The sequence below is a fragment of the Micromonospora sp. NPDC048169 genome (assembly GCF_040652815.1).
Lineage (GTDB): Bacteria > Actinomycetota > Actinomycetes > Mycobacteriales > Micromonosporaceae > Micromonospora.
Genome location: NZ_JBEZMS010000002.1, coordinates 56,528 through 280,958, shown reverse-complemented (window position 1 = coordinate 280,958; position 224,431 = coordinate 56,528). Strand labels below are relative to the sequence as shown.

The window sequence follows — 224,431 nt, the reverse complement described above, 5'->3', positions numbered from 1 at the left end:
CCGGTAGCGTGCCACGCGGTGAGCGGCCCGGGGAAGACGGAACAACAGTGGCATTCACCTCCTGTCGAACCGCCGGACAGGTACACACGCCGGCTCGACACTCTCGACGCGTCCACCCACGCGCGGGTGGTGCAGGTGATCGACCTTGTCAAGGACCGGGCACGAGAGGAGGGGAAGGCATGAGCGACTACTCCCGGTGGCAGGACATCCGCGCCGACCACGTCGCCCGGGCCGGCGGGGAAGAGGCGGTCGATGCGGGTAAGCAGGAACTTCTCGCGGAGGTCATCGGTCACCGCCTCGCGGAGGTACGGCGGGCGCGCGGCCTGACCCAGCAGCAGGTCGCCGACCGGATGGGCGTCACCAAGGGACGGGTCTCCCAGATCGAGCAGGGGAAGATCTCCGGCCAGGAGGTGGTGGCGCGGTTCGCCGCAGCGCTGGGCGGCCGGCTCCACCAGGCGATCTACTTCGACGACGGTGACATCGCCGCCATCGCCTGACAGCGGCTCCGCGCGAGATCTTGGAAGATTGCGGCCCTCATGAGGGCCGTTTCCTTCCAAGATCTCGCGCGGTCGAGCGCACTCAGGGGGTTGACGTGGGTTCCGGGGAAGCACTGGGGGTGGACGGGGCGGGCGGCGGGGCCGCGGATGGGGTGATGCTGTCCGTGGGCGCGGGTGCGGGCGGGGCGATCGACGGCGAGACCGGCGGGCCGAACGGTGCCAGCTCTGGGCAGTACGGGTAGGTGTTACGCATCTCCAGCACCGCGCCCGTGTCGGCCATGCAGCTCGGCCAGCCGAGCGTGATCGGCACGCCGTTCTGGTCGAAGAGCCGTGCGTCGCGGATCAGCCGCCCCTGCTGGTCATAGACGAAGACGTCCTCGATCCGGTCGTACCGGTGGTCCACCGACGTCTGCTCGTAGCCGCTGTAGACGTCGGAACTGGCGTTCCGGTCCACATCGACGAGCACCGTGAAGCCGAAGAGCAGCAGCCCGGCCGTACCCAGCCGGTGCAGGCGGCGCGGCCAACCGGTGAAGGCCACGGAACGGCGGCCGAGCCACAGTGACGCGACCACCGCGCCGATGAGCAGTAGCAGGCCGGCCGACGCGTTGTCGTTCGGCCGGGGCAGCAGACCGGGCCGGCCACCGTCCACCATCACGCTGATCAGCAGCGCGGCCAGCCAGCCGCGCACCAGCCACCAGGCCGGGCGCAGCGGACGCAGGAAGTCGCTCACCGTCTCGTGCCCGAGCAGCGGGCCGAGCTGACGATCCAGCAGACGGATCTGAGCGGCCGCCTGCTCCCGCGCCTCGGCCAGCCGGTGGAAGCGCGCCGGTCGCCGCCCCTCCCCGGCGCCGGCGGCGGCACGCAGCTCGGCCGCGTACGCCTCGGGGGTGCCCAGCCGGTCCACGAGCGCGCCGTCGCCCTCGGCGGCCACCTCGGCGAGGTGTTCCGGCAGGTCCTCGGTCAGCTCGTCGCGGACCTCCGGCGGCAGGTCGGCGAGCGCGGCGCGTACCCGGTCGACGTAGTCCGTGATCTCCTGCCCAGTGACGGTCATGCCGCCATCCCCCGATCGTCGAGCAGTGCGTCCATGGTGGTGGCGAACGAGCGCCAGGTCTTGCCGGAGCGGGTGAGCTGGTCACGCCCGGCGGCGTTCAACGAGTAGTACTTGCGGTGCGGCCCGGACTCGCTCGGCACCACGTACGTGGTGAGCAGGCCGGCCGCGAACAGCCGGCGCAGCGTGCCGTAGACCGAGGCGTCACCGACCTCGGTGAGGCCGGCCTCGCGCAGCCGCCGCAGGATGTCGTAGCCGTACCCGTCCTCGTCCTTGAGCACGGCGAGCACCGCCAGGTCGAGCACGCCTTTGAGGAGCTGCGTGGTATCCACGCTCAGCACACTAGTGCGCTATGCACACTACCGTCAATGACACAGCACCTACCGGCGGGCGGTCCACCCGATGAAACGCTCGAACAGGTCGGCCGGATTCGGGTTGGCGCGCAGCAGGTCGGCGGTGGCATCGAACAGGCAGCCCGCCATGTGGATCGACAGGGCGACGCGGTCCCGCCGGTAGTCCAGCAGCAGCAACAGGCGGGCCGGCTGGCACGGCCAGGGGGCCGCGCACACCCGGCACAACCACAGGGGCCGCATCGGTACGTGCGGCCGCACGACCCGGCGACTGCGATCGGGTACGGGAGAACAGTTCCTCACGGTCATCCCCCGATCGTGCTCGCGCTGTTATCGATCGTCAACCCCTATCGCTGTTACCGATCGCGAGACAATCGCTGCTACCTACCGTCAAGGGGTGGTCGAGTTCGTGGGTATCGCTGAGATTCGAGACATGCTCGGTGGCGTCTCGCGTGCCCGCGCGTCAGTGGTTGCCTCGCGTCGTGACTTCCCCGCGCCCTATCAGGTGCTCAGGATGGGCCAGATCTGGCGAAAGTCGGACGTCGAGAAGTGGATCAAGGAACACCGCCCCGACCTGGCGACGGACTAACCCCGCCCGTCCCGTTGACCAAGGAGTTCGTGTTCTCACCGGCGCCCCGACCAGACACAAACTCCTTGATCACCGCCACGGAAACGCGGACGAGGGCTAGGCGAGACTTGATGGCTCAGACGTAGAGCTTGCGAAGCTCACGGGCGATGTCGGAGACCTCGGTCAGGGTGCCGCCGGCCACCGACATCACGAGAGCCTCGGCCTGATCGACGTCGACATCCTGGATCGGCACCTCGTTGAGGGCCAGAAACACCCGCCCCGCCGCCCAGGCGAGACGCTTGTTCCCATCAATCAACGCGTGGTTCATGCAGACCGAGTGCAGCAGCGCGGCGGCCTTGGTCCAGAGATCGGGATAAGCCTCCTGGCCGAACGCCACGGTGGCCGGGCGGACCACCGCCGACGAGAGCAGACCGAAATCACGGACCTGCGGCGTCTCACCCAACACGATCGAGGCGATCTCCACGAGGTCGTCGACCTCGAGGTAGTTGATCACTCCGCCAACCGCCGCAGCAGCTCAGCGTCACGCTCCGCAACCTCCCGCGCAAGATCCCGCACGCGGGCACGATGATTGCGCGCCGAGACGTACTCCTCGACGGCCACGACGATGGTGGCGTTCATCGACCGGTGCTCCTGCTCGGCAAGCTGCTTGAGCCGTTCGTGCAGTCCGTCAGGAAGATTGACAGTGGTGACCATATGGAAATCATACCGGCCGCACGCAGGGGAACCACCTATCTCGAGGTCGCCGCCAGACTCCAGGCGATGCCGTCGAGGATGTCGTGCTCGGAGGCGACCACCGACTGCATCCCGGCCCGCTCCATGATCACCCGCAGCACCAGCGCGCCCGCGCCGATCACGTCGGCCCGCCCCGGGTGCATCACCGGGTACGCCAGCCGCTGCTCACTGCTCTTGCCGAGCAGGTCGGCGGTCACCTCGGCCACCTGCTCGTACGAGACCCGGGCGTGGTGGATGCGGCTGGGGTCGTACTCCCGGAGCCCTTCGGCCAGCGCGACCACTGTGGTGACCGAACCGGCGAGCCCGACCAGCGTGGCGGCCTCGCGGCCGGGCACGGCGGCGAGCGCGCGGTCGACGGCGGCGGCGATGTCGGCCTCGGCGGCGGCGATCTGCGCCGCTGTCGGCGGGTCGCCGTGCAGGTGCCGTTCGGTCATCCGGACGCAGCCGATGTCCACCGAGATCGCCCCCCGCACGCCGTCGGCGCGGGTGCCGACGACGAACTCGGTCGAGCCGCCGCCGATGTCGACCACCAGGTACGGCGGTTCGGCGTCGGCGGGCAGGCCGCGCACCGCGCCGGTGAACGACAGCCGTGCCTCCTCGTCGCCGGTCACCACCTCGGGCGGTACGCCGAGCGTGCGCTCGACCATGGCGCGGAAGTCGGCGGCGTTGGAGGCGTCGCGGGAGGCCGAGGTGGCGCACATGCGCACCCGCTCGGCGCCGGACTTCTCGATCTCCGCCGCGTAGTCGGCGAGCGCCACCCGGGTCCGCTCGATCGCCTCGGGCGCGAGCATTCCGGTCTGGTCGACGCCCTGCCCCAGCCGCACGATCTCCATCCGCCGCGAGACGTCCACCAGTGGCGCCGCCTCCCCGGCCGACGCCTCGGGCAGGTCGGCGATCAGCAGTCGGATCGAGTTGGTCCCGCAGTCGATGGCTGCCACACGCGCACTCACGGCGCCCACCCTACGGCAGCCCGCCCCCACCCCCGCGCGATCATGAGGTTGGCGGCGACAAACCGGACGCCGGACGCCGCCAACTTCATGATCGCCGGCAAGCGCCCTGAACCTCAGAGGCGCAGCAGCATTCGGGTGTTGCCGAGCGTGTTGGGCTTGACCCGTTCCAGGTCCAGGAACTCGGCCACGCCCTCGTCGTACGAGCGCAGGAGCTGCTCGTAGACGGGCTGCGGGACGGGTGCGCCGTCGATCTCGCGGAAGCCGAACGAGCCGAAGAAGCCGGTCTCGAACGTCAGCACGAAGATCCGGGCGATGCCCAGTTCCCGCGCCGCGTCGATCAGCCCGCCGACGATCCGGTGCCCGATCTTGTGGCCCCGGCAGGACGGGTCGACGGCCACCGTCCGGATCTCCGCCAGGTCCTCCCACATGACGTGCAGCGCGCCGCAGCCGACCACCGTGCCGTCCGAGGTCACCGCGACCCGGAACTCCTGCACGTCCTCGTACAGCGTCACAGTCGCCTTGCTGAGCAGCCGGCGGTCGTCGGTGTAGGTGTCCACGAGCCGCCGGATGCCGCGTACGTCGGTGGTGCGGGCCCGGCGCACAGTGATCTCGTCGGTGCTCATCTCACTGGACCGCGGGCACGTCCACGCAGGGGCCGGCCGCCCACCACTTCTCCACCAGGGCGAGGGTCTCATCGCCGAACGGGTTGACCCCCGGCCCGGCCGCGAGCGCGTGCCCGAGGTGCACGTGCAGGCACTTCACCCGCCCCGGCATGCCGCCGGCCGAGATGCCGGCGATCTCCGGCACCTCGCCGATCGCCTCCCGGCGAGCCAGGTAGTCCTCGTGGGCCGCCCGGTACCGCGCGGCCAGCTCCGGATCCTCCGCCAGCCGCTCGGCCATCTCCTTCATCAGCCCGGCCGACTCCAGCCGGCTGCACGCCGCTGTGGCACGCGGGCAGGTCAGGTAGAACAGCGTCGGGAACGGCGTGCCGTCGGCCAGCCGGGGCGTCGTCTCCACCACGTCGGGCAGGCCGCAGGGACACCTGTGGGCCACCGCGCGGGTGCCGCGCGGCGGGCGTCCGAGCTGCGCGGCCACCGTGGCCAGGTCGGCCTCGGTGGCCGGCTGGCGCTCCGGCGGGGGTACGGAGTCCGCCGCCGGCTCCTGCGGTGGTACGACGCTCAAGGAAGTGCCTCTCGAATCAAAGCTCACTTGTCGGGGCGCTCGGCGTTCGCCGCCTGCACGCTCCCCCACAGGGTGTCGTACCAGGGCTCGGGCGGTTTCGGTGCCCCCTGGGTCGTGCCCTTGCCGGCGTCCCTGGCCGCGCCGTCCGGGTCCCGCAGCACCACCAGCGCCGTCTCACCCGGCCGGACCATGAAGAAACGCTCCCGCGCCTTCGTCTCGACGTAGGCGTCGTCCTTCCACTTGGCCGCCTCGGCGGTCAGGCTCTCGATCAGCCGCCGCTGTTCGGCCTGGGACGCCTCCATCCGCTCGATGTCGGCCTGCTGGTCCAGGTAGACCCGGACCGGATAGGTGTACGCCAGCGCGAGCGCGATCAGCACCGCGAACAGCACTGTGGCGCGCCCGGTGAAGCGCCGGGGTTGGGGTGCGGTGAGCCGCTTGACCGGACCACCGGCGGCGGTACGCCGGGCCGCGGCGGGACGGCTCGCGGGACGTACGCCGTCGGTGGCACGGGACGCGCCCGGTGACCGGCCGGCGGCGCGCGCCTCCGCGCGGACGCCGTTGTCGCGTGCCGTGGACCGGACCCGGGCCCCGCCCGCCCGGCCGGGCTGACCCGGCCGACGGGCGGGCCGCTGGCCACCCGGTGTGCGGCGCTGCTGCATCGTCACACCCCTCCCCCGGAGCGCTCGCTCAGGCCGAACGGTAGCGCGGGAAGGCGCCCGCCCCGGCGTACCGCGCCGCGTCGGCCAGTTCCTCCTCGATCCGCAGGAGCTGGTTGTACTTGGCCACGCGGTCCGAGCGGGCCGGTGCGCCCGTCTTGATCTGCCCGCAGCCGGTGGCGACGGCCAGGTCGGCGATCGTGGTGTCCTCGGTCTCGCCGGAACGGTGGCTCATCATGCACTTGAAGCCGGCCCGGTGGGCCAGGTCGACGGCGTCGAGCGTCTCGGTGAGCGAGCCGATCTGGTTGACCTTGACCAGCACCGCGTTTGCGGCCTGCTCGGCGATGCCCCGGGCGATGCGCTGCGGGTTGGTCACGAACAGGTCGTCGCCGACGATCTGGATCCGGTCGCCGAGCGCGGCGGTGAGGGTGGCCCAGCCGCTCCAGTCGTCCTCGGCCAGCGGGTCCTCGATCGACACGATCGGGTAGTCGCCGGCCAGCTTGGTGTAGTAGTTGCTCATCTCCTCGGCGCTCTTGGCGCTGCCCTCGAACGTGTAGGTGCCGTTGTCGAAGAACTCGGTGGCGGCCACGTCGAGCGCGAAGACGATGTCGGTGCCGAGCCGGTAGCCGGCCTTCTCCACCGCCTCGGCGATCAGGTCCAGCGCGGCGGCGTTCGTGGGCAGGTTCGGGGCGAAGCCGCCCTCGTCACCCAGGCCGGTCGACAGGTCCTTCTTCTTCAGCACCGACTTCAGCGCGTGGTAGACCTCGGCGCCCGAGCGCAGCGCGTCCCGGAACGTCGGCGCGCCGATCGGCGCGATCATGAACTCCTGGATGTCGACGTTCGAGTCGGCGTGCGCGCCACCGTTGAGGATGTTCATCATCGGCACCGGGAGCAGGTGCGCGTTCGGGCCGCCCAGGTAGCGGAACAGGCTCAGCTCGGCGCTGCCCGCGGCGGCCTTGGCCACGGCCAGGGAGACGCCGAGGATGGCGTTCGCGCCCAGCTCGCCCTTGTTGTCCGAGCCGTCGATGTCGATCATCTTCTGGTCGATCAGCCGCTGCTCGCTGGCCTCGTAGCCGATGAGCTGGTCGACGATCCGGTCCTCGATGTTGGCGACGGCCTTCTCGACACCCTTGCCCAGGTAGCGGTCGGAGTCACCGTCGCGCAGCTCGACCGCCTCGAAGGCGCCGGTGGAGGCGCCGGACGGCACCGCGGCGCGGGCGATCGTGCCGTCGTCGAGCCCGACCTCGACCTCGACCGTCGGGTTGCCCCGCGAGTCCAGGATCTCCCGGGCGACGATTCCCTCGATGGTTGCCACTGAGTCGCTCCTCGTTTGTGTGGTTCCGGTCCGTATGGGCCGCGACGGTGCGGCTGAGGCAGGTGTTGAACGCAGCGTATCGGTCCCCGCCCCGCCGCACGCCGCTCGGGGCAGCCCTCGACGCGCCTGCTGAGACGGACATTCCCGGATTACCGGTCGTCAACCGGCAACCGGTTTGCGAGACGTTGCGCCGATCGACAAGGCTGGGCATCATGCCTGCCGCCACGACGACTCTCCGCGTGCTCGCCGCCTCGGTCATCGCGTCGCTCTCGGTCACCGGCTGCCAGGCCCTGGACGACGCGAACGTCGCGCTCGGCCGCTCCGACCTGGTCAACGACCTCGCCGCGCGGATGGACCGGGCGCTGGAGCAGACCTGGGCCGCCGACTACCAGATCGACGGCGGCCGGACCGCCTCGATCGCGCAGACGAAGAAGCCGCTGCGCTCCACGTACACCTGGCCGGGCGGCAAGATCACGGTGACGCAGGAGTCGGTGACCCGGTGCGCGAGCACCGCCGCCCGCACCTCCTGCACCGTCTCGCCGCCCGTGCTCACCGCCGGCAAGCCGTCGGTGGTCGTCTACGACGAGGCGCGCAAGGAGGGCCTCGTCACGCCGCCCGCGGTGATCCGGCTGCTCACCGCGGCGGCGCTCGATCCGGAAGCGGTCATCGAGCAGAGCGACACCACGCTCGCCGGCCGCCACGCCACCTGCGTCGACGTCACCCACAGCGGGGAACGCTTCAGCGCCTGCGTGACGACCGAAGGCGTGCTGGGGAGCTTCTCCGGCACGCTCGACGGCAAGCCCGCCGAGGTGACGCTGAGTCGCTACACCGAGAGCGTCGAGGCCGCCGCGTTCGCCGTGCCGGCCGGCGCCGGTGTGGTGGACCGCCGCCCCACCACGTCGTGACCCCGCCCGACGGTCCCCCGTCCGAGGCCGAGGCCCGGGCCACCGGCGCTCGCCCGGCGCGCGCCGGATTCCTGCCCGCTGCCGATCACGGGCGGCCGCCGCGGCGCGACGACCTGGCGCTGCCGGTGTCCGGACGGAAGCTGCTGACCGGCCCGGACGAGCAGCCGCTGCGGATCGGCGCGCTGCCCGGCGACCTCGCCTGGACGCCGGTCGGCACGCTCGACGGCACACCGGCGTGGGCCGCCGAGGTGACCGATCCGGAGTCGCTGCCCGGCCGGTGGCGCAGCTGGCGCGGCCTCGCCGCCGAACTACCGGCACCCCGCGCCGACCTGGCCGGGCGGGCGCTCGCCGTGGTCACCTGGCGGCGTACGCACAGGTGGTGCGGCGCGTGCCGGGCCGAACTGGCCGACGTGCCGGGCGAGACCGCGCGGCGTTGCCCGGAGTGCGAACTCACCTCGTTCCTCCCCCTGTCCGTCGCGGTGCTGACCGCGATCACCCGCCCCGGCCCGGCCGGTGGCGCCGACGAGCTGCTGCTGGTCCGCCACGCGCACGGACCGACGCAGCTGTGGGCGCTCGTTGCCGGGTTCGTCGAGGCGGGCGAGTCGCTGGAGGCGGCGGTGCACCGCGAGGTCGCCGAGGAGGTCGGCCTGACCCTGCGGCGACCGGCCTACGTGGACAGCCAGCCGTGGGCGCTGTCCGGGCCGGGCACGCTGCTCACCGGGTTCACCGCCGAGGTGACCGACCCGGCCGCCGAACCGGCGCCCGACGGCACCGAGCTGACCGAGGCGCGCTGGTTCCCGGTCGACGCGCTGCCCGCCGAGCTGCCGCCCGCGTACTCGCTGTCGCGCTGGCTGATCGACGCGGTCGCCGCCCGCCGGTGAGCCCTCACACCCCCAGCAGCGTCCGCAGGTGGCGCGGCGGCGGGCAGTCGTGCGCCAGCATGGCGTCGTGCCAGTCACGCAGCGGCACGCCGTCCGGCCGCGCGGCGGCGATGTCGGCCATCTCGCTGTAGCCGACGAAGTACGTGGACAGCTGCGTCGAGGTGAGCAGCGCCCGCCGCCACTTGCCGGCCGCCTCGCCCTCCTCCTGGAAGCCACGCCCGGTCATCAACGCCATCGCCTCGGACTCGGGCAGGTCGTCGCAGTGCACGAGCTGGTCGAGCAGCGCGTTGATGGTCATCCGGAGCTGCATCTTGAGCTGCTGCAACCGCACCGGCAGGCCGCCGAAGCCGAGCCCGGCCATCAACTCCTCGGCGTAGACCGCCCAGCCCTCGACGAACACACCCGACTCGGTGAGCGCGCGTACCCGGGTCGGGCCGTCGTACCGGCGGGCGTGCGCGAGCTGGAGGAAGTGGCCGGGCATCGCCTCGTGCACCGTCAGGTTGCGGATCATGTGGTCGTTGTACTCCCGGTAGAACGACTCGATCCGCTGCGCCGGCCAGTCCGCCGGGGTGGGCGAGATGCAGTAGAAGGTCGGCACGTCGGCCGTCTCCAGCGGGCCCGGCGAGTCGCAGTAGGCCACCGCCACGCCCCGCGCGAACTCCGGCATCTCCTGGATGACGCACGGGTCGCCGACCATGCTGACCAGGTCGTGGTGGCGGACGAAGTCACTCGCCTCGTCCAGCGTCACCGAGGCCAGGTCGACGATCGTGGCGTCGTCCGGATGCTCGGCGGCCAGCAGGTCCAGCGCCCGGCGTACCGTCTCGTCGTCGGCCGGACCACCGACCAGCTCGACCGACGCCGCGCGGATCTCCTCGGTGACCCGGTCGAGGTTGGCCCAGGCGCGGCGCTGCACCTCGGCGGCGCTCAGCTCGGTGTCGAGCGTGTGCCACAGCCGCGCCTCCCACCGCCGCCGGCCCAGCCGCGGGTCACGCCCCGGGCCGGCGTCGGCGGCCAGGCCCTGCCGCAGCCAGGCCACGAACTCCTCCAGCGCGGCGATCGCGTCGGTGGCCGCCGCGCCGACCCGCTCACGCAGCGCCGGCGCCTCGGCCAGCAACCCGGGCACCTCGTCGCGGATCAGCGCCGCCGTACCGGTGAACTGCCCGACCGCCGTCTCCGCGTGGACCCGCGGCATGTCCCGCAGCGTCGCGCGCGCTGTCGACAGCGCGTCGGGTACGGCCGACAGGCGCCCGACCAGGCTGGTCAGGCGCTCCTCGGCCGGGGCGAAGGGACGGGCCAGCAGGGCGTGCAGCAGTGGTCCCGGGTTGTGGCGCAGCGGATCCCACTCGTGGCCGCGGATCTCGCCGGCCTCGAACAGACCCCTGTCGACGAGGCTGGTGAGCAGCGCGTGGTCGACGCTCTCCGCCGGGTCGAGCGCGTCCGGGTCGATTTCCGCGAGCGCGTCGGCGGCGTCCTTGAGCATCGCCTGGTCGGCCGCGAGGGCATCGGCGGAGAGGTCGGGCAGGCGGTCGTCGTAACGGTGGTCCCCGGCGAAGGTGGCCAGCCCGGGCCGGCTCTCCAGCAACGCCTCCACGATCCGCTCCGCCAGCGGCACGAACGACTCCATCCCCCGACCCTACCGACCTCCGCTCCCTCCGCGCCCTCCCCGCGCCCTCCCCGCCCCTCCGCGTTGATCAAGGAGTTTGCGTCCCGCTCAGCGCCCCCCGACGACACAAACTCCTTGATCACCACGGCGAGTCAGCTGGACGGCCCGTGCCGGCGCTGCCGCCGGCCCTCGACGCGCTGGCTGGTGGGCGCGAGCGCGCCCAAGGCCGACGTAGATCTTGGACGGAAACGGCCCCTATAGGGGCACTTTCGTACCAAGATCTCCGCTGATCCCGCGATACGAACGGCGAGTCTCGCCTTCCGGGAGGCGCGGCTGGGCGGGGGCGGTCGGCTCGGCGATCTTGCACTTTGCGCCCGGGCAGATCGGGCATTTGCGGGCACCGCTCGGGCCGAAAGTGCAAGATCGCCAAGGGAGGGCAGGGAAGGGCAAGGGGGGTGGGGCGCGGAGGGGCTAGGCGGGGCTGGTGGGGGTGTGGCGTTCGGCGGCTCGGACGGCTTCGGCGTACGCCAGGGTGGCCCGCCGCAGGGCGGCCTCCGGGTCGATGCCGGCCTGCCGTGCGGCGGCGACAGTTGCGAGCAGGCTCGCTCCCAGCCGGGCCTCCGGGTCCACCTGCGACTCGGCAAGCGGGGGCGGTACGGCCAGGCCGACCCGGCCGGCACGGTCCAGGATCTTCGCGGCCAGCGAGAGCGCGGGCTGGCTCAGCGCGATGCCGTCGAGCACCGATTCGCGGGTCTTCTCGGCCCGCTTGATCCGCTCCCAGTTCGCCTCGATCTCCTCGATCGAGCCGGCCGGCTCGCCGGAGAAGACGTGCGGGTTACGCCGCACCATCTTGTCGACCAGGGTCCCCGCCACGTCGTCGACGGTCCAGCTCTTGCCCTCCGGCAGGTTCTCCGCCAGCCGGGCGTGCAGCAGCACCTGGAGCAGGACGTCGCCCAGTTCCTCGCGGAGCGCGTCGGTGTCGTCGGCGCTGATCGCGTCGTACGCCTCGTAGCACTCCTCCAGCAGGAACCGGGCCAGGGTGCGGTGGGTCTGTGCCCGCTTCCACGGGTCGCCGCCCGGCGAGGCCAGCCGGTCCATCACCTCGACCGCGTCGAGCAGCCGGGCGCCGGGCGGGTCCCACGAGCCGTACATCAGCTCCAGTTCGGCCAGGGCGGGCTCGCGGGCCAGCCGCAGGCCGAGTTCGCGGGCCAGCGCCTCGTCGCCGGTCGGGCCGGCCAGCCACACCGCCCCACCGTGCGCCGCCGCGGCGTCGAGCAGCGCCGGGGTCGCACCCTCGGTCACCACGTTCACCTCGGCGCCGGCCGTCCGCACCGCCCGGGTCAGCTCGCTCTCCGCACCGGCGAGGACCGGAGCGGAGCGTACGGCGTCCCAGGCGGCCGAGGTCAGCAATCCGGCGGGCAGCCGGGGCGAGGTGACGAGCAGGACGATGCGCGCGGTCATGCGGCTCCGGGAGCCGGCGAACCGGAGGCCGGCGCCTCGGGCGTCGAGATGTCGGTGACCGGGCCCTCCTCGTTGACGTACGGCAGGGAGTAGAAGACGAACGACTGGCCGGTGTTCACGAGCGACGGCACGCCGGTCACGCCGAACCGGGGGTTGACGCGGACGTCCGTCTTCTCGGCCTGCTGCTGGAGCGCGTTGCTGAGGGCGGTGGCGGTACGCACGAACCCGGCCTCGCCGAACGCCTGCCGGACCTGGTCGACGCTCATGCCCGGCTGGATCGCCCCGGTCTTCTCGATGGCCCGGTAGACGGCCATCAGGGACTCGTCGCTGAGGTCGGCCGGGGGCAGGCTCTGCTGGAGCGTGCCGGAGAGGTCGACCCACTCGCCCCACAGCTTCGTGTACTCGGTGGTCGCCGGCATGCGCAGCTCCTGCTGGAGCTGCTCCGGGGAGATCTGGTCGGCGACCTGGAGACCCTTCTCGGCCGCCACGCGCTTGCCCAGGTCGATCGCGACCAGCAGGTTCAGCACGTCCTGCCGGGTCACCGAGGACCGCAGCTCCGCCGGCGAGGGCGTCTGCGGCGCCTGGCTACGGACGGCGTCCGCGTACTGCCGTTGCGCGTCCTCGTAGATCGCGTCGACCCGGTCGACCGAGTACCGGGTGTCGCCGACGTATGCGGCGACGTCCGGGGCGGAGCGGCCACAGGCGGCGAGAGAGAGCGCGGCGAGGGCCGCGACGCTGACGGCGACGAGGGAACGGCGAGCACGCATGAGGGTCACTCTCTCACGCCCCGTACCGGCCTGTGACTCCACCCACCTCATCGGGCACCGGCCACGGAACCGGCAGAACCGGCCAGCTCCTCGGGCTTGCCCCGTCACCTTCCGCTCGCCACTGCGGGGCTGGCAGAACCGGCCAGCTCCTCGGGCTTGCCCCGTCACCTTCCGCTCGCCACTGCGGGGCTGGCAGAACCGGCCAGCTCCTCGGGCTTGCCCAGCACATCGGCCAGGAGCTGCCCGCACCACTCCAGCAGCGCCTGGTCGCGCAGCGGCTCGCCGCCGATCCGCCGGGTGCTGGGCCGGGGCACGCTGACCTGGTCGAGCGCCTGCTTGTAGACCGAGTCCGGGTGGTAGCGCTTGAGCCGCATCTGCTTGGAGTCGGGCAGCGGCAGCGGGCCGAACCGGATGTGCTTGCCCTGCATCGACACGTCGGTCAGCCCGTAGCGGCGGGCCAGCAGCCGGAACCGGGCCACCGCGACCAGGTTCTGCACCGGCGCGGGCGGCTCGCCGTACCGGTCGGTCATCTCGGCGACCACCTCACGCAGGCGCTCCTCATCGCGGGCCTCGGCGAGCTTGCGGTACATCTCCAGGCGCAGCCGCTCCACGGCGACGTAGTCGTGCGGCAGGTGCGCGTCGATCGGCAGGTCGACCTTGACCTCGGTCTCCTCCTCGGTGCTCTCGCCCTTGAAGGCGGACACGGCCTCGCCGACCATCCGGACGTAGAGGTCGAAGCCGACGCCCTCGATGTGGCCGGACTGCTCGCCGCCGAGCAGGTTTCCGGCGCCGCGGATCTCCAGGTCCTTCATCGCCACGTACATGCCGGCGCCGAGTTCGGTGTGCTGGGCGATGGTGGCCAGCCGCTCGTGCGCGTTCTCGGTGAGCGGCTTCTCCGGCGGGTAGAGGAAGTACGCGTACGCCCGTTCGCGGCCGCGGCCGACCCGGCCGCGGATCTGGTGCAGCTGGGCCAGGCCGAGCAGGTCGGCCCGCTCGACGATGAGGGTGTTGGCGTTGGGGATGTCGATGCCGGACTCGACGATGGTGGTGCAGACCAGGACGTCGAACTCCTTCTCCCAGAAGCCGACCATCACCTTCTCCAGCGCCTCCTCGCCCATCTGGCCGTGCGCCACCGCGACCCGGGCCTCGGGCACCAGCTCCCGCAGCTTGCGGGCCGCCTTCTCGATCGACTCGACCCGGTTGTGCAGGTAGAAGACCTGGCCGTCGCGCAGCAGCTCACGGTGGATGGACGCGGCCACCTGGCGGTCGTCGTACGCGCCGACGAACGTGAGCACCGGGTGCCGCTCCTCCGGCGGGGTGGCGATGGTGGACATCTCCCGAATGCCGGTGATCGCCATCTCCAGCGTGCGCGGGATCGGGGTGGCCGACATGGCGAGCACGTCGACCGAGGCGCGCAGCGTCTTCAGGTGCTCCTTGTGCTCGACGCCGAACCGCTGCTCCTCGTCGATGATGACCAGCCCCAGAGACTTGAACCGGGTGGACGCCTGGAGCAGCCGGTGGGTGCCGATGACGATATCGACGGTGCCGGCAGCGGCCATCTCCAGCGTCTGCTCGGTCTCCTTCGGCGTCTGGAACCGGGACAGCTGCCGGATCGACACCGGGAACTGGCTCATCCGCTCGGCGAACGTGTTGTAGTGCTGCTGCACCAGCAGCGTGGTCGGCACCAGCACGGCCACCTGCTTGCCGTCCTGCACCGCCTTGAACGCCGCGCGTACCGCGATCTCGGTCTTGCCGTAGCCGACGTCGCCGCAGATCAGCCGGTCCATCGGGACGGTCTGTTCCATGTCCCGCTTGACCTCCTCGATGGCGGCCAGCTGGTCGGGTGTCTCCTGCCAGGGGAACGCGTCCTCCAGCTCCCGCTGCCACGGGGTGTCGGGGGCGAAGTTGTGCCCCTTGGACGCCTTGCGCGCGGCGTAGAGCTGGATGAGCTGCGCGGCGATCTCACGGACCGCCTTGCGGGCCCGGGCCTTGGACTTCTGCCAGTCCGAGCCGCCCATCTTGTGCAGCGTGGGCTGCTCGCCGCCGACGTAGCGGGAGAGCTGGTCGAGCTGGTCGGTGGGGACGAAGAGGCGGTCACCGGGCTGGCCGCGCTTGCTCGGCGCGTACTCGATGACCAGGTATTCGCGGCTCGCGCCGTTCACCGTGCGCTGCACCAGCTCGACGTACCGGCCGATGCCGTGCTGCTCGTGCACCACGAAGTCGCCGGCCTTCAGCTCCAGCGGGTCGATGGTGTTGCGCCGCCGGCTGGGCATCTTGCGCATGTCGCGGGTGGACGTGCCCCGGCCGCCGGTGACGTCGTTGCCGGTGAGCAGCACGAACTTCGACGCCTCGTCGACGAACCCGGCGGTCAGGCAGCCGCACGACACGAGCAGCTCGCCGGGCGCGGGCGCGGCGGGCACCTCCTCGGTGAGGCGGGCGCCGAGACCGGCGTCGCGCAGCACCTCGACGGCCCGCTGGGCGGGACCGTGCCCCTCGAACACCAGCGCGATCGACCAGCCCTCGCCGGCCCACCGCTTCAGGTCGTCGACCACCCGTGCGGTCTCGCCGTGGTAGAGCGGGGCCGGCTGGGCGGCCAGACTCACCGCGATGGCGTCGTCGGGGGTGACGTCGACAGCGGCCGGAGCGTCCTCCCAGGGCTGCCGGGCCGGTGCGGCGTCGGCCTCGACCAGGCCGAACGGCGCGAGCGTCCACCAGGGCTGGCGCAGGGCGCGGGCCGCCGTGCGTACCTCGGCCAGGGTCTTGAAGGCGGCGGCGCCGAGGTCGACAGGGGCCTGGCCGCCGACGGCGGCCGCGGCCCAGCTGGCCTGGAGGAACTCCTCCGAGGTACGGACCAGGTCGTGCGCGCGGGTGCGGATGCGCTCCGGGTCGCAGAGGAGTACGTGGGTGCCGGCCGGCATGCAGTCCACGAGGAGTTCGAGCGCGTCGGATCCGATCAGCGCCGGGGCCAGCGACTCCATGCCCTCGACCGGGATGCCCTCGGCCAGCTTGTCCAGGATCTCGGCCAGCTCGGGGTGCTCGGCGGCGAGCGCGGCGGCCCGCTCCCGCACCGCCGGGGTCAGCAGCAGTTCCCGGCACGGCGGCGCCCAGAGCTGCGCGACGCCCTCGATGGTGCGCTGGTCGGCGACCGCGAAGGTGCGGATCTCCTCCACCTCGTCGCCCCAGAACTCGACCCGGGACGGGTGCTCGTCGGTGGGCGGGAAGACGTCCAGGATGCCGCCGCGCACGGCGAACTCGCCGCGCTTGGTGACCAGGTCGACCCGGGCGTACGCCATGTCGGTGAGCCGGCGGGCCACCTCTTCCAGGTCGGCCTCGTCACCGGCGGCGAGCTGGACGGGCTCCAGGTCGCCGAGGCCCTTGAGCTGCGGCTGGAGCAGCGAGCGGACCGGCGCGACGACCACCCGCAGCGGCCCGGTGCGGCCGTGCGCGTCGGCGGCGTCCGGGTGGGCGAGGCGGCGCAGCACGGCCAGGCGGCGCCCGACCGTGTCGGAGCGGGGCGACAGCCGCTCGTGCGGCAGCGTCTCCCAGGACGGGAAGACCGCCACCTGCTCCGGCGGCAGCAGGCTGCCCAGCGCGGAGGCCAGGTCGTCGGCCTCGCGGGTGGTGGCGGTGACCGCGAGGACCGGGCGGCCCGCGCCGCCGGCCGGCTCGTCGGCGGCGACGGCTGCGACAGCGAACGGGCGCAGCGCGGCGGGGGCGGTCAGGTCGAGCCCGTCGACCTGCGCGGCACCGGAGCGCGCCAGGTCACGCGCCCGGGCCAGCCCCGGGTCGGCCAGGGCGGCGGAGAAGAGTCCGGTGAGCATCAGTGATCACTTCCAGCGGCTTCGACACACGACGACGACCCCGCGTCCAGCCGGACGGGGGGTGCACCGTTCGAGCCTATCCCCCCGCACCGACGTTCCGGGGCCGCCCGAATCTGGATCTTGACCGGCCGCGGCCGGGCGTGGTGCGGTGGGCGGATGATCGAGTATCGGACGGTCTTCGACGCCGAGGTGGTTTTCTCCAACGGTGGCGGGCTGCGCACCGACGGGTTCCGGCTGGACGTGCCGCACCCGGACGTCACCGACGACGAGGTGGCCGCGCTGCTGGTCCGGCACCTCGGGCTGCTCATGGTCGGCGAGGTACGGATCACCGACCGGACCGTCGTGGCGGAGCCGCACAAGGGCGGGCGCGGCGTGACGCCACCGGCCTCCGGCGGGCGGCGGCTGGTGGAGCTGAGTCACGTGGTCACCGACGGCATGGTCACGCTGCCCGGCTGGCCCGGTCCGGTGATCGACGAGTGGCTGACCCGGGAGGCGTCCCGGGAGCGGTACGCGCCGGGCGTCGAGTTCCAGGTCGGGCGGATCGACATGATCGCCAACACCGGCACGTACGTGGACACGCCCTCGCACCGCTTCGCCGACGGACCGGACCTGACCGGGGTGCCGCTGGACCGCCTCGCCGACCTGCCCGGCCTGGTGGTACGCGTGCCGCCCGGCACGCGGGCGGTGGACCGGCTGCTGCTCGCCCCGTACGAGGTGGCCGGGTGCGCGGTGCTGCTGCACACCGGGTGGGACGCGCACTTCGGCACCGACGGGTACGCCGGACCGGACGCGCCCTACCTGACCGGCGACGGCGCGCAGTGGCTGGCCGAGTCGGGTGCGGCGCTCGTCGGCATCGACTCGATAAACATCGACGACATGACTCCGGCGGCAGCCGGTCAGCGCCCGGCGCACACCGGCCTGCTGGCCGCCGGCATCCCGATCGTGGAACACCTGACCGGTCTGGACGCGCTGCCGCCTACCGGTTTCCGGTTCACCGCCGCCCCGCCACGGGTGGCCGGCATGGGCACGTTCCCGGTCCGCGCCTTCGCCGTCGTCGACGCCTGACCCACGCCGGCGCCGGCCGGACAGCGCCGGGTGGAACGCCATGGGTGTCGAAACAGCGCGGAGACACCCATGGCCGGCGTCGTCAGTAGCGCACGGCGATCCGGCGCTCGACCGCGTCCACCCGGATCTCGCCGCCGTACGGGATGATCAGCTGCGGGTCGGTGTGGCCCAGGTCGACGTCGAAGACCACCACCGGGTCGCCGGCGTACGGGGCGAGCGCCGACAGGATCGCCTCCCGCTGGTCCTCACTCCAGGCCAGCCGCTGCGCCACGGTATGCGGCCGGTCGAAGTCCCACGCCTTGGGGCGGCCCACCACGATCGCCGGTACGGCGGCGAGCAGACCCCGCTCGCCCATGTTGCGCACGATCCGGAAGACCTCCTGCGCGGGCGGCATCTCCTCCGACGTCTCCAGCACCAGCACCGAGCCGGCCAGGTCGGCCGCGCGCGGAACGCGGTCGGCCGCCATCAGCCAGTGCAGGATCTCCAGGTTGCCGCCCCAGGTGCGGCCCCGCACCACCTCGGCCGGGCCGTGCCAGCGCCAGCCCTCGGACGGGTACATCGGCGGCTCCCCGGCCAGCGCGGCCGGGTCGCGCCAGTCGCACGGCTCGTCGCCCCACTCGGGCGCGGCGGTCAGCTCGTACCAGCCGGAGGTGAACAGCGCGGCGCGCAGCGAGTCGAGCGTGAGCGGGTGCGGCTTGCCGGAGCGCCCGAGGTGCACCAGCACCGAGCCGCCGTGGTAGCCGACGACGCCCAGCCGGTAGAGGTGGTTGAGCACGTTGGTGTTGTCCGAGTAGCCGAAGTACGGCTTCGGGTTCGCCCGCAGCACGTCGTCGTCCAGGTACGGGGTGACGGTGATCAGGTCGTCCCCGCCGACCGTCGCCAGGACGGCGGTGATCGTCGGGTCGGCGAACGCGGCGGTCAGGTCACGTGCCCGGTCGCGCGGGTCGGCGCCCATGACCCGGGTCGTCGGATACTCCACCGGTTCCAGCCCCAGCTCGTCGCGGAGCCGGCGCAGCCCCAGCTCGTACACGTGGGGGAAGAGACCCGGCAGGCCGGCGGAGGGCGACACCACCGCGACCCGGTCGCCCGGCTGCGGTTTGGCGGGGTAGACAGGCACGTTCATGGCCCGACGCTATCGGCCCGGGCCAGCGGTTTCGCTCGACGAAACCCCACGAGCCGGACATATGCCGGCAATAGGCTGTGGCCGTGGACGACGAGCCGGAGCTGCGTACCCGGGACTGGCTGCCGCGCACGGCGGCGCTGATCCTCGGCACCCTGGCGCTGGCCAGCGCGTTCATTGCCGCCTACGTCGGCGCGCTGCACAAGCCGGACCCGCGCGACGTGCCGGTCGCCGTGGTCACGAACGACCAGCAGGCCCAGGCCGTGATGTCCGGCGTCCGCGCCCGCACAGACACGATCAAACCCGTCGGGTACGACAGCCTCGACGCCGCCTCCGACGGCCTCAACGACAGGTCGGTGTACGCGGTGCTCAGCTCCGCCCCGGACGGCGGCCTGACCCTCGCCACCGCCAGCGCCGGAGCGCCCGCCGCCAGCGAACTCGTCACCGGGGTGTTCACCGAGGCGGCCCGGCAGGCCGGGGTGCCACTTCAGGTCACCGACGACGTGCCGGTCTCCGCCGACGACCCGCGCGGCCTGGTGCCGTTCTACCTGGCCGTGGGCGTGGTGCTCGGCGGCTACCTGGCGTCCACCGCCCTCGGCATCTCGCTCGGCACCAGCCCGCGCAGCCTGCGCCGGGCCGGGCTGCGGATCGCCACGCTCGCGGTGCACGCGATCCTGCTCGGCGTCATCGGGGCGATCCTGGTCGGGCCGGTGCTGGGTGTGTTCGCCGGACACGCGGCGACGGTGGCGGTGGTCGGCGCGCTCGCCGCGTTCGCGGCCGGGATGGTCGCCGCCGCCGTGCAGGGCTGGCTCGGGCTGCTCGGCACCGGCATCGTGATCCTGCTGCTCGTGGTGCTCGGCAACCCCGGCTCCGGCGGCATCTACGCGCCCGAGTTCCTGCCGCCGTTCCTGCGCGGCATGCACCGCTGGAACGTTCCAGGCCTCGCCACCGACCTGTTCAAGTCGGCCATCTACTTCGACTGGCGCGGCGGCGGGTGGGCGTTGACCGGGTTGCTGCTCTGGGTGCTCGCCGGCCTGGCCGGTCTGCTCACCGCGACCATGTTCCGCGCCCGGCGGCGGCCGCCGCCGGGTCGGCACGCCGCCGACCGGGGCTGACCGGCGGGCCGTCCCAGAGTGCAGATCATCACGCCGTCCCCCTCCTGCCCACCGGGGGCACGCGGATACCATCCAGAGGAGTCGGACAGCGCTGTCCTTCGTCCTCGCGTAAGGAGCGCAACCGTGACCGACCAGCACGACCACGACGGCCCCGACGCCGCTCTCCGGGCCGACATCCGCCGCCTCGGCACGCTGCTCGGGCAGACCCTTGCCCGCCAGGAGGGCCGTCCGCTGCTCGACCTGGTCGAGGAGATCCGCGCCCAGGTCCGCTCCGACGTGCCGGCCGCCGCCCAGCGCCTCGCCGGGCTCGACGTCACCACCGGCACGAAGCTGGCCCGTGCCTTCTCCACCTACTTCCACCTGGCGAACATCACCGAGCAGGTGCACCGCGCGCGGGACCTGCGCCGTCGCCGCGCCACGCACGGCGGCTGGCTGGACCAGGCGGCCAAGATGATCGCCGAGCGGGGCGTACCGGCCGAGGAGATCGCCGCGGCGGCCCGGCGGCTTGCCGTACGCCCGGTCTTCACCGCCCACCCGACCGAGGCGGCCCGCCGGTCCATCCTGTCCAAGCTGCGCGCGGTCGCCGACGAGCTGGACACCGAGACCGCGAACGCGATCCTCTACGGCGCCAGCGACGAGGGCCCGGCGAACCGCCGCCTGGCCGAACTGCTCGATCTCATGTGGCAGACCGACGAGCTGCGGCTGGACCGGCCGGACCCGACCGACGAGGCGCGCAACGCCATCTACTACCTGCGGGACCTGTACGCCGAGGCCGCGCCGCAGGTCCTCGACGACCTCGCCGACACGCTGCGCACGCTCGGCGTGGAGACGTCACCGACGTCCCGCCCGCTGAGCTTCGGCACCTGGATCGGCGGCGACCGCGACGGCAACCCGTTCGTCACGCCGGTGGTCACCCGCGAGGTGCTGCGCATCCAGCACGAGCACGGCATCGCCGCCACCGAGAAGGCGATGGACGAGCTGATCACCGAGGTCAGCGTCTCCCGGCGGCTGCGCGCGGTGTCGCTCGACCTGTCCGCCAGCCTGGCCAAGGACCTCGACGCGCTACCGGAGGTGGCACCCCGGTTCCGCCGGGTGAACGCGGAGGAGCCGTACCGGCTCAAGGCGCGGTGCGTGAAGGCGAAGCTCGCCAACACCCGGGAGCGGCTGCGCGCCGACACCCCGCACGTGCCGGGGCGCGACTACCGGGGCTCGGCCGAGCTGATCGCCGACCTGGAGCTGCTGCGCGCCTCGCTGGCCCGCAACTCCGGTCAGCTCACCGCCGTGGGGCGGCTCGCCTCGACCATCCGTACGGTGTCCGCGTTCGGCCTGCACCTGGCCACCATGGACATCCGGGAGCACGCGGAGAAGCACCACGAGGTGCTGGCCCAGCTCTACGAGGCGGTCGGCGAGGTGTCCGACTACCCGGCCCTGTCCCGGCTGGAGCGCACCAAGCTGCTCGCCGACGAGCTGACCGGCCGCCGTCCGCTCTCCACCCAGGACAGCCCGCTCACCGAGTCGGCCCGCAAGACGTTCGACGTGTTCGCGGCGATCCGCGAGGCGCAGGACCGGTTCGGCCCCGAGGTCATCGAGTCGTACATCATCTCGATGACGCTCGGCGTGGACGACGTGCTCGCCGCGGTGGTGCTGGCCCGCGAGGCCGGCCTGGTGGACGTGCACTCCGGGCGGGCCCGCATCGGCATCGTGCCGCTGCTGGAGACCCCGGCCGAGCTGAACGCCGGTGGCGAACTGCTGGACGAGCTGCTGTCGCTGCCCGCGTACCGGGCGCTGGTCGCGGCGCGGGGCGACGTGCAGGAGGTGATGCTCGGCTACTCCGACTCCAACAAGGAGGCGGGCATCACCACCAGCCAGTGGTCCATCCACCGGGCGCAGCGCGCGCTGCGGGACGTGGCCGCGCGGCACGGTGTGCACCTGCGGTTGTTCCACGGCCGGGGCGGCACCGTCGGCCGGGGTGGCGGCCCCACGCACGACGCGATCCTGGCCCAGCCGTACGGCACGCTCGACGGCGCGATCAAGGTGACCGAGCAGGGCGAGGTCATCTCCGACAAGTACACGCTGCCGGCGCTGGCCCGGGAGAACCTGGAACTGACGGTGGCGGCGGTGCTCCAGGCCACGCTGCTGCACACCGCGCCCCGGCAGCCGGCCGAGATGCTGGAGCGCTGGGACGCGGCCATGGACGTCGTCTCGGAGTCGGCGTTCCGGTCGTACCGGTCGCTGGTCGAGGACCCGGACCTGCCCGCGTACTTCTGGGCCTCCACCCCGACCGAGCTGCTCGGCGCGCTGAACATCGGCTCCCGGCCGGCGAAGCGCCCGAACACCGGTGCCGGACTGTCCGGCCTGCGGGCCATCCCGTGGGTGTTCGGCTGGACGCAGACCCGCCAGATCGTGCCGGGCTGGTTCGGCGTGGGCTCCGGGCTGGCCGCCGCGCGGGCGGCCGGGCTGGCCGACGTGCTCGCCGAGATGAACCGGAACTGGCACTTCTTCCGCACGTTCCTGTCGAACGTCGAGATGATGCTGACCAAGACCGACCTGACCATCGCCCGGCGGTACGTGGAGACGCTGGTGCCGAAGAAGCTGCACCCGATCTTCGACAAGATCGAGCAGGAGTACGAGCTGACCAAGCAGGAGGTGCTGGCGGTCACCGCCTCACCGGCGCTGCTGGACAACTCCCCGGTGCTCCAGCGCACGCTCGCCGTGCGGGACACCTACCTGGAGCCGCTGCACCACCTCCAGGTGGCGTTGCTGCGGCAGTACCGCGAATCCGGCGCGGCCGGGCGGGCGGTGGCGACCGCGCCGGGTGGGCGACGCGCCCCGAACGACGGCACGGCCCTGGAGCGGGCGCTGCTGACCACCGTCAACGGCATCGCCGCCGGCATGCGCAACACCGGCTGAGGTGTAAGGAAGGGCCCCCTCTTAACGCCTCGTGCATAAGAGGGGGCCCTTTTTAACGCGTGCGCCGAGCGCGCCCGAGTGGCGCGAGTGGCGCGCCCGGACGCGCGGTCTCGGACGCGCGGCGCCGGCTAGAAGTCGCCGCCGCCGAAGTCCCCGCCGAAGTCGCCGCCGCCGAAGCCACCGAAGTCGCCGCCGCCGAAGTCCCCGCCACCACCGAAGTCGCCACCGGCGTCGCCGCCGCCCATGTCGCCGCCCTGGTCGCCGAAGTCCTGGCCGTCGCCGAAGCCCTCCTGGTAGCCGGCGTCGTAGCCGTACCCGGGGTCGGCGAACGCGGGCGAGAACAGCGCGTCCGCGATCAGCATGCCGCCGACCACACCGACGCCCGCCCCGAGCGCGGTCTTCCACCACGGCGTGGAGTACCAGCCGGCCGGCACCGGCCGCCCCTGGAACCGCCCACCGGGGTAGTAGTAGGGCGTCGCGTTCCCCGGCTGCGGGCCGGCCCGGAACGTCTGCCCCTGCACGTCGACCTGGCGTTCCTTGGTGAGCGCGCCGGCGCCCTGGGCGGAGGCGAGCGGCGGCAGCTCCGGGCCCGGGTCGATGCCCATCGCGGTCCGCGCCGCCCGGATGTACGCCAGCCCTTCCAGCGCGGTCTCCCGGGCCAGCCCGAACTGGCGCGGCGTGCTCGCCTGCTCCAGCTGCGAACCGGCCGCGTTGTAGCGCTCACCGGCGTCGGCGAGCGCCTGCCGGACCGCCGGGGCGTCGCCGTGCAGGTTCATGAGCTGGCCGCCGAGCCGCTCGTACCAGCGCTGCGCCTCGGCGCGGGCGTCGGCCAGCTCGTTCGACCGCCGCGACCTGCTCCCCCTTCGCCAGAACACGAACGCACCTCCGAGCAGCAGGATCAGGACCAGCCACAACGCGAACTCCATGACTCAAACGTACCCACCGGGCGCTCGTCGTACCCGTTTGGCAAGCTCTTGGCCATGAGCTTTGCGACGCTGGCCGTGGTGCTGCTCTGCCTCGCCGCGGGCGGCGCGGTGGGCTGGCTGGCCGCGCGGGCGCGCGCGGCGGCGGACATCGCCCGCCTGGAGGCGACGCTCGCCGCCACCAAGGCCGGCGAGGGGCGGCTGGAGCAGTCCATGCGGGCGCTCAGCTACGAGGCGACGGCGCAGTCCCAGGAGGCGGTTGCCCGCGCGGTCGCGCCGCTGCACGAGACGCTGCGCCGCTACGAGCAGCGGGTGGCCGAGCTGGAGCGGGACCGCGTCGACGCGTACGCCGAGCTGCGCGAGCAGGTGCGCGCCATGAGCACGGTCTCCGGTGAGCTGCGCACCGAGACCAAGCAGCTGGTCGCCGCGCTGCGCGCGCCGCAGGTGCGGGGCCGCTGGGGCGAGCACCAGCTCCGCCGGATCGTCGAGGCCGCCGGCATGCTGGAGCACTGCGACTTCAGCGAGCAGGTCACCGCCGCGACCGACCACCAGGGGGTACGCCCCGACCTGGTGGTACGCCTGCACGGCGGCCGGACGGTGGTGGTGGACGCCAAGGCGCCGTTCGACGCGTACCTGACCGCGATGGAGGCGCGCGACGAGCGCGGGCGCGACACCCACCTGGACGCGCACGCCCGGCACCTGCGCGCGCACGTGGACGCCCTGGCCGCCAAGTCCTACTGGTCGGCGTTCGACCAGACACCCGAGTTCGTGGTGTTGTTCGTGCCGGCGGACCCGTTCCTCGACGTGGCGCTGCAACGCGACCCGTCCCTGTTGGAGCACGCGTTCGCCCGCAACGTGGTGCTCGCCACCCCGGCCACTCTGGTGGCGCTGCTGCGCACGGTCGCCTACTCGTGGCGGCAGGAGGCGCTGGCGCGCAACGCGGCCACGGTCCACTCGCTGGCCCGCGAGCTGTACGCACGGCTGTCCACACTGGGTGACCACGTCGGCAAGCTCGGCAGTTCGCTGAGCGGGGCGGTGACCGCATACAACAGGGCGGTTGGCTCACTGGAGGCGCGGGTGCTCGTCAGCGCCCGCAAGCTGGCCGAGCTGGGTGTCTCCGACGACGAGCTGGCCGCACCAGCGCAGGTCGAGCTGGCACCGAGGCAGCCGCAGGCGCCTGAGCTTCTCGGCACGCCGTCCACATCGTCCGAGAGGTCGACGGGCGTCGACCTTTAGCACGACGCACGCGATGACGTAGACCGATCCGTATCACGGACTGATCACAAACTCAGGCCGAGTCGTGACACCTGCCGTCGGGACACGCAGGATCACCGTCACACGTGCCCTGCCCCTCGAGGGCCCTGTTCTCTGGAGGAAGAGAACGTTGAGTAGACCCCGCACGCGCAGCCGGCGACCGTCCGCCGCGCTCCTGGCCTCGGTCCTCGCGGCCGGCGCTCTGACCGTCGGAGGTGGCGCCGGCACCGCGAGCGCCGCCCCCGCCCCCCAACCCTCGCAGCCGACCGCGGCGAAGGCGCTGGGCGCACACGACGCCAAGCTGCTCGACGAGGCCGAGGCGAAGAACGCGCCGACCGTCACGATGATCGTCGCGGCCAGGAAGGGCTCGACCAAGAAGGTCGTCGACGGCCTGACCGCCCTGGGCGCCACAGTCACCCAGCGGTACGACCAGATCGGCTACGTGCTGGCGAAGGTCCCGACCGCGAAGGCGCTCAAGGCCGCCACGCTGCCCGGCGTCGCCGCCGTCGACCTGGACGAGACCATCAAGCTCCCCGACCCGGCCCCGGAGGCGGCCCCGAAGGGCGCCAAGACCGCCGCGCAGGCCCAGACGCCGGCCGGGCCGGGCGGCGACACCGGTGCGGTGAACCCGTACATGCCGACGAACGAGACCGGCGCGGAGGCCTTCAAGGCCGCGAACCCGCAGTGGGACGGCCGCGGCGTCACCATCGGCATCATGGACTCCGGTGTGGACCTCGATCACCCGGCGCTGCAGCAGACCACCACCGGCGAGCGCAAGATCGTCGACTGGGTGACCGCCACCGACCCGCTGGAGGACGCGTCCTGGCGGCCGATGCTGACCGAGGTCAGCGGCCCGACGTTCACCACCTCGCTCGGCACCTGGACGGCGCCGGCCGGCAACTACCGGTTCAACGTGTTCCGCGAGAACATCACCGCGAACAGCGACGCGCGGGGTGACCTCAACCGCGACGGGGACACCACCGACTTCTGGGGCGTGCTCTACAGCCCCACCACCGGTGACGTCCGCGTCGACGCGAACCAGAACAACGACTTCACCGACGACGAGGTGATGCGGCCGTACAAGGAGAAGTTCCAGGTCGGCCACTTCGGCACGGACAACCCGGCCACCGCCGTACGGGAGCAGATCCCGTTCGTGGTCGAGTACCGGCGCAACGTGAACACCGCCCCGGTCGGCGGCCCCGGCCTGGTCGACTACGTCAACATCGGCATCGTCGAGAGCACCCACGGCACCCACGTCGCCGGCATCACCGCCGCAAACGACATGCTCGGCAACAGCGCCTTCGACGGCGCCGCCCCGGGTGCCAAGCTGGTCTCCGCCCGCGCCTGCTCCTGGGGTGGCGGCTGTACCGCGGCGGCGCTCACCACCGGCATGGCCGACCTGGTGATCAACCGCAAGGTCGACGTGGTGAACATGTCGATCGGAGGCCTGCCCGCGCTCAACGACGGCTCGAACGCCCGCGCGGTCCTCTACAACGACCTGATCAACACCTACGGCGTGCAGCTGTTCATCTCGGCCGGCAACTCCGGCCCGGGTCTGAACACCGTCGGCGACCCGTCGGTCGCCACCGACGTGGTCAGCGTCGCGGCGAGCATCAGCAAGGACACCTGGCTGGCCAACTACGGCTCGGTGGTCCGCAAGGACAACGCGCTGTTCAACTTCTCCTCGCGCGGCCCGCGTGAGGACGGCGGCTTCAAGCCGAACGTCGCCGCTCCGGGCTCGGCCATCTCCACCGCGCCGACCTGGCAGCCGGGCAACCCGGTGCCGGAGGCGGGCTACCCGCTGCCCCCGGGCTACCAGATGCTCAACGGCACCTCGATGGCCGCCCCGCAGGCCACCGGCGCCGCCGCGCTGCTGCTGTCGGCCGCCAAGGCGACCGGCAAGGGCGTCACCCCGGCCGCGCTGCGCCGGGCCGTCTACACCTCGGCCCAGCCGATCGCGGATGTCCCGACGTACGCGCAGGGCTACGGCATGTTCGACGTGCCGGGCGCGTGGAGCCTGCTCGCCAAGGGCGTGCCGACCCGCACCTACACCTCCGAGGCGCCGGTCTGCACCGAACTGTCGCCGAACCTGACCCGCTACGACCGGGCCTCCGGCACGTTCGTGCCGAACCCGAACGTCGGCACCGGCCTCTACAACCGCTGCGCCGCCGACCGCGGTGGCCAGAAGGTCAAGGAGAGCCGCCACTACGAGGTGAAGCTGACCCGCACCAGCGGCCCGAACAAGGGCATCAAGCACGAGGTCGCGTTCCGCGGCAACGACGGCACCTACAGCGCCCCCAAGGTGGTCTGGCTGCCGCTGAACAAGACCGTCACGGTCAAGGTGAAGGCCAAGCCGATGACGGCCGGCGCCCACGGCGCCATCATGACCGTCGACGACCCGGCCACCAATGTGGTCGACTTCGAGGTCGCCACCGTCGTGGTCGCCTCGAACCCGGTGTCCGCTCCGGCGTACTCCTTCTCGGTCGACGGCTCGGTCGAGCGGAACGGCTTCCGGTCGTACTTCGTGACCGTCCCGCCGGGTGCGGGTGCGCTCCAGGTCAACCTGTCCGGCATCGCGACCGGCTCGCAGACCCGCTTCATCGCCATCAACCCGTACGGCGTGCCGGTCGAGAGCACCGCCAGCACCGCCTGCTACACCAACTTCTCCGACGCCGCGGTCTGCAAGCCGCAGGAGCGGGACTACCAGAACCCGCTGCCGGGCGTGTGGGAGATCGAGGTGGAGGCGCGTCGCACCTCGCCGGCGTTGGACAACCCGTTCCGGCTGCAGGCCCGCGTGCAGGGCGTCAAGGTGGAGCCCGCAGTGGTCCAGCTCCCGTCGGTCACCGCGGGCACCCCGGCCTCGGTGAGCTGGAAGCTGACCAACACGTTCGGCCCGGTCCAGGTGACCGGCGTCGGCGGTCCGCTGGCGAGCGCCCGGGCCGAGCGGCCCAGCATCACCGAGGGCGCCACCCAGGAGTACGTGGTGGAGGTGCCCGAGGGCGCCACCTCGTTCACCGCCCGGATCGGCAACCCGTCCGACCTGAGCGCCGACCTGGACCTGACCGTCTTCCGCGGCACCACCCAGGTGGGCCAGTCGGCCGACGGTGACTCGGAGGAGGCGGTCACGCTGACCAACCCGACGCCGGGCACCTACCGGGTCGTGATCGACGGTTACTCGATGAGCGACCCGAGCACCGCGTACGACTACCGGGACTCGTTCGCGTCCCCGGCGCTGGGCACGCTCTCCGCGCCGTCCACGCCGCTGTCCCTGGCGTACGGCGCCACCGCCACCCTGACCGGTGCGGTGACCGCCCTGTCCACCCCGGCCGCCGGCCGGGAGCTGTACGGCGACATGGCCGTGACCACCACCGAGGGCGCGGTCGTCGGCCGCGGTTCGGTCGAGGTCCTCGCGGTCAACTGAGCCGCTGACACGACGGAGCCCCGTCCCCTCTCGCAGGGGGCGGGGCTCCTTCGTGTCGTCAGGCGGGGCGGGCGGACTCGACCACGAACGGGGTGCCCTGCTGGCAGGTGGTCATCATGCCCGGCTCGGGGCGGCCGGTGACCTCGACCCGGGCACCGGCCTTGAGCACGTCGCGCGGGCCGCCGACCAGCAGGTGACCGTCGAGCAGCAGGCAGTTCGGCTCCACGCCGGCCTGCACGGTGCCGCTGATGACGGTCCCGCCGACACCCGGCGGCGTCGACGGGCCGCCCTTCCAGGAGGGGTCCGGGCGGGTCGTCGGGCTGGTGCCGGGGTCGGGCTGGCTGGTCACCGGGGCGGCTCCCGTCGTACTCGGGCTCGGGCTCGGGCTGGAATCGGCGGACCCGTCGCCGGGCGCGGCGCAGGCGGTCAGCGCGAGGCCGGCGAGCAGTGCGACGAGCACCGTACGAGGAGTCTTCATGATCGGTTGGACGCGGCGGGCGGCCGATCCGTTCCCGGTCAGCCGCGCGCCGCGGCGGCGGCCTTCATGTCGCGCTTGAGTTCCTGCGGCAGCGAGAACGTCAGCCGCTCGTCCGCCGTGGTGATCTCCTCGACGTCGCCGAAGCCGCGCTCGGCCAGGTGCGCGAGCACCTGCTGGACCAGCTCGTCGGGCACGCTCGCGCCGGAGGTCACACCCACGGTGCGGGCGCCGGCCAGCCAGGCGTCCTCGATCTCGTGCGCGAAGTCGACCAGGTAGCCGGCGCGGGCCCCGGCGTCCAGCGCCACCTCGACCAGCCGGACGGAGTTCGAGGAGTTGCGCGAGCCGACCACGATCACCACGTCGCACTCCGGGGCGATCTCCTTGACCACGTGCTGGCGGTTGGAGGTGGCGTAACAGATGTCGTCGCTGGGCGGCGACTGGAGCAGCGGCAGGCGCTTCTTGAGCCGGGCCACGGTCTCCAGCGTCTCGTCCACGGACAAGGTGGTCTGGGACAGCCAGACCACCTTCTCCGGGTCGCGCACGGTGACCTTGTCGACCCCGTCCGGGCCGTCGACGAGCTGGATGTGGGCGGGCGCCTCACCGGCGGTGCCGATGACCTCCTCGTGCCCCTCGTGGCCGATGAGCAGGATGTCGTAGTCCTGCGCGGCGAAGCGGCGGGCCTCGTGGTGCACCTTCGTGACCAGCGGGCAGGTGGCGTCGATCGCCCGCAGCGAGCGCTGCTTGGCCTGCTCGTACACCTCGGGGGCCACGCCGTGGGCGGAGAAGATGACTGTGGCGCCCTCCGGCACCTCCTCGTTCTCCTCCACGAAGATCGCGCCCTGGGCCTCCAGCGTGCGCACCACGTGCTTGTTGTGCACGATCTGCTTGCGCACGTAGATCGGAGCGCCGTAGAGCTTCAGCGCCTCCTCGACGGTCTGCACCGCCCGGTCCACGCCCGCGCAGTAGCCGCGGGGGTTGGCCAGGAGCACGCGCTTGCCGGTCCGGGGAGTCGTCTCAGCGTCAGTCACAGGCCCATCGTACGTGCCGCTCTCCCGCGCGGCAGCGGCCGCGAGGCGCGCGCGGGCGCTGTCGGTGCCGGGTCGTAGGGTGGGCGGGTGAGCGCGGGAGAAGACGGCCGAGGGGCGCCGGACGGGCGGAGCACGGCCGAGGAGCCGTGGCCGGTCCGGGTGGTCAGCCAGAAGGTCGGCGCCTGGATCGCCCGCCTGGGCTGGGTGTGGGTCGACGGCCAGGTGGCGCAGATCAGCCGCCGCCCCGGCGCGAGCACCGTCTTCCTCACGCTGCGTGACCCGTCGGCCGATCTCAGCCTCACCGTCACCACCAACCGGGACGTGCTGGACGCGGGCGCGCCGGAGCTGCGCGAGGGTGCGCGGGTGGTGCTGCACGCCAAGCCCGAGTTCTACGCCGCCCGGGGCACGCTGAGCCTGCGGGCCGACGAGATCCGCCAGGTCGGCCTCGGTGAGCTGCTGGCCCGGCTGGAGAAGCTCAAGAAGCTGCTCGCCGCGGAGGGCCTGTTCGACAGGGCCCGCAAGCGGCGGCTGCCGTTCCTGCCGGGCCGGGTCGGCCTGATCACCGGCCGCGCCTCGGCGGCCGAACGGGACGTGCTGACGAACGCCCGCCGCCGGTGGCCCGCCGTCGACTTCCGCACGATCAACGTGGCGGTGCAGGGGCCGAGCGCGGTGCCGGACATCGTCGGCGCGCTCAAGGTGCTCGACGCCGACCCGGCCGTCGACGTGATCGTCATCGCCCGGGGCGGCGGCGGCATCGAGGATCTGCTGCCCTTCTCCGACGAGGCGCTGTGCCGGGCGGTGTTCGCCTGCCGCACCCCTGTGGTCAGCGCGATCGGCCACGAGACGGACGCGCCGCTGCTCGACTACGTGGCCGACGTGCGCGCCTCCACCCCCACCGACGCGGCCAAGCGCATCGTGCCGGACCTGACCGAGGAGACCCGGCTGATCGGGCAGGCCCGGTCCCGCCTGGAACGGGCCGTTCGTCACCTGGTCGACCGGGAACAGCACCGGATCGACCTGCTGCGCTCCCGTCCGGTCCTGGCCCGCCCGCAGGTCATGGTCGAACAGCGGGCGGTGGACGTGTCGGCGCTGCGCGACCGCGCCGGCCGCACCCTTGAGCACCGGCTGCGGGGCGCCACCGACGACCTGCGGCACACGCTGGCCCGGCTGCGCGCGCTGTCCCCGGCGGCGACGATGGAGCGCGGCTACGCGATCGTGCAGCGCGCCGACGGCCACGTCGTCCGCGCGGCCACCGAGGTGGCGAAGGGCGACGCACTGCGGGTACGCCTCGCCGAGGGCGAGCTGACCGCCACCGTCGACGGCTGAGGGAAGAGGAACCATGACCGGGACGAAGCAGGACGAACAGCTCAGCTACGAGCAGGCCCGCGCCGAGTTGGCCTCGGTGGTGGAGCGGCTGGAGGCGGGTGGCACCTCGCTGGAGGAGTCGCTGGCCCTCTGGGAACGCGGCGAACAGCTCGCCGGGGTGTGCCAGCGCTGGCTGGACGGCGCTCGCGCCCGCATCGACGCCGCGCGCCAGCGCGCCGAGGACTGACCCGAAACGAATCCTGGGCAGCTCCCGCTCGGCGCGGGAACTGCCCAGGTCTCGGGGAGCGGTGGGTCAGTTGAACAGGCCGTACAGCTCGGCGGGCGCCTCGACGACCTGGTCGGCCGAGGGCTTCTGGGCCGGGGCCGCGTTGCCGTAGTTGGTGTAGGTGATCTTCAGGTCCTGCGCGGCGCTCTGGCCGGCGGCCGGGATCTTGAGCACCATCTCGCTGAGCCGGCCCTGCGTGTCGACCTTGGCGGTGAACGGCACCGACTGGGCCTGCGCCCCGAGCGCGGTGATCACGGCCGGGTCGAGCGAGCCCGCCTGGGCGGCCTTCGACACGTCGACGGTGCCCTCGTACGCGCCCTCGCCGGTCTGCCGCACCTCGGTGATGCCCTGGGTGAGCACGGCGCTGCCGGCCGGGTCGAGCTTCTCGAAGTCGAAGCCGAGCGCCCGGTTGCCCTTGATCCGGTTCTGGTCGAGGTGGTGGTACTTGCCGGTGTTGAGGTTCTTCACGCCGGGGATCTGCGCGGCGGCGGCGCCGCCGAGTTCCAGCTTGACCCAGCTGTCCGGCTTGGCGTGGATCAGGTCCAGCTTCATCATCAGGTCCGACGACGGGTCGCCGATGGTCATCCGCATGTCGGCGCTCTGGCTCGGCTCGTGCACCTGCCCTTCGGCGGTGGAGCCCGCGCCGGTCATGGTGAACTTGAAGTTCCCCTCGCGGATCGCGTTGGTGGAGTCGAGCAGGGCCTGCTTGGCCGCGCTGCTGGACGCCGTGGCGCTCGGTGCGACGCTGCCGGAGGCGCTCGGGGTCGCGGAGGCGTCGGACGTCGTCCCGTTGCCGTTGCAGGCCGCCAGGCCGGGAATGAGCAGCGCCGCGGCGAACGCGGTGGCGCTGAAGCGTCGTATCTTCACGTCAACCTCTCCAGGTGGGTCGTCCGGGCTCGATGTCCCTTCTGTTCCCGGAAGCGGCCTTCCGCAATCCCGCCTCACCCGGAGGGAGGACGATCAGCGCAGCGACGTGGCGAGCTTGCGCAGCTCCGACTCCCCCGCGTCGCCGACGACGATCACGGTGCGGTTCGGCTCCAGCAGGACGAGCGCCTGCTCGTTGCCGCGCGCGGTGTAGCGCTGCCAGCTCAGCCCGCCGGGCAGGTCGGCCGCGCCCTGCGGCTGTCCCTCGGTCAGCTCGGCCGGCAGCAGCTTCTCCGCCGGGACGTTGCTCTCCACGAGCTGGGCGCCCCGGCCCTCCGGGGTCACGTAGCCGATGCGCAGCGTGGAGCCGTCCGCCTCGGTCCGGAACCGGGCGTTCACCGTACGCCAGTCGTCGCCCAGCCCGGTCGGCTCGCTGACCGGGAAGGCGTTCGCGGAGCGGGCCTGCTCCAGCGCGGGCGCCGGGTCGACGGTGACCGGCGAGTCGCCGCCGAGGAAGCCCCGGTAGAAGGCGAGCAGCAGCGCGATCGGGACCAGCAGGATCAGCAGGGACAGCGCCATGTCCTTCGGCGACCGCTCGGACCGGGCCTTGCCCCCCGCCGGACCAGCTGCGGGCGCACCCGCTGCCGGTGTCACAGCCGCGGGCTCGCCGGGCGCGGGTGCCACAGCCGCGGGCTCGCCCAGCGCGGGCTGGCCCTCCGGCGGGGTGGCGTCGGTCGGTGTGCGGTCGGCAGGCTGTGCGGCTTCCACCCGGCCATTGTCGCAGCCCACCGGGGGACGTGATCCTGGCCTCCTCCGCCCCGCCGGGACGGCGAACCTGAGATCGTGTGAGGATCAGCGACAAACCGGCGGTGGTGACCGCCGGTCCCACCCCGCAACGTCGCGAGGAGGCCGCCATGACAACCACCAGTACGCGGACGCCCCAGGATCTCGACCGCAACCTCGCCCTCGATCTGGTCCGGGTCACCGAGGCCGCGGCGATGGCCGCCGGCCGCTGGGTCGGCCGGGGCGACAAGGAAGGCGGCGACGGCGCAGCTGTCGACGCCATGCGAAAGCTGATCAACTCGATCCCCATGCGTGGCGTCGTGGTGATCGGCGAGGGCGAGAAGGACAACGCCCCGATGCTGTTCAACGGCGAGGAGGTCGGCGACGGGACCGGCCCCGAGGTGGACGTGGCGGTCGACCCGATCGACGGCACCACGCTGATGAGCAAGGGCATGCCGAACGCGCTGGCGGTGCTCGCGGTGGCCGAGCGCGGCGCGATGTTCGACCCGAGCGCCGTCTTCTACATGGAGAAGCTGGCCGTCGGCCCGATGTACGCCGACGTGGTGGACATCAACGCCGGGGTGGCCGAGAACATCAACCGGATCGCCAAGGTCAAGGGCACCGACGCCGCCGAGGTGACCGTGTGCGTGCTGGACCGCTCGCGCCACGACGACCTGGTGAAGCAGATCCGGCGTACCGGCGCCGGGATCCGGTTCATCTCCGACGGTGACATCGCCGGCGCCATCGCGGCGGCGCGTGGCGAGTCGGACGTGGACGTGCTGATGGGCATCGGCGGCACCCCGGAGGGCATCACGGCGGCGTGCGCGCTCAAGTGCATGGGCGGCATGATGCAGGCCAAGCTCTGGCCGAAGGACTCCGACGAGCGCCGCAAGGCGCTGGACGCCGGGCACGACCTGGACCGGGTGCTGTTCACCGACGACCTGGTGACCGGCGACAACTGCTTCTTCGTGGCCACCGGCGTCACCTCCGGCGACCTGCTGCGCGGCGTGCGCTACCGCTCCGGCGGGGCGTACACGCAGTCGATCGTGATGCGCTCCAAGAGCGGCACGATCCGGGTGATCGACTCGTACCACCGCCTGGAGAAGCTCGCCCTCTACTCGGCTGTCGACTTCGACGGGCGCCCGCTGGCCGAGCAGGAGTGAGCAGAGCCGGGACGGCGGCACCACCGGCACCGCCGACGCTGTCGACCGGGCGACGTGTCGCCGGTGTCGGGTTGGCCACCGCCTCGGGCGTGATGGTCGCCGTCCAGTCCCGGATCAACGGCGAGCTGGGCGTACGCCTGGCCGACGGGATCGCCGCCGCGGTGGTCTCGTTCGGCGTGGGTCTGCTGATCCTGCTGGTGCTGGTCCCCGCCACCCCCGGTGGCCGGCGGGGACTGGTCGCCCTGCGCGGCGCGTTGCGCACCGGCACGCTGCGGCCGTGGCAGTGCCTGGGCGGGGTGTGCGGCGCGTTCCTGGTGGCGACGCAGGGGCTGACCATCGGCGCGCTCGGCGTGGCGGTCTTCACCGTCGCGGTGGTGGCCGGGCAGTCCGGCAGCAGCCTGCTCGTCGACCGGGCCGGCATCGGCCCGGCCGGCCGGCAGCCGGTCACCCCGAACCGGCTGATCGGCGCGGTGCTCACAGTGCTCGCCGTCCTGCTGGCGGTGGGCGACCGGCTCGGTGACCCGCAGGCGCTGGCGCTGGCCCTGCTGCCGCTGGCGGCGGGGGTGGGCATCGCCTGGCAGCAGGCGGTGAACGGGCGGGTCCGGGCGGCGGCGGGCAGCGCCATGACGGCCACGCTGGTGAACTTCACAGTGGGCACCGCGGCGCTGCTGCTCACGTTCGCTGTCGACCTGGCGGTACGCGGCCGGCCGGCCGGCGCGTTCCCGGACGAGCCGTGGCTCTATCTCGGCGGCCCGCTCGGCATCGTGTTCATCGCGCTGGCCGCCGCCCTCGTCCGGTTCACCGGGGTGCTGCTGCTCGGCCTGGCCACCATCGCCGGGCAGATCGTCGGCGCGGTGCTGCTGGACCTGGCGCTGCCGACCGCCGCCTCGCACCCCGGGCTGGACACGCTGCTCGGCGCGGCGCTGACCATGGTCGCCGTGCTCGTCGCCGCCTTCGGCCCGACCCGTCCCCGCACCTAGCGGGCGGCGGCGGGTGCGGCGGCGCGCAGGCCGGTGACCATCTCGTCGACCACCCGGTCCAGCGGCGTCCCCTCGATCCCGAACGTCTCGGTGGCTGCGGTGGAGTCCATCACGAACGGCCCGGCGAACTGGTGCGCGGTCTCCCGCATCTCCTTGGCGAACGGGTCGGCGAGGCCGCCGAGCCAGAGCACCGGGTAGGGCATCCGGGTCAGCCGGGGTGCCGGCGCCCCGGCCCGCTCCGCCGCCCGGTGGGCGAGCGCCCGCATGGACATCGGTGGCGCGCTGGGCACGTGCCAGGCCCGCCCCCAGGCCCGCGGGTCGGCGGCGACCGCGACGAGGGTACGGGCGACGTCCCCGACGTACGTCCAGGTGTGCGGCGCGTCCCAGGCCACCGGCAGGAACACCCGCTGCCCGGCGAGCACCTTGGGCAGCACCATCATGGGCAGCGAGTTGCCGCCGAGGCCGATGTAGTCGGAGCCGCGTACCTCGGTGATCCGGGCCCGGCCGGCGCGGTGGGCGGCCAGGGCGTCGGCCCACATCCGGTTACGGACCCGGCCCTTGACGCCGGTGGCGGCGAGCGGGGTCGCCTCGGTCATCGGGGCGTCGACCGGGCCGTACCCGTAGAGGTTGCCGACTGTCGCCAGCACGGCGCCGCTGCGTTCGGCGGCGGTGAGCAGGGCGGCGGCCAGCGGCGGCCAGTCCGTCTGCCACCTGTGGTATTCCGGGTTGGCGCAGTTGTAGAGCGCGTCCGCGCCCTCGGTGTGCGCGGCGAGCCGGTCCGCGTCGCCGGCGTCGGCGGCCACCCGCTCGATCGCCGCGTGCTCGGGGCCGGTGCCGCGCCGGGTGACCATCCGCACGCGCTCGCCGCGCTCGGCGAGGAGGCGGGCGGTGGCGGTGCCGACAGGGCCGGCGCCGACGATCACGTGCAGTGTCATGACAGGTCCACCTTCGCTGAAGCAGTAATCCGAATCGAGAGCACCGCTCTCGCAACAGAGCATGACTTACGCGGCGGCCCACGTCAAGAGCAGTGCTCTCTCTTTTGATTGCCGCTCTCTCCATGGCAGAGTGGAGACATGGTCGCTCCCTCGCTCCGCGCCCGGGTCCGCGCCGGGATGATCGAAGAGATCAAGACGGTCGCCCGCCGCCACCTGGACACCGACGGCGCGAACCTGTCCCTGCGCGCGGTCGCCCGGGACCTCGGCATGGTGTCCTCGGCGATCTACCGCTACTTCCCCAGCCGCGACGACCTGCTCACCGCGCTGATCCTGGAGGCGTACGACGCGCTCGGTGACGCCGTGGAGGCGGCCGACGCCGCCGCCGACCAGGCCGACCTGCGCGGACGCTGGCTCGCCGCCTGCCGGGCCGCCCGCGCGTGGGCGCTCGCCCACCCCGCCGAGTACGCGCTGCTCTACGGCAGCCCGGTGCCCGGGTACGCGGCCCCCGACGACACCGTCGCGCCGGCCCAGCGCCCACCGGTGACCCTGGTCGGCATCCTGCGCGACGGGCTGGCGTCCGGCCGGCTCGCCCCGCCCGACGAGGATCTGCCCGAGCCGCTGCGCGGCGACGTGGCCGAACTGGTCGGCCTGCTCGGCATGGACGTGCCGCCCGCCCTGCTGGCCCGTGGCATGGCCGGCTGGACCCAGTTGTTCGGGCTGATCAGCTTCGAGCTGTTCGGCCGGATCAACCGGGCGCTGCCGCACCGCGACGAGTACTTCGACCACCAGATCGGACTGATGGCGGACCTGGTCGGCCTGCCCTGACGCCGGTCGGCGTCAGGTGCCGTCGGAGGAGTGGCCGGGGAACAGGTGCGCGGCCGGGTCGATGACGACGGCCGCGTTGTTCACGGCGGTGGCGGCCTCGCCGAAGCCGGTCGCGATCAGGCGGACCTTGCCCGGGTACTCGGTGATGTCCCCGGCCGCGAACACCCGGGGCAGGTTGGTGGCCATCGCGCTGTCCACCACGATGTGCCGCCGGTCGAGGTTCAGCCCCCACTCGGCGAGCGGGCCGAGGTCGGCGGTGAAGCCGAGCGCCGCCACCACCGTGTCCACCGGAAGCGTCTCCACCTCGCCGCCGCGTACGGTCAGCTCGGCGCCGGTGACCGTCTCCTCGCCGTACAGCCGGCTCACCTCGGCGTTCACCACGATCCGCACCGGCAGGGCGCGGACGCGCTCGATGGTGGCGGCGTGTGCCCGGAAGCGGTCCCGCCGGTGCACGAGCGTCACCGACCGGGCCAGCGGGGCGAGCGTGGCGGCCCAGTCGAAAGCCGAGTCGCCACCGCCGACGATGAGCACGTGCCGGTCGGTCAGCTCGGCCGGCTGCGGCACGAAGTAGACGATCCCGCCGCCGGTGAAGCTCTCCGCGACCGGCAGCGGCCGGGGCGTGAAGCTGCCGAGCCCGCCGGTGACCAGCACCGCGCCGCAGGTGAGCTGCTCACCGCCGGCCAGGCCGAGCACCGGCCGGCCGTCGAGGTAGGACAGCTTCTCCGCGCGTACGCCGAGGCGGTAGTCGGGGTGGAACGGCGCGGCCTGGGCGACCAGGTTCGTGACCAGCTCACGGCCCTTGATCGCGGGGAAGCCGGCGACGTCGAGGATCAGCTTCTCCGGGTACATCGCGGTGACCTGGCCGCCCGGCTCGGGCAGCGCGTCGATCACCGACACGGAGAGTCCACGGAAACCGGCGTAGTAGGCGGCGAAGAGCCCGGCGGGACCGGCCCCGATCACGGCGACATCGACCTCGCGCATGGCGTACCGTCACTTTCCGCTTCGGATCACCCCGTGCTGATGCGGAAACGGTAGGCGGGCGGGTGGCCGCGGGCAAGCACGTCCCGCGCTTCGATCAACGCGCCGTCAGGGCAGCGTCATCCTCGGTGAGCCGAGACGGTCGGACTCGCCGGCGTCGTTGCGGCGCCGGAACAGGATCGCCGCGACCACGCCACCGAGCAGCCCGAACAGGTGCCCCTGCCACGAGATGCGCTCGTCGGTGGGGAGGATGCCGAGCAGCTGCCAGCCGTAGAGCAACCCGACCAGCAGGCCGACGGCGAAGTTCCACCAGCTGCGCTCCACCACGCCCCGGGTGAGCAGGATGCCGAGGTATCCGAAGATCACGCCGCTGGCGCCGACCACCACCGAGTTGGGTGAGCCGGTGAACCAGACGCCCAGACCGCTGACCAGGATGATCACCCCGGTGGACCAGAGGAACCGGCGGGTGCCCGCGGCCAGCACGAACGTGCCGAGCAGGATCAGCGGGATGCTGTTGCTGTAGAGGTGGTTCCACCCGGCGTGCAGGAACGGCGAGAAGAAGACGCCGTCCAGGCCCTGGAGCCGCTGCGGGATGATGCCGGCGGTGTAGTCGAGGCCGAGTCGCAGGCCGACGTCGAGCGCCTCGATGAGGAACAGCACCGGCACGACCGCGCACATGGCGACGAAGGCCCGGCCGAGCGCCGCGTAGAACGCGTCGGTGCCGAACCGATGGGGGTCGCCGCTGGGGCCGCCGTGCCAGGTCACCTACCAAGAGCTATCAGCAAATGCGGCGGGCCGCCAGTCGGGCGGCGGCACGACGACGGCGGGACACCCGGGTCTGCCGGTGTGTCCCGCCGTCGTGGTGATGTCAGTACCAGCCCGAACTCTGCGACTTCTGCCAGGCGCCGCAGGGGGTGTCGTACCGGCCCTTGATGTAGCCGAGACCCCAGGTGATCTGGGTCGCCGGGTTGGTCTTCCAGTCGTCGGCCACCGAGGCCATCTTGCTGCCCGGCACGGCCTGCGGGATCCCGTACGCCCCCGAGGAGCTGTTGGAGGCCTTCGGGTTCCAGCCGCTCTCCTTGGTCCAGAGCTTGTCCAGGCAGGGGAACTGGTCGATGCCGAAGCCCTTGTCGAGCATGATGGCGCAACCGACCTTCCGGTTGCCGCTGTACTCCGCGCACGAGGACGGGATCGGGCCGCTGTACGGCTTGACCTTCGCCTCCTTCTCGGCCGCCTCCGCGGCGTCCCGCTCCTTCTTGCGGGACGCGGCGGCCGCCTCGGCCTTCCTGGCCCGCTCGGCGGCCTCCTTCGCCGCCGCGGCGGCACGCAGCTTCGCCTGGTACTCGGCGGCACGCTTGCGCGACGAGTCCACGCGGTGGTCGGACAGCCGCTCACGCTGGTACGCGTGCTCCGCCTGGTCGACCTCCAGGCCGACCTGTGCGGTCAGGCCCTGCTGCTGGGTCTGTCGATCCTCGCCCAGGTAGAAGCCGCCTGCGACGCCCACGGAGAGCAGTGCGACAGCGGCCGTACGGGCGCCGAACCGGCTCCACAGCCGACTCACGAAGTTTCCCTTCGTCGGGGGCAGGGACACGGCACACGTGGGCCACGGTCGGGTCACGCCGGGTGCCGTGAGCGCACCGGTACCGGTGTGACTCCGGGCCGTGTCCGGCGCTGGAGTGGTAGGTGACGCTCGATGGACACCATCGCGCACGGTGAGGCCGGTGGGAAATGGCCAGGCCGAAAAGTGATCTGCGTCACCCCTAATATCGGGATGAAATAGTGCAAATGCGGCACTCAGCCCGGGATGTCCTCCAGCAGATCGGTGACCATGGCGGCGATCGGAGAACGCTCCGATCGGCTGAGCGTGACGTGCGCGAAGAGGGGATGCCCCTTCAGCGCCTCGATCACCGCGGTCACCCCGTCGTGCCGGCCGACCCGCAGATTGTCCCGCTGGGCCACGTCGTGGGTGAGCACCACCCTCGACCCCTGACCGATCCGGGACAGCACGGTGAGCAGGACGCCCCGCTCCAGCGACTGCGCCTCGTCCACGATGACGAACGCGTCGTGCAGGCTGCGGCCGCGGATGTGGGTCAGCGGCAGCACCTCGAGCAGCCCGCGCGAGGTGACCTCCTCCAGCACGTTCTCGTGCACCACCGAGCCGAGCGTGTCGAAGACGGCCTGCGCCCACGGCGACATCTTCTCCGACTCCGACCCGGGCAGGTAGCCCAGTTCCTGACCGCCGACCGCGTACAGGGGACGGAACACGATCACCTTCTTGTGCCGGCGTCGCTCCATCACCGCCTCCAGGCCGGCGCAGAGCGCCAGCGCGGACTTGCCGGTGCCGGCCCGCCCACCGAGCGACACGATGCCGATCGACTCGTCCAGCAGCAGGTCGAGCGCAATCCGCTGCTCCGCCGAGCGCCCGTGCACGCCGAACGCCTCCCGGTCGCCCCGGACCAGCCGGATTGTCTTGTCCGGCAGCACCCGGCCCAGCGCCGAGCCCCGGCCCGAGTGCAGCACCAGGCCGGTGTGGCAGGGCAGTCCCGCCGCCACGTCGACGTCGAGCGCCTCGCCCGCGTACAGCCGGCCGATCTCCTCCTCGGCCAGATCCAGCTCGGCCATCCCGGTCCAGGTCGGATCGCTGGCCTGGCCGTGCCGGTACTCGTCGGCGCGCAGGCCCACCGAGGCAGCCTTCACCCGCAGCGGCATGTCCTTGCTGACCAGCGTGACCTGACGCCCCTCGGCGGCCAGGTTGAGCGCCACGGACAGGATGCGCGCGTCGTTCGACTCGTTGCGGAAGCCGGGCGGCAGCACACCGTCGTCGGTGTGGTTCAGCTCCACCCGCAGCGTGCCGCCCTGGTCGTTGGCGGGCACCGGGCGGTCCAGCCGGCCGTGCCGTACGCGCAACTCGTCCAGCATGCGCAGCGACTGGCGGGCGAACCAGCCCAGCTCCGGGTGGTGCCGCTTGCCCTCCAGTTCGGAGATCACCACCAGCGGCAGCACCACCTCGTGCTCGGCGAAGCGGTGGAACGCCGCCGGATCGGACAGCAGGACCGAGGTGTCCAGCACGAAGGCCGGGCCGGCTGGTCGGGGCTCCTCGGCCTCCGCGGCGGCGGCGCGGCGGCTGCGGGTGGTCCGGCGGGTCGGGGCGGTCGAGGCCGGGGTCTGCTCGGCTCCGGCGGGGGTACGGCGAGTGGTCACAGGCCTGCTCCGCGGATGGGCACCCGGCCACCCGAGTTCCGCCTCTTCCGGTGCCCGGAGGACACGGGGTCGGATGCGGGCCCCGTGTGCGAGGACGCAGGTCCGGGCTGTCCGGCTGGCCCGGGAAAACCCCGTGCCATGCCTAGACGCTAATCGCCTCGGGGCCGCGCGGCTAGAGGCGCGCGTGGATCAAGCGTCGTCTTCGCCGGACGTACACCTGTGCGAGTGACGGGCGGACCGCAACCGGCCGGGATGCATGCCCCCTGCGCGCACCCCGGCCGGTCGTCGAGCGCCGCGATGCGGCGCGGGCCTCAGCTCTGCCGGCGCACCAACGTGCCGGCCCGTGGTCCGGCGCCGGCCGCGCCGAACGACGAGCCGGTGTACGTGGTGCCCACCCGGCCGACGGCACCGAGCTGGGCGGTCGCGGTGACCCGTACCGCGGGGGCGGAGCCGGGCCGGGCGGCGACCACGGCGGGTACCGAGGTGCCGGCGAACGGCACCGCCGAGCGCCCGGCCGAGGTCACCACCGTCGGGCCGGGACCGGACAGCGCCGAGGCGATCGCCGCCTGGGCGTCGCGGCGACGGCGGTTCCAGGCACCCCGGTCGCCGTCGAAGTAGCCCTGACGGTAACCGAACCGGTAGCCGATGCGGTAGCTGAGCTGACCGTGCAGGCGGCCGGCCGCGTAGCAGGTGGAGCCGAGCACGAGGACGAGCACCACGGCGAGAAAGGGGGTCATCGCTCGTCCGTCCCGGGCAGTGGGTCGACCACGAGCAGCCGCTCCAGGTCGTCGGTGCTGACCTCCTCGACCAGCTCGACGCTGATCCGGCATCCGTCGAGGACCACCTCGGCCACCGACGCCCGGCGGATCTCCCCGCCGGAGTCGTAGACCCGCACGCTCAGCTCGGGGCAGCCGAGGTGGGTCCGCCAGGCGTCCCACTCCCCCCGGTCGCCGACGCTGAGCGAGAGGTACCGGCACCCGCGGGCGAGGTAGAGACGCCAGGGGGCGCTCAGCCCGGCGGACACTCCGTCCGCGATCAGCCCGAAGGCCTGGGCACGGGTCGCGAGCTCGGTCACGAGACCCCCTCGGCACCCGCGGAGTGACGCATGTGAGCACTCGTCGTCTCAGGCACGTGACACACCGTAAGCTGTCTCATGAGCGTGACAGTATCAGCTTTTCAGCCCTTTGCCGCTGCACTCGTGTCCATCTATTCTGCCCGGGTGACACCCCTCCTGAGCAGCACTGGATCGTTTACCGGAAATCCCGGACCGGCGTCCCGTCAGCGTGACAGCAGCGTGCCGAGCCACCCCCTCGGGACCGACTGGCCGTACCGTCACGGGGTGACCGAGACGGCCAACGCACGGAAGATCGCCTTCGCCACCTTCGTCCGGCGCGCGCTCGACGACGCCCGCGCGCTGCGCGCCTGGAGCGGCACCGAGGTCTCCCGGCGCACCGGCGTCTCCCGCCAGACCATCAACCGATGGGTACGCGGCGACTGGGCCAGCGACCCGGAGGCGGAGCGGGTGGTCGCCTTCTGCGAAGGGCTCGGGCTCGACCCGGCCGCCGCGTTCACCGCGCTCGGCTGGGACCGGGCCGCCGGGCCGCGCACCGTGCCGGCACCGCCCCCGATGGACCCGGACGTGGAGGCGCTGCTGCGCCGGCTGGTCGACCCGAACGTCTCCGACGCGGAGAAGTTCCACATCCGAGAAACCATCCGTTACCTCGCATACCGCCCGACCCTGCCGGGCGGTGTCCGAAATAGGGGGAAACAGGCGGGCTAGTTCCTCAGATGGCGAAAGAACGGATGAGCAGACCCGATCGTTTCGCCGCGGGGACGGATCGGACCCGCTAGCGTCCACGTTTGTACTGCTAGGGGCTCGTCATCGGCGGGGGGACGGGACACAGCCGAACCCAGCCCTGCGGGACAGAAGGAGGGGTCTGTCCATGACCCTGAAATGGTTGGCAGTCGTGGTCGCGGTGGTGTCGCTGACATCGTGCGTGACCGGCAACGTGGTGGTCGGCGTACTGGACGGCGGGCAGCTCCCACTGGTCGTCAACCTCTTCGCGCTCACCACGGCCGGCACCGCGGTGATCCTCGCCGTCGTCGCCGAGCTGCACGATCGGCTCAACGACCGCGTCAGCGCGCTCACCGAGTTCCTGGTGGCGCGGCTCAACGAGATCGAGGCGCACACCGGCGACCGCAACACCGGCTTCGTGGAGGGCTACCTGCTCAGCCACGGGCAGGAGGCGGCAGTGGTGCCGTTCGGCCGCCGGGGACGAGGAGCCGCCGAACGCTGATCCCCACGTCGTTCCGACGTCGCATCTCGGCCACGAATACGCCGCCCGGCGCGGGGTACGCTGACGCGCGTGCCGCCGTTGAATCTGGGCAACCAGCAGCCGAAGACCCCGTTGAACGCGGAGCACGCCTGGCGTGCGACCGCCGCCCGCGCGGGTGACGTCGTCCTCTTCTTCGACTTCGACGGCACCCTGGCGCCGGTCGACGACGATCCCACAGCCGTACGGCCCGCGCCCAACGTGCTCACCGCGCTGGAGGCGCTCGCCCCGCACGTCCGCCGGATCGCGATCGTCTCCGCCCGCCCGGTGGACTTCCTCCGCGACCACCTCGGCGGCCTCGCCGGCATCGACCTGTACGGGCTCTACGGCCTGGAGCACAGCCACTCCGGCGGTGAGACGGTCACCGAGCCGGCCGCCCTGCCGTGGGTGCCGACGATGTCCGAGCTGGCCGAGCAGGCCCGCGCCGAGTTGCCGCCCGGCGCGCTCGTCGAGTTCAAGCGGCTCTCCGTGGCGCTGCACTGGCGTACCGCCCCGCATCTCGGCGAGCTGGTGCAGGAGTGGGGCCGGGCCCAGGCCGAGCGGCTGGGGCTGCGCGCCCAGCCGGGCCGGATGGTGCTGGAACTGAAGCCCCCTGTCGACCGGGACAAGGGCATGGTGATCGGCGAGACGGTCCGGGACGCCGGTGGCGCCTGGTACTTCGGTGACGACGTCTCCGACATCAAGGCGTTCGCCGCGCTGCGCGCCCGCGCCGCCGACGACCCCGACTTCCTCGGTGTCTGTGTCGCGGTCGCCAACCCGGAGACCGGTCACGAGGTGGCCGACGCCGCCGACATGACCCTGGACTCCCCCGCCGCCCTGGCCGACTTCCTCACCTCAGCCCTGCCCCACCTCCGCTGACACCCCGGCCCGCCGGGGCGGGGCGGGGCGGGGGCGGGGCGAGAGGGCTGCGGCGAGGGGTCAGGTGCCGAAGCGGCGTTGGCGGGTGGCGTAGGAGCGCAGGGCCCGCAGGAAGTCGACCTTGCGGAAGTCGGGCCAGTTCAGCTCGCAGAAGTAGAACTCCGAGTGCGCGCTCTGCCAGAGCATGAAACCGGAGAGCCGCTGCTCGCCACTGGTCCGGATGATCAGATCCGGGTCCGGCAGCCCCTTTGTGTAGAGGTGCTCGGAGATGTGGTCGACGTCTATCGAGGTGGCCAGCTCCTCCAGCGTGCCGCCGCTCGCCGCGTGCTCCAGCAGCAGCGAGCGGACCGCGTCGGCGATCTCACGCCGCCCGCCGTACCCGACAGCGATGTTCACCTGAGCCCCGCCGTCGCGGTCGCGGGTGCGTTCCTCGGCGGCCTTGAGCGCGGCGGCGTGCTGCGCCGGCAGCACGTCGAGCGCGCCGACCATCCGCAGCCGCCAGGGGTTGCCCTCCTCGGCCAGCTCGGTGCTCAGGTCCTCGATGATCTGGAGCAGCGGGTCCAGCTCGGCGGCCGGGCGGGAAAGGTTGTCGGTGGAGAGCAGCCAGAGTGTGACGTGCCCGACGCCTGCCGCGTCGCACCAGCGGAGCAGTTCCTTGATCCGCTCGGCGCCCATCCGATGGCCGTCGTTCGGGTCGACGAAGCCCATCTCCCGGGCCCATCTGCGGTTGCCGTCGCACATCACGCCGACGTGTGCGGGTACGGGCTTGCCCGCGAGCTTCGCCGTCAGCCGGCGCTCGTACACGGAGTAGAGGAGTTTCCGCAGAGTCATCACCTTGCAGGGTAGCGACCCGCGGGAGAGATCAGTGTCTCGGTGGCATATCACCTGAGGGCGAACCGCTCCGGCGCGGTCGCGGCAGGTCCGCCCCGATCGCCATGAGCGTGCGCGCGTCCAGCCGGCCGTCGCCGAGCCCCAGCTCCACCACCGTGCGGTAGACCCGCTCGTCCCGCCCGGCCGCGCCGACCACCGCGTCGACCACCCGGCGCCGCCGGGCCAGCCACGCCGCCACGGAGCTGTGCCGCAGGTGGGTGCCGAGCCGGGCGCGCAACGTGGCGGCGTACACCCGGGCGGCCCCGGCCGGGGAGCCGGCCGCCGCAGCGCCCGCGAGGGCCCCGGAGCGCAGCGCGTAGAAGATGCCCTCGCCGGTGAACGGGTTGATCAGCGACAGCGCGTCCCCGGCCAGCACCACCCGTCCCCGGCCGGGCGCCGGCCGGTGGGTGGACAGCGGCAGGTGGTGCGCCCGCAGGCCGGTCACCGTGGCCGGGTCGACGCCGGGGAGCAGCGCGGCCATCCGGTCCAGCAGGTGCGCGCGGGTCAGCGGCTCGCCGCGCAGCACCTCCCCGTACCCGACGTTCGCGCGCCCGTCGCCGATCGGAAAGGCCCAGGCGTACGCGGGCCAGCGCGCCGCCGAGGTGACGATCAACTGTTCCGGCGGCCCGGCCGGTGCGGGCGCGTAGCCCCGGATCGCGAGCGCCAGGTGCCGGTCCGGGTTGACCGGGTGCCCGAGCGCGCGGCGTACCACCGATCCGGCGCCGTCCGCGCCCACCACCGCCCGCGCGGACAACTCCCCGTCGAGCAGCACCCGGTCGGCGGCGATCTCCACCCGGCGTACCGTGTGCCGCCGCAGCTCCGCGCCGGCCGCCACCGCCGCCGCCACCAGGCGTGCGTCGAACACCTGGCGGGGCACCGTGTACGCGGGCCGGGGCAGCGTCCGCGCGACGGTGCCGCCGCCGGGGCCGACCAGGCGCAGCGCGGGCAGCGGCGAGTAGCCGTCGACCGCCCCGGTCACGCCCAGCTCGGCGAGGACGTCCAGCGCGTGCGCGGCGATGCCGTCCCCGCAGGCCTTGTCGCGGGGGAAGTCGGACCGGTCGAGCAGCAGCACCCGCGCCGCCCCGGCCCGTCGCGCGCCGAGCGCCGCCGCGGCTCCGGCCGGCCCCGCCCCCACCACCACGACGTCCCACACGCCCTCATCCTCCCCCGCCGCACCCCGCCCCGGGCGACGATCATGAGGTTGACGGCATCAAACGGGGTCCGGTGGCGCGGTGGAGGGAGTAGAGACAGAGGGCCGCTGCCGTGACGAGGGGGGCGCCGTCTCTGATCAGGCCGTCGGTGCCGAGCAGCCACCAGCACAGCGGCAGGTCGATCGCCAGGACGCCGAGGGTGACCACGACGAGCGCCCGGCGTGCCCATGCCTTGTCGCGCAGCAGGAACGCGGTGCAGAACAGCACGGCGTAACTGACCGCGATGCCCGCGCCGAACCAGAGGACCAGAGCCGGTACGGCGGACAGCCGCCCGTCCAGCACGGCACCGGTGGCGACGAGCGCCGGCACCAGCATCAGCGGGCTGTAGGTGAACGCCGCGACCCGGGCGGTGAGCAGCCAGCCGTTCGCCTGCGGGCGCTTCGGGGCGACCTCCCGCCAGGCGATCGTCCCGCCCTCGACGACCAGGCCCTTGCGGTGCCGGACCAGGTGGGCGCGGATCGTCTCGGAGCGGTACAGCAGCACCACCACGGCGACGCAGAGCGCGGTGAGCACGGCGAACCCGACCAGGCCGGGCAGCGCGGGCACCCCCTGCCGGGGCACGATCAGCCGCCCGACCGCGAAGATCGTGGTCACCGCCAGGATCAGCCCGAACGGCCGGGCACCCACCCGGCCGTTGTTCACGTGCCCGATCAGCAGCAGGAAACCGAGCGACCGGAGCATCGCCCAGCCGGTGCGTACGGCCAGACCGAACTCCTGCTCCGGGGCGTACCAGTAGTTCAGCAGCTCGACCACGACGGTGGCCGCCGCGGTCACGGCGAGCAGCGTGGTGAGCGCCCGGACGGCGGACGGCCGCCGGACCTCGACAGGTTCAGCGGCCGTCCTCATGGCATCCGATGTTGCCCGGTGCGGGCAACAGGCACACCTGTTACTTCTGCGGCTCCGCGTCCAGCCGGGCGCGCAGCGCGTCCAGCTCGGCCCAGAGCACGCCGGGGAGCTTGTCCCCGAACTTCTCGAACCACTCGGTGACCAGCGGCAGTTCGTTGCGCCACTCGTCCGGGTCGACCTTCAGCGCGATCCGGACGTCCTCCGGGGTCATGTCCAGACCTTCGACGTCGAGCGCGTCCTGCGCCGGGACCATGCCGATCGGCGTCTCCACGGCCTCGGCCCGGCCCTCCAGCCGCTCGATGATCCACTTGAGCACGCGGGAGTTCTCGCCGAAGCCCGGCCAGAGGAAGTTGCCCTCGGCGTCCTTCCGGAACCAGTTGACGTAGTAGATCTTGGGCAGCTTGGACTCGTCGCCGTCCGCGCCCTTGCCCATCTCGATCCAGTGCCGGAAGTAGTCGCCACCGTTGTAGCCGATGAACGGCAGCATGGCCATCGGGTCGCGGCGGACCACGCCGACCGCGCCGGAGGCGGCGGCGGTGGTCTCCGAGGAGAGCGTCGCGCCCATGTAGACGCCGTGCACCCAGTCGCGCGCCTCGGTGACCAGCGGGATGGTGTCCCGGCGACGGCCGCCGAACAGGATCGCGTCGATCGGCACGCCGTTCGGGTCGTAGTAGTCGTCGGCCAGGATCGGGCACTGCGTGATCGGGGTGCAGAAGCGGCTGTTCGCGTGCGAGGAGAGGCCCTCGCTCTCCGGCGTCCAGTCGTTGCCCTTCCAGTCGATCAGGTGCGCCGGCGGCTCACCCATGCCCTCCCACCAGATGTCGCCGTCGTCGGTGAGCGCCACGTTGGTGAAGATGGAGTTGCCCCGGTCCAGCGTCCGCATGGCGTTGGCGTTGGTCTTCCAGTCGGTGCCGGGCGCGACGCCGAACAGGCCGTACTCCGGGTTGATCGCGTAGAGGCGGCCGTCCTCACCGAACCGCATCCAGGCGATGTCGTCGCCGATGGTCTCGACCTTCCAGCCCGGGATGGTCGGCTCCAGCATGGCGAGGTTGGTCTTGCCGCAGGCCGACGGGAAGGCGCCGGCGATGTGGAAGACCTTGCCCTCCGGCGAGGTGATCTTGAGGATCAGCATGTGCTCGGCCAGCCAGCCCTCGTCGCGCCCCATCACGCTGGCGATACGCAGCGAGTAGCACTTCTTGCCGAGCAGCGAGTTGCCGCCGTAGCCGGAGCCGTAGGACCAGATCTCCCGGGTCTCCGGGAAGTGCGAGATGTACTTGGTCTCGTTGCACGGCCACGCCACGTCCTGCTGACCCGGCGCGAGCGGGGCGCCGATGGAGTGCAGCGCGTGCACGAAGTCCGCGTCGTCGCCCATCGCCGCAAGGATCGACGAGCCCATCCGGGTCATGATCCGCATCGAGGCGACGACGTACGGGCTGTCGGTGATCTCGACACCGAACATCGGGTTCTCGGCCTCGATCGGACCCATGCAGAACGGGATGACGTACATGGTGCGCCCGCGCATGCTGCCGCGGTACAGCTCCGTCATCGTCCGCTTCATCTCGGCCGGCGCCATCCAGTTGTTTGTGGGGCCGGCGTCCGCCTCGTCGACGGAGCAGATGAAGGTGCGCTCCTCCACCCGGGCGACGTCCGTGGGATCGGTACGCGCGTAGAACGAGTTGGGCTTCTTCTCGGGATTCAGTCGGATCAGGGTGCCGTTTTCGACGAGTTCGTCGGTGAGGCGGCGCCACTCCTCATCAGATCCGTCCACCCAGACCACGCGGTCCGGGGTGGTCAGTTCCGCGACCTCACGAACCCAGGCGAGCAGCTTGGGGTGGGACGTCGGGGCCTGATCGATACCCCGAACAGCAGCCGGAGCAACCATGTCACTTCTCCTTGTGGTCGACGCTGACCGATCTATGGGGTGCACGAGTTCCGGCGGGCTGGTGCGCCGCCTCGTGGAAACCTGGGATTGGGCTCAGCGTAAACCGGACTGCCCCGTCAGTCAGTGGGACTGGTTGTGAAGAACTGCACAAGGTACGGCCACGCTGCGGCTTCACGATCTGATACCCGCTTTCGCGCGCAGTTTCACGCAAATCCTGCGGTGAACCTTCGACGGCGCGGTCCGTCACCGGAGTGGCCGTGAAGCCCGATCACGGGCGCGTACGAACATGTCGCGAAAGACGATTCCGTGATGCGCTCCACAGATTCGCACAGCGCGTTACGCTCTGCTCACGGACATCGAGAACGGGCGACGCCTCCCCGAACGGGGCGGGCCGGTCGCGACGGCCGCGGCGAAGCCGTCGTGGCCGACTCGCCGTTGGAGTCCGCCCGGTTACCGGACAACCGGTACGCTCAGCGGGTGGCCGCGACGATGACCGGAGACCAACCGGGGGCTCCGCAGACCCGCCGGGGTCCGATCGGAGCACTGCGCGACCGCTTCGGCCACCTCATCCACGAGCTGAGCAAGTTCGCCACCGTCGGCGGGCTCGCCTTCGTCGTGGACTTCGTCCTCTTCAACTATCTGTCCAGCGGCCGGGACATGCCGCCACTGGCCGCGAAGACCGTCTCCACGGTGATCGCCGCGACCGTCGCCTTCCTCGGCAACCGGTTCTGGACGTGGCGGCACCGGCAGCGGTCGAACCCGGCCCGCGAGTACGCGCTGTTCTTCTTCTTCAACGCGGTCGGCCTCGGCATCGCGGTGGCCTGCCTGGCGATCAGCCACTACGGGCTGGGCGCGCTCTGGCCCGCGGTGTTCAAGACCCCCCTGGCCGACAACATCGCCAGCTTCATCGTCGGCACCGGCCTGGGCACGCTCTTCCGGTTCTGGTCGTACCGACGGTTCGTCTTCGTCGAGGCGGGAACACCTCCCGTTACGGCAACGAGCCACGACCGAGAGTCCGGGGCGTGACAACCCGCCCATCCCGACCCGCCGGGCCCAGCCGGCCCAGCCAACTGCCTAAGGTGTTCCGCATGCCTGGAGTCCGTCTGCTGCCCGAGCGCTGGCAGAAGTTCATCCACGAGGCGCTCAAATTCGGCATCGTCGGCGGCATCAACACCGTCATCAATTACGCCGTGTTCAATGCTCTCGCACTCACGGTTTTCCGCGACGGTCAGCTGAAGGCGACCGTGATCGCGACCATTGTCGCCACGATCACGTCGTATCTGATGAATCGTCACTGGACGTACCGTGATCGACCGAAATCGGCACTCCGGCGCGAATACGTCTTGTTCTTCCTCTTCAACGGCGCGGGCCTGGTCATCGAACTGGGCGTCCTGGCCCTGGCCAAGTACGGTCTCGGCGTACACGGCCTGCTCGCCCTGAACGTCGCCAAGACCATCGGCGTACTGCTGGCCACTCTGTTCCGCTTCTGGTCCTACCGGACGTTCGTCTTCCAGCCCGTCGCCAAGCACGCCGAGGAGACCTGGCACTCGGTCCCGCGTGACGAGTGGGACAACGTCGCCGAGATGGACCCGGTGGCCGAGCTGGCCGAGTCGGTCAGCGAGCTGGAGGAGGAGGAACCGCCTCCGGGCCGGCCGGCCGACTATGCGCCACCCCGGGGCCGCCCCGCACCCGCGGACGCCGGACTGGGCGGCGCGCTCGGCGCCGAGCTGGACGCCGAAATCGCCGCGGAACTCCAGCCCCGCCGCGCCCGCCGCTGAACGACGGAGAAGGCCGGCGCCCCTGACGAGGGGTGCCGGCCTTCTCCGTCGAACGGGTCAGGGCTGGTCGCGCAGGGACTTGCCCTCGGCCATGTCGGCCAGGATCTCGCGCATCTCGCCGTCGCCCAGGCTGTGCTTGTCGTGATGCGCCTCGACCAGCTCGTAGAGCTTCGTCTGCACCCGGTCCACACCCGGCACGTCGTGCAACACCGACTGACCGCGCTCACCGGCCGACTCGATGGTCAGCGTGCCGCAGCCGAGCAGCCGCTCCACGAAACGCTGGTGCATGGCGTGGTCGTTGATCCGGGTCAGCGGCAGATCCCGCCGGTTGCGGGACAGCACCCCCTGCTGGAGCAGCACCCGCTCGTTTGTGAACAGGTAGTGCGTGGTGCGCCAGACCAGGAACGGCCACAGCCCCAGCCACAGCACGAGCGCCAGGCCGACCGCCGCGATCACGTAGAGCGCGATCGTGCCGCCGCTGCCGTCGGGCAGCAGGAGCCAGCCCGCGACGACCGCCGCGACGGCGAGCACGAGCACCAGGATCGGCCGGATCAGGGCCTTCCAGTGCGGGTGCAGGTGTAACACGACGTGCTCGTCCTCGGTGAGCACGTCTTCGGGGAACGCCACGGCGGAACCTCCTCGCAGAACCGGACGCGCTGACCGTAACCGGTCGGCGCGTCCGCCCGGCATCGGCCGCGCGGACGGCTGCCAGTGGTTGTTAAAAGGGGGCCCTTCCTCTACCGAAGGCGTTAAGAGGGTGCCCTTCCTTTCAGCGCAGGTGCAGCACGTCTCCCGCGGCGAGCCGCAGCGTGTCGGCGTCCGTCTCGACCAGGAGCTGCCCGTCGGCGTCCACCCCGGTCGCGGTGCCGTGCGCCTCGCTGCCGTCGGGCAGCAGCACCCGCACCCGGCGGCCGACCGTGGCGCACCCGGCCAGGTACGCCGCGCGCAGCCCGCTGGCCTCCGCGTCGCCTCCGGCGTCCCGCCAGCGCTCGTACCAGTCGGCGAGCGAGCGCAGCAGCGCCCGCAGCAGCGGATCGCGGTCGGTGGCGGTGGCGCCGGCGAGCTGGAGCGAGGTGGCCGGCAGGCCGGTCGGGTTCTCCGGCAGCTCGTCGGCGCGCAGCGTCACGTTCAGCCCGACACCGACCACGATCGCGGGCGGCCGGTCGGTCTCCCCGGGCACCGCCTCGGCCAGCACCCCGGCGCACTTCGCGCCGTCCACCAGCAGGTCGTTGGGCCACTTCAGCCGCGCGTCCAGCTCGGCCAGCAGGCGTACCGCCTCGACCAGCGCGACACCGGCGAGCAGCGGCAGCCAGCCGTACGCGGTGACGGGCACCGGCGCCCAGCCTCGCTCGGGGACCGCCTCTCCCGGCCGCAGCAGCACGCTCGTGGCGAGGCCGGCGCGCGGCGGCGACTGCCAGACGCGGCCCCGCCGCCCCCGGCCGGAGGTCTGCCGCTCGGCGACCACCACCAGGCCCTCCGGCTCACCGGCCCGCGCCGCGGCCACCGCGTCCGCGTTCGTCGAGCCGGTCTCGGCCCGCAGCTCCAGCCGGCGCCAGGGCCCGTTCGGCGCGATCAGCGCGCGCCCCAGCCGGGCCGCCGACAGCGGCGGTCGGTCCAGATCGGTGTACGGCGAGCCGGGCATCCCGCCAGCCTACGGCCACCGGGCTCGCCGGTCGCCGGGAAGCGGTGAGGCGCACTGCACAGCCTCTTTCACCTGAACCATCGTTATATTCCACGGGTGACTACCGACACCGGGTTCAACATCCACACCACCGCCGGCAAGCTGGCGGACCTGGAGCGACGGCTCGACGAGGCGGTGCACGCCGGGTCGGCGCGGGCGGTCGAGAAGCAGCACGCGCGGGGCAAGAAGACCGCCCGCGAGCGGATCGAGATGCTGCTCGACGAGGGCTCGTTCGTCGAGCTGGACGAGTTCGCGCGGCACCGCTCGACGAACTTCGGGTTGGAGAAGACCCGCCCGTACGGCGACGGCGTGGTGACCGGCTACGGCACCGTGGACGGCCGGCAGGTCTGCGTCTTCTCGCAGGACTTCACCGTCTTCGGCGGCTCCCTCGGCGAGGTCTTCGGCGAGAAGATCGTCAAGCTGATGGACCTCGCCATGAAGATCGGCTGCCCGGTCGTCGGCATCAACGACTCCGGCGGCGCGCGGATCCAGGAGGGCGTCACGTCCCTCGGCCTCTACGGCGAGATCTTCTTCCGCAACGTCCGGGCCAGCGGCGTCATCCCGCAGATCTCGCTCATCATGGGCCCGTGCGCGGGCGGCGCCGTCTACTCCCCGGCGGTCACCGACTTCACAGTCATGGTCGACCAGACCTCGCACATGTTCATCACCGGCCCCGACGTGATCAAGACGGTCACCGGCGAGGACGTGGGCATGGAGGAGCTGGGCGGCGCCCGCACCCACAACACCCGCAGCGGCAACGCGCACTACCTCGGCACCGACGAGGAGGACGCGATCGAGTACGTCAAGGCGCTGCTGTCGTACCTGCCGTCGAACAACCTGGACGAGCCGCCGGTCTTCGACGCCCCGGCGGTCCTCGACGTCACCGACTCCGACCGGGAGCTGGACACGCTGATCCCGGATTCGGCCAACCAGCCGTACGACATGCACCGGGTCATCGAGCACGTGCTCGACGACGGTGAGTTCCTCGAGGTGCAGCCCCTGTACGCGCAGAACATGGTGGTCGGTTTCGGTCGCGTCGAGGGGCGCCCGGTGGGCGTGGTGGCGAACCAGCCGATGCAGTTCGCCGGCACGCTCGACATCGCCGCATCGGAGAAGGCGGCCCGGTTCGTGCGCACCTGCGACGCGTTCAACATCCCGGTGCTGACCTTCGTGGACGTGCCCGGCTTCCTGCCCGGCACCGGCCAGGAGTGGGACGGCATCATCCGCCGCGGCGCGAAGCTCATCTACGCGTACGCCGAGGCCACCGTCCCGAAGGTCACCGTCATCACCCGCAAGGCGTACGGCGGCGCGTACGACGTGATGGGTTCCAAGCACCTCGGCGCGGACCTGAACTTCGCCTGGCCGACCGCGCAGATCGCGGTGATGGGCGCGCAGGGCGCGGTGAACATCCTCTACCGCTCGGATCTGGCGAACGCCGACGACCCGGCCGCCGTGCGCGCCGAGAAGATCGCCGAGTACGAGAACACGCTCGCCAACCCGTACATCGCGGCCGAGCGCGGCTACGTCGACGGGGTGATCCCGCCGCACGAGACGCGTACCCAGATCGTGCGGGCGCTGCGGGTGCTGCGCACCAAGCGCGAGACGCTGCCGCCGAAGAAGCACGGCAACATCCCGCTGTAGTGCGTCGGGTGCCCCCGCCGGGTCGGCGGCGGGGGCACCGGCGTCAGCAGGCCGGGTTCGCGGCGCGGCACATCCGCTCGGCGGCGACCCGGGCCAGATCCCGCAGTGCCACGTCGTCACCGCCCGCCCCGGCGCGCAGCACCGTGACGAGGTCACCGACCCGCACCACCGCCTGGTCCCTCGGCGGGCTCCCGGCACCGAGCGGCGCTCCGGTGTCCAGCCGCCGGCCCTTCCCGACGGTGTGCCGCACGAGCACCGACTCGTCGCCGGCGAAGCCGCTGTCGACCGTCTGCCAGGAGTGGACGACCTCCGCCTGGATCCGCTTGCCCTTCCACTCCACCGGGCCCGCGGATCGCCATGTGCGGCAGGGCGCCAGCAGCGCGGGCAGCCCGTCGAACAGCCGCTCGCCGTCCTGCGCCGCGAGGCGGTAGACGTCCTGAAGGGCCACCGGCTGCCGTTCCGACGGGTCGCTGGTGCCCGGCCGCTGCCGCAGGAGGGTCACCGACCGCGAGTAGCGGGATCTCACCCACTCCGTCCGCAGGCCCTGGTCCTGCCGGCAGACCTCCAGCATCTGGTCCAGCCGGATCTCCTCGTCGAGTCCGGTGTCGTTCCACGGCGTGATGCCGGCCGGCCGCAGGTCGACCGGTTGCAGCAGCACCTCGGCGGGCACCTCCGCGGCGCTCCACGGGATCGCCGACTGGCTGGCGGCGACCGGCGCCGGTGCGGGTGCCGGTGCGGCGGCACGGCCGGCCGCCACGAACGCGGCACCGGAGGTGAGCGCCAGCACCGCCACCGCCGCGGCGGCCACCGTGCGGCGGCTGCGACGCCGGGCGCGTGCCCGCAGCTCGGCTGGTTCCGCCCAGCGGACGTCGCGCAGGTCCCGCTGCATCGCGTCGATGAATGCCAGGTCGTCGTCACGCATCGGCGGGCTCCTCCAGATCCACTACCGCGAGCAGTTCGGCCAGGGCGGCACGGCCCCGGGACAGCCGCGCCTTGACCGTGCCGACCGGCGCGTCGGTCTCCCGGGCGACCTCGGCCACCGGCATGCCGAGCAGGTAGTACAACGCGAGGGCGACGCGTTGCTCCTCGGGCAGCCGGCGCAACGCCGCCACCACCTCGACCGTGTCGGTGCTCGGCGCCGGCACGCTCTCCTCGGCGCCGTGGCGCAGGTAGGCGCGGGCCCGGCTGCGCAGGCTGCGCCAGCGGCTCACCGCGATCCGGCTGGCCACCACCCGCACCCAGGACTCCGGGTCGTCGTACCGGCGCACCGTGGACCATCGCTGCCAGGCCCGGATGTACGCCTCCTGCACGGCGTCCTGCGCCTCGGCGAGGTTGCCGGTGAGCACGAAGACGAAACCGAGCAGCCGTTGCCGGCTGCCCCGGTAGAACTCGTCGAACCCGTCGACGTCCGGCACCTGCTACCTCCCGAGTGACGGTCGCAGGGGAGACGCCTGGCGTACCGGGTGCGGTTGCCCGCTCAGCCGATCATTTTCTCCAGCTCGCGCAACGGGAAGCCGCCGGCGGGAATCCGGTCACGGACCGCCCGGCGTACCGCGACCTGCACCGCCGCGTTGGCCGGGGTGGGCACGCCGTGCAGGCGCCCGAGCAGCACGATCTCGCCGTTGAGGTGATCGTCTCGACCGAGCCCGCGCCACGGGCCAGGCTCTGCCAGGTGGAACCGCCGGAGCGCTCCTCGCCGCCGACCGGCCGGTGCGACACCAGGTCACCGCGTTCGGCGGCCTCCTCCTCGACTGTGGTGTGGGCGATGCCGGCCGCCGCGAGCGCCGCCTCGCCCTCGGCGCGTACCCGCTTCGACAGCGACTCGGGCACGTCCCGGCCGAGCAGCGCCTGGAGGCCGTTGCCGAGGTTGGCGAGCAGCTTGCCGTACTTCCAGCGCATCACGTCGTCGCGGACCGGCGCGACGAACCCGGCGGCGGTCAGGTCGGCGGCGACGGCCCGGCTGGTGTCGTCGGCGCCGCTCGGATACCGGCCGATGTGCAGCATGCCGGGGTGCGGATGCCCGCTGGCGACCACCACGCCCGGCTCCAGGTGGGTGGCGGGAAGCCACACGCACACCGGGTGCACGCGGGCGAAGAGCCGCAGCGCGGCCGGCTCGTTGGCGACACCGTTCTGCGCCAGCACGACCGGCAGCCGTTCGCCCGCCGTGCCGCCGCCCTCGACCGGGGCGTCCGCCCAGGCGGTGAGCGCCCCCACGGTGTCCTGCGACTTCACGGTGAGGACCAGCACGGTGTCCGCCGGCAGCGGCGGCCCGTCCGGCCCGGCCACCGCCGGGAGCCGGCCGGTGACGTCGCGGTCCGGCGTGCGCAGCGTCAGACCCCGCTCCCGCAGCGCGTCCAGGTGCGCGCCGCGCGCCACGAGCGTCACGTCACGGCCGGCCTCGGCCAGGAGTACGCCGATGGTGCCGCCGACCGCGCCCGCTCCGATGATCACGTATCGCACGGTCCGATTCTGCCCTGCCGGATGGCGGCCCGCTCCGCGACGCGGTGTGACGCGACGGTCAGGTGGTGAGGCCCGTCCCGGCCAGGATCGGGCCGGCCAGCAGCAGCGCGCCGGCGGCCAGCGCGCCCACTGTCACCAGCAGGAACAGGCCCACCCAGAACAGCGCCGGGAACGGCGTGATCCGGGCGAGCTGGTCGGCGTCGGACTGCGGCATCCGCCCCCGGGCGCGCTGGCGGTGCAGCTCGAACACCGGCCGTACGCCGCCGATCAGCAGGAACCAGACCGACGTCCAGGCGAACGCGGCCTGCACCTCGGGCGAGGTGTACCAGGAGACGGCGAGCACCACGCCGCCGGTGACAAGCAGCGACAGCACGCCGAACAGGTTGCGGATCATCACCAGCATGGCCAGCAGCAGCGCCACCGCGAACCAGAGCAGCAGCGTGATCCGGTTCCCGGCCAGCAGCCACGCGCCGCCGAGGCCGAGCAGCGACGGCGCGACGTACCCGGCGAGCAGCGTGAGGATCATGCCGGGACCGGTGGGACGGCCGGCGGAGAGCGTGAGCCCGGAGGTGTCCGAGTGCAGCCGGATGCCGTGCAGCCGCCGGCCGGTGAGCAACGCGACGAGCGCGTGGCCGCCCTCGTGCGCGATGGTCACCGCGTTACGGGCGATCCGCCAGGGCAGCCGGGCCACGACCACCGCGAGCGCGACCACGGCGGTGACCACCACGAGCAGTGGCGGCGGGTCCGGCTGGGCGCTCAATAGCGTGTCCCAGAGCGTGGTGAGGCCGTCGATCAGGGGCATGGGCGGGGAGCCTACCGCCCCGAGCCGTGTCGCTCGACCGGCGCGCAGTCGCGGGCGGGCAGTGATCATCAGTCCCGCCCCCGACCTCCGGCATCAGCGGGTGGCGCGACGGCTGGCGAACGCGGTCGAGTCGGCGGCGGCCACGTTCTTCGTCTACAGCGCCGCACTACGTGGAGGATGCCGTCGCCAAGGCGGGCGAGACGCGCAGTGTCGCCGAGCCGTTCCGCTGGGCGATGGACCCGAGCGCCCTGCGCTGATCGGCAAGCATCGCGCCACCTGGGCGAACGACATCCGTCGATGAAAATTTCCTTTCCCCCTATTGCGATCGAGGGCACTAACCTCCAAAGATGGGCATCAATCAGTGGATGTCCCTCTGGAGGCAATCATGGCCCGTACCAGACTCTCCGTACGCCGGCTTCTCGCCGCCGGCCTGGCCGCCGCCGCCACCGCGGCCGTGGCCCTCGTGGCGACCGCCGGACCGGCCGCCGCCGCGACCACGCCCGGGATCGACGTCTCCCGCTACCAGGGCAGCATCAACTGGACCAGCGTCCGCAACTCGGGCATCCAGTTCGCCTTCATCAAGGCCACCGAGGGCACGAGCTACAAGGACCCGAACTTCAACGCGAACTACGTCAACGCGTACAACGCCGGGGTCATCCGCGGGGCGTACCACTTCGCCCGGCCGAACATCTCCGCCGGTTCCACCCAGGCCAACTACCTGGCCAGCAACGGCGGCGCCTGGTCGGCCGACAGCCGTACGCTTCCCGCCGCGCTGGACATCGAGGGCAACCCGTACAGCGGCGGCTACTGCTACGGCCTGAGCACCACCGGCATGCGCAACTGGATCCAGGACTTCCTCAGCACCTACCGCTCCCGCACCGGCCGGTACGCGGTCATCTACACCACCACGAGCTGGTGGAACCAGTGCACCGGCAGCTGGACCGGCCCGTGGGCCAACCACCCGCTGTGGCTCGCCCGCTGGGCCAGCGCCCCCGGCACGCTGCCGGCCGGCGCCCCGGTGTGGAGCTTCTGGCAGTACACCAGCACCGGCGCAGTCTCCGGGATCAGCGGCAACGTCGACCGCAACTACTGGAACGGTGACCGCAGCCGGCTGATCGCGCTGGCGAACAACACCGCCTGACGTACGCGCGACACAAGTGGGACCGCCTCCTCACAGGGGCGGTCCCGCTGTCGTCGTACCCGGTCAGGCTCTGCGGCGCGCGGCGGTCGGGACGGGCACCGGCGTGCGGCGCGTCAGGCGCCACGCCGCCACACCGGCGACCGTGAGCGTCAGCACGCCGAGCACCGCGACCGGCGCGGACAGGCCGGCGCTGATCAGGAGCAGTACGACGTCGCCGAGCGCAACGAGCATCCACAGTGCCAGCCGCGGGCCGGTGTACCTCCGTCGGTAACCCATGTCGCGCCTCCTTCCGTCGTCGGAGGATTCATACCCCCGACGACGGAAAGCCATGCGAGCGAGTTTCGTGACCGGCGGGATTCCCGATCAGTTCTTGCGGTCCGGCACGAAGCCCTTGGTGATGATCTCCCAGTTGGCCAGGTTGGCGTCCCAGTCCTTCGCGGGCACCTCCCAGCGCAGCGCGAAGCCCCGGTTGCTGGCGGTCGCCACACCACGGTTACGCACGTGGAAGCGGGTGTCGCCGTTGCGCGTCTCCAGCCAGTCCCAGTCGGCGCAGGTGCGGAAGTAGGGGTCGCACTTGGTGATGTCGACAAGCTTGTAGTCCCGGACGCGCGAAGCGCGGTACTTCTCCTGGCCCTGCCAGTCGGCGTACGCGTCCGGCTTCGGGTTCGGTGTCCACTGGATGAACAGCACCCGCCGGCTGCCGCCGACCTCGTAGAGCACGACGTTGTCGCTGCCCACCCGCGCCTGGAAGTTGTCCGGGATCGGCACCTTGAAGCCGTTCGGGCCGGTGTAGAGACGCCAGCCGGCCGGCAACGCGGCCGCCCCGGACGCCGACGGGCTCGCCGAGGGAGACGGGCTGGCCGACGCACTCGTCGCCGGGGCGCTCGGCGACGAGCTCTCGCTCGGCGCGGGCGGTGGCGCCGCCGACGCCGAGGTGCCGGCCGTCGGCTCACCGCCGTCGCCGTCGTCACCGTTGTTCAGCAGCGGCACGGCCACGACCAGGCCGACGAGCAGCAGCAGGACCAGAGCGCCGATCAGCAGGTTGCGCCGGTTGGGCGGGGCCTTCTCGACCGGCAGCACAGTGGCCCGGCCGGTCGACGGCGCCGGATCGGCGGGGTCCGGAGCCGGGCTGACCGGCGCGGAACCGGAAGCGGCCGGGCTGACCGGCACCGGCTCGCCGTCGAGCCGTGTCTCGTCGAGCGCCGGGTCGACGCCGTCCACCCGGGCCTCGTCGTCCACAAGCGTCTCGTCGGTCGAGGGCGCCGGGTCGAGCTTCGCCGTCGGGTCGGCGGGCGGCGGGGTCACCTTCGCGGTGGGCCCGGCGTCCGGAGTGGGCGCCGGCACCTTCGCCGTCGGGTCGGCGGCTGCCGCCGCCGTACCCCCGGTTGCGGCGACCCCGGATCCCGAGGTGGCCGCACGCTCCGCCTGGTCGGCCGGGCGCGGCGCGGGCACCAGGGGCGGGCGCGGCACGCGCGGACCGTTCGGCCCCGGCCGGCGTACGCCGTCCAGCAGCGAGATGCTCTTGGCCCGCCGCCCGGCGGCCTTGCGCAGCATGCGCTCGGCCACCTCGGCGGTGATCCGCTCGTCCGGGTCCTTGCGCAGCAGGCCCTGGAGCACCGGCTTGAGCGGCCCGGCGTTACGCGGCGGCGGCATCGGCTCGGTGGCGAGCGCGGCCAGCGTGGCGATCGCCGACGGGCGCGCGTACGGCGACTTGCCCTCGACCGCCGCGTAGAGCGTGGCGCCGAGCGACCAGAGGTCGGCCTCCGGCCCGGCCGTGCCGTCGCGGGCGCGCTCCGGAGAGATGTACGCGGGCGAGCCCAGCACCATGCCGGTGCGGGTCACGTTCGGGTCGCCCGGGATGGTGGCCAGGCCGAAGTCGGTGAGCACCACGCGGCCGTCCTCGCCGAGCAGCACGTTGCCCGGCTTGACGTCGCGGTGCATGATGCCCGCCTTGTGCGCGGCATTCAGCGCGTTCAGCACGCCGAGGCCGATCTCGACCGCCTTGGCCGGGGTGACCGGGCCGTCCTCGGCGATGGTGTCCTGCAACGACTTCGACGCCACGTACTCCATGACGATCCACGGATCGCCGTCGGTGCGCAGCACGTCGAAGATGCGGACCACGTTGATGTTGTTGAGGCGGGCGATCGCCCGCGCCTCACGCAGCGAACGTTCGCGCATCTCGCGGCGCTCGTCCGGGGTGAGACCTGGGGGTGGGACCAGTTCCTTGATGGCCACGTCCCGGTGCAGCACCTCGTCCCGCGCCTTCCAGACGCGGCCCATGCCGCCTTGACCGAGCGGCGTGAGAAGCCGGTACCGGTCGGCGACGAGTTGGGGGAGCGCGTTCGACATCGCAGAGAACCGTACCCGGCCGCTGCGACGCCCACACCGTCGGCACGCCACTGTACGCCGAAGGTCGAATTCACGACGCGTACCCTTGGGTCATGTCTGCCGAGGAGCCGCTGTTCCGGATCGTCCGTGGCGTGCCCACCGCCGAGGAGCTGGCCGCTCTGGTCGGCGCGATCGTGGTGCGCACCCGCCCGGCCCAGGCCGCCGCGCCGGCCCCCGTGTCGCACTGGGCGCGCAGCGCGCGGCCCGCGCCGGCCGGCCCGATCGCCGGCCCCGGCGCGTGGCGGGCCTCCGGCCTGCCCCGCTGACGTCCCGTTCCGCCCGCGGCCCCCGTGTGGGGCTGCCGGGATCCCCGTGGAGCCACTAACCTCACTCAGGGAAACCGTGTGGTGACGGGCAGGAGGCTCGATGATCCCGGAGGACAACCAGCCAGCCGGCTGGCTGCGTGGCTACGGCGGCATCGAGGCCGACATCCGGCAGATGCGGGAGTTCGCCGACCGCCTCCAGGACGAGGTGACACGCAACTACGCGCCGCACCTGTCCTACATCGCCGACGACATGAAGGCCCCGGTGCCCAACCCGGCTGACGCCTTCATCGAGCTGGTGCAGTTCCTCCAGGCCCACCACGACACCCAGACGGCGGCGGTCAGCGCCGTGTGGGATCTCGCACCCGCGACCGGCCGGCTCGCCGACGCCGCCGGACGGATCGCCGCCCGCTACGACGACACCGACGCGTTCTCCTCCGCCCGCGTGGCCGACGTGGAACGAGCACTCGCCGGGCCGTCCGGCACCGTCGCCCGCCCGATGCCACCGCTCGCCGACCCCACCGCCCCCGAGCAGAGCCGGGTGATCCTGCCGTGATCGAACGAGGCAGCGGACGCACCTCCGGGCTGACCGACTGGCGGCTGATGGACGTCCTCAGCATGTGGGCGTGCGTGCAGGACCAGGACACCGCCGGCCAGTGGAAGCAGGTGGCCGGATGGCGCAAGGTCTGCGACCTCGCCCTGACCCACCTGAGCCGCCTGCGGGAATACCGGCGCGGCCTGGCCGAGGCATGGCCGCCGGAGACCAATGCCGCCGCGCGGGCGTACATCGCCGAACTCGACCAGCTCATCGACCGCGTGCAGCGCACCCACGACGCCGCAGCCGCGAACTACGACGCGCTGGCAGCCGCCGCCCGCGCCATCGGCAGCGCGCGGAGCGAGCTGCAACCACTGCGCGAGGAGTACGAGAAGAAGCTGCGGCAGAAGCAGGCGTACGAGGCGACGATCGCCGACACGAAGGCGGTGGCGGGCAGCCGTTTACCGGAGCGGCCCCCGGTGACCGACGACGACCTGGAGCAGTTGAACGTACGGGCGCGCGGGTTGATGACGGGGTTGAGCGGCGAACTCCAGCAGGCCCAGGTCATGCTTCGCCAACCACCACCTCCGGTTCGACCTCCCCGCGACGCCTCTACAGAGGAAATCGGAGGAAGTAGCGGCGCCGTTCCCCTCATTCCCCCCATCGTTCCGGTCGCAACTGGCCCAAGTAAAAGGGCTGCCTATACCGCCGGGCAGTCAGAGAAGCGGCTGCCACCATCAGCACCGAATCATGGACCCGTGACAGGCCCTGTCCTCGGAGGCGTCTCGCCTGGCACGGCAGGAACAATTTCGCAGCCTGTTGCCGGGGCGAACATCACAAATCCTTCCCCGGCAAGCCTTGGCACGCCGCCAGTGCTTCCGTCCAACTTGCCGCGGACGGGCTCTAGCTCCCCGAGCGGCGGTGGAATACCTTCTGCCAATCCATCGAACCCGGAGAGCCAGCGCAACGGCTCAGCCGCTGCTCCACGCACCACCCCGCCTGGGCTTATCGGAGGCACCCCTGTCAGCGGGCAGGGGCAACCGAACCGGTCTGCGCCTCGCAAGGTCAACCCAGTTGGCGGTGTTATCGGCGGAGGCGGAGCAGGCACATCTCCCACCGGAGCAGCGGGTTCTCGGCCTGGCGGCGCTCGCGCCTCCGGCACCTCTGCAGTTCCGGCAAGCGGAAACGCAGCGGGTGGACCGATGGGTTACCAACCGAAGACGAGCCGCCGACACGCTGATCAGACGAAGGAATCGGCATGGGATCCGGATAATCCTTGGGAAACGCAAAGGGGCGTCGAACCAGTGATGCGACCCCCTACGGATGAGGGGCCGATAGATCCAGGGCCGGCCATCGGATTCAACAGGTGAGTCTAGATCGCGGCCAGGTTAGCGTCGCACTACTGGCGACTATAGCGGCATTGACGGGCGCAGCAGCCGCCCCCGTTAACCTCGAACCGAATTCGTCATCTTCAGAGAAGCAGTGGCACCTGCGATATTTAAAGGCAACACAGGCACACAACCTAAACCAGGGCGAAGATGTTATCGTCGCGGTGCTAGATACTGGCGTCTCTCCTCATCCCGACCTTGCAGGCAACCTACTTAACGGCGCAGACATGACCCTGGGAGGATCCAGCGGCGGCCGGAGCGATTCGAGTGGACATGGAACGGGAATGGCGGGCCTAATCGCGGCGACCGGCCGCGGAGGCGCAGCTCAAGGAATTGCCCCCCAGTCCAAGATCCTCCCGGTGGTAGTGACACCGCCAGACGGCCGCGGAAACCCTGATGTACTGGCGGAAGGAATTGACTTCGCAGCCTCGCAAGGCGCCAAGGTGATTAGCATTTCCAGCGTAGGCGGCGCAAGCCCGAAGCTAGTTCAAGCAATCCGCATTGCAGCAGCGGCGGATATCACTATTGTCGCCGCCGCTGGCAACCGACCGGAGGATACCTTTGTTGGGTACCCCGCTGTCGAGGAAGCGGTAATCGCCGTTGGCGGAGTCGACAGAACAGGAAACCACGCTGCAATCTCAGTGGCCGGGCCAGAAATTGATGTCGTAGCCCCAGCCGTTGACATCTACAGCACCGGGCTCAACGGGGGCTACCGAGTCGGCACCGGCACATCCGATGCGACCGCCATCGTTGCCGGGGCTGCTGCTCTCATCCGCTCCAAGTACCCCAACCTCCCCGCTGCGGAAGTCGCCCACCGACTGACCGCCACAGCTGTCGACAAGGGACCGCCAGGCCGCGACGACCAGTACGGCTACGGCGTCATCGACCTGGTCGCCGCGCTCACCGCCGACGTCCCCCCGCTCGGCTTCGAGTCCTCGAACGTCACCCCACCCGCATCGGTGGAGGCAGTCCCGGACAAGGGCGGCGACGGCAGCGGGACCGTACGCGGCCTCGCCACACTGGGTGTGCTGGTGACGGCGGTCGGCGGGTACCTGTTCTGGCGTCGGCGCCGACGTGCCGACGACCCGCCGCCGAGGGTCAGCCGGTAGCGTCGGCGGGGTGTCGACCTCCGTACCGGTGCGCCTCGTGCTCGCCTCGCAGTCCCCTGCCCGCCGCAAGTTGCTCCAGGCCGCCGGGATCGAGCCCGACGTGCTGGTCAGCGGTGTGGACGAGTCGCAGGTGGTGAGCGATCGGGCCGAGGATCTGTGCCTGGAACTGGCCCGGTTGAAGGCGCAGGCGGTACACGATCGGCTGCGGCCCTCGCCGGACGAGCGCACGCTGGTGCTCGGCTGCGACTCGGTGCTGGCCTTCGACGGTGAGATCCTGGGCAAGCCGGATGACGCGGCGGACGCCACCCGGCGGTGGCAGCGGATGCGCGGGCGCAGCGGCGTACTGCACACCGGGCACTGCCTGATCGATGTGACCCACGAGTCGCGTGCCGAGGCGGTCGCCAGCACCACCGTGCACTTCGCCGACATCAGCGACGACGAGATCGCCGCGTACGTGGCGACGGGTGAGCCGCTGGCGGTGGCCGGCGCGTTCACCATCGACGGGCTGGGCGGGGCCTTCCTGACCGGGATCGAGGGTGACCCGGGCACCGTGGTGGGGTTGTCCCTGCCGCTGCTGCGCCGGCTGCTCGCCGAGGTGGAGCTGAGCATCGTCGACCTGTGGACGAAGATCGCGCCCGGGGGCCAGGAGATCGAGCATCTCGGCTAACGTCCGGGTCATGACCACGAAGACGCTGCCGCTCACCCCGGAACTGCACGCCTACCTGGTGGCCCACGGGTCCGCGCCGGACGAGATCGTCCGGGAGCTGGCCGAGGAGACCCGGGCGGTCCTGCCGGCCGAGGCGGTCATGCAGGTCGCGCCGGAACAGGCGGCGTTCCTGACGTTCCTGACCCGGCTGCTCGGCGTACGGCAGGCGGTCGAGGTGGGCACGTTCACCGGCCTCTCCTCGCTGGCGATCGCGCGAGGGCTGGCCGCTGGTGGCCGGCTGACCTGCTTCGACGTCTCCGAGGAGTACACCGGCGTGGCCCGGCGCTACTGGGAGCGCGCGGGTGTGCGGGACCGGATCGAGCTGCGCATCGGTCCGGCTGCGGAGACGCTGCGTGAGCTGCCCCGCGAGCGTTACCTGGACTTCGCGTTCATCGACGCGGACAAGGTCGGCTACCCGATCTACTGGGACGAGCTGGTGCCCCGCATGCGTCCCGGCGCGGTGATCGCCGTCGACAACACGCTGCGCGACGGCCGGGTCCTGGCCCCGCGCGACGCCGACGACCGGGCGATCGCCGCCTTCAACGACGCGGTCGTCGCTGATGTCCGCGTGGAGGCGGTCATGCTTCCGATCGCCGACGGGGTCACGCTCGCCCGGGTGCGCTGAAGCCCTGCGGCTCTCACGCCGGCAGGGCCGCCGGGCGCAGGGCACGCCCCAGCCGCACCGTGAGCAGCACCGCCACCGCGATGAACGCGGGCAGCAGCAGGAACGCCGGGTGCGGGCCGACCCCGTCGGCCACCCACCCGAGCGCCACCGGCGCGATCCCGAAACCCACACCCATCGAGTACGCCGACCAGCCCGCCGCCTTGTCGGCGGCCGGGCCGGCGACGGCCAGCGCGATCGAGATCGCCAGCGGGTAGTGCAGCGCGTTGCCGAGCCCGAGCACCACCAGCCCGATGACCGCGAGCCAGCCGACCGTACTGGCCCAGAACAGCGCGAACCCGGCCAGCGAGACGGTGAGCGCGCCGAGCAGCAGCGGCACCGGCGCCCAGCGCAGCGCGGCCCGGCCACCGGCGATCCGGCCGGCGAACATGCCGCAGACGATCGCGGCGACCGCCGCCGACGCCCCGCCCGCGCTCAGCCCGGCGTGGGTCCGCAGCACGTCGGCCGTCCACAGGGACAGGCAGACCTCGATCGACCCGGTGACCGACATCAAGATCCAGGCGATCCAGTACGCGCGCGGCAGCCGCCCCGACGCCGAACGCTCCCCGGAGGCGGGCACCCGGGTGGGGGCGGCCACCGGTACGGCTGCGCCGGCAGCCGCGACAGCGGAGGCGGGTCGCGGCCCGCGTACCCGGAAAGCCAGGGCGGCGAGCGCGACCAGCGTGATCAGGCCGACCTCGACGGCCATCAGCGGTCGCCAGCCGAGACCGGCACCGACGCCGACGCCGATGACGAGCGGCGCCAGGATGCCCATGCCGGCGCAGGCGGCGTTGGCCTCGGTGAGCGCTGCCGGAGCGGCGGATCCGTGCCGGGCGGTGAGCACCACGTTGACGCCGCTGATGACGAGCATGCCGGCGGTGGCCACGACGGCTACGGCGAGGATGGTGGCCGGCAGCGGGCGGAGCAGGCCGAGCGCTGTGGCACCCGCGGCCACACCGGCGAGGCCGAGCCAGATGGCCGGGCCGCGCCCGAGGCGGCGGGCGACCGGGGCGAACAGCGCGCCGCCGGCGAGGGCGCCCACGGCGATACCGGTGCTGTGCAGGCCGGCGACGGCGGCGCTGGTGCCCTGTTCGTCGCGGAGCAGGGGTACGACCGGGCCGAACCCGTAGAGGAAGAAGCCCCACAGACCGAGCTGGGCGTAGGTCAGCCAGGTGATCCGGTCACGGGCGAGGCGAGGCACCGGCCTGAGGCTACGCGCGCCCGGCCGGTGCCCCACCCCTGCTGAGATGCAGGTCTCCCCTGCTCAGCGGACGCTGCGGGCGAACTGGCGGGCGGCCCAGAAAACGCCGGCGGCGGCGAGTACCGCGATGATGCCGAGGCCCTGCCAGACCCGGTCGTTGCCCAGGTCGCCGTTGAACAGCGCGCGGGTGCCCTCGACCGCCCAGGAGAACGGGTTCCACTTGGCCACGCCCTGGAGCCAGCCGGGCGCGAAGGTGAGCGGCAGCAGGATGCCGGAGAGCAGCAGCACCGGCTGCGCGACGGTGTTCATCAGCGGGGCGAGCGCGTCCTCGCTCTTGACCTTGAGCGCGATGCCGTAGGAGACAGCCGAGGTCATCAGCGCGATGAGGGCGAGCATCAGGTACGCCAGGAGCAGGTTGCCGATGAACACGCGCAGGTCGAACGCGAGCGCCAGCAGCGTGATGATGACCGCCTGCACGATAAGCGAGACCACGTCGCGCAGCGAGCGGCCGAGCAGCAGCGCGAGCCGGCTGACCGGGGTGACCCGGGAGCGTTCGATGACGCCGGCGCGCAGCTCGGCGATCAGGCCGAAGCCCTGGAACAGGCCGCCGAAGATGGCCAGCAGCACGAGCAGGCCGGGCACGAAGATCTTGTACGCGGCGGCCTGGGTGGGCGCGTTCAGCGCCGGCTTGAGCAGCGGGGCGAACAGGAGCAGGTACATCACCGGCTGGAAGACGCCGACGAAGATCCACACCGGGTTGCGCAGGAGCAGCAGCGTCTGGCGCTGGAAGATCAGCCAGGTGTCGCGGGCGAGTTTCATGACAGCTTCTCCGGAGGTCAGGACTCGCGCAGCGAGCGGCCGGTCTTGGTGAGGAAGACGTCGTCGAGGCTGGGGCGGTGCAGCTCGATCGAGCGCAGGTCCAGCCCGGCGTGGTCGAGGCGGCGCAGCACCTGCGGGATGGCGGTGGCGCCCTCGTCGACGTAGAGGCGCAGGCCACCCTCGTCGACGGTCTCCAGCTTGCTCACGTACGCCTCGGTGTCGAGCAGTTCGGCGGCGCGCGGGGTGCTCGGGGCGTCCAGGCCGACGATCACCACCTCGCCGGAGATCTCCCGCTTCAGCTCGGCCGGCGTGCCCTCGGCGACCACCTCGCCGTGATCCATGATCGCGATGCGGTCGCAGAGCGCGTCCGCCTCGTCCAGGTAGTGCGTGGTGATGAAGACGGTCATGCCCTCGGTACGCAGCCGGCGGATCTCGTCCCACATGTGCGCGCGGCTCTGCGGGTCGAGGCCGGTGGTCGGCTCGTCCAGGAAGACGATCTTCGGCTCGTGGATGATGCCGAGCGCGATCTCGACGCGCCGGCGCTGGCCGCCCGAGTAGGTCTTGCACTTGCGGTCGGCGTACTCGGTGAGCTGGAAGGCTTCCAGCGCGCGCTCGGCACGGCGGTGCGCCTCGGCCTTGCCGATGCCGTAGAGGCGGGCCTGGAGCACCAGCTCCTCGCGGGCGGTCGACTCGTCCCAGGTGCTGCCGCCCTGGGCCACGTAGCCGATCCGGCGGCGCACCTCGGCCGGGTCCTTGCGCAGGTCGGCACCGGCCACCGTGGCCTGGCCGCCGTCCGGCTCGATGAGGGTGGCGAGCATCCGCAGCGTGGTGGTCTTGCCGGCGCCGTTGGGCCCGAGGAAGCCGAAGATCTCCCCCGCGGCGACGTCGAGGTCGACGCCGCGAACCGCGTCCACGGTCTTCGTCTGGCGACCCTCGCGGGAGCGGTACGTCTTCCGCAGCCCCCTGGTCTCGATCATCTCTGCTCCTGGTCGTCCGGGCGGACCGAGTGGCCGCCGATCGTCCGCGAGGACGCACGGATCCCCCGCGATTCCCGCCGAGGCTAACGCGATATAGCTTCTTTGGTCAACGTTGATTATGTCGTGTCACTCCGACCCGTCGGTCCAACCCGACCAGCCCTCGGCCCGTTCCATCCCATCGGGCAGGTACGACACTCCGGACTCGATCCGCTCCGCGATCCGCTCGCACCAGGCCGTCTCCGCCTCGGCGCGGGCCAGCCACAGCTCGAACATCCACCCGACGTGCACCGGCTTGCGGGTGCGCACCCAGTCCGAGTCGAGCGAGGCGCGCATCGACTCCACCCCGGCGCGCAGCAGGTTCGCCCGGTTGCGCAGCGCCGCCGCGGCCTCCTCGCGGGGCATCGCCGGCAGGAACGAGAACGCCGCCACGAACGGGTCCGGCGACTCGTGGACCTGCCACCACTGCGCCCGCAGCAGCGTCTCGAACTCGTCCTCCCCCTTCGGCGTCACCTCGTACGTGGTGCGCGCCGGACGCGCGCCCACCTGCTCGACCGAGACGGTCCGCAGCAGGCCCTCGTCGGTGAGCTTGCGCAACGCGTGGTAGATCGAGCCCGGTTGCACGTTCGCCCACTTGTCCGCGCTCCAACTGAGCAGCTCACGGCGCACGTCGTAGCCGTGCACCGGCTGCATCCACCTGACCAGTCCGAGAATCATCATCCGCGTCGCCGACACGGACGCAAGCGTAATAGGCAAGTTTGACTACAGTGCCGCATCCCACACTGAGCGATCGTTAGGCTCCGCAGCTCGGCCGCTAAACTCCCGGCAACGACCTCCCGGGAGGAGCCCCAAGGTGCGCAAGGTTCTCATCGCCAACCGCGGCGAGATCGCCGTCCGCGTCATCCGCGCCTGCCGCGACGCCGGACTGGCCAGCGTCGCCGTCTACGCGGATTCCGATCGGGACGCCCTGCACGCCACGCTCGCCGACGAGGCGTACGCCCTCGGCGGGGACACCGCCGCCGACAGCTACCTGCGCATCGACAAGCTGATCGACGTGGCGGCCCGCTCCGGCGCGGACGCCGTGCACCCCGGCTACGGCTTCCTCTCCGAGAACGCCGACTTCGCCCAGGCCGTCATCGACGCCGGGCTGACCTGGATCGGCCCCACCCCGCAGGCGATCCGCGACCTCGGCGACAAGGTGACCGCCCGGCACATCGCGCAGCGCGCCGGAGCCCCGCTGGTGCCCGGCACCCCCGACCCGGTCGGCAACGCGGACGAGGTGATGGCGTTCGCCGTCGACCACGGCCTGCCGGTCGCCATCAAGGCCGCCTTCGGCGGTGGCGGGCGCGGCCTGAAGGTCGCCCGCACCATGGAGGAGATCCCGCACCTGTTCGAGTCGGCCACCCGCGAGGCGGTCGCCGCGTTCGGCCGGGGCGAGTGCTTCGTCGAGCGTTACCTGGACAAGCCGCGCCACGTCGAGGCGCAGGTGCTGGCCGACCAGCACGGCAACGTGATCGTGGTGGGCACCCGGGACTGCTCGCTCCAGCGCCGGCACCAGAAGCTGGTCGAGGAGGCGCCCGCGCCGTTCCTCACCGAGGCCCAGCGCGCCCAGATCCACGACAGCGCCAAGGCCATCTGCCGGGAGGCCGGCTACCACGGCGCCGGCACCGTCGAATACCTGGTCGGCGCGGACGGCACGATCTCCTTCCTGGAGGTGAACACCCGGCTCCAGGTCGAGCACCCGGTCACCGAGGAGACCGCCGGCATCGACCTGGTCCGCGAGCAGTTCCGCATCGCCGACGGGGAGAAGCTGCGCTTCACCGAGGACCCGGCGCCGCGCGGGCACGCCATCGAGTTCCGGATCAACGGCGAGGACCCGGGCCGCAACTTCCTGCCCGCGCCGGGCACCGTCACCGCGCTGCGCCTGCCCTCCGGGCCGGGCGTGCGGGTCGACACCGGCATCTCGGCCGGCGACGTGATCGGCGGCAACTTCGACTCGCTGCTGGCCAAGGTGATCATCGTCGGCGAGACGCGCGCCGAGGCGCTGGAGCGGGCCCGCCGGGCGCTCGACGAGATGGTGGTCGACGGCATGGCCACCGCGCTGCCCTTCCACCGCCTGGTGATCCGCGACGAGGCGTTCACCACCGAGCCGTTCACCGTGCACACCCGGTGGATCGAGACCGAGTGGGACAACACCGTCCCGGCCTTCACCGCCGCCGCCGGTGCCGGCGACGAGCCGGCCGAGCGCGAGACCGTCGTGGTCGAGGTGGGCGGCAAGCGGCTGGAGGTCGTCCTGCCCGCCGGGCTCGGCGCTGGTACGGCGGCAGCCGCGCCCGCCGCGAAGAAGCCGGCCCGCCGGGGCGGCGGGGGCAAGGCGGGCGCCGCGGTCAGCGGTGACACGCTCGCCTCCCCGATGCAGGGCACGATCGTGAAGATCGCGGTGACCGACGGCGACGAGGTGGCCGAGGGCGACCTGGTCGTGGTGCTGGAGGCGATGAAGATGGAGCAGCCGCTGCACGCGCACAAGGCCGGCACGGTGAGCGGGCTCGCGGCCGAGGTCGGCGCGGTGATCACCTCCGGCGCGGCGATCTGCACCATCGCCTGAGGTGTAAGGAAGGGCCCCTTCTTAACGCGTGAGGTAGTGAAGGGGCCCCTTCTTAACAGCGCAGGGCCGGGTGGTCTGAGCCACCACCGCAGGCGGGCGCGGCCCGGGGCGGGAATGATGGCCGGGTGCGGTTCCTTCACGGCGCGGTCCCCGCGCACGACCTGACCTACAACGACGTCTTCATGGCGCCCAACCGCTCGGAGGTGGGCTCCCGGCTCGACGTCGACCTGGCCACCACCGACGGGACCGGCACCACGATCCCGCTCGTGGTGGCGAACATGACAGCCGTCGCGGGCCGGCGGATGGCCGAGACCGTGGCGCGACGCGGCGCGGTGGCGGTGATCCCGCAGGACATCCCGATCGAGGTCGTCGCCGACGTGGTCGGCTGGGTCAAGCAGCGGCACCTGGTCTACGACACGCCGATCACGCTCGGCCCGACCGAGACCGTCGGCGACGCGATCCACCTGCTGCCGAAGCGTTCGCACGGCGCGGTGGTGGTGGTCGACGCGGACGGGCGGCCGATGGGCGTGGTGACCGAGGCGGACACCGTCGGGGTGGACCGCTTCGCCCAGCTCCGGCACGTGATGTCGACCGAGCTGCACACCGTTTCGGCGGACGCGGACCCGCGTACCGGGTTCGACCGGCTGTCGGCGGGCCGGCGGCGGATCGCGCCGGTGGTGGACGGCGACGGCCGCCTGGTCGGGGTGCTGACCCGGCAGGGGGCGCTGCGCGCCACGCTCTACACCCCGGCCGTGGACGACCGGGGGCGGCTGCGCGTCGCCGCCGCCGTGGGCATCAACGGTGACGTCACGGGCAAGGCCGCCGCGCTGCTGGAGGCCGGTGTGGACACGCTCGTCGTGGACACCGCGCACGGGCACCAGGAGCGGATGCTCCAGGCGCTGCGGGCGGTCCGCCGGCTGGACCCGCCGGTGCCGGTGGCGGCCGGGAACGTGGTGACCGCCGACGGGGTACGCGACCTGGTCGACGCGGGCGCGGACATCGTGAAGGTGGGCGTCGGGCCGGGCGCGATGTGCACCACCCGAATGATGACCGGCGTGGGCCGCCCGCAGTTCTCCGCCGTGCTCGACTGCGCCGCCGCTGCCCGTTCGCTGGGGCGGCACGTCTGGGCCGACGGCGGCGTACGGCACCCGCGCGACGTGGCGCTGGCGCTGGCGGCGGGCGCCTCGAACGTGATGATCGGCTCCTGGTTCGCCGGCACCTACGAGTCCCCCGGTGACCTTTACACCGACGCCGACGGGCGGCGCTACAAGGAGAGCTTCGGCATGGCGTCGTCGCGTGCGGTGAGCGCCCGTACGGCCGAGGACAGCGCGTTCGACAGGGCCCGGAAGGCGATCTTCGAGGAGGGCATCTCCTCGGCCCGGATGTATCTGGACCCGAACCGGCCCGGGGTCGAGGACCTGATCGACGAGATCATCTCCGGCGTGCGCAGCGCGTTCACCTACGCGGGCGCGCGCAGTCTGGAGGAGTTCCACGAGCGGGCGCTCGTCGGCGTGCAGAGCGCCGCCGGGTACACCGAGGGAATGCCGCTGCCGACGAGCTGGTGACGCGGCTCAACTGAACAGCCGCCTGATCACGGTACGGGCGGCGGCCTCCGGGTCGTCGCCCACCCGTGGCGGCAGCGCGCCGGAGAGCCAGAGCGTGGCGAAGCCGTGCACTATCGACCAGGCGGCCAGCGCGTCCGCGTCCGGCTCCCGCCCGGTGTGCCGGGCCACCCCGCCGCGCAGCAGCTCGCCGGACCGGGCCCGGGCGGCGATCAGCTCCGGGTCGTCGGCCCGGTACAGCTCGGGCCGGAACATGACGTCGAAGTGCGCGCGGTGCCGCACCGCGAACCCGACGTACGCCACACCGGTGTCGAGCAGGTCGTCGCCGGCCTGCCGGAGCGCGTCGGCGAGCAGGTCGAAGCCCTGGGTGGCGAACGCGGTGAGCAGCCCCGCCTTGTCGCCGAAGTGGTGCGCGGGCGCGGCGTGCGAGACCCCGGCCCGGCGGGCCAGCTCACGCAGGCTCAGCGCGGCCGGCCCGGACTCGGCGATCGCCTCGGCGGCGGCGCTCAGCAGGACGCGGCGGAGGTCGCCGTGGTGGTACGAGGCCATGCCGCCACCCTAACTTGTCATTGACAAGATGGCACCCGTCACGGAATCTTGTCACCGACAAGATTCCGCGTCGGAGGGACTGACCATGGCACCGCTGATCGCACTCCTCGCCGGCACCGCGCTGGCCCGGATCGCCGGCCCGCTCGGCGTGGACGCCCTGGACGGGTGGCACCCCGCGCTGCGGGTCGGGCTGGCGCTGATGATGGTGCTGACCGGCGTGGCCCACTTCGCGTCCCGCCGGGCCGACCTGATCGCGATGGTCCCGCCGTCGCTGCCCCGGCCCGACCTGCTGGTCACCGTCACCGGCGTACTGGAACTCGCCGGCGCGCTCGCCCTGCTGGTCCCGGCCACCGCGCGTCCGGCGGCGGCCGGGCTGGCGCTGCTGATGCTCGCCATGTTCCCGGCGAACGTGTCGGCCGCGCGGCGCGGGCTCACGCTCGCCGGGCGCCCGGTGACGCCGATCGGCGTCCGTACCCTGCTCCAGGTCGTCTTCGTGGGTGCCGCGCGGGCGGTGGCCCTCGGCGGGTGACCGCAGCGAGGGCCGGGCCCGACCCGGCGGCCCGCCGGAACGAGACCGGCGGGCCGCACGGGACCCGGCTCAGGCGCGGGCCGGCTCCGCCTCGGCGGGCGGGGCGTCCCCGGCCTCGCCGTGCCGGACCGTCGGCAGGCGCAGGCAGGCGACCAGGCCGATCAGCAGGAATCCGGCCCCCGCGAAGGCGGCGTACCGGGTGGCCTCGGAGAACGCCTGCTTCGCCTCCTCGGCGATCGGTGCGGTGCGCGGGTCCGCCTCCAGCCCGCCGATCGCCGCGCCGGCGCTCTCCTTGACCGCGCTCACCACCTGGTCCCGCTGGGCGGGGGTGAGTCCGGGCTGGTCGGCCAGGCGGTCACCCAGGATACCGCCGAGGCCGGCGAAGAGGACGGTGCCGAGCACCGCGATGCCGAGCGCGGAACCGACCTGACGGGCGGTGCTCTGCAGGCCCGAGCCCTGGCCGCTGCGGCGCACCGGCACCTGCGACAGGGAGACGCCGGTGAGCTGGGCGGTGGCCAGGCCGACGCCGAGGCCGTAGACGAACAGGAAGCCCAGCGGCGCCCACCAGCTGGTGTCCGGCGCGACCACGAGCCCGAGTCCGATCACGCCGACGACCTCGGCGGCGACGCCGAGCTGGACCACCCGGGCGGCACCCCAGCGCTGCGTCAGCGGCGCGCCCATGCCGCTGGCCAGGAAGCTGCCGACGGCGAGCGGCAGCAGCGCCAGGCCGGTGCGGAAGGCGCTGTAGCCGAGCACGTTCTGGAACCACAGCGGAAGCGCGAACAGCAGTCCGAGCTCGCCCAGGCTGACGATCGCGGCGGCCAGGATGCCGTTGCGGAACGAGCTGATGCCGAACAGCGACAGGTCGAGCAGTGCGGGGCGGCCGGACCGGTTGCGGCGTACCTGCTGCGCCAGGAAGATCCCGAGCGCGACGAGGCCCACCAGCGCGGAGACCGGGACCGGCGAGATCGACGCGGTCCAGTCCAGCCCGAACAGGCTGAACGGCCGCTCCCGCTCCCACCAGCCGTAGGTGCGGCCCTCGATCAGGGCGAAGACCACGCCGGTCATGCCGATCACCGAGAGCAGCGCGCCGAGCAGGTCCAGGCCGCGTTCGGCCTGCTCGTCGCGGGACTCGGCGACCAACACGAGCGTCGCCACGATCACGGCCAGGCTGACCGGGACGTTGATGCCGAAGGCCCACCGCCAGGAGTACGTGGTGGTGAGCCAGCCGCCGAGCAGCGGCCCGAGCGCCGCCGCGCCGCCGATGGTGGAGCCCCAGACGGCGAACGCGATGCCCTTCTCCCGGCCGGTGAAGTTGGCGTTCAGCAGGGAGAGCGAGGTGGGCAGCATCATCGCCCCGCCGATGCCCTGGAGCACCCGGGACGCGATGAGCGTCTCGCCGGAGCCGGCGAGCGCCGCGAGCACGCTGGCCACCACGAACACGGTGACGCCGACGAGGAACATCCGCCGTCGCCCGGACCGGTCGGCGAAGCGGCCGGCGACCAGCAGCAACGCGGCGAAGACCAGGGTGTACGCCTCCTGCACCCACTGCGCGTCGGTGGAGGTGATGTCGAGGTCCCGGATGATCTGCGGCACCGCGACGTTCACGATTGTCGCGTCCACGATGATCATCGCCACGCCGAGGCTGATGGCAAGTAGCCCGAACCAGCGTCCGCGCCCGTCGCCGCGCATTACGCCCTCCCTTTAGCTAGATTCTCTAGCTACCTGAGATGCTAGCTTTATCCCATGGAGGGGGTGCCGTCAAGCGGGGAGCCGACGCCGGCCACGCCGCCGAGCAGCGAGACTTCCCGAGCGCTGCGCGACGTGCTGCGGATCGCCGGTGACACCCGGGCCGCGCTCGCCCGCCGCCTGGGCCTCAACGCCACCGACGCGGCGGCGATCGACCACCTGGTCTCCAGCCCGGAGCCGCTGGGCCCGGTCGAGCTGGGCAACCGCCTCGGCATCCGCTCCGCCTCGGCGACCACGCTCGTCGACCGGCTCGTGCAGGCGGGGCACGTCGCCCGGACCCCGCACCCGCACGACCGGCGTCGACTGAGCCTCCAGGTGACCGAGAGCGCCGTCGGCGAGGTGCTGGAGGCGCTCCGCCCGATGCTCGTCGGCGTCGACCGGGCGGTCGCCCGGCTCACCCCCGAGCAGGCCGAGGCCACCACGGCCTTCCTGCGCGAGGTCACCGAGGTGATGCGGGAGTACGTCGCCACCGCCCCGGACGAGCCGTCGCGGGCCCGCTCCAACCGCCGCTGAGGAGATTCTCAGAATTAGTTTGGGCCCTGATGGTTCGGGAGCTAACCTGACGCTCGTGAACATGGGCCCGCTCGTCCGCTTCCCCGACGCGTTGCACCACGCGCCACTCGGCCGGCTGATCTCGATCGCCGGTCACGTCGTCGAACAGCACTGGGGGCGTTACCTCGCCGAACACGGGCTCACGTCCGCCGGCATGCGGGTCCTGATGATCCTCCTGCGGGCCGGCGAGGTGAGCCACCGGGAAATGGCCGAGCTGTGCTTCGTCCGGCCCGCCACGCTCACCGGCATCGTCGACACGCTGGAACGCGACGACTTCGTCAGCCGCCGTCGCGCCCCGGAGGACCGCCGCACGGTCCGGCTCGCCCTGACCGACAAGGGCGGCGAGCATGCCCGCGCCATCATCGACATGATTCACAGCGACCGGCCGTTGACGTCGGTCGACGCCGACCCGGCCAACCGGGCGGTGATCCGCCAGTTCCTGATCGAAATCATCACCGGCATGTCCGACGGGGACCTCCGTCGGTTGAACCGGGACAGCGAGTCCGACACCGAGCCGCCGACGGGGAGCCATCCGTGTTGATCCGCCTGCTCCGCACACATCTGCACCCGTACCGACGATGGCTGGCCGCCGTGGTGGCGTTCCAGTTCGTCGGCACGATCGCCTCGCTCTACCTGCCGAGCCTGAACGCCGACATCATCGACCGGGGCGTCGCGGTCGGCGACACCGACCAGATCATGCGTACGGGCGGGTGGATGCTGCTGGTCAGCCTGCTCCAGATCGCCTGCTCGATCGCCGCCGTCTACTTCGGCGCGAAGACCGCCATGGCGTTCGGCCGCGACGTGCGCGGCTCGATCTTCCGGCGCGTCAACAGCTTCTCCGCCCGCGAGGTCGCCCGGTTCGGAGCGCCGTCGCTGATCACCCGCAACACCAACGACGTCCAGCAGGTGCAGATGCTGGTGCTGCTGAGCTGCACCATGCTGGTGGCCGCGCCGATCATGAGCGTCGGCGGCGTGGTGATGGCCCTGCGCGAGGACGTCGGGCTCTCCTGGCTGATGCTGGTCTGCGTACCGGTGCTGGCCGTCGCGCTGGGCCTGATCATCCGCCGGATGGTCCCGGGCTTCCGGCTCATGCAGACCCGGATCGACACCGTCAACCGGGTGCTGCGCGAGCAGATCACCGGCATCCGGGTGGTCCGGGCGTTCGTACGGGAGCCGTACGAGACCGACCGGTTCCGGGCCGCGAACACGGACCTGACCGCCACCGCGCTGCGGATCGGGCGGCTCCAGGCGCTGATCTTCCCGATCGTGATGCTGGTGCTGAACGTCTCCAGCGTCGCGGTGCTCTGGTTCGGCGCGGCACGTGTCGACTCCGGCCAGATCCAGGTCGGCGCGCTCACCGCGTTCCTGCAATACCTCATGCAGATCCTGATGGCGGTCATGATGGCCACCTTCATGCTGATGATGGTGCCCCGGGCGGCGGTCTGCGCCGAGCGCATCGAGGAGGTGCTCGACACCGACTCGTCGGTGGTGCCGGCCGCCGACCCGGTCACCGAGGTCACCGGCCGGGGCGAGCTGGAGTTGCGCGGCGCCGGGTTCCAGTACCCGGGCGCGACCGCGCCGGTGCTGCACGACATCTCGTTCCGGGCGGAGCCGGGCCGGACCACGGCGATCATCGGATCCACCGGCGCCGGCAAGACCACGTTGCTGACGCTCATCCCCCGCCTGGTCGACCCGACCGCCGGCGCGGTCCTGGTCGACGGCGTGGACGTACGGGATCTCGCCCCGGACGAGCTGTGGCGGCGGATCGGGCTGGTGCCCCAGCGGCCGTACCTGTTCACCGGCACCGTCGCCAGCAACCTACGCTACGGCAACCCGGACGCCACCGATGCCGAACTGTGGGCCGCCCTGGAGATCGCCCAGGCGCGCGACTTCGTCGCCGAGATGTCGGGCGGGCTGGAGGCGCCGATCGCGCAGGGCGGCACCAACGTCTCCGGCGGCCAGCGGCAACGCCTGGCCATCGCCCGCGCGCTCGTCCGCAAACCGGAGATCTACCTCTTCGACGACTCCTTCTCCGCGCTCGACCTCGGCACGGACGCCCGGCTGCGGGCCGCCCTCAAGCCGGTCACCGCGGACGCGGCGGTGGTGATCGTGGCCCAGCGGGTCTCCACGATCGTCGACGCCGACCAGATCATCGTGCTCGAGGACGGGGGTGTCGTCGGGATGGGACGACATGAGGAACTGCTGGAGAGCTGCCCCACGTACGCCGAGATCGTCGCGTCGCAGCAGACGGCGGAGGTGGCCGCGTGAGCGCGACGGCCGGGGGGAACGGCGGGACGCCGTCGGTTCCGCAGCAGAAGAACGAGCCGAACCGGCTGCCGCCGGCCGGGCGGCGGCCCGGCGGTGGCCCACCGCACATGAGCATGGGCATGCCGGCCGAGAAGGCGATGAACTTCGGGCCGTCGGCACGCCGGCTGCTGGGGCGGCTGCGACCGTACCGGCTCCAGCTCACCGGCGTGCTCGCGCTGGCCCTGGCCAGCGTCGGGCTCAGCGTCATCGGGCCGAAGGTGCTCGGCCACGCTACCGACATCATCTTCAGCGGGGTGATCGGGCGGCAGCTTCCGCCCGGCACCACCACCGAGGCGGCGGCGGAGGCGGCCCGCGCCGAGGGCAACGGCAACTTCGCCGACATGCTGGCCCGGATGGACGTGATCCCCGGCACCGGCATCGACTTCTCCGCACTGGGCCGGGTGCTGGCGTTCGCCGTCGTGCTCTACGTCGGCGCGAGCATGCTCCAGTGGGCGCAGGGCTGGGTGCTCAACGGGGTGGTGCAGCGCACCGTGCTGACGCTGCGCGCCGACGTGGAGGACAAGCTCAACCGGCTGCCGCTGCCCTACTTCGACAAGCAGCCCCGCGGTGAGCTGCTGAGCCGGGTCACGAACGACATCGACAACGTGTCGCAGACGCTCCAGCAGACGCTGAGCCAGTTGCTCACGTCGCTGCTCACAGTCGTCGGCGTACTCGGGATGATGTTCTGGATCTCGCCGCTGCTGGCAATCGTCGCGCTCGTCGCGGTGCCGCTGTCGGTGGTGGTCACCGGCCAGATCGCCAAGCGCTCGCAGGGCAAGTTCATCGCCCAGTGGAAGCACACCGGCGAGCTGAACGGCCAGATCGAGGAGGCGTACACCGGGCACGAACTGGTGAAGGTCTTCGGCCGGCAGAAGGAGGTCGAGGCCGCCTTCCACGCCAAGAACGAGGAGCTGTTCCGGGCCGGCTTCGGCGCGCAGTTCGTCTCCGGGCTGATCATGCCGGCGATGTTCTTCATCGGGAACCTCAGCTACGTCGCGATCGCCGTGGTCGGCGGCCTGCGGGTGGCGTCGGGCTCGATGAGCCTCGGTGACGTGCAGGCGTTCATCCAGTACTCACGGCAGTTCACCCAGCCGCTCACCCAGGTCGCGTCGATGGCCAACCTGCTGCAGTCCGGGGTGGCCTCGGCCGAGCGGGTCTTCGCGGTGCTCGACGCCGACGAGCAGAGCCCCGACCCGGCCGAGCCGGCCCGGATCGCCGACCCGCACGGACGGGTCGAGTTCGAGCACGTCTCCTTCCGGTACGACCCGGAGAAGCCGCTCATCGACGACCTGTCGCTGGTCGCCGAGCCGGGCCACACGGTGGCCATCGTCGGTCCCACCGGCGCCGGCAAGACCACGCTGGTCAACCTGGTCATGCGGTTCTACGAGCTGGACGCCGGGCGGATCACGCTGGACGGGGTGGACGTCTCCACGATGCGCCGCGACGAACTGCGCGGCCGGATCGGCATGGTGCTCCAGGACACCTGGCTGTTCGGCGGCACCATCCGGGACAACATCGCCTACGGGCGCCCCGACGCCACCGAGGAGGAGATCCTCACCGCCGCCCGGGCGACGTTCGTGGACCGGTTCGTCCGCAGCCTGCCGGACGGCTACGACACGGTGATCGACGAGGAGGGCAGCAACGTCAGCGCCGGGGAGAAGCAGCTCATCACCATCGCCCGCGCGTTCCTGGCCGAGCCGTCGCTGCTGATCCTGGACGAGGCGACCAGCTCGGTGGACACCCGGACCGAGGTGCTGCTCCAGCGGGCCATGGCGGCGCTGCGCTCGGACCGGACGAGCTTCGTCATCGCGCACCGGCTCTCCACCATCCGCGACGCCGACCTGATCCTGATGATGGAGCAGGGCCGGATCGTCGAGCAGGGCACCCACGACCAGCTCGTCGCCGCCGGTGGCGCGTACGCCCGGCTCTACCGGGCGCAGTTCACCGGCGCGGTGATCGAAGACGAGATCCCGGCGCCCACCCCGGCCGGCCCTCCGGCGGGAATGCGTGCCGGTGCCGGCACGCCGGCCGGGAACTGACGTGGACCCGGCCACAGGTCCGGTACCGGTCGGTGTCCGGGTGCCTTCCCGGCACCCGGACCGGCCGGAGTCAGGCCGGCGGGAGCAGCCCCGCCGACCGGCTCGCGACCACCACGCCGACCAGGCCCAGCGCCTCGGCGGCGGGCATCGGGTCGAGCACCCGGCCGTCGCGCAGGCGCAGCGAGACCGAACCGTCGGCCACCTCCCGGGGGCCGAGGACCCCGGTGTACGGGACGCGGCGGCGGGACGCGTCCCGGATCCGGGCGCCGAGCGAACCGGCGTGGTCGACCTCGGCCCGCAGCCCGGCCGCCTCGGCGCGGCGGGCCAGCGCGACGGCCGCGTCGACCTGCGCCGCGTCCACCGGCAGCAGCAGCACCTGCACCGGGGCGTACCAGGCCGGGAACGCGCCCTGGTGCACCTCGATCAGGTACGCGAACAGCCGTTCCATGCTGCCGACGAGGCTGCGGTGCACCATCACCGGCCGTTTCCGGCGGCCGTCCGAGTCGGTGTACGACAGGTCGAACCGTTCCGGTTTGTCGAAGTCGAGCTGGACGGTGGAGATGGTCGACTCCCGGCCGGCCGCGTCGACGATCTGAATGTCGATCTTCGGCCCGTAGAACGCGGCCTCGCCCGGCGCCTCGACGACGTCCACCCCGTCGAGCGCGGCGCGGAGCAGTTCCTCGGCCCGCCCCCAGCCGGCGTCGTCGCCCACGTACCGCCGGCCCGGCCCGCGCAGCGACAACCGGAACCCGGCGGGACGGACGCCGAGCGCGGCGTGCGCCTCGCCGATCAGCCGCAGGATCTCGCGGACCTCGTCGCCGACCTGCTCCAGCGCGCAGAAGTTGTGCGCGTCGTTGAGCGAGATGGCTCGTACGCGAGACAGCCCGCCGAGCACCCCGGAACGCTCGGCCCGGTACATCCCGCCCAGCTCGGCGACCCGCAGCGGCAGCTCCCGGTAGGAACGCCCACGGGCCCGGAACACCAGCGCGTGGTGCGGGCAGAGCGCCGGGCGCAGCACGAACTCGTCGTCGGCGCTCAGCCGCATCGGCGGGAACATGTCGTCGGCGAAGTAGCCCAGGTGCCCGGAGAGCTCGAACAGCTCCCGTTTGCCCAGTGGCGGGGAGTAGACGTGCCGGTAGCCGGCCCGGCGCTCCAGCTCCCGCACGTACTCCTCGACGGCGTGCCGGGCGGCGGCGCCGGCCGGCAGCCAGATCGGCAGCCCGGCGCCCGCGAGCGGGTCGGAGACGAACAGCTCCAGCTCCCGGCCGCGCCTGCGGTGGTCGATCATGTCGCTCTCCTTGATCGGGTACGACCCGGAGGCGAGCGGGCCCGGAACGCCGCGAGGCCCCGGAGCGGATCGCCCCGGGGCCTCGTCGACGGGAACGTCAGTGCGGCACGCCGGGAACACCCGGCGTCGTCGTTACTACCGCGCTACGCATGCCCTGACGCTAGACGCGCGGGCGTCGATGGCGCACCTGAAATATGGAGAGTGGGGGCGGGTCGCCGGCACGGGACCTGCCGGCGACCCGCGGCGGCCCGGGCATCGAGAACGGGGGACCCGACGACTCCGGCGCCGCGTCCCACCAACGGTACTCCGGGTATCGATGATGTGCCGCCCCGCCCCGAGCCAGACGCGCCGGTGACCCGTCACCTCTCGGCGGGCTGCCTCGTTCCACACCTACGGCCCACCGGTGTCGGCTGTCACCGCACGGCAGGGCCGGTGGTGGTGACGCCGGACACGGCGTCAGGCTCGGTCCGGTCGAACGGAGAACTCCGACGAGGTGGCGGTCGTGGCCGAACTCATCTCTGATGTCGCGTCGCCCATGTGGGCGTACGCGCTGCTGCTGATCCTGCTGATCGTCGACGCCTTCGTCCCGGTGGTGCCGACCCAGCTCGTCATGATCACCAGCGGGGCGCTGACCGTGTACGGCGGGCTCAGCCTGCCGCTGACCATCGCGGTCGGGGCGGCCGGTGTGTTCATCGGGGACCTGGCCTGCTACCTGATCGGCCGCAGCACGCCGACCCGCCGCCCGGCACGCGCCACCACACCCGGGCGGGCACGCCGGGCCGTCACCCGGGTCACCCGTGGGCTGCGCGAGCCGGGGCCACTGGTGATCCTGCTCTGCCGCTTCGTGCCCGGCGGACGGATGGCGGCCTGCTTCTCGGCCGGGCGCAGCCGCTACCCGTACCGCCTGTTCGTGCCGTACGAGGCGGCGGCGGCCCTCGCCTGGTCCAGTTACGGCGCGCTCGTCGGTCACCTGGGCGGTACGGCGCTGACCCACTCCGCGTGGCGGCTGCTGCTGATCGGCGGGGTGGCCGCGACGGGATTCGCGCTGGCCGGGTGGGCGATGACCTGGATCAGCAACAACCGGCAGACCCGCGCCGAGGCCCGTTGGCGGACGAGCGGTTCCAGGAGCACCTGATCAACTTGAAGGAAGAGCAGCCATGAGCGGTGGGGCGAACTGGCGCGACGTCAAGGCGAAGGCCCGAAGTATCGACCCCTCGTGGGACGACAGCGAGCGTGTCGCCCGGCGGGGACAGCTTCGAGAGAAGATGCTGGCTTCGGTCAGCGGCGCGCAGCTGGCGGAGATCCGCAAGCAGCTGGGTATGACCCAGGCTCAACTGGCGGAAGCGGCGGGCTTGTCTCAGGCGCGGATCAGCCAGATCGAGAATGGCGAGAGCGTCAACCTGGAGATCCTTCGCGCCTATGTGACCGGACTGGGCGGACACCTTGATGTGGTCGCCCGGATCGGGAACATCCGCCTCGACGTAGCCTGACGCGGTTCTCGGGGGTCCGGTAGGGGACGACCCGGGGAGCGAAGTGGGTGGTGGTCCCGGATCCGTCTGGGGCGGTTGCGGCGACAGGCTGGCCGTATGGCTGGAACGCGGAGAAGCGGCCTGCTGGCCCTCGGCGGGATCGTCCTGGCGGCGGTACTCGCGGTGAACGGTCACCTCGAGGTGAGCGACGACCTGGATCCCTGGTCGCTGACCGTCAGCGACTTCGCCGTCTCCGACCGGGGCGGCGTGATCGACACCGCGATGGCGGTCCTCGCGGCGGCAACTCTCGTGCTGCTGCCCGCGCTGCGCCGCTCCGGCGCGGGCCGGGTCCCGCTCGCGCTGCTGACCGCCTGGTCGGCCGGGCTGCTGGCCGCCGCCGTGGTGCCCACGAACGAGCCGGGTACGCAGATGGACACCGCCGCGTACGTGCACCGGTACGCCTCGGTGCTGTCGTTCCTGGCCCTGCCGGTGGCCGCCTGGCTGCTGGCCCGTCACCCGGTCAGCGACGCCGCCGCCTGGCTGCGCGGCCTGACCGTAGCCAGCCTGCTCCTGGCCGGCGCGATGATCTGGTCCGCCTATCCCGGCGACCGCGCGCTGCTCGGCCTGATCGAGCGCCTGCTCATCCTCACCGAGACGGCCGTCATAACCACCCTGGCGGTGCACGCCACCCGCCGCACCCCGGCCGAGACCGGCGATCATGCAGTTGCGGCCCGTACAGAACGGGCATACCGGCTGGATCGGGGGCCACAACTGCATGATCGACGAGCGAGGGCCGCTACTCCAGCTCGTGGAGCATGAGCTGACGGGCGGCCTCGGTGATGGAGCCGGACAGGCTCGGGTAGATGGTGATGGTGTGGGCCAGCTCGTTGACGGTGAGGTTGTTCTCCACCGCCATCGTGATCGGCAGGATCAGCTCGCTCGCCTTCGGCGCCACCACCACGCCGCCGATCACCTGACCGCTCGCCGGCCGGCAGAACAGCTTGACGAAGCCGTCGGCCAGGTCGTCCATCTTCGCCCGGGCGTTGCCGGACAGCGGCAGCATCACCTGGCGGGCCGGGGTCTTGCCGGCGTCCACCTCGTCCTGCGAGACGCCGACGGTGGCCAGTTCCGGGTCGGTGAAGACGTTCGCGGCGACGGTACGCAGCCGCAGCGGCCGGACCGCCTCGCCCAGCGCGTGCCACATGGCGATCCGGCCCTGCATGGCAGCGACGCTCGCGAGCGGCAGCACCCCGGTGCAGTCACCCGCCGCGTAGATGCCCGGCACATTGGTACGGGAGACGCGGTCCACAGTCACGTAACCGCCCCGGGCCAGCTCCACGCCGTACTCGGCCAGGCCCAGGTCGGCGGTGTTCGGAATCGAGCCGACAGCGATCAGCGCGTGCGAACCGGTGACCTGACGGCCGTCGGAGAGCACCACCTCCACCCCGTCGCCGGCCCGGCGGACCGCCTCGGCGCGGGAGTTGTTCAGGATGCTCATGCCCCGGGCGCGGAACACCCGCTCGATCGCCATCGCGGCGTCGGCGTCCTCGTGCGGCATCACCCGGTCCCGGCTGGAGACGAGGGTGACCTTGACGCCCATGGCCAGGTACGCGCTGGCGAACTCGGCGCCGGTCACGCCGGAGCCGACCACGATCAGGTGCTCGGGCAGCTCGGGCAGGTCGTACACCTGGCGCCAGGTCAGGATGCGCTCACCGTCCGGTACGGCGGTGGGCAACTGGCGGGGGGTCGCGCCGGTCGCGACGAGCACCGTCGACGCGGCGATCGAGTAGTCCGCACCGCCGCCGGCCGGGGTGACGATCACCCGGTGGGTGTGACCGAGCGTGTCCTCACCCAGCCGCGCGGTGCCGGCCACGAACTCGACGCCGGCCTTCACCAGCTTGGTGTGGATGTCGGCGGACTGGGCCAGGGCGAGCCGCTTGACCCGCTCGTGCACCGCCGAGGCGTCGACGGTGACCGCCTCCAGGCCGTCGGAGTGCACCCCGAACTCCTCGGTGTCCCGGTAGCCGGTGACCACCTCGGAGCTGGCAATGAACGTCTTGGAGGGCACGCAGTCGGACAGCACACAGGCGCCGCCGGCGCCTTCCGCCTCGACCACTGTGACATCGGCGTCCAGCTGCGCGGCGACCAGAGCCGCCTCGTACCCGGCCGGCCCGCCGCCGATGATCACGATCTGGCTCACAGAGCCGTCCCTTCGTCGAAACTCACAGTGACTTTCTTCTCCCCGTCCCGTCCGACACGCACTGTCGTATTCTCCCCCACCCGTCGGCCGGGCTATGGTCGTCGCCGTGGGTCTCTACGCTGCTTACGGCTCGAACCTGGATCCCGCCCGCATGCGCGCCTACTGCCCGCACTCGCCGATGGTGGGCACCGGCTGGCTGGAGGGGTGGCGGCTCACCTTCGCCGGCGAGGACGTCATCGGCTGGGAGGGCTCGGTCAGCACCGTGGTCGAGTCCCCGGGTGACCGGGTGTTCGTGGCGCTCTACGACATCCACCCGTACGACGCCGCGCAGCTCGACGAGATCGAGGGCGTGACCGCCGAGACGTACCGCAAGCTGACGGTCCGCGTCTCGACGCTGGACGGAGACCTGACCGCGTGGGTCTACGTGTTCGACGGGTACGAGGGCGGACTGCCCACCGCGTGGTACCTGTCGGAGCTGGCGAACGCCGCGGAGAAGGCGGGCGCGCCGGACGACTACGTCACCGAGCTGCGGTCCCGCCCCACCGGCACCGCGTCGGCGTAGCGCGTCTCCCACACCGACAGTGTGCGCCGCGCGGCCGCAGCCGCGCTCGGCGACCCCGGTACGGGGGTGCCGGGTCACACCCGCGAGGCGGGCACACTCCGCTCGTACATGTCGACCCAGCGTTCCTCCACCAGCCCGACGGAGCGGTAGAGCGTGACCGGCGCGGTCGGGTTGGCCAGGTCGACGCCGAGCCCCGCCCCGGCGCGGCCTTTCGCCGCGTAGACCGCGAAGGCCCGGCGCAGCAGCGCCGCGCCCACCCCCCGGCGCCGGTACGCGGGCAGCACCGACAGCGTCCGCACCCATCCCCGGTCCTGGTCGAGCGCCTGGTCGGAGGACTGGAGCGCGCCGGCCGGCGCGCCGTCGACCTCGGCCAGGAACCACTCGTCCCAGACCTTGCCGTACGACGGCAGCAGATCCCGCCACTGCTCGAAGTCGAGCGGGTCGTGGTCCGGGGTGTCCCGGAACGCGGTGTCGTAGATGCGGTGGAACAGCCGCAGGTCGCTCTCGTCGCCAGCGCGCAGCGGCCGGACGGTCACCCCGGGCGGGGGCGCCGGTTCGGCGGGCAGGCCGGCCAGCGACCGGGTCATCCGGATGTAGCGCTTGAGCCGGGTGAACCCGGCCTCGGCCAGCTCGCCCGCCCAGCGGGTCTCCGGCGCGTACACCCCGGCGCGGGCGGTCAGCGCGGGCAGGCCGCGCTCGGCGGCCCGCTCGGCGACCCGTTCCAGCAGCCGGGCCAGCAGCGGGGCACGCAGGTCGGCGCCGCGGTCGGGGTCGACGAGCACGTCCACCCACTCCCGGCCCACGCCGCTCGGGTTGGCCAGGATCGACCAGGCCACCGCCGTACCGTCCGGGTCGGTGACCAGCCAGGAGTCGCGGGCCGGGTCGACGAACGGCGCGGTCAGCGCGGACCGCACGTCCTCGTCGTCGAAGTCGGGGTGGCCGACGGCGAACGTGTCGGCGGCGTGCACCACCGCCAGGATCGCGGGCACGTCGTCGAGGGTCGGGCGGCGGGCCGACCAGCCGGCGGGAAGCGTCACGGGCCAGATCCTGGCAGCCGGACCGGGCGCGTCGCCTCCCATTTATCCGCCGCGGGCGCGCTGCCGCGCGGCACCGAGCAGACCCAGCAGCTCGGCGCCCTCGGCGGTGCTCAACGCGCGGAACGCCGCCGAGGCCAGCCGGTCGGTCACCGCCTCGGCCCACAGCCGGCGCCGCACCAGCGGCCCGACCGGCGGGTACGGGGGCGCCCAGCCGCACGCGGCCGCGCCCGCCTCGCCCTCCGGCCCGGCCAGCACCGCCTCCAGCGGCGTCAGTCCGGCCGCGCGCACCGCCAGGAGGTACGCCCCGGCGAAGTGCTCGCGCAGCAGCAGCATGCCGACCGCCGCCCGCGCGCCGGGTGACGGTTCGGGCACCGGCATGGCCCGCCAGGCGGCGAACAGCGGCATGCCGCTGGCGTCCGCCGCGTCGACCGCCCGGCCCAGCAGCGCGGCGAGCCGCGCCGACTCGGCGCCGTCACCGAGCCGGGCGGTGCCCCACCGGCAGCACTCGGCCAGGTTGGCGGCGGCCACCTCGATCGGCGGGACGGTCCGCGCGGCGGCGTCCCAGCCGTCGGTGACCGCCTCGGGCGCGATGAAACCGAGGGCCGCGGCCACCGTCTCGGCGCGGACGTCACCGAGGGCTCCGGCCCGCCCGGTGATGTAGAAGGCCCACCCGGAGATGCCGAGCAGCCGCGCCCGGCGCAGCGTGGACGGGCAGCGGGCGAACGCCTCTCCGAGTTCCAGCACGAGCGGCTTGCAGGCGGCGGCGAGCTGTTCCGGAGTCATCGGCGGCCCGTCACCGTCACTCCACCGTAGCCATTCATCACGCTCAGTCTGCCGGGTGCTCACCGGTGTCGGCATCCCCCTCTTCGGCGTCGAGCGCCTCCAACACGGCCTCCACCTCGCCGGCCCGGCGCCGAGCCGCGGTGACCGCCCGTTCCGCGCCCCGGCGGGCCAGCCGGGCCCGGCTCAGCTCCTGCTCGGCCACGGCCCGGCGACGCTCCAGCTCGGCCAGTTCCGTCTCGATCCGGTCCAGCGCCGCAGCGCCGTCCCGCTCGGCCGCCTCGGCGGTTCCCAGCTCCTTCTCGGCCCGGTCCAGGTCCGCGCGGGCCCGGGTCAGCTCCCGGGTCGCGGTCCGCCGTCGCCCGGCCCGTTCGGCCCGCGCCGCCCGCTCGTCGCGGGCCCGGCGCGCGTCGGCCCGCTCGGCCGCCCGATCCGGTACGACAGGCGTCTCCCCGCCCTCGGTCACGAGCCGCAGCTGGGGTCGGGGCACCTCGCCGAACCCGGCGTAGTGGCTGGCCCGCAGCAGGCGTCCGGCGCGTACCTGCTCGGCCACCTCGGTGTCCGACAGCGCGGCGTTGAGTGTCGCCTCCACCTCGCCCAACGGCAGTTTCCCGGCCGGTGGCGCGGCGGGTTCGGCGGCGGCGAGCCGGCGTACCTCGGCCACCAGCGCGCCCACGACGGCGCGGCGCTGCGCTGACAGTTCCCGCAGTTTGCCGCCGCGCAGGTCGCGTTGCGCGGCGCGCAGCGCCCCGGCCAGCTGGGTGAGGTCGGCGACCAGCTCGGGACGGCGGATGGCCAGCAGGTTGACCAGCCAGGCCGCCACCGTCGGCCGGCGCAGTCTGCCGATCTCCCGGGCGGTAAGCGGGTCGCCGGACTGCCGCGCCTGCGCGACGGCGGCGTCCCGGGCCGCGACGAACCGGTCCGGCGGGGTGGCGTAGAGCCGCCGGATCACCTCCGCGGGCACCTCGGCCATGGTCAGGCGTCGATCCGGGTGCCCGGCTCCAGACGGCGGTAGTCGGTCTTGGACAGCGCCGTGTACTGCCGGTCCAGCACGCCGAGGCCGTTGTCGTTCAGTAGCCCGTCGTGCAGCGCGTACGCCCGGCGCGGCGCGACCGCGCGGATGAAGTCGACCACCTCGGAGAACTTCGACCAGGGCGCGTGGATCGGGGCGAACAGCGTGTCCACCCGCACGTCGTCGGGGACGAACAACGCGTCGCCCGGGTGGTACACCACGTCGGCGAAGAGGTAGCCGAGGTTCTGGATCACCGGGATGTCCGGGTGGATGACCGCGTGCTGCCCGCCGTACGCCCGCACCGGCACCCCGGCGACGGTGAACGACTGTCCTGGCTCGACCGTGACGAGCGCCTCGGCCGCGTCGCCGAGCACCCCGGCGAGCGAGGCCGGGCCGTGCACCGGCACCGGCCGCCGCTCCAGCGCCCGGGTCAGCGCGCCGACGTCCACATGGTCCGGGTGTTCGTGGGTGATCAGCACCGCGTCCGCACCGTCCAGCGCCGCCGGATCGCTGAAGACACCCGGGTCGACGACAAGCACCGCACCGTCGTGCTCCAGCCGGAGGCAGGAGTGGGCGTACTTGGTCACCTGCATCGTGATCCCTCGCTTATCGAATCGTGATGTCCTCAGCGCAGTCTGCCGGAACCGGCGCGACCACGCGTCACGTCCGAGGTATCGGTCCCGGCGGGCGGGGCCGTCGAGGATCGGAGTACGGGGCATGGGTGGACGGCGACTCCGGGGCGTGGCCCTGGTGGCGGTGGGGCTGATAGCGGCGCTGGGCGTGGGCGCGTGCAGCGCGGGCGGAGACGGTGGCAGCGACTCGGCCGCGCCAGCCGCCGACAGAGGCGCGGGGAGCGAGCAACTCGCCGAGGGCGGCGCGGACAGCGACCAGGCCGCTCCCGGCGGCACCGGCGGCGCGGACCTGCGGGTCGACCAGCGGTCCATCATCTACACCGGGACCATGCAGGTGCGGGTGGACGATGTGGAGGCCGCCGCGCGGGAGGCGACCACCGCGGTGACGGCGGCCGGCGGGTTCGTCGGCGCCGACCGGCGGTCGAGCCGGGCCGCCGAGGCGCGGGCCGCGCTGACGCTGCGGGTGCCGGCGGACCGGTTCACCGCGGTGATCGACCGGCTCGCCGGTCTCGGCCGGCAGGAGCGCCGGGAGATCCGCACCGAGGACGTCACCGAGCAGGTGGTCGACCTGGACGCCCGGATCGCCACCCAGCGGGCGCGGGTGGAGAGCGCCCGCAAGCTGCTCGCCCGCGCCACGTCGGTCGACGAGCTGGTCCGGCTGGAGAACGAGGTGGGCACCCGGCAGGCGGACCTGGCGTCGCTGGAGGCCCGCAAGCGCCGGCTGGCGGACCTGACCGCGCTGTCCACCATCACCGTGACGTTCCTCGGTCAGGACGCCAGCACCGCCGACGAGGAGGCCGACCTGGGCTTCCTGGCCGGGCTGGGCGGCGGCTGGTCGGCGTTCCTGGCCTCGGCCCGGGTCCTGCTCACAGTGCTCGGCGCGGTGCTGCCCTTCGCGGTGGTGATCGGCGTACCGCTGTGGTTGCTGCTGCTGTGGCGGCGCCGGGTGCGGGCCCGGAGGACGCCGCCGCCCGGCCCGGGCGCGATGCCGCCGCCCGGCCTGGGCCCGATGCCGCCGGGCCCGGCCGGGCCGGCCGACGGTCCGGTCAGCGCGCCGCCGCCAGTGCCCGCAGCGCGGTCTGGACCATGAGGCGTACGCCGGCTTCGATCGCGCGCTCGTCCACGTCGAACGAGGCCCGGTGCAGGTCCACGTTGGGCCCGCTCCGGCCGACGCCGAGGCGGGCGAGCGCGCCCGGCACGTGCTCCAGGTACCAGGAGAAGTCCTCGCCGCCCATGCTCTGCGGCGTCTCGGCGATGCCGTCGGGGCCGAGCGCCGCGGCGGTGGCGGCGGTGAGCACGCCGATGGCGCCGGCGTCGTTCGTCACCGGGGGCCGGCCGCGCAGGTATTCCAGGTCGACTGTGGCGCCGGTGGGCGCGAGCACGTCTCGCACCACCTGAGCGACGATCTCGGGCGCCCGGTCCCAGGTGTCGCGGTCCATCACCCGCAGGGTGCCGGCCGCGCACGCCTCGGACGGGATGACGTTGTAGCGGGTGCCGGCCGAGGCGTGGCCGAACACCAGCAGCAGCCCGCTGTTGGCCGGCACCCGGCGGCTGATCAGCGTCGGCACCTCGGTCACCAGCCGGCCGAGCGCGTCCACCAGGTCGACGGTCAGGTGCGGGCGGGCGGTGTGCCCGCCGGGCCCGGTGAGCCTGACAGTGACGTTGTCGGCGGCGGCGGTAATCGGGCCGACCCGCAGGCCGACCTTGCCCACCGGCAGGTTCGGGTCGCAGTGCAGCGCGAAGATCTGCACCACGTCCTCCAGGCCGCCGGCCTCGATGACCTCCAGCGAGCCGCAGGGCAGGATCTCCTCGGCGGGCTGGAAGATCAGCCGGACCCGGCCGTCGAGCCGGCCGGTGTCGGCGAGCTGGGCCAGCAGCATGCCGACGCCGAGCATCACCGACGTGTGCACGTCGTGGCCGCAGGCGTGGCAGACGCCCTCCACGGTCGACCGGTACGGCACGTCCTTCGGGTCGCTCAGCGGCAGCGCGTCGATGTCGGCGCGGAGCGCGATCACCGGCCCGTCCGGGCGCCCGTCGATGTCGCAGATGACGCCGTTGCCCTTCGGCAGCAGGCGCGGCTTGAGACCGGCGAGGGACAGCTCACGGTGCACCAGCGCGGCCGTCTCGAACTCCTCGCCGGACAGTTCCGGGTGGGAGTGGAGGTGACGGCGCGTTTCGATGAGGCCGGGTACGCGCAGCGCGAGCAGATGGTCGAGCTCGAAGGGCAGGGGCTGGTAACCGGTCGGCGCCTCGGGCCGGGACGACGCCAGCGGGCCGCCGGAAGGCAGCGTCAACGCACTCGTCACGTCGAATTCTCGATCACTAGAAGTGGATGGATCTTCGGGTCGGACAGCAGACAGCCTAGACCTCCGACGGTGACGCTGCGCAACATCTTTCGTGTAGCGGTCGGACCGCGCAGCGTCACGAATGCCCTGGTGGGAGGGCTCGAATATCTGCGGGACAGCAGGTAGATCGCGGTCAAACGCCGTCATCCGCCCCCCACCTCCTACAACGCGTAACCGTTTCAGCGGCCCCCAAATACTCGTCAGCCGTTCCGAATTGTCGCATTAGTCGTGGCAATTAACTGCCGCTCCGACAATTGCCCGACAACTGTCGGCTGCCGGAGGACTCCCGACGGTGACACGACCGCCCGACAGCCGCCCGCACACGCTGTCCGTCCCCGTTCACCCGATCGGGTTACCCGGATCGCCGGATCGCACACGCGCGACGGCGGCCCACGCCACGCACCGCAGTGCGCGGCGGGGCCGCCGCCGGACGGTTCAGAAGCGGTCGCTGGGCCGGTAGATCCCCCACACCTCGCGCAGCGTGCCGCAGACCTCGCCGACGGTGGCGCGGGCCCGCAGCGCCTCCTTCATCGGGTAGAGCACGTTGGCGTCCCCCTCGGCGGCGGCACGCAGCTCGGCCAGGGCCCGCTTCACCGCGCCCGAGTCCCGCTCGGCGCGCAGCCGGGCCAGCCGCTCCCCCTGCGCCGCCTCGATCGCCGGGTCCACCCGCAGCGGCTCGTACGGCTCCTCCTCGTCGATCTGGAACCGGTTGAGGCCGACCACCACACGCTCGCCCGAATCGATCTCCTGGGCGATCCGGTACGCGGACTGCTCGATCTCCCGCTTCTGGAACCCGGCCTCGATCGCGTCCACCGCCGAACCGTGGTCGAAGACCCGGTCCATCAACTCGGTGGCCGCCGCCTCCACCTCGGCGGTCATCGCCTCCACCACGTACGACCCGGCGAACGGGTCGACGGTGGCGGTCAGGTCCGTCTCGTACGCCAGCACCTGCTGCGTGCGCAGCGCCAGCCGGGCCGCCTTCTCGGTGGGCAGCGCGATGGCCTCGTCGAAGCTGTTCGTGTGCAGCGACTGGGTGCCGCCGAGCACCGCGCCGAGACCCTGCACCGCCACCCGGACCAGGTTCACCTCCGGCTGCTGGGCGGTGAGCTGCACACCGGCGGTCTGGGTGTGGAACCGCAGCATCATCGACTTCGGGTTCTTCGCGCCGAACTCGTCGCGCATCAGCCGGGCCCAGATGCGCCGGGCCGCGCGGAACTTGGCGACCTCTTCCAGCAGCGTGGTGCGGGCCACGAAGAAGAACGACAGGCGGGGCGCGAAGTCGTCCACGGCCAGCCCGGCGGCGAGCGCCGCGCGGACGTACTCCACGCCGTTGGCGAGGGTGAACGCGACCTCCTGCGCGGGCGTGGCGCCGGCCTCGGCCATGTGGTAGCCGGAGATGGAGATGGTGTTCCACTTCGGCACCTCGGCGCGGCAGTACGCGAAGGTGTCGGCGACCAGCCGCAGCGAGGGCTTCGGCGGGAAGATGTACGTCCCCCGGGCGATGTACTCCTTGAGGATGTCGTTCTGGATCGTGCCGTTGAGCGCCGCCCCCGGCACGCCGTTCTCCTCGGCCACGAGCTGGTAGAGCAGCAGCAGCACCGAGCCGGGCGCGTTGATGGTCATCGAGGTGGAGACCTTGTCCAGCGGGATGCCGCCGAACAGCGTGCGCATGTCCTCGATGGAGTCGATGGCGACGCCGACCTTGCCCACCTCGCCGTGCGCGATCGGGTCGTCCGAGTCGTACCCCATCTGGGTGGGCAGGTCGAACGCGACGGACAGGCCCATGGTCCCGGCGCGCAGCAACTGGTGGTAGCGCGCGTTGCTCTCGGTCGCGGTGCCGAACCCGGCGTACTGTCGCATCGTCCAGGGCCGGGACGTGTACATCGTCGGGTAGACCCCGCGGGTGTACGGGAACTCGCCCGGCTCACCCAGCCGGGCGTCCAGGTCCGCCGGAAGGTCTGCCGCCGTGTAGACGCCCTGGATCGGGAAACCCGACTCGCTTGACCGCGCATCGCTCATTACCGGATGGTAAGACGAGCAGACCGCCAGGTGGGTGAGGGATACCGCACACCTCACGGCGGCGTCCCACCGGAGGTGAGCGAGCGACCACATACCGTCGAGTAGGTAAACGCCCGCCGCGTCGGGTTTCGCATCGGGCGTCGGAACCAGCAAGATAGAGGGGTTGTGTCCCAGCCCCCTCGATATCCCCCGGTGGCTTTTCTGTGACTCAGATTCCGACGTGGAGCGGCGGACCGGCCAGTCCTCCCACTGGACGCGCGGCGCCCGGCACCACCATCGGTGGTCGCTACTCGCTGCGCTCCCCGGTGGGCAACGGAGGCATGGGCACGGTCTGGCGGGCCACAGACACGTTGCTGCGCCGTGATGTGGCGGTCAAGGAGGTCGTCCTCCCGCCGGGGCTCGCCCCGAGCGACCGCGACGCGCTCTACGAACGGACACTGCGGGAGGCCCGCGCCGCCGCCGCGATCCAGCACCCGGCAGTGGTGCAGGTCTACGACGTGGTCACCGAGGGTGGCCGCCCCTGGATCGTGATGGAGCTGCTGGACGCCCGCAGCCTGGCCGACATGGTGATCGAGGACGGGCCGGTCGCGCCGCGCGCCGTCGCCAAGATCGGGATCGCGCTGCTCGGCGCCCTGGAGGTGGCACACGCGATCGGCGTGCTGCACCGCGACGTCAAGCCGGCGAACGTGCTGATCTGCACCGACGGCCGCTGCGTCCTCACCGACTTCGGCGTCGCCCGGATGCCCACCGACGTGCAGCTCACCACGCCCGGCATGGTGCTCGGCTCGCCGCACTTCATCTCCCCCGAGCGGGCCATGGGCCAGGAGTTCGGGCCGCCCAGCGACCTGTTCTCGCTCGGCGTGACGCTCTACACGGCGGTCGAGGGCCGGCCACCGTTCGACAAGGGCGACCCGATCGAGACCATGCACGCGGTGGTCGAGGACCCGCCCGCCACGCCGCAGCGCAGCGGCCCGCTCACCGGCGTGCTGATGGGGCTGCTGGAGAAGGACCCGGCCCGCCGGATGGACGTGCACCGGGCCCGCGCCAACCTGCGCGAACTGCTCGCCGGGCCGCTGACCAGCACCGCCACCGCCGTCAACTCGGTCACCGACCCGTACGCGGTGGTGCCGGTGCCGCGCCCGACCACGCCGCCGGCGATCGCGGCGGAGCCGAAGCCGAGCGGGCAGATCGGCGGCCGGGCGATGATCGGCCCGGAAGAGTCGCTCACCGACCGGCTCGCCGCGCTGCGCCGCGGTGAGCGGCCCACGGCCGAGAAGCCGGCGACGACGGCCGCGCTGGACGAGACGAGCGCCGACGCGCTGGCCGGTCCGCTGCACACGCCGACCGGCGCGATGTCCGGGCCGGGCACGCCGGAGGCCGCCCAGCGCATCTCGCCGGACGCCACGGTCCGGCTCGGCCAGGGCGCCGCGGACGCGACCCAGGCGGTGCCCACCGCCGTGCCGGCCACGTACGGCCGCACCGTCGACGCCACCCAGCCGGTGTACGGCGGCAACCAGTGGTCGGTGCCCGGCACCGGCCAGCCGTGGACCACCCCGTCCACCGCCCCGGACACCGCCGGTGGCGGCGGCGCGAAGGGGCTGCTCGGCCGGGTGAAGGCGTGGCCGCGCAAGGTCCAGCTCGCCGCCGCCGGTGGCCTCGCCGTGGTGCTGCTGCTGGGCGTGATCGCGCTGACCAGCGGCGGCGACGACGCGCCCCCGCCGATCGTGGGCACGCTGCCGTCGAACTCGGCCGCCGCCTCCCCGGTGGAGATGCAGGAGCAGACCGTCAAGGGCGTGACCATCCAGGTGCCGAAGGGCTGGCAGCGGCAGACCGGCGGCCTCTACGTCGACTACGTCGACCCGGAGGACGAGGGCCGCAAGGTGCGGGTCATCGCCGAGCCGTGGGGCGGCACCTCGATCAGCTGGGCCGAGTTCGCGTCGCGGAACCTGAAGAAGAACAGCGCCAAGAGCAAGAACTGCCCCGCCCCCTACACCGAGGTGTCGGTCTCGGAGCAGCCGCTGGCCGGGCAGACCGGCGGCCAGCTCGAATACACCTGCGGCGAGGGTGAGTCCATGCGCCACGGCATCTGGCGGGGCCTGGTCAAGGACGGCAAGGTCTACTCGTTCTACCTCTCCTCGACCGACGCGCGGTTCGCCGAGAGCAAGCCGATCTTCGACGCGATGGCCGGCTCGTTCCAGCTCACGGCGGCCAACTGAGTCGAGGCCGACGGCCAGTGGTGATCCGCCGCCGTGCTTTCATGAGGCAATGGCGGCGGAAACCACTGACCTTGACGACCTTCGCGTACGGGCCGAGCGCTGGCTCGCCGACGACCCGGACCCGGCCGACCGCGACGAGCTGCGCGCGGTCCTCGACGGGCTGCCCGGCACGGCGGCCGACCTGGCCGACCGGTTCGCCGGTCCGCTGACCTTCGGCACCGCCGGGCTGCGCGGCCCGCTGCGCGCCGGGCCGAACGGCATGAACCTCGCCGTGGTCACCCAGGCCGCCGCCGGGCTCGTCGGCTGGCTCGCCGCCCAGGGCGGCGAGGGCCCGCTGGTGATCGGGTACGACGCCCGGCGCGGCTCGCGTGCCTTCGCCGAGCGCACCGCGCAGGTGGCCACAGGTGCGGGCCGTCCGGCGCTGCTGCTGCCCCGGCCGCTGCCCACGCCCGTGCTGGCGTTCGCGGTCCGGCAGCTCGGCGCGGTCGCCGGAGTGATGGTGACGGCCAGCCACAACCCGCCGCAGGACAACGGCTACAAGGTCTACCTGGGCGCACGGCTCGGCGGTGAGCTGGGCGCGGGCGCGCAGATCGTGCCGCCCGCCGACGCCGGGATCGAGGCGGCCATCCGGTCCGTCGGCCCGCTCGCGGCGGTGCCGCTCGGCCCGGCCGGTCAGGTGCTCGGCGACGACCTCGTGGCCGCGTACGTCGAGCGGGCCGCCGCCGTGGTGGATCCGACCGGACCGCGCGACCTGAGGGTGGCGTACACGCCGCTGCACGGGGTGGGCGCCGCGGTGCTGACCGCCGCGTTCGCGCGCGCCGGGTTCGGCGTGCCCGGGGTGGTGCCCGAGCAGGCCGAGCCGGACCCGGCGTTCCCGACCGTGAGCTTCCCGAACCCGGAGGAGCCGGGCGCGGTGGACCTGCTCGTCGCGCTCGCCGACCGCACCGGCGCGGACCTCGCCATCGCCAACGACCCGGACGCGGACCGCTGCGCGGTGGCCGTACGCGACGCCGGGTCCTGGCGGATGCTGCGCGGCGACGAGGTGGGCGCGCTGCTCGCCGACCACCTGATGCGGCGCGGCGTGACCGGCCTGTACGCCACCACGATCGTGTCGTCGGCGCTGCTCCGGGCCATGGCGGCGGCCCGGGGCCTGCCCTACGACGAGACGCTCACCGGGTTCAAGTGGATCGTGCGGGCCGGTGGCGGCCGGGAGCCGCTGGTGTACGGCTACGAGGAGGCGCTGGGCTACTGCGTCGCCCCCGAGCACGTGCGGGACAAGGACGGCATCACCGCCGCGCTGACTGTCGCCGAGCTGGCCGCCGGTCTCAAGGCCGAGGGCCGTACGCTGCTCGACCGGCTGGACGAGCTCGCAGCCGAGTTCGGCGTGCACCACACCGAGCAGCTCTCGGTGCGGGTGGAGGACCTGCGGGTGATCGCGGACTCGATGGCGCGGATCCGGGCGGCCACCCCGACCGCGCTGCTCGGGCAGCCGGTGACCGAGGCGTCCGACCTGCTCCCCGACGCGGACGTGGTGATCCTGCGTACCGGCGCGGCCCGGGTGGTGATCCGGCCCTCGGGCACCGAGCCGAAGCTCAAGGCGTACCTGGAGGTGGTGGAGCCGGTGAGCGGCGGCGACGTGCCGGCGGCCCGGCAGCGAGCGCGTGCCGCGGTCACGGAGCTGCGCAACGAGATCGCCGCCGCCCTAGGCCTCTGACCCCGGTGTAAGGAAGGGCCCCTTGTTAACGCCTGGCGTTAACAAGGGGCCCTTCCTCTACCGGAGGCGTTAAGAGGGGGCCCTTCCTTACCGCTTGCCGAGGGCGGCGTCGACGGCCTGGCCCAGCGCGGCGATGACCAGGCTGATCGACGGGCGTACCACGCTGTCGTCAAGGCTCACCGTGCCGGAGAACCCGGCCCCGGCGGCGATCTCCTCCAGCCGCCGGCCGGCGTCCTCGGCGGCCGGGCCGGTCAGCCCCAGCGCCGGTTCCATCCGCAGCACCGCGACGAGCGTGGCGAGCGCGGCGGTCCGCTCGTCCGGGAGCTGCCCGCTGGTCAGCGCGTCGGCGAGCCGCCCCCGGATGTCCGCCTCGACCGAGGCGTCGGCCACCGGGTAGCGGTGCACGTGGATGAAGCCCAGCTCGGTCTCGTCGACGTCCCGCACCACGCCCCGCTCGCAGAGGTCGGAGAGGATCCGGTCGCGCAGCCCGTGCCGCAGTCGCTGCACCCACGACGACGGCGTGTGCGGGGTGTCGGCGGCGATCTTGGCGAGTACGGCGTCCGCGATCGGCTCGCCGGTCGGCGCGGGGTCGACCACCGCCAGGTTCCCGTCCGCGTACGCGACCCGTCCGGCCAGGGCCAGCTCGACCAGCACCGCGGCGGCCATGCCCAGGTCCAGGCTGATCCGCGGCATGGTGGCCTTGCCGGTTTCGTCGTCATACGCGAGGAGCAGCAACTCCTCGGCGAGCGCAACACCAGTCATGGCCCGGAACGCTAGCGCCTCCCCGCACCCCCGCGCATCGACTCGCCGGGTGGGTCCGGCGCCCGGTGCGGAGGGCCGTCCCCCGCACCGGACCGGTCTCAGAAGCGGGGCATGCCGCCGAACTGGCGGTCACCGGCGTCACCGAGGCCGGGGACGATGAACTTCGAGTCGTTCAGACCCTCGTCGATGGAGGCGGTGACCAGGCGCAGCGGCAGGCCGGAGCGCTCCAGCCGCTCGATGCCGACCGGCGCGGCCAGCACGCAGAGCACTGTGATGTCGGTGCAGCCCCGGTCGGCGAGCAGCCGGCAGCAGTGCTCCAGCGAGCCGCCGGTGGCGAGCATCGGGTCGAGCACCAGCACCGGCAGTCCGCTGAGGTCGCGCGGCAGCGACTCCATGTACGCGCGGGGCTCGTACGTCTCCTCGTCGCGGGCCAGGCCGACGAAGCCCATCGACGACTCGGGCAGCAGGCCGAGCGCGGCGTCGGCCATGCCGAGACCGGCCCGCAGCACGGGCACCAGCAGCGGCGGGTTCGCCAGCCGGCTGCCCTCGGTGGCGGTGACCGGGGTCTGGATCGAGTACTTCTCGACCGGGAAGGAGCGCGCGGCCTCGTACACCAGCATGGTGGTGAGTTCGCGCAGCGCGGCCCGGAACGACGACGAGTCGGTCCGGGCGTCCCGCATGGCGGTCAGCCGCGTCTGGGCGAGCGGATGGTCAATGACGTGTACGTCCACGATCGCTCAACCTACCGTTTGGCGGCGCGGCGCAGGGCGGGTGCGGTACGACCAGCGACACCGCTCACGTATGACGCTCACGACCCGTGGATCGTGAGCAAGATCACCCGACTCGCTGGTGCGTACTATTCGGGGCATGACGGCGACAACGACGTCGGCCCGGTCGGACCTCACCGAGCTGGGACGATCCGAGACCGCTCTGCGGACCTTCCTGCACGGCCTGCCCGGCGTGGACCAGGTCGGCGCGGAGCAGCGGGCGGCAGCACTCGGCACCCGCTCCATCAAGACGACCGCCAAGGCCGAGGCGATCGACCTGGCGATCCGGATGGTCGACCTGACCACCCTGGAGGGGGCGGACACCCCGGGCAAGGTGCGGGCGCTGGCCGCCAAGGCGCTGCGCCCCGACCCGGCCGACCCGAGCTGCCCGCACGTCGGCGCCGTCTGCGTCTACCCGTCGATGGTCCCGTACGTGGCCGAGGTGCTGCGCGGCAGCGGCGTGCACCTGGCCAGCGTGGCGACCGCGTTCCCGTCCGGCCAGGCCCCGCTGGAGATCAAGCTCGCCGACGTGCGGGCGGCGGTCGAGGCGGGCGCGGACGAGATCGACATGGTGATCAACCGGGGCGCGTTCCTCGCCGGGCGCTACCAGGAGGTCTACGACGAGATCGTGGCCACCAAGGATGCCTGCGGGGCAGCGCACCTCAAGGTGATCCTGGAGACCGGTGAGCTGGCCACGTACGACAACGTGCGGCGCGCGTCCTGGCTCGCCATGCTCGCGGGCGGAGACTTCATCAAGACCTCCACCGGCAAGGTGCCGGTCGCCGCCACGCCGCCGGTGACGCTGGTGATGCTGGAGGCGGTACGCGACTTCCGCGCCGCCACCGGGCGTCAGGTCGGCGTGAAGCCGGCCGGTGGCATCAAGACCACCAAGGACGCGATCAAGTACCTGGTCATGGTCAACGAGACGGCCGGCGCCGACTGGCTGAGCCCGGACTGGTTCCGGTTCGGCGCGTCCAGCCTGCTCAACGACCTGCTCATGCAGCGCACCAAGCTGACGACCGGCGTCTACGCCGGCCCCGACTACTTCACCCTGGACTGAACGCGATGTTCGAATACGCACCCGCCCCCGAGTCCCGCTCGGTGGTGGACATCAAGCCCTCGTACGGGCTCTTCGTCGACGGCGCGTTCGTCGACCCGGCCTCCGGCGGCAGTTTCAAGTCGGTGAACCCGGCCTCCGAGGAGGTGCTGGCCGAGATCGCCGAGGCCGGCGCCGAGGACGTGGACCGCGCGGTCCGCGCCGCGCGCAGCGCGTACGAGAAGGTCTGGGGTCCGATGCCGGGCCGGGACCGGGCCAAGTACCTGTTCCGGATCGCCCGGATCATCCAGGAGCGCTCGCGCGAGCTGGCCGTGCTGGAGTCGCTGGACAACGGCAAGCCGATCAAGGAGTCCCGCGACGTCGACCTGCCGCTTGTCGCCGCGCACTTCTTCTACTACGCGGGCTGGGCGGACAAGCTCCCCCACGCGGGCTTCGGGCCGGAACCGAAGCCGCTCGGCGTGGCCGCGCAGGTCATCCCGTGGAACTTCCCGCTGCTCATGCTGGCGTGGAAGATCGCCCCGGCGCTCGCCGCCGGCAACACCGTGGTACTCAAGCCGGCCGAGACCACCCCGCTGACCGCGCTGCTGTTCGCCGAGATCTGCCAGCAGGCCGACCTGCCCGCCGGCGTCGTGAACATCGTCACCGGCGCCGGTGACACCGGCCGGGCGCTGGTCGAGCACCAGGGCGTGGACAAGGTGGCGTTCACCGGCTCCACCGAGGTCGGCCGCGCCATCGCCCGCGCGGTGGCCGGCACCCGCAAGAAGCTCACGCTGGAGCTGGGCGGCAAGGCCGCCAACATCGTCTTCGACGACGCCCCGATCGACCAGGCCGTCGAGGGCATCGTCAACGGCATCTTCTTCAACCAGGGGCACGTCTGCTGCGCCGGTTCCCGGCTGCTGGTCCAGGAGTCGGTGGCCGACCGGGTGCTGGAGTCGCTCAAGCGCCGGATGGCCCAGCTGCGGGTCGGCGACCCGCTGGACAAGAACACCGACGTGGGCGCGATCAACTCGGCCGCGCAGCTCGCCCGCATCCGGGAGCTGTCCGACGCCGGGTCCGCCGAGGGCGCGGAGCGCTGGTCGCCGCCGTGCGAGCTGCCCGAGCGCGGCTTCTGGTTCGCGCCGACCATCTTCACGGGAGTCACCCAGGCGCACCGGATCGCCCGCGAGGAGATCTTCGGCCCGGTGCTGTCCGTGCTCACCTTCCGCACCCCGGCGGAGGCCGTCGAGAAGGCGAACAACACGCCGTACGGGCTGTCGGCCGGGATCTGGACCGACAAGGGTTCCCGGATCCTGTGGGTGGCCGACCGGCTGCGCGCGGGCGTGGTGTGGGCCAACACGTTCAACAAGTTCGACCCGACGTCGCCGTTCGGCGGCTACAAGGAGTCGGGCTACGGTCGCGAGGGCGGCCGGCACGGGCTGGAGGGGTACCTCAGTGTCTGAGCGGGTCGCGGTACGCAAGACGTACAAGCTCTTCATCGGCGGGAAGTTCCCGCGCAGCGAGTCGGGACGGTCGTATCTCGTGCAATCCGCGAACGTGTCTCTTGCCTCCCGGAAGGACGCGCGGGACGCGGTTGTGGCCGCCCGCGCCGCGGTGAAGGGCTGGGCCGGGGCGACCGCGTACAACAGGGGTCAGATCCTCTACCGGGTCGCCGAGATGCTTGAGGGCCGGCGCGAGCAGTTCGTCGCCCTGGGCGTCCCGGCCGACGAGGTGGACGCGGCGATCGACCGCTGGGTCTGGTACGCCGGGTGGTCCGACAAGCTGCCCCAGGTGTACGGCGGCGCGAACCCGGTGGCCGGGCCGTACTTCAACCTGTCCGCGCCGGAGCCGACGGGCGTGGTCGCGGTGGTGGCCCCCGAGGAGCCCGCGCTGCTCGGCCTGGTGAGCGTGATCGCCCCGGCGATCGTCACCGGCAACACGGTGGTGGTGGCCGCCTCCCCGGCGGCGCCGCTGGCGGCGGTGACGCTGGCCGAGGTGCTCGCCACCTCCGACCTGCCCGGCGGGGTGGTGAACATCCTCACCGGCCGGCTGACCGAGACCGTGCCGACGCTCGCCGCGCACATGGACGTGAACGCGATCGACCTGACCGGCGTCGCCGACGCCGAGCTGGCGGCCGACCTGGAGGTCAGGGCGGCGGAGAACCTGAAGCGGGTGCTGCGGCCGGCGCCGGCCGGCCACGACTGGTACGCCGACCCCGGCGTCACCCGGATGACCACGCTGCTGGAGACCAAGACGGTCTGGCACCCGAAGGGCGTCTGACCGCACGCCGGGGGTCGGAAGGGATCTACTACCGGGGGTAGGATTGCCGGGTGACTCGGCTGGGGGACCTTGAGCGTGCGGTGATGGACGTGCTGTGGGACGCGGCACCCGCCTCGTCGGGCGGCGTGACGGTGCGCGAGGTCGCCGACGCCCTGGACGGCCGCGAACTCGCCTACACGACTGTGATGACAGTGCTCGACCGGCTCGCCGGCAAGGGCATGGTGCAGCGTGAGCGGGAGGGTCGCGCCTGGCGCTACCGTCCCGCCGCCACCCGCGAGGCACACATCGCCCAGCTCATGCTCGAAGCCCTCGACCTCGGCGGCAGCCGGGACGCCGCGCTGGTGCGCTTCGCCCGCTCGGTGACCGGCACGGAGGCGGACGTCCTCCGCGCCGCGCTCAGCGCCGAGGCCGGAGCGACCGGCCCCGCGACCGTCGAGGACGGACCGGTCGGCCGGGTCGAGGATCCCCGGCCCGGCCGGCCGGCGCTCGACGAGGCGACGGACCGGTAGGGCGGCTGCCGTGGCGTACGCCCTGCACTTCGCCGCGATCATCCTGGCCTGCTGGCTGACCGCGCAGGTCCTCGCCGTCGCGCGCTGGACCTGGCGGGCGCCCCGGGTGGCGATCGTCTGCTGGCAGGCGGTCGGGCTGGCGCTCGGCCTGTCGGCCATGGGGCTGCCGATGGCGCTGGGGCTCGACGCGTACGACCGGGCGACCGCGTGGGCGCTGCTGGCGCTGGCCGACGACCTGGCCCACGGCACGCTGCCGGCCGGGGTGGGCGCGGTGCACCTCAGCCTGGTGGGCGTCGGTCTCGGCATCGGCGTGGTGCTGCTCACCACGACGGTACGCAGCCTGCACGGCGCGGTACGCGCCCAGCGCCGGCACCGGGAGCTGCTGCACCTGGTGGCCCGGCACGACCCGACGGTGCCGGGCGCGCTGGTGCTCGACCACCCGAGCGCGGCGGCGTACTGCCTGCCGGGGGTGCGGCCCCGGGTGGTGGTGAGCGCGGGAACGCTCGATCTGCTCGATCCGGCCGAGCTGGCGGCGGTGCTCACCCACGAGCGGGCACACGCCCAGGAGCGGCACGACCTGGTGCTGCTGCCGTTCACCGCGCTGTGCCGGGCGCTGCCCTGGTTCCAGTGGGTGCGGGACGCGCACGCGCGGGTGGCGCTGCTGGTCGAGATGCGCGCCGACGACAAGGCCCGGGAACTGCACGCGGACGCGCCGCTCGCCGGGGCGCTGCGCCGGTTCGCCGCCGCCGAGCACCGGGTGCAGCCGGCCGGCACGCTCGGACTCGGCGACCGCGACCTGGACGTACGCGTGCAGCGGCTGCTCGACGCGGACCGCCCGCCGCGGGTGCTCGGCGCGATGGCGCTGGCGGTCGCGGGCACGCTCGTCTCCCTGCCGTTCGCCCTGTTCCTGAGCTGACCCCGACCCCTACGGGACTTCTCCGGGTTCGCGCACCTCTATAGGTAGCGATGCTACGTGTAGCTTGGCTACGACAAGAGAGCCAACCCATGGGAGGACGACAGTGGACCCGCTGCTCCTCGCCCGCCTCCAGTTCGCCACCACCACCTCGATCCACTTCCTGTTCGTGGCGGTCACGCTCGGCCTGGTCACGCTTCTGGTCGGGTTGCAGACGGCCGGCTACCTGACCGGCAAGCCGGTGTACGAGCGGCTGACCCGGTTCTGGGGCCAGCTCTACGTGATCAACTACGTGCTGGGCATCGCCACCGGCATCGTGATGGAGTTCCAGTTCGGGCTGAACTGGAGCGGGCTGTCGCGCTACGTCGGCAACGTGTTCGGCGCGCCGCTGGCCATCGAGACGCTCGTGGCGTTCTTCCTGGAGTCCACGTTCCTCGGCATGTGGATCTTCGGGTGGCACCGGCTGCGGCGCGGCGTGCACCTGGCGCTGCTCTGGGGCGTGGCGATCACCGCGTACGCCTCGGCCTTCTGGATCATGGTGGCGAACGCCTGGCTCCAGAACCCGGTCGGGTACGAGGTCCGCGACGGCGTCGCCCACCTCACCGACTTCGGCGCGCTGCTCACCAACCCCACGTTCGGCATGGCGTTCGGCCACGTCATCTCGGCGAGCCTGGTCACCGGCGGCATGCTGATGGCCGCGGTGAGCGCCTGGCACCTGCTGCGGCGCACCAGCGACTACGCGCTCTTCCGCACCTCGCTGCGGCTCGGCCTGGTCACCGCGGCGCTGGCGGTCAGCATGCTCCAGGGCTTCGGCTTCGCCCAGTTCGGTCCGGTCGCGCAGCTCCAGCCGACCAAGTTCGGCGGCGGGCCGGACCGGGACGCGCTCGTCGCCGACTGGACCGCGCGGTTCGGCCCCGGCGACTGGGAACCGCCGGTGTTGTCGAACGTCGGTCTCGGCTTCATGATCCTGATCGGCTTCACGCTCAGTGCCCTCTGGCTCCTGCTGCCGCTGCTATGGCGGGACTGGATCATCCGGCTGAAGGTCCCGCTCTGGCTGATCCTGCTCGGCCTGCCGCTGCCCTTCGTGGCGATGCTGCTCGGCTGGATCGCCCGCGAGGTGGGCCGCCAGCCCTGGGCCGCGTACGGGCTGCTGCCCACCGCGCAGGCCGTCTCGCCCGTCTCACCAGGGCTGATGCTCACCTCACTGATCGGGTTCAGTCTGCTGCTCGGCGCGCTCGCGGTGACCAACTGGACGCTGCTGGCCCGGCACGCCGCCCGGGGCGCGCACGATCCCGCGCTCGGCCGCCCGCCCGCGCCCGACACCGACGCCCACCACCAGTCCGTGTTCGTCTGAGGGAGCCCGCCGTGGAACTCGCCTGGTACGCCCTGCTCGGCCTCTTCTTCGCCACCTACCTCGTGCTCGGCGGCTACGACTACGGCGTCGGCCTGCTGCTGGCCCGGCGCGGCCCGGCACCGGGGAGCCGGGCCACGCTCGCCGCGCTCGGGCCGTTCTTCCTCGGCAACGAGGTCTGGCTGGTGGCGGCCGTCGGCATCCTGTTCGGCGCGTTCCCCCGGCTGGAGGGCGAACTGCTCTCCGGCTTCTACCCGGCCGTGCTCGCCGCGCTGGCCGGTGTGGTGCTGGTGACCGCCGGGGTGCAGTTGCGCAGCCGCCCGGTCTCCGCCAGCGCCCGCGCCGCCTGGGACCGGGTGGTGGTGGCCGGCTGCGTACTCGCCGCGCTGGGCTGGGGCGCGCTGCTCGCCGGGCTGCTCCAGGGCCTGCCGGTGGGCGCGGACGGCCATGTGGTCGGTGTCGGTCATCTCGCCACCCCGTTCGTCGCCGCCGCCGCGCTGGCGCTGCTCGCGCTGGTGGCGGTGCACGGTGCGACGTTCCTCACGCTCCGGCTGCCCGCCGCCGAGGCCCCGGCGCTCGCCCGGCTGGCGAGCGGCCTGGTGCCCGCCGCACTCGTCGCGGTCGGCTCCGCCACCGTCCTGGGCCTGCTCTCCGATCGGGTACGCGCCGCGGTGGCGCGGCCGGCGGTGGCCGTACTCCTGCCGTTGGCGCTCGTGGCGGCGCTGCTGACGGCCCGCGCGGCACTGCGGCGGGGCCGGGCCCTGGTGGCCTTCGCGGCGACCGCGACGGCGCTGGCGCTGCCGGCGCCGCTGGTCGGGGCCGCGCTCTGGCCCCGGATCCTGGTCTCCACCGCCGACCCGGCGGCGTCGCTGACGGTGGCCGAGGCGGCCGCCAGCCGCCCCACGCTGGCGCTGTTGGGATGGCTCGCGCTACCGCTCCTGCCGGCCCTACTAGGCTTTCAGGCAATGTGCTGGTGGGTGTTCCGGGGACGGATCGACGGCAGGGCACCGGTGTACTGGTGAACCGCCGCCCGTTCGACCCGCGTCTGCTGCGTCGGGTCCCCGCGGCCCGGCGCGACCTCGCCGTGCTCGCGGTGCTGGGCGGGCTCACCGCGCTGCTGGTGATCGCTCAGGCCACCGCGCTGGCGACGCTGCTGGCGACGGCGTTCGACGGGCGGCTGCACCGGCCGGCGCTGGCCGGGTTCGTGGCCGCGGTGGCCGGGCGGGCGCTGGTGAGCTGGGCGCAGGGCACTGTGGCGGCGCGGGCCGCCGCCACGGTCAAGGCGGCGCTGCGTGCCGATCTGCTGGGCGCGGTCGGCCAGCACGGCCCCACCTGGGTCGCCGGGCAGCGGGCCGGGCAGCTCGCCACGCTGGCCGGGCGCGGCCTGGACGCGCTGGACCCCTACTTCACCGGCTACCTGCCGCAGCTCGTGCTGAGCGTCACGGTGCCGGTGGCGGTGCTGGCCCGGATCGTGTTCGCCGACTGGAGTTCGGCGTTGATCATCGCGCTCACCATCCCGCTCATCCCGATCTTCGGCGCGCTGCTCGGCTGGCAGGCCCAGGCCGCCACCGAACGGCAGTGGCGGCGGTTGTCGCTGCTCGGCGGGCACTTCCTCGACATGGTGGCCGGGCTGCCCACGCTGCGCGCGTTCGGCCGGTCCCGGGGTCAGGTCGACGTGGTACGCCGGATGGCCGACGGCCACCGCCAGGCCACCATGAAGACGCTCCGGATCGCGTTCCTGTCCGCGCTGGTGCTGGAGCTGGTCGCCACGCTCTCCGTGGCGCTGGTCGCGGTGCCGGTCGGCATCCGGCTGCTCGGCGGCGGCCTCACGCTCTCCACCGCGCTGCTGGTGCTGCTGCTCACGCCGGAGGCGTACCTGCCGCTGCGAGCCGCCGGCAGCCGGTTCCACGCCAGCATGGAAGGGCTCACCGCGCTGGACGAGGCGCTCACGCTCTCCGCCACCGACACCCCCGCCGCCGACGAGCCCCGCCGGCCCGCGCCGCGCGGCCGGGGCGAGATCCGCTTCGAGGACGTCACCGTCGCGTACGAACGGACCACGGCGCTGCGCGACGTCACGCTGACCATCCGGCCCGGCGACCGCGTGGCGATCATCGGGCCCAGCGGCGCCGGCAAGAGCACGCTGCTCAACCTGCTGCTCGGCTTCGTCGCACCGACCTCCGGCCGGGTCACCGTCGACGGCGTGGACCTGGCCGGGGTCGACCTCGACGCCTGGCGGCGCGAGCTGGCCTGGGTGCCGCAGCGGGCGCACCTGTTCGCCGGATCGCTCGCCGACAACATCCGCCTCGGCGCACCGGACACCCCGGATGCCGCGCTCGCCGCCGCGGTCACCGGCGCCGCGCTGGACGAGGTGGTCGACGCGCTGCCCGACGGGCTGGACACCCGCCTCGGCGAACGCGGCCACGGCCTGTCCAGCGGCCAGCGGCAACGGGTCGCGCTGGCCCGCGCGTTCCTCCGGGACGCGCCGATCGTGCTGCTCGACGAGCCGACCGCGCGGCTGGACAGCGCCAGCGAGGCGATCGTGCTGGACGCGACCCGGCGGCTGGTCACCGGGCGTACCGCGCTGCTCGTCGCGCACCGGCCCGCGCTGCTCGCCGACGCCGACCGGATCCTGCGCGTCGAGGACGGCCGGGTCACCGAACTGCACCCGACCACCACCGGCCCGGCGGTGCCCCGATGATCCCCGTCTCCCCCGCCCGCCCGGCGGTGGCCCGGTGACCGCCGCCGACGGCGTGACGCCGGTGGGCCGCGAGCCCGCCGGGCCGGCGGGTGTGCCGGTGACGCCCTCCGGCGCGCCGGAGCCGCCCGCGCCCGCCCGGCCGGGTGCCGAGCGGGCGGTGCTGCGCCTGGCCCGGCCGTACCTGCGCCGGCTGCTCGGCGCCGGACTGCTCGCCGCGGCGACCGAGTTCGCCGGTCTGGCGCTGATGGCCACCGCCACCTGGCTGCTGATGAGCGCCGCCGGCCGGCCGCTGCTGGACAGGCTGACGGTGGCCATCGTCGCGGTCCGGGCGCTGGCCGTGAGCCGGGGCGTGTTCCGGTACACCGAACGGCTCGCCGGGCACGACGCCGTCCTGCGCATGATCACCGACGTACGGGCGCGCGTCTTCGCCACGCTCGCCGCCCGGCGCGACACCGGCCGGCGTACCGGGGACGCGCTGAGCCGGCTGGTCTCCGACGTGGAGGCGGCCCAGGACCTGCTCCTGCGCGTCCTCGTGCCGGGAGCGGCGGCGGCACTGGTGAGCGTGCTCGCCGTGGGCGTCGCCGCGCTGATCTCACCGCCGGCCGCCGGTGTGCTCGCAATCGGTCTGCTGGTGGCCGGCGTGGCGCTCCCAGCGCTCGCCACCCGGATCACCCGCCGAGCCGCCGACGAGGTGGCCCCACTGCGGGGCGCGCTCGCCGTCGACGCGGTCGACCTCACCCACGGCGCCGCCGACCTGGCCGCGTTCGGTGCGACAGGCGCCGCGCTCGCCGCCGCCGGGAACCGGGGCGCCCGGCTGGCGAAGCTGGAACGCCGGCTCGCCGCGACCGGCTTCGCGGTGGACGCGCTCGGCGTCCTCGTCGGCGGCCTCACCTCCGCCGCGGTGGTGGTCGTGGCGCTGCGGGCCGGGGTCGGCGGCGTGCTGGTCGGCGTCCTCGCGGTCGGCTCGCTCGCCGCCGTGGAGGTGGCACTCGCGCTCGTCGCGGCGGCCCGCCAGCGCACCCAACTGCGGGCCGGGCTGGCCCGGGTCGCCGACCTGCTCACCGAGCCCGGTCCGGCGACGCCACCGGACGCGCCGGAGCCCACTGTCGACGGCCACGACGTGCGGTTCGCCGACGTGACGGTCCGCTACCGGGCCGGTGCCGCCCCCGCGCTGGACGGGTTCGACCTCGACCTGCCGGCCGGCCGGCGCGTGGCGGTGGTCGGGCCGAGCGGCGCCGGCAAGAGCACGCTCGCCGCGGTGCTCACCGGCGCGGTGCACCCGGCCACCGGCCGGGTCACGGCCGGCGGCGTGCCGGTGTCCGAGATCCCGGCCGAGCACCTGCCCCGGGTCGTCGGCGGCCTGCTCGCCGAGGCGTACGTCTTCCACGCCACCGTCCGGGAGAACCTGCTCCTCGGCCGTCCGGACGCCACCGAGGCGGACCTGGCAGCCGCGACCCGGGCGGCCGGCCTGCTCGACTGGGTACGCGAACAGCCCGACGGCTGGGACACGGTGGTCGGTGAGCAGGGCGGGCAGCTCTCCGGCGGGCAGCGGCAACGCCTCGCGCTGGCCCGGGCGTTGCTGGCCGCCCCGCCGGTGCTGGTGCTCGACGAGCCGACCGAAGGGCTCGACCCGGCGGCGGCCGACACCGTGCTGGACTCCGCACTCGCCGCCACCCCGGCCGGGCACTCGGTGCTGCTGATCAGCCACCGGCTCAGCGGCCTGGCCGGGCTGGACGAGATCGTGGTGCTCGAAGGCGGCCGGGTGGTGCAGCGCGGCCGGCACGACGAGCTGGTGGCCCGCCCCGGCTGGTACCGGGAGCAGTGGCTGCGCCAGGAGGCGGCCGAGCGCGGCTACCTGGCCGTCACGCCCTGACACCCGGCCGGTCGGGGTTTTCCCTGACGCGGGTGTCGGCCGTCGATGGCAGGCTTACCGCATGCGGGTGCATGAGGAGGCGGTGGTCGACCGCCGGCTGCACGAGTTGTCCACGCGGTTGCACGGGCCGGGCCGGCTCAAGACCGACCTGCTGACCGAGGCGCGGCACGCGCTGGAGGACGCCGTCGAGGCGTACCGGGACCGGGGCCTGCCGCCGACGGAGGCGCAGCGGCGGGCGGTCGCCGAGTTCGGCAGCGACGCCCAGCTCGTGCCGGGTTTCCAGGCCGAGCTGGCCGCCGGTGCGCTGCGCGGGCTGGCGCTGCGCACGCTCGTGGTGGCGGTGGTGCTCCTGGCCACCGGTGACCTGACCTGGCAGGGGTCGAGCTGGAGCGGCGGTCCCCCGCCGCCGGCCGCCTATCTGCTGCTCTCCGCCGCGCTGAACGTCATCTGGGGCGTGGTCGCCGCGCTCGCGCTCGCCGCTCTGCTGGCCGGTCCGCTCGTCGCCCGGTGGGGAACGGCACGGCTCGCCCACCCGGCCCGGCTGATCGGTTTCGGTCTGACCGGCAGCCTGCTGCTCGGCGCGGCCGCCGGAGGCGCGCTGTTCGGCTGGTCGCTCGGGCTGTGGGACGCCGCGCTCACCTGGCCGCCGATGATCATCGGGATGGTGGTGGTCTCGGCGGCCTGGTTCGCGCTGGCCCGGGCGGCCCGCTGCTGGGTGCTCGCCGACCGCCGGCTGGCCGGCTGAGCCGCCGGCGCTGGCCTGACCGCTCCCGGCACGGCCGGGACACTGCCGGCACGGCCGGGCGCGGTCAGGCCGGCGCCGTGGGCGGCTCGTCCGCGCCGAGGAACCGCCCGACCGTGGCGCTGAACTCGCGCCAGCCGGCCCGCTCCCCGGCCAGCGCCCGGCCACCGGCCTCGGTCAGCTCGTAGGTGCGGCGCTCCCGGCCGTTCACAGTGCTCCACGTGCTCGCCACCAGCCCGGCGCGCTCCAGCCGGCGCAGCGCCGGATAGATGGTGCCGGTGGGCAGGTCCAGCGCGCCGCCGCTGCGGGCTCGCAACGCCTCGATGATCGCGTAGCCGTGCAGCGCACCCCGTTCCAGCACCGCGAGCAGCAGCGCGTCCAGGTGTCCGTGCAGCGCCTGCGCCTTCATGTGTAGCAACGCTACTTGTCGGCCCGCCGCGACGCCATGGGGTGCACCTCCCGGCCGGAACGGTCGCCCACTAGGGTATGTGCCCAGAGTCACTCGGCGGCGCGACGCCGCCGGGTGGGCAACCCGAACGCACACGGAGGTCAGCGTGGCCCGCCAGTCGCCCCAACGGCCCGACGCCGACGAGCCCGAGCTCGACGACACCGACGCCGCCGTCGCGGCCGACGAGGCCGAGGAGGACCGTCCGCCGGCCGACCGCGCGCTCTGGGACGAGGTGCGGATCGACCCGGTGGAGATCGCCCTGCCCGCCGGCACCGGCTTCACGCTGCGGGCGTACCGGCAGGCGCGCGAGCTGACCCCGACCGACGTCGTCGAGCGCGACCAGGACGACCCGTTCCTGGCCCGCCGCCAGGTCGTCGAGACCGAGGACGACGAGGAGGTGGTGATCCTCGACGAGGAGTTCGCCGCCCTCTCCGCCGAGGAGGACGACGAGGACGAGGAGAAGGACGCCAAGTCCCGCCGCAAGGGCAAGGCCGACGCCTCGGACGACGAGGCCGCGGCCGAGGCCGACGACGAGGCCGAAGACGAGGCCGAAGACGACGCGGACGCGGACGCGGACGAGGCGGGCGACGAGGAGGTGCCGGTCTTCCTCACCCACAAGGGCCGGCTCCTGCTGTTCAAGACCCCCGAGTCATTGGTCACTTTCATCCGTTCCGGTGCGCCGAACGACATGTCCCAGCTGGACAGCTGGAATGAACTGTCCGAACGGCTGGAGCCGGCCGACATCGCCCCGCTGGACGAGGACACCTACGAGCTCGACCTGGTGGTGGAGAACCTGCGCGGCGGCCACGACGCGTGGGACCACGAGCTGCTGATCGAAGCCGGTGAGATCGCCCGTGACCTGGCGTACGCCCTGCGGCTACCGGCGGTGCTGGACATGCTCTCCGCCGGCTCCAGCCTGGACGACCTGGACGAGGCGCTGCGCGCTTCCGTGAACGGTGGCGTCGGTGGTTTCCTGGGTCGTCGCCGGCTGAAGAAAATCGGGGCACAAACCGCAAGTCTCGGTTGGCGCACCATTGTCGGGAAGATCTCTGCGGTTGTGGACTGGCGCGACTGACCCGGAGCGGGGAGCATCAGTCTCTGGCAGTGCAAGACCTGTGTCCCGGGAGGAGGACGACGCCGTGGCGCTCGTGCGCGTGTACTGCGGTCTGGCCTCGGCAGATCCGGCCGACCGAACGGCTTCGGCCGGAACGACGCTGACGTCCGCTGTGGTCGACGACGCAGGCCGTCTGCTGCACGTCTGCGAGATCGGTGACGATCCCGCCGGTTACGCCCGGCTGGTCGCGCTGCTGGTGGAGCGGTCCGGCGGTCCGAGCGGGGCGGCCATCGCCGCCGACAGCGACGACCACATCGTCACCTCGCTGCTGAGCGCCGCCGGCCGGCCGCTGGCGATCGCCGACGACGACTCGGTCGACGACTTCGCCGAGCGCTTCGCCGACGACGACTCCCTGGAGGAGATGCAGTCCCCGCCCGCCGAGCGCCGGGCGGTCGGGCTGGCCCGCGCGCTCCAGGCCGGCGCGCTCTCCGCGGTTACCCTCCCGGCCCCGCGCGAACTCGCCGGATACACGCAGGTCCTGGCCGCGCACGCGGCGCTGGCGAGTGGCCGGCACTCCGCTGCGGTGACGCTGCGCGAGGTGCTCCGCGAGCTCTATCCGGCCGCGCTGCGGGCCTATCCGGACCCCGCCGACCGGGTCGCCCTGGCGGTGCTCGACGCGCTGCCCGAACCGGGCATGCTCACCGGCCCCGCGGCCCGTGGCGGCCGCGACGGCGGGCTGACCGCCGACGCGGTGGTCGCCCATCTGGCCGGCGAAGGGGTGGCCGACGCCGACGCCGTCTCCGACGCGGTGACCGCGCTGCGCGTCGCCATCTCCGAGACGCCCCGGCGGGCCACCGTGAACCGGACGCTCACCGCGGCCGTCGCCGAGACCGTACGGCAGGCCGTCGCCTCGGTCCGGACCTGTGACGCCGGCTGCGACGCGCTCGTCGGCGCGCTCGCCGAACGCACCGCGCCCACTCCCGCGACCGGCCGCCGGGCCGCCGCCCGACGGGGAGAGCAGGTCGACGAGCTGGCCTCGACGTCGGCGGCCGACCTTCGGCCGGTGCGCTCCCTCCAGCCCGGCCCGGCCGCCGAGCCCCACCACGGTCGTCCCGAGCCGGCCGGGGCACCCGAGCCGGCCGGCCGTCGCGGCCGTCCCGAGCCGGTCCCCGGTGGGCGGCGCAGCCGCCCGGAGCCGGTGTCCGGTCCGGGCGCCACGACGACACCCCGGCCGCTCGGCCCGCCACCTGTCGCGCCCGCACCGGTGACGCCGCCGCCCGTCGCCCCGGCCCCGGTCACGCCCGTCGCTCCGGCGGCCGCACTGGGCCGGCCGGCGTCTGCTCCCCCGGCACGGCCCGAGCCGACCGGCGCGCCACTGCCGTCGCGGGTGGACGGCCCCACCAACCGGCCGGTCTCCGCGCCGCCCCCGCCGCCGCCGGGCATCACGCCGATCGCGCCCTCCCCGCGTGGCGCCGTCCCGCCGGCCGAGGCCGGCGAGCCGTTCCGCCCGACGCTCACCACCGCGGCGATCAACAAGGCCCGGGCCGAGCGGCAGCGCACCGTCATCCCGCCCCGGCCCAAGACCAACCAGCACCAGGAACCGCCGACCGGTGGGTTCAGCGCCACCGACCTGAGCATCCCGGTGCCGGCCCCGCGCCCGCCCGCGCCGGAGGCGGCTCCGCCGGGTTCCCGGGCGAACTGGCCGCTGGTGAACAACGAGGACGACGCCGCGCGGGAGCGGGAGGGCACCACCTACCCGTACGGGCGAGGCGTGGACGCGCCGAGCGACCCGGGCCGCGTCACGCCGCCGTGGCTCGCCGACGACCTGCCGCAGGAGCCGCCGATGCTGCGGCTGGTGGAGCCGCCGCCGCTCGCCGACCGCGCGTTGCGCGACGAGATGAGCCCCGGTCTGGAGACGCCCCCGCTGCGTCTGGTCGACCAGGGCGACCCGGGCCGGGTCCCGCTGCCCGCCGCGCCCGAGCGGCGTCCCGCGCCGAAGGAGCACCGGCCGCCGCCGGTCTCCGACGAGGGTGACGGCGATCTGCTGATCTTCGCGCAGGCCAAGTCCGCCTGGTTTGTCGGGCACGGCGACGAGGCCGACCTGGACTGGTCGACCACCGCCGACACCGGCTGGCAGGCGGCCGAGCAGGCGGCCCGCCCGGCCGTCGGCGCGGAGACCAAGGCCGGTCTGCCCAAGCGCGTACCGCAGGCCAACCTGGTGCCGGGTTCCCCGCTGCGCGAGGAGCGTCCACTGCGCATCGTCCGGAACGCGGCGAGCCTCGCCGAGAACACCACCGGCTACTTCCGGGGGTGGCGGCGCGGTCAGGAGATCGGCGGCTTCGCCGTGGGCGGCCGTCCGGGCCGTGAGGCGGCCGGGGGCTGGGACTTCACCCGCGACACCGGTGACCGCGACGACGACCGGGAATACGAGTACCGTTCGGCGGGCTACCGCTCCTGACCCGGGCTCGCCGGGTGTTTCATCCCACACCGGGGCGATTTGACGCTGGGCTGGACCGGCCGGGAACATACCCGGCGGACCAGCGGCGGCGCCTGTTCGCCGGGGTGGGAAGGCGATTCCATTGGCGACACCGGCGTTCGACTCCACTGTGCTCACCCGGCGGGGTGTCCTCGCCGCCGCGGCCGGGAGCCTGCTGCTCGCGGGCTGCGCGCCGCAGGGCCAGCGGCCGGACGACGGCCCGTCCAGCAGCGCGCCGGCCGACCAGGACCTGATCGTCGGGGCGAGTCTTGAGCTGACCGGCGCGGGGGCGCTGCTCGGTGCCGCCCAGCGGCAGGCCCTGCAACTCACCGCCGACTCGCTGAACCGCGCCGGCGTACCGGTCGGGAACCTGGTCCGATCGGTCCGGCTGCAGATCCTGGACAACGGCAGCAATCCCGAGGTCGCCGCGCGCCATGCCGCCGATCTGACCCGGGTCGGCGCCCAGGCGCTGATCGGCGGTGTGCTCGGCGAGACCTCGATGGCCCTCGCGGCGGCCGCCCAGCGGGTCAAGACGCCCTTCCTGTCACTCGGCTACGGTGACCGCATCGTGCAGCCGCTGGACGAACGCACGTTCACCTACAAGCTCACCCCGGACGCCGTGGACATGGCCGGGCGCCTGGTGGAGCTGTTCGAGTCCAAGAAGATCCGGCGGGTGTCGGTGCTCGCCGCCGACGGGATGCACGGCGACTCGGGTGTGCGGGCGATGCGGGAGGCGCTCGCCGACAGCACCACCGACCTGGTCCGCACGGTACGCCTGCCGGCGACCGGTCGGCGCTTCCGTGCCGCCGCCGAGCGCGTCGCCGGGGGCCAGCGGGACGGCGTGGTGGTCTGGGGTACCGCGCCCGACTCCGGAGTCGCCGCGCGGGAGCTGCGTGCCGCCGGCCACCGCGGGCCGATCTTCTTCGACGCCGGGGCGGTCGCCGACGACACCGTGCAGGGTGCCAACGCCGCCGCCGTGGAGGGCGCGTACGCGGTGCACCCGGCCTGCCTGGACGTCTCCGCGGCCACCGCCACCACGACGGCGCAGCTGGCCCGCCGGGACTTCGTCAACCGCTACACGCAGCGCCACGGCGTCAGCCCGGACTTCGCCCCGTACGCCTCGGACGCGCTCCAGCTCCTCGCCACGTCGGCGCGGATGGCGACGAGCCTGGACCGGGGCCGGCTGCGGGCCCTCCTCCAGGCGCAGACCGTCGAGGGCATCGCCGGCGGGTACGCGTTCAGCGCCGACCGGCACGGCGGCATGGAGCCCGACTCGCTCGCCGTGTACCAGGTGTTCCGGGGCACCTGGACCCGGTACGCCTGACCGGAGACGCCACCCGGCGACCGTCCTGTCTGGAGGGTCACCGGGTGATCGCGTACCGTGTCCGTTCCCAGACGCCAGGAAGCGCCCGGTGGCCTCAGGCCGCCGGGCGCTTCCGCGCGCCGGTCAGGCGGGCGCGACGGCCCGCGAGCGCCGCATGGTGAGCACGTACTCGACCAGCGAGATCAGCACGTGCTTCGTGGACTCCCGGTTACGGGCGTCGCACGGCACCACCGGCACGTCGCGGGAGATCGCCAGCGCGTCCCGGACGTCCTGCGGATCGTGGTACTGCATGCCGTCGAAGCAGTTGATGGCCACCAGGTACGGCAGCCGCCGGTGCTCGAAGAAGTCGATGGCGGCGAAGCAGTCGGCGAGCCGCCGGGTGTCGACCAGCACCACAGCGCCGATCGCACCACGGACCAACTCGTCCCACATGAACCAGAACCGCGTCTGACCCGGCGTACCGAAGAGGTACAGGATCAGGTCACGGTCGATCGAGATACGACCGAAGTCCATCGCCACCGTGGTCGTCGTCTTGCCCGGCACCTGCCGGGTGTCGTCGACGCCGACACCGGCGGAGGTCATGATCGCTTCGGTGGTCAGCGGCGTGATCTCCGAGACCGAGCCGACCAGCGTCGTCTTGCCGACGCCGAACCCACCGGCGATAACGATCTTCGCCGACGTCACGCGGCCGCTCTGGGCCGGCGGCCGGTGCGACATGTCAGAGCCTGCGAAGTCCACTCAGCACCCTCTCCAGCAGTTCAGTGCCCACCGCGTCGTCGGAGTCGTCCAAAATGGTCGGCTCGTGGACCGCGACCAGGCCGTCCGTCGCCATGTCGGCGATGAGCACCCGGGCCACGCCGAGCGGAAGCTGCATCCGCGCCGCGATCTCGGCGAGCGACTGCACACGTCCGTCACACAACGCGGCGATGTACTGGTGTTCACGACCGTGGCCACCATTGCCAGTGGCAACCGCTCGGCCGCGCACCGTCGTCTCGACGAGCGCCTCCAGGGCGATGTCGAGCCGGGGACGGGTACGACCGCGGGTAACGGCGTACGGCCGGACCAACGCTCCGGTCGGCTCGTCACGATCCGCCATTTCGCCGCTCACCTCCCTCGTACCCGGCACCGGCTCGCCCCGGTGGCATCCGTCGCTGTATTTGTCGTTCCCGCACCTGACCCACCGGCCAGCGCGTCATTCAGCCCATCATCCCCACAGCCGTTCGCGGCTGCGGCGTCAGGGCATCGCCCACCCGGTCCACGAGCAGGGCCATCTCGTACCCGACCTGACCCACGTCGCAGCTCCGCGCCGCCAGCACCGCGAACGACGAGCCGTCCGAGATGGACATCAGGAACAGGAAACCGTTGTCCATCTCGACGACTGTCTGCAACACCGCCCCGCCCTCGAAGCAGCGGGCCGCGCCCTGGGTCAGGCTGACCAGACCGGACGCGATCGCGGCGAGCTGGTCGGCGCGGTCCCGCGGAAGGTCACGGGACGAGGCGAGAAGCAGGCCGTCGGCCGACACCGCGACCGCGTGCGCCACACCGGGCACCCGGTCGGCGAAGTTGGCGAGCAGCCATCCGAGATCCTGCGTAGTAGTCATCCTTGTTGCTCCTTCTGCCCGCTCCCGGCCGCCGGGCCTGAGTCAGACTGCGAGGACTGCTGCCCGCCCGGAGTGCCCTCCGGGCCGGTCGTGTTGCTGTCGGTGTTACGCCCGCGCTGCACGCCTCGATGGTAGGCCGAGAGCAGGCCCCGGACTCCCTCCGGCGTCCGCCGCTGCACCGACGCGGAGGGCTTCTCGATGCTGCCCGGCACGAGCTGCGCCATCGGCTTCCGCTTCGGCAGACCCTTCTGGGTGGTCTCCGCGACCGGCACCTCGGTGGCCGCCGAGGCGGCCCGCCAGCCGTCGTCGGCGGCGGTCTGCCACGGTGAGGACTGCGGTGACGCGGCCGGCTGCCGGGTGGGCAACCCCCCGGTGTACGCCGGACGGGTGTTCCCGTTCGCCGCGCCGTTGTCACGCGGTGCTCCGCCGGCCGTCGGAGTGTGTGCCATCGGTGTGTTACCTGTCGTTGCTGGTGTCGTCTGCGGCACGGGCCGGCCGGCTGTGTCCACCTTGGCGAACTGCTGGGTGGCGGCGGCGCCACCGTTCGTCGCCGGGGCCGGGGCCGCCGCCTCCTCGTTGGGCCCGGGCCGGCGGGTACGGAACCACGCCGACTCCAGCTCCCGGAAGATCGGCAGCTCCATCGTCTCGTCCGCGTACCGCTGGCGGTTGCCCGGCTGCTGCGGCGCGGCCGGGCGCGACACCGGCGCCGCGGGGGTGGCCGGGCGGCCCGCCGCCGGAGCGGCGGCCTGCTGGCCGGCCGCCGGCTGCGGGGTGGCGGGCATCTCCGTGCGCGGCACCCGGGGCAGCTCGGTGGTCATGTCCATGCCACTGGCGGGCCGTTCCGGCACCGGCGGAGCCGGCGTCGGCGCGACCGGGGGCCAGACCGGCGGGGCGCTGACACCCGGGGCGGGCATCGGGCGCGTCGGCAACTGGTTCGCCGGCGGCGCGGAGGCCGGGTGACCCGAGGTGGGCTGCCCGGAGACCGGGGCGGCCGACGCGGGGTGCCCGGAGACCGGAGCCGCCGAGACCGGGCGGTACGGCAGCGGGTCACCGGAGACCGGCGCCGCGGACACCGGACGGCCCGAGAACGGGTCGCCGGAGACCGGGGCGGCCGAGACCGGGCGGTACGGCATCGGGTTGCCGGAGACCGGCACGCCGGAGACCGGCGGCAGCGGCGGCGCCGACACCGGCGGGACGGGCGGCGCGGAGACCGGCGGCGGGCTGTAGGGCCGCGCCTCCGGGCTGCTCGGGAGCTGACGCGGGATCGCCGGCTGCTGGCCGGTGCTGCCCGGATCGCCGTCGGCCGGGTTGCGCCGCTGCGGCAGCGGGTCCATCGACTGGCCGTTTGCGGGCCGGGGACCGAAGCCGCCGTCCCCGCCGGCCGGGTTGGCGCCGGTCAGGTCGGACCAGGCCGGCATGGCCCGGCCGCCGCCGGCGGCGTTCGCCGGGGTGCCCGCGCCGTTGCGCGGCGCCGGGTCGAAGGCGCGTCCGCCGAGCGTGACCTGGTTGCCCGAGGAGCCCGGGTGCGCCGCGGGCGGCAGGCTCGGCGCGTTGTTGCCGAAGGCGGCCAGGGCGCCGAAGGCCGGCGCCGGGCCGTTCTGCTGCGGGCCGGCGGCCGGCAGCGCCGGTCCGGGCTGTCCGCGGCCGGCCAGGGCGCGCGGCACCAGGACCGAGGTCGGCAGCGTCACGTCGGCGACGGTGCCCCGGTCGGCGCCGGGCCGCAGCTCGACCCGGACGCCGTGCCGGGCGGCCAGCCGCGCGACCACGACCAGGCCCATCATCCGGGAGACCGCGACGTCCACCTGCGGCGGCGTGGCCAGCCGCTCGTTGAGGTCACGGATCTGCTCCGGGCTGATGCCGATGCCCCGGTCCTCCACGTAGAGGGAGGCGCGGTCGCCGACCCGCCGGGCCTCCACCATGACCTGGGAGTCCGGCGGGGAGAAGGCGGTGGCGTTGTCGAACAGCTCGGCGACCAGGTGCACCAGGTCGTTGACAGCGTGCGCGGCGACCTCGATGTCCCGGTCGATCACGCCGAACTCGATCCGGGTGTAGTGCTCGACCTCGGACTGGGCGGCGCGGAGCACGTCGATCAGGGCGGCGGGCTCGCGCTGCACGCGGGTGGAGTCCGCTCCGGCGAGGACCAGCAGGTTCTCGTCGTTGCGGCGCATCCGGGTGGCCAGGTGGTCGAGCTGGAACAGCTCGGCCAGCCGGTCCGGGTCCTCCTCGCCGCGCTCCAGCCGGTCGAGGTGGCCGATCAGCCGGTCGACCAGGATCTGCGAGCGGCGGGCCAGGTTGACGAACATGGTCGCGACCGAGGCCCGCAGGGCGGCCTGCTCGGCGGCGGTACGGACGGCCTCCAGGTGGACGGCGTTGAACGCCTCGGTCACCTGGCCGAACTCGTCCTTGCTGCGCACCGGCAGCGGCTCGGCGATCTGGTTGGCCAGTTGGACCGGGGAGAGCTGGCCGGTCACCTGCGGATCCCGCAGCCGGGCGACCGCCTGTGGCAGCCCGTACTGGGCCACCGCCAGGGCGCCCTGGCGCAGGTCGCGCAGCGAGCGGGCCATCGACCGGGCCACCAGGTAGGCGAAGAGGATGGCCAGCAGCAGCATGGTGAGCAGCAGGCCGGTCTCCAGGAACACCTGGCGCTGGGTGTCCGAGCGCAGCGCGTCGGCCTGCCGGACCACGTTGCCGTCGAGCCGGGCCTCCACGGTCCGGATCAGCTTGGCGTTGGCGACCATCGTCTGGTCCCACTGGTCCGACCCGAACGGGGCGTTCTCCATCGAGCCGTTGTTGTTGCCGGAGATGAAACTGGTGAAGCGGTCGGCCTTTCGCAGGTCGGGCCCGGAGACGGTCTGCTCGTAGAACAGCTTGTCGGGCTCGGTGGCGACGGCCTGGAAGGTGGCCAGCGACTGCGACTGGCCGGTGCCGCTGGCGATGAACTGCTCGCGCAGCGCGGCGGTGTACTGGTTCTGGGTGAGCGCCTGGTGGACGACGACCCGGCGCTGGGTCAGGTATTCCTTCTGGCGGGCCACGGCGGCCGACGCGCGCATCCGGTCACTCAGGTCGTTGTTGCCGGCGAGCTGGGTGGCCGAGTCGCGGATGGTCAGCAGGTCCTCGATGAGCTGGCGGTACGCCTGGTCGGCATCGTTGATCTTGAGCTTGCCGTTCAGCACCTGGCTGCGCGTCGCCGGGAGGTCCTTCAGCTGGGTGTCGATCGTGTCCAGCAGCCCGACGAAGTTGCGGGGCAGGTCGTCGATCTCGCCACGCTGCCGCAGGTAGGGCGACTTCGCCTGGTCCACCCGCTGGTTGGCCCGGTTGTAACCCTCCTGGTACTGCGCCCGGGTCTGGAACTCCTTGGCGCCGAGGAAGAGCACGGCGCCGACCCGCTCGTCCTGCACGGTGTCGACCAGGTCACCCGAGTAGCCGATCAGGTTGGCCAGATCCCCCGCCCGGTTGGCATTGTTGAGCGTCTCCAGGTGGTCGACCAGACCACTGGTGCCCACCACGACCGTGGCGATGGTCGGCACGATCATGATCAGACCGAGCTTGGACCAGATCGGCATGTCGCGTAGCCGGCTCATCGGCCGGCGCAGCCGCGACAGGAAGGAGCCCGCCGTCGTTGGCCGTTTGCTCACGTCACCGCCCTCGCATTACCGCGCTCCGCGCCACCCTGAGGGCAACGCCGAGCGACCGACCCGGCGGGTCGGACCTCCGAGATTCCATCACGCCGCTCCGCAAAGAGAAAGACCAGGTTGTCCCTCGCCGGAGGTGTGATGAGATGTTGATGCAATTTGATAGCAATCCGTCTGGCCGGAGTCACTGAAGGTAATGAATCACCCGCACCGCGTCGTCCTGCTCGCCGGCCCCTCCGGCTCGGGAAAGTCATACATAGCCCAGCGAACCGGACTTCCGGTGCTCTGCCTGGACGACTTCTACAAGGACGGCGATGACCCTACGTGTCCACGTCGAAACGGACAGGTGGATTGGGAGTCCCCACTGTCCTGGGATGCGGACACAGCGGTGCAAACAATCACCCGACTGGCCCGTGAGGGCAAGGCCGAAGTGCCGGTTTATGCGATCGGCGCGGACCGCCGGGTAGCCACCCGGCCATTCGATGTCGACGGATCGCCAATCTTCGTCGCCGAGGGGATCTTCGCGGCCGAGATCGTGGCCGAGTGCCGGCGACGCGGGCTGCTCGCCGGGGCGTACGCGTTGCGCCGCCCGCGTGGCGCGACGTTCCTGCGCCGCCTCGCCCGGGATCTCACCGAACAGCGCAAGGCGCCCCGGGTGCTGCTCCGGCGCGGCGTCGCGCTGCTGCGCGCCGAACCGGCCGTGCTGCGCCGGCAGACCGGGCTGGGCGCCGAGGCGGCCCGGGCCGGGCAGGTGCTGCGCGGGGTGGCCGCGCTGCTCTCCGGCCACCCCCGCCAGTCGTGATCAGCCGATCAGCTCGGCGTACGCCGGCTTGATCACCTCGTCGATGATCCGCAGCCGCTCGTCGAACGGGATGAACGCGCTCTTCATCGCGTTGATGGTGAACCACTGGAGTTCCTTCCAGCCGTAGCCGAAGGCCTCCACCAGCAGCGCCATCTCCCGCGACATCGAGGTGCCGCTCATCAGCCGGTTGTCGGTGTTCACCGTCACCCGGAACCGCAGGTCGCGCAGCAGCCCGATCGGGTGGTCGGCGATCGAGGCCGCCGCCCCGGTCTGCACGTTCGACGACGGGCACAGCTCCAGGGGGATGCGCTTGTCCCGCACGTACGCGGCCAGCCGGCCCAGCACCGGCGGGTTGCCCGGGGTGATGTCGTCGACGATGCGGACGCCGTGGCCGAGCCGGTCGGCGCCGCACCACTGGATCGCCTGCCAGATGGACGGCAGGCCGAACGCCTCACCGGCGTGGATGGTGAAGTGGAAGTTCTCCCGCTGGAGGTACTCGAACGCGTCCAGGTGCCGGGTGGGCGGGAAGCCCGCCTCGGCGCCGGCGATGTCGAAGCCGACCACCCCGGTGTCGCGGTGCCGCACGGCCAGCTCGGCGATCTCCTGCGAGCGGGCCGCGTGCCGCATCGCGGTCAGCAGCGTGCCGACCCGGATCGGGGTGCCCGCCTCGGCGGCCAGCGCGCTGCCCTCCCGGAAGCCGGTGACGACGGCGTCGACCACCTCGTCCAGGGTCAGGTTCTGCTCCAGGTGCTGCTCCGGCGCGAACCGCACCTCGGCGTAGACCACACCGTCGGCGGCCAGGTCCAGCGCGCACTCCCGGGCGACCCGGCGCAACGCGGCAGGGGTCTGCATGACCGCCACCGTGTGCGCGAACGTCTCCAGGTAGCGCTCCAGCGAGCCGGAGTTCGCCGCCTCGGTGAACCAGAGGCCGAGCGCAGCCGGGTCGGTGGTGGGCAGTTCGTGACCGACCTCGGCGGCCAGCTCGACGATCGTCGCGGGCCGCAGGCCGCCGTCGAGGTGATCGTGCAGCAGCGCCTTCGGGACCTTGACGATGTCCTCGTACGAGATTGCGACCATGCTCAGACCCTAGTCACCCCCGGTGCCCGCCGGGCGGCCGACCGGGCCGGTCAGGGACGCCAGCCGTACACCCGCTCCACCGCGAGCCGCAGGACCACCCGCCCGTCGGCCACCATGGCGGCCCGGTACTCGGCCCAGTCCGGGTGCTCGCCCCGGATCCGCCGGTAGACCTCGACCAGTTCCTCGACCGTGGCGTCGTCGGTGGCGGCGGCCGGCCGGGTGAGCGTCACGGTGCCCTCGGCCACCGCGTACGCCGCGCCGTCGGCGGTGGTGACGTGGAAGCTGGCCCGGGGGTCGCGACGCAGGTTGCGCACCTTCGCCCGGTCGCCGGTGGTGGAGCAGCGGATCAGACCCGGCTCGGCCAGGTAGTCGAGGTTCGACAGCTGGGGCCGGCCGTCCCGGCGCAGCGTGGCGAGCACCCCGCGCCCGCGCTCACCGAACAGCTCCCAGAGCCGGGCGCTCACCGCGCTCACCGCGCCACCTCGGACCGCAGCGGCGCGAGCGCGACGGCCAGCCGCGCGAGCCGGTCGAGCATGAGCGCGGCGGCCTCCTCACGGCCGGGGTCGGGTCGCAGCTCACCCGACTCGTCCAGCGCCTGCCGCAGGAAGACGACCACCTGGTCGTTGACCGGCGTCATGTTCAACGTGGTCACCACCTGCTTGATCATCTGCACCGCACGCAGGCCCCCGGAGGTCATGCCGTAGCTGACGAAGCCGACCGGCTTGTGCTGCCACTCGTGGTAGAGGTAGTCGATCGCGTTCTTCAGCGGCGCGCTGAAGCCGTAGTTGTACTCCGGCATGACCAGGACGAAGGCGTCCGCCGCGTCGATCTCGGCACTCCAGGCGCGGGTGTGCTCGTGCAGGTAGTCCCGTTCGGACGGGTGCTGCGGCTCGTCGTGGAAGGGCAACCCGATCTCGGCCAGGTCGACCAGGCGTACCTCGTCGAAGCCGGCGTGGCGGACGGCGGCGGCGGCGAACCAGTCACCGATGCGACGGCCGACCCGGCCGGGGCGGGTGCTGGCGACGACGACGTTCAGGCGGGGCATGGTGAGGTCACTCCTGTCGGGACGGCGGCCGGGGCCGGCGCGGTGAGCCGGGGAACGAGCCAGGCGACGATCGGCCCGATGCCGATCGCGTAGAGCAGGGTGCCGGGGCCGACGGCACCGCCGAGCAGCCAGCCGACCGTCAGCACCGTCACCTCGATCCCGGTGCGTGCCGGGCCGAGTGGCAGGCCGCGGGCGGCCAGGCCGGTCATCAGCCCGTCCCGCGGACCGGGGCCGAGGCGGGCGCCGAGGTAGAGCGCGGTGGCGAGGCCGTTGAGCAGGACGCCCGCGACCAGCAGGCCGATCCGGCCGGCGAGCGGGTCGACCGGCGGCAGCAGGGCTAGCGTCGCGTCGAGGGCCAGGCCGACGAGCGCGACGTTCGCGACGGTGCCGACGCCCGGGCGTTGCCGCAGCGGGATCCACAGCAGCAGCACCAGCAGCGCCACGCCGTTCACCAGCAGGCCCATCGGCAGGCCGGTGCGGTCGGCGAGGCCCTGGTGCAGCACGTCCCAGGACGCGAGCCCGAGGTCGGCGCGGACCATCAGCGCGACGCTGCCGCCGAACAGGGCCAGGCCGGCCGACAGCCGCACCAGCCGGGACGGCAGTTTGGTTGACATGTCATCAACCTAGGTCGCAACTTGGTGACATGTCAACAACACCGGTAGGATCGGTTCGTGGACGAACCGCGCTGGCTGGACGAGCAGGAGGACCGCGCGTGGCGCGGCTACCGCCGCATGCGCCGCCTGCTCGACCTGGAACTGGCCCGGGAGCTGATGCAGGACGCCGGGCTCTCCGAGCCGGACTACGACGTCCTGAGCGACCTCTCCGAGACCCCGGAGCAGCGGCTACGGCTCAGCGAGCTGGCAGACCGGATGCTCTGGTCCCGCAGCCGCCTGTCCCACCACATCTCCCGCATGCAGCAACGCGGCCTGGTCACCCGGGAGGAGTGCGCCACCGACGGCCGCGGCTCGGTCGTCGTGCTCACCCCGGCCGGGCGCCGGGCTGTCGAGGCCGCCGCGCCAGGGCACGTGGCAGCCGTCCGCCGGCACCTGATCGACCGGCTCACCCCGGCCGAGGTGTCCGCGCTCGGCACGCTCAGCCAGCGCGTGATCGGCCACCTCACCGGCCGCCCGGCTGCGGAGCACTGAGCCGTGGACGATCGCATCCTCGACCGGCTGCGCTGCCCGGTCTGCGCCGAACCGCTCACCGAGACCACCGCCGGCACCGCACGCGCGCTGCGCTGCCCGCGCGGGCACAGCTTCGACATGGCCCGGCAGGGATACGTCAACCTGCTCGCCGGCCGCACCCCGCACACCGGGGACAGCGCCGAGATGGTCGCCGCCCGCGCCGGCTTCCTCGCCGCCGGCCACTACGACACCGTCGCCGCCGCGCTCGCGACCACAGCGGTACGCGTCGCGGGCGTCGAGCCGTACCCCCTGGTCGTCGATGCCGGCGCCGGGACCGGGCATTACCTCGCGGCGGTGCTGGCGGCGCTGCCGGACGCCGCCGGCCTGGCCCTGGACGTCTCCAAGCCGGCGCTGCGCCGCGCGGCCAAGGCGCACCCGCGGGCCGCCGCCGCGCTGGCCGACACCTGGCAGCGGCTACCGCTGGCCGACCGGTCCACCGCCGTGCTGCTGAACGTGTTCGCGCCGCGCAACGGCCCGGAGTTCCACCGGGTGCTCGACCCCGGCGGCGCGCTGCTCGTGGTCACCCCGGCTGCCGACCACCTGACCGAACTCGTCGACGCGCTGGACCTGCTGCGGGTGGACCCGGACAAGGCCGAGCGGGTCGCCGGGAGCCTCGGCGCCCGCTTCACCGAGGAGTCCGCCACCGGGCACCGGGCCCGGCTCGCGCTGACCCGCGCCGAGGTCGCCACGCTCGTCGGGATGGGACCGAGCGCCTGGCACGCCGACCCGCAACGGCTCGCCGCGCGCATCGCCGCGCTGCCCGAACCGGTGCCGGTCACGCTCTCGGTCCGGCTCACCGTGCACCGCCCGCGCTGACCGCGCTCAGGTGGACAGGTCGACCTCTTCCCAGCCCGGCGGCTCGTCGTGGTACGGCCCGCGCAGCACCACCGCCCACTCCAGCGCCCACCGGCGCTGCCCGATCGCGTTGGCGTCCACCAGCCCGGGCAGCGGCCCGCCGGCCTTCTCCGTCTCCAGGTACGCCCAGTCCAGGCAGTAGTGCAGGTCGAGCAGGGCCGCCGCGTCGCCCGGATGCTGCGGCGCGGCCAGGATCCGGGCCTGCCACTGGCCGAACGTCTCCCCCGCGACCAGGTTCGGCATCCGCTCGACCAGCCGCTCGTCCACCGGCACCGTCGGGTCCAGCTCCTTCGCCAGCCCGAGCACCCAGGCCAGCGAGAACAGGGCGTCGTGGTGCAGCACGAACGACCTGTGGTCACCCCGGCCGCCCATCACGAACTGCCACTCCGGTGGCGTCACCGAGTCGACCAGGTGCGACTCCAGCAGCCAGCTCATCGCCGCCTGCGCGGGCATGCCGAAGCAGCGGGCCAGGATCACGTGCAGGACCGCTATCCGGGCCTCGATCTCCGCTGTCGGACGCAGCTCGATCTCGTCGTCCGGCTCCCACACCAGCGGGAACTGCGGCGGTGGCAGCGGAAGGCCCAGCCGGGACAACTCGTCCAGGCTCGCCTCCCGGACGGCCCGGGGGTCGGGAGCGGGTACGCGCACGGTCAGTCCCTGTCTGTTCGGGTCCTCGCCGGTCGGTCCCCCCTGGCCTGGGAGGATAGCGACTCCGACCGGGGCGGCACCATGGCCCTCAGCCGATCCGCTCGACGACGAGCGGCGTCGCCTCCGGCGCGTCCGGCGCCACCCGCACCGCGGCGCGTGCCTCGGCCAGCGCGGCGGGCATCCGCTCGGCGTGCTCAGCGCGCAGCTCGAACAGCGGGTCGCCGACCCGCACCCGGTCACCGCGGCGCTTGTGCAGCACCACGCCCGCCGGGATGCTCACCGGGTCCTCCTTGCGGGCCCGGCCCGCGCCGAGCCGCCAGGCGGCGACCCCGATCGCGTACGCGTCGATCTCGGCGACCCAGCCGTCCTCGGTGGCGGTGACCAGCTCGACCTCGTTCGCGGCGGGCATCGGCGCGTCCGGGTCGCCGCCCTGCGCCCGGATCATGGTGCGCCAGGCGTCCATCGCCCGGCCGTCCCGCAGCGCCGCCTCCGGGTCGGCGTCCGGCAGGCCGGCCGCGTCGAGCATCTCCCGGGCCAGCGCCAGCGTCAGCTCCACCACGTCGGCCGGACCGCCACCGGCGAGCACCTCCACCGACTCGGTCACCTCGACCGCGTTGCCCACGGCCAGGCCGAGCGGGGTGGACATGTCGGTGAGCAGGGCGACGGTCCGTACGCCGTGCGCGCCGCCCAGTTCGACCATGGTGCGGGCCAGCTCGCGGGCGTCGTCGACGTTCTTCATGAACGCGCCGGAGCCGACCTTCACGTCGAGCACCAGCGCGCCGGTCCCCTCGGCGATCTTCTTGCTCATGATCGAGCTGGCGATCAGCGGGATCGCCTCGACGGTGCCGGTGACGTCGCGCAGCGCGTACAGCTTGCGGTCGGCCGGGGCGAGCCCGTCACCGGCCGCGCAGATCACCGCGCCCACGTCGCGGAGCTGGGCGATGAACTCGTCGTTCGTGAGCGCCGCCCGCCAGCCCGGGATCGACTCCAGCTTGTCCAGCGTGCCGCCGGTGTGGCCCAGGCCCCGGCCGGACAGCTGCGGCACCGCCGCGCCGCAGGCCGCCACCAGCGGGGTCAGCGGCAGGGTGATCTTGTCACCGACGCCGCCGGTGGAGTGCTTGTCCACTGTCGGCCGGGACACCGGCGACAGGTCGAGCCGCTCGCCGCTGGCGATCATGGCGGCGGTCCACCGGGCGATCTCCGGAGCGGTCATGCCGCGCAGCAGGATCGCCATGGCCAGCGCCGACATCTGCTCGTCGGCGACCAGACCCCTGGTGTACGCGTCGACCACCCAGTCGATCTGCCCGTCGCTCAGCACACCCCCGTCCCGCTTGGCCCGAATGACATCAACCGCCGTAAAAGCACTCACCTTTGAGTTCCCATCAATAGATCAACAACGTCGGCCGCACTCGCCGCGTTCGGTGCCCACGTCGGGCCGGGGCCGACCGTGCCCGGCGGAGGGATCAAGCCTGACCGCCCGGAGCCGGGCGCGGTCGGCCCCGGCCCCAACCGCAACCCCGACTCAACCGGCTCAACCCCAACGGACCGGAATCTCCGTAGGAGGCTCACCCTCACCAGCCCAGAAGATCGTCCCCGAAGCGTCCACCACCACCACGCGCGGCGTCCGCGCCAGCCCCCACTCGATCGCCCCGGCCGGGTCGTCCCAGGTCGAGCCCTCCTCCAGCACGCCGGTCTCGGCGCCGGTCTCACCGGACGACCGCTCCCAGTACGCGGTCCACACCTGCTGCCCGGCCGACAGGTCGGGATGCACGAACACGGTGCCCCGGCCCCGCCAGGCGGCCAGCCGGTCCGGCACCACAGGCACCGGGTGCTCGCCGGTCACCGCCTCGATGTCGGCCACGTCGAAGGCGTGCGGCAGCAGCTCGGCCATCCGCAACGGCCCGCCCTTCGCCTCGACCAGGCACTCCGGCCCGCCCTGCTCCCAGAGCAACTGCCGGCACCTGCCGCACGGCATCAGCGGCTCACCGGTGGCGTCGACGCAGGACAGCGCCACGATCCGGCCGCCGCCGGTGGCGTGCAGCTGCGAGACCACGCCGCACTCGGCGCAGAGGGTGACCCCGTAGCCGGCGTTCTCCACGTTGCAGCCGACCACGACGCGGCCGTCGTCGACGAGCGCGGCGGCGCCCACCGGGAACTTCGAGTACGGCACGTAGGCGTGCCGCATCACCTCGGTGGCGGCGGCCCGCAGCCGCTCCCAGTCGATCTCCATCACAATCCCCATTCTGCCCAGTCAACGCCGATCGGTCGCGGTTGCGGCCGGAGACGACGATGCCCGGCGGGTCGCCCCGCCGGGCATCGGTGTCGCGGCGGGCGGTCAGCCCTTGATGTACGGCTTGCCGTCGGCGGCCGGTGCCCGGACCTTGCCGACCAGCCCGGCCACGGCCAGGATCGTCGCCAGGTACGGCAGCATCGCCAGGAACTGGCTCGGGATGCTGCTGCCGATCGCGCCCAGGTAGGTGGCGAGCTGGTCGGCGAAGCCGAAGAAGAGCGCCGCCAGCAGCGCGCCGGTCGGGCTCCACCGGCCGAAGATCAGCGCGGCCAGGGCGATGAAGCCCTTACCGCCGATCATGTTCTTGGTGAACGAGTAGAGCGCCAGCGTGTACGAGGCGCCGCCGACACCGGCCACCAGACCGGCAAGGATCACGTTGCGGTAGCGCAGCCGCAGCACCTTCACGCCCAGCGTGTCGGCGGCGGTGGGGTGCTCGCCCACCGAGCGGGTCCGCAGGCCCCACCGGGTGCGGAACAGCGCCAGGTGGATGACGAGCACCAGCAGCAGGCCGAGGTAGAGGAAGATGTTGCCCCGGAACAGCGCCGGGCCGAGCAGCGGGATGTCGGACAGCAGCGGGATCTCCCAGTTGCCGAACCGGGGCGCGCTGTTGTACTTCGCCGCGTCGGTCTGCATCAGCCGCTCGTAGAGGAAGCCGGTGATGCCGACCGCGAGCAGGTTGAGCACGATGCCCATGACGACCTGGTCGACCAGGTAGCGGATGGAGAACACCGCCAGCAGGAACGAGATGAACGCGCCGCCGACGGCGGCGGCCACCAGGCCCACCCAGACGCTGCCGGACATGCTGCCGAACAGCGCGCCGGAGAACGCGCCCATCAGGAGCTGACCCTCGATGGCCACGTTGACCACGCCGGAGCGCTCGCACAGCACACCGGCGAGCGCGCCGAAGATCAGCGGCAGGGCCAGGATGAACGTGCCGCGTACGACGTTCACCAGCGGCATGAAGTTGCGGCCCTCGGGCGCGGCGGAGACCTGCCAGCACAGGAAGCTCAGCACGAAGGCGACCAGCCCGGCGCCGAGCAGCAGCGTGAACCAGCGCTTCGGCACGCCGGCCAGCAGCGCGCCTCCGGCCCCGGCGGTGATCAGCCCGAACAGGATCGCGCCGACCGTGCCGTTGATCTCCAGGGCGGCCCCGCCCTCGGTCTCGCTGAGCGTGAACCGCGCGTGCTGGTCGGTCGCGAGCGCGCCGAACAGCACCGCCGCGAGCACACCCAGCGCCAGCAGGACCGCGCCGATCTTCCGGTTACGGGTCCAGAAACCCTCGTCGACCGCGGTAACGGCGACCTCGGGGACAGCGGTGGTGGACATGCTCACCAGCCCTTCGCGAGGCTCGTCTGCAACCGGGCGGCGCGGGCCGCCCGGAGCTGGAAGATCGTCTTCACCAGGGCAGGCGCGGCGATGAAGATGACGATGAGCGCCTGGAGCACGGTGACCAGTTCCAGCGAGATGCCGGAGTAGGACTGCATCCGGTTGCCGCCGGCCTGGAGCGCGCCGAACAGCAGCGCCGCCAGCAGCACGCCCCACGGCTTCACGCGGCCGAGCAGCGCGACCAGGATGCCGTCGAACCCGATCTGCGCGATCACCAGCGGGGTCAGCGCGGTGGCGGTGGTGCCGAGCACCATGGTCGAACCGCCGAGACCGGCCAGCATGCCCGCGAGCACCATCACCAGCACGTACGTCTTCGTGACGCTGATGCCGGCGGTCCGGGCCGCGTCCGGGTTCGCGCCCACGGCCCGCAGCTCGAAGCCGAGCGTGGAGCGGTTGAGCAGCCAGGCGATGAACCAGGTGGCCGCCACCGCGAGCAGGATGCCGGCGTGCACCCGCAGGTCCTCGCCGAGCAGCCGGGGCAGCTGCGCGGAGGAGTCGACCGGCTTGCTGATCGCGTCCGACCGGTTCGGGTTCTGCACCCCGTTCTGGACGATGATCCAGGACAGGAAGTAGACCGCCACGTAGTTGAGCATGATCGTGTTGATCACCTCGTGCGCGCCGGCCCGGGCCTTGAGAATGCCGGGGATGAAGCCCCAGAGCGCGCCGCCGAGCGCGCCCGCGATCAGCGCCACCAGCAGGTGCACGAAGGGCGGCAGCGGCAGCGCGAAGCCGGCCACGGCGGCCAGGATGACGGCGATCGTCGCCTGACCCTGGGCGCCGATGTTGAACAGGCCGCCGCGGAAGGCGAGCGCCACCGACAGGCCGGTGAAGACGAGCGGCGCGGCGTAGGTGAGCGTCTCCGAGATCGGGCTCATGGCGGCGGTGAAGCCGACCGCGTCCGGGTCGAAGATCGCGCCCTTGAACAGGTTCGCGTACGCCTCGCTGACCACCGTCCAGCTGGCGTTCAGCGCGTCGGAGGGGCGGGCCGTGATGTAGCTGTAGGTGGCGAGCACCTCCGGGTCGGACACGATGATCAGCACCGCGCCGACCACCATGGCCAGCAGCACCGCGAGCACTGTCACGGTGACCGTGTTGGCCGCCCAGAGGTTGTCCAGGAACATCCGGCCCATGTCGCGGCGGGATTCGCCCGGCGGGGCCGGCTTCTTGGCGGTCGCGGTGGCCGGGACCGTCTGCTCGGTGTCACCGGCCGGCTGCGTCGGCGTCGCCCGGGCCTCGCTCAGCGACTCCTGCGCCTCGGTCGCCGGTTCCTTGTCCGGCGAGCCCGAGACGGGGTTCGGGTTGGTCATGCCTCGTCCTCGTTGCCAGGGCCGTCGTCGGTAGCGGTGGCGGCGTCCGGGGTGATGCCGGCCATCAGCAGGCCGATCTCCTCACGCGGGGTGTCCGGGCCGACGATGCCGATGATCCGGCCGCGGTACATGACCGCGATCCGGTCGGCCAGGCCGATCACCTCGTCCAGTTCGCTGGAGACCACCAGGACCGCGGTGCCGATGTCCCGCTCGCGGATGACCCGGCTGTGGATGAACTCGATCGAGCCGACGTCCACGCCCCGGGTGGGCTGGGCGGCGATGAAGAGCTTCAACGGCCGGGACAGCTCCCGGGCCACGATCACCTTCTGCTGGTTGCCGCCGGAGAGCGTGCCGACCGCCGCGTCGGCCGAGGAGGTACGGACGTCGAACTGCTCGATCCGCTCCCGGGCCGACTTCGCGATGGCCTCGGGCTTCAGCGACAGGCCCTTGCCGAACGGCGGCCTGTCGTAGATGTCCAGCACCAGGTTCTCCGCGACCGAGAACTCCTTGACCAGGCCGTCCACGCTGCGGTCCTCCGGCACGTAGCCGACACCGGCGTGCAGCACCTTCTTGGTCGACCAGCCGTGCGTCGGCTCGCCGTCCAGGCTGATCGTGCCGGCGAGCACCGGGCGCAGGCCCATGATCGCCTCGATCAGCTCGGTCTGGCCGTTGCCCTGCACGCCCGCGACGCCGAGCACCTCACCGGCGTGCACTGTCAGGTCGACGCCGTCGACCGCGCGGACCTGCCGGTCGTCGTCCACGACCAGGCCGGCGACCTCAAGGATCGGCTTACCGGGGGTGGCCGGCTTCTTGTCGACGGTCAGCCGGACGCTGCGTCCCACCATCAGCGCGGCCAGCTCGTCCCGGCTCGCGCTCGGCTCGGCGGTGCCGACGGTCCGCCCGCGCCGGATCACCGTGATCCGGTCCGCGATCGCCTTCACCTCACCCAGCTTGTGGGTGATGAACACGATCGACTTGCCGGCGGCCTTGAGCGACCGCATGACGGTGAGCAGTTCCTCGGTCTCCTGCGGCGTGAGCACGGCCGTGGGCTCGTCGAGGATCAGCAGGTCGACGTCGCGGGTGAGGGCCTTGACGATCTCCACCCGCTGCTGGATGCCGACCGGCAGGTCCTCGATCACCGCGTCCGGGTCGACCCGCAGGTTGTACCGCTCGGAGACCTCGGCGACCTCGCGCCGGGCCCGCCGCCGGTCGAGGATCCCGGCGAAGGGCCCCTTGACCTGCTCGGCGCCGAGCATCACGTTCTCGGCCACGGTGAAGACCGGCACCAGCATGAAGTGCTGGTGCACCATCCCGATCCCGGCGGCGATCGCGTCCGACGGGCCCTTCAGCTTCAGCGGCTTGCCGTCGACCAGGATCTCGCCCTCGTCCGGCTGGTAGAGGCCGTAGAGCACGTTCATCAGGGTCGACTTGCCGGCGCCGTTCTCGCCGACCAGGGCGTGGATCTCTCCAGGCTCCACCGTCAGGTCGATCTGGTCGTTGGCGACCAGATCACCGAACCGTTTGGTGATGCCGCGCAGTTCGAGTCTCAGCGCAACCTCCTGGAGTGCGAGCGATGGTGCAGCGTAGCGACCTGCCGCGCCGCCACCACGCCGGGTGGGGATGTCGGGGGGAGTCAAGCTGATCGGCCGCCCCGGCGCCGGGGGTACCTTCCCCGTTGCGCCGGGACGGCCGGATCGTCAAACCTGGTGTCCGCCGGCCCCCGCTGCCGATGATCGCACCGTGGGGGCCGGCGGAACTGTCACTTGGTCGGCTGGGCCTTCGAGGTGACGGTGATGGTGCCGGCCGCGATGTCCGTCTTGATCTTGTCGACCTCGGCCTTCAGGTCCGCCGGGACCTTGCTGTCGAAGTCGTGGTACGGCGCGATCGAGACGCCGTTGTTGGCGAGCGTGCCGACGAAGCCCGGGGTGGCCTGGAGCTTCTCGCCGCCGGCGGCCTTCAGCGCGGCCTCCTTGACGGCGTCCGGGATGTTCTTGACGACGGTGGTCAGGATCGCCGAGCAGTCCGGGGTGCTCTCGCAGCCGTCGATGTCCACCCAGACGGTCGAGTACTTGCCGCCCGAGGCCTTGGCCGCGGAGGTGGTGCCCAGACCGGCGCCGCCGGCGACCGGCATGACGATGTCGGCACCCTGCGCGACGAGCGCGTCGGAGACCTTCTTGCCCTCGTCCTGCTTCTCGAACGAGTTGGCGAAGGAGCCCTTCTGGGCGGCCTTGTCCCAGCCGAGAACCTGGACGTTCTTGCTCTTGGCCTTGTTGTAGTACGCCACGCCGTCGGCGAAGCCGTCCATGAAGATGGTGACCGGCGGGATCGGCAGGCCACCGTAGGTGCCGACCTTGCCGGTCTTGCTCATCCCGGCGGCCAGGTAGCCGGCCTGGAACGCGGCCTGCGCGGTGTCGAACTGCATCGGGAAGACGTTCGTCACACCCGGGTTGGCGTCGACGATGGCGAACTGCTGGTTCGGGTTCTTCTCCGCCGCCGCCTTGGTGGCGTCCGACATCAGGCCACCGACGGCCAGGATGAAGTCGCACTTCTGGTTGACGAACCCGGTCAGGTTGACCTCGTAGTCCGCCTCGGCCTTCGACTGGACGTACTTGATGTCGATCTTGTCGTTCTCCTTCTGCGCCTCCTGCAGGCCCTTCCAGGCCGAGGCGTTGAAGGACTTGTCGTCGACGCCGCCGACGTCAGTCACCATGCAGGCGCTGAACTTCTTGCCGCCGTCGCCACCGGCGTTGTTGTCGTCGTCCGGAGCCTCACCACACGCGGCAGCGCCCAGCACGAGTCCACCCGCCGCAATGACGGAGGCAATCCGCATCCCACGCACAGAGCGCAAGACGTCTCCTTCCCCTTGCACACCGCGTCGTGCACGGTGCGCAGCCCTTCGCCGACCTGCGATGTGCGGCCGGCGTCCCACGTTACGGACGGGAGCGTACGCCCGCGCCCACCCACCGGCCGACAATCGTGCACGACTGTTGAGCGTCCGTTACCCCGGTGTAACCCTTGCGTGGGGCAGGTCACTTATCCGGCCGGCGGGCGTGCGCGGTGGTGTCGCGAACGTCCGTTTTCCCGAGCTTCCCCGACGCCTGGCGGACTAACGCCAGAACACTGCGACGGCGGCGTTGACCAGCGTCAACCCGACGATCGCGAGGAAGTGGCCACGGTTGACGGTCTCCCGCTTCCGGGAGAAGAAGACCATGACGAAGATGACCAGCGCGAGCACCAACTTGGTAACAAGTTTTGCCGGCGCCGGCTCGTCGCCGTCACGCAGCGGGGCGGACAGCCCGATGCCGGTGAGGACCTGGATGATCGCGCCCCAGAGCATGGCCGCGTTGATGCGCAGCCGGCCGCTGACGTACTGGGCGATCCCACCGCCGAGCAACAGCGCGAAACCGATCAGATGGACGTAGAGAAGAATCAGTCGAAGAGCTTCCACGCGCCCCATCCTCCCTCATCAACGACGCTTTGTAGTAATGACCCGGCCGAGCTGCCGTCATACCGTGACCACCTCCCCCGCGATCTTGCGGTTACCGCCCCGACACAACGGGACGAAAGCCGCGCCGCAAGGGCCGCAACCGCAAGATCGCGAGAGGTCAGGGCTGGTGCAGGCGCCAGACCTGGAAGGTGGGGCCGTCGGCGGGGAGGGTCACCGCGCCCTCGGCGTCGGGGTGGAGGGCGGGGGCGTCGCCGTAGACGTTCTCGGCGGCGGGCAGGCCGGCCAGGCGGACCGGGGTGCCGGGGGCGCGTCTCGCCAGCACCAGCACCGTCGACCCGGGCGCCTCGCGCAGGAAGACGAGCGTGTCCGCGTCCGTGTGCACCCACCGCAGGCCGCCGTGCCGCAGCGCCGGCTCGTCGCGGCGCAGCGTCAGCAACGACCGGTACGCGTCGAACGTGCGCCGGTCCCAGCTCTGGGGCCGGTGCCACGGCATCGGGGTACGCGAGCCCTCCCCGTTCGTACCGGTCAGGCCCAGCTCGTCCCCGGCGAAGACCACAGGCGTGCCGGGCATCGTGGCGAGCAGTCCGGCCGCCACCTCCTGCCGGGCCGCGTCGCCGACCACAGTGCGGATCCGGGCCGAGTCGTGCGAGCCGAGCAGCTGCCACGAGTGCGTGTACGACCGCCACGACACCAGCGACCGGTAGGTGTTCATGGTGGCGAGCACCGCGTCCGCGTCGCGCCGCCGGACCCCGCCCGGGGTGCCGAGGAAGTTCGGCACCGGGTCGTCGCCGTGTCGCAGCCAGGACCAGACCGGGTCGGTGAAGCCGGCGTAGTTCATCGTCCCGTGCCAGCCGTCGCGGTCCAGGTCACCGGTGTGGTCGTGGCCGTGCTCGGCCAGCAGCAGGCCGTCCGGCCGGGTTTCGGCGACCACTTCGCGCAGCAGCCGCGCCACCTCGTGGGTGTACGCGTCCGCGCCGCGCCGGCCGGTCATGTTCGCCACGTCGACACGCCAGCCGTCCAGCCCGTACGGCGGGCGCAGCCAGCGGCGCAGCAGCGAGTCCTCGGCGGTGGCGAACCGTCGGCGCAGCTCCGCGCTGCCCCAGTTGAGCTTGGGAAGCGACTTCACCCCGTTCCACGACTCGTAGTCGCCGCCGGCCAGGTCGAAGTAGTACAGGTCGCGTTCCGGCGCGTGCACGTCGGAGACGGCTGCGGTGAACCAGTCGTGGGCGTCGCCGGTGTGGTTGCTGGTGATGTCGCCGAGCAGCCGCCAGCCCCGGGCGCGCACCGCGTCGGCGAGCCGGGCCAGCGCCGCGTCGCCGCCGAGCAGCGGGTCGACGGTGTCGAAGCTCGACGCGTCGTACCTGTGGTTGGAACGGGCCGGGAAGACCGGCGTGAGGTAGACGGTGTTGACGCCGAGCCGGTCCAGGTGGTCCAGGCGCTCGGTGATCCCGTCGAGGTCGCCGCCGTAGAACTGCCGGGGCGTCTCCGGGCCGCGTCCGATGACAGGGGTGTCCCAGTCGCATCCGATGGCCCAGTCCGGCACGGTCCGGCCGTCGGCGGCGGCCGAGCGGGCGAACCGGTCCGGGAAGATCTGGTAGATCACCGCGTCGCGGGCCCAGGCCGGCGGCGGAGCGTAGCTGACCAGCTTGAAGTCGCCGTTGTCGGGCACGTCGTGCCCGGCCAGGCCGGCGGCGTTCAGCCAGCGGGTGCCGCGTTCGCCGTCGAGCAGGAAGCGGTAGTTGCTGACCGGGTTGCGGACCTCGACGTCGGCCCGCCACCACACGTCGCCGCCGTCGGTGCGGTCGATCCGTGCCTCGGCGAAGCGCGGTTCGCCGTCGCCTGTGGTGCGCACGTGCACCTGGGAGACGCCGGTGCCGGCCGGGACCCGGACGAGGACCGGCACCGTCTGCCCGAGCGCGGGCTCCTGCTCCGGGACGTAGGTGGCGGAACCGTCGTGGTGCGGCTGAAGGGACATGGTGCTGCCTTTCGCGTCGTACCGACAGGGAGAGGGGCGGGCACCCGCCGCGGCCGGTTTCACCCGACCGCGGCGGTCCGCCCGAGAACCGCTCCGGTGTACGCCGACACGACGCCCTTGCCGCAGCGTGAGCCGAGGAGGCTCAGCCCTTTACCGCTCCGGAGGTAAGCCCGGAGACGATGTAGCGCTGGAGCAGCTGGAACACCAGCACCGTGGGGATCGCGGTGAGCAGCGTGCCCGCCGCGAACATCCCGAAGTTGTTGTTGCGCTCGCCCGCGACCAGGCCGAACATGCCGACCGCGAGGGTCTTCGACTCGGGTTCGGTGAGGAACACGTTGGCGATGATGAACTCGTTGATCGACCCGATGAACGCGAGCAGGCCGGTCACCGCCAGGATCGGCGCCACCAGCGGCAGCATGATCCGGAAGAAGACCTGCACGTGCGACGCGCCGTCCATGGTGGCCGACTCGTCCAGCTCCTTCGGCAGCGTGTCGAAGAAGCCCTTCATCAGCCAGGTGTTCGCACCCAGCGCGCCACCCATGTAGAGCAGGAACAGGCCCCACGGGGTGTTGAACCCGATCGCCGGGTAGAGGTCGGTGAGCGTGGTGAAGATCAAGAAGATCGCCACGATCGCCAGGAACTGCGGGAACATCTGGATCAGCAGCAGTGCCAGCAGGCCGACCCGGCGCCCGGCGAAACGCATCCGGGAGAACGCGTACGCCGCGAGCGACGACAGGAAGATCGACGCGAAGCTGGCCACGCCCGCGAGCAGCAGCGAGTTGAGGAACCAGTGGCCGAACGCGGTGTTGTCGAACAGGTTGGTGAAGTTCTCCAGCGACGCCCCGGTCGGCAGCAGCTCGGTGGAGGAGAGCGTGCCGAGCGGGTTGAACGCCGCCGAGATCACGAACAGGATCGGGAAGAGGCTGAACGCCACAGCCACCACTCCGACCAGGTGCCGCCAGCCCACCTGGGCGAACCAGCGGCTGCGCGAGCGGCGGGCCGGCGTGCGGGTGCCAGTGGGTGTGGGCGTCTCCGCGATGGTGGTCACGAGTACACCTCCTCCTGCTTGCGGGTCCGCCGGAAGCTGATCGCCGACACCGTCGCCACGATCGCGAAGATGAAGATCGAGACGGTGGCGGCCAGGCCGAACTCGGCGCCCTGCGCGCCGAACGCGAGCCGGTACGTGTAGGTGATCAGCAGGTCGGTGGCGCCGTTCGTCGGGTTGTCCGGCGCGAACGGGCCGCCCTCGGTGGTGAACAGGATCGCGTTGACGTTGTTGAAGTTGTACGCGAACGACGCGATCAGCAGCGGCGACAGCGCCACCAGCAGCAGCGGCAGGGTGACCGCCCGGAACGACTGCCAGGGCGACGCGCCGTCGACCGAGGTCGCCTCGGTCAGCTCCCGGGGGATGGCCTGCAACGCGCCGGTGGCCACCAGGAACATGTACGGGTAGCCGAGCCACAACTGCACCAGCAGCACGGCGATCCGGGCGGACCAGTTGCCGCCGAACCAGTCGACGTTCAGCCCGAACAGGTTGTTGAGCAGGCCGAAGTCCGTGTTGAACATGTCCCGCCAGATCAACAGCATGGCGAACGACGGCATGGCGTACGGCAGGATCAGCACCATCCGGTAGAGGTTGGTGCCGCGCATCCGGGGTGAGTGCAGCGCGAGCGCGATGGCCATGCCGAGCAGGAAGGTCAGCCCGGTGGAGCCGATCGCGAACGCGAAGTTCCAGGCCAGCGTGCCGAAGAACGGGCCGGAGATGTTCGGGTCGGTGAGCACGGCGCTGAAGTTCTTCAGCCCGACGTCGACCTTCCAGCCCTGGGCGAGGCGCTCACCGTCGGCGGCGACGAAGGAGCCGGACCTCTCGTCCGCGGTCCACGTCTTGCCGGTCTCGCTGTCCTTGACGCAGTCGCATCCGGCGTCGTACGCCCGGATGGCCTTGCCCTCGTACGCCCGGGTCAGGCCGTTGGAGCGGATGGCGCCCTCGTCGGTGGGCACGACGAGCGCGGTGACCGCCTCGCTGCGGGCGCTGGCCTGTCCGATGTTCAGCAGGGTGTAGCCGTCCGCGGCGGTGATCTTGCCGCTGAGGCTGCTCACCTCGACGTCGGCGGCGTCGAGCTTGCGCAGCCCGCCCGCGTCGCCGGCGAAGACCTCCTTGGTCTTCGGGTCGCCGAGCAGGAACACCAGGTCACCGGTCGCCGGGTCGCCGGTGGTGGCGACGGTGAGGTTGTACTCGGTCGAGCCGGGCACCTGCTTCACCGAGGAGGTCTGCACGGCGACGATCGCGTCGTCCTTGCTGCCCCGGTGGCCGTCGCCGAAGTTCGTGAACGCGGTGCTCGCGGTGTAGAGCACCGGGAAGACCTGGAAGGCGATCAGGAAGAGGGTGCCGGGGACCAGGTACTTGGCCGGGATGTGCCGGCGGCTCAGGTAGAGGTAGAACAGGCCGGCGGTGGTGACCGCCAGGACGCCCAGCGCGATCCAGTGCTCGGCCTCGATGAGCGGGAAGGCCGCCCAGATCGCGATCCCGGCCACCAGGCCGAGCAGGATCACCTTGACGACGAGGCCGGTCGCGGTGATCGGCGCGTGTTGCCGCGCGGTACGGGACGTGCGCGGGAGCCCACGGCGTACGGGCTCCCGGCCCGGGGCCTGCGGTGCAGACCCCGGGCCGGACAGCGGCGCGCTCATTACTTGATCTGACCCTGGATGGTCTTGCCGGCGGCCGTGATCGTCTTGGCCGGGTCGGCGCCGCCGATGATGGCGGCCTCCGCCTTGCCGAACGGGTCCCAGATCGCGGCCATGGCCGGGATCGCCGGGAGCACCTGGCCGTTCTTGCCGGCCTCGGAGAACTTGGCCAGGTCCGGGTCCTCGCCCTTGACCTGGTCGAAGGCGGCGGTCAGCGCCGGCGGGCGCGGCTCGGCCTTGTACAGCGCGACGGCCAGCTCGGGCTTGGTCACGTAGTTGGTGACGAACTCCTGGGCCAGGGCCTTGTTCTTGCCCTTGGCGGCCACGTAGAACGCCTGGACGCCCACGAACGGCTGGGCCTCCTTGCCACCGGCGAAGCCGGGGACCGGGGAGATGTCGTAGGAGATGTTGGCCTTCTTGGCGTCGGCCACGGCCCACGGGCCGGAGACCAGGAACGCGCACTTCTTGCCGGTGAAGGTGGCGATGGAGTTCTCGCCGGTGATGGAGCGCTTCAGCGCACCCTCGCCCTTCTCACCCAGCTTGGCGATCTTCTGGAAGGCAGCGATCGACTCCGGCTTGCCCACGCCCAGGTCCTTCGGGTCGTAGTCGCCGTTCGCCGCGGTGCCGAACAGGTAGCCGCCGCCCGAGGTGTAGAGCGGGTAGATGTGGTACGCGTCGCCGTTCTGGCCGGACTGCAGGCACAGGATCTCGCTGGCCTTCTTCTCGGCCTTGAGCTTCTTGCCGGCGGCGACCAGGTCCTCGATCGTCTTCGGCGCCTCGGGGGCCAGCTCGGTGTTACGGATCAGCGCGACGTTCTCGGTGGCGTAGGGCACGCCGTAGAGCTGGCCGTTGAACGTGACCGCCTTGATCGCGGTCTCGTTGAAGCCGGACTTCTGCTCGGCCGGGAGCTGCACCGGGTCGATGGCGCCGTTCTGGACCAGGTTGCCGATCCAGTCGTGCGCGCCGACCACGACGTCCGGGCCGCTGCCCTGCTGCGAGGCGGTGACGAAGTTGGTCTGCAGGTCCTTGGAGACGGCCTGGACCTCGACGGTCACGCCGTTCTCCTTGCCGAACTCCTCGGCGAACGGCTTGAGCGCGGCCGTGCGCTTGTCGTCGGCCCAGATCACCAGCTTGCCGCCGGTCGCCTTGGCGGACTCGCCGGCGGCCGGCTTGTCGTCGCTGCCGCTGTCACCACAGCCGGAGGCGGCGAGCGCCAGGCCGAGGACGGCGACCACACCCGCGGTACGGATGCGCATCGGTACTCCTGTCGTCATGGCGGCCCGCCGGGGGAAGGGCGGCCCGCCAGTGGAAACCTCTGAAATTTCTTGCTGACCGGCGCCGAGATGCTGCGCCGCTGCTCTCGCATGTTGCGGGGACGTTAGCAAGAGGTTGCAGAGAATGGAAGGGCTTGCAGAAGTGTACGCAAGACTTTGCCGTTGGGCTAAAGTGCCGCACATGCGCGCTCGACTATCCGACATCGCCCAACAGGCTGAAGTCAGCGAGGCCACGGTGTCGCGGGTGCTCAACGACCGCCCCGGTGTGGCCCCCGAGACCCGGCAGGCCGTCCTGACCGCCCTCGATGTGCTCGGCTACGAGCGACCGGCCCGGCTGCGCAAGCGCAGCGCCGGACTTGTCGGCCTGGTCGTGCCGGAGCTGGACAACCCGATCTTCCCGGCGTTCGCCCAGATCATCGAGTCCGCGCTCGCCCCCACCGGCTACACACCGGTGCTCTGCACGCAGACGCCGGGCGGCGTCCGCGAGGACGAGTACGTGGAGATGCTGCTGGACCGGCAGGTCTCCGGCATCGTCTTCGTCTCCGGCCTGCACGCCGACACCGCGGCGGACCACGACCGCTACCGCACGCTGCTGGCCCGGCCGCTGCCGATCGTCATGATCAACGGGTACGCGCCGGGGATCCCCGCGCCGTTCGTCTCCTGCGACGACAGGGAGTCCGCCGAACTGGCGGTCGCCCACCTGGTCGCGCTCGGGCACCGCCGGATCGGCCTGATCACCGGCCCGGACCGGTTCGTGCCGGTGCAGCGCAAGGTCGCCGGCTACAAGGCCGCGATGGGGCGCCTGACCGACATCACCTCCGACGAGCTGTCCGAGCTGACCGAGCTGTCGCTGTTCGGCGTCGAGGGTGGCGAGGCCGCCGCCGGCCGGCTCATCGAGCGTGGCGTGACCGGACTCGTCTGCGGCTCGGACCTGATGGCGCTCGGCGCGATCCGGGCCGCCCGCCAGCGCGGGCTGTCGGTGCCCGGCGACATCTCCGTGGTCGGGTACGACGACTCCCCGCTCATGGCCTTCACCGACCCGCCGCTGACCACGGTGCGCCAGCCGGTCGCCGCCATGGCGGTCGCCGCGGTCCGCGCCCTGGTCGACGAGATCAACGGTCACCCCTCCCCCAACTCCGAATACCTGTTCCGCCCCGAGCTGGTGGTGCGCGGCTCGACAGCGGTGGCCAAGCCCGCGAGCCCGCCGGCCCGCCAGCGCCCCGCCACCCCTTCCCCCTCCCTCCCCATCCCCGCCTGACACCCCTCTCCTCTCCCCTCCCCGCCGCCGCACCCCCCTCCTGCGGTTGATCAAGGAGTTCGCGGCCGAGTCTCTCCATCCCGGACACAAACCCCTTGATCACCCCCTCGGAGCGGGAGAGCCGAGAGCGGGGCGCGAGAGGTGGGGCGTCTCGGGATGCGGGAGACGGGGCGGCGGGCGGTGGCGCCAGCCCGTGGGTGATGGCCGTCATTTCTTGCGCAAGAAATGCTTGACTCTTGCAGGGCCGTGGCGGCATTCTGCTCTGACACCCTGCGCCGCACCAGAAGCCGCCACAGAACGGGATCGACAGCGATGACCTCCGCCCCCAGCACCACCCCACGCACCGCCGACGACGACTGGTGGCGGTCCGCTGTCGTCTACCAGGTGTACGTCCGCAGCTTCGCTGACGCGAACTCCGACGGTGTGGGTGATCTCCAGGGCATCCGGCAGCGCCTGCCGTACCTGCGCGACCTCGGCGTGGACGCGCTCTGGCTGACGCCGTTCTACACCTCGCCGCAGGTCGACGCCGGCTACGACGTGGCCGACTACCGCGACGTCGACCCGCTGTTCGGCAACCTGACCGACTTCGACGAGATGATCGCCGACGCCCACGCGCTCGGTCTGCGGATCATCGTCGACATGGTGCCGAACCACACCTCGAGCGCGCACCCGTGGTTCACCGCCGCGCTCGCCGCCGGACCGGGTTCGCCGGAGCGCGAGCGCTACCTGTTCGCCGACGGCAAGGGCGAGCAGGGCGAGCTGCCGCCGAACGACTGGGAGAGCATCTTCGGCGGCCCGGCCTGGACGCGCGTGGTCGACGGCCAGTGGTACCTGCACCTGTTCGACCCGGCGCAGCCGGACCTGAACTGGCGCCACCCGGAGGTGCGGGCCGAATTCGAGGACGTGCTCCGCTTCTGGCTGGACCGGGGCGTGGACGGCTTCCGGATCGACGTGGCCCACGGGATGATCAAGGCCGAGGGCCTGCCGGACGTCGGCTTCAACTCGATGACCACCGGCCAGCGCCAGTCCGAGCTGCTGGGCAAGGGCCGGCTGCCGTACTTCGACCAGGACGAGGTGCACGACATCTACCGCGACTGGCGCCCGATCCTGGACAGCTACCCGGGCGGCCGGATGGCGGTCGCCGAGGCGTGGGCCGAGACCCCGCAGCGGCTGGCCCGCTACATCGGCCCGGACGAGCTGCACCAGGCGTTCAGCTTCGACTTCCTCGACGCCACCTGGTCGGCCGACTCGTTCCGCAAGGTGATCGACACCGCGCTGGCCGAGGCGACGATCGTCGGCGCGCCCACCACCTGGGTGCTCTCCAACCACGACCGGCAGCGGCACGTCACCCGGTACGGCGACGGCGAGGTCGGCCTGCGCCGTGCCCGCGCCGCCGCGCTGCTGATGTTCGCGCTGCCCGGCTGCGCGTACGTCTACCAGGGCGAGGAGCTGGGCCTGCCGGAGGTGCTGGACCTCCCCGACGAGCTGCGGCAGGACCCGGCGTTCCGGCGTACCGGGGAGAGCCGGGACGGCTGCCGGGTACCCATCCCGTGGGGCGGCGACCTGCCCCCGTACGGCTTCGGGCCCGACGGCAGCGAGCTGAGCTGGCTGCCGGCGCCGGCGACCTGGCGGTCGCTGTCGGTGGCCGCCCAGACCGGGGTGCCCGGCTCGACGCTGGAGCTGTACCGGACCGCGCTGCGCACCCGGCACGAGCACCCGGCGCTGGCCGGCCTGGACGGGATCACCTGGCTGGAGACCGAGCCCGGCGTACTGGCGTTCCGCCGCGCCGCCGGGGACGCCGAGGTGACCTGTGTGGTCAACATCAGCGGCGCCGACGTGACGGTGAGCGGCCACGGCCGCCCGCTGGTCGCGAGCGCCGAGCTCACCGAGCGGGGCGACGGACACGTCCTGCCGGTGGACGCGGCTGCGTGGTTCGAACGGCGTCCAGCCGGGTAACCCGCCATCGACCTGGCCGTCCGTTGTGCCCCGCGCCGACGGGCGGCTGGGCTGCCGACCCCTTGTGGTGGGGGGTGAGGTGGCCCCGGCCCCTCGGGAGTCCGCTCCCGGGGGGCCGGCGTCCATCGGGCCGGCGCCGAGCGTCCTCAGTCGCCCTTCGCGGTGAGCAGCGCGGCGATCCGGGCGAACCCGGCCCGGACCTCCTCCCGGTCGGGTGCCTTCGCCGGCTCGGGCTCCGGCTCGCGTTCGGCTGCGCGTTCCAGCTCCTCGTCGATGACGTCCTCGAAGTCGCCGTAGAGATCCGCCTGGTCGGCCTCGGCCGCCTCGTCCTCGGCGGCGATCTGCGCGGCGGCGATCTCGCCCCGGATCTCCTCCGGCGTCAACGCCGGCAGCAGCGGCTCCACCACCGCCATCAGCTGCTCCTCGGCCACCACCGCCTCGGCCAGCGCCAGCGCGTGCGGTCGCTCGTACGGGCCGCAGACCACCGGCTCCCAGTCGTCCTCGGCACCCAGCGGGCCGAACGTGATGATCCACGGCAGGCCCCGGATCGGCGAGTCGTCCGGCAGGTCCAGTGTCACGAGTGCGCCCACAGGCACATCATGGCCGCTCCCGCCCCGGACATGGGGGTCATTCGCCTCGACGTACGCCGACCGGCCCGGGTCAGCGCGCGTTCAGGGCCAGGATCAGATTGGGCTCGCTGTTGCGGTTCACCAGCAGCTCGAAGCGGGGCGACCGCTTGGCCTGGTAGTGCGGTGGGGAAAGGTCGACGCCGGTCAGCCAGTCGCGCAACGCCGCGCGCTCGCCGGTCTTGAGCACCGGGCCGAGGCAGCCGTCGCGGGCCAGCGCCCGCCGCAACGGCCGGGTCAGGCCGTCGTGCAGCTTGACGCGGCAGACGACGTGCCCCACCTCGTCCCGGCGGTCCCTCGTCGGCTGACCGACCCCCGCCGACAGCTGGTCCCGCGTCCCCGGCAGCGTCACCTCGACGAAGCGCATCGCGCCGTCCACCGTCACCGGCCCCGGCCACCGCCGGACCCACGCGTCCGGTGTGGCGCCGGTGAACGCCTGTGCCGGCCCCGAGGCGGTGGGAACGGCAGCGGTCGGGACGGTCGGGGACTCCCCCCGTTCGCCTGCGGCGCCGACCGGCGCCGACCGGCGCCGCGGGACGGTCCGGGACAGCGCCCCGCTCGCCCCACAGCACGAAGCCCGCCGCCCCGGCCAGTACCGACGCCAGCGCCAGCACGGGCACGACGGTCCGGAGCCGTCCGCCGGGCGGCCTCGTGACGCCATCGGTGGCGGGATCGCCCTCGCGCGCGGTCGTCTCGTTCACATCCGCTCCGCTCAGTCCTGTCCGGCGGCGTCGAGGGCGGCCTGCACCAGGGCGAGCGCCGTCCGGCGGGGAACGCCCAGGCGACGCGCCTCGGCGGCGTACCCGGCCGCGGCCCGCTGCAGCCGGTCGGTGGCGTCGTCCCGGCCGGGCGCGACCACTGTGCCGTGCCGCCCGCGTGTCTCGACCAGCCCGGCGCCCTCCAGCTCCCGGTACGCCCGCGCCACCGTGTTGACCGCCAGCCCCAGGTCGGTGGCGAGCTGCCGCACCGCCGGCAGCCGGGTGCCCACCGGCAGCCGCCCGTCGCCGATGCGCGCCGCGAACTGCGCCCGCACCTGCTCGTACGGCGGCACCGCCGACTCGGCGTCGATCCGGATCCGTGCGCTCATCCCGCCCCTCCCGGCGTGCCCGGTTCGGTCTCCTCGTCGAGCACGTCCGCCTCCACGTCCACCTCCCGGGCACCGCCCTCGGCCAGGTCCACCACCCGGCCGTACGGGCTGGTGGCGGCGAGCGCCGCGCCGAAGAGCACCAGCTGGTTGAGCAGGTAGAGGTAGAGCAGCAGGCCCACTGCGGTGGCGACCACGGTGTACGCGGGGTTCCGTTCGGTGCGTACCACGTAGTAGCGCCCCACTGTGTTCAGCAGGGTGATCCCGACGGCGATGGTCAGGATCGCCGGGCGCAGCCGGCGGCGGCTCATCCGCAGCCGGGGCACGGCGAGCAGCAGCGCGGCGGCGAGCACGGCGTTGACGAGCACGCTCAGCACCGCGCTGATCGTGGTCAGGCCCACCGAGCCGGTGCTGCGCAGCAGGAAGCGCAGCAGCGACTCCAGCGCGTCCACCGCGGCGACCGAGACGAACAGCAGCACGAAGACCGCGACCAGCACGCCCAGGTCGACGAGGCGGCGCACCACCAGGTTGCCGGGCTGCTGGTTGAAGCCGTACATCAGCCGCTGCGAGGAGCGGATCGCCTCCACCCAGCCGATGCCGGTGAAGACCAGGATGACCAGGCCGACCACGCCCACCGTGCCGCTGCTCTCGGCGATCTGGGCCGGGTCGAGAAACGGCAGGTTCTCCTCCAGGAAGTGCGCCGCGCCGCGGCTGACCTCCTCGTTGTCCCGCAGCACCGCGCCGAAGACCCAGTAAGCGACGAGCGCGAGCGCGAACACGGCGAAGAAGCCGTAGTACGCGATGGCGGCGGCGAGCCGCCCGGCGAGCAGGTCGGCGTAGAGCGTCCCGGCCCGCCAGACGTGGTCGAAGGCCGACGACCGGCCCCGGGCCGCGTCGATGCGGCGCCCCACCGCCGCCTCGATCCGGCCGAAGACGTTCACCCCGTCATCCTCGCCGATCTCCGCCCGTGGTGGAGGGGCCCCGGCCGGTCGGATGTTCAGCTCCGGCCGCCGAGCCGGAAGTCGCGGCGGGGCTGCCACCGGGTCGCGCCGCTGTGCGAGAACAGCGTGAACGCCTCCACCTGGAACAACGCGGAGAAGTCGGCCAGGTCCTCGTACGCCTTGTCGAGCACCTCGGGCGGCACGTCCTGCGCCACCGTGACGTGCGGGTGGTACGGGAAGCGCAGCTCGCGCCGCAGTTCGGGGGCCGAGTTGATGGCGGCGGCGAGCAGTTCGCACTCGCTGATCCCGGCCGCCACCGCCACGAAGACCACCTGGGTGACCGGGCGGAACGTGCCGGTGCCGCGCAGGTGCAGCGTGAACGGCAGGTGCGTGGCGGCGACCCCGGCCAGGTGCTCCTCGACGGCGGGCAGCGCGCGTACCGGGATCTCGGTGGGCCCGAGGAGGGTGACGTGCGCGGGGACGGCGAGTGGATCGCCGGCCTCGACCCGGCGGCGGGTGAGCATCCCGCCCCAGGGCTCGGGGACGTCGACAGCGATCCCGATCTGGATCGTGTCCGCGCCGCCCGGCGCCGTGTCACTGCCCGCCACGTCGCGCGCCATCCCTCCGGCCACCGGCTGCGTCACCCGTCTCCGCCCCTCCGGGCCGTTACTCGAACCGCACCGGCGGGAAGAAACCGACCCGCTCGTACGCGTCCCGCAGCGTCCCGGCGGCCACCGACCGGGCCTTCTCCGCGCCCCGCGCCAGCAGCTTGTCGAGCTGGGCCGGGTCGTTCAGGTAGGCGTTCGTGCGTTCCTGGATCGGCGTGACGAACTCCCGCACCACCTCGGCGAGGTCCTTCTTCAGGTCGCCGTAGCCCTTGCCGTCGTACGCGGCGACCAGGTCGTCGATGGAGCGGCCGGACAGCGCGGAGTAGATGGTGAGCAGGTTGGTGATCCCCGGCTTGCCCTCGGCGTCGAAGACGATCTCACGGCCGGTGTCGGTGACCGCCGAGCGGATCTTCTTGGCCGAGCGGGCCGGATCCTCCAGCAGGTCGATGATGCCGGCCGGGGAGGACGACGACTTCGACATCTTGGCCGTCGGGTCCTGCAGGTCGGTGATCTTTGCGGTGTCCTTCACGATGTGCGGGGCGGGCACCGTGAAGGTGCTGCCGAACAGCGAGTTGAACCGCTGCGCCAGGTCGCGGGAGAGTTCCAGGTGCTGCCGCTGGTCCTCGCCGACCGGCACCGCGTTCGCCTGGTAGAGCAGGATGTCGGCGGCCTGGAGGATCGGGTACGTGAACAGGCCGACGCTGGCCCGCTCGCTGCCCTGCTTCTGCGACTTGTCCTTGAACTGGGTCATCCGGCCGGCCTCGCCGAACCCGGTGATGCAGCCCAGCACCCAGGCCAGTTGCGAGTGCTCGGGCACCTGCGACTGCACGAACAGCGTGCTGCGTTCCGGGTCGAGGCCGAGCGCGAACAACTGCGCGGCGGCCACCCGGCTGCGGCGCTTGAGCACCAACGGGTCGTGCCCGGCGGTGATCGCGTGCAGGTCGACCACGCAGTAGTAGGCGTCGTGGCTGTCCTGCAACGCGACCCAGTGCCGCAGCGCGCCCAGGTAGTTGCCGAGGTGGAACGAGTCGGCCGTCGGCTGGATGCCGGAGAAGACGCGCGGGCGGGCGGGTACGTCGGACATGGCGGCAATTCTGTCAGCAAGCCCCGGCGTCCGTCATGACGGGCCGGTGGATCGGGCGGGTACGGACGGAAGCGGGCCGTTGAGCTCGCGGCGGGGCTCGGGCAGCCGCGCGGCGGAGACCGCCAGGCGGGACACCCGCCGGCCGTCGAGGGTGAGCACGCGCAGCAGCCAGCCCGCCGGATCGGCGACCACCGATCCGGTGGCCGGGTCGACAGCCACCGGCACCTCGTCGCCGGCTACCGGCAGCCGGCCCAGGGCGGCCATCACGTACCCGCCCACCGTCTCGTAGGGCCCGGCGGGCAGCGGCACCCCGGTGCGCTCGACGAAGTCGGCCAGGTTGAGCCGGCCGTCGACGACCGCGGGCAGGCCGGCGGGCTCCGGTTCGAGCGGGCCGTGCTCGTCGTCCCGGATCTCCCCGACCAACTCCTCCACGAGGTCCTCGCAGGTGACGATGCCGGCGGTGCCGCCGTACTCGTCGACGACAACGGCCAAGTGGTGGCCCTCCCGGCGCATCTCGGTGAGCGCCGCGAGCACGCGTTTGCTGTCCGGCAGGCGCTTGACCTCCCGGATCAGGTCGCCGACGAGCAGCGACCGGTCCGGTTCCGGCCGCAGCAGCACGTCGTGCAGGCGCACCAGGCCGACCACGTCGTCGTGGGTGCCGTCGACCACCGGGTAGCGGGTGTGCGGGTCGGTCCGGACCAGCCGCTGCGCCTGCGCCAGCGGCAGCGCCGCGCTGAGGAAGACCACCTCGGTGCGGGGCACCATCACCTCGCGGACGAGGCGGGCGCCGGCCACCAGCACCTCGTCGATGATCCGCCGTTCGTCCGGGTCGAGCAGCGTGTTGGCCGCGACCAGGTCACGCAGTTCGGCCTCGCTGATCCGCTCCCGCCCGGCGGTGGGGCTGGCCCCGAGCAGGGCGGTCACCAGGCGGGTCGCGCCGTCGGCGCCGCGCACCACGAGACGCGCCACGGTACGGGCCAGCGGGCCGGGTTCGCGTCGGGGCCGCCCCGACGGTCGCCGCCGGGGCCCGGGACCACCACCCTCCCGCATGAGATGGATGGTAGACAGCGGCCACCGTACGGGTGGCCGAATGTTCGAATCTGTTCAATCGTGAAGGATTATGATGGAATGGAGGCGCGCTCAACATGACAGCCGCGACCCCGCCCCCGGCCGTAGGGTGAGCGCGGGACGGCCGCCGCGGGACGCGGCCCAGGCAGGAGGACCGACGTGAAACTGCTCGTCACCGGCGGCGCCGGCTACATCGGCAGCGTGGTGACCCGGATGCTGCTCGACCACGGACACCGGGTGACCGTGCTGGACGACCTGCGCACCGGTCACCGGGAGGCCCTCGCCCCCGACGCCACCCACGTCGACCTGCCGGTGCACGAGGCCGCCCAGGTGCTCACCCCCGACGCCGGGTTCGACGGCGTGCTGCACTTCGCCGCCCTGATCGCCGCCGGCGAGTCGATGATCCGCCCCGAGCTGTACTGGCACAACAACACGGTCGGCTCGATCGCGCTCATCGACGCGGTCCGCGCCGCCCGGGTGCCCCGGATGGTCTTCTCCTCCACCGCCGCCGTCTACGGCAACCCCACCGAGCTGCCCATCCCGGAGACCGCCGTCAAGGCCCCCACCAGCACCTACGGCGCGACCAAGCTGGCCGTCGACATGGCGCTCACCTCCGAGGCGATCGCGCACGACCTGGCCGCCGTCTCACTGCGCTACTTCAACGTCGCCGGGGCGTACCTGCGCGACGGGCTGGCCATCGGCGAACGGCACGACCCGGAGACGCACCTCATCCCGATCGCGCTCGACGTGGCCGCCGGGCGGCGGGAGAAGCTCCAGCTCTTCGGCGACGACTACCCCACAGTCGACGGCACCTGCGTCCGCGACTACATCCACGTCGAGGACCTGGCCCGCGCCCACCTGCTCGCGCTGGACGCGGCCACCCCGGGCCGGCACCGGATCTACAACCTGGGCAACGGCAACGGCTTCACCAACCGGCAGGTGGTCGACGTGGTCCGCGAGGTCACCGGGCACCCGGTGCCGGTCGAGGTGGCTCCCCGCCGCGAGGGCGACCCGGCCGAGCTGGTCGCGTCCTCGTCGCTCGCCCGCGACGAGCTGGGCTGGACGCCGGCCAAGCCGACCCTGCACGACATGGTCGGCGACGCCTGGGAGTTCTACCGGGCACACGTCGCGGGGCAGCCCTCATGAACGTCGCCGACCGCGCCACGGCCGGCTTCCGGCAGCGGTACGGCGCCGAACCGGCGGGCCGCTGGGCGGCTCCCGGGCGGGTCAACCTGATCGGCGAGCACACCGACTACAACGACGGCTTCGTGCTGCCCTTCGCGCTGCCGCTGCGTACCGTCGTCGCCGCCGCGCCCGCCCCCGACGGCCGCTGGACCGTCTGGTCGGAGCTGGACGAGCGGCCGGTCGAGTTCGACGCGGCGGAGGCCGACGAGCCCGGCCGGGTCGACGGGTGGGCCGCCTACGTGGCCGGGGTGGTGTGGGCGCTGCGCGCCGACGGCCACGACGTGCCGGGCGCGCGGCTCGCCGTCGCCTCCGACGTGCCGGTCGGCTCCGGGCTCTCCTCTTCGGCCGCGATCGAGTCGGCGGTGCTGGCCGCCCTTGTCGACCTCGGCGACCTCGACCTGCCGGCCGAGCGGTGGCCCCGGCTCGCCCAGCGGGCCGAGAACGACTACGTCGGCGCGCCCACCGGGATCATGGACCAGTCCGCCGTGATCCGCGGCCGGGCCGGGCACGCGCTGTTCCTCGACTGCCGCACCGAGGAGATCGAGCAGATCCCGTTCGACCTGGACGACGCCGGGCTGGCCGTGCTGGTGATCGACAGCCGGGCGCCGCACCGGCACGCCGACGGCGAGTACGCCGCGCGGCGCCGCAGCTGCGAGCGGGCCGCCGAGACGCTCGGGGTGACCGCGCTGCGCGACGTCGACGTGGCCGGCCTCGACGCCGCCCTGGCCCGCCTCGACGACGACGAGACCCGCCGCCGGGTCCGGCACGTGGTGACCGAGAACCAGCGGGTGCTCGACACGGTCGCGCTGCTGCGCGCCGGCCGGGTCCGCGACACCGGCCCGCTGCTGACCGCCTCGCACGTCTCCATGCGCGACGACTTCGAGATCACCGTGCCGGAGGTCGACACAGCGGTCGAGGCGGCGCTGTCCGCCGGGGCGTACGGCGCGCGGATGACCGGCGGCGGCTTCGGCGGTTGCGTGCTCGCCCTGGTCGACGCCGGCGCCGCCGAAGCGGTGGCCGCCGCCGTCACCGAGGCGTACGCCGAGCGCGGCTTCACCGCCCCCGGCACGCTGACCGTCCTCCCGGCCGGCGGCGTCACCCGCCTCGGGTGAGGTGTAAGGAAGGGCCCCTTATTAACGCCTGCGGTAGAGGAAGGGCCCCTTGTTAACAGCGCACTGTTAACAAGGGGCCCTTCCTTACAACCCAGGGTCAGCCGGCCTCGACGATCATGCCGGCGCCGACCGTACGGTTCGTCGACTCGTCGATGATCACGAAGCCGCCGGTGGTGCGGTTACGCCGGTACTCGTCGGCCAGCAGCGGAACAGTGGTCCGCAGCCGGACCCGGCCGATCTCGTTGAGCTTCAGCTCACCGGCGGTCTCGTCGCGGTGCAGCGAGTTGATGTCCAGCCGGTAGTGCAGCCCGCGCACGATCGCCCGCGCCGAGCGGGTCGTGTGCTTGATCGCGTACTTGCCGCCGACCTGCAACGGCCGCGTCTCGTCCATCCAGCAGATCATCGCCTCGATGTCCTGCACGGCCATCGGGGCGTTGTTCGGCCGGCAGATCATGTCGCCGCGGGAGATGTCCAGCTCGTCGGTCAGCCGGACCGTCACCGACATCGGCGGGAACGCCTCGTCCACCGGGCCGTCGGCGGTCTCCACCGCCGCGATCCGGCTGGTGAAGCCCGACGGCAGCACCATCACCTCGTCGCCCGGCTTGAGCACGCCCGAGGCCACCTGACCGGCGTACCCCCGGTAGTCGGTGACGGTGGTGGACTGCGGCCGGATCACGTACTGCACCGGGAACCGCACGTCGACCAGGTTGCGGTCCGAGGCGATGTGCACCCGCTCCAGGTGGTGCAGCAGCGACGGGCCCTCGTACCACGGCATGTTCTCCGACCGGGTGACGATGTTGTCGCCCTGCAGCGCGGAGACCGGCACCACAGTCAGGTCCGGCACGTCGAGCTTCGCGGCGAACGCGGTGAACTCGTCCGCGATCCGCTCGTAGACCTCCTGCGACCAGTCCACCAGGTCCATCTTGTTGACGCACAGGACCAGGTGCGGCACCCGCAGCAGCGAGCAGAGGAACGCGTGCCGGCGGGACTGCTCCACCAGGCCCTTGCGCGCGTCCACCAGGATCAGCGCCAGGTCGGCGGTGGAGGCGCCGGTGACCATGTTCCGGGTGTACTGGATGTGCCCCGGGGTGTCGGCGATGATGAACTTCCGGCGCGGCGTGGCGAAGTAGCGGTACGCCACGTCGATCGTGATGCCCTGCTCCCGCTCGGCACGCAGGCCGTCGGTGAGCAGCGCCAGGTTCGTGTACTCGTCGCCCCGGGCCGCGCTGACCGCCTCGACGGCGGCGAGCTGGTCACTGAACAGCGACTTGGTGTCGTAGAGCAGACGGCCGATCAGCGTCGACTTGCCGTCGTCGACGCTGCCCGCGGTGGCGAACCGCAGCAGGTCCATCGGCCGCGCGGTCTCGCTCTCGGCCGGGGCCAGGGTCTCGACGCTCATCAGAAGTAGCCCTCTCGCTTGCGGTCCTCCATGGCGGCCTCGCTGACCCGGTCGTCACCGCGGGTCGCGCCGCGCTCGGTGATCCGCGTGGCGGCCACCTCCTCGATCACCTTCTCCACCGTGTCGGCGTCCGAGCGGACCGCCGCGGTGCAGGAGGCGTCACCCACGGTCCGGTACCGCACCTGGGCCTTGAACGGCTGCTCACCGGCGCGGGCCCGGAAGAACTCGTTCACCGCGTAGAGCATGCCGTCGCGCTCGATCACCTCGCGCTCGTGCGAGTAGTAGATCGACGGCAGCGGGATCCGCTCCCGCGCGATGTAGTGCCAGACGTCCAGCTCGGTCCAGTTCGACAGGGGGAACACCCGGATCGACTCGCCCGGGTGGTGCCGGCCGTTGTAGAGCGCCCACAGCTCCGGACGCTGGTTCTTCGGGTCCCACTGGCCGAACTCGTCGCGGAAGCTGAACACCCGCTCCTTGGCCCGCGCCTTCTCCTCGTCGCGCCGGGCGCCGCCGAACAGCGCGTCGAAGCGGTGCTTCTCCACCGCTTCCAGCAGCACCGGCGTCTGGATCCGGTTGCGCATGCCGTCGGCGGACTCGCGGACCAGGCCCTTGTTCAGCGCCTCCGGCACGCTCGCCACGATGAGCTGCAGGCCCAGCTCGGCCACCCGCTGGTCGCGGTAGTCGAGCACCTCGGGGAAGTTGTGCCCGGTGTCCACGTGCATCACCGGGAAGGGAATGTTGGCGGGCGCGAACGCCTTCTGGGCCAACCGGAGCATCACGATCGAGTCCTTGCCGCCGGAGAACAGCAGCACCGGCCGTTCCATCTCGGCGACGACCTCGCGCATCACGAAGATGCTCTCCGCCTCGAGCGCGTCGAGATGCGACACCTGGTACGCGGCGGGGGACGTCATGACACGAACTCGATTCGCTCGGATCCGTACATCGGATTCCAGACCTTTCAGGTCGGAGTCGTGAGGAAGAACGCTCAGGTTACCCGGAATGCCGCTGCAACGCTGCAAGCAACCGACTCGCGAGATCCTTGCGGCAGACCAGCAGATCCGGTAGGCGCGGGTCGGCCCCGTTGTATTTCAGCGCAGAACCGTCGATCCGGGAAGCATGCAGACCGGTGGCCGTCGCCACAGCGACCGGAGCGGCCGAATCCCACTCGTACTGACCGCCCGCGTGGATGTACGCGTCGACCTCGCCGGTGACAACGGCGGCGATCTTCGCGCCCGCCGAGCCCATCGGAACCAGATGAGCGCCGACGTCCTCTGCCAGGTCGGTCAGGAAAACCGGCGGACGGCTACGGCTGGCCGCCAACCGGATGACCCGCGCGCCGCCCCCGGTGGCCGCCTCCACTGTCATCGGCGGATACGCCGGCGGGTGGTCCGTGCCCAGCACCCGGTGCTGCGCCGGCAGCGCCACCGCGCCCGCCACCAGGCCGTGCGACGCCGACGCGTTACGCGACCAGAGCGCCACGTGCACCGCCCAGTCCGCGCGCCCCTCCTCCGCGTACTCCCGGGTGCCGTCCAGCGGGTCGACGATCCAGACGCGGTCCGCGTTCAGGCGCGACAGCGCCGCGTCGGTCAGCTCGGCCGTCCGGGCCAGCCGCGAGCCCTCGTCCTCCTCCGACAGCACCGCGTCCGCCGGCCGCCACTTCGCCAGTTCGGTCCGGATCAGGTCGTGCGACACCTTGTCACCGGCCGACCGGAGCGCGCCCGCGTCGGCGAAGCCCATCTCCGCGCGCAGTTCCGTCAGCGCCTGACCGGCCCGGGACGCCAGCCACCGGGCGAACCCGCCGTCGATCATCGGAGGACTGCCCATGATGCTCCCGTCGCCGACCTTCGCTCCCGTCAACCGAGGCGCAGACTACCGGCCGCCGGTCAGCCCCCGTGGTAGAGGTTCTGCGTCGGCTCCACGCCCTTGAGAACCACCGACTCGACCACGTCCGCCGCGCGGTCCACCAGGAACTCCAGCTCCTTGCGCTCCGGCGGGGAGAAATCCGAGAGTACGTAGTCAGCCGGGTCCTGCCGGCCCGGCGGCCGGCCGATGCCGAACCGCACCCGCACGTAGTCCTTGGTGCCGAGCGACTTCGACATCGAGCGCAGGCCGTTGTGCCCGCCCTCGCCGCCGCCGCACTTCACCCGCACCTGCCCGTACGGGATGTCCAGCTCGTCGTGCACAGCGATCACGTGCGCCGGCGGGATCTTGTGGAACTGCGCCAGCCCGGCCACCGGGCCGCCGGAGAGGTTCATGTACGTCAACGGCTTGAGCAGCACCAGCTTCGGGCCGCCGAACCCCAGCCGCCCCTCGGCGGCCTCGGCCATCGCGCGCTTGTGCCGCCCGAACTTCGCGCCCACCCGGGCCGCCAGCAGGTCGGCCACCATGAACCCGACGTTGTGCCGGTTGTTCGCGTACTCCCGGCCGGGGTTGCCCAGGCCGACCACCAGCCACGGTCCCGCCTCGTCCGTCACCCGACGCCCCTTCCCGCTCGCTTCCGACCAGCCGTCCCGATACGCCGACAGGCGCCCCCGGGAACGGGGACGCCTGTCGCACAGCCTTGCGGACCGGTCAGGCCTCGGTCTTCGCCTCGGCCGGGGCCTCCTCGCCCTCGGCGGCCGGAGCACCCTCGGCACCCTCGGCGGTCTCCTCGCCGGCCTCGGCCTCGGCCTCCTCGGTGGCCTCCTCGACCTCGGGGAGGGTGGCCTCGAGCTGCTCGGCGGTCGGAGCGGCGGTCACCGAGGCGACAGCGGTGCTGTCGTCGGTGGCCAGCTCGACGCCGGACGGCAGCTCGACGTCGGCGGCGGTGATCGTGGTGCCCGGCTCGGCGCCCTCGATCGACGCCTCCAGGTGGTCCGGCACCTTGGTCGCGTCGGCGGTCACCGACAGCGTGTCGTGGTCGTGCACGATCAGGGTGTCCTTCGCGGCCTCACCGGTCAGCTGGACCGGGACCTCGACGGTGACCTTCTCGCCCCGGCGGACCAGCAGCAGGTCCACGTGCTCGAAGGTGTCCTTGATCGGGTCACGCTGGATCGCCTTCGGCAGCGCCAGCACCTGCGTGCCGTCGCTGACCTCGATCGCGAAGAGCTGGTTCGCGCCGCCCTTGCGGATCGCGGCGGCGAACTCGCGCGCCGGAAGCGCGATGTGCTTGGGCTTCTCGCCGTGGCCGTACAGCACGGCGGGCACCTTGCCGGCCCGGCGGGTACGACGGGCACCACCCTTGCCGAACTCGGTACGGGGCTCGGCGCTGATCTTTACCTCGGACACGGGGAAACTCCTGATGCTTCGCTGCGGCGGCTTGTCGTCTGGCGGTGCTGGGGCGAGGGGCTCGCTGGGGCTAGGGTCATGAACGACCGCCCGGAGCACCGCGTCGATGACGGCGCCTCCGTGCGGTGCTTGTCAGCAGCCCGCCGGGCACCCTCGCCGTGGCAACCGCACCAGTCTACCCGAGGGAATTCCCGGCTCTCCGGCAGTCCCCCATATCACCGCCCCGCCGGTTCCGCAGGGCATCGGCCCGGCCGCCGGAGCACCGGCGACCGGACCGGAACGGTCAGCTCAGGCCACCGAACAGGGTGGTCACCGAACCGTCGTCGAAGACCTCCCGGATCGCCCGCGCCAGCAGCGGGGCGATCGACAGCACGGTCAGCTTGTCCAGCTGCTTCTCCGACGGCAGCGGCAGCGTGTTCGTCACCACGACCTCGCTGATCGGGCTGTTCTTCAGCCGCTCCGTGGCCGGGTCGGACAGCAGCGCGTGGGTCGAGGCGACCACGATCTCCGCCGCGCCCTGCTCCTTGAGGATGTCCGCCGCCTTGGTGATCGTGCCACCGGTGTCGATCATGTCGTCCACGATCAGGCACACCCGGCCCTCGACCTCACCGACCACCCGGTTCGCCACCACCTGGTTCGGCTTGAGCGGGTCGCGGGTCTTGTGGATGAACGCCAGTGGGCAGCCGCCCAGCCGGTCGGTCCAGCGCTCCGCCACGCGGACCCGGCCCGAGTCCGGCGCGACCACCGTCATCGGCCGGCCCGCGTACTTGTGCTCCACGTACTCGGCCAGCACGTCCATCGCGAACAGGTGGTCCACCGGGCCGTCGAAGAAGCCCTGGATCTGCGCGGTGTGCAGGTCGACGGTCAGGATCCGGTTCGCGCCGGCGGTCTTCAGCAGATCCGCGATCAGCCGCGCCGAGATCGGCTCCCGGCCACGGTGCTTCTTGTCCTGCCGCGCGTACGGGTAGAACGGCAGCACCACGGTGATCCGCTTGGCCGAGCCGCGCTTCAGCGCGTCGACCATGATCAGGGTCTCCATGACCCAGGTGTTCACGCCGTGCGTCACGGACTGCACCACGAAGGCGTCCGAACCACGGACCGAATCCTTGTACCGTACGAAGATCTCGCCGTTGGCGAAGTCGTACGCGTCGGCCGGCGTCGGCGCGACGCCGAGCACCTCACCGATCTCCTTGGCCAGCTCCGGAAAACCCCTCCCGGAGAAGAGCATCAGGCTCTTGCGGTTTTCGGCGACGATGCTGCCCATGGGCCCGTCTGCTCCCGTATGTCGGTGGTGCCCGGCGGCGGTGGGGCCGGGGACTGTTCGGTTGCAGTATGCCCCCGGTTCAGCGATCCACCCACAGCCCGCCGATCCCCGTGGGTTCAGTCACCTTCGCTTGCGGCGCCGCCCGTGTCCGGCACACTCTCACCGGCCCGCCGCGCCGCCTCGGCGGCGTCCGTGCCGGCCCGCTTGCGCAGCACCCAGCCCTCCACGTTGCGCTGCTGGCCACGCGCCACCGCCATCGCGCCCGGCGGCACGTCCCCGGTGATCACCGAACCGGCAGCGGTGTACGCGCCGTCGCCGACCCGCACCGGCGCCACGAACATGTTGTCCGCTCCGGTACGGGCGTGGCTGCCGATGGTGGTGTGGTGCTTGCGCACCCCGTCGTAGTTGACGAAGACGGTCGCCGCGCCGATGTTGCTGTGGTCGCCGATCGTCGCGTCACCCACGTACGACAGGTGCGGCACCTTCGAGCCGTCACCGATCGACGCCTTCTTGGTCTCCACGAACGTGCCGACCTTCGCCTTGCGGCCCAGCCGTGACTCCGGCCGCAGGTACGCGTACGGGCCGACGCTCGCCTGCGGGCCCACCTCGGCGCCGAGCGCGTGGCTGCGCACGATGCTCGCCCCCGCGCCCACCACCGTGTCCACGAGCGTGGTGTCCGGGCCGACGAGCGCGCCCTGGCCGACCGCTGTGGCACCCTGGAGCTGCGTGTTCTGGTCGATCACCGCGTCCCGCTCGACGGTCACCGTCACGTCGATCCAGGTGGTGTGCGGGTCGAGGATGCTGACCCCGGTACGCATCCAGCCCTCGTTGATCCTGTCCCGCAGCAGCCGGCGCAGCGCAGCCAGCTCGACCCGGTCGTTGCAGCCGAGCGTCTCCACGTGGTCGGCGGCGCAGTGCACGGCCACCGGCTCACCGGCGTCACGCAGCAGCGCGAAGACGTCGGTCAGGTACTCCTCGCCCTGGTCGTTGTCGGTGGAGAGCTTGCCCAGCGCCTCCCGCAGCCGGGCCGCGTCGAACGCGTAGATGCCCGCGTTGATCTCCCGCAGGGCGCGCTGCTGGGGGGTGGCGTCGCGCTCCTCGACGATCTGCTCCAGCCGCCCCTGCACGTCCCGCACGATCCGGCCCAGGCCGGTCGGGTCCGGCACCTCGGCGGCCAGCACCGTCGCCGCGGCGGCGGCCTCCTCGTGCGCCTCGACGAGCGCCTGGACCGTCTCCGGCCGCAGCAGCGGCACGTCCCCGTTGATCACCACGACCGTGCCGGTCGCGTCCGGCACCGCGTCCAGCGCGATGCGTACCGCGTGCCCGGTGCCGAGCTGCTGCTCCTGGAGCACCGGGGTGGCGGCCGGGGCGACCTCGGTCAGGTGCTCCCGTACCCGGTCGGCGCCGTGGCCGACCACGACCACGGTGCGGTCCGCGCCGAGCGGGCCGGCCGCGGCCAGGACGTGACCGAGCAGGGTACGGCCGAGCAGCGGGTGCAGCACCTTGGGCAGGGACGACTTCATCCGCTTGCCCTCACCGGCGGCGAGCACGACAACGGTGCGGAGGTGGGGCTGGGACACGACGTGCTCCCGTCGGGACGGCGACAGTCTCGCGGTCATGCTAACCACGCGACGGAGGGCAAACAGCAGAAGCTCCCGGGAGAGGATTCGAACCCCTATAATCAGGACCAAAACCTGACGTCCTGCCATTAGACGACCCGGGATGGTCGAAAACGGGCAAACAGCAATCCACCCGCCGGCTGCCTACACCTTACCGGTCACGAGGTGGATCTTCATCGCTCATTCCTTTCATGATCCCTTCGATCCTCCAGCAGAGCCGGACCCCGCCGACGACCTGCACGGTCAGGCAGCCGTGGTAGTCGACGCCCCTGTTCTTGCGCGTGGTCAGCGGTCGATGCCTCTTGATCGTGGTGGGCTGAAAGCTCTCCGCCGGCACGCCCACCCGAGCCGCCCACCAGCGCACCGCGGCCGCGTCGTCCGCCGTCTCGTGGATGCTCACCCGGAACCTCCGGTTCCTCTGCCGGCACCTCGACGACGTCCAGGAAGCGCAGAAAGAGCATCACCAGCAGTGGATCACTGTTGACGAACTTGATCCGGCAGTCGTTCGGACGCCACGGCTTCGCCTTGCCGCCTTCGCACCAGTAGATCGCCGCACCGATCAGCATCAGCTCGCGCCGATCGATCTGCCGCACCCACTCCGCCGACGCCGCCACCACCTCAGCCCGGACTGCGTCTCGCGCCGCCCGATGTGCGCTCCACTGAGCGTCAGCCCGCGCCCGCTGGGCGATCCGCCGGCGCCGGCGCACCAGTTCCGGGTCCAGTGGCAGATGCCGAATCCACAGATATGCCGTGGACTTCGAGACGTCGAGCGCCCTGGCGATCTCCCCCACCGGGCAGCCGGCTCGCCGCAGAGCAAGCGCCTGCGCGTGCAGTTCCGGCTTCCAGCCCCGATAAGGGCGTGAACGGGGATTGGACTCCTCAGCGACCACGGCCGCAGATTAGAACGGGCGTACGACAGCGGCCGGTCTGACCGCGAGCGCCGCACCTGGCAGGATGGACGGGTGACCGACGTTTCCGGCAACGACCGCGCCCGCCGGCGGCCCGTGCCGGCGACCAAGCCCTCCCGGGTGCGCATGTCCGCGACGCAGCGGCGCGAGCAGTTGATCGTGATCGCCCGGCAGATCTTCGCCGAGCGTGGCTTCGACGCGACCTCGATCGAGGAGGTGGCGGCGCGCGCGAAGGTCTCCAAGCCGGTGGTCTACGAGCACTTCGGCGGCAAGGAGGGGCTCTACGCGGTGGTGGTGGACCGGGAGGTCCGCTCGCTGCTGGACCGGATCACCACGGCGCTGACCGCGGGTCATCCGAGGGAGTTGCTGGAGCAGGCCGCGTTGACGTTGCTGACCTACATCGAGGAGGAGACCAGCGGCTTCCGGGTGCTGGTCCGCGAATCACCGCTGATGTCCGCGACGGGCAACTTCAGCAGCGTGATGAACGACGTGGCGCACCAGGTGGAGCACATCCTGGCGGGCGAGTTCTCCATCCGGGGCTACGACCCGAAGCTGGCGGAGCTCTACTCGCAGGCGCTGGTGGGCATGGTGGCGCTGACCGGCCGCTGGTGGCTGGAGGTGCGCAAGCCGCGCAAGGAGACGGTGGCGGCACACCTGGTGAACCTGGCCTGGAACGGGTTGTCGCACCTGGATTCGCAGCCGGGCCCGATCCGGAGTTGAGCTACGCCCCTGCGGCGGCCGTCCTGGCGGCCTCGATCGCCGAGGTGAAGTCGGGGCCGGCCCCGATCTGGGCGAGCAGCACGTTCGCCGCGTTGTAGCAGTCGAACCTTTCGATTTTTCCGTCACGGAGATACCAGAGGTCGGCCGTCGGCACGTCGATCCGGTTGCCGGTCGGCGGGATCTCACCGACCGGGGTGGGAAACGCGCCGAGGTGTGTGCCCTGAATGCGCAGTGCTACGGCGACCACGTCGCCGAGCGCGTGCACGTCGAGCAGCTCGCGGTGGACGTCGGGAAAGACCCCGGCGAAGCCCGTCAGCGCCCGCGGGATCTGGTCCCCGCGGAAGGTCATCGAGTTGGGCACGTCGTTGAAGGTGCCGTCCTCGGTGAACAGGGCGCGAAAACCGGGCCCGTCGAGGACGTCCCCCTCCGCCAGCCGGTACGCCTCGCGAACGATCTCTTCGTTGCTCTTCATTCTGCCCGTCCTTGATCGTCGTGCCGCCGAGGGGAGCAGTTCCCGTCGATGCGTGCTCCACCACGCTAGCAAGTTTTTGACCGTATGGTCAATAACGTAGGCTTGCCCACGTGCCTCGCCCCCGCAAGTTCCTCGAGAGCGATGTCGTGAGCAGCGCCAGCGAGGTGTTCGCCGTGCACGGCCTCGCCGCCGCGACCCTCGACGACCTGGTGCGGGCGACCGGCCTGGGCAAGCAGAGCCTGTACAACGCGTTCGGCGGCAAGCGGGAACTGTTCCTCCGGGCGCTCTCCGAGGACCGGGAGGAGGCGACGCGCGCCGTCTCGGAAGCGCTCGGGCACGAGGGCGCCTCGCCGCTGGAACGAATCCGGGGTCACATGCTCCGCATGGCGATCGAGTTCAGCAGCGGTGATCGACGCGTCTCGCTCACCACACGCGCGCTTGTCGAGTCGACCGGCGAGGACGACGCGCTCTCGACGGTCACCAAGGCCGGCATCGAACAGCTCGCCGGGGTCTACGCGCAGTGCCTGGAACACGCGCGGGAGAACGGGGATCTCCCGGAGGACGCGAACGTGCAGTCGCTGGCGGTCTACTTCGTCGCCGTCACCCGGGGGATGGAGCTGCTCGGCCGCGCCGGTGTCGGCCGTGGCGTTCTCACAGCTGTCGCACTCGACGCGCTTCGCGCGCTCCACGGCCGGCGGTAGTCATCGAGGCCCCTCGGCGACCGGGTGGTAGCGGCGCTGCCGTTCCTCCTCGGCGTGCTCCGACGTGCCGACCTTGTCGTAGAGGCCGGTGGCGAGCAGGACCAGCCCGAACAGCAGCGACACGATGACGGTCGACATGGAGAAGTTCAGGAAGTTCGCCGGGGTCTGCAGCACCGACATCATCAGGACGCCGGTGACCAGGAAGACCACGCCGGCGGTGAGGTTCATGTAGTGGCCGAGGTTGCCGCGGCGGGAGGCGCCGACCAGCAGGACCGCGCCGAAGACCACCGAGACCAGCGAGAATGCCAGGTTGGTACGCAGGCCGAGCGCCCAGTCGCTGTCCCGGCCGAACAGTCCCTCGCCCCAGGTCTGGAAGACGCCGAAGACGCCGAAGACCAGGATGTAGAGGCCGATGAGCCCGGACAGCACCCGGTAGAGCGGCCGCGCGGGGTGGTTCACCGGGAAGTGCGCCATGATGCCCTCCAGCCCTGTGACTGATTCGGGGCAATTGTCGCCCGGGTCGTCCGCTCACGTCCGGAAAACCCCGAAGGCCCGGCGCGCTGCGCCGGGCCTTCGGTACGACGGGGTCAGAGCACCAGGCGGGCCTTCTGCCAGGCCTCGTGCTCGTCGTCGGAGCCGACCTTGCCGTACATGCCGACCATCAGGAGCACCAGCGACAGGGTCAGGACCACGACGTCGGTCATGATCGAGAAGTTGAAGATGTTGGCGTCGGTCTGCAGGAACGCCAGCGCGGCCAGGCCGATCACCATCAGCGTGTAGGCCAGCCACTGGTTGATCGCCACGTCGAGGTTGCGGCCGATCGCGGTGCCGGCCAGGATCACGACGCCGACCAGCACCGACAGCAGCGAGAACGCCATGTTGGTGCCCTGGCCGAGGACCTTGGTGTCGTCCTGGGCGAGGAAGTCGTTGCCGGCGCTGGCGATGATGCCGAGGCCGCCGAAGACGACGAAGTACAGACCAACGATCCCGCCGATCGCCCGGTAGATCGGCCGCGCGGGGTGGTTGACGGGGGTGTGGGCCATCTCTGCGTCTCCAAAAGACCGTTCGGACGAGGGTTCCACCGGTGATTGTCCCGTACGCCGGTCAGTGACGCCGCACACCCCCCACCCCGGCGGCAGGTCAGCCGCCCGGCAGCTCCTCGGCCAGGGCCAGCCAGGTCTCCTCGGTGCGGTCCCGCTCCGCCCGCACCTCCTTGAGCTGGGCGTCCAGCTCGGCGACCCGGGCGTAGTCGGTGGCGTTCGCGGCGAGCTGCTCGTGCAGGCCCGCCTCCTTCTGTTCGAGCTTGGCGATCTGCCGTTCCAGCCGGTTCAGTTCCTTCTTCGCGACGCGTACCTCGGCCGCTGACATGCCCTCGCGCGCCGGCGCCGCCGTGGCCGGGGTGAGGTCGGCGGGCGCCGGGCCGCCGGCCACGGCGGCGCGCGCCAGGTACTCGTCGACGCCGCCGGGCAGGTGCACCAGCCGGCCGTCACCGAACATGCCGTACGCGACGTCGGTGACCCGCTCGATCAGGTAGCGGTCGTGGCTGGCCACCACGATCGTGCCGGGCCACGAGTCGAGCAGGTCCTCCAGCGCGGCGAGCGTGTCGGTGTCCAGGTCGTTCGTGGGCTCGTCGAGCAGCAGCACGTTGGGTTCCCCGGCGAGCAGCCGCAGCATCTGCAGGCGGCGGCGCTCACCGCCGGACAGGTCACTGACCGGGGTCCAGAGCCGCTTGTCGTCGAAGCCGAAGATCTCGGCGAGCTGGGCGGCGCTGATCTCCCGGTCGCCGAACTGCACGCGCCGGGCCACCTCCTCGACGGCTTCCAGCACGCGCAGGTGGCCGGGGAGTTCGGCGAGTTCCTGGGACAGGAACGCCGGCCGGACGGTCTGCCCGGCGGCGAAGCGCCCACCGTCGGGGCCGGTCACCCCGGCGAGCATCCGCAGCAGTGTGGTCTTGCCGGCGCCGTTGCGGCCGAGGATCGCCACCCGGTCGCCGGGACCGACCTGCCAGGTGGTGTCGTGCAGGATCTCCTTCGGGCCGGCGTGCAGCCGGACGTGTTCGAGGTCGTACACCTGCTTGCCGAGCCGGGCGGTGGCGAGCCGTTGCAGCGACATGGTGTCGCGGGGTTCCGGCACGTCGGCGATGAGCGCGTTCGCCGCGTCGATGCGGAACTTCGGCTTGGAGGTGCGTGCCGGAGCGCCCCGGCGCAGCCAGGCGATCTCCTTGCGGAGCAGGTTCTGCCGGCGGGCCTCGGTGGCGGCGGCGACGCGTTGCCGCTCCACGCGGGCCAGCGTCCACGCGGCGAAGCCGCCCTCGTACGCCCGGACGGTCTGGTCGGCGACCTCCCAGGTGGTGGTGCAGACGGCGTCGAGGAACCAGCGGTCGTGGGTGACCACGACGAGCGCGCCCTTGCGGGTGACCAGGTGCCGGGCCAGCCAGTCGACGCCACCCACGTCGAGGTGGTTGGTGGGCTCGTCGAGGACGAGCAGGTCGGCGTCGCGGACCAGCAGCGCGGCGAGCGCCACGCGGCGGCGTTCCCCGCCGGACATCGGGCCGACCGGCGTGTCCAGGCCGAGGTGGGGCATGCCGAGGCCGTCGAGGATGGCGCGGACGCCCGCGTCGCCGGCCCACTCGTGCTCGGCGCCCATGCTCTCGCCGAGCCAGGCGGTGCCGAGCACCACGTCCCGCACGGTGAGTTCGGGGGCCAGGTCCAGGCGCTGCGGCAGCCAGGCGACGCGCAGGTCACGGCGGTGGGTGACGCGGCCGTCGTCGGGTTCCTCGGTGCGGGTGAGCAGCCGCAGCAGCGTCGACTTGCCGGCGCCGTTGAGGCCGACCACACCGACCCGGTCGGCGTCGTCGAGGCCGAGCGAGACGTCGGTGAGCAGCGGCCCCGCGGCGCCGTACCCCTTGGACACCCGGTCCAGGTTGACGATGTTGGCCACTGACCCACCCCTCACGACTCAGGCGTCCCGGGGGCCCGGGACGCCTGGGTCAAGGGTACGGGGCGTCAGACCACGCGGGCGCCGGCGACCGGGCCGTGCGCGACGCGGGCCTCCCGGCACACCCCGGCGGCGGTGATCTCGGCGGCGATCCGGACCGCGTCGGACTCGCCGGTGGCGAGGAAGACGCAGGTGGGGCCGGAGCCGGAGACGATGCCGGCCAGCGCGCCCGCCGCCTCGCCGGCCTTGAGTGTCTCGGCCAGCGCCGGGCGCATGGTCAGCGCGGCGTCCTGGAGGTCGTTGCCGAGCGTGGCGGCGAGCACCCTCGGGTCGCGCTGGCGCAGCGCGGCGAGCAGCGCGTCGGTGCTGCCCAGCGGCGTGCCGGCGGCGCCGGTGTCGCGCAGCCGGTCCAGTTCCCGGTAGGCGGCCGGGGTGGACAGGCCGCCGTCGGCGATCGCCACCACCCAGTGCCAGGAGGTGGGGCGGGCCAGCACCGGGCTGACCGCCTCGCCCCGGCCGGTGCCGAGCGCGGTGCCGCCGTGGATCAGGAACGGGACGTCGGAGCCGAGGTCGGCGGCGATGCCGGCGAGTTCGTCACGGGACAGCCCGGTGCCCCAGAGCGTGTCGCAGGCGACCAGCGCGGCGGCGGCGTCGGCGCTGCCACCGGCCAGCCCGCCCGCGAGCGGGATCTGCTTGCGCAGGTGCAGCCGGGCGTGCGGGGCGACGCCCGCGTAGCCGGCCAGCGCGTGCGCGGCGCGCAGCGCCAGGTTGGTGTCGTCCAGGGCCAGCTCGCCGGCGCCCTCGCCCTCCATGGTGAGGGTGAGCGTGTCGCCGCGGCGGGCGGTCAGCTCGTCGTAGATGGAGATCGCGTGGTAGACGGTGTTCAGCTCGTGGTAGCCGTCACGCCGCAGCGGTCCGACCCCGAGATGCAGGTTGACCTTGGCGGGCACCCGCACCTTGACCGGGCCGCTGGACCCGCGCCGCTGCCCGTCCTCGTCCTCCGGTCGCCATGCCTCGGTCACCGGGCGGACCCCACCGGACGTGGGCGGATGTCGAGCGGCTTCGGCACTGTCAGCTCCTCGGCGAGGGGTCGGGCAACGGCGCCAGCCTACTGCTCGCCGCCGGGGGCGTCCGGGGCCGACGCGGCGACGGCGGCGAACTGCTCGACGGTAAGCGATTCGCCCCGCGCACCGGGGTCCACGCCGGCGGCGGTGAGCGCGGCGGCGGCTCGGTCGGCGCCGCCCGCCCAGCCGGCCAGGGCGGCCCGCAGCGTCTTGCGGCGCTGCGCGAACGCGGCATCGACGACGGCGAAGACCGCCCGCCGGGGTACGTCCGGCCGGGGCGGTTCACGCCTGGTGAACGCCACCAGGCCGGAGTCGACGTTGGGCACCGGCCAGAACACGTTCGGCGGGACCTTGCCGGCCGCCCGGGAGCGGGCGTACCAGGCGAGTTTGACCGACGGGATGCCGTACACCTTGGAGCCGGGACCGGCGACGAGCCGGTCGGCTACCTCCTTCTGCACCATCACCAGGCCGTGGCGCAGCGTGGGCAGCTCGGCGAGCAGGTGCAGCACGACCGGCACGGCGACGTTGTAGGGCAGGTTCGCCACCAGCGCTGTCGGCGCCGGGCCGGCCAGGTCGGCGGCGGTGACCCGCAGCGCGTCGGCCGGGTGGACGGTGAGGCGCTCGGCGGCCGTACCGGCGAAGCGCGCGGCGGTCTCCGGCAGCGCGGCGGCCAGCGCCGGGTCGAGTTCGACCGCGTGCACGTGCGCGGCGACCGGGAGCAGGGCGAGCGTGAGCGAGCCGAGCCCGGGGCCGACCTCCAGCGCCACGTCGTCGGGGGTCAGCCCGGCGGTGGTGACGATCCGGCGCACCGTGTTCGGGTCGTGCACGAAGTTCTGGCCGAGCTTCTTGGTCGGCGTGACGCCGAGGCGCGCGGCGAGTTCCCGGATCTCCGCCGGGCCGAGGAGACCGGTCACGCCCCGTAGCGTAAGCGCCCCCGCCCGCGGGGAAGGAAGGGCCCCTTCTTAACGCCTCGCGATATGGAGGGGCCCCTTCTTAACGCCACGGGCCGAACGCGCGCTCACCGTTCGTGGAGAGGGCGGCGCAGAGGGCCTCCACGTCGGTGCCGGTGGTCTCGGCGAGGAAGCGGACGGTCAGCGGGATCAGGTACGACGCGTTGGGCCGCCCCCGGTACGGCATCGGGGTGAGGTAGGGCGCGTCGGTCTCCACGAGCATCTGCGCCGGCGGGGTGACGGCTGCGGCCTCGCGCAGCGCGGCGGCGCTGCCGAACGTGACGGTGCCGGCGAAGCTGAGCAGGAAGCCGCGCCGGACGCACTCGCGGGCGAAGTCGGCGTCGCCGGAGAAGCAGTGCATGACCACCGCCTCCGGGGCGCCCTCGTCGTCGACGATGCGCAGCACGTCGGCGTGCGCGTCCCGGTCGTGGATGACGAGCGCCTTGCCGTGCCGCTTGGCGATGGCGATGTGCGCCCGGAAGCTCTCCTCCTGCGCGGCTCGCCCCTCCTCGCCGGTACGGAAGAAGTCCATCCCGGTCTCGCCGACGCCCCGGACCCGGTCCCGGCCGGCGAGCGTCTCGATCTGGCGCAGCGCCTCGTCCAGGTCGGCCAACCGGGGCGCCTCGTTCGGGTGCAGCGCCACGGTGGCGAGCACCGCCGCGTACCGGTCGGCGACGTCGGCGCTCCACCGGGACGAGTCGACGTCCACCCCAACCTGGACGAGCCGGTCCACGCCGGCCCGGGTGGCGGCCTCGATCGCGGCGGCCAGCGGGTCGTCGCCGGAGCCGCCGGGCGGCGTGCCGAACTCGCCGACGGTGATGTCGAGGTGGGTGTGGCTGTCCGGCACGGGTACGGGCAGCGGCTCGGGGACGGGCGGGAACTCCCCCGCCCGGCGGGCGGCGCGCTGCTTGCGGGTCTCGGTCTGCTCGCTCATCGCGGCCAGCATCACACACCGGCCCGGGGCGGCGTTCCCGGACCGCCACCGGCCGTTCACGTCGCCCACATGTGGCGGGCTTAGCGTCCTGGAGTGACCGTCACCGACCAGGCCGGCGGGCCCGCCTCCGACCGGGCCGGGTTGCGCGTGACGTACGCCGGGCGCGCGCACCCGGCCGAGGAGATCGCCCGGGGCGCGGCGTACGAGTTGTTCAGCGCCGACGAGGCGCCCGGGTTCGAGTGGTGTCCCCGGCCCGGCAACGGCTATCCGTGGCGCCGGTTCGTGCACGCGACAGAGGTCGACGCGGTGCACGGGGGCCCCGGGACGGCCGACGAGACGGACGCGCCGCTGCTGATGCCGGTGCACCGGGACCGGGGGTGGGAGTACGTACACCAGCTCAGCCAGCAGCCGGGCGCGGCGGCCGACCCGACGCTCGCGGCGGTGCGCGCCTCGGCGGTGATCCGGCCCGGTACCCGGATGGTGAAGGTGCTCTCCGCCCGGCAGCTCGCCGGATACGTGCGGGGCTGGCTGCCGCACGGCTTCTGCTACCGGGAGCACGACGTGGCGCACCTGCGGACGCCGGCCGGGATGGCGGTGCTGCGCGGCGACTCCGAGGGCGGCGACGTGGCGTACGCGCTGCGCTGGCGGGCCGCCGACCCGGCCGACTACGACGTGCCGGTGGGTGAGGCGCACCGGGGGCTCATGGCGTTGCCGCCCCGGGACCGGCTCGGGCCGCCGGTGCTCGGCACCGGGTTCGTGCCGAGTAACGGGCAGCTCGTGCCGGAGTTCGTCACCCGGGAGTTCGCCGACCTGCCGATGCCGGCGAACGCCACGCTGCTCGCCTACCCGGCCGAGGGGGTGGAGGTGGTGCTCTACACCTACCAGGCGGAGCAGCGGGGCTGGCTGCGCCTGGCCGGCCCGCAGTGGCGGCACCTGCTCGCGGCGGTGCCCGGTCTGGCCGCCGACCAGGAGTACGTGCCGACCGGCGAGGCGCCGCGCTCGACCCGGCTCGTCGGCACGTACGCGGGTTCGGAGTACGAGGCGGTCGCGGACCAGCCGGGCGGGTTCCGGGTGCTGGCGATGACCCGTGCGGCCCGGTACCCGGTGGACGCGGCGGCCCGCCGGGTGCGCACGGCGGCCTGGCGCGGAGCGCAGTGCCTGGTGCTGCGGGAGGAGGGCGGCTGGCTGCGGTTGCGGCTGCGCCGCCCGGATCCGGACGCGGTGGCCGCGACCGGCGCGCAGTGTCTGGAACGCGGCGTGTACGAGGTCTGGGCGCCCGGCGGCGAGCTGACCGACGACCGGGTGGTGGACCTGCCCTATCCGGCCCGGCACGCATAGACGGGTGCGGGTCGGGAAGGCGTGGGCATCCGAGAAACCCGCGCGAGGGGGAATCCCGACATGCCTTTCGTCACCGTCGGTACGGAGAACTCCGCACCCGTCGACCTGTACTACGAGGATCACGGTTCCGGCCAGCCGATCGTGCTGATCCACGGTTTCCCGTTCAACGGGGCGACCTGGGAGAAGGTGAGCGGCAACCTGCTGAACGCCGGATACCGGGTGATCACGTACGACAGGCGTGGATTCGGCAACTCCGCCCAGCCGGCCATGGGCTACGACTACGACACGTTCGCGGCCGACCTGGACGTGCTGATGACGGAGCTGGACCTGCGCAACGCGATCCTGGTCGGACACTCCATGGGCACCGGTGAGGTGACCCGCTACCTGGGGGCGTACGGGTCGGACCGGGTGGACCGGGCGGTGCTGATCTCGCCGTTGGCGCCGTACCTGCCGAAGACCGCCGACGATCCGCAGGGCGTGGAGCAGAGCGTGTTCGACGGCTTCCAGCAGGCCATCCTGGCGGACCGGTTCGCCTACCTGACCGCGTTCTGCGACGCGTTCTTCGATTCCGGCGGGAAGCGGGACCGGGCGGTCAGCAACGAGGCGTACCACGCCCACTGGCAGATCGGCACGCAGGCGTCGGCGAAGGGCACCCACGACTCGGTGGACGCCTGGCTCACCGACTTCCGCCCCGACCTGCCGAACATCGACGTGCCGGTGCTGATCATCCAGGGCACCAAGGACGCGGTGCTGCCGTTCGCCGCGACCGGCCAGCGGCTGGTGGACATGCTGCCCGACGCCCGGCTGGTCACGCTGCCGGACGCGCCGCACGGCCTCCCGTGGACGCACGCCGGCGAGGTCAACGAGGCGGTGCTGGAGTTCATCGGCAAGCCGCGCATGGCCCACGCCTGACCGGCGAGACGGCAGCGGCCCGGGGAACACCCGGGCCGCTGCCGCGCGTGTGCTCAGCCGGCCAGGCGGGCCAGCTCCTCCTCGACGATCGACGGGTCGAGCTTGCGGAACACCGGCTTCGGCGCCGCGAGCGGCCGGCCCACCTCCAGGGGTACGGACTCCCAGCGCGCCCCGACCGTGTAGTCGCCGGTCAGCACCGGGTACGACGGCCCGCCGTCGAGGTCGTCGACCTCCTCGATCACCGGCATCGGGGCGTGCGTGCCGGTGCCGCCGAGCAGCTCGTGGATCTTCTGCGCGGAGTGCGGCAGGAACGGGGTGAGCAGCGTGTTGGCGTCGCTGACCACCTGGAGCGCGACGTGCAGGATGGTGCCCATCCGGGGCTTGTCGTCCTCGCCCTTGAGCTTCCAGGGCGCCTGCTCGGAGAGGTACTTGTTGGCCTCGGCGACGACCTTCATGGCCTCGCCGATTGCCTGCTTCTGCCGGTGCCGCGCGATCAGGTCGCCGACGGTGGCGAAGCCCGCCTTCGCGGTGTCCAGCAGCGCCTGGTCGGCCTCGGTGAGCCCGGCCGGGTCGACCGGCGGGATCGCGCCGAAGTTCTTCGCCGCCATCGACACCGACCGGTTGACCAGGTTGCCCCAGCCGGCGACCAGCTCGTCGTTGTTGCGGCGCAGGAACTCGGCCCAGGTGAAGTCGGTGTCGTTGCTCTCCGGCCCGGCCACCGCGATGAAGTAGCGCAGGGCATCGGCGTCGTAGCGCTCCAGGAAGTCCCGTACGTAGATGACCACCTTGCGGGAGGAGGAGAACTTCCGGCCCTCCATGGTCAGGTATTCGCTGGAGACGACCTCGGTGGGCAGGTTGAGCCGGCCCAGCTCGCCCGGCTCGCCGTCGCGGGCGCCCTCGCCGGAGTAGCCGCCGAGCAGCGCCGGCCAGATCACCGAGTGGAAGACGATGTTGTCCTTGCCCATGAAGTAGTAGGAAAGGGCGTCCTTCCCCTCCGCGTCGGCGGACCACCACTTGCGCCACGCCTCCGGGTCACCGGTGCGGCGGGCCCACTCGATGGAGGCGGACAGGTAGCCGATGACCGCGTCGAACCACACGTAGATCCGCTTGTCCGGGCGGTCGCGCCAGTCGTCGAGCGGGATCGGCACACCCCACTCCAGGTCGCGGGTGATGGCTCGCGGCTGGAGGTCGTCGAGCAGGTTGCGGGAGAACCGCAGCACGTTCGGGCGCCAGCCGTCGCGGGTGTCCAGCCACTGCCGCAGCGCGTCGGCCAGCGCGGGCAGGTCGAGGAAGAAGTGCTCGGTCTCGACGAACTCCGGCGTCTCCCCGTTGATCTTCGACTTGGGGTCGATCAGGTCGATCGGGTCGAGCTGGTTGCCGCAGTTGTCGCACTGGTCGCCGCGCGCGCTGTCGTAGCCGCAGATCGGGCAGGTGCCCTCGATGTAGCGGTCGGGCAGCGTCCGGCCGGTGGAGGGGGAGATCGCCCCGGTGGTGACCTTCGGGACGATGTAGCCGTTGCGGTGCAGGCCGGTGAACAGCTCCTGCACCACCGCGTAGTGGTTGCGCGTGGTGGTGCGGGTGAACAGGTCGTACGACAGGCCCAGCGCCCGCAGGTCCTCGGCGATCACCCGGTTGTAGCGGTCGGCCAGCTCGCGCGGGGTGACCCCCTCCGCGTCGGCCTGCACCTGGATCGGGGTGCCGTGTTCGTCGGTGCCGGAGACCATGAGCACGTCGTGACCGGCCATCCGCATGTACCGGGCGAAGACGTCGGAGGGAACGCCGAATCCGGATACGTGGCCGATGTGGCGCGGGCCGTTGGCGTAGGGCCAGGCGACCGCGGCGAGAACGTGACTCATGAGCAGCAAGCCTAGTGATTGACGTGGGTGCGCCGCGAACCAATGGGGTGCGCGCTCCGACCGTACGTCCGATTTGTCGCCGACACGCGGCGTGAGCTGCCCGACAAGCCCGACGTACCGGTGTGAAATGAACATCGTGACCAGCAGACCAGCGGCGCCCGAGCCGTCCGCCGCCGCCCCCCGGCGTGCGGCACGGCCCGCGCCGCCCGGCGGACCCGTCGCCCCGCAGCCACGGCTCGACCCGGCGGACCCGCCGGTGGAGGTGGAGCCGACCACCGGAGCGCCGGTGGACGCGGTGCCGAACCGCGTGCCGGTACGCCAGCCGCGCTGGCAGCGCGCGTCCGCGCCGTCCGGCGGCTGGGCGCCGATCGAGGAGGTGCACTGGGACGGCACGCCGCTGCGCGACGAGCCGCGCCCGCATCCCGCCCGGCACCCGGCGCGACGGGAGCGCGCCCGCCCGGTCGCGCCGCCGAGCCCGCCCGCCGGGCTGGCCGTACTGCTGACGCTGAGCCTGCTCGCCGCGTTCTTCGCCTGGGTGAGCGCCGGGCCGTTCTGGCTGGCGGTGGGTCACTCGACAGGCGGCACCGTGATGATCACGCAGTGCGCGGGCGGCGGGCTCACCCAGCGCTGCCGGGGCATCTTCTCCGCCGACGGCGACCGGTTCCAGGCCCATGGGGTACGGGTCAGCGGCGTACCGGCCGGACGCACCGGCACCGGCAGTTCGCTGCGCGCGCGGATGACCGGGCCGGGCGGGTCCACCGCCTATGCGGACACCGGCGCCGGACGGCACCTGCGCTGGCTGCTGGGGCTGGCCCTGGTGGCCGGCTGCGCCGCCGGCATCGCCAGGTGGACCGGGGCAGCCCGGCTCGCCGACGAACGGCAGCGGCGCTGGGCGGTCGGCCTGGCGCTGGCCGGGCCGGCGTTGATCACGGTCGGGTTCCTGGCCGCCGCCTGGTGAGATGAGGTGTTAGAAGGGGGCCCTTCCTCTACCGCAGGCGTTAACAGGGGGCCCTTCCTTTCACTGGTGCACGACCGCGTACACCTCGCGCCGCCGCAGCCCGTACGCGGTGGCGACCTCGGTGATCGCGTCCCGGCGGGACAGCCCGCCCGCCTCGCGTTCGGCCACCGCCGCGCGCAGCGTCTCGTCGTCCGGCCGGACCGCCGGCGTGGCCGGGGCGCCCGCCACGACGAGCGTGATCTCGCCGCGCGGGTCGCCCTCGGCGGCCCACTCGGCCAGCTCGCCGAGCGGCCGGCGGACCACCTCCTCGTACGTCTTGGTCAGCTCGCGGCACAGCGCGGCGGGCCGGTCCGGGCCGAACGCCTCGGCCAGGTCGGCGAGCGCGCCGGAGATGCGGTGCGGCGCCTCGAAGAACACGAGCGTGCGGTCCTCGGCGGCGAGCGCGCGCAGCCGGGAACGGCGGGCGCCGGGGGTACGCGGCAGGAAGCCCTCGAAGCAGAACCTGTCGCAGGGCAGCCCGGAGAGCGCCAGCGCGGTGGTGACGGCGCTCGGTCCGGGCGCGGCGGTGACCGGCACGCCGGCGTCCAGCGCGGCCCGGACCAGGCGGTAGCCGGGATCGGAGACGCTCGGCATGCCGCCGTCGGTGACCAGCGCGACCGTGTAGCCGGCGGCGAGCACCTCGGCCAGCTCGGGCGTACGCCGCTCCTCGTTGCCCTCGAAGTACGAGACGATCCGGCCGGGCACCGTCACGTCCAGGTCGCGGGCCAGCCGGGTGAGCCGCCGGGTGTCCTCGGCGGCGACCACGTCGGCGGCGGCCAGCACCTCGCGGAACCGGGCGGACGCGTCGGCCGGGTTGCCGAGCGGCGCGCCGAGCAACACGAGCCGTCCTACCTCGGACATTTCCCCCACGACGTGCGCTCCCTCATCGATGGTCGTACCAATTTCGGAGACGATGGACGCCACCGGGCACCCTCGCAGCCTACGATCGCCGGGTGACGAGTGCGTCGACAGCACAGAGCGCGAACCCGGACCCTTCCACCACCGACCGGGACGACGGCGCCGGGGGCGGGATCCCCGCCGCCGTGCGGCGCCGGCTCGCCACCGTCGACGACCGCATCGGCCGGGGTCAGGCGTGGCTGGCGACAGGCGTGGTGGTGGCCATCGCGGCGATCCTGCGCTTCGTGGGGCTCAGTTTCCCGCCCGGCAAGATCTTCGACGAGACCTACTACGCCAAGGACGCGTACGGGCTGATCGACCGCGGCTTCGAGTGGAACTACAAGGACAACGGCCCCTCGTACGTGGTTCATCCGCCGCTGGGCAAGTGGATGATCGGCATCGGCGAGTGGGCCTTCGGCTACCAGGACGCCGACAGTGGCGTCTCGGTGCCGGGCCACCTGATCACCACCTCGCCGGAGTTCGGCTGGCGCTTCGGCGCGGCGGTGGCCGGCACGCTGTCGGTGCTGCTGCTGGTCCGCATCGGGCGGCGGGTGTTCCGCTCCACGGTGCTCGGCTGCGCGGCCGGCCTGCTGCTCGCCCTCGACGGCTACCACCTGGTGCTGTCCCGCACGGCCATCCTCGACATCTTCCTGCTGCTGTTCGTGCTCGCCGCGTTCGGCGCGCTGGTGCTCGACCGGGACGCCCGGCGGCGGCGCTGGGCCCGGGCGCTGGAGGCCGGGCTCGACCCGACACAGCCGGGCCGGGCCGGACGGCCGTCGTCGGGCTGGCGGGACTGGCCGTGGTGGCGGCTGGCGGCCGGTGTGCTGCTCGGCTGCGCCTGCTCGGTGAAGTGGAGCGCGGTCTACTTCGTCCCGGCGTTCGCGTTGCTGGTGCTGCTCTGGGAGGTCGGTGTCCGCCGCTCGTCCGGGGTACGCCGGCCGTGGCGCGACGCCGTGCTCGACGAACTGCCGTGGCTGCTCGCCGCCGGCGTGCTGATGCTGGTGACCTACGTGGCGACCTGGTCGGGCTGGCTGCTCGGCCAGGACGGCTACTACCGCCTGGCGGAGCGCTACCCGAACAACCCGGAGCTGAGCGACACCCCCTTCGTCGGCGCGCTGATCAACCTGTGGGAATACCACAAGGCCGCGTACGGCTTCCACACCCAGCTCGACGACCCGCACAAGTACCAGTCCTGGCCCTGGCAGTGGCTGCTGCTCGGCCGACCGGTGGCGTTCCACTGGTCCGGGGACGGCAGTTGCGGCGCACCGAGCTGCGCCTCGGAGGTGCTGCTGCTGGGCACGCCGTTGCTGTGGTGGTCGTTCCTGCCGGCGCTGGCCGCGACCGCCTGGCTCGGCCTGGCCCGGCGGGACTGGCGTGCGGGCGCGATCCTGCTCAGCGTCGCCGCCGGCCTGCTGCCCTGGTTCTGGTTCGCCCTCGACGGGCGGACGATGTTCTCCTTCTACGCCGCCCCGGCGGTGCCGTTCCTGGTGCTCGCCGTGGTCTACGTGCTCGGCGCGATCGCCACCCCGGCGCCGGTCACCGGCACGGCCGCGCCACCGGATCCGCAGCAGGCGCACGACCGGCGGCTGGTGGGCGGGATCATCGCGGGCGCGTACGTGTTGCTCGTGGCGCTCTGTTTCGCCTACTTCTACCCGATCTTCGTGGGCCGGGTGCTGCCGTACGCGGACTGGTCGGCCCGGATGTGGCTGGACGGCCGCTGGATCTGACGCGGGGCGGCGGGCGCACAGAAAAGCGCGCCCCGATCGCCTGCCACGGGGGAAGCGGGCGATTGGGGCGCGCAAGACAGAGCTTAGCCACACTCCGGCGACGGCACAACGGGTGCGGGGCGGTCAGATTTCCGACGAGTGCACCACCGGCCGAAAGGGTTACATGGTGCAGCTGACGGTGGGTCCCCGCGAGCGGGCGTGACGGTCCGCCGGGGGCCGGGAAGCGGCCCCGCCGGGCACCTCCGACCCGAATGATCTTCCAAAGTGGATCTCACTACACTTCGCCCGGTGATCAACAAGAGACGATCGACGGCTGTCCTCATCGGACTGCTGGCGGCGGCCGCGCTGATCGGGCCGAGCCCCGCCGGGGCCGACGACGAGACCACCGAACCCGTCGCCGAACCACCGAAGGTCGAGCTGGTCCTGGACGTCAGCGGGTCGATGCGGGCCCGCGACATCGACGGACGCAGCCGGATCTCCGTCGCGCAGCAGGCGTTCAACGAGGTGGTCGACGCCCTGCCGGACGAGACACAGCTCGGCATCCGGGTGCTCGGCGCCACCTACCGCGGCAAGGACAAGAAGCAGGGCTGCCTGGACACCCAGCAGATCGTGCCGGTCGGCCCGGTGGACCGTACCCAGGCCAAGGCAGCGGTCGCCGGCTTGCGTCCGACCGGTTTCACACCAGTCGGACTGGCGCTGCGCTCCGCCGCGCAGGACCTGGGCACCGGCAGCACCGCCCGCCGGATCGTGCTGATCACCGACGGCGAGGACACCTGCGCCCCGCCGGACCCGTGCGAGGTGGCCCGCGAACTGGCCGCCCAGGGCACCCGGCTGGTGGTCGACACGCTCGGCCTGGCGCCGGACGAGAAGGTACGCAAGCAGTTGCTCTGCATCGCCGGCGCGACCGGGGGCACCTACACGGCCGCGCAGAGCGCCGACGAGCTGACCGGCCGGATCAAGCAGCTCGTCGACCGGGCCCGGGACACGTACACCGCCGCCCCGGCGGTGGTGGGTGGCGGCACGGCCTGCGAGGGTGCCCCGCTGCTCGCGCCCGGCGTCTACAGCGACCGGGAGGCGTTCTCCGAGCACCGCTGGTACCGGGTGCCGGTGCGTCAGGGGCAGGAGCTGCGCGCCTCGGTGAGCGTCGCGCTGGACCGGCCGGTCAACCCGGACTACGGCGTGCTGCTCCGCGCCACCGCGCCGGACGGGCGGGAACTCGTCAGGGGTGTCGACGCCGGCAGCGGCCGTACCGACGTGGTCTCCGCCGGGCTGCGCTGGTCGGCCGCCGAGGAGGAGGACGGCCCGAGCGCCGAACCGACGCCCGGCGCGGAGCAGGCCGTACGGACCGTCTGCCTGGTGGTCAGCAACTCGTTCGCGGCCAAGCCCGGCACCCAGGCCCGGCCCGGCATGCCGGTGGAGCTGACCATCGACGTGGTGGCCGCCTCCCCCGCGCCGGACGGGCCGGACCTCGGCCGCGGCTGGGTGCTGCTGCTCCTGCTCACGCTGGCCGGACTGCTCACCGGGCTGGTCGCCGGGCTGCTCACCCGCTGGTGGGTGCACACGTGGAGGACGAACTGAGTATGCGTACGCTGATCCGCGCCGCGGCGGCCACGACCGCCGCCGGCCTCGCCCTCACCCCGGCGGCGGCCCTGGCCGCGCCCAGCCCGTCACCGGGCGCGACCACTGTGACGAAGGCCGGCACCTCGTTCCTCACCGCCACGACCGTCACCGCCGGCCAGCCGGTGCGGGTGGGCGCGTCGACCGGCGACCACCTGTACTGGTCGTTCCGCGCCGACGCCGGGCAGGTGCACGAGATCACCGCCACCGTCACGTTCCCGAAGCCGCGTAGCGGCGGTTCCACCTGGACCGTGGACGTCTTCGACGGGCTGCGCCGCCGGCAGGCGTGCACCGCGGGCGCGCAGACCCCCACCGCCGGCGCGTCGGCGACGAGTGTCGCGCTGGGCTGCACGCTGCGCCGGGTACGGCCGTGGGCCGAACCCTGGTCGGGCGACCCGCTGCCCGGCACCTACTACGTCCGGCTCTCCGTCACCGAGCTGCCCGAACCCGACCTCGGTCTGCCGATCGAGGTGGAGATGCTCGTCGGCGCGACCGACGAGGGCGGCGCGTCGGGCGACGACGGCGAGCTGGCCGCGCCGCTGGTGCCGAACACCAGGGCCGGCACGGTGCTGGCCGCCGAACCGACGCCCGAGGCGGTGGCCGACGACGAGGACCTCGACCTGACCGGCTGGCTCCCGGACGCGGGATCGCGCTGGGTGTGGACGAGCGTGGGCGGCGTCCTCGCCGCCGTGGCCGGCGTGGTCGGCTTCGGCCTCACCCGGCGGCCCCGCCGCCCGTGAGGACCGCGACCCCTCAGGACCGCGACCCCTGAGACCGCGGCCGGTGGCCGCCGCGAACCCGACGCGGCGGCCACCGGCCGCGCTCACGCCTCAGCGGTACGCGGGCCGCGCGGCACCCAGCCGATGAACCGGTGCTGGAGCGCGGTGACCGGAACGGAGCGCAGATCCTGCGTCGCCGCGGCCAGGCAGGATCCGAGATAGACGCTCAGCGACGCCCGGTCCACCTGGTACTCGCGCAGCAGGTGGTGACGTTTCGTGGCGCAGGGCCAGTCGTCACCGCACGAGCCGCAGGTCCAGCCGGGGGTCACCGGCACGTGCTCGCCGTCGGCACTCCCCGAAGTCTCCGCGCCAGGCGTCATCGGCCGCTCCTTCCGAGTCAGGAATGGTGGTGATGGACCGCTTACCTCCCCGCAACGTTCCTTCAGCGCCGAGGCACGCCCAAGCGTTACGGTACGTTCACCGCGTGTCCCCGTCATCCACCTCCCGTGCGTGATCTGCTTCCGGCCGAGGTCGCCGTGGCGGTGGCCGGCCCCGCCGACTGGTCCGGTGACCTGCTCCCGGCCGAACTTGCCACGCTGGGCGAGCGTGTGGTGCCGGGCCGCCGCCGCGACTTCACCGCCGGGCGGGTCTGCGCCCGGCGGGCGCTCGCCGCGCTCGGCCTGACCGCCACGCCGGTGCCCGCCGGCGCCGACCGGGCCCCGGTCTGGCCGTCCGGCGTCGTCGGCGCGATCACCCACACCCGCGACTACTGCGCGGCCGCCGTCGCCCGGGCCGCCGACGTGCGCGCCGTCGGCATCGACGCGGAACGGCACCGGCCCCTGCCCCCGGGGGTACGCCGGAAGGTGTGCCGCCCCGACGAGGAGGTGGAGCTGGCCCGGCTGCCGGCCGGCACGCCCTGGCCGACGGTGGTCTTCAGCGCGAAGGAGACCGTCTACAAGGTCTGGCACCCGCTCGTCGGGACGTGGCTGGGCTTCGCCGACGCACGGGTCGTCCTCGATCCGGCGACCGGCACGTTCCACGCCGAGATCGCGCCGGCCCGGCTCGCCGCCGCACCGGTGCCCGATCCGCCGTCAGCGGTGACCGGCCGGTTCACCGTGGACGACGACCTGGTCCGTACCGCGGCCGTCCTGCCACATCGATGACGCCCTGTCGGCCGGTTTGCGTCCGGCCTATACCGTCGACCCGACTGGACACCCCGAAGGCGCCCCAAGGAGCACGGTGAGCCACCCTGAGCCTCCGTCCGGGTCACCGGACCCGAACCAGCAGCCGCCGGAACCGCCGACGCAGGCGTTCCCTCCCGCCCCGATGCCGCCGGCGCCGGCGCCGGACAGCCCGTACGCGCCGCCGCCCGCTCCGGCCTATCCCCCGCCGCCCTCGGACGCGCCGCAGCCGCCCATGTCGGGTCCCCCGCAGCCGCCCGTCTCCGGGGCGCCCCATCCGCCGCAGCCGGGTCCGGGCGCGCAGTACCCGCCCGCGCCCGCCCCCGGCGAGGCGTACCCACCGGCACCGCCGACATCGGGCGCGCCCTACCCGCCGCCGGGCGGGGCGTACCAGCCGCCGGGGTTCGAGTACCAGCCCTCGGGCGGCGAGTACCAGGCTCCGGGTGGGGCGTACCAGCAGCCGGGCGGGTATCCGCCCCCGGGCGGTTACCCGCCGCCGGGCGGCGGGGCGTATCCGCCCGGGCAGCCGTTCGGGCCGCCGGCGAAGAAGTCGAACAGGAACGTCTGGATCACGGTCGGCGTCATCGCGGTGATCCTCGTGCTGCTGTGCTGCGGCGGCGGCCTCTTCGCCATCTACAGTGGGGCGAAGAACGACCGGGAGGCCGCCGCCCCGCCGCCCACGCCAGACATCACCTACGGACAGCCGACGGCAAGCCCTCCGACCGGTGGCACCCCGACGGACGCTCCCACCGGCACGCCGCAACCGGGCACCACCGGCGGCGTCGCGTCCAACATGCCGGCCGGCGCCAGGCTGACCGTCAACGACGCCGAGGGCAGCATCGCGATCACCGTCGGCAACTTCCGGACCCGGGACGCCGCGTGCAGCGAGGTCATGCCCGGCCCGAAGAACGGCATGTTCCTGATCGCCGACGTGACCGCCGAGATCACCAAGGGCACCGGCTCGATCAACCCGTTCTACTTCACCTGGGTCGCCGCGGACGGCACCGAGGAGAACGGCGTCGCCGGCGCCTTCTCCGGCTGCGGCAAGCTGATGCCCGCGGGCGTCAACCTGCCCGCGGGTTCCAAGCGCAGCGGGCAGCTCATCTTCGACGTGAAGGACCGCGACGGCGTCGTCGAGTACAAGCACCGCTTCCGTACCGCCGGGTCCTGGAAGCCCTGACCCGGGGCGGAACCCCCCACGAGGGCCGGTCCACAGCGGACCGGCCCTCGTGCCCGTTCGGGCGGCGACAGTAGCCGTTCGGGCATTTCCATGTGCGCATGACGGCTCGCGGTCGCCAGGCTCGGTGCATGGCGAACGAGACGACGATCCCGCTGTTGCCCTGCCGCTCCCTGGACGACGTGGCGCCCTTCTACCAGGCCCTCGGCTTCGAGGTGACGTACCGGCAGGAGCGCCCGAACCCGTACCTGACACTGCGCCGGGAGGATCTCCACCTGCACTTCTTCGGGATGGTCGGGTTCGATCCGGCCGACTCGTACGGTTCCTGCCTGGTGGTGGTGGACGACCTGGTCGCCATCCACGGCGCCTTCGCCGACGGCCTGCGCGCCGCGTACGGCAAGATGCTCGTCGCAGGCGTACCCCGGATGACCCGGCCCCGGCCCCGCCGCAACCAGGAGGGGCATTCCGGGTTCAGCATCGTCGACCCGGGCGGCAACTGGATCCGGTTCGTCGGCCGGGCCACCCAGGCGGAGACCGGCGATCGGGGCGGGCTCGCCCGCACGCTGGGCAACGCCGTGGTGCAGGGCGACTCGCGCGGGAACCCCGGGCAGGCCGCGCGGATCCTCGACGGCGCGCTCGCCCGCCCGGACGCCGCCGACGACCCGGCCGTCCACGTGGAGGCGCTTGTCTACCGCGCCGAGCTGGCGCTGCAACTCGGGGAGCCGGAGGCCGCCCGGGAACTGGTAGGGAAGGCCCGGTCGGTCCCGCTGGACGACGAGTCGCGTGCCCGGCTGGCCGGCACGCTGCGGCACGCCGAGGACCTGCTCACGGCCCTGCCGCACGGGTAGCCGCCGGGCCGGGTCGACGACCGGCGAGCCGGGCGGTGTCGGGGGTGGTTCCTATCCTGGGGCGATGGTTCTCACCGATGCCGCCGGCTCCTGGGCCGGCACCAACGGCTTCCGGCTGATGCCCGCCGACCCGCTCGCCGAGTCGCCGGCCACCGTCTCCGTCGCGACCGCCGCCGGTGGTCACCTGACCACTGTGGCGTACTCGTGGGCCCACCCCGACGACGGGCCGCAGGACGGCCTGCTGGTGATCGCGGCCGGCGACCGGCCGGGCGCGCTCGTCGCCTGGTGGGGCGACTCCTGGCACCAGCAGCCGTCCCCGATGACGCTCACCGGCACGGCGGCCGGGGCGCCTGCTGTCGAGTTGACCGCCGGGTACGCCGACGGCTGGGAGTGGCGAATCGTCCTCGACTCCGCCGACCCGGCCACGCTGCGGCTGCGGATGGAGAACGTGGTCCCCGCCGACCAGGCCGGGCCCGGCACACCGGCCGGGCCCTACCCGGTGATGGTCACCGAGGCACGCCGGGCCTGAGCCCGGTCAGGCGTCGAGGATCTCCCGCAGCCGGCGTGCGAACGCCTCCGGCTGCCCGGCGTGGCCCATCCCCTCGCCGAGGAACCCGCCGTGGTGGCTCGGGAAGACGGCGGGCTGCCCGCCGAGCAGCTCGGCGGTGGCCACCGACGTCCGCGCGGTGATCGTCTCCGCCGACTCCTCGCCCACCGCGATCACCACCCGGGTCGGCGCGGCGCGCAGCCCGTCGGCGTCCGGCCGGAAGACGGTGACCGCCGCGGACCGGTCGGACAGCAGCGGGTCGTCCCGGCTGCCGTCGTCCTCGGCCGGCATCCCGAACGCGGCGGGGTCCGGCGCGGGCTGGGCGAAGTAGTCGTCTGTGAACTCGCCCCGCCACGACGTCATGACGATGAACGCCGCCATGCCGGCGCCCCAGCCGTTCCTCCGGTACGCCTCCTGGCAGGCGGCCATGGCCCGTCCGGCCGCCTCGGCGTCCGGGAGCAGGGCGACCAGCGGCGGCTCGTGCGCCACGAGCGTGGCCACCACGTTCGGGTACGCGGCCACCAGGGCGAGCGCCGTCACCGCGCCGCCGCTGCTGGCGAACATGTCGACCGGGCCCGCGCCGAGGGCGTCGACGATGTCGCGGACGTCCCGGGCCTGCACCTCGGGCAGCGAGTCGGTCCGGCCGTCCTTGCGGACGCTGCGGCCGAGCCCGCGCGGGTCGTACGTGATGACCGTGCGGTCCGGGAAGTACGACGCGAGCGTGGTGAAGCCGTCGGCGCACATCGGCTGGCCGATCATGAAAAGGGGACGGTGCCCGGCCTCGGCCGCGGTCGGAGCGTGGACGTCGTAGACCAGGTCGACCTCGGGCGTCTGGAGAGTGAGCGTCTTCATGCCTCTGTCGACCGGCGCCGGCCCCGGAAATCATCGGTCCGGCGGATACGCGTTGCCGGCGCGGCTCGCGGCGGTGTCGACGCCCACCGCCGCGAGCCGTGCCGTCGCGGTCAGCTCACCGTGCCGGTGACGGTGCTGCCGGACTTGGTGACGTAGTAGGTCAGCTTCGTGCCGCTCCAGAAGTGGAAGGTCAGCGTGACCCGCCGGCCGTCGTTCACCTCGGCGAAGAACTCCGGCTTCAGCACGATCGTGTTGCCTGTGTAGTCCGGCGCGAACGTGACATCGAACTCCTTGTACGAGGTCCAGTTCTGCGGCCCGGCGTTGCTGCCGTCGGCGTACTTGGCCTCCATGGTGGCCAGCTGGTCGCCGCGGAACTGTGCCGGGAGCGTGAACGCGGCTGTCGTGCCGGTCGCGTTCGACAGCACCGGCGGGTCGTACGTGATGATGCTGATCCGCCACGGCACGCCCGCGGAGAACCGGGCCTGGAGGTTGGCGTTCACCCCGTACGCGCGGGAGCCGACCAGCCGGGTCAGCGCCGACGCGGTGAGCGTCAGGGTGGTGCCGGAGACCGTGTAGTCGGCGCCGTTGACGAGATCGGTGGTGCCCTGGCGCAGCCCCTGGAACGTGGTGCCGTTCAGGTTGAGCGTCAGGCTCTTGGCGGTGATCGAGCCGGTACGCGGCACGTACACCTGGTCGCTGGACGCGGTGCCGGAGCGGGTGGTCCAGCTCGACTTGATCTGGGCGAACAGCTCGGGGTCCTTCCACACGAAGGACGTCCGGTCGAAGTGCTGGCCGTTGTCCCAGAGCTGGGTGGTCAGCTTGCGGCTGCGCGCGTAGTGGCCGAGGAACTCGAAGAACTTCAGCTTCTCGCCCTGCTCGATGGTGCCGGTGTGCCGGTCGAAGCCGAGCAGCCCGTACTCACCGATGATCACCGGGATGTTGCGGCTGACGAAGGCGTTGTAGACGCGGTCGAACTGGTCGGTCAGGTCCTGCTGGACGGTGGCGTCGAACCGGGTGCCACCGGCGATGTTCACGCTGAACGGCCAGTACCCGTAGAAGTGCACGGTGGCGATCAGGTTCGGGTCGTTGAGCGTGTTGAACGTGCTGACCAGCTCGTCCACCCGGGCCTGCTCGGCCGAGGTGTGCAGGGTCGGCAGGACGAGCAGCCGGGTGGCGTTGCCGCCGCCGGACTGGCGCACGATGCGGTGGAACGAGGTGTTCAGCTCGTTCAGCAGCGTGGCGTTCTGCGCGTCGCCGGAGCTGCCGGTGAACTGCGGCTCGTTGACGCTCTCGAAGGTCAGCTTCGGCGAGGAGTCCTTGAACGCGGCGGCGATCTGCGTCCAGAGCGCGTTGTAGCGGTTCAGCACGTTCGTGCGGTCGGTGGGCATCGTGTTGATCCACTGCCACGAGTCGTGGTGGATGTTCAGCACCACGTAGAAGCCGTCGGCGAGCGCCCAGCCGACCACCTCGCGTACCCGGCTCAGCCAGGCCGCGTCGATCGTGTAGTTCGGCGCGGCGCCGTGGTGGTTGCTCCAGGTCACCGGGATGCGGATGCTGTTGAAGCCCTGCGCCCGGACGTTGTCGAGCAGCGCCTCGGTGACCCGCGGGTTGCCCCAGGCGGTCTCGTCCGCGCCGACCGCGTCGAAGGAGTTGCCGAGGTTCCAGCCGGGCTGCATGGCGGCGACAGCGGCCATGGCGTTGCCGGCCGGCGGCGGGGTCGTGGGCGGTGGCGTGGTGGGCGGCGGGGTGGTCGGGGGCGGCGTGGTCGGCGGTGGCGTGGTGGTCGGCGGCGGGGTGGTCCCGCCGACGCCGCCGGTGCATGCCACACCGTTGAGCGAGAACGCGGTGGGCGCGGTGTTCGCGCCGGACCAGGAGCCGTTGAAGCCGAACGAGACGGTGCCGTTCGTGGCGATGGAGCCGTTGTAGCCGACGTTCGTGGCGGTGACGTCGGCGCCGGAGGAGGTGACGGTGGCGCTCCACGCCTGGGTGACCCGCTGGCCGGACGGGAACGTCCAGCGCAGGTTCCAGCCGTTTATCGGGTCACCGAGGTTTGTCACGTCGACGTTCGCGGTGAAGCCGCCGGGCCACTGGCTCGCGGTCGTGTAGGTGACGCGGCAGCCGGCCGCCGCCTGGGCGTTCGTCGCCATCACGGCGGTGCCGGTCACCAGCGTGGCGGCGGTCGCCGCGACGAGGCCGACCCGCAATCGGGCGGTACGGGGAGAGCGGAACATGGTGGTTCCTTCGCGGTGGGGTGGGCGCGTGGACGGAGCGGGCGGGGCGCGACCCCGCCCAGCGCGAGAGTAAGTTTGGATTCCAAACATTGTCAATCGGCAGACGTGAATACAGTCGGCTCGCGGCGCGTCAGGCGGACGGCGGCGTCTCGACGGTGAGGTGCGCCGACAGCCCGTGCAGGAAGTCCGGCGCGTCGAAGATCCGGCCGGCCGAGGCGACGCCGGTCGCCCGGGTCCGCCCGGTCAGGATCCGGTGGACCGCCTCGACCGCCAGCGGCGCGCTGATCGCGTAGATGTCCCGCCCGTGGGCCACCACCCGCCGCCGGACGTCGCCCGCACGCACCACCACGTCGACGGTGAACGTCTGCGCCGACCGGCCGCGCTCGTCCACCGCCGCCGGGGCATCCCCGGCAGCCAGGTCCAGTGCCGCGTTCACGGTCATGTACGTGCAGACCTCCGGAATGTCCAGGTGACTCGGCACCGTCACCACGTCGGCCATGGTGAACTCGCCGAGCACCGGCCGCACACCGAGCGGCGCCGGGAACTCCCAGTCCAGGCGGGGCAGGTCGCCGTCGGCGTACACCAGGCGCCCGTCGGCGAAACGGACCCGCCGGCCGTCGCGGCGCTCGCGCGAGACGACGCCGGAGGCGACGGTCCCGGCCGTCGGGTGCCAGCTGCTCAGCGCGTACGCGACGTGCGCCTCGTCGGCCGCCGCCCAGTCCCCCATCGCGGTGGTGACCAGCAGGTCACCGAGCCCGCCGAAGAACGCCATCGCGGGCACCACAGCGACTCCGGCGGCCCCGGCGCGCTCGGCGTGGTGCGCGAACGTGTCCCGGTTCGCCTCGATCTCGGCCGCCACGTCGACGTAGGGGATCCCGGCCCGCAGCGCGGCCTCGATCAACGGGCCGGCGGTCGAGGCGAACGGCCCGGCGCAGTTGACCACCGCCGCCGCCCCGGCCAGCGCCCGGTCCAGCGAGGCCGGGTCGTCCACCGACGCCACCCGGTGCTCCGCCTCCGGGAACGTTGCCGACAGCCTCCCGGCGTCGCGTCCCACCGGCAGCGGCTCGCAGCCCCGCCGTCGCAGCTCCGCCATCACGAACCGCCCGGTGTGCCCGTACGCCCCGAAAACCGCCACCCGCATGACGTTCCCCCTCGAAGATCGACTGGGATGATCCTCGCCGGGTTCGGAGGGCCGGGCCAGTGTCGTAAACGCCAATGCCCGTACAGTTTCGGACATGGCCCTGATCGCGCTCGCCGCCACCGACGGGATGCTGCACTTCGAGCTGGCGGCGGCCTGCGAGATCTTCGTGCGCGACCCGACCGGCCTGGCCGACCCCTGGTACGACCTGGTGGTCTGCGGTCCCGGCCCGGTCAGCGTCGGCCGGTTCGCGGTCACGCCCGACCACGGGCTGGACCACCTCACCCGCGCCCACACGGTGATCGTCCCGGCGATCGAGGACACCGACGCCGAGCCGCCGTCCGACCTGGTCGACGCCGTCCGCGCCGCGCACGAGGCGGGCGCCCGGATGGTCTCGCTCTGCACCGGCGCGTTCGTGCTCGCCGCCGCCGGCATCCTCGACGGGCTGCGCGCCACCACCCACTGGGCGCACACCGAAGCGCTCGCCGCCCGCTACCCGCGCGTCCAGGTCGACCCGGACGTGCTCTACGTGGACAACGGCAATGTGCTCGCCTCCGCCGGTAAGGCCGCCGCCATCGACCTGTGCCTGCACCTCATCCGCCGCGACCACGGCTCGGCGGTCGCCAACGCCGTCGCCCGCCGCCTGGTGGTGCCGCCGCACCGCGCGGGCGGCCAGGCCCAGTACGTCACGAACCCGGTCCCGGCCCGCGCGGACCACCCGATCGCCACGCTGCTGCCCTGGGCGATGGCGCGGCTGGACCGCCCGCTGACAGTCGCCGCACTCGCCCGCCAGGCCGGCATGAGCACCCGGAACCTGGTCCGCCACTTCACCGCCGCGACCGGCGCCACGCCGTCGCAGTGGCTGGCCACGCAGCGCATCCGGCGGGCACAGGAGCTGCTGGAGAACACCGACGGCGGCATCGACGCCGTCGCCGAGGCATCAGGCATGGGTACGGCGACGACGCTGCGCCGCCACTTCCAGCGCACCGTCGGCGTGCCGCCGGACACCTACCGCCGGACGTTCCGTCGCGGCTGACCGGGCTGCCCAGGTCCGGCTGCTGTCGAAGCTCGCCGGGCGGTCCGAACGAGTTGGGCGCCTACCCCTTCTTCGGGCCCTGGCGTTCCGGCGCGGAGGCTATGGTCGGCTCGTGTTCGACGTGATCGTGGTCGGCGGTGGGCCGACCGGCATGATGCTGGCGAGCGAACTACGCCTCCAGGGCGTCGGCGTGCTCGTGCTGGAGCGGGACGCCGAGCCGCCGCCGTACGTGCGCTCGCTCGGGCTGCACGTCCGCAGCATCGAGGTGATGGACCAGCGCGGGCTGCTGGAGCGGTTCCGGGAACACGGTGGCACGCACCCCATCCGGGGGTTCTTCGCCGGCATCGACAAGCCCGCGCCAGCCGATCTGGACACCGCCCACGCGTACGTCCTCGGCATCCCGCAGACGCTCACCGACCGGCTGCTCGCCGACCACGCCGCCGAGGTCGGAGCCGAGATCCGGCGCGGTCGTGCGGTGACCGGGCTGGAGCAGGACGACGACGGCGTGACGGTCCACCTCGACGACGAGGGCGAGCCACCGCTGCGGGCGCGGTTCGTCGTCGGCTGCGACGGCGGGCGCAGCACCGTCCGCAAGCTGCTCGGCGTCGGCTTTCCCGGCGAGCCGTCGACGATCGACACGCTGCTCGGCGAGATGGAGGTGACAGCGCCGCCGGACGAGATCACCAGGATCATGACGGAGGTACGCCGCACCGAGAAGCGGTTCGGGCTCGGACCGTCCGGCAAGCCGGGCGTATACCGGGTGGTCGTACCGGCGGCCGAGGTGGCCTCGACACCGCCGACGCTCGACGACGTCAAGCGGCAACTCATCGCGTACGCGGGCACCGACTTCGGCGTGCACTCCCCCCGCTGGTTGTCGAGGTTCGGCGACGCGACCCGCCTGGCCGAGCGTTACCGGGTCGGACGGGTGTTCCTGGCCGGCGACGCCGCGCACGTCCACCCGCCGCTGGGCGGGCAGGGGCTCAACCTGGGCATCCAGGACGCGTTCAACCTGGGCTGGAAGCTGGCGGCGACGGTGAACGGCTGGGCGCCGGCGGGCCTGCTGGACACGTACGAGTCCGAGCGGCGCCCGGTCGCCGCCGACGTGCTGACGAACACCCGCGCGCAGATGCTGCTGACCACGAACGAGCCCGGAGCGCGGGCGGTACGGCAGATGCTGGCGCAGCTCATGGACTTCGACGAGGTCAACCGCTTCCTGATCGAGAAGGTCACGGCGATCGGCGTCCGGTACGACGTCGGCGAGGGTCACCCGCTGCTCGGGCGGCGGCTGCGCGACGTACCGCTGCGGGACGCACGCCTGTACGAGCTGATGCGTACCGGCCGTGGGTTGTTGCTGGACGGGACCGGGAAGCTGTCGGTGGACGGCTGGGCCGACCGGGTCGGGCTCGTCGCCGGCACCGGCGACGAGCTGGACGTGCCGGCGGTGTTGTCGCGGCCGGACGGGCACGTGGTCTGGGTGGGCCACGATCAGCAGACGCTGGAGGATGCGCTGGCCAGGTGGTTCGGCAGCCCTCAGGCCCGGGCTGTTGTCTGACTTCCGCAGATCAACTCAGGGAATGTCCGCTGCCCGGCGGGCTACTGTCACCGTTGCTGGTAAAGGCGTGCATAGCTGCAGTGGCAGGCGGGATGGGTCTTTGGGCATCTCCGCTCCCCTTTTCGTTCCGCGCCACGCGGAAGTACTCCTCATCCATGATCCGATGAACGCGCTCTTGTCCCTTTCGCCCACTGCGCACCCAGTAAGGTCTAGCCGTCTCCCAGTAGCGCCTGCCCATTTCCGTGGAAAGAATGGATGGCACAATCTCGCCGCGCAACTCGCACTCCGTAATCTCGCCCATCGACAGCAAGTCGGCCGCATGCCTCAGGCGGAGAGTAAAGTAGGCCATTCGCTGAAACACAAGGTTACCCTCTACAGTCTGGACCGCACCAAAACATATCGAGTATGTTTCGGGGTCGGCCAATGCAATTTCCATCAAGTCCTTCTGCATCGTCCGAAGAGCCAAGGCCTGATTAACTCGCGCCTGAACGGCTTGGTAGTAGAGCGAGGCAGCTACGCCGACGAGAGCAAGGGCGGAGAGGGCGACAGCGATGGCTCCGTACCACTTCGAGATCGCATCTACCGTGTCGGGCCGAATCCCCCAAGCCTCAGCGCGGAAGGCCAGCAGGAGGGGCAGCAACATCAGAAAACCTATCAGGCATGTCGAGACCGCGATGGCCAGTAGAAGGATCTTGCGCGAGTTCCCCACCCTGCCGCCCCTCACCGAGAAAGCCCGGCGTTGATCAGATGCCGGAACCACCCTCACTCAAAGTCAACACACGCACCTGACATCGATCAAGGTCGGTCGCTGCTGGCGCTGTAACCGAGCTGATCCTCGTCAAGGGTAGAGAGCACAGGCAATGCCCTGCCGACGTCGAAAGCGGCGACGCCGTCTACAGATTCCCTGCCGACCACATCTTGAAATCGTGGGGCCTGGAGGGCTGGTCGGGGCCGCTCCGTCGGTGCCCCCGCCCTCGCCCGCGTGCAGAAGCCAGCAAATCCGGCCACTTGCACTTAACCTCCGTCACCACTACCGACTCGCTCGGCGAGCCCAGCTTTCGGCTTGGCTGGGGCCTCTCACTCATCAGCTTTATGGGCGGAATTGCTGCGGGTTGGTGATCGCCGTCGACGCGGGGGGCTCGCTCGTGCCGAGTGGGCCAGCACTCGTCGGGGTGTAGGCAGGCGGCCTGCCGGGTACCTCGCGCCCTACCCCTTACCCCTGCTCAGGAGGACCCTATGACCGTCGTACTCGCCGTTGTCTGCAAAGACGGAGTGGTGATCGGCGCGGACTCCCAGATCACCGAGAGCGACCGCGGTCTGAGCTTCCCCGCCCAGAAGCTGCACCCGCTGGGCGACTGCGCCGCCTGGGGCGGCAGCGGCGCGCGGGGAGTACTCAACGACCTGCGCCCCCTCCTCCAGGACTCGGCCACCGCCATCCTCGAAGCGCCCGACATCGGCGACGAGTTGCAGGAGCGCGTCCTGCCCGTCTTCAAGAAGCACTACGCGAACTACATCCCGGACGTACCCGGCGAGGGCAGCGGCGGCGGGGTGTCGGCGTACCTGCTCGCGGCCGGCTACAGCCAGGGCGGGCCGTGGATCGTGGAGATCAACCCCAACGGGCTCATCGGCCGCTACGAGGACGTGGGCTTCCACGCCATCGGCTCCGGCGCGCCGATGGCCCAGCAGGCCGGCGCGCTGCTTGCCCACTTCCAGATGACCAGGCGCACCGTCGAGTACGGCGTGGTGGGCGTGGCACGGGTGCTGGAGGCGCTGGAGCGGACCTCGCCGTCGGTCGGCGGGCCGTTCAGCATCGCGTGCATCAGGGAGGAGGGCGCCCACCACCTCGACGAGAAGGAGGTCGCCAAGGCGCTGAAGGACGCCAAGCGCTGGCGCGACCTCGAACAGGAAGCGCTCGACCGACTGTTCGACTGACGCGGACGGGTCAACGGCGACGACCGGCACGGGGTGGCGGGCAAGCGGAAGCGCTGCGCCGCCAGCCACTGCTGCCAACGGGCCGTCTCCGAACGGACCGCCCGAGACGCTTGGACGACTCTGCGCGCCGCCTTGAACAATGCCGTGCGGGACGAGCTGCTGACCCGCAACCCGGCAGCGCTGCTCCGGGTAGCCAAGCCCCCTGTATAAGAAGCAAGCCGTGGTCCGTCGAGAAGTCCGCCAGTTCCTGGAGTCGGCACGCGCCGACGGCGACCCGCCCTACGCCGCGTACGTGATGATCCTCGTGCTCGGACTGCGTCGAAGTGAGGTGTTGGGCCTGCGCTGTGAGGACATCGAGCTGGCCACCAACGAGCTGCCACCTCGGAGGCAGCCCATGCCGCCTTGAAGCGACTTGGTGGGCGGCTCGATCCCTGTCCGTAGTCAGCCGACCGAAGCCAGCAAATCCTCAACCAAAGCAGAAGCAGCAGCCGAAACGACGGGAGGATCTCCGATACCTTCCTCAGCTCTTCCCGCCATTACCGATCCGAGCGCCTCGGGGCCTGCCGCGAATAGGTCCGCAGCAAATCCCAGGGCTTGGTCAGTAACTTGTCCAGCTAGATCATCAGCCCGCAACTCCCGTAGCTTGGCAGCAAGCTGCCCAGTTGGCACGGCTACGAGCAGACGGTAGATATCGTGCGCATCCTTGTCCACCAGGCGCTTAGGCGTTTCCTGTCGCTCGCCGATCTTGTGCAACTTGGCCACGAGCAAAGCGGCAGGGCCTGCAACATTTGCCGCATAGGCCCGACTGCCGCCCGGGGCGAGTGCATGTATTTCAACCGCATCATTGTCGACGACCGCAGCCTCCAATCCGACCGCTCGCCTGGCGGCACTTTTGGAGTGAGGTGGGATTTTCGCTGCGCGGCGACTTGATCCACCAGCAAGCGCTTCCGGAACCATCAGGTCAACGGGAATGCCTTTGGGGTTCAGCCATGCTCCAGGCTGGCGCGCTTGAACATCGAGATGAAAGCCGGCTGCGCGCATGGCCTCCTCTAGCAACGGCTCCTGCGGGAGCGCACGTGCGTCGAGCGCAAGATCACAATCCTTGGTCGCCTCAGCTAAGGCGATCGGCGCGGCCCCCGTGTGCAGATATACGGCTTGCGCTCCCACTACGACCACAGCGTCGGCATGCTCGCGAAGGGCTTCCAGTGCATCCAGTAACGCGCCACGTGCGGCTACCAGCAGGTCAGCGTCGCCAAGCCCGCTCATGCTTCTCCATCCAATCTAGGAGTTCTTGCCCCTCAGCAGGAGTCCGCCCAGGACCTGTTAGTAGATCGACAGCAGCTTGGCTCGGAGCCACATAAAGTAGACCATCATCCTGCACCAGTCGATCGAACACGACGTCATATTTGCCTTGAGCGACAAGTACGTTTGCGCCGGTATCAACGGCGCGCAGATTGAGTCTTTCAGCGGCTTGGTCCATATCGTCTACATAAACCATCGCCAGCTTGGCGGGAGCATACGGTGCTAAGCGATGGGCCGCCAGAGAACCAGTCAATGCGTAGCGCAACCCTTGGGCTCTCCGCAGGCCTTCCTGCAACGCCGGCAGCCCTCGCGGACTCAAGTAAGAGTTGACAGTGTTGCTGCGCTGAAAACCGTAATCATCGCTCCATCGCTCCAGGATTCGACGCCACTCGACGTCCACTATCGGGCCGCGGCCATCACGTCCAACAAGCGCTTCGCGCTCAAGGAACTCAACCACTCGGTACGTCGCACCTGTCGACGCCCCAGACAGTCGTATCAAGTCCGGAACGGTCATGGGCTGAGCGATATCGACCAAGGCACGCACAACACGGGCGGCTGGAGGCCCCTGCAAAGTTCCGCGCGGCCTGCCTGGCCCACGCCAGGGATCTCGATCAGCGCCCCTGTCACGCAGGTACAACGCTGGACGTTCAAGCAGGACGTGCATGTTCCCAGTGGCGTCAACGTAGGAAATCCTGCGTTCTTCTAGCCATGCGCGAGCGGAAGCTCCGATGTACCGCGCGGCGAGCATAGGCACCGGACGATCGATGTGAGGCAGGCTGTAGGAGCGAAGCTGGTCAAGGGCCGCAGGAAGATCGCTCGTGACGACTGAGCGCTTTGCCTCAATGAAGAAGACCGCTTGCGTCCCATCAGGAGCGGTTAACTCGGCCACACCGTCGATCCGCCGGTCCACCCCCTGACCATCAATGCGGATCGACCACCCAGGCGGCAGGCGATCCTCCACGAGGGCCACGGCGCGGCGGAGGACATCGACCTCGCGCTCCGGCGGCGCACCAAGCGAAGCTTTGCGTGAGGTTCGCACGCCTCACCCCCCATCACTGGGTTCGGGTAATTGGTTAGTTCCGTTCCGAACGGAAACATCATATATCCAGAACCCGTCAAGCTCGACCATCGCGCCGCGTCCTGACGGCCCAGCTCGCATGACTGCCGCACTGCGCTGCTGTACAAGATCGAAAAAGGCCGCTTCCCATCACGGGAAACGGCCTTTGAACTGGGTGGAGCTGAGGGGATTTGAACCCCTGACCCCCTCGATGCGAACGAGGTGCGCTACCGGTCTGCGCCACAGCCCCTCCGCCGGCGAACCGGCGTCGGTCCCACCCGGCTTTCACCGGGCGGGCCGACGACAAGGCTAACAGGTCGCGCCCCCACGACGCGAACCGCCCCGCCGCCCCGTAGATCTTGGAAGGAAAAGGCCCCCGGAGGGGCCGAAACCTTCCAAGATCGCCACCAGCAAAGCCGCGAACGAGGCGGTCAGGCGCCTCGGCCGGACTGGTAGGGGCGTCCGCGCAGGCCACCTGCCCGCCGGTAGGACACCGAGCCGCCGCTCGCCGCCGGCGGCAGGTCCGCCGGGCGGTCCAGCCCCATCGCCGTACGCCGGACCGCCTCGCGCTGGGCGGCCAGCCGGCGCTGCGCCTCTCGCCGGGCCGCCGCGCGCCGGGCCTGTTCGCGGCGCACCTCGGCCTGGCGGGCGGCCAGCCAGGCCGCCTCGCGGGCGTCCGCGCGCCGCCGCCGGCGCTCGGCCAGGGCGCGCTGCCGCAGGTGTACGACGTACGCGACGAGCAGTGTGCCGGTGACCGAGACGCTGATCCAGAACCCGGGTCCGACGAGCACCACGCCGCCCAGTTCCACCAGGTTGAGCAGCAGCAGCGCGGCGAGCACCCGGCGCCGCCGGTAGATCGCCGGGGTGTGCCGCCGCCGGGGTGGGTTCCGTCGGCGGGACTGGGCCGGGATGGCGGAGACGGGCCGGAGCCGCCCGGAACGGCGGCGCAGCGGTGGCGCGGAAACCGGGCGGGCAAGACTTCCCGTGTCGGAGTCTTCACTAAGGGTCACTACCAGGGAGCGCGGCGGGTGCAGCGGTCGACGCCCGGGCACGGTGCGCCGTCGACGCTGGCGCTGGAGCACCCGCGCCGTCGACTGCGCCCGCTCCGCCACCTGCCGCTCGGTGGCGTCGTACCGGCGGACCAGCGCCGGAGCGAGGGCGAGCAGACCGGCGGCGGCGAGGACGGCGAGGAGCACCGACGTGGGCACCCTCACCCCTCCCGTCACCAATGTTCGCGACGAGCGCCACACTGCCGCAACTTGTTCCGTAGACCCTCGTTTACGGCGCACTTCGTGCGGGCTGGCAGCGCTTGCCACAGCTTGCAGTTACTTGAGGTTACGGGCCGCCGACCCGGTTCACAGTGCGCCGCGCCGGGCGTACGCCTCAGCGGCGGTTGTCACGTACGCGGTGCCACCGCGCCAGCAAGCCGCCCTCGGCAGCCACTTCCTCACCGGTCATCGCGTATCCGATGTGGTCGCGCCATGCACCGTCGATGTGCATGTAGCGCACGTGATAGGCCTCCTCGCGGAAGCCGAGCTTCTCCACCACCCGCCGGGACGGCATGTTCTCCGGCCGGATGTTCACCTCGATCCGGTGCAGGCCGCCCGGCCCGAACGCGTGGTCGACGGCGAGCGCCACAGCGGTCGGGATCACACCGCGACCGGCCACCCGGGAGTCCACCCAGTAGCCCACGTAGCCGGAGCAGAACGCCCGCCGCACGATGCTGCCCACGTTCACGTGACCGACCAGCCGCTCCCGGCCGTCCTCACGCAGGCAGACGGCGAACGGCATGCCCTCACCGGTACGCGCGGACCTGCGCTGGTCGGCGTGCACCAGGCGAAACGCGGCGGGTGAGTTCGTCTCGTACCAGCCACCGGGCACATGGGACTCCCACGGGGCCAACCAGTCCCGGTTCGCGCGCCGGATCTCCGACCAGGCGGCGGCGTCCGAACGCCGATACGGCCGCAGCACCACCGGACCGTCCACCAGCACCGCCGGCCACCCCGGCGCCCGCCGGAACCGCACGCTCACCGGCGTCGGTCCAACAACAACACATCCACGGTGGATCCGGCGGCGGCGGTGGTGACCCGCTCGCCGAGCACCAGCAGGCCGTTCGCGTCGGACAGGCCGGAGAGCGTGTACGGACCACCGGCGAGCGGCTGCACCGTGTAGCCGCCGCCGCGCCGCTCGGCCACGTGCGCGGGCCGGAACTCGCGCAGCCCCACCGGGGACGAGACCGTCTCCAGCAGGTGCGCGCGGACGCTCGGCCGGAACACCGGCTCGGCCCCGGCCAGCAGCTGGATGGCCGGGCGGGCCAGCACCTCGAAGCCGATCAGCGCCGCACCGGGCTCACCGGGAAGACACACCACCGGCACCTCCTCGGCGCCGACCGTACCGAACCCGAGGGCCGTTCCGGGATAGAGGGCCACCTCTGTGAAGGCGACCGGCCCGGCCCGGCCGCCGTCGCGGCGGGACAGGATGCGGCGCACCATGTCACCGGGGCCGGTGCCGGTGCCGCCGGTGGTGATGATCAGGTCGGCCCGCAGTGTCTGGTCCTCCAGCAGGCCACGCAGCGCCTCCGGGTCGTCGTCGCAGATCCCCACCCGGTACGCGAGCGCGCCCGCCTCCGCCGCCGCGGCGGTCAGCGCGTGCGAGTTGGTGTCCACCACCTGACCGGGCTGGCTGCCCCGGCCCACGTCCACCAGTTCGTCGCCGGTGGCCACGATCACCACGCGCGGGCTGGGCCGCACCACGACGTGCCCGATGCCGGTGGCGGCGAACACCGCGACCAGAGCCGGGGACACGTACGCCCCGGCGCGGGCGAGCAGCGTGCCGGCGACCAGTTCCTCCCCGGCGCGGCGCAGGCCGTACCCCCGCTTGGGGGCGCGGAAGATCTCCACGGCGGCCATGCCCTGGTCGGTCCACTCCACCGGGACGACCACGTCCGCGCCGATCGGCAGCGGCGCGCCCGCCGCCACCGAGAAGCACGAGCCGGGGGTGAGCCGCACCGGCCGCCAGCTCGCCGCGCCCAGGTCGCCCACCACGTTGAGGCGGATGCTGCGGCCGCCGGGCATACCGGAGGGGGCCGGGACGTAGCCCGGCCCCCGACTCCCACCGGAGATGTCCTCCCAGCGCGCGGCGTATCCGTCCACCGCCGCCTGGTCGAAGGCGGGGTACGAGTGCGGGGCGACCACGTCCTCGGCGAGCACGTTGCCGTACGCCTGGGTCAGGTCGAGGTCGAGTGGAGGCAGCGCGCGTAACCTGCGCAGCACACTGCCCAGGTAGTCGGCGAGCGGCGTCAACTCGTTCGCGGCCGCCTCGGCGTCGGCCGTCGCGGTCATGTATCGGCACCGCCGGACGCGTCGCGGATGCCGTTGAGGACGGCGGCGGTGACCGTCTCGTCGCCGTTGTTGACGAACTCGACGAGCCACTTGCGGAACTCGGCGCCCAGGTCGTCCCGCTCGGCGGCGATCTGCACCACGGTCTGGAGGTAGCCCAGCGGCATGCCGGTGTCGTAGCGGGTGCCCCGGTAGACGATCGCGTGCACCGGCACCCCCTCGGTACGCAGCAGCTCCATCGCGTCGGTGAGCTGGATCTCGCCGCCGCTGCCCGGGTCGGTACGCCGGATCGCGTCGAAGATCTTCCCGGGGAGCACGTACCGGCCGAGGACCGCCAGGTTGCTGGGGGCCTCCTCCGGGCTGGGCTTCTCCACCATGCCGGTGACCTTGACGACCTCGGCGATGTCGGAGTATTCCGACTCGGCGGGCTCGACCGACGCGATGCCGTAGCGGCTGGTCTCGGCCGGGTCGACCTCGAAGAACGCGAGCACCACACCGCCGGTGCGGGCCTGGAGTTCCAGCATGGCCGGCAGCAGCGGCTCGGAGGGCTTGACGAACTCGTCGCCGAGCAGCACCGCGAAGGGCGCGTCACCGACGTGCGACTCGGCGTACCCGACGGCGTGGCCGAGACCGAGCTGTTCCGGCTGGCGGACGGTGTAGATCGCGGCCAGCTCCTCGGTGCGCTTGACCTCGGCCAGCAGCTCGGGCTTCTTGGCGAGCCGTTCCTCCAGGTCGGGCCGGCGGTCGAAGTGGTCCACCATCGAGGTCTTGCCGCGACCGGTGATCAGCAGGATGTCGTCGATGCCGGCCTGGGCGGCCTCCTCGACGATGTACTGCAACACCGGCCGGTCGACGACCGGCAGCAGTTCCTTGGGAACCGCCTTGGTGGCCGGCAGGAACCGGGTGGCCAGGCCGGCGGCCGGGATCACGGCCTTGACCGCACGGGAGCGACCGGGGGCCGCTGAGGGGTTCGCTGAGTGCTCCGACATGCCGCGAGACTATCGGCCACGGCTCTGCCGCGGCGGGTGAGGACCGGAAGACGCGCCGCCCTTGACGGTGCCCGCCGGGTCCGCCGAGCCGGCCCGGGGCAGCCCGTCCGGCGGGCTGAGGCCGGCGGCCACCACCGGGATCTCCTGGGTGGGCACCGGATCGGGCGCCGGGGCGAGCCGGTAGCCGTCGCGTCCGGCGGCCTTCGCCGCGTACAACGCGTCGTCGGCGGCGTCGAGCACCTGCTGGCCGTCGGCGGCGTGGTCCGGGTAGACGGCGATGCCGATGGAGACGGTCACCGGCACCCGCACCGGCTCGTCGCCACTGCCCTCGACCGCCACCGGCTGGTCGCGTACCACCGCGCCGAGCCGCTCGGCGACGATCGCCGCGCCCCGGGCGTCGGTCTCCGGCAGCAGCACCACGAACTCCTCGCCGCCCTGCCGGAACGCCAGGTCCACCTCGCGGATCACGCCGCGTACGCGGCGGGCGAACTCGACCAGCACGGCGTCCCCGGCGGCGTGCCCCCAGGTGTCGTTGACGTTCTTGAACCGGTCCAGGTCGAGCGCGAGCACGCTGAGCATCCGGCCGAAGCGGTTCGCCCGTTCCACCTCGCGGCGGATCGACTCGCGCAGGTAGCGGTAGTTCCACAGCCCGGTCAGCGGGTCGGTGAGGGAGAGCCGCTGCGCCTCCTCGTGCACCCGGACGTTCTCCACGGCGACCGCCGCGTGCCCGGCGAACGTCCGCAGCGTCACCACGTCGTCGTCGTGGAACTCGTGCCCGCCGAGCCGGTCGTAGAGCACCAGCACGCCGAGCGCCGCGCAGGGCGAGCCGGGCGGGTCGCCGTCGGCGGGCGGGTGGCCGGGCCGGTCCGGGCCGCGCGGCTCGGTGGCGCCGGGGGTGGCGAACGGCACGGCCACGTACGTCTCGCAGGACGGCTCCCCGGTCGGTGTGTCAGGTGGCGTCCACCGTCCGCGCAGCGGTTCGCCGGTGGCGGCCACCGCGCCGAGCACCCCGGCGCCGACCGGCACCCGTAGCGTCGCCGGGTCGGCCGGGTCGGCAGTGGGCCAGCGCCCGGTCAGTCCCTCCACGCACCGGCCGACGAGTACGCCGTCGCCGTCGACCAGCAGCACCGCACCGGCCCGGGCGCCGGTGGCGCCGATCGCGCTGTCCAGGATCACCCGCAGGATGCGTTGCAGGTCGTGCGTGCTGGCGAGCGTGTCGCCGAGCACCGCGAGGTGGTTGCGGAGCTGGTCGCGGCTGCTTGTCAACGCCGCCACGTAGCTGCCGGTCTCCCGGGTCATCCGGTTGAACGCGCTGGCCAGCCGCCCGATCTCGTCGCGGCTGCGCACCGGCACCCGGGCGCTCAGGTCGCCGCGCGCCACCCGGTCGACCGCACCGGCCAGCTCGCCGAGCGGCCGGGTGGTGACCCGGGCCAGCCGCCAGGCGGCGAGCACGGCGAGCAGGGCGGCGAGCGCGCCGGCCGCGATCAGCGCCCCGTACAGACCGGCCGTGCGCTCGCCGGGCACCGACAGCACCAGTGGCAGCGGCTGACCGGGAGACGGCCCGACCCGGCGCACGTACCGGCCGTCGCCGGTCCCGGTCACCCGATTCCCGTCGGCCTTTCCGGCGGCGGCCAGCACCGCTGCGCGTACCCCCTGGTCCTCGGTCGTCTGGGTGATGCCGCCGGGGTCGTCGAGGAGGGTGACCCCGACGCCGGTCACCGCGGCGAGCCGCGCCACGAACGCCCGGTCGACGGGCTGGGCGGCGGCGACCGCGCCCAGGTCGGTGCCGGCCTGGTCGCGGAGCCGGACCTGGGCGGACAGCGCGGCGACGGGGGTGGCCGGCGGGCCGGCGCAGTCCTGCCAGCGCCCGGCCGTCCCGCCCGGTGTGGCGTAGGTGGTGCGGCCGGCGGCGTCGGCGATCAGCACGGCGGCGGCCAGGCCCCGCGCGACCACCTGGTCGGCCGATCGGGGCCGGAGAGCGGGGTCGCTGACCAGGGCGACCGCGTCTGCCGCCGCGCGTAGTTGCTGGCAGAGCGCGTCGACCGAGGTACGCACACCGGCCGCCGCCAGGCCCAGCCGCTCGGTGGCGCGGCTGCGGTCGACGGCGCTGAGCGTGGCCCCGACGAAGAACGCGCCGAGCAGGACGGGGCCGAGGACCACCGCGAGGAAAGCCGCCGTCAACCGCCCGCGTAGCGTCAATCTTCCCCCCGGAAGGTCCGCCCTCTTGGTGCGATGCTGACACAGAGCGACCATTAGGCAAGCGTTGCGTCAGGAGTGTTGCGTGCCGGAATTTTCGGATGAAGCGCACGATGCGAAGCGGGAGATGCGCGTCGCGCTACTCGCCGCCCGCCGGTCGATGTCCGCGGTCCAGCGCGCGGTGGCGGCGGCGGCCGTCCAGTCCGAGCTGGTGACACTGGTACGCCGGCTGCGGCCGGCCAGGATGAGCGCGTACGTGCCGGTCTCCTCCGAGCCCGGCGGGGACGACCTGCCGGACGTGCTGCGCGCCGCGCTGCCGCCCGAGGCCGAGTTGCTGCTGCCGGTGCTCCGCGACGACCTGGACCTGGACTGGGCCCCGTACACCGGCCCGGAGTCACTGCGCGCCGCCGGTCGGGGCCTGCGCGAGCCGACCGCGCCACCCCGGGGACGTTCCGCCGTGGCCGGAGCCGGCCTGGTGGTGGTGCCCGCCGTCGCGGTGGACCGCCGGGGCATCCGGCTGGGCAGGGGCGGCGGCTCGTACGACCGCGCGCTGGCCCGGGTGCCCGCCACCGTGCCGACAGTGGCGCTGCTGCACGACGGCGAGCTGGTCGAGGCGGTGCCCGCCCTGCCGCACGACCGCCCGGTGCACTGCGTGATCACCCCGGCGGACGGGTTGGTGGCGGTACCGGGTGTGGGCCCGGGCGCTTCCGCTGGACGAACCCGGGGGTGATGACGCACCATTGGCACTCGAAGACCACGAGTGCCAAACCGGCCGTGCCAAGATCCGGAGGAGAACGTGCCCACGTACCAGTACGCCTGCACCGCGTGCGGCCACCAGCTCGAGGCGGTGCAGTCCTTCTCGGACGACCCGCTGACCGAGTGCCCGGCGTGTGAGGGGCGGCTGCGAAAGCTCTTCAACTCGGTGGGCATCGTGTTCAAGGGCTCCGGCTTCTACCGCACGGACTCCCGTTCGTCCGGTTCCGACAACGCCTCCTCGACCTCGTCGGGCAAGCCGGCCAAGACCGAGTCGTCCTCCTCGTCGTCGGACTCCTCGTCCTCGTCGTCCGGTTCGTCGTCCTCGTCGTCCGGGTCTTCTTCGTCGTCCGGCTCCGGGTCGGGCTCGACGGCCGGCAAGGCGCCGGCGGCGTCCAGCTCCTCCTGACCTGCTTCGTACCGGCACGTGGCCGTCCCCTTCTCGGGGGCGGCCACGTTCCGTGTGGCCGTCTCCCGTTCGCGGCAGGCGCTCGCCCGCTCGGCGAGGTTGCCGCATCAGCCCGTCCGGCAGCGGCCACCGTCCCTGGTGACGGCGGGCCCGCACGGGAACGGTTTTCCACAGGCCGGCGGGTTATCCACAGCGACGGGCCGTGGGACGGCGAGCGACCTGATCCGGTCCTAGCCTGCGGATCGGATGGTCGGCCGGCGGCGGGAGGCAGCGGTGACTGGTGGCGAGGCGACGTTGCGTCCGGTCCGCTGGCGCGGGCTGCCCCGGCGCCGGACCCTGCTGCGGGTGACGCTCGTCGCGGTGCTGCTCGGGTTGGCGGCGGCGGTGCTCCAGACGCCGCAGTCCTGCCCACCGCCCCGAATCCCACCGGCCGCCCCGGCGTCGGCGCCGCCCTCCGGCGGCATCCGCGCCCTGCCGGCCGGCACGGTGGGCGTGCCGATCCGGCTGGCCGAGCCGGCCGCACTCGCGGTGCTGCGCCCGGGTGCCCGGGTCGACCTGCTCGTCGTGCCGGCGGGCGGTGCGCCCGACCCGGCGCTGCTGGCCCCGCGCGCGTTGGTGCTCGACGTGGTGGGCGCCGCCGGGGCGGTCGACGGCTCGTCGGCGCTCTACCTGGCGCTGCCGCCGGCACAGGCGCGGCGGGCGGTCGGGTTGCCGGAGGGCAGCCGCTTCGCAGTGGTGGTACGCGGCTGACCCGAGCCCCGGCGATCAGTCCGGCACGACGCGGTCAGCCCCAGTGCGGGGGGCGCTCGGCGAGCAGCCAGTCGTCGTTGCCGCCGGGGCGCTCACCCCAACCGCGGTCGGTGTCGTCGCTCGTCTGTTCGGGCAGCACCACGAAGTCGTCGCTGAGGTCGACCACGCGGTCGTCGTCATCGCGCGGTGCCCGGATGGCGGGGTCGGTCACGAGCAGCAACGATACCGCCGAATCGGCCGCCGGCCCGATCCCCGGGAGCGTGGCGGGCCGGACGGCCGAGCCCGGCGGTGACGCCCGCGCCCACCCGTGGCCCCCGGACGGCTTCGGAACGTCGGGCGCGACCGAGGGTGCCGGTGATCGACGCGTCGGGCGGCCGACCCGCCGGGGCGTTGGTAGCGTCGGACGGCGTGACGACGCCGAGCGGTGGCAGCCCCGACGACGAGACCTGGCGACGCCCGGAGCAACCGGCACCGGCCGGGGAGGACGCCTCCCGGGCGGTTCCCGGCAGCGGCCCGGACGCCCACTCGGCCGGCCCCGAAGCCCGCCCCTCCGGCGCCGGCGACCCGGACCGCACCACCGAGCCGGCCGGGGCCTTCGGGCCGCCCGAGCCGGAGGCGGCCGGCAGCGCCAGCCCGTGGTCACGCGAGGCGGCCACCGAGAGCCCATGGGCACGAGCGGAGGCGGCAGGCGGTTGGACGGTGGCCGGCGGAGCGTGGCCGGGGTCGCCCGGCGGCAAGCCGCCCTCGGGATACGCGGGACCGCCGCCGAGTACGCCTCCGCCGCCCGGCTGGCGGCCACCGGTACACGTGCAGCCGTCACCGCCCCGCCGGCTGCCGCCGCAGGACATGGCCGCGATGGACCAGGCGGAGCAGCGGGCGCAGCGGCTCACCTACGGCATCGGGGCGGCCGTCGCGGTGGTGCTGGTGCTGCTCACCTGCCTGCTCTGCTCGCGGGTGCTGTTCTGACCCGCGGCGGTCAGACGACGCCGTCCCAGACCATCTTGGCGCCACTGTCCCCGGTCAGGTAGACGTACACGATCGCGAAGACCGCGAGCACCGCCACCACGACGGTGAGCGCCACCGGCAGCCAGCGGGGCAGCTTCCGGTCCGCGACGAAACGGCTCGTCGACAGCACGAGCAGCAGCGCCGCGACGCCGAGCCCGAGCGCGAACCAGAACAGCGTGTCGCCGTACTCGGCGTGCTCGTGGATCTGCTGGAGCCGGTCCGGCGGGTAGCCCTTCGCGCGCAGGGCCTCCTCCAGTGCCTCGCCGGACTCGGTCGCCACCCAGGCCACGATCGGGGTGACCACGGCGAGCGCGGCGACCGCCCAGCCGAGGCGGGGCCGCCAGCGGGGCAGCACGCCGTACCCGACGGCGAGCAGTGCCAGCAGCGGCACCAGCACCACCGCCGCGTGGATGACGAGTACGTGGAGCGGTAGACCGTTGATTTCCCTGAACACCGCGACACCTCCGGCGAGTGGGTGGTTAGCGGGCCCAGCGTACGGCGTGACACCGCCTGTTTCGATACACGCGGGCGCGGCGGCAACGGTTCACCTGTGGCCCCGGCCACGGGTGAACGACGCTCGCTTGTCGGCCCGCCCGGCCCGTGCTGTCATGGATGCGTGTCCACAGGTGAGGAGCTGCTCCGGTCGAGGGGCCTACGCGTCACCCGGCCGCGTCTCGCCGTGCTGGACGTGCTCTCCGCCGGCGGTCACCTGGAGGTCGACGAGATCACCCGGCGGGTCCGCCAGCGGATCGACTCGGTCTCCACCCAGGCCGTCTACGACGTGCTGGGCGCCCTGTCCCGGGCCGGCCTGTCCCGCCGGATCGAGCCGGCCGGCAGCCCCGCGCGGTACGAGGCCCGGGTCGGCGACAACCACCACCACGTGGTGTGCCGGGGCTGCGGTGAGATCGCCGACGTGGACTGCGCGGTCGGCAGCGCCCCCTGTCTGGACCCGAACGTGGCGCACGGCTTCGTGCTGGACGAGGCGGAAGTGACCTTCTGGGGTCTCTGCCCGGCCTGCCAGTCCCGCCGCTCGGCCGACGACTGACCGGAGTGCCACGCCCGGCGTGGCACTCTTGATCGGTGGACACCGAAGACCTCGGCCTCTTCGGTCCGGGATCGGTCACGTGGAAGGTGCACGAGGAACCGATCCTGATCGTCGCCGGCCTGCGCTCCCTCTACCTCCAGGCGCTGCACCCCCGCGCGATGGCCGGCGTGGCGCAGAACAGCAACTACCGCACCGACGCGTGGGGCCGGCTGGTCCGTACGGCGACGTACGTGGGCACGACGATCTACGGCACCACCGCCGAGGCGGAGGCGGCCGGGCGGCGGCTGCGTACGCGGCACGCCCGGATGCGCGCCACCGACCCGTTCACCGGTGCGGAGTTCCGCGTCGACGATCCGGAGCTGCTGCGCTGGGTGCACGTCACCGAGGTCGAGTCGTTCGTGAGCACCGCCCGGCGGGCCGGTCTGGCGCTCACCGACGACGAGGTGGACGGCTACTACACCGAGCAGCGACGGTCGGCGGCCCTGGTCGGGCTGGACCCGGACGACGTACCGGGCACCGCCGCCGAGGTGGCCGACTACTACCGGGACGTACGCCCGCAGTTGCGGATGACCCGGGAGGCGGCCGAGACCGCGCTGTTCCTGACCGCGCCGCCGATCCCGTGGAAGCTCAGCCTGCCGGCGCGGGTCGGCCTGAACCTCGGCCCGCCGCGCTGGGCGTACTTCGGGATCGCCGCCACCGCGCTGGGGATGCTGCCGCCCTGGGCGTTGCGGCTCTACGGCGGGCTGGGCCTGCCCACCACCGCCCTGTCGGCGGACCTGAGCGCGCGGGCGCTGCGCCTGGCGCTGGCCGCGGTGCCGCGGCGCTACCGGGAGGGGCCGTTGCAGCAGGCCGCCAAGGAACGCGCCGCCCGCCTGGCCGCGGCCTGACGGTGAGCCCCGGTCAGTCCGGGTCGGCGAACCGCTCGACCGCCGACCAGGGCTCCTTGCCCGGGGTCTGCGCGCCGACCGGGCACGTGCGCCGGTAGTCGCACCAGCCGCACCTCGGACCCGGCTCGGTGGGGAACGACTCGTCGGGGTCGGCGCCGTCGGCCACCGCGCGCTCGGCAGTCATGATGTCGCGGGCGGTGTCCTCGGCGCGGGTGAGCTGCCGGTGCAGGGACTCCGGCGTGTGCTCGTGCGCGGCCACGGTGCCGGTGGGCAGGTGGTGCAGCTCGACCCGGCGGCATGGCTTGCGGAACACCCGCTCGGCCGCATACGCGTAGAGCGCGAGCGCCTGCGAGCCGCGCGCGTCGTCGGCGTCGAGCCCGGTGCGGCCGGTCTTGTAGTCGACGATGACCAGCTCGGGCCGCCCGTCCGGGCCGGGGCGCGAGTCGATTCGGTCGGTGCGGCCGTTGAACGCGAGCACAGCGGTCTTGACCGCGACAACGCGTTCCACGCCGACCGGCTCGTCGGCCGGGTCGAGGCCCGCCACGTAGCTCTCCAGCCAGGTCAGCGCCCGCCGGAAGGCGTCGCGCTCCTGCTCGTCGTCGCGGTAGCCCTCGCGGACCCAGGTGCCCTTGAGCAGCGTGCCGAGCACCTCGGGGCGGCGGCGGTCGGGGGCCAGCGCGTACCAGTTCTTCAGCGCGGTGTGGACGCTGGCGCCGAGCGAGTTGTGCGCCCACGGCGGGCCCTTGGGCGGGGCGGGGCGGTCCACGTAGGCGTAGCGGTAGCGGCGGGGACAGTCCGCGTAGGCGCCGAGCTTGCTGGGCGTGCAGACGAACAGGCGCTCCGGCATGCCCTCGAAGCCGAGCTGCTCGGACTGCTCTGCTCGGGGCCGGGGAGCCCGGGAACCGCTGGCTGCTGCCTGTCGTCGCACGCTTGAATCCTGCCATCCGGGTACGACACCGGGCGGACCCGCTCAGGCGTTGTTGAGGTACTGGGTCACGAACGCGGCGATCGCGTCGGCGATGAGCTGCACGGCGATGGCGGCCAGCAGCAGGCCGGCGATCCGGGTCAGCACCTCGATGCCGCCGGGTCGGAGCACCTTGACGATCCCGCCGGAGAAGCGCAGCACCACCCAGACGGTCACCATCACCGCGACGATGGCGAGCCCGATGGCGAGGTAGTCGACGGCGCCGCCGGCCTGCTGCACGAACAGCATGGTCGCCACGATGGCACCCGGCCCGGCCAGCAGCGGCGTGCCGAGCGGCACCAACGCGATGTTGGAGGTGACCTGGTTGCTCGGGTCGTCCGCCTTGCCGGTCAGCAGCTCCAGCGCGACCAGGATCAGCAGCAGGCCGCCCGCCGCCTGGAGCGCGGGCAGGTCGACGTGCAGGTACGCCAGGATCGTCTGCCCCGCCACCGCGAAGATCACGATGACTCCGAGCGCCAGCGCCACGGCCTGCCAGGCGGCCCGGTTCCGGTCGCGCGCGGGCAGCGGCCCGGTCAGCGCGAGGAAGATGGGCATCATTCCGGGCGGGTCGACGATCACCAGCAGGGTCACGAAGACCTCGCCGAAGAGCTTGAGATCCACGCGGACACGGTAGCCGTGCCGTCGGAGCGCTTCAGCCTGAAGCGACAGGGGTCACCCCGCGGGCCAGCGCGACGATCCGCTCGTACGCCTCGGGGCCGGTGGTGTACGCGCCGAGCCGTACCGTCTTGTGCGTGCCGTGGAAGTCGGACGAGCCGGTGACCAGCAGTCCCAGGTCGGCGGCGAGCCCTCGGACGTGCGCCCGCTCGGCCGGGTCGTGGTCCTCGTGGTCGGCCTCCAGCCCGGCCAGGCCGGCCGCCGCCAGGTCCGCGATCAGCTCGTCCGGCACGATCCGGCCGCGCCGGCTGGCCCTCGGGTGGGCGAAGACAGGCACGCCGCCGGCCGCCCGCACCAGCGCCACCGCCCGGAACACCTCGATGTCGTCCTTCGGCAGCCGGTACCGCTCGCCGAGCCAGTCCGGCCCGAACGCCTCGGTGGTGGTGGCGACCAGACCGGCCCGGATCAGCGCCTGCGCGATGTGCGGACGGCCGACGGTGCCGCCGCCCGCTCCGGCCAGGATCTCCGTCCAGCTCACCCGGATCCCGTCGGCCTGGAGCAGCCGGACGATGCGCTCGCCGCGCTCCTCCCGGGCCCGGCGGACCCGGGCCAGCTCGGCGGCCAGTTCCGGCTCGGCCGGGTCGAACAGGTACGCGAGCAGGTGCAGCGGGACCGCCGGTTCGGCGCCGAACCAGCGGCAGGAGATCTCCGCGCCGCGGATCAGGGTGAGGCCCGGCGGCAGGGCGGCGACGGCGGGCGCCCAGCCGGCGGTGGTGTCGTGGTCGGTGAGTGCCACCACGTCCAGCCCCGCGTCGGCGGCGGCCCGGACCAGCTCGGCGGGGGTCAGGGTGCCGTCGCTGGCGGTGGAGTGGGTGTGCAGGTCGATGCGGGCGGGGACGCTCACCCGCCCGACGCTACGCCCCGTCCGGCGCCGTGGGGACGCCGGCCACCACCACCGGACGCTCGTGCGGCGCCAGTCCTTCGACAGGTGAACCCGTGGGCCGGTCACCGGCCAGCACCCGATCGGGCTTGACCCGGACCAACCCGCCGTTCGCGTCCACGTGCAGCGCCACACCGGCCCGGGTCCACGCCACCCCGCCGGCCAGCACCGGGCCGGCCGGGTGGAGAGCCGGGCTGGCCGGATCGGCCAGGTCGATCAGGAGGGCGGTGCGCGCCGTGCCGTTGGCGAGCAGCCACCGGCCGTCGAAGGAGAGGGCGCCACGGCCGTCGGTGGCCAATCTCGGGCCGCACGCGACACGCACCGGGGCGAGGTCCCGGGCCGGGTCGAGTAGACCCAGGCACGGCTGGCCGTCCGGGCCGGCGGCGACCAGGCCGACCGCCCGGCCGTCGGGGCGGGTGCCGTAGACGACGCGTACGTCCTGGTTCACCGGCCCCGGCTGCCCGCCGAGCGCGCGGTTCCAGACGCTCATCCCCCCGCCACCGGGTTGCTGGATGAGCACGGCGTCGCCGGCGAAGCCGACCGGCACGGCGCCCTCCGGCGCGGCGGTCCGGACCGGCGCGATGAGCTGACCGGCGACCACACCGGCGGCGATCACGTCCGGGCCGTCCCGCCAGGCGACCTGGCGTCCGTCCGGCGAGACGGCCACCGCGTCCGCGGCGGCCAGCATGACCTGCGGCGCGGTGCCGTCGACCGGAGCCCACCAGAGGGTACGGCCGGCGGCGGTGGCCGCCGAGGTGAGCAGCCAGCCCTCCTCGTCGTGGATCCGCTGCGCCCGTTCGACGCCGCTCACGCCGGTCAGTTGACGCCGTTCGCCGCCGCTGGTGTCCAGCCGGTCACCGACGAGCAGGTCGAGCTCGGCGCGGATCGGCCCGTAGCGGGTGACCGAGGGCGGCTCGGTGGACAGCGGGGAGGGCGCGAGGACGGGCGGATCGCCGAGCACCACGGTGGGGGTGCCGCCGTCGCCGCCCGGCGCGGTGAACTGGACCACCCCGAAGGTGATGGACACGGTGGCGACCCCGGCCAGCGCCAGGCCGCTGAGCGTACGCCGCCGGCCCACGCGCCGCGCCCGGCGCAGGACCTCCCCCGCCGGGTCGGCGGTCAGCGGGCGGGACGTGGCGACGCGGCGGGTCAGCGTCTCCCGCAGCGCCCGCTCCAGCTCGTCGTCGCTCACGGGGAATGGACGCTCCGGGCTGCCCGTCCGGTTGTCACAGTCGTGCCGGGGGCCGCTCATCGGCTCTCCGCCGCGATCGGGACGGCGGGGCGGACCGGCGCGGGACGGACCGGGGCCGGGGACTGGACCGGCCGGGGCACCCGGGCGGCGGACCGGGGCGCCGGTGCTCGGGCCGGCTCGGCACCCGTGGTCGGATGGACGGCGCGGCCGGACCGGCCGGCCGGAGCCGGGGCGGACGGAGTCCCGGCGGGCGCGTCGGCCGGCGTGGGGAGGCTCAGGGCCGCCTCGGAGCCCAGCCGGCGGCGCAGCGTGTTGAGCGCCCTGGAGGTCTGACTCTTGACGGTGCCCGGGGAGATCTCCAGCAGCGCGGCGGTCTGCGCCTCGGACATGTCCTCGTAGAAGCGCAGCACCAGCACGGCCCGTTGCCGGGCCGGCAGCGCCTGGAGGTGCCGCCAGAGCGCGTCCCGGTCGAGTTGCTGCTCGATCTCGTCGACGCCGGCGCGCTCCGGCAGCACCTCGGTGGGACGCTCGCCGTGCCAGCGGCGCCGCCACCAGCTCGTGGACGTGTTGACCATGACCCGGCGGGCGTACGGCTCGATGGCGTCGATCCCGCCGAGCCGTTTCCACGCCAGGTAGGTCTTCGTGAGCGCGGTCTGGAGCAGGTCCTCGGCGGTGGCCCAGTCACCGGCGAGCAGATACGCGGTGCGCAGCAGCGCGCCGGACCGGGCCGCGACGAATTCGCGGAACTCCTCCTCCAGCGGGTCTCTGCTCACCACAGTCATCTCCCCCCGTCCTGCCTGGCAGAATGCCACGGCCACGCCGGTCGGGTCGATGGCGGAAGGTGTGCAGTTCATCCGATGTTCGGACGAAAAGTTTCAGGCTCCGTCGTCGGCCTTGGCCTCGTCGGCCTCCTTGCCCAACCGCGCTTCGACCGCCTGCGGCTCGTACATCTCCTCGACCACACGCAGGTAGAGCTCGTTCGGGTTGGGCAGATTCTTGATCACCCGGAGTGCCTGTTCCTGGCCGGCGGACTCCAGCACGAACGTGCCGTAGTTGAGGGCGCGGCCGGTCGGGCTCTGCTCGTACTTCATGTCGGTGACCCGGGTGAGCGGCATCATCGCGACCTGCCGGGTGATGATGCCGTTGACCACCATCACCCGTTTGTTGGTCAGGATGAACCGGTCGTACCACCAGTCGGCGACCTTCCACGCGACCCAGCCCATCACGGCGAACCAGAGCAGCACCGCGACGGTGGTCAACGCGCCGACGTCCCGCCCGGCGAGGAAGCCGGAGAGGTAGCCGAGCACGAACGTGGCCGCGACGCCGACGATGATCGGGGTGGTGAGGTGGATCCAGTGCCGCTTCCACTCGCCCCGGTAGCGCTCGGTGGGGAAGAGGTAGCGCGCCACGAGCGAACTGGGCTCGTCCTCCAGCGGCAGCACCCGACGGGGTGCCATGCCGGTGGCGTCGGACCGCAGCCCGGCCAGCTCCTCCTCGGAGATCGGCTGGTCCGGGAAGCCGTCCGGATCCCGCGCCCAGGCCCGGCCGGACCGCCCCTCGGCGGCGTAGGCGCTGCCGTAACCGACGTCGTCCGCGTCCGCGTACGGGCCGGGGCCGTAACCGGCCGGGTCGTCCGGGTCGATCCGGGGGATCGGCTCGGTGTCACGCTCCCGTCGCGCCCGGTCGGGGTCGTCCGGGTCGAAGGGTGGACCGGAAGGGCTTCCCATCGGCGGCTAGGCGACGAGGTTGGTGAAGAAGTCGCCGAACCCCTGCGCGATGTCCATGATGCCGCCACCGAGAGACTTGAAGACGTCGGCGGCGGAGTTGGGCCGGTACGCAACGAAGAAGATCAAGAATGCGATGCCGGCCCAGGTGAGGACCTTCTTGACCATAGCGGGCCATCCTCTCGCGCGGCGCCGGGTCCGTTTACCGCAGCGGCACCCAGAGTATCAGCATGGTGTCTTACCGTGAATATCTGCGTCCGCTCTCTCCGACTCGCCGTGGCGAGCCGGTCAGGCCCGCCCGTGCAGGTACGGAGACGGTGCGCCATACACGAGTTCGGGCGGTGTCCACTCGGTGAGGTCGTGCAACACGACCTCTTCCGCGAGGAGGTGACCCGCGCTCGCCGGCCAGGCTATCGCATGGAGCCACATTCCCCGAGCCTCGCCGGCGTACGCGCTTCGATCCGTTACGGAACGGACGAGCCACAGTGGAGTCGGATGACCGCCCGCCCGGATCTTCGCGTGCGGCAGACGCTCGGGATGACCAGGGCCGGGGTCGGTCAGCGCCTCCTCCACCTGGGGACCGGGATCGGGTCCGGGCAGTCCCGCGAAGCGGGAACCGAGACCGACGCCGGGCTCCTCGGCGACGAAGATGAGATCGGCCGGCCCACCGTCCAGGGGGGCCGGACCGGCGCAGGCGACCAGAGTGGCCCGTACGCCCGCCCGCTCGTCGCCCGCCCAGGCGACGCCGGTGAGCGTCCAGCCCGGCGGGAGCGGCCACGGACACCACAGCGGCATCCGGAGCCGGTCGGCCGGATCGGGATCGGCTGCCACCCGCTCCACCACGCTGGCCATGATCTCGGCGCTGATGTGCTCCGGCACGTGCAGCGGCGCGACCGGGCCGCAGCGCACGCACCGGTGCTCGGCGTGCATCAGGTCCGGCTCGCGCACCGGCCCCGCGCACTTCGGACAACTCACCGCGACAGTCACACCCTCACCGTCGCCCCGGACCCGCGAGGCGTCAAGCGGGGCGCGTGGGATTTCCGTCCGGTGGTGGACCCACGGGGTTTCAGTCCGGCGGCGGCCCGGCGTACGACCGGATCCAGGCGTGCATGGCGATGCCGCTGGCCACACCCGCGTTTATGGACCGGGTCGAACCGTACTGGGCGATGGAGAACAGCGCGTCGCAGGCCGACCGGGCCACCGGCGACAGCCCCGGCCCCTCCTGGCCGAACAGGAGCACGCAGCGGCGCGGCAGCACCGCCGTCTCCATCGGCCGGGAGCCGGGCAGGTTGTCGATCCCGACCACCGGCAGCCGCTCGCCGCGCGCCCACGCGACGAACTCCTCGATCGTGGCGTGGTGCCGGACGTGCTGGTAGCGGTCGGTCACCATGGCGCCCCGCCGGTTCCACCGCCGCCGCCCGACGATGTGCACCTCGGCGGCGAGGAAGGCGTTGGCGTTGCGGACCACGGTGCCGATGTTGAAGTCGTGCTGCCAGTTCTCGATCGCGACGTGGAAGTCGTGCCGGCGCCGGTCCAGGTCGGCCACCACCGCCTCGCGCCGCCAGTAGCGGTAGCGGTCCACCACGTTGCGCCGGTCCCCGCCGGCGAGCAGCTCCGGGTCGTAGCGCGGGTCGTCCGGCGGGTCACCGGGCCACGGCCCCACACCCACGTCGAGCTGGTCGTCGGTCACGGTTGCCGAGGGTACGGCCCGGCGGCGTCACTGTCAGCGCAGGTCGAGCGCGCCGCCCAGCCGGTCGAGGAAACGCGTGTCGGCGGGACTCGGGGCGCTCTCCCCGGCCCGGCACACCCGGGCCGCCACGGACTCCACCCACTGCCGGTACGCCGCCGAGTCGGCCGGATCGGCCCGGCGGCGCAGCACACGTACCGCGGCCCGGGCTGCGGCCAGCAGGTCGACCAGGTCGGTCAGGCGCTCGTCCCGCTCGGTGGCCCCGTCGTGGCGGGCGTAGATCGCGGCCACCACGGCGCGGACGAGATCACTGTCGAACGCCCGGCCGGCGGCGACCGCGTCCAGGCCGGCCAGACCGGCGGCCACACCGCGCGGCGGGCGTCCGGGTCCGGGAGAGGCGGCGGCGACGAGGACGCGGCCCGGCAGGTCGGTCAGCAGGTCCCACTCCGCCGCGGAGTAGGCGGCGGTGGTGAGCGGTGCGGCGCGGCGACCGGCGGAGGGCGGTTCGCCGGCTACGGAGTGGCTCATGGGAACCTCCAGCCCGAGCATATGCCCCCGGACGAGGTCCGGGCCCCGTCCCCGCCGAACGGGGAACGAGGCCCGGTGACCGGACGGACGTGAGGTCAGCGCGGCTCGGGGAAGCTGGGACGCTCCGGGTCGACGCCGTCCGGGACGGCGGCGGCCGCGTACTCCTTCTTCGGCACCATGACCTTGCGGCGGAACACGCAGACGAGGGTGCCGTCCTGGTTGTAGCCGCGGGTCTCGACCGCCACCACGCCGCGGTCGGGCTTCGACGCCGACTCCCGCTTGTCCAGCACCGTCGTCTCGCCGTAGATGGTGTCGCCGTGGAACGTGGGCGCGACGTGCCGCAGCGACTCGATCTCCAGGTTGGCGATCGCCTTGCCGCTGACGTCCGGCACGGACATGCCCAGCAGCAGCGAGTAGATGTAGTTGCCGACCACCACGTTGCGCTTGAACTGCGAGGCGGACTCGGCGTAGTGCGCGTCCATGTGCAGCGGGTGGTGGTTCATGGTGAGCAGGCAGAAGAGGTGGTCGTCGTACTCGGTGACCGTCTTGCCCGGCCAGTGCCGGTAGACCGCGCCGACCTCGAACTCCTCGTAGTAGCGGCCGAACTGCATCCTTGTCCCCTTCACGGGCGGCGATGGAGTTCGGCACAGCATGCCTTATCGCTTGTTAAGGCGAGGGGCGGGGCGCTCGCCCGGCGGAAATGTCACACCGGGGGTCACCGAGGTCCGGACGCAATGAGCGGCGGGGCCCTCCCCGGCACCCGCCGCCCACGCTCTGATGCGAAGAATTCTGCCGTACGACCACCCTCCGCCGACAGAGACGGAGGTCACATTTATCTTTTCGTAACACTACTGAAAGTAACCGACACTCAGTCGGTAAGCGATCACCGCAGGCTGCATAGACGCTTGTCAAGGCCGAAGTTACCGGCGCGTAGCGGACACATAGCGTGATCTCCTTGGAAACGCTCCCATCACCGCCCGTCACGCAAGTGCGGCATGCATTTGCGTTCCGCACGGCCGGGGCGAACAGATGGGGTTCGATGTGCTCAGGGTCACCGTCCCGGCGCTCAGCGTTTCGTCACCCGCGCGCCGGGAATTCGGACGGACTGACCCTGGTTCCACCGGACGTACGACAATCCGCGGTGATCGGAGAGAGCAAATGGCAACGGTTGAGCTGACCACGGCCAACTTTGACGAGGTGACCGGGCGCGACGGGATCGTCCTGCTCGACTTCTGGGCGGACTGGTGCGGCCCGTGCAAGCGCTTCGCCCCGGTCTACGAGCGCTCCTCGGAGAAGCACCCGGACATCGCCTTCGGCAAGGTCGACACCGAGGCGCAGCAGGAGCTGGCGGTGAAGTTCAACATCAGCTCCATCCCGACGATCATGGCGATCCGTGACGGCGTGATCGTCTTCGCCCAGCCGGGCGCGCTGCCGGAGTCGGCGCTGGAGAACCTCATCGAGCAGGTCCAGGCGCTGGACATGGACGACGTCCGCAAGAAGCTGGCCGAGCACAACCACTGACGTTCCGTACGCCACCGGCCGGCGCCCTCCGGGGTGCCGGCCGGCGGCGTCCTCGCGCCCGCCGGACCGGCGGGACGGGTAGTGAGGAATGGCCGAGTGAGGGACACTTTCGGCCACTTCACTCCCGTAACGTCACCACACGATGGAGACCTTGACCGCCCACGGGCGCGCGGTCCGAGTGGGCGCCACCCTGCTCGGCCTGGCGCTGCTGCTCCTGGGCACCGTGCGCGGCACCGACGACGACTTCCCGTTCGGGCCGTTCCGGATGTACTCCACCTCCGACCCGCCGAACGCGCCCGCCCCGGACACCCGGGTCGAGGGCGTCGACACCACCGGGACGGTGGTCGCGCTCGGCCAGGAGGCCACCGGCATCCGCCGGGCCGAGATCGAGGGTCAGCAGGGCCGGTACGCCACGGACCCGAGCCTGCTGCGCACCGTCGCCGACGCGTACGCCGAACGCCACCCCGGCGCACCCGAGCTGGTCGAGGTGCGGATCGTCGTCCGCTGGTTCGACATCCAGGGTGGCCGCCCGACCGGCAGGTGGACCGACGAGACAGCGGTGCGCTGGGAGATCGGCCGATGACCGGCTGGCTGACCGAGGCGGTCCCGCGCGGCCGGATCGCCGCCTTCCGCACCCTGGTCTACCTCTTCGTCGCCGCCGACCTGGTCGTCTTCACCCCCTGGGTACGCACCCGGGTCGACGTTCCCGGCGACCTCTACCAGCCGCTGCTCGTCGGCCGGCTGCTCCCGCTGCCCACCCCCACCCCGGCCCTGGTCGGCGTGGTGTTCTGGGCACTGCTGGTCACCGCGCTGCTGGCCGCCACCGGCCGGGCGCACCGGCTGCTCGGCTGGACGGTCTTCGCGCTGTACTTCGAGTGGATGATCGTGGCGATGAGCTACGGCAAGGTCGACCACGACCGGTTCGCGCTCCTGGTGGCACTGGCCGTGCTGCCCACCGCGGGGCGCGCCCGGCACGGCGACCCGACCCGTACCGAGGCGGGCGGCTGGGCGCTGCGGGTCACCCAGATCGCGGTCATCTGCACGTACTTCCTCGCCGCCTGGGCCAAGTTCCGCTTCGGCGGCTGGGACTGGGCGACCGGTTCCGTGCTGGCGAAGGCGATCATCCGGCGCGGCACCGACCTCGCCGACCTGATCGCGCAGGTGCCGCACCTGCTGATCGTGGCGCAGTTCGGCATCCTGGCGTTCGAGCTGCTCAGCCCGCTGGTGTTCGTGCTGCCGGCCCGGTGGCGGACGATGACCGTCGGCTTCTTCTACTCGTTCCACCTGGTGACCATCGCGACGATCACCATCTCGTTCGCGCCGCACCTGGCGGCGATGACCAGCTTCCTGGCGCTGGAGAAGGTCCGCCCCGTGGTGTTCGTCAGGCGCCTGCTCGGCCGCCCGCCGCCGGCCGCCCCGACATCCCCCGCGCCGGCGACCGCCGATGTGACGCCGGCCCCCGGCCCCTCCGCGCCGGCGACCGCCTGAGCGCGGGCACGCCGGTCAGGCGGTCGGACCCGGGCGGCCGGTCGGGCCGTACAGCCGCTCCCGGGCCTCCTGCGGCAACGCGCAGGCGGCGGTACCGCCCGGCATCCGGTGCCGGTTGCGCGCCACCCAGCGGTACGCGGGCCAGGCCGCCGCGCGGACCGGCACGAGGCGCAGCCCGGCCCCGGCGAACCGCCAGAGCGGCCCGCTGTCGCCGAGCAGCCGGGCGATGGCGTCCGGACCGGCGGCGCGGGAGCCGTCGGCGCCCACCCACTGGACCGCCTCCTCGCACTCGGCCTCCGTCAGGCCCAGCGCCGCCAGGTCGGCGAACTGCCACGGCACCACCCGGGCGCCGGTCGGGATGCGGCGCTCGATGAACTGCGCGCAACTGGTGCAGAAGGCGCAGTCGCCGTCGTAGACGAAGGTCGACGTCTCCATGCCTCCATCCTGCACCCGCCCCGGGCCCCGGCGGCGCGCGGTGTCCGGAGCATCACTTGCGCTTTGTTCGTACACATGTTCGAATGAACGCCATGCGCTGGGACAACCTCTCCGCTCCCCCGGACGAGGGGACTCCCGATCGGGCGGCGCCGGCGGCTCCACCCCTGCCGCTGGCGCTGCCCGGCGCCGTCGCCCGCACGTTCGACACCCCGGGCTTCGCCGGCATGACGTTCTACGAGGTGCACGCCAAGTCGATCATCAACCGGGTGCCCGGCCAGTCGCGGGTGCCGTTCGAGTGGACGATCAACCCCTACCGTGGTTGCTCGCACGCGTGCGTCTACTGCCTGGGCGGCGACACACCGATCCTGATGGCCGACGGCCGCACCAGGGCGATCAGCGAGCTGGAGCCCGGCGACCGGATCTACGGCACCCGCCGGCGCGGCGCCTACCGCCACTACGTCGTCACCTCGGTGCTCGACAAGTGGTCCACTGTGAAGCGGGCCTACCGGGTCACCCTGGCCGACGGCACCACGCTCGTCGCCAGCGGCGACCACCGGTTCCTCACCGAACGCGGCTGGAAGCACGTCACCGGAACCATGCGGGGCGGCGGGCGCCGTCCTCACCTGACCACCCGCAACCGCCTGCTGGGCACCGGCCGGTTCGCGGTCGCGCCGAAACGCTCGGCCGACTACCACAGGGGCTACCTGCACGCCCTGATCCGCGACCACGACCGGCCCGGCTTCGGTGCCCGCTTCCGGCTGGCCACCGCCGAGACGGAGGCGCTGGATCGTGCCGAGCGCTACCTGGCCGACGCCGGGGTCACCGTCGAGCGGGCCACAGCCGGCCGGGTCGGCCGGCGGGCGACGACCACTGTGGTACGCACATCCGGCCCGGCCGAGGTCGTCACCGGGTTGTTCGCGCCACCCGACGACACCACCGGTGACTGGGCGCTCGGCTACCTGGCCGGCATGTTCGACGCCGCCGGCACATGCCACCGGGGCGTGTTCCGGATCAGCGTCGCGGACGACGAGAGCCGGGCCCGCACGGCCGCCGCGCTGGACCGGTTCGACTTCCGCTGGTCGCTCGACGTGCCGGGTACGCCGGGTGCGGCGCGTCAGCTCCGGCTGACCGGCGGGCTGCCGGAGCGGCTGCGCTTCTTCCACCTCACCGACCCGGCAGTCACCGCCCGGCGCTCGATCGAGGGCATGGCGCTCAAGTGCGCGGCGCGGCTCCAGGTGACCGCCGTCGAGGATCTGGGCCTGGAGCTTCCGCTGTGGGACATCACCACCGGCACCGGCGACTTCATCGCCAACGGTGTGGTCAGCCACAACTGCTTCGCCCGCAACACCCACACCTATCTCGACCTGGACGCCGGTGCCGACTTCGACCGCAAGGTCATCGTCAAGGTCAACGCGGGCGAGCTGGTACGCCGGGAGCTGGCCGCTCCGCGCTGGCGCGGCGCGCACGTCGCCATGGGCACCAACGTGGACTGCTACCAGCGGGCCGAGGGCCGCTACCGCCTGATGCCACAGATCATCGAGGCGCTGCGCGACTTCGCGAACCCGTTCTCCATCCTGACGAAGGGCACGCTGCTGCTGCGTGACCTGCCACTGCTGCGCCAGGCCGCCGAGGTGACCCGGGTCGGGCTGTCGTACTCCGTGGGGTTCGTCGACGAGGCGCTCTGGCGGGCGGCCGAGCCGGGCACCCCGAGCCCGCGCCGCCGCCTGGACGCGGTCCGTCAGCTCGCCGACGCCGGCTTCGAGGTGGGTGTGCTGATGGCGCCGATCCTGCCCGGTCTCAGCGACGACGAGGAGTCGATCGACGCCACTGTCGCAGCGATCGCCGCCTCCGGCGCGGCCGGCGTGACGCCGCTGCCGCTGCACCTGCGGCCCGGCGCCCGGGAGTGGTACGCCCGCTGGCTGGCCCGGGAGTTCCCGCACCTGGTGCCCCGTTACCGGCAGCTCTACCAGGCCGGCTCGTACGCGCCGCAGGCGTACCAGCGGGAGGTGACCGCGCGGGTGCGGATCGCGGCACGCCGGCACGGGCTGCACCGGGGCGAGACCGGCGACAACCGCCGACTGCCCGAAACTCCGCCGCCTGCCCCGGCCGCCGAACAGCTCTCCCTGCTCTAGCCGCCGAGAGAACCCGCACCGGCGGGGCTAGTGTCGGGGGATGCGTTCCGCTCAGCAGATCCTCGCCGACTCCGCCGTGATCGCCGTCGTGGGCGCCTCCCGTGACCCGGGCAAGGCCGCGCACCGCGTACCGCTGGAGATGCAGCGGCACGGCTGGCGGATCATCCCGGTCAACCCGACGGTGGACGAGTTGTTCGGCGAGAAGGCGTACCCGACGCTCGCCGACATCCCGCACCCGGTCGACCTGGTCGACGTGTTCCGCCCGGCCCGGGACGCGGTCGACGTGGTCCGGCAGGCGGTGGCGATCGGCGCCCCGGCGGTGTGGTTGCAGCTCGGGATCTTCTCGGACGAGGCACGCCGGATCGCCGAGGAGGCCGGCCTCGACTACGTCGAGGACAGATGCCTCATCGTCGAGCGGGCCGCCGCCGGACTGACCCGTACGCCAGGCGGAACGGCCGGCTGACGGCGCGTACCCTTCGGGCATGTCCGATCCCGGCCCGATGGCGGCTGCGGCGGTGCCCGACCGCGACGGGCTGTGGTCCCGCCGGCTGCTCGCGCCGAGCGGCTGATCGCCGCGATCGAGCGGTTCCGGACCACGCCGGAGGCACTGGCGGTGGGGTTGCCGGTGACCGCACCGGAACCGGCCCCCGGCGTGGCGGAACGATGAGTCCTACTGCTTGTACTGCTTGAGCAGGCCGCGCGAGATGATCGTCTTCTGGATCTCCGAGGTGCCCTCGCCGATCAGCAGGAACGGCGCCTCGCGCATCAGGCGCTCGATCTCGTACTCCTTGGAGTAGCCGTAGCCGCCGTGGATCCGGAACGCCTCCTGGACCACCTCGGCGCAGTACTCGGACGCGAGCAGCTTCGCCATGCCGGCCTCGACGTCGTTGCGCTGGCCGGCGTCCTTGAGCCGGGCCGCGTTGACCATGAGGGCGTGCGCGGCCTCGATCTTCGTGCCCATCTCGGCGAGCTTGAACGCGACGGCCTGGTGCTTGGCGAGCGGCTGGCCGAAGGTGTGGCGCTGCTGGGCGTACGCGACAGCCAGCTCGAACGCCCGGATCGAGATGCCGCAGGCGCGGGCCGCCACGTTGACCCGGCCGACCTCGATGCCGTCCATCATCTGGTAGAAGCCCCGGCCGACCTTCTCCTCGCCGCCGAGCACGGCGGAGGCGGGCACTGTGACGCCATCGAGCACCATCTCGGTGGTCTCGACGCCCTTGTAGCCCATCTTGTCGATCTTGCCGGGGATGGTGAGGCCGGGCGCGGTCTCGCCGAAGCCGGGCTCCTTCTCCAGCAGGAAGGTGCTCATGTTGCCGTAGACCGAGTCGGCCCCGGTGTCGGTCTTGACCAGGGTGGCCACCACCGACGAGTACGCCCCGTTCGTCAGCCACATCTTCTGGCCGTTGAGGACGTAGTTGTCACCCTCGCGGACGGCCTTCGACTTGATCGCCGAGACGTCCGAGCCGCACTCGGGCTCGGACATCGAGAACGCGCCGCGCACCTCGCCGGTGGCCATCCGGGGCAGCAGCCGGGCCTTCTGGTCGGCCGAGCCGTGCTGCGAGACCAGGTACGCCACGATGAAGTGGGTGTTGACGATGCCGGAGATCGACATCCAGCCCCGGGACAGCTCCTCCACCACGAGCGCGTAGGTCAGCAGGGACTCGCCCAGGCCGCCGTACTCCTCGTCGATGGTGAGGCCGAACAGCCCCATCTCGCGCATGCCGTCGAGGATGTCGCTCGGGTACTCGTCGGCGTGCTCCAGCCGCTGCGCGTGCGGGATGATCTCCTTGTCGGCGAACTCCCGGACGGTTTCCAGGATCGACCGCTGCACGTCGGTCAGTCCGGGTGTCTGGGCGAGTCGGGCCATCTCAGCCTCCGGGGTCGGCGCCTTACTCATGGGTAACTGAACGCTCGGTCAGTATCGGCCCCGGGACCGGCCGCGCCAAGGTGACCAGTCCACACAACCGCTGTGAAAAGGTTCACCGCTGCGGGTAGCGTCCGCAAGAGAAAAGGCCGTCGACCTGGGGAAAGGGGCGCGCGTGAGTGACGAGCAGCCACCCTCGCCGTACGAGCCGCCGTCGCACGGCCAGCCGTACGGGCAGCCGCAGTACGGCCAGCAGCACCAGCAGTACGGCCAGCAGCCGCCGTACGCGCCGCAGCCGCCCTACGGCCAGTACGGCCCGCCCGGCCAGGGACCAGGACCCCGTGGCACGAACGTGCTCGCCATCCTGTCGCTCGTCTTCGCGTTCGTCTTCGCGCCCGCCGGCATCGTCTGCGGCCACCTGGCCAAGCGGCAGATCCGGCAGACCGGCGAGGACGGCGACCAGCTCGCCACCTGGGGGCTGGTCCTCAGTTACATCTTCACCGCGCTCGGCGTGCTGATCTGCTGCGGCTGGATCGGCCTGGCGTTCTGGGCCAACTCCGACAACAGCACCCACTGACGGTCAGCGGAACTGCGCCTCCCGGACGCTGTTGCCGCCGTCGACCACGAGCATCTGCCCGGTGATGTACGAGGCGGCCGGTGAGCAGAGGAACGCGATCGCCGCGGCCACCTCGTCCGGGGTGCCGGGGCGCCCGACCGGCGTACCGAGCCCCTGCTTGATCTCCGCCATGGTGGATGCCGCGGTGTGGATGATGCCCGGCGCCACCGCGTTCACCGTCACGCCGTCGGCGATCATCTCCATCGCCAGCGCCCGGGTCAGCCCGACCACGCCGGCCTTGGCCGCCGCGTAGGCCGCCTCGGTGGGCAGCGCGTTCACCGGCCCGGCGGTGGCCGCCAGATTGACGATCCGGCCCCAGCCCCGCTCGGCCATGCCGCCGATGAACGCACGGCTGCTCAGGAACGCGGTGGTCAGGTTGCGGTCGATCTCGCCGCGCCACTCGTCGTACGTCAACTGGGCCACCGGACGCAGCACCTCCGGGCTGGCCCGGCTGGCCAGCCCCGCGTTGTTCACCAGCACCTCGACGTCGCCGAGCTGCTCGGCGACCGCGTCGGCGAGCGCGCCCACCTCCGACTCGTCGGTGAGGTCGGCGACGAAACCGGTGACACCCAGCTCGCCCGCGCGATCGTGGATGCGCCTCGTGGTGGACACGATCGCCACCCGGGCGCCCAGGTCGGACAGCCGGCGCGCGGTCGCGTACCCGATGCCGTCGGGGCTGCCCGCGCCGGTCACCAGCGCGACCCGGCCGTCCAGGCGCATGGTGGCCGGTTCCGGCAGCGGCGCGGGCCGCTCGGAGTCGGCGGCGCCGACCGGCTCGCCGCCACGCGGGCGTCGCACCGACCCCGGCCGGCTCATGTCCCGTCGCGACCGACCCCCACGCGCGTCAAGTGCCATGCCGAAGATCCTGCCCGGTGCCGACCGAACGGGCAACGCGGTGGCCGAAAGGGGACGCCCGTGTCGCGCGCCGGGTGGCTACCCTGAGCGCGACCACGTACCTGGAGATGATCAGATGACCTATCCCCCACCGTCCGGTGGCTGGCAGGACCCCTCGGCGGCCGGGCCGCAGTCGAGCCCACCGGCCGACCCGCTGCTGCCGATGGCCGGCAACCCCATCCCGGCCCAGCCCAGCCCGGCGGACCCGTACGCGCCCGCCGACTCGTACGCCGGCATGAAGTCCGCCGACCCGTACGCGGCGGCCGGTTACCCGCCGGGCGCCTATCCGCAGCCGGGCGCGTACCCGCCCCCGGGGGGTTACCCCGGATACGGGTACCCCGCCGGACCGAAGCAGAACGGCCTGGCCATCGCCGCGATGATCGTTTCGATCATCGGCGCGCTCGGCCTCTGCGGTTACGGCCTCGGTGGCTACATCGGCGTGGTGGGCGCGATCCTCGGTCACGTGTCCCGTAAGCAGATCAGGGAACGCGGTGAGGGCGGCGAGGGCTTCGCCACCGCGGGCATCATCGTCGGCTGGATCGCCACCGCGCTGGCCGTGCTGGCCACCGCCGCCATCGTGATCTTGATTGTCTGGGCGGCCAACCAGGAGTCGTCCGGCTACAGCGGCACGACCTACTGAACCCGGCGGGCCGCCCCGCGAACTCGGGGCGGCCCGGGCCGGTCACTCCGAGGGCGGGGTGAACGAGGAGGTACGGGACATGCCCGCGGCACGGCCCTTCGCGGCGATCACCAGCGCCATCTTGCGGGACGCCTCGTCGATCATCTCGTCGCCGAGCATCACCGCGCCGAGCTTCCCGCCCGCCTCCGAGGTGTAGTAGTCGTACGCGTCGAGGATCAGCTCGGCGTGGTCGTAGTCGGCCTGCGCCGGGGAGTAGACCTCGTTGGCGGCGTCGATCTGGCCGGGGTGCAGCACCCACTTGCCGTCGAAGCCCAGCGCCGCCGAGCGCTTCGCCACCTCACGGAACGCGTCCACGTCCCGGATCTGCAGGAACGGGCCGTCGATGGCCTGCTTGTCGTGCATCCGCGCGGCCATCAGGATGCGCATCAGGATGTAGTGGTACGGGTCACCCGGGTAGTCCGGGATCAGCGCGCCGACCACCAGCGACTTCATGTTGATCGAGGCCATGAAGTCGGCCGGGCCGAAGATGATCGTCTCGACCCGGGGCGAGGCCCCGGCGATGGCGTCCACGTTCACCAGCCCGGCCGCGTTCTCGATCTGCGCCTCGATGCCGATCCGGCCCACCTCCAGGCCGAGCGTCTTCTCGATCTGGGTGAGCAGCAGGTCCAGCCAGTGCACCTGCTCGGCGTTCTGCACCTTCGGCAGCATGATGCAGTCCAGGTTCGCCCCGGCGCCCTCGACCACCTCGATGACGTCCCGGTAGGTCCACGGCGTGGTCAGGTCGTTCACCCGGACCACGCGGGTCTTGCCCGTCCAGTCGCCCTCGTTCAGCGCGGCCACGATGTTCTTGCGCGCGTCCGGCTTGGCCAGCGGGGCGACCGCGTCCTCCAGGTCGAGGAAGACCTGGTCGGCGGGGAGGCCCTGGGCCTTGCCGAGCATTTTGACGCTGGAGCCGGGTACCGCCAGGCAGGATCGGCGGGGACGACCGACAGCGGTCATGGATGCGCTCCTTCCAGCGTCCGGCGCGGTGCCGGCGCAGCGGTGGATTTCGAGAACTTAACGATCCCAAAGGGCGTGGTGACGCCACGGTAACCTCGTGCCGTGACCGGGGTGAATGGACCTGTGGAAGATCTCACTGACCGTCGGATCGTGGTGCTGACCGGGGCGAGCTCCGGCATCGGCCTGGCCGCCGCGGAGGAGCTGGCTCGCCGTGGTGACCAGGTCGTGCTGGTCGGCCGCGACCCGGCCCGGCTGCGCGCCGCGGGCGAGCGGGTCCGCGAGTGCTGCGGTGAGCAGCCGGAGCTGTTCCGCGCCGACTTCGCCGTGCTCGACGACGTACGCGGGCTCGCCGAACGGCTGCGCGAGCGGTACGACCGGATCGACGTGCTCGCCAACAACGCGGGCGCGATCGTGCTGGAACCGATCACGACGGTCGACGGTTTCGAGCTGAGCATTCAGGCCAACCACCTCGCCCCGTTCCTGCTCAGCAACCTGCTGGCCGACCGGATCGGGCGGATGGTGGTCACCGCCTCGGACGCGCACCGCAGCGGCGTGCTCGACCCGGACGACCTCAATTCCGCGCTGCGCTCGTACCGGCCGTTCCGGGCGTACGGCACCAGCAAGCAGGCGAACATCCTGTTCACCGCCGAGGCCGCGCGGCGCTGGCCGGAGGTGCCGGCGCACGCGTTCCACCCCGGCGTGGTGCGCACCCGCTTCGGCAACGAGAGCCGGATCGTGGCGCTCGGCATGCGGCTGCTGCCGTTCCGCAGCCCGGAGAAGGGCGCGGAGACGCTCGTGTGGCTGGCCTGCCAGGACCCGTCCCGGCTGACGGACGGCGGCTACTACGCCGACCGCAAGCCGCACCGGCCCCGGCCCAAGGCGGCCGATCCGGCGCTCGCCGCGCGGCTCTGGACCGCCAGCGCGCAGGCGGTTGGGCTCGACGCCTGACGACACCGAGGGGACATATGACCACAGAGCAAGAGGTCCTGCTGGTCGCGCTCGTCGACCTGAGCGCCGACATGGACGCCGGGCGGCGCTACGAGGACGGGGTGCTGGCGCTGCTCGGCCGGCACGGCGGCGAGTTGGAACGGCGGCTGCGCACCGGCGACGGGGAGACCGAGGTGCACGTCATCCGGTTCGCCGCCCGCGCCGGGCTCGACGCGTTCCTGGTCGACCCGGACCGCGTCGCGCTGCGCGCCGAGCT

At 72.6% G+C, this 224,431-nt stretch carries 221 protein-coding genes, 2 tRNA genes and 2 pseudogenes (1 of these 225 only partly in view); 92 read left to right on the top strand and 133 right to left on the bottom strand.

All coding sequences use genetic code 11. The annotated features are described in order from the left end of the window. Positions 1–179: 179 nt before the first annotated feature. Positions 180–497: a helix-turn-helix transcriptional regulator gene (locus AB0D28_RS03285; protein ID WP_047891389.1), complete on the top strand. Its 318-nt coding sequence runs from the start codon at positions 180–182 to the stop codon at positions 495–497. 82 nt (positions 498–579) lie between these two features. Here the strand turns inward: AB0D28_RS03285 and AB0D28_RS03280 are convergent, their stop codons facing one another. The 3 genes from AB0D28_RS03280 to AB0D28_RS03270 are packed head-to-tail and all read right to left on the bottom strand — an operon-like array spanning position 580 to position 2,114. Beyond that, positions 580–1,548, bottom strand: coding sequence for a hypothetical protein (locus tag AB0D28_RS03280; RefSeq protein WP_357381677.1), 969 nt, complete (start codon positions 1,546–1,548; stop codon positions 580–582). Next, positions 1,545–1,877 (bottom strand): PadR family transcriptional regulator, encoded by a 333-nt coding sequence (locus AB0D28_RS03275; protein WP_030271259.1) that lies wholly within the window; start codon positions 1,875–1,877, stop codon positions 1,545–1,547. Before AB0D28_RS03275 ends, AB0D28_RS03280 begins: the two co-directional genes overlap by 4 nt. A 48-nt stretch (positions 1,878–1,925) precedes the next feature. Beyond that, complete coding sequence (locus AB0D28_RS03270) at positions 1,926–2,114, bottom strand: hypothetical protein (RefSeq protein ID WP_357381674.1); 189 nt, start codon at positions 2,112–2,114, stop codon at positions 1,926–1,928. 190 nt (positions 2,115–2,304) lie between these two features. On the opposite strand from AB0D28_RS03270, the gene AB0D28_RS03265 reads away from it, so the two are divergent. Further along, the gene (locus AB0D28_RS03265) at positions 2,305–2,484 is read left to right on the top strand and encodes a hypothetical protein (RefSeq protein WP_121686518.1); all 180 of its coding nucleotides are present in this window, start codon (positions 2,305–2,307) and stop codon (positions 2,482–2,484) included. 115 nt (positions 2,485–2,599) lie between these two features. On the opposite strand, the gene AB0D28_RS03260 is transcribed toward AB0D28_RS03265, so the two are convergent. The 7 genes from AB0D28_RS03260 to eno form a co-directional block, all read right to left on the bottom strand. Beyond that, positions 2,600–2,977 (bottom strand): Fic family protein, encoded by a 378-nt coding sequence (locus AB0D28_RS03260; protein WP_357381672.1) that lies wholly within the window; start codon positions 2,975–2,977, stop codon positions 2,600–2,602. After that, positions 2,974–3,177 (bottom strand): Arc family DNA-binding protein, encoded by a 204-nt coding sequence (locus AB0D28_RS03255; protein ID WP_013731632.1) that lies wholly within the window; start codon positions 3,175–3,177, stop codon positions 2,974–2,976. The genes AB0D28_RS03260 and AB0D28_RS03255 overlap by 4 nt, the downstream gene beginning before the upstream one ends. A 35-nt stretch (positions 3,178–3,212) precedes the next feature. Then, positions 3,213–4,154: a Ppx/GppA phosphatase family protein gene (locus AB0D28_RS03250; protein ID WP_357381808.1), complete on the bottom strand. Its 942-nt coding sequence runs from the start codon at positions 4,152–4,154 to the stop codon at positions 3,213–3,215. A 125-nt stretch (positions 4,155–4,279) separates the two neighbouring features. Beyond that, on the bottom strand, positions 4,280–4,789 hold the full coding sequence (locus tag AB0D28_RS03245) for an amino-acid N-acetyltransferase (protein ID WP_357381670.1): 510 nt from the start codon (positions 4,787–4,789) through the stop codon (positions 4,280–4,282). Position 4,790: 1 nt separating this feature from the next. Then, positions 4,791–5,348 carry a DUF501 domain-containing protein gene (locus AB0D28_RS03240; protein ID WP_357381667.1) on the bottom strand — a complete coding sequence of 186 codons (558 nt, stop codon included), beginning with the start codon at positions 5,346–5,348 and terminating at the stop codon, positions 4,791–4,793. 23 nt (positions 5,349–5,371) lie between these two features. Further along, a complete protein-coding gene (locus AB0D28_RS03235) occupies positions 5,372–6,007 on the bottom strand; it encodes a septum formation initiator family protein (protein ID WP_357381806.1) in 636 nt (211 codons plus the stop codon). A gap of 28 nt (positions 6,008–6,035) precedes the next feature. Continuing rightward, entirely contained in the window at positions 6,036–7,319 is a 1,284-nt protein-coding gene (eno, locus tag AB0D28_RS03230; protein ID WP_357381665.1) for a phosphopyruvate hydratase, read from the bottom strand. A gap of 212 nt (positions 7,320–7,531) precedes the next feature. On the opposite strand from eno, the gene AB0D28_RS03225 reads away from it, so the two are divergent. Both AB0D28_RS03225 and AB0D28_RS03220 read left to right on the top strand, forming a co-directional pair. After that, positions 7,532–8,224: a hypothetical protein gene (locus AB0D28_RS03225; protein WP_357381663.1), complete on the top strand. Its 693-nt coding sequence runs from the start codon at positions 7,532–7,534 to the stop codon at positions 8,222–8,224. Beyond that, entirely contained in the window at positions 8,221–9,105 is an 885-nt protein-coding gene (locus tag AB0D28_RS03220; protein WP_357381661.1) for an NUDIX domain-containing protein, read from the top strand. The genes AB0D28_RS03225 and AB0D28_RS03220 overlap by 4 nt, the downstream gene beginning before the upstream one ends. Before the next feature lie 4 nt (positions 9,106–9,109). Here the strand turns inward: AB0D28_RS03220 and AB0D28_RS03215 are convergent, their stop codons facing one another. The 4 genes from AB0D28_RS03215 to mfd form a co-directional block, all read right to left on the bottom strand. Then, the gene (locus AB0D28_RS03215; RefSeq protein ID WP_357381658.1) at positions 9,110–10,729 is read right to left on the bottom strand and encodes a DUF885 domain-containing protein; all 1,620 of its coding nucleotides are present in this window, start codon (positions 10,727–10,729) and stop codon (positions 9,110–9,112) included. 450 nt (positions 10,730–11,179) lie between these two features. Further along, entirely contained in the window at positions 11,180–12,169 is a 990-nt protein-coding gene (locus AB0D28_RS03210; RefSeq protein ID WP_357381656.1) for a nucleoside triphosphate pyrophosphohydrolase, read from the bottom strand. Further along, positions 12,166–12,936, bottom strand: coding sequence for a hypothetical protein (locus AB0D28_RS03205; protein ID WP_357381654.1), 771 nt, complete (start codon positions 12,934–12,936; stop codon positions 12,166–12,168). Before AB0D28_RS03205 ends, AB0D28_RS03210 begins: the two co-directional genes overlap by 4 nt. Positions 12,937–13,100: 164 nt before the next feature. After that, the gene (mfd, locus tag AB0D28_RS03200) at positions 13,101–16,757 is read right to left on the bottom strand and encodes a transcription-repair coupling factor (RefSeq protein WP_357381651.1); all 3,657 of its coding nucleotides are present in this window, start codon (positions 16,755–16,757) and stop codon (positions 13,101–13,103) included. A 156-nt stretch (positions 16,758–16,913) separates the two neighbouring features. Between mfd and AB0D28_RS03195 the strand changes: the two genes are divergently transcribed. Then, positions 16,914–17,822, top strand: a complete 909-nt coding sequence (locus AB0D28_RS03195; protein ID WP_357381649.1) for a cyclase family protein — start codon at positions 16,914–16,916, stop codon at positions 17,820–17,822. Between the two features lie 82 nt (positions 17,823–17,904). Here AB0D28_RS03195 and AB0D28_RS03190 read toward each other — a convergent pair whose 3' ends face one another. Further along, a complete protein-coding gene (locus AB0D28_RS03190; RefSeq protein ID WP_357381647.1) occupies positions 17,905–18,945 on the bottom strand; it encodes a S66 peptidase family protein in 1,041 nt (346 codons plus the stop codon). 83 nt (positions 18,946–19,028) lie between these two features. On the opposite strand from AB0D28_RS03190, the gene AB0D28_RS03185 reads away from it, so the two are divergent. Continuing rightward, entirely contained in the window at positions 19,029–20,057 is a 1,029-nt protein-coding gene (locus tag AB0D28_RS03185; RefSeq protein ID WP_357381645.1) for a hypothetical protein, read from the top strand. A gap of 123 nt (positions 20,058–20,180) precedes the next feature. Next, positions 20,181–22,967, top strand: coding sequence for a phosphoenolpyruvate carboxylase (gene ppc, locus AB0D28_RS03180; RefSeq protein WP_357381643.1), 2,787 nt, complete (start codon positions 20,181–20,183; stop codon positions 22,965–22,967). A gap of 128 nt (positions 22,968–23,095) precedes the next feature. Here the strand turns inward: ppc and AB0D28_RS03175 are convergent, their stop codons facing one another. Next, positions 23,096–23,893, bottom strand: a complete 798-nt coding sequence (locus AB0D28_RS03175) for a hypothetical protein (RefSeq protein ID WP_357381641.1) — start codon at positions 23,891–23,893, stop codon at positions 23,096–23,098. Positions 23,894–23,947: 54 nt separating this feature from the next. Between AB0D28_RS03175 and AB0D28_RS03170 the strand changes: the two genes are divergently transcribed. Together AB0D28_RS03170 and AB0D28_RS03165 are read left to right on the top strand one after the other, a co-directional pair. After that, positions 23,948–25,126, top strand: a complete 1,179-nt coding sequence (locus AB0D28_RS03170) for a DNA recombination protein RmuC (RefSeq protein ID WP_357381639.1) — start codon at positions 23,948–23,950, stop codon at positions 25,124–25,126. Positions 25,127–25,274: 148 nt separating this feature from the next. Continuing rightward, entirely contained in the window at positions 25,275–28,565 is a 3,291-nt protein-coding gene (locus tag AB0D28_RS03165) for a S8 family serine peptidase (RefSeq protein WP_357381637.1), read from the top strand. Between the two features lie 58 nt (positions 28,566–28,623). On the opposite strand, the gene AB0D28_RS03160 is transcribed toward AB0D28_RS03165, so the two are convergent. Beyond that, positions 28,624–29,043: a hypothetical protein gene (locus AB0D28_RS03160; RefSeq protein ID WP_357381635.1), complete on the bottom strand. Its 420-nt coding sequence runs from the start codon at positions 29,041–29,043 to the stop codon at positions 28,624–28,626. Positions 29,044–29,081: 38 nt separating this feature from the next. Continuing rightward, positions 29,082–30,071: a 4-hydroxy-3-methylbut-2-enyl diphosphate reductase gene (locus AB0D28_RS03155; RefSeq protein WP_357381633.1), complete on the bottom strand. Its 990-nt coding sequence runs from the start codon at positions 30,069–30,071 to the stop codon at positions 29,082–29,084. A gap of 87 nt (positions 30,072–30,158) precedes the next feature. Here AB0D28_RS03155 and xseA point away from each other — a divergent pair, with 87 nt between their 5' ends. Next, the gene (gene xseA / locus AB0D28_RS03150; protein WP_357381631.1) at positions 30,159–31,397 is read left to right on the top strand and encodes an exodeoxyribonuclease VII large subunit; all 1,239 of its coding nucleotides are present in this window, start codon (positions 30,159–30,161) and stop codon (positions 31,395–31,397) included. A gap of 13 nt (positions 31,398–31,410) precedes the next feature. After that, positions 31,411–31,623: an exodeoxyribonuclease VII small subunit gene (locus AB0D28_RS03145; RefSeq protein ID WP_128136699.1), complete on the top strand. Its 213-nt coding sequence runs from the start codon at positions 31,411–31,413 to the stop codon at positions 31,621–31,623. 66 nt (positions 31,624–31,689) lie between these two features. On the opposite strand, the gene AB0D28_RS03140 is transcribed toward AB0D28_RS03145, so the two are convergent. Next, positions 31,690–32,529 carry a hypothetical protein gene (locus tag AB0D28_RS03140; RefSeq protein WP_357381629.1) on the bottom strand — a complete coding sequence of 280 codons (840 nt, stop codon included), beginning with the start codon at positions 32,527–32,529 and terminating at the stop codon, positions 31,690–31,692. A gap of 93 nt (positions 32,530–32,622) precedes the next feature. Further along, positions 32,623–33,294 (bottom strand): DUF4245 domain-containing protein, encoded by a 672-nt coding sequence (locus AB0D28_RS03135; RefSeq protein ID WP_357381627.1) that lies wholly within the window; start codon positions 33,292–33,294, stop codon positions 32,623–32,625. A gap of 146 nt (positions 33,295–33,440) precedes the next feature. On the opposite strand from AB0D28_RS03135, the gene glpX reads away from it, so the two are divergent. After that, entirely contained in the window at positions 33,441–34,472 is a 1,032-nt protein-coding gene (gene glpX, locus AB0D28_RS03130) for a class II fructose-bisphosphatase (RefSeq protein ID WP_252453116.1), read from the top strand. Between the two features lie 38 nt (positions 34,473–34,510). Continuing rightward, the gene (locus AB0D28_RS03125; protein WP_357381804.1) at positions 34,511–35,452 is read left to right on the top strand and encodes a DMT family transporter; all 942 of its coding nucleotides are present in this window, start codon (positions 34,511–34,513) and stop codon (positions 35,450–35,452) included. Here the strand turns inward: AB0D28_RS03125 and AB0D28_RS03120 are convergent. After that, positions 35,449–36,387, bottom strand: a complete 939-nt coding sequence (locus AB0D28_RS03120) for an NAD-dependent epimerase/dehydratase family protein (RefSeq protein ID WP_357381625.1) — start codon at positions 36,385–36,387, stop codon at positions 35,449–35,451. The genes AB0D28_RS03125 and AB0D28_RS03120 overlap by 4 nt on opposite strands. A 138-nt stretch (positions 36,388–36,525) precedes the next feature. Here AB0D28_RS03120 and AB0D28_RS03115 point away from each other — a divergent pair, with 138 nt between their 5' ends. Then, positions 36,526–37,212: a TetR/AcrR family transcriptional regulator gene (locus tag AB0D28_RS03115; RefSeq protein ID WP_357381622.1), complete on the top strand. Its 687-nt coding sequence runs from the start codon at positions 36,526–36,528 to the stop codon at positions 37,210–37,212. 12 nt (positions 37,213–37,224) lie between these two features. Here AB0D28_RS03115 and AB0D28_RS03110 read toward each other — a convergent pair whose 3' ends face one another. From AB0D28_RS03110 to AB0D28_RS03085, 6 genes are all read right to left on the bottom strand, one after another. Continuing rightward, positions 37,225–38,193 (bottom strand): NAD(P)/FAD-dependent oxidoreductase, encoded by a 969-nt coding sequence (locus AB0D28_RS03110; RefSeq protein ID WP_357381620.1) that lies wholly within the window; start codon positions 38,191–38,193, stop codon positions 37,225–37,227. A 105-nt stretch (positions 38,194–38,298) separates the two neighbouring features. After that, positions 38,299–38,955, bottom strand: coding sequence for a rhomboid family intramembrane serine protease (locus AB0D28_RS03105; RefSeq protein ID WP_357381618.1), 657 nt, complete (start codon positions 38,953–38,955; stop codon positions 38,299–38,301). 103 nt (positions 38,956–39,058) lie between these two features. Further along, positions 39,059–39,751 carry a transglycosylase SLT domain-containing protein gene (locus AB0D28_RS03100; protein ID WP_357381616.1) on the bottom strand — a complete coding sequence of 231 codons (693 nt, stop codon included), beginning with the start codon at positions 39,749–39,751 and terminating at the stop codon, positions 39,059–39,061. A gap of 233 nt (positions 39,752–39,984) precedes the next feature. Next, positions 39,985–41,391, bottom strand: coding sequence for a PhoH family protein (locus tag AB0D28_RS03095; RefSeq protein ID WP_357381614.1), 1,407 nt, complete (start codon positions 41,389–41,391; stop codon positions 39,985–39,987). A gap of 311 nt (positions 41,392–41,702) precedes the next feature. Further along, positions 41,703–42,128: a hypothetical protein gene (locus AB0D28_RS03090; protein ID WP_357381612.1), complete on the bottom strand. Its 426-nt coding sequence runs from the start codon at positions 42,126–42,128 to the stop codon at positions 41,703–41,705. Further along, positions 42,125–42,466, bottom strand: a complete 342-nt coding sequence (locus AB0D28_RS03085; protein ID WP_357381610.1) for a hypothetical protein — start codon at positions 42,464–42,466, stop codon at positions 42,125–42,127. The genes AB0D28_RS03090 and AB0D28_RS03085 overlap by 4 nt, the downstream gene beginning before the upstream one ends. A 264-nt stretch (positions 42,467–42,730) precedes the next feature. Here AB0D28_RS03085 and AB0D28_RS03080 point away from each other — a divergent pair, with 264 nt between their 5' ends. From AB0D28_RS03080 to otsB, 3 genes are all read left to right on the top strand, one after another. Then, positions 42,731–43,171, top strand: coding sequence for an XRE family transcriptional regulator (locus AB0D28_RS03080; RefSeq protein ID WP_357381608.1), 441 nt, complete (start codon positions 42,731–42,733; stop codon positions 43,169–43,171). A gap of 163 nt (positions 43,172–43,334) precedes the next feature. After that, entirely contained in the window at positions 43,335–43,688 is a 354-nt protein-coding gene (locus tag AB0D28_RS03075) for a hypothetical protein (RefSeq protein WP_013284062.1), read from the top strand. 69 nt (positions 43,689–43,757) lie between these two features. Beyond that, positions 43,758–44,582, top strand: a complete 825-nt coding sequence (otsB, locus tag AB0D28_RS03070) for a trehalose-phosphatase (protein ID WP_357381605.1) — start codon at positions 43,758–43,760, stop codon at positions 44,580–44,582. 60 nt (positions 44,583–44,642) lie between these two features. On the opposite strand, the gene AB0D28_RS03065 is transcribed toward otsB, so the two are convergent. From AB0D28_RS03065 to AB0D28_RS03050, 4 genes are read right to left on the bottom strand one after another with little or no spacing between them, the layout of a single operon-like run. Then, positions 44,643–45,413: an isoprenyl transferase gene (locus tag AB0D28_RS03065; RefSeq protein WP_357381603.1), complete on the bottom strand. Its 771-nt coding sequence runs from the start codon at positions 45,411–45,413 to the stop codon at positions 44,643–44,645. Between the two features lie 31 nt (positions 45,414–45,444). Next, the gene (locus AB0D28_RS03060; RefSeq protein ID WP_357381601.1) at positions 45,445–46,605 is read right to left on the bottom strand and encodes a geranylgeranyl reductase family protein; all 1,161 of its coding nucleotides are present in this window, start codon (positions 46,603–46,605) and stop codon (positions 45,445–45,447) included. Between the two features lie 40 nt (positions 46,606–46,645). After that, positions 46,646–47,509, bottom strand: coding sequence for a hypothetical protein (locus AB0D28_RS03055; protein WP_357381599.1), 864 nt, complete (start codon positions 47,507–47,509; stop codon positions 46,646–46,648). Positions 47,510–47,549: 40 nt separating this feature from the next. Beyond that, the gene (locus tag AB0D28_RS03050) at positions 47,550–49,391 is read right to left on the bottom strand and encodes a phosphoenolpyruvate carboxykinase (GTP) (protein WP_357381597.1); all 1,842 of its coding nucleotides are present in this window, start codon (positions 49,389–49,391) and stop codon (positions 47,550–47,552) included. Between the two features lie 489 nt (positions 49,392–49,880). Between AB0D28_RS03050 and AB0D28_RS03045 the strand changes: the two genes are divergently transcribed. Together AB0D28_RS03045 and AB0D28_RS03040 are read left to right on the top strand one after the other, a co-directional pair. Then, positions 49,881–50,417, top strand: a complete 537-nt coding sequence (locus AB0D28_RS03045) for a GtrA family protein (protein WP_357381802.1) — start codon at positions 49,881–49,883, stop codon at positions 50,415–50,417. Positions 50,418–50,479: 62 nt separating this feature from the next. Then, positions 50,480–51,169 (top strand): GtrA family protein, encoded by a 690-nt coding sequence (locus AB0D28_RS03040; RefSeq protein ID WP_357381594.1) that lies wholly within the window; start codon positions 50,480–50,482, stop codon positions 51,167–51,169. Between the two features lie 57 nt (positions 51,170–51,226). Here AB0D28_RS03040 and AB0D28_RS03035 read toward each other — a convergent pair whose 3' ends face one another. Together AB0D28_RS03035 and AB0D28_RS03030 are read right to left on the bottom strand one after the other, a co-directional pair. Continuing rightward, a complete protein-coding gene (locus AB0D28_RS03035) occupies positions 51,227–51,796 on the bottom strand; it encodes a PH domain-containing protein (RefSeq protein WP_357381592.1) in 570 nt (189 codons plus the stop codon). Between the two features lie 142 nt (positions 51,797–51,938). Further along, positions 51,939–52,811, bottom strand: coding sequence for a biotin--[acetyl-CoA-carboxylase] ligase (locus tag AB0D28_RS03030; RefSeq protein ID WP_357381590.1), 873 nt, complete (start codon positions 52,809–52,811; stop codon positions 51,939–51,941). Positions 52,812–52,907: 96 nt separating this feature from the next. On the opposite strand from AB0D28_RS03030, the gene AB0D28_RS03025 reads away from it, so the two are divergent. Continuing rightward, positions 52,908–54,491, top strand: coding sequence for an acyl-CoA carboxylase subunit beta (locus tag AB0D28_RS03025; protein ID WP_357381588.1), 1,584 nt, complete (start codon positions 52,908–52,910; stop codon positions 54,489–54,491). Between the two features lie 43 nt (positions 54,492–54,534). On the opposite strand, the gene AB0D28_RS03020 is transcribed toward AB0D28_RS03025, so the two are convergent. The 4 genes from AB0D28_RS03020 to AB0D28_RS03005 all read right to left on the bottom strand — a co-directional run bounded on the left by AB0D28_RS03020 (position 54,535) and on the right by AB0D28_RS03005 (position 57,753). Beyond that, a complete protein-coding gene (locus AB0D28_RS03020; protein WP_357381585.1) occupies positions 54,535–55,413 on the bottom strand; it encodes a hypothetical protein in 879 nt (292 codons plus the stop codon). Next, complete coding sequence (locus AB0D28_RS03015) at positions 55,406–55,906, bottom strand: SigE family RNA polymerase sigma factor (protein ID WP_357381583.1); 501 nt, start codon at positions 55,904–55,906, stop codon at positions 55,406–55,408. Before AB0D28_RS03015 ends, AB0D28_RS03020 begins: the two co-directional genes overlap by 8 nt. A gap of 70 nt (positions 55,907–55,976) precedes the next feature. Next, positions 55,977–56,951 carry a 2-dehydropantoate 2-reductase N-terminal domain-containing protein gene (locus tag AB0D28_RS03010; RefSeq protein ID WP_357381580.1) on the bottom strand — a complete coding sequence of 325 codons (975 nt, stop codon included), beginning with the start codon at positions 56,949–56,951 and terminating at the stop codon, positions 55,977–55,979. Between the two features lie 58 nt (positions 56,952–57,009). Next, positions 57,010–57,753, bottom strand: coding sequence for a M50 family metallopeptidase (locus tag AB0D28_RS03005; RefSeq protein WP_357381578.1), 744 nt, complete (start codon positions 57,751–57,753; stop codon positions 57,010–57,012). A 385-nt stretch (positions 57,754–58,138) separates the two neighbouring features. On the opposite strand from AB0D28_RS03005, the gene AB0D28_RS03000 reads away from it, so the two are divergent. Continuing rightward, positions 58,139–58,894 (top strand): GH25 family lysozyme, encoded by a 756-nt coding sequence (locus AB0D28_RS03000; protein ID WP_357381576.1) that lies wholly within the window; start codon positions 58,139–58,141, stop codon positions 58,892–58,894. A gap of 63 nt (positions 58,895–58,957) precedes the next feature. Here the strand turns inward: AB0D28_RS03000 and AB0D28_RS02995 are convergent, their stop codons facing one another. Continuing rightward, positions 58,958–59,170 (bottom strand): hypothetical protein, encoded by a 213-nt coding sequence (locus tag AB0D28_RS02995; RefSeq protein ID WP_357381573.1) that lies wholly within the window; start codon positions 59,168–59,170, stop codon positions 58,958–58,960. Positions 59,171–59,257: 87 nt separating this feature from the next. Beyond that, positions 59,258–61,243 (bottom strand): protein kinase, encoded by a 1,986-nt coding sequence (locus tag AB0D28_RS02990; RefSeq protein ID WP_357381571.1) that lies wholly within the window; start codon positions 61,241–61,243, stop codon positions 59,258–59,260. Positions 61,244–61,335: 92 nt separating this feature from the next. Between AB0D28_RS02990 and AB0D28_RS02985 the strand changes: the two genes are divergently transcribed. After that, complete coding sequence (locus AB0D28_RS02985; RefSeq protein WP_357381569.1) at positions 61,336–61,548, top strand: acyl-CoA carboxylase subunit epsilon; 213 nt, start codon at positions 61,336–61,338, stop codon at positions 61,546–61,548. Between the two features lie 100 nt (positions 61,549–61,648). Continuing rightward, positions 61,649–62,101, top strand: a complete 453-nt coding sequence (locus AB0D28_RS02980) for a hypothetical protein (protein WP_357381567.1) — start codon at positions 61,649–61,651, stop codon at positions 62,099–62,101. A gap of 292 nt (positions 62,102–62,393) precedes the next feature. Here the strand turns inward: AB0D28_RS02980 and AB0D28_RS02975 are convergent, their stop codons facing one another. Further along, positions 62,394–62,648 carry a hypothetical protein gene (locus tag AB0D28_RS02975; protein WP_357381565.1) on the bottom strand — a complete coding sequence of 85 codons (255 nt, stop codon included), beginning with the start codon at positions 62,646–62,648 and terminating at the stop codon, positions 62,394–62,396. Positions 62,649–63,446: 798 nt separating this feature from the next. Here AB0D28_RS02975 and AB0D28_RS02970 point away from each other — a divergent pair. Genes AB0D28_RS02970 through AB0D28_RS02960 form a run of 3 tightly spaced genes read left to right on the top strand, consistent with a single transcriptional unit; the run spans position 63,447 to position 65,908 of the window. Next, positions 63,447–64,577 carry a S8 family serine peptidase gene (locus tag AB0D28_RS02970; protein ID WP_357381563.1) on the top strand — a complete coding sequence of 377 codons (1,131 nt, stop codon included), beginning with the start codon at positions 63,447–63,449 and terminating at the stop codon, positions 64,575–64,577. A 10-nt stretch (positions 64,578–64,587) separates the two neighbouring features. Further along, the gene (locus AB0D28_RS02965; RefSeq protein WP_357381561.1) at positions 64,588–65,244 is read left to right on the top strand and encodes a Maf family protein; all 657 of its coding nucleotides are present in this window, start codon (positions 64,588–64,590) and stop codon (positions 65,242–65,244) included. 10 nt (positions 65,245–65,254) lie between these two features. After that, entirely contained in the window at positions 65,255–65,908 is a 654-nt protein-coding gene (locus AB0D28_RS02960; RefSeq protein ID WP_357381559.1) for an O-methyltransferase, read from the top strand. A gap of 13 nt (positions 65,909–65,921) precedes the next feature. Here AB0D28_RS02960 and AB0D28_RS02955 read toward each other — a convergent pair whose 3' ends face one another. The 4 genes from AB0D28_RS02955 to AB0D28_RS02940 all read right to left on the bottom strand — a co-directional run bounded on the left by AB0D28_RS02955 (position 65,922) and on the right by AB0D28_RS02940 (position 69,658). Continuing rightward, positions 65,922–67,145 carry an MFS transporter gene (locus tag AB0D28_RS02955; RefSeq protein WP_357381557.1) on the bottom strand — a complete coding sequence of 408 codons (1,224 nt, stop codon included), beginning with the start codon at positions 67,143–67,145 and terminating at the stop codon, positions 65,922–65,924. A gap of 63 nt (positions 67,146–67,208) precedes the next feature. After that, positions 67,209–67,964 carry an ABC transporter permease gene (locus tag AB0D28_RS02950; RefSeq protein WP_116503979.1) on the bottom strand — a complete coding sequence of 252 codons (756 nt, stop codon included), beginning with the start codon at positions 67,962–67,964 and terminating at the stop codon, positions 67,209–67,211. Between the two features lie 17 nt (positions 67,965–67,981). After that, positions 67,982–68,941, bottom strand: a complete 960-nt coding sequence (locus tag AB0D28_RS02945; RefSeq protein ID WP_357381555.1) for an ATP-binding cassette domain-containing protein — start codon at positions 68,939–68,941, stop codon at positions 67,982–67,984. Positions 68,942–69,067: 126 nt separating this feature from the next. Then, complete coding sequence (locus tag AB0D28_RS02940) at positions 69,068–69,658, bottom strand: PadR family transcriptional regulator (protein ID WP_357381801.1); 591 nt, start codon at positions 69,656–69,658, stop codon at positions 69,068–69,070. A gap of 133 nt (positions 69,659–69,791) precedes the next feature. Here AB0D28_RS02940 and AB0D28_RS02935 point away from each other — a divergent pair, with 133 nt between their 5' ends. Then, positions 69,792–71,543: a biotin carboxylase N-terminal domain-containing protein gene (locus AB0D28_RS02935; protein ID WP_357381552.1), complete on the top strand. Its 1,752-nt coding sequence runs from the start codon at positions 69,792–69,794 to the stop codon at positions 71,541–71,543. A 125-nt stretch (positions 71,544–71,668) separates the two neighbouring features. After that, entirely contained in the window at positions 71,669–73,108 is a 1,440-nt protein-coding gene (locus tag AB0D28_RS02930; RefSeq protein WP_357381550.1) for a GuaB1 family IMP dehydrogenase-related protein, read from the top strand. A 6-nt stretch (positions 73,109–73,114) separates the two neighbouring features. On the opposite strand, the gene AB0D28_RS02925 is transcribed toward AB0D28_RS02930, so the two are convergent. Next, a complete protein-coding gene (locus tag AB0D28_RS02925; protein ID WP_357381548.1) occupies positions 73,115–73,654 on the bottom strand; it encodes a TetR/AcrR family transcriptional regulator in 540 nt (179 codons plus the stop codon). Positions 73,655–73,739: 85 nt separating this feature from the next. Between AB0D28_RS02925 and AB0D28_RS02920 the strand changes: the two genes are divergently transcribed. Further along, complete coding sequence (locus tag AB0D28_RS02920) at positions 73,740–74,183, top strand: DoxX family membrane protein (RefSeq protein WP_357381546.1); 444 nt, start codon at positions 73,740–73,742, stop codon at positions 74,181–74,183. A 69-nt stretch (positions 74,184–74,252) separates the two neighbouring features. Here AB0D28_RS02920 and AB0D28_RS02915 read toward each other — a convergent pair whose 3' ends face one another. Next, a complete protein-coding gene (locus AB0D28_RS02915; protein ID WP_357381543.1) occupies positions 74,253–75,875 on the bottom strand; it encodes a DHA2 family efflux MFS transporter permease subunit in 1,623 nt (540 codons plus the stop codon). A 54-nt stretch (positions 75,876–75,929) separates the two neighbouring features. Here AB0D28_RS02915 and AB0D28_RS02910 point away from each other — a divergent pair, with 54 nt between their 5' ends. The 4 genes from AB0D28_RS02910 (at position 75,930) to AB0D28_RS02895 (ending at position 80,830) form a co-directional block, all read left to right on the top strand. After that, entirely contained in the window at positions 75,930–76,445 is a 516-nt protein-coding gene (locus AB0D28_RS02910) for a MarR family transcriptional regulator (RefSeq protein WP_357381541.1), read from the top strand. A gap of 61 nt (positions 76,446–76,506) precedes the next feature. Further along, a complete protein-coding gene (locus AB0D28_RS02905) occupies positions 76,507–77,025 on the top strand; it encodes a MarR family transcriptional regulator (RefSeq protein ID WP_357381799.1) in 519 nt (172 codons plus the stop codon). Continuing rightward, positions 77,019–78,752, top strand: coding sequence for an ABC transporter ATP-binding protein (locus tag AB0D28_RS02900; RefSeq protein ID WP_357381539.1), 1,734 nt, complete (start codon positions 77,019–77,021; stop codon positions 78,750–78,752). The genes AB0D28_RS02905 and AB0D28_RS02900 overlap by 7 nt, the downstream gene beginning before the upstream one ends. Positions 78,753–78,859: 107 nt before the next feature. Beyond that, positions 78,860–80,830, top strand: coding sequence for an ABC transporter ATP-binding protein (locus tag AB0D28_RS02895; protein ID WP_357381797.1), 1,971 nt, complete (start codon positions 78,860–78,862; stop codon positions 80,828–80,830). A 70-nt stretch (positions 80,831–80,900) separates the two neighbouring features. Here AB0D28_RS02895 and thrS read toward each other — a convergent pair whose 3' ends face one another. Continuing rightward, positions 80,901–82,118, bottom strand: a complete 1,218-nt coding sequence (gene thrS, locus AB0D28_RS02890; RefSeq protein WP_357381537.1) for a threonine--tRNA ligase — start codon at positions 82,116–82,118, stop codon at positions 80,901–80,903. Between the two features lie 502 nt (positions 82,119–82,620). Here thrS and AB0D28_RS02885 point away from each other — a divergent pair. The 3 genes from AB0D28_RS02885 (at position 82,621) to AB0D28_RS02875 (ending at position 84,406) form a co-directional block, all read left to right on the top strand. Further along, a complete protein-coding gene (locus AB0D28_RS02885; protein WP_357381535.1) occupies positions 82,621–83,253 on the top strand; it encodes a DedA family protein in 633 nt (210 codons plus the stop codon). A gap of 22 nt (positions 83,254–83,275) precedes the next feature. Then, entirely contained in the window at positions 83,276–83,608 is a 333-nt protein-coding gene (locus AB0D28_RS02880) for a helix-turn-helix transcriptional regulator (RefSeq protein WP_260037602.1), read from the top strand. A gap of 96 nt (positions 83,609–83,704) precedes the next feature. Then, a complete protein-coding gene (locus tag AB0D28_RS02875) occupies positions 83,705–84,406 on the top strand; it encodes a DUF998 domain-containing protein (RefSeq protein ID WP_357381532.1) in 702 nt (233 codons plus the stop codon). On the opposite strand, the gene AB0D28_RS02870 is transcribed toward AB0D28_RS02875, so the two are convergent. After that, positions 84,384–85,787, bottom strand: coding sequence for an NAD(P)H-quinone dehydrogenase (locus AB0D28_RS02870; RefSeq protein WP_357381530.1), 1,404 nt, complete (start codon positions 85,785–85,787; stop codon positions 84,384–84,386). The genes AB0D28_RS02875 and AB0D28_RS02870 overlap by 23 nt on opposite strands. A 106-nt stretch (positions 85,788–85,893) precedes the next feature. Between AB0D28_RS02870 and AB0D28_RS02865 the strand changes: the two genes are divergently transcribed. Next, on the top strand, positions 85,894–86,349 hold the full coding sequence (locus AB0D28_RS02865) for a gamma-glutamylcyclotransferase (RefSeq protein ID WP_357381528.1): 456 nt from the start codon (positions 85,894–85,896) through the stop codon (positions 86,347–86,349). Positions 86,350–86,423: 74 nt separating this feature from the next. Here AB0D28_RS02865 and AB0D28_RS02860 read toward each other — a convergent pair whose 3' ends face one another. Genes AB0D28_RS02860 through AB0D28_RS02845 form a run of 4 tightly spaced genes read right to left on the bottom strand, consistent with a single transcriptional unit; the run spans position 86,424 to position 89,771 of the window. Continuing rightward, on the bottom strand, positions 86,424–87,386 hold the full coding sequence (locus tag AB0D28_RS02860; RefSeq protein ID WP_357381526.1) for a GNAT family N-acetyltransferase: 963 nt from the start codon (positions 87,384–87,386) through the stop codon (positions 86,424–86,426). A gap of 42 nt (positions 87,387–87,428) precedes the next feature. Then, positions 87,429–88,169, bottom strand: coding sequence for a hypothetical protein (locus tag AB0D28_RS02855; protein ID WP_357381524.1), 741 nt, complete (start codon positions 88,167–88,169; stop codon positions 87,429–87,431). A 43-nt stretch (positions 88,170–88,212) separates the two neighbouring features. After that, positions 88,213–89,139: a hypothetical protein gene (locus AB0D28_RS02850; RefSeq protein ID WP_357381522.1), complete on the bottom strand. Its 927-nt coding sequence runs from the start codon at positions 89,137–89,139 to the stop codon at positions 88,213–88,215. 2 nt (positions 89,140–89,141) lie between these two features. Continuing rightward, positions 89,142–89,771: an MBL fold metallo-hydrolase gene (locus AB0D28_RS02845; RefSeq protein WP_357381520.1), complete on the bottom strand. Its 630-nt coding sequence runs from the start codon at positions 89,769–89,771 to the stop codon at positions 89,142–89,144. A 124-nt stretch (positions 89,772–89,895) separates the two neighbouring features. On the opposite strand from AB0D28_RS02845, the gene AB0D28_RS02840 reads away from it, so the two are divergent. Continuing rightward, a complete protein-coding gene (locus AB0D28_RS02840) occupies positions 89,896–90,900 on the top strand; it encodes a DUF4349 domain-containing protein (protein ID WP_357381518.1) in 1,005 nt (334 codons plus the stop codon). Here the strand turns inward: AB0D28_RS02840 and AB0D28_RS02835 are convergent. Both AB0D28_RS02835 and AB0D28_RS02830 read right to left on the bottom strand, forming a co-directional pair. Next, positions 90,857–92,116, bottom strand: coding sequence for an amidohydrolase (locus AB0D28_RS02835; RefSeq protein ID WP_357381516.1), 1,260 nt, complete (start codon positions 92,114–92,116; stop codon positions 90,857–90,859). The genes AB0D28_RS02840 and AB0D28_RS02835 overlap by 44 nt on opposite strands. Before the next feature lie 474 nt (positions 92,117–92,590). Next, positions 92,591–94,174 carry a methylmalonyl-CoA mutase family protein gene (locus AB0D28_RS02830; RefSeq protein ID WP_357381513.1) on the bottom strand — a complete coding sequence of 528 codons (1,584 nt, stop codon included), beginning with the start codon at positions 94,172–94,174 and terminating at the stop codon, positions 92,591–92,593. Positions 94,175–94,377: 203 nt separating this feature from the next. Between AB0D28_RS02830 and AB0D28_RS02825 the strand changes: the two genes are divergently transcribed. Beyond that, positions 94,378–96,390, top strand: coding sequence for a protein kinase (locus AB0D28_RS02825; protein WP_357381511.1), 2,013 nt, complete (start codon positions 94,378–94,380; stop codon positions 96,388–96,390). A 49-nt stretch (positions 96,391–96,439) separates the two neighbouring features. Further along, complete coding sequence (locus tag AB0D28_RS02820; protein WP_357381509.1) at positions 96,440–98,104, top strand: phospho-sugar mutase; 1,665 nt, start codon at positions 96,440–96,442, stop codon at positions 98,102–98,104. Positions 98,105–98,191: 87 nt separating this feature from the next. On the opposite strand, the gene AB0D28_RS02815 is transcribed toward AB0D28_RS02820, so the two are convergent. Both AB0D28_RS02815 and upp read right to left on the bottom strand, forming a co-directional pair. Beyond that, complete coding sequence (locus AB0D28_RS02815) at positions 98,192–98,866, bottom strand: GPP34 family phosphoprotein (protein ID WP_357381507.1); 675 nt, start codon at positions 98,864–98,866, stop codon at positions 98,192–98,194. A 98-nt stretch (positions 98,867–98,964) separates the two neighbouring features. Further along, positions 98,965–99,597 carry a uracil phosphoribosyltransferase gene (gene upp / locus AB0D28_RS02810; RefSeq protein WP_013284009.1) on the bottom strand — a complete coding sequence of 211 codons (633 nt, stop codon included), beginning with the start codon at positions 99,595–99,597 and terminating at the stop codon, positions 98,965–98,967. Between the two features lie 136 nt (positions 99,598–99,733). Here upp and deoC point away from each other — a divergent pair, with 136 nt between their 5' ends. From deoC to AB0D28_RS02760, 10 genes are all read left to right on the top strand, one after another. Beyond that, positions 99,734–100,693, top strand: coding sequence for a deoxyribose-phosphate aldolase (deoC, locus tag AB0D28_RS02805; RefSeq protein ID WP_357381505.1), 960 nt, complete (start codon positions 99,734–99,736; stop codon positions 100,691–100,693). Between the two features lie 5 nt (positions 100,694–100,698). After that, positions 100,699–102,129, top strand: a complete 1,431-nt coding sequence (locus AB0D28_RS02800; RefSeq protein ID WP_357381502.1) for an aldehyde dehydrogenase family protein — start codon at positions 100,699–100,701, stop codon at positions 102,127–102,129. After that, on the top strand, positions 102,122–102,946 hold the full coding sequence (locus tag AB0D28_RS02795; protein WP_357381500.1) for an aldehyde dehydrogenase family protein: 825 nt from the start codon (positions 102,122–102,124) through the stop codon (positions 102,944–102,946). Before AB0D28_RS02800 ends, AB0D28_RS02795 begins: the two co-directional genes overlap by 8 nt. Before the next feature lie 50 nt (positions 102,947–102,996). After that, positions 102,997–103,455, top strand: coding sequence for a BlaI/MecI/CopY family transcriptional regulator (locus AB0D28_RS02790; protein WP_357381498.1), 459 nt, complete (start codon positions 102,997–102,999; stop codon positions 103,453–103,455). A 10-nt stretch (positions 103,456–103,465) separates the two neighbouring features. Further along, positions 103,466–104,371, top strand: a complete 906-nt coding sequence (locus tag AB0D28_RS02785) for a M56 family metallopeptidase (protein WP_357381496.1) — start codon at positions 103,466–103,468, stop codon at positions 104,369–104,371. 103 nt (positions 104,372–104,474) lie between these two features. Further along, on the top strand, positions 104,475–105,722 hold the full coding sequence (locus AB0D28_RS02780) for a cytochrome ubiquinol oxidase subunit I (RefSeq protein WP_357381494.1): 1,248 nt from the start codon (positions 104,475–104,477) through the stop codon (positions 105,720–105,722). Positions 105,723–105,733: 11 nt separating this feature from the next. Then, entirely contained in the window at positions 105,734–106,741 is a 1,008-nt protein-coding gene (locus AB0D28_RS02775; RefSeq protein ID WP_357381492.1) for a cytochrome d ubiquinol oxidase subunit II, read from the top strand. After that, entirely contained in the window at positions 106,738–108,417 is a 1,680-nt protein-coding gene (gene cydD, locus AB0D28_RS02770) for a thiol reductant ABC exporter subunit CydD (protein ID WP_357381490.1), read from the top strand. The genes AB0D28_RS02775 and cydD overlap by 4 nt, the downstream gene beginning before the upstream one ends. 34 nt (positions 108,418–108,451) lie before the next feature. Continuing rightward, positions 108,452–110,290, top strand: a complete 1,839-nt coding sequence (gene cydC, locus AB0D28_RS02765) for a thiol reductant ABC exporter subunit CydC (RefSeq protein WP_357381488.1) — start codon at positions 108,452–108,454, stop codon at positions 110,288–110,290. Between the two features lie 61 nt (positions 110,291–110,351). Beyond that, entirely contained in the window at positions 110,352–111,035 is a 684-nt protein-coding gene (locus AB0D28_RS02760) for a permease prefix domain 1-containing protein (RefSeq protein ID WP_357381486.1), read from the top strand. A 64-nt stretch (positions 111,036–111,099) separates the two neighbouring features. On the opposite strand, the gene AB0D28_RS02755 is transcribed toward AB0D28_RS02760, so the two are convergent. Continuing rightward, positions 111,100–111,441: a helix-turn-helix transcriptional regulator gene (locus AB0D28_RS02755; protein WP_354864763.1), complete on the bottom strand. Its 342-nt coding sequence runs from the start codon at positions 111,439–111,441 to the stop codon at positions 111,100–111,102. A 145-nt stretch (positions 111,442–111,586) separates the two neighbouring features. Here AB0D28_RS02755 and AB0D28_RS02750 point away from each other — a divergent pair, with 145 nt between their 5' ends. The 3 genes from AB0D28_RS02750 (at position 111,587) to AB0D28_RS02740 (ending at position 116,334) form a co-directional block, all read left to right on the top strand. Next, the gene (locus AB0D28_RS02750; protein ID WP_357381484.1) at positions 111,587–112,555 is read left to right on the top strand and encodes a DNA primase; all 969 of its coding nucleotides are present in this window, start codon (positions 111,587–111,589) and stop codon (positions 112,553–112,555) included. Between the two features lie 40 nt (positions 112,556–112,595). Further along, complete coding sequence (locus AB0D28_RS02745; RefSeq protein ID WP_357381482.1) at positions 112,596–114,992, top strand: transposase; 2,397 nt, start codon at positions 112,596–112,598, stop codon at positions 114,990–114,992. 121 nt (positions 114,993–115,113) lie between these two features. Beyond that, the gene (locus AB0D28_RS02740; protein WP_357381480.1) at positions 115,114–116,334 is read left to right on the top strand and encodes an ABC transporter substrate-binding protein; all 1,221 of its coding nucleotides are present in this window, start codon (positions 115,114–115,116) and stop codon (positions 116,332–116,334) included. 123 nt (positions 116,335–116,457) lie between these two features. Here the strand turns inward: AB0D28_RS02740 and AB0D28_RS02735 are convergent, their stop codons facing one another. The 4 genes from AB0D28_RS02735 to AB0D28_RS02720 all read right to left on the bottom strand — a co-directional run bounded on the left by AB0D28_RS02735 (position 116,458) and on the right by AB0D28_RS02720 (position 121,570). Next, positions 116,458–117,051 (bottom strand): ATP/GTP-binding protein, encoded by a 594-nt coding sequence (locus AB0D28_RS02735; protein ID WP_269702284.1) that lies wholly within the window; start codon positions 117,049–117,051, stop codon positions 116,458–116,460. A 1-nt stretch (position 117,052) separates the two neighbouring features. Further along, the gene (locus AB0D28_RS02730; RefSeq protein WP_030501200.1) at positions 117,053–117,430 is read right to left on the bottom strand and encodes a DUF742 domain-containing protein; all 378 of its coding nucleotides are present in this window, start codon (positions 117,428–117,430) and stop codon (positions 117,053–117,055) included. Positions 117,431–117,530: 100 nt separating this feature from the next. After that, the gene (locus AB0D28_RS02725) at positions 117,531–117,935 is read right to left on the bottom strand and encodes a roadblock/LC7 domain-containing protein (protein WP_013283992.1); all 405 of its coding nucleotides are present in this window, start codon (positions 117,933–117,935) and stop codon (positions 117,531–117,533) included. Then, a complete protein-coding gene (locus AB0D28_RS02720; protein ID WP_357381478.1) occupies positions 117,932–121,570 on the bottom strand; it encodes a nitrate- and nitrite sensing domain-containing protein in 3,639 nt (1,212 codons plus the stop codon). The genes AB0D28_RS02725 and AB0D28_RS02720 overlap by 4 nt, the downstream gene beginning before the upstream one ends. 385 nt (positions 121,571–121,955) lie before the next feature. On the opposite strand from AB0D28_RS02720, the gene AB0D28_RS02715 reads away from it, so the two are divergent. Further along, the gene (locus tag AB0D28_RS02715) at positions 121,956–122,369 is read left to right on the top strand and encodes a hypothetical protein (protein ID WP_357381476.1); all 414 of its coding nucleotides are present in this window, start codon (positions 121,956–121,958) and stop codon (positions 122,367–122,369) included. Here the strand turns inward: AB0D28_RS02715 and AB0D28_RS02710 are convergent, their stop codons facing one another. The 4 genes from AB0D28_RS02710 to AB0D28_RS02695 are packed head-to-tail and all read right to left on the bottom strand — an operon-like array spanning position 122,370 to position 125,105. After that, on the bottom strand, positions 122,370–123,446 hold the full coding sequence (locus tag AB0D28_RS02710; protein WP_357381474.1) for an adenosine deaminase: 1,077 nt from the start codon (positions 123,444–123,446) through the stop codon (positions 122,370–122,372). Positions 123,447–123,496: 50 nt separating this feature from the next. Then, a complete protein-coding gene (locus AB0D28_RS02705; RefSeq protein WP_357381472.1) occupies positions 123,497–123,919 on the bottom strand; it encodes a PPOX class F420-dependent oxidoreductase in 423 nt (140 codons plus the stop codon). Further along, positions 123,916–124,491, bottom strand: a complete 576-nt coding sequence (locus AB0D28_RS02700; RefSeq protein ID WP_357381470.1) for an NAD(P)H-dependent oxidoreductase — start codon at positions 124,489–124,491, stop codon at positions 123,916–123,918. The genes AB0D28_RS02705 and AB0D28_RS02700 overlap by 4 nt, the downstream gene beginning before the upstream one ends. Then, positions 124,479–125,105, bottom strand: a complete 627-nt coding sequence (locus tag AB0D28_RS02695; protein ID WP_357381468.1) for a hypothetical protein — start codon at positions 125,103–125,105, stop codon at positions 124,479–124,481. The genes AB0D28_RS02700 and AB0D28_RS02695 overlap by 13 nt, the downstream gene beginning before the upstream one ends. Before the next feature lie 57 nt (positions 125,106–125,162). Here AB0D28_RS02695 and AB0D28_RS02690 point away from each other — a divergent pair, with 57 nt between their 5' ends. Next, positions 125,163–125,636: a MarR family transcriptional regulator gene (locus tag AB0D28_RS02690; RefSeq protein ID WP_357381466.1), complete on the top strand. Its 474-nt coding sequence runs from the start codon at positions 125,163–125,165 to the stop codon at positions 125,634–125,636. Between the two features lie 3 nt (positions 125,637–125,639). Beyond that, positions 125,640–126,491, top strand: a complete 852-nt coding sequence (locus AB0D28_RS02685) for a putative RNA methyltransferase (RefSeq protein ID WP_357381464.1) — start codon at positions 125,640–125,642, stop codon at positions 126,489–126,491. Positions 126,492–126,497: 6 nt separating this feature from the next. On the opposite strand, the gene AB0D28_RS02680 is transcribed toward AB0D28_RS02685, so the two are convergent. From AB0D28_RS02680 to AB0D28_RS02625, 12 genes are all read right to left on the bottom strand, one after another. Next, positions 126,498–127,178, bottom strand: coding sequence for a DUF4272 domain-containing protein (locus tag AB0D28_RS02680; RefSeq protein ID WP_357381462.1), 681 nt, complete (start codon positions 127,176–127,178; stop codon positions 126,498–126,500). 88 nt (positions 127,179–127,266) lie between these two features. Beyond that, positions 127,267–128,547, bottom strand: coding sequence for a thymidine phosphorylase (locus AB0D28_RS02675; RefSeq protein WP_357381460.1), 1,281 nt, complete (start codon positions 128,545–128,547; stop codon positions 127,267–127,269). Between the two features lie 162 nt (positions 128,548–128,709). After that, positions 128,710–129,420, bottom strand: coding sequence for a cytidine deaminase (locus tag AB0D28_RS02670; RefSeq protein WP_357381458.1), 711 nt, complete (start codon positions 129,418–129,420; stop codon positions 128,710–128,712). Positions 129,421–129,513: 93 nt separating this feature from the next. Further along, positions 129,514–130,794, bottom strand: a complete 1,281-nt coding sequence (locus AB0D28_RS02665) for an ABC transporter permease (RefSeq protein ID WP_357381456.1) — start codon at positions 130,792–130,794, stop codon at positions 129,514–129,516. Between the two features lie 2 nt (positions 130,795–130,796). Beyond that, entirely contained in the window at positions 130,797–132,161 is a 1,365-nt protein-coding gene (locus AB0D28_RS02660; RefSeq protein ID WP_357381454.1) for an ABC transporter permease, read from the bottom strand. Continuing rightward, positions 132,158–133,798, bottom strand: coding sequence for an ABC transporter ATP-binding protein (locus AB0D28_RS02655; protein ID WP_357381452.1), 1,641 nt, complete (start codon positions 133,796–133,798; stop codon positions 132,158–132,160). The genes AB0D28_RS02660 and AB0D28_RS02655 overlap by 4 nt, the downstream gene beginning before the upstream one ends. 122 nt (positions 133,799–133,920) lie before the next feature. Continuing rightward, positions 133,921–134,991 (bottom strand): BMP family ABC transporter substrate-binding protein, encoded by a 1,071-nt coding sequence (locus AB0D28_RS02650; protein WP_357381794.1) that lies wholly within the window; start codon positions 134,989–134,991, stop codon positions 133,921–133,923. A gap of 276 nt (positions 134,992–135,267) precedes the next feature. Further along, positions 135,268–135,609 (bottom strand): hypothetical protein, encoded by a 342-nt coding sequence (locus AB0D28_RS02645; RefSeq protein WP_357381450.1) that lies wholly within the window; start codon positions 135,607–135,609, stop codon positions 135,268–135,270. Between the two features lie 157 nt (positions 135,610–135,766). Beyond that, complete coding sequence (locus AB0D28_RS02640; protein ID WP_357381448.1) at positions 135,767–137,584, bottom strand: glycoside hydrolase family 13 protein; 1,818 nt, start codon at positions 137,582–137,584, stop codon at positions 135,767–135,769. Between the two features lie 142 nt (positions 137,585–137,726). Next, positions 137,727–138,632, bottom strand: a complete 906-nt coding sequence (locus AB0D28_RS02635; protein WP_357381446.1) for a sugar ABC transporter permease — start codon at positions 138,630–138,632, stop codon at positions 137,727–137,729. Next, the gene (locus tag AB0D28_RS02630) at positions 138,629–140,272 is read right to left on the bottom strand and encodes an ABC transporter permease subunit (RefSeq protein WP_357381444.1); all 1,644 of its coding nucleotides are present in this window, start codon (positions 140,270–140,272) and stop codon (positions 138,629–138,631) included. The genes AB0D28_RS02635 and AB0D28_RS02630 overlap by 4 nt, the downstream gene beginning before the upstream one ends. Continuing rightward, positions 140,272–141,525 carry a maltose ABC transporter substrate-binding protein gene (locus AB0D28_RS02625; RefSeq protein WP_013283972.1) on the bottom strand — a complete coding sequence of 418 codons (1,254 nt, stop codon included), beginning with the start codon at positions 141,523–141,525 and terminating at the stop codon, positions 140,272–140,274. Before AB0D28_RS02625 ends, AB0D28_RS02630 begins: the two co-directional genes overlap by 1 nt. A gap of 199 nt (positions 141,526–141,724) precedes the next feature. On the opposite strand from AB0D28_RS02625, the gene AB0D28_RS02620 reads away from it, so the two are divergent. Both AB0D28_RS02620 and AB0D28_RS02615 read left to right on the top strand, forming a co-directional pair. Continuing rightward, complete coding sequence (locus AB0D28_RS02620) at positions 141,725–142,801, top strand: LacI family DNA-binding transcriptional regulator (protein WP_357381441.1); 1,077 nt, start codon at positions 141,725–141,727, stop codon at positions 142,799–142,801. A 312-nt stretch (positions 142,802–143,113) separates the two neighbouring features. Then, complete coding sequence (locus tag AB0D28_RS02615; RefSeq protein WP_357381439.1) at positions 143,114–144,757, top strand: glycoside hydrolase family 13 protein; 1,644 nt, start codon at positions 143,114–143,116, stop codon at positions 144,755–144,757. Positions 144,758–144,903: 146 nt separating this feature from the next. Here AB0D28_RS02615 and AB0D28_RS02610 read toward each other — a convergent pair whose 3' ends face one another. The 7 genes from AB0D28_RS02610 to AB0D28_RS02580 all read right to left on the bottom strand — a co-directional run bounded on the left by AB0D28_RS02610 (position 144,904) and on the right by AB0D28_RS02580 (position 150,150). Then, positions 144,904–145,347 carry a hypothetical protein gene (locus tag AB0D28_RS02610; protein WP_357381437.1) on the bottom strand — a complete coding sequence of 148 codons (444 nt, stop codon included), beginning with the start codon at positions 145,345–145,347 and terminating at the stop codon, positions 144,904–144,906. A 70-nt stretch (positions 145,348–145,417) separates the two neighbouring features. Then, entirely contained in the window at positions 145,418–145,768 is a 351-nt protein-coding gene (locus AB0D28_RS02605; RefSeq protein ID WP_357381435.1) for a hypothetical protein, read from the bottom strand. 327 nt (positions 145,769–146,095) lie between these two features. Continuing rightward, positions 146,096–146,470 (bottom strand): GntR family transcriptional regulator, encoded by a 375-nt coding sequence (locus AB0D28_RS02600; RefSeq protein WP_357381433.1) that lies wholly within the window; start codon positions 146,468–146,470, stop codon positions 146,096–146,098. Continuing rightward, positions 146,467–147,408: a YhjD/YihY/BrkB family envelope integrity protein gene (locus AB0D28_RS02595; protein ID WP_357381431.1), complete on the bottom strand. Its 942-nt coding sequence runs from the start codon at positions 147,406–147,408 to the stop codon at positions 146,467–146,469. The genes AB0D28_RS02600 and AB0D28_RS02595 overlap by 4 nt, the downstream gene beginning before the upstream one ends. A 56-nt stretch (positions 147,409–147,464) precedes the next feature. After that, complete coding sequence (locus tag AB0D28_RS02590; RefSeq protein ID WP_357381792.1) at positions 147,465–148,028, bottom strand: 2'-5' RNA ligase family protein; 564 nt, start codon at positions 148,026–148,028, stop codon at positions 147,465–147,467. Between the two features lie 46 nt (positions 148,029–148,074). Beyond that, positions 148,075–149,100 (bottom strand): tryptophan--tRNA ligase, encoded by a 1,026-nt coding sequence (gene trpS, locus AB0D28_RS02585; RefSeq protein ID WP_357381429.1) that lies wholly within the window; start codon positions 149,098–149,100, stop codon positions 148,075–148,077. A 33-nt stretch (positions 149,101–149,133) separates the two neighbouring features. Then, positions 149,134–150,150, bottom strand: coding sequence for a hemolysin family protein (locus AB0D28_RS02580; RefSeq protein ID WP_357381427.1), 1,017 nt, complete (start codon positions 150,148–150,150; stop codon positions 149,134–149,136). Positions 150,151–150,327: 177 nt separating this feature from the next. Between AB0D28_RS02580 and galE the strand changes: the two genes are divergently transcribed. Together galE and galK are read left to right on the top strand one after the other, a co-directional pair. Then, the gene (galE, locus tag AB0D28_RS02575; protein WP_357381425.1) at positions 150,328–151,314 is read left to right on the top strand and encodes a UDP-glucose 4-epimerase GalE; all 987 of its coding nucleotides are present in this window, start codon (positions 150,328–150,330) and stop codon (positions 151,312–151,314) included. Then, entirely contained in the window at positions 151,311–152,465 is a 1,155-nt protein-coding gene (gene galK, locus AB0D28_RS02570; RefSeq protein WP_357381423.1) for a galactokinase, read from the top strand. Before galE ends, galK begins: the two co-directional genes overlap by 4 nt. Positions 152,466–152,562: 97 nt before the next feature. Here the strand turns inward: galK and AB0D28_RS02565 are convergent, their stop codons facing one another. The 9 genes and pseudogenes from AB0D28_RS02565 to AB0D28_RS02525 all read right to left on the bottom strand — a co-directional run bounded on the left by AB0D28_RS02565 (position 152,563) and on the right by AB0D28_RS02525 (position 160,904). Beyond that, positions 152,563–153,864 carry a GTP-binding protein gene (locus tag AB0D28_RS02565; protein ID WP_013283961.1) on the bottom strand — a complete coding sequence of 434 codons (1,302 nt, stop codon included), beginning with the start codon at positions 153,862–153,864 and terminating at the stop codon, positions 152,563–152,565. Next, complete coding sequence (gene cysD, locus AB0D28_RS02560; RefSeq protein ID WP_357381420.1) at positions 153,864–154,775, bottom strand: sulfate adenylyltransferase subunit CysD; 912 nt, start codon at positions 154,773–154,775, stop codon at positions 153,864–153,866. The genes AB0D28_RS02565 and cysD overlap by 1 nt, the downstream gene beginning before the upstream one ends. Before the next feature lie 79 nt (positions 154,776–154,854). Beyond that, positions 154,855–155,688, bottom strand: coding sequence for an inositol monophosphatase family protein (locus tag AB0D28_RS02555; protein ID WP_357381418.1), 834 nt, complete (start codon positions 155,686–155,688; stop codon positions 154,855–154,857). A gap of 59 nt (positions 155,689–155,747) precedes the next feature. Then, positions 155,748–156,338 carry an aminoacyl-tRNA hydrolase gene (gene pth / locus AB0D28_RS02550; protein WP_357381416.1) on the bottom strand — a complete coding sequence of 197 codons (591 nt, stop codon included), beginning with the start codon at positions 156,336–156,338 and terminating at the stop codon, positions 155,748–155,750. 97 nt (positions 156,339–156,435) lie between these two features. After that, on the bottom strand, positions 156,436–157,131 hold the full coding sequence (locus tag AB0D28_RS02545) for a 50S ribosomal protein L25/general stress protein Ctc (protein ID WP_357381414.1): 696 nt from the start codon (positions 157,129–157,131) through the stop codon (positions 156,436–156,438). Between the two features lie 283 nt (positions 157,132–157,414). Next, the gene (locus AB0D28_RS02540; protein WP_030501163.1) at positions 157,415–158,395 is read right to left on the bottom strand and encodes a ribose-phosphate diphosphokinase; all 981 of its coding nucleotides are present in this window, start codon (positions 158,393–158,395) and stop codon (positions 157,415–157,417) included. A 56-nt stretch (positions 158,396–158,451) separates the two neighbouring features. Further along, positions 158,452–160,014, bottom strand: a pseudogene (gene glmU, locus AB0D28_RS02535) (bifunctional UDP-N-acetylglucosamine diphosphorylase/glucosamine-1-phosphate N-acetyltransferase GlmU); the annotation flags it as partial. Positions 160,015–160,047: 33 nt separating this feature from the next. Next, a tRNA-Gln gene (locus AB0D28_RS02530) sits at positions 160,048–160,118 on the bottom strand. A gap of 69 nt (positions 160,119–160,187) precedes the next feature. Then, complete coding sequence (locus AB0D28_RS02525) at positions 160,188–160,904, bottom strand: helix-turn-helix domain-containing protein (protein ID WP_357381411.1); 717 nt, start codon at positions 160,902–160,904, stop codon at positions 160,188–160,190. Between the two features lie 72 nt (positions 160,905–160,976). On the opposite strand from AB0D28_RS02525, the gene AB0D28_RS02520 reads away from it, so the two are divergent. Beyond that, a complete protein-coding gene (locus tag AB0D28_RS02520; protein ID WP_357381409.1) occupies positions 160,977–161,642 on the top strand; it encodes a TetR/AcrR family transcriptional regulator in 666 nt (221 codons plus the stop codon). Between the two features lies 1 nt (position 161,643). On the opposite strand, the gene AB0D28_RS02515 is transcribed toward AB0D28_RS02520, so the two are convergent. Then, a complete protein-coding gene (locus AB0D28_RS02515) occupies positions 161,644–162,114 on the bottom strand; it encodes a nuclear transport factor 2 family protein (protein WP_357381407.1) in 471 nt (156 codons plus the stop codon). Between the two features lie 146 nt (positions 162,115–162,260). On the opposite strand from AB0D28_RS02515, the gene AB0D28_RS02510 reads away from it, so the two are divergent. Continuing rightward, positions 162,261–162,815 carry a TetR/AcrR family transcriptional regulator gene (locus tag AB0D28_RS02510; RefSeq protein ID WP_357381405.1) on the top strand — a complete coding sequence of 185 codons (555 nt, stop codon included), beginning with the start codon at positions 162,261–162,263 and terminating at the stop codon, positions 162,813–162,815. Here the strand turns inward: AB0D28_RS02510 and AB0D28_RS02505 are convergent, their stop codons facing one another. From AB0D28_RS02505 to AB0D28_RS02480, 6 genes are all read right to left on the bottom strand, one after another. After that, positions 162,816–163,289 (bottom strand): DUF4383 domain-containing protein, encoded by a 474-nt coding sequence (locus AB0D28_RS02505; protein WP_357381403.1) that lies wholly within the window; start codon positions 163,287–163,289, stop codon positions 162,816–162,818. It lies immediately after the preceding gene. Between the two features lie 113 nt (positions 163,290–163,402). Further along, positions 163,403–163,858 carry a DUF4383 domain-containing protein gene (locus AB0D28_RS02500; protein WP_135243248.1) on the bottom strand — a complete coding sequence of 152 codons (456 nt, stop codon included), beginning with the start codon at positions 163,856–163,858 and terminating at the stop codon, positions 163,403–163,405. A 97-nt stretch (positions 163,859–163,955) separates the two neighbouring features. Then, positions 163,956–165,755, bottom strand: coding sequence for an ABC-F family ATP-binding cassette domain-containing protein (locus AB0D28_RS02495; protein WP_357381401.1), 1,800 nt, complete (start codon positions 165,753–165,755; stop codon positions 163,956–163,958). 65 nt (positions 165,756–165,820) lie between these two features. Further along, positions 165,821–166,774, bottom strand: coding sequence for a 4-(cytidine 5'-diphospho)-2-C-methyl-D-erythritol kinase (locus tag AB0D28_RS02490; RefSeq protein WP_357381399.1), 954 nt, complete (start codon positions 166,772–166,774; stop codon positions 165,821–165,823). A gap of 86 nt (positions 166,775–166,860) precedes the next feature. Next, the gene (gene rsmA, locus AB0D28_RS02485) at positions 166,861–167,730 is read right to left on the bottom strand and encodes a 16S rRNA (adenine(1518)-N(6)/adenine(1519)-N(6))-dimethyltransferase RsmA (protein ID WP_357381397.1); all 870 of its coding nucleotides are present in this window, start codon (positions 167,728–167,730) and stop codon (positions 166,861–166,863) included. A 79-nt stretch (positions 167,731–167,809) separates the two neighbouring features. Next, the gene (locus AB0D28_RS02480; RefSeq protein ID WP_357381395.1) at positions 167,810–168,712 is read right to left on the bottom strand and encodes a TatD family hydrolase; all 903 of its coding nucleotides are present in this window, start codon (positions 168,710–168,712) and stop codon (positions 167,810–167,812) included. 81 nt (positions 168,713–168,793) lie between these two features. Between AB0D28_RS02480 and AB0D28_RS02475 the strand changes: the two genes are divergently transcribed. Then, positions 168,794–170,038: a hypothetical protein gene (locus AB0D28_RS02475; protein WP_357381393.1), complete on the top strand. Its 1,245-nt coding sequence runs from the start codon at positions 168,794–168,796 to the stop codon at positions 170,036–170,038. Positions 170,039–170,098: 60 nt separating this feature from the next. Next, positions 170,099–170,950: an alpha/beta hydrolase gene (locus AB0D28_RS02470; RefSeq protein ID WP_357381391.1), complete on the top strand. Its 852-nt coding sequence runs from the start codon at positions 170,099–170,101 to the stop codon at positions 170,948–170,950. A gap of 53 nt (positions 170,951–171,003) precedes the next feature. Here AB0D28_RS02470 and metG read toward each other — a convergent pair whose 3' ends face one another. Next, entirely contained in the window at positions 171,004–172,806 is a 1,803-nt protein-coding gene (gene metG / locus AB0D28_RS02465) for a methionine--tRNA ligase (protein WP_357381389.1), read from the bottom strand. Between the two features lie 127 nt (positions 172,807–172,933). Between metG and AB0D28_RS02460 the strand changes: the two genes are divergently transcribed. Next, a complete protein-coding gene (locus AB0D28_RS02460; RefSeq protein WP_357381387.1) occupies positions 172,934–173,764 on the top strand; it encodes a hypothetical protein in 831 nt (276 codons plus the stop codon). A 60-nt stretch (positions 173,765–173,824) separates the two neighbouring features. Here AB0D28_RS02460 and rsmI read toward each other — a convergent pair whose 3' ends face one another. Further along, complete coding sequence (gene rsmI / locus AB0D28_RS02455) at positions 173,825–174,673, bottom strand: 16S rRNA (cytidine(1402)-2'-O)-methyltransferase (protein WP_357381385.1); 849 nt, start codon at positions 174,671–174,673, stop codon at positions 173,825–173,827. 83 nt (positions 174,674–174,756) lie between these two features. Here rsmI and AB0D28_RS02450 point away from each other — a divergent pair, with 83 nt between their 5' ends. The 3 genes from AB0D28_RS02450 (at position 174,757) to AB0D28_RS02440 (ending at position 178,784) form a co-directional block, all read left to right on the top strand. After that, positions 174,757–176,427, top strand: a complete 1,671-nt coding sequence (locus AB0D28_RS02450; protein WP_357381383.1) for a phospholipid carrier-dependent glycosyltransferase — start codon at positions 174,757–174,759, stop codon at positions 176,425–176,427. Positions 176,428–176,715: 288 nt separating this feature from the next. Next, positions 176,716–178,005: a VWA domain-containing protein gene (locus AB0D28_RS02445; RefSeq protein ID WP_357381381.1), complete on the top strand. Its 1,290-nt coding sequence runs from the start codon at positions 176,716–176,718 to the stop codon at positions 178,003–178,005. Between the two features lie 2 nt (positions 178,006–178,007). Next, positions 178,008–178,784, top strand: a complete 777-nt coding sequence (locus AB0D28_RS02440; protein WP_357381790.1) for a peptidase — start codon at positions 178,008–178,010, stop codon at positions 178,782–178,784. 83 nt (positions 178,785–178,867) lie between these two features. Here AB0D28_RS02440 and AB0D28_RS02435 read toward each other — a convergent pair whose 3' ends face one another. Then, on the bottom strand, positions 178,868–179,143 hold the full coding sequence (locus tag AB0D28_RS02435) for a hypothetical protein (RefSeq protein WP_357381379.1): 276 nt from the start codon (positions 179,141–179,143) through the stop codon (positions 178,868–178,870). Positions 179,144–179,269: 126 nt separating this feature from the next. Between AB0D28_RS02435 and AB0D28_RS02430 the strand changes: the two genes are divergently transcribed. The 4 genes from AB0D28_RS02430 (at position 179,270) to AB0D28_RS02415 (ending at position 182,498) form a co-directional block, all read left to right on the top strand. Then, positions 179,270–179,926 carry a 4'-phosphopantetheinyl transferase superfamily protein gene (locus AB0D28_RS02430; RefSeq protein WP_357381377.1) on the top strand — a complete coding sequence of 219 codons (657 nt, stop codon included), beginning with the start codon at positions 179,270–179,272 and terminating at the stop codon, positions 179,924–179,926. Positions 179,927–180,002: 76 nt separating this feature from the next. After that, positions 180,003–181,124, top strand: a complete 1,122-nt coding sequence (locus tag AB0D28_RS02425) for a hypothetical protein (RefSeq protein WP_357381375.1) — start codon at positions 180,003–180,005, stop codon at positions 181,122–181,124. A gap of 128 nt (positions 181,125–181,252) precedes the next feature. Then, on the top strand, positions 181,253–181,969 hold the full coding sequence (locus AB0D28_RS02420) for a VOC family protein (protein WP_357381373.1): 717 nt from the start codon (positions 181,253–181,255) through the stop codon (positions 181,967–181,969). 64 nt (positions 181,970–182,033) lie between these two features. Beyond that, complete coding sequence (locus AB0D28_RS02415) at positions 182,034–182,498, top strand: hypothetical protein (protein ID WP_357381371.1); 465 nt, start codon at positions 182,034–182,036, stop codon at positions 182,496–182,498. Between the two features lie 6 nt (positions 182,499–182,504). Here the strand turns inward: AB0D28_RS02415 and AB0D28_RS02410 are convergent, their stop codons facing one another. From AB0D28_RS02410 to AB0D28_RS02400, 3 genes are all read right to left on the bottom strand, one after another. Next, positions 182,505–183,368 carry an alpha/beta hydrolase gene (locus AB0D28_RS02410; RefSeq protein ID WP_357381369.1) on the bottom strand — a complete coding sequence of 288 codons (864 nt, stop codon included), beginning with the start codon at positions 183,366–183,368 and terminating at the stop codon, positions 182,505–182,507. Positions 183,369–183,478: 110 nt separating this feature from the next. Beyond that, positions 183,479–185,599, bottom strand: coding sequence for a cellulase family glycosylhydrolase (locus tag AB0D28_RS02405; protein ID WP_357381367.1), 2,121 nt, complete (start codon positions 185,597–185,599; stop codon positions 183,479–183,481). Positions 185,600–185,729: 130 nt separating this feature from the next. Next, positions 185,730–186,740: a saccharopine dehydrogenase NADP-binding domain-containing protein gene (locus AB0D28_RS02400; RefSeq protein ID WP_357381365.1), complete on the bottom strand. Its 1,011-nt coding sequence runs from the start codon at positions 186,738–186,740 to the stop codon at positions 185,730–185,732. Positions 186,741–186,834: 94 nt separating this feature from the next. On the opposite strand from AB0D28_RS02400, the gene AB0D28_RS02395 reads away from it, so the two are divergent. Both AB0D28_RS02395 and rox read left to right on the top strand, forming a co-directional pair. After that, positions 186,835–187,773, top strand: a complete 939-nt coding sequence (locus tag AB0D28_RS02395; protein WP_357381363.1) for a helix-turn-helix domain-containing protein — start codon at positions 186,835–186,837, stop codon at positions 187,771–187,773. A gap of 112 nt (positions 187,774–187,885) precedes the next feature. Further along, positions 187,886–189,325 carry a rifampin monooxygenase gene (gene rox / locus AB0D28_RS02390; protein ID WP_357381361.1) on the top strand — a complete coding sequence of 480 codons (1,440 nt, stop codon included), beginning with the start codon at positions 187,886–187,888 and terminating at the stop codon, positions 189,323–189,325. A 10-nt stretch (positions 189,326–189,335) separates the two neighbouring features. Here the strand turns inward: rox and AB0D28_RS02385 are convergent, their stop codons facing one another. Next, positions 189,336–189,968 carry a DUF6082 family protein gene (locus AB0D28_RS02385; RefSeq protein ID WP_357381359.1) on the bottom strand — a complete coding sequence of 211 codons (633 nt, stop codon included), beginning with the start codon at positions 189,966–189,968 and terminating at the stop codon, positions 189,336–189,338. Between the two features lie 593 nt (positions 189,969–190,561). Between AB0D28_RS02385 and AB0D28_RS02380 the strand changes: the two genes are divergently transcribed. The 3 genes from AB0D28_RS02380 to AB0D28_RS02370 are packed head-to-tail and all read left to right on the top strand — an operon-like array spanning position 190,562 to position 191,663. Continuing rightward, positions 190,562–191,257, top strand: coding sequence for a proteasome protein (locus AB0D28_RS02380; RefSeq protein WP_357381357.1), 696 nt, complete (start codon positions 190,562–190,564; stop codon positions 191,255–191,257). Positions 191,258–191,290: 33 nt separating this feature from the next. Next, positions 191,291–191,467, top strand: a complete 177-nt coding sequence (locus tag AB0D28_RS02375) for a phage integrase SAM-like domain-containing protein (protein ID WP_357381355.1) — start codon at positions 191,291–191,293, stop codon at positions 191,465–191,467. A 10-nt stretch (positions 191,468–191,477) separates the two neighbouring features. After that, entirely contained in the window at positions 191,478–191,663 is a 186-nt protein-coding gene (locus AB0D28_RS02370; RefSeq protein ID WP_357381353.1) for a hypothetical protein, read from the top strand. 35 nt (positions 191,664–191,698) lie between these two features. On the opposite strand, the gene AB0D28_RS02365 is transcribed toward AB0D28_RS02370, so the two are convergent. The 8 genes from AB0D28_RS02365 to AB0D28_RS02330 all read right to left on the bottom strand — a co-directional run bounded on the left by AB0D28_RS02365 (position 191,699) and on the right by AB0D28_RS02330 (position 200,142). Continuing rightward, positions 191,699–192,523, bottom strand: a complete 825-nt coding sequence (locus AB0D28_RS02365; protein ID WP_357381351.1) for a GSU2403 family nucleotidyltransferase fold protein — start codon at positions 192,521–192,523, stop codon at positions 191,699–191,701. Next, positions 192,501–193,016 (bottom strand): hypothetical protein, encoded by a 516-nt coding sequence (locus AB0D28_RS02360; RefSeq protein WP_357381349.1) that lies wholly within the window; start codon positions 193,014–193,016, stop codon positions 192,501–192,503. Before AB0D28_RS02360 ends, AB0D28_RS02365 begins: the two co-directional genes overlap by 23 nt. 776 nt (positions 193,017–193,792) lie before the next feature. Then, positions 193,793–193,866: transfer RNA gene (locus AB0D28_RS02355), tRNA-Ala, on the bottom strand. Positions 193,867–194,047: 181 nt separating this feature from the next. Continuing rightward, positions 194,048–194,830, bottom strand: a complete 783-nt coding sequence (locus tag AB0D28_RS02350) for a hypothetical protein (protein WP_357381347.1) — start codon at positions 194,828–194,830, stop codon at positions 194,048–194,050. Positions 194,831–194,999: 169 nt separating this feature from the next. Next, positions 195,000–195,647, bottom strand: coding sequence for a GNAT family protein (locus AB0D28_RS02345; RefSeq protein WP_357381344.1), 648 nt, complete (start codon positions 195,645–195,647; stop codon positions 195,000–195,002). Continuing rightward, complete coding sequence (gene glp, locus AB0D28_RS02340) at positions 195,644–196,957, bottom strand: gephyrin-like molybdotransferase Glp (protein ID WP_357381342.1); 1,314 nt, start codon at positions 196,955–196,957, stop codon at positions 195,644–195,646. The genes AB0D28_RS02345 and glp overlap by 4 nt, the downstream gene beginning before the upstream one ends. Beyond that, on the bottom strand, positions 196,954–197,943 hold the full coding sequence (locus AB0D28_RS02335) for a UTP--glucose-1-phosphate uridylyltransferase (RefSeq protein WP_357381340.1): 990 nt from the start codon (positions 197,941–197,943) through the stop codon (positions 196,954–196,956). The genes glp and AB0D28_RS02335 overlap by 4 nt, the downstream gene beginning before the upstream one ends. A gap of 9 nt (positions 197,944–197,952) precedes the next feature. Continuing rightward, on the bottom strand, positions 197,953–200,142 hold the full coding sequence (locus AB0D28_RS02330; RefSeq protein ID WP_357381338.1) for a diguanylate cyclase: 2,190 nt from the start codon (positions 200,140–200,142) through the stop codon (positions 197,953–197,955). Between the two features lie 124 nt (positions 200,143–200,266). Between AB0D28_RS02330 and AB0D28_RS02325 the strand changes: the two genes are divergently transcribed. Both AB0D28_RS02325 and AB0D28_RS02320 read left to right on the top strand, forming a co-directional pair. Further along, the gene (locus AB0D28_RS02325; RefSeq protein WP_357381336.1) at positions 200,267–200,869 is read left to right on the top strand and encodes a 5-formyltetrahydrofolate cyclo-ligase; all 603 of its coding nucleotides are present in this window, start codon (positions 200,267–200,269) and stop codon (positions 200,867–200,869) included. 30 nt (positions 200,870–200,899) lie between these two features. Further along, positions 200,900–201,076 (top strand): annotated as a pseudogene (locus AB0D28_RS02320) (FmdB family zinc ribbon protein); the annotation flags it as partial. 14 nt (positions 201,077–201,090) lie between these two features. Here AB0D28_RS02320 and AB0D28_RS02315 read toward each other — a convergent pair. Next, a complete protein-coding gene (locus AB0D28_RS02315; RefSeq protein WP_357381815.1) occupies positions 201,091–201,348 on the bottom strand; it encodes a hypothetical protein in 258 nt (85 codons plus the stop codon). 226 nt (positions 201,349–201,574) lie between these two features. Here AB0D28_RS02315 and AB0D28_RS02310 point away from each other — a divergent pair, with 226 nt between their 5' ends. Continuing rightward, positions 201,575–202,051: a flagellar biosynthesis protein FlgA gene (locus tag AB0D28_RS02310; protein WP_357381334.1), complete on the top strand. Its 477-nt coding sequence runs from the start codon at positions 201,575–201,577 to the stop codon at positions 202,049–202,051. Positions 202,052–202,085: 34 nt separating this feature from the next. On the opposite strand, the gene AB0D28_RS02305 is transcribed toward AB0D28_RS02310, so the two are convergent. Next, a complete protein-coding gene (locus AB0D28_RS02305; protein ID WP_192580693.1) occupies positions 202,086–202,262 on the bottom strand; it encodes a hypothetical protein in 177 nt (58 codons plus the stop codon). 197 nt (positions 202,263–202,459) lie between these two features. On the opposite strand from AB0D28_RS02305, the gene AB0D28_RS02300 reads away from it, so the two are divergent. Beyond that, complete coding sequence (locus AB0D28_RS02300) at positions 202,460–203,017, top strand: hypothetical protein (protein ID WP_357381331.1); 558 nt, start codon at positions 202,460–202,462, stop codon at positions 203,015–203,017. A 10-nt stretch (positions 203,018–203,027) separates the two neighbouring features. On the opposite strand, the gene AB0D28_RS02295 is transcribed toward AB0D28_RS02300, so the two are convergent. Beyond that, positions 203,028–203,510, bottom strand: coding sequence for a DUF2231 domain-containing protein (locus AB0D28_RS02295; protein ID WP_357381329.1), 483 nt, complete (start codon positions 203,508–203,510; stop codon positions 203,028–203,030). Positions 203,511–203,672: 162 nt separating this feature from the next. On the opposite strand from AB0D28_RS02295, the gene AB0D28_RS02290 reads away from it, so the two are divergent. Both AB0D28_RS02290 and AB0D28_RS02285 read left to right on the top strand, forming a co-directional pair. Further along, the gene (locus AB0D28_RS02290; RefSeq protein WP_357381327.1) at positions 203,673–204,101 is read left to right on the top strand and encodes a Fur family transcriptional regulator; all 429 of its coding nucleotides are present in this window, start codon (positions 203,673–203,675) and stop codon (positions 204,099–204,101) included. Between the two features lie 35 nt (positions 204,102–204,136). Further along, the gene (locus AB0D28_RS02285; protein WP_357381325.1) at positions 204,137–204,988 is read left to right on the top strand and encodes an oxygenase MpaB family protein; all 852 of its coding nucleotides are present in this window, start codon (positions 204,137–204,139) and stop codon (positions 204,986–204,988) included. 13 nt (positions 204,989–205,001) lie between these two features. Here AB0D28_RS02285 and AB0D28_RS02280 read toward each other — a convergent pair whose 3' ends face one another. The 11 genes from AB0D28_RS02280 to AB0D28_RS02230 form a co-directional block, all read right to left on the bottom strand. Continuing rightward, complete coding sequence (locus AB0D28_RS02280) at positions 205,002–205,916, bottom strand: PD-(D/E)XK nuclease family protein (protein ID WP_357381323.1); 915 nt, start codon at positions 205,914–205,916, stop codon at positions 205,002–205,004. A gap of 42 nt (positions 205,917–205,958) precedes the next feature. Beyond that, positions 205,959–206,573, bottom strand: coding sequence for a MarC family protein (locus AB0D28_RS02275; RefSeq protein ID WP_013283903.1), 615 nt, complete (start codon positions 206,571–206,573; stop codon positions 205,959–205,961). A gap of 31 nt (positions 206,574–206,604) precedes the next feature. Further along, positions 206,605–207,471, bottom strand: a complete 867-nt coding sequence (locus tag AB0D28_RS02270) for a PHP domain-containing protein (RefSeq protein WP_357381320.1) — start codon at positions 207,469–207,471, stop codon at positions 206,605–206,607. Between the two features lie 10 nt (positions 207,472–207,481). Further along, entirely contained in the window at positions 207,482–208,699 is a 1,218-nt protein-coding gene (locus tag AB0D28_RS02265; protein ID WP_357381318.1) for a hypothetical protein, read from the bottom strand. Between the two features lie 56 nt (positions 208,700–208,755). Further along, a complete protein-coding gene (locus AB0D28_RS02260; protein ID WP_357381316.1) occupies positions 208,756–209,481 on the bottom strand; it encodes a SigE family RNA polymerase sigma factor in 726 nt (241 codons plus the stop codon). A 93-nt stretch (positions 209,482–209,574) separates the two neighbouring features. Further along, positions 209,575–210,426, bottom strand: coding sequence for a PH domain-containing protein (locus tag AB0D28_RS02255; RefSeq protein ID WP_357381314.1), 852 nt, complete (start codon positions 210,424–210,426; stop codon positions 209,575–209,577). Between the two features lie 6 nt (positions 210,427–210,432). Further along, positions 210,433–210,591 carry a hypothetical protein gene (locus AB0D28_RS02250; RefSeq protein ID WP_013283898.1) on the bottom strand — a complete coding sequence of 53 codons (159 nt, stop codon included), beginning with the start codon at positions 210,589–210,591 and terminating at the stop codon, positions 210,433–210,435. Between the two features lie 120 nt (positions 210,592–210,711). Next, a complete protein-coding gene (locus tag AB0D28_RS02245; RefSeq protein WP_357381312.1) occupies positions 210,712–211,398 on the bottom strand; it encodes a DUF6758 family protein in 687 nt (228 codons plus the stop codon). Positions 211,399–211,489: 91 nt separating this feature from the next. Continuing rightward, positions 211,490–212,113: an RNA methyltransferase gene (locus AB0D28_RS02240; RefSeq protein WP_357381310.1), complete on the bottom strand. Its 624-nt coding sequence runs from the start codon at positions 212,111–212,113 to the stop codon at positions 211,490–211,492. A gap of 33 nt (positions 212,114–212,146) precedes the next feature. Continuing rightward, positions 212,147–212,638 (bottom strand): hypothetical protein, encoded by a 492-nt coding sequence (locus AB0D28_RS02235; protein ID WP_357381308.1) that lies wholly within the window; start codon positions 212,636–212,638, stop codon positions 212,147–212,149. Positions 212,639–212,733: 95 nt separating this feature from the next. Continuing rightward, positions 212,734–213,249 (bottom strand): MaoC family dehydratase, encoded by a 516-nt coding sequence (locus tag AB0D28_RS02230; RefSeq protein ID WP_013283894.1) that lies wholly within the window; start codon positions 213,247–213,249, stop codon positions 212,734–212,736. A gap of 547 nt (positions 213,250–213,796) precedes the next feature. Between AB0D28_RS02230 and trxA the strand changes: the two genes are divergently transcribed. The 3 genes from trxA to AB0D28_RS02215 all read left to right on the top strand — a co-directional run bounded on the left by trxA (position 213,797) and on the right by AB0D28_RS02215 (position 215,647). Continuing rightward, positions 213,797–214,159: a thioredoxin gene (trxA, locus tag AB0D28_RS02225; protein ID WP_269702434.1), complete on the top strand. Its 363-nt coding sequence runs from the start codon at positions 213,797–213,799 to the stop codon at positions 214,157–214,159. 142 nt (positions 214,160–214,301) lie between these two features. Further along, entirely contained in the window at positions 214,302–214,742 is a 441-nt protein-coding gene (locus tag AB0D28_RS02220; protein WP_357381306.1) for a hypothetical protein, read from the top strand. Then, entirely contained in the window at positions 214,739–215,647 is a 909-nt protein-coding gene (locus AB0D28_RS02215) for an MFS transporter permease (protein WP_357381304.1), read from the top strand. The genes AB0D28_RS02220 and AB0D28_RS02215 overlap by 4 nt, the downstream gene beginning before the upstream one ends. Positions 215,648–215,662: 15 nt before the next feature. On the opposite strand, the gene AB0D28_RS02210 is transcribed toward AB0D28_RS02215, so the two are convergent. Further along, entirely contained in the window at positions 215,663–216,082 is a 420-nt protein-coding gene (locus AB0D28_RS02210) for a DUF393 domain-containing protein (RefSeq protein WP_357381302.1), read from the bottom strand. Between the two features lie 83 nt (positions 216,083–216,165). Here AB0D28_RS02210 and AB0D28_RS02205 point away from each other — a divergent pair, with 83 nt between their 5' ends. Together AB0D28_RS02205 and AB0D28_RS02200 are read left to right on the top strand one after the other, a co-directional pair. Next, positions 216,166–218,214 carry an intein-containing Rv2578c family radical SAM protein gene (locus AB0D28_RS02205; RefSeq protein ID WP_357381300.1) on the top strand — a complete coding sequence of 683 codons (2,049 nt, stop codon included), beginning with the start codon at positions 216,166–216,168 and terminating at the stop codon, positions 218,212–218,214. A 40-nt stretch (positions 218,215–218,254) separates the two neighbouring features. Beyond that, entirely contained in the window at positions 218,255–218,677 is a 423-nt protein-coding gene (locus AB0D28_RS02200; protein WP_357381298.1) for a CoA-binding protein, read from the top strand. Positions 218,678–218,884: 207 nt separating this feature from the next. Here the strand turns inward: AB0D28_RS02200 and AB0D28_RS02195 are convergent, their stop codons facing one another. After that, positions 218,885–220,081 carry an acyl-CoA dehydrogenase family protein gene (locus tag AB0D28_RS02195; RefSeq protein WP_357381296.1) on the bottom strand — a complete coding sequence of 399 codons (1,197 nt, stop codon included), beginning with the start codon at positions 220,079–220,081 and terminating at the stop codon, positions 218,885–218,887. A gap of 172 nt (positions 220,082–220,253) precedes the next feature. Here AB0D28_RS02195 and AB0D28_RS02190 point away from each other — a divergent pair, with 172 nt between their 5' ends. Continuing rightward, positions 220,254–220,655, top strand: a complete 402-nt coding sequence (locus AB0D28_RS02190) for a DUF4190 domain-containing protein (protein ID WP_357381294.1) — start codon at positions 220,254–220,256, stop codon at positions 220,653–220,655. A 3-nt stretch (positions 220,656–220,658) separates the two neighbouring features. On the opposite strand, the gene AB0D28_RS02185 is transcribed toward AB0D28_RS02190, so the two are convergent. Continuing rightward, a complete protein-coding gene (locus tag AB0D28_RS02185) occupies positions 220,659–221,510 on the bottom strand; it encodes an SDR family NAD(P)-dependent oxidoreductase (protein WP_357381292.1) in 852 nt (283 codons plus the stop codon). 154 nt (positions 221,511–221,664) lie between these two features. On the opposite strand from AB0D28_RS02185, the gene AB0D28_RS02180 reads away from it, so the two are divergent. Beyond that, the gene (locus AB0D28_RS02180) at positions 221,665–222,228 is read left to right on the top strand and encodes a DUF4190 domain-containing protein (RefSeq protein WP_357381290.1); all 564 of its coding nucleotides are present in this window, start codon (positions 221,665–221,667) and stop codon (positions 222,226–222,228) included. Between the two features lie 42 nt (positions 222,229–222,270). Here AB0D28_RS02180 and AB0D28_RS02175 read toward each other — a convergent pair whose 3' ends face one another. Beyond that, positions 222,271–223,227 (bottom strand): CoA ester lyase, encoded by a 957-nt coding sequence (locus tag AB0D28_RS02175; protein WP_357381288.1) that lies wholly within the window; start codon positions 223,225–223,227, stop codon positions 222,271–222,273. Between the two features lie 123 nt (positions 223,228–223,350). On the opposite strand from AB0D28_RS02175, the gene AB0D28_RS02170 reads away from it, so the two are divergent. Together AB0D28_RS02170 and AB0D28_RS02165 are read left to right on the top strand one after the other, a co-directional pair. Further along, positions 223,351–224,175: an SDR family NAD(P)-dependent oxidoreductase gene (locus tag AB0D28_RS02170; protein WP_357381286.1), complete on the top strand. Its 825-nt coding sequence runs from the start codon at positions 223,351–223,353 to the stop codon at positions 224,173–224,175. A gap of 17 nt (positions 224,176–224,192) precedes the next feature. Further along, on the top strand, positions 224,193–224,431 hold the 5' portion of the coding sequence (locus AB0D28_RS02165; protein ID WP_357381284.1) for a hypothetical protein. Its footprint extends 49 nt past the window's final position; only the first 239 of its 288 coding nucleotides appear in the window; its start codon is at positions 224,193–224,195; its stop codon lies off the right edge, out of view.

Excerpts from the sequence above, each read along its gene's own strand:
- AB0D28_RS02435 (WP_357381379.1), bottom strand. The coding sequence starts at position 179,143 with ATGACGCCTGGCGCGGAGACTTCGGGGAGTGCCGACGGCGAGCACGTG.
- AB0D28_RS02665 (WP_357381456.1), bottom strand. The coding sequence starts at position 130,794 with ATGTCCACCACCGCTGTCCCCGAGGTCGCCGTTACCGCGGTCGACGAG.
- AB0D28_RS02975 (WP_357381565.1), bottom strand. The coding sequence starts at position 62,648 with ATGACCTGGGCCTGCTGGAGTTCGCCGCTCAACCCCGTCATCAACCCG.
- AB0D28_RS03030 (WP_357381590.1), bottom strand. The coding sequence starts at position 52,811 with ATGCCCGGCTCGCCGTACACCGATCTGGACCGACCGCCGCTGTCGGCG.
- AB0D28_RS02460 (WP_357381387.1), top strand. The coding sequence starts at position 172,934 with ATGAACATCGTGACCAGCAGACCAGCGGCGCCCGAGCCGTCCGCCGCC.
- AB0D28_RS03255 (WP_013731632.1), bottom strand. The coding sequence starts at position 3,177 with ATGGTCACCACTGTCAATCTTCCTGACGGACTGCACGAACGGCTCAAG.
- trxA (WP_269702434.1), top strand. The coding sequence starts at position 213,797 with ATGGCAACGGTTGAGCTGACCACGGCCAACTTTGACGAGGTGACCGGG.
- AB0D28_RS02650 (WP_357381794.1), bottom strand. The coding sequence starts at position 134,991 with ATGCGGATTGCCTCCGTCATTGCGGCGGGTGGACTCGTGCTGGGCGCT.
- AB0D28_RS02260 (WP_357381316.1), bottom strand. The coding sequence starts at position 209,481 with ATGACTGTGGTGAGCAGAGACCCGCTGGAGGAGGAGTTCCGCGAATTC.
- AB0D28_RS02710 (WP_357381474.1), bottom strand. The coding sequence starts at position 123,446 with ATGGTCGCAATCTCGTACGAGGACATCGTCAAGGTCCCGAAGGCGCTG.
- AB0D28_RS02625 (WP_013283972.1), bottom strand. The coding sequence starts at position 141,525 with ATGCGCATCCGTACCGCGGGTGTGGTCGCCGTCCTCGGCCTGGCGCTC.
- AB0D28_RS02875 (WP_357381532.1), top strand. The coding sequence starts at position 83,705 with ATGGCTGGAACGCGGAGAAGCGGCCTGCTGGCCCTCGGCGGGATCGTC.
- AB0D28_RS02755 (WP_354864763.1), bottom strand. The coding sequence starts at position 111,441 with ATGAAGGCGCAGGCGCTGCACGGACACCTGGACGCGCTGCTGCTCGCG.
- glpX (WP_252453116.1), top strand. The coding sequence starts at position 33,441 with ATGACAACCACCAGTACGCGGACGCCCCAGGATCTCGACCGCAACCTC.
- AB0D28_RS02660 (WP_357381454.1), bottom strand. The coding sequence starts at position 132,161 with ATGACCAACCCGAACCCCGTCTCGGGCTCGCCGGACAAGGAACCGGCG.
- AB0D28_RS03145 (WP_128136699.1), top strand. The coding sequence starts at position 31,411 with ATGACCGGGACGAAGCAGGACGAACAGCTCAGCTACGAGCAGGCCCGC.
- AB0D28_RS02920 (WP_357381546.1), top strand. The coding sequence starts at position 73,740 with ATGGCACCGCTGATCGCACTCCTCGCCGGCACCGCGCTGGCCCGGATC.
- AB0D28_RS02700 (WP_357381470.1), bottom strand. The coding sequence starts at position 124,491 with ATGCCCCGCCTGAACGTCGTCGTCGCCAGCACCCGCCCCGGCCGGGTC.
- AB0D28_RS02380 (WP_357381357.1), top strand. The coding sequence starts at position 190,562 with ATGACCGTCGTACTCGCCGTTGTCTGCAAAGACGGAGTGGTGATCGGC.
- AB0D28_RS03160 (WP_357381635.1), bottom strand. The coding sequence starts at position 29,043 with ATGAAGACTCCTCGTACGGTGCTCGTCGCACTGCTCGCCGGCCTCGCG.
- AB0D28_RS02960 (WP_357381559.1), top strand. The coding sequence starts at position 65,255 with ATGACCACGAAGACGCTGCCGCTCACCCCGGAACTGCACGCCTACCTG.
- AB0D28_RS02215 (WP_357381304.1), top strand. The coding sequence starts at position 214,739 with ATGACCGGCTGGCTGACCGAGGCGGTCCCGCGCGGCCGGATCGCCGCC.
- AB0D28_RS02830 (WP_357381513.1), bottom strand. The coding sequence starts at position 94,174 with ATGAGCGATGCGCGGTCAAGCGAGTCGGGTTTCCCGATCCAGGGCGTC.
- AB0D28_RS02325 (WP_357381336.1), top strand. The coding sequence starts at position 200,267 with ATGCGCGTCGCGCTACTCGCCGCCCGCCGGTCGATGTCCGCGGTCCAG.
- AB0D28_RS02540 (WP_030501163.1), bottom strand. The coding sequence starts at position 158,395 with ATGGGCAGCATCGTCGCCGAAAACCGCAAGAGCCTGATGCTCTTCTCC.
- AB0D28_RS02995 (WP_357381573.1), bottom strand. The coding sequence starts at position 59,170 with ATGGGTTACCGACGGAGGTACACCGGCCCGCGGCTGGCACTGTGGATG.
- trpS (WP_357381429.1), bottom strand. The coding sequence starts at position 149,100 with ATGTCCGACGTACCCGCCCGCCCGCGCGTCTTCTCCGGCATCCAGCCG.
- AB0D28_RS03050 (WP_357381597.1), bottom strand. The coding sequence starts at position 49,391 with ATGGTTGCTCCGGCTGCTGTTCGGGGTATCGATCAGGCCCCGACGTCC.
- AB0D28_RS03235 (WP_357381806.1), bottom strand. The coding sequence starts at position 6,007 with ATGCAGCAGCGCCGCACACCGGGTGGCCAGCGGCCCGCCCGTCGGCCG.
- AB0D28_RS02840 (WP_357381518.1), top strand. The coding sequence starts at position 89,896 with ATGGGTGGACGGCGACTCCGGGGCGTGGCCCTGGTGGCGGTGGGGCTG.
- AB0D28_RS02220 (WP_357381306.1), top strand. The coding sequence starts at position 214,302 with ATGGAGACCTTGACCGCCCACGGGCGCGCGGTCCGAGTGGGCGCCACC.
- AB0D28_RS02590 (WP_357381792.1), bottom strand. The coding sequence starts at position 148,028 with ATGGCGCGCGACGTGGCGGGCAGTGACACGGCGCCGGGCGGCGCGGAC.
- metG (WP_357381389.1), bottom strand. The coding sequence starts at position 172,806 with ATGAGTCACGTTCTCGCCGCGGTCGCCTGGCCCTACGCCAACGGCCCG.
- AB0D28_RS02515 (WP_357381407.1), bottom strand. The coding sequence starts at position 162,114 with ATGAAGAGCAACGAAGAGATCGTTCGCGAGGCGTACCGGCTGGCGGAG.
- AB0D28_RS02615 (WP_357381439.1), top strand. The coding sequence starts at position 143,114 with ATGACCTCCGCCCCCAGCACCACCCCACGCACCGCCGACGACGACTGG.
- AB0D28_RS02405 (WP_357381367.1), bottom strand. The coding sequence starts at position 185,599 with ATGTTCCGCTCTCCCCGTACCGCCCGATTGCGGGTCGGCCTCGTCGCG.
- AB0D28_RS02500 (WP_135243248.1), bottom strand. The coding sequence starts at position 163,858 with ATGGCCCACACCCCCGTCAACCACCCCGCGCGGCCGATCTACCGGGCG.
- thrS (WP_357381537.1), bottom strand. The coding sequence starts at position 82,118 with ATGATCGACCACCGCAGGCGCGGCCGGGAGCTGGAGCTGTTCGTCTCC.
- AB0D28_RS02235 (WP_357381308.1), bottom strand. The coding sequence starts at position 212,638 with ATGAGCCACTCCGTAGCCGGCGAACCGCCCTCCGCCGGTCGCCGCGCC.
- AB0D28_RS02385 (WP_357381359.1), bottom strand. The coding sequence starts at position 189,968 with ATGTTGCTGCCCCTCCTGCTGGCCTTCCGCGCTGAGGCTTGGGGGATT.
- AB0D28_RS02855 (WP_357381524.1), bottom strand. The coding sequence starts at position 88,169 with ATGACTCCGGAACAGCTCGCCGCCGCCTGCAAGCCGCTCGTGCTGGAA.
- AB0D28_RS02630 (WP_357381444.1), bottom strand. The coding sequence starts at position 140,272 with ATGAGCGCGCCGCTGTCCGGCCCGGGGTCTGCACCGCAGGCCCCGGGC.
- AB0D28_RS03000 (WP_357381576.1), top strand. The coding sequence starts at position 58,139 with ATGGCCCGTACCAGACTCTCCGTACGCCGGCTTCTCGCCGCCGGCCTG.
- AB0D28_RS03110 (WP_357381620.1), bottom strand. The coding sequence starts at position 38,193 with ATGCGCGAGGTCGATGTCGCCGTGATCGGGGCCGGTCCCGCCGGGCTC.
- AB0D28_RS02925 (WP_357381548.1), bottom strand. The coding sequence starts at position 73,654 with ATGGCCTCGTACCACCACGGCGACCTCCGCCGCGTCCTGCTGAGCGCC.
- AB0D28_RS02620 (WP_357381441.1), top strand. The coding sequence starts at position 141,725 with ATGCGCGCTCGACTATCCGACATCGCCCAACAGGCTGAAGTCAGCGAG.
- deoC (WP_357381505.1), top strand. The coding sequence starts at position 99,734 with ATGACGGCGACAACGACGTCGGCCCGGTCGGACCTCACCGAGCTGGGA.
- AB0D28_RS02670 (WP_357381458.1), bottom strand. The coding sequence starts at position 129,420 with ATGGGGATTGTGATGGAGATCGACTGGGAGCGGCTGCGGGCCGCCGCC.
- AB0D28_RS02815 (WP_357381507.1), bottom strand. The coding sequence starts at position 98,866 with ATGACTGGTGTTGCGCTCGCCGAGGAGTTGCTGCTCCTCGCGTATGAC.
- AB0D28_RS02820 (WP_357381509.1), top strand. The coding sequence starts at position 96,440 with ATGGCGGCGGAAACCACTGACCTTGACGACCTTCGCGTACGGGCCGAG.
- AB0D28_RS02470 (WP_357381391.1), top strand. The coding sequence starts at position 170,099 with ATGCCTTTCGTCACCGTCGGTACGGAGAACTCCGCACCCGTCGACCTG.
- AB0D28_RS02985 (WP_357381569.1), top strand. The coding sequence starts at position 61,336 with ATGTCTGCCGAGGAGCCGCTGTTCCGGATCGTCCGTGGCGTGCCCACC.
- AB0D28_RS02845 (WP_357381520.1), bottom strand. The coding sequence starts at position 89,771 with ATGCAGGTGACCAAGTACGCCCACTCCTGCCTCCGGCTGGAGCACGAC.
- AB0D28_RS02230 (WP_013283894.1), bottom strand. The coding sequence starts at position 213,249 with ATGCAGTTCGGCCGCTACTACGAGGAGTTCGAGGTCGGCGCGGTCTAC.
- AB0D28_RS03210 (WP_357381656.1), bottom strand. The coding sequence starts at position 12,169 with ATGACCGCGCGCATCGTCCTGCTCGTCACCTCGCCCCGGCTGCCCGCC.
- AB0D28_RS02915 (WP_357381543.1), bottom strand. The coding sequence starts at position 75,875 with ATGCGCGGCGACGGGCGCGGACGCTGGTTCGGGCTACTTGCCATCAGC.
- AB0D28_RS02200 (WP_357381298.1), top strand. The coding sequence starts at position 218,255 with ATGCGTTCCGCTCAGCAGATCCTCGCCGACTCCGCCGTGATCGCCGTC.
- AB0D28_RS03020 (WP_357381585.1), bottom strand. The coding sequence starts at position 55,413 with ATGCGTGACGACGACCTGGCATTCATCGACGCGATGCAGCGGGACCTG.
- galK (WP_357381423.1), top strand. The coding sequence starts at position 151,311 with ATGAACGTCGCCGACCGCGCCACGGCCGGCTTCCGGCAGCGGTACGGC.
- AB0D28_RS02555 (WP_357381418.1), bottom strand. The coding sequence starts at position 155,688 with ATGGGCAGTCCTCCGATGATCGACGGCGGGTTCGCCCGGTGGCTGGCG.
- AB0D28_RS03065 (WP_357381603.1), bottom strand. The coding sequence starts at position 45,413 with ATGACTCTGCGGAAACTCCTCTACTCCGTGTACGAGCGCCGGCTGACG.
- AB0D28_RS02180 (WP_357381290.1), top strand. The coding sequence starts at position 221,665 with ATGACCTATCCCCCACCGTCCGGTGGCTGGCAGGACCCCTCGGCGGCC.
- AB0D28_RS02395 (WP_357381363.1), top strand. The coding sequence starts at position 186,835 with ATGGCCCTGATCGCGCTCGCCGCCACCGACGGGATGCTGCACTTCGAG.
- AB0D28_RS02910 (WP_357381541.1), top strand. The coding sequence starts at position 75,930 with ATGGAGGGGGTGCCGTCAAGCGGGGAGCCGACGCCGGCCACGCCGCCG.
- AB0D28_RS03045 (WP_357381802.1), top strand. The coding sequence starts at position 49,881 with ATGACCGGAGACCAACCGGGGGCTCCGCAGACCCGCCGGGGTCCGATC.
- AB0D28_RS02640 (WP_357381448.1), bottom strand. The coding sequence starts at position 137,584 with ATGTCCCTTCAGCCGCACCACGACGGTTCCGCCACCTACGTCCCGGAG.
- AB0D28_RS02175 (WP_357381288.1), bottom strand. The coding sequence starts at position 223,227 with ATGACCGCTGTCGGTCGTCCCCGCCGATCCTGCCTGGCGGTACCCGGC.
- AB0D28_RS02480 (WP_357381395.1), bottom strand. The coding sequence starts at position 168,712 with ATGCTGGCCGCGATGAGCGAGCAGACCGAGACCCGCAAGCAGCGCGCC.
- AB0D28_RS02420 (WP_357381373.1), top strand. The coding sequence starts at position 181,253 with ATGGCGAACGAGACGACGATCCCGCTGTTGCCCTGCCGCTCCCTGGAC.
- cysD (WP_357381420.1), bottom strand. The coding sequence starts at position 154,775 with ATGACGTCCCCCGCCGCGTACCAGGTGTCGCATCTCGACGCGCTCGAG.
- AB0D28_RS02505 (WP_357381403.1), bottom strand. The coding sequence starts at position 163,289 with ATGGCGCACTTCCCGGTGAACCACCCCGCGCGGCCGCTCTACCGGGTG.
- AB0D28_RS03215 (WP_357381658.1), bottom strand. The coding sequence starts at position 10,729 with ATGGAGTCGTTCGTGCCGCTGGCGGAGCGGATCGTGGAGGCGTTGCTG.
- AB0D28_RS03190 (WP_357381647.1), bottom strand. The coding sequence starts at position 18,945 with ATGAACGTGCCTGTCTACCCCGCCAAACCGCAGCCGGGCGACCGGGTC.
- AB0D28_RS02895 (WP_357381797.1), top strand. The coding sequence starts at position 78,860 with ATGAGCATGGGCATGCCGGCCGAGAAGGCGATGAACTTCGGGCCGTCG.
- AB0D28_RS03225 (WP_357381663.1), top strand. The coding sequence starts at position 7,532 with ATGCCTGCCGCCACGACGACTCTCCGCGTGCTCGCCGCCTCGGTCATC.
- AB0D28_RS02565 (WP_013283961.1), bottom strand. The coding sequence starts at position 153,864 with ATGAGCGTCGAGACCCTGGCCCCGGCCGAGAGCGAGACCGCGCGGCCG.
- AB0D28_RS03285 (WP_047891389.1), top strand. The coding sequence starts at position 180 with ATGAGCGACTACTCCCGGTGGCAGGACATCCGCGCCGACCACGTCGCC.
- AB0D28_RS02580 (WP_357381427.1), bottom strand. The coding sequence starts at position 150,150 with ATGCGGGAGGGTGGTGGTCCCGGGCCCCGGCGGCGACCGTCGGGGCGG.
- AB0D28_RS02365 (WP_357381351.1), bottom strand. The coding sequence starts at position 192,523 with ATGAGCGGGCTTGGCGACGCTGACCTGCTGGTAGCCGCACGTGGCGCG.
- AB0D28_RS02950 (WP_116503979.1), bottom strand. The coding sequence starts at position 67,964 with ATGAAACTCGCCCGCGACACCTGGCTGATCTTCCAGCGCCAGACGCTG.
- AB0D28_RS02980 (WP_357381567.1), top strand. The coding sequence starts at position 61,649 with ATGATCCCGGAGGACAACCAGCCAGCCGGCTGGCTGCGTGGCTACGGC.
- AB0D28_RS02250 (WP_013283898.1), bottom strand. The coding sequence starts at position 210,591 with ATGGTCAAGAAGGTCCTCACCTGGGCCGGCATCGCATTCTTGATCTTC.
- AB0D28_RS02440 (WP_357381790.1), top strand. The coding sequence starts at position 178,008 with ATGCGTACGCTGATCCGCGCCGCGGCGGCCACGACCGCCGCCGGCCTC.
- AB0D28_RS02400 (WP_357381365.1), bottom strand. The coding sequence starts at position 186,740 with ATGCGGGTGGCGGTTTTCGGGGCGTACGGGCACACCGGGCGGTTCGTG.
- AB0D28_RS02940 (WP_357381801.1), bottom strand. The coding sequence starts at position 69,658 with ATGATGATTCTCGGACTGGTCAGGTGGATGCAGCCGGTGCACGGCTAC.
- AB0D28_RS02255 (WP_357381314.1), bottom strand. The coding sequence starts at position 210,426 with ATGGGAAGCCCTTCCGGTCCACCCTTCGACCCGGACGACCCCGACCGG.
- AB0D28_RS02905 (WP_357381799.1), top strand. The coding sequence starts at position 76,507 with ATGGGCCCGCTCGTCCGCTTCCCCGACGCGTTGCACCACGCGCCACTC.
- AB0D28_RS02730 (WP_030501200.1), bottom strand. The coding sequence starts at position 117,430 with ATGGCGGATCGTGACGAGCCGACCGGAGCGTTGGTCCGGCCGTACGCC.
- AB0D28_RS02760 (WP_357381486.1), top strand. The coding sequence starts at position 110,352 with ATGCGGGTGCATGAGGAGGCGGTGGTCGACCGCCGGCTGCACGAGTTG.
- AB0D28_RS03115 (WP_357381622.1), top strand. The coding sequence starts at position 36,526 with ATGGTCGCTCCCTCGCTCCGCGCCCGGGTCCGCGCCGGGATGATCGAA.
- AB0D28_RS02880 (WP_260037602.1), top strand. The coding sequence starts at position 83,276 with ATGAGCGGTGGGGCGAACTGGCGCGACGTCAAGGCGAAGGCCCGAAGT.
- AB0D28_RS02800 (WP_357381502.1), top strand. The coding sequence starts at position 100,699 with ATGTTCGAATACGCACCCGCCCCCGAGTCCCGCTCGGTGGTGGACATC.
- AB0D28_RS03075 (WP_013284062.1), top strand. The coding sequence starts at position 43,335 with ATGACCCTGAAATGGTTGGCAGTCGTGGTCGCGGTGGTGTCGCTGACA.
- AB0D28_RS02735 (WP_269702284.1), bottom strand. The coding sequence starts at position 117,051 with ATGTCGCACCGGCCGCCGGCCCAGAGCGGCCGCGTGACGTCGGCGAAG.
- AB0D28_RS03055 (WP_357381599.1), bottom strand. The coding sequence starts at position 47,509 with ATGAGGACGGCCGCTGAACCTGTCGAGGTCCGGCGGCCGTCCGCCGTC.
- AB0D28_RS02850 (WP_357381522.1), bottom strand. The coding sequence starts at position 89,139 with ATGGCCGAGGTGCCCGCGGAGGTGATCCGGCGGCTCTACGCCACCCCG.
- AB0D28_RS03170 (WP_357381639.1), top strand. The coding sequence starts at position 23,948 with ATGAGCTTTGCGACGCTGGCCGTGGTGCTGCTCTGCCTCGCCGCGGGC.
- AB0D28_RS02185 (WP_357381292.1), bottom strand. The coding sequence starts at position 221,510 with ATGAGCCGGCCGGGGTCGGTGCGACGCCCGCGTGGCGGCGAGCCGGTC.
- AB0D28_RS02415 (WP_357381371.1), top strand. The coding sequence starts at position 182,034 with ATGGTTCTCACCGATGCCGCCGGCTCCTGGGCCGGCACCAACGGCTTC.
- AB0D28_RS02945 (WP_357381555.1), bottom strand. The coding sequence starts at position 68,941 with ATGATCGAGACCAGGGGGCTGCGGAAGACGTACCGCTCCCGCGAGGGT.
- AB0D28_RS02695 (WP_357381468.1), bottom strand. The coding sequence starts at position 125,105 with ATGTCAACCAAACTGCCGTCCCGGCTGGTGCGGCTGTCGGCCGGCCTG.
- AB0D28_RS02725 (WP_013283992.1), bottom strand. The coding sequence starts at position 117,935 with ATGACTACTACGCAGGATCTCGGATGGCTGCTCGCCAACTTCGCCGAC.
- AB0D28_RS02205 (WP_357381300.1), top strand. The coding sequence starts at position 216,166 with ATGAACGCCATGCGCTGGGACAACCTCTCCGCTCCCCCGGACGAGGGG.
- AB0D28_RS03090 (WP_357381612.1), bottom strand. The coding sequence starts at position 42,128 with ATGACCCCCTTTCTCGCCGTGGTGCTCGTCCTCGTGCTCGGCTCCACC.
- AB0D28_RS02335 (WP_357381340.1), bottom strand. The coding sequence starts at position 197,943 with ATGTCGGAGCACTCAGCGAACCCCTCAGCGGCCCCCGGTCGCTCCCGT.
- AB0D28_RS03120 (WP_357381625.1), bottom strand. The coding sequence starts at position 36,387 with ATGACACTGCACGTGATCGTCGGCGCCGGCCCTGTCGGCACCGCCACC.
- AB0D28_RS02600 (WP_357381433.1), bottom strand. The coding sequence starts at position 146,470 with ATGAGCGCACGGATCCGGATCGACGCCGAGTCGGCGGTGCCGCCGTAC.
- AB0D28_RS03245 (WP_357381670.1), bottom strand. The coding sequence starts at position 4,789 with ATGAGCACCGACGAGATCACTGTGCGCCGGGCCCGCACCACCGACGTA.
- AB0D28_RS02410 (WP_357381369.1), bottom strand. The coding sequence starts at position 183,368 with ATGAAGACGCTCACTCTCCAGACGCCCGAGGTCGACCTGGTCTACGAC.
- AB0D28_RS03005 (WP_357381578.1), bottom strand. The coding sequence starts at position 57,753 with ATGCCCCTGATCGACGGCCTCACCACGCTCTGGGACACGCTATTGAGC.
- AB0D28_RS03175 (WP_357381641.1), bottom strand. The coding sequence starts at position 23,893 with ATGGAGTTCGCGTTGTGGCTGGTCCTGATCCTGCTGCTCGGAGGTGCG.
- glp (WP_357381342.1), bottom strand. The coding sequence starts at position 196,957 with ATGACCGCGACGGCCGACGCCGAGGCGGCCGCGAACGAGTTGACGCCG.
- AB0D28_RS02990 (WP_357381571.1), bottom strand. The coding sequence starts at position 61,243 with ATGTCGAACGCGCTCCCCCAACTCGTCGCCGACCGGTACCGGCTTCTC.
- AB0D28_RS03040 (WP_357381594.1), top strand. The coding sequence starts at position 50,480 with ATGCCTGGAGTCCGTCTGCTGCCCGAGCGCTGGCAGAAGTTCATCCAC.
- AB0D28_RS03205 (WP_357381654.1), bottom strand. The coding sequence starts at position 12,936 with ATGCGTGCTCGCCGTTCCCTCGTCGCCGTCAGCGTCGCGGCCCTCGCC.
- AB0D28_RS03195 (WP_357381649.1), top strand. The coding sequence starts at position 16,914 with ATGATCGAGTATCGGACGGTCTTCGACGCCGAGGTGGTTTTCTCCAAC.
- AB0D28_RS02195 (WP_357381296.1), bottom strand. The coding sequence starts at position 220,081 with ATGGCCCGACTCGCCCAGACACCCGGACTGACCGACGTGCAGCGGTCG.
- mfd (WP_357381651.1), bottom strand. The coding sequence starts at position 16,757 with ATGCTCACCGGACTCTTCTCCGCCGCCCTGGCCGACCCGGGGCTGGCC.
- AB0D28_RS02210 (WP_357381302.1), bottom strand. The coding sequence starts at position 216,082 with ATGGAGACGTCGACCTTCGTCTACGACGGCGACTGCGCCTTCTGCACC.
- AB0D28_RS03280 (WP_357381677.1), bottom strand. The coding sequence starts at position 1,548 with ATGACCGTCACTGGGCAGGAGATCACGGACTACGTCGACCGGGTACGC.